The organism is Flavobacterium xizangense, assembly GCF_054075145.1.
In genome coordinates, this window is the sequence record NZ_JBSIPG010000004.1 from 1 (window position 1) to 230,686 (window position 230,686).

200 protein-coding genes, 4 tRNA genes and 1 other RNA gene (1 of these 205 cut by a window edge) are annotated in these 230,686 nt (G+C 34.0%); 75 read left to right on the plus strand and 130 right to left on the minus strand.

Translation table 11 applies throughout. The features are described from left to right. The 8 genes from ACWA1B_RS11670 to ACWA1B_RS11705 all read left to right on the plus strand — a co-directional run. Window positions 1-1,230, plus strand: a 1,230-nt coding sequence (locus ACWA1B_RS11670) for a PIG-L family deacetylase (RefSeq protein WP_456907044.1), incomplete at its 5' end; no start/stop codon positions are given. Between the two features lie 126 nt (window positions 1,231-1,356). Next, window positions 1,357-4,272, plus strand: a complete 2,916-nt coding sequence (locus tag ACWA1B_RS11675) for an FAD-binding and (Fe-S)-binding domain-containing protein (protein WP_456907046.1) — start codon at window positions 1,357-1,359, stop codon at window positions 4,270-4,272. Between the two features lie 200 nt (window positions 4,273-4,472). After that, entirely contained in the window at window positions 4,473-6,308 is a 1,836-nt protein-coding gene (locus ACWA1B_RS11680; RefSeq protein ID WP_456907048.1) for an outer membrane protein assembly factor BamB family protein, read from the plus strand. A 157-nt stretch (window positions 6,309-6,465) separates the two neighbouring features. Beyond that, window positions 6,466-7,947, plus strand: coding sequence for a glycoside hydrolase family 10 protein (locus ACWA1B_RS11685; RefSeq protein ID WP_456907050.1), 1,482 nt, complete (start codon window positions 6,466-6,468; stop codon window positions 7,945-7,947). 13 nt (window positions 7,948-7,960) lie between these two features. After that, window positions 7,961-10,462 carry a beta-N-acetylhexosaminidase gene (locus tag ACWA1B_RS11690; RefSeq protein WP_456907053.1) on the plus strand — a complete coding sequence of 834 codons (2,502 nt, stop codon included), beginning with the start codon at window positions 7,961-7,963 and terminating at the stop codon, window positions 10,460-10,462. A gap of 2 nt (window positions 10,463-10,464) precedes the next feature. After that, window positions 10,465-11,769, plus strand: coding sequence for a serine hydrolase domain-containing protein (locus ACWA1B_RS11695; RefSeq protein ID WP_456907055.1), 1,305 nt, complete (start codon window positions 10,465-10,467; stop codon window positions 11,767-11,769). A gap of 267 nt (window positions 11,770-12,036) precedes the next feature. Continuing rightward, on the plus strand, window positions 12,037-13,899 hold the full coding sequence (locus tag ACWA1B_RS11700; protein ID WP_456907057.1) for a TonB-dependent receptor plug domain-containing protein: 1,863 nt from the start codon (window positions 12,037-12,039) through the stop codon (window positions 13,897-13,899). A gap of 144 nt (window positions 13,900-14,043) precedes the next feature. Next, window positions 14,044-14,670, plus strand: coding sequence for a response regulator (locus ACWA1B_RS11705; protein ID WP_456907059.1), 627 nt, complete (start codon window positions 14,044-14,046; stop codon window positions 14,668-14,670). Here the strand turns inward: ACWA1B_RS11705 and ACWA1B_RS11710 are convergent. Beyond that, the gene (locus ACWA1B_RS11710) at window positions 14,667-17,717 is read right to left on the minus strand and encodes a sensor histidine kinase (protein WP_456907061.1); all 3,051 of its coding nucleotides are present in this window, start codon (window positions 17,715-17,717) and stop codon (window positions 14,667-14,669) included. The two genes, ACWA1B_RS11705 and ACWA1B_RS11710, sit on opposite strands and share 4 nt — an antisense overlap. A 172-nt stretch (window positions 17,718-17,889) precedes the next feature. Between ACWA1B_RS11710 and ACWA1B_RS11715 the strand changes: the two genes are divergently transcribed. Both ACWA1B_RS11715 and ACWA1B_RS11720 read left to right on the plus strand, forming a co-directional pair. Continuing rightward, complete coding sequence (locus ACWA1B_RS11715; RefSeq protein ID WP_456907063.1) at window positions 17,890-18,450, plus strand: NAD(P)-binding domain-containing protein; 561 nt, start codon at window positions 17,890-17,892, stop codon at window positions 18,448-18,450. Between the two features lie 196 nt (window positions 18,451-18,646). Beyond that, the gene (locus tag ACWA1B_RS11720; RefSeq protein ID WP_456907065.1) at window positions 18,647-19,288 is read left to right on the plus strand and encodes an NAD(P)H-binding protein; all 642 of its coding nucleotides are present in this window, start codon (window positions 18,647-18,649) and stop codon (window positions 19,286-19,288) included. Between the two features lie 92 nt (window positions 19,289-19,380). Here ACWA1B_RS11720 and ACWA1B_RS11725 read toward each other — a convergent pair whose 3' ends face one another. The 3 genes from ACWA1B_RS11725 to ACWA1B_RS11735 are packed head-to-tail and all read right to left on the minus strand — an operon-like array spanning window position 19,381 to window position 20,758. After that, on the minus strand, window positions 19,381-19,938 hold the full coding sequence (locus ACWA1B_RS11725; protein WP_456907067.1) for a carboxymuconolactone decarboxylase family protein: 558 nt from the start codon (window positions 19,936-19,938) through the stop codon (window positions 19,381-19,383). Between the two features lie 18 nt (window positions 19,939-19,956). Continuing rightward, the gene (locus ACWA1B_RS11730) at window positions 19,957-20,526 is read right to left on the minus strand and encodes a cupin domain-containing protein (protein WP_456907069.1); all 570 of its coding nucleotides are present in this window, start codon (window positions 20,524-20,526) and stop codon (window positions 19,957-19,959) included. After that, window positions 20,501-20,758, minus strand: a complete 258-nt coding sequence (locus tag ACWA1B_RS11735; protein ID WP_456907070.1) for a 2TM domain-containing protein — start codon at window positions 20,756-20,758, stop codon at window positions 20,501-20,503. Before ACWA1B_RS11735 ends, ACWA1B_RS11730 begins: the two co-directional genes overlap by 26 nt. A 219-nt stretch (window positions 20,759-20,977) precedes the next feature. Here ACWA1B_RS11735 and ACWA1B_RS11740 point away from each other — a divergent pair, with 219 nt between their 5' ends. After that, window positions 20,978-21,553: a Crp/Fnr family transcriptional regulator gene (locus tag ACWA1B_RS11740; RefSeq protein WP_456907072.1), complete on the plus strand. Its 576-nt coding sequence runs from the start codon at window positions 20,978-20,980 to the stop codon at window positions 21,551-21,553. Between the two features lie 61 nt (window positions 21,554-21,614). On the opposite strand, the gene ACWA1B_RS11745 is transcribed toward ACWA1B_RS11740, so the two are convergent. The 6 genes from ACWA1B_RS11745 to gndA form a co-directional block, all read right to left on the minus strand. After that, window positions 21,615-22,400, minus strand: coding sequence for a DJ-1/PfpI/YhbO family deglycase/protease (locus ACWA1B_RS11745; RefSeq protein WP_456907074.1), 786 nt, complete (start codon window positions 22,398-22,400; stop codon window positions 21,615-21,617). Window positions 22,401-22,454: 54 nt separating this feature from the next. After that, window positions 22,455-23,225 carry an antibiotic biosynthesis monooxygenase gene (locus ACWA1B_RS11750; RefSeq protein ID WP_456907076.1) on the minus strand — a complete coding sequence of 257 codons (771 nt, stop codon included), beginning with the start codon at window positions 23,223-23,225 and terminating at the stop codon, window positions 22,455-22,457. A 292-nt stretch (window positions 23,226-23,517) separates the two neighbouring features. Next, the gene (locus ACWA1B_RS11755) at window positions 23,518-24,093 is read right to left on the minus strand and encodes a Crp/Fnr family transcriptional regulator (RefSeq protein WP_456907078.1); all 576 of its coding nucleotides are present in this window, start codon (window positions 24,091-24,093) and stop codon (window positions 23,518-23,520) included. A 128-nt stretch (window positions 24,094-24,221) separates the two neighbouring features. Continuing rightward, a complete protein-coding gene (pgl, locus tag ACWA1B_RS11760) occupies window positions 24,222-24,938 on the minus strand; it encodes a 6-phosphogluconolactonase (protein ID WP_456907080.1) in 717 nt (238 codons plus the stop codon). Continuing rightward, window positions 24,922-26,451 carry a glucose-6-phosphate dehydrogenase gene (gene zwf / locus ACWA1B_RS11765; protein WP_456907082.1) on the minus strand — a complete coding sequence of 510 codons (1,530 nt, stop codon included), beginning with the start codon at window positions 26,449-26,451 and terminating at the stop codon, window positions 24,922-24,924. The genes pgl and zwf overlap by 17 nt, the downstream gene beginning before the upstream one ends. Before the next feature lie 28 nt (window positions 26,452-26,479). Then, a complete protein-coding gene (gene gndA / locus ACWA1B_RS11770; RefSeq protein ID WP_456907084.1) occupies window positions 26,480-27,889 on the minus strand; it encodes an NADP-dependent phosphogluconate dehydrogenase in 1,410 nt (469 codons plus the stop codon). 795 nt (window positions 27,890-28,684) lie between these two features. Between gndA and ACWA1B_RS11775 the strand changes: the two genes are divergently transcribed. Then, window positions 28,685-31,873, plus strand: a complete 3,189-nt coding sequence (locus tag ACWA1B_RS11775; RefSeq protein WP_456907086.1) for a SusC/RagA family TonB-linked outer membrane protein — start codon at window positions 28,685-28,687, stop codon at window positions 31,871-31,873. A 12-nt stretch (window positions 31,874-31,885) separates the two neighbouring features. Next, window positions 31,886-33,310: a SusD/RagB family nutrient-binding outer membrane lipoprotein gene (locus ACWA1B_RS11780; RefSeq protein ID WP_456907088.1), complete on the plus strand. Its 1,425-nt coding sequence runs from the start codon at window positions 31,886-31,888 to the stop codon at window positions 33,308-33,310. Window positions 33,311-33,587: 277 nt separating this feature from the next. On the opposite strand, the gene ACWA1B_RS11785 is transcribed toward ACWA1B_RS11780, so the two are convergent. The 7 genes from ACWA1B_RS11785 to ACWA1B_RS11815 form a co-directional block, all read right to left on the minus strand. Beyond that, window positions 33,588-34,376 (minus strand): hypothetical protein, encoded by a 789-nt coding sequence (locus ACWA1B_RS11785; protein ID WP_456907090.1) that lies wholly within the window; start codon window positions 34,374-34,376, stop codon window positions 33,588-33,590. 165 nt (window positions 34,377-34,541) lie between these two features. Then, complete coding sequence (locus ACWA1B_RS11790) at window positions 34,542-35,432, minus strand: hypothetical protein (RefSeq protein ID WP_456907092.1); 891 nt, start codon at window positions 35,430-35,432, stop codon at window positions 34,542-34,544. Between the two features lie 167 nt (window positions 35,433-35,599). After that, a complete protein-coding gene (locus tag ACWA1B_RS11795) occupies window positions 35,600-36,109 on the minus strand; it encodes an Imm63 family immunity protein (protein ID WP_456907094.1) in 510 nt (169 codons plus the stop codon). A 183-nt stretch (window positions 36,110-36,292) separates the two neighbouring features. Next, window positions 36,293-36,829: a hypothetical protein gene (locus ACWA1B_RS11800; protein WP_456907096.1), complete on the minus strand. Its 537-nt coding sequence runs from the start codon at window positions 36,827-36,829 to the stop codon at window positions 36,293-36,295. 466 nt (window positions 36,830-37,295) lie between these two features. After that, a complete protein-coding gene (locus ACWA1B_RS11805; protein ID WP_456907098.1) occupies window positions 37,296-38,933 on the minus strand; it encodes a hypothetical protein in 1,638 nt (545 codons plus the stop codon). Between the two features lie 224 nt (window positions 38,934-39,157). Continuing rightward, window positions 39,158-39,555, minus strand: a transfer-messenger RNA (tmRNA) gene (gene ssrA, locus ACWA1B_RS11810). Between the two features lie 67 nt (window positions 39,556-39,622). Then, window positions 39,623-40,825: a serine hydrolase domain-containing protein gene (locus ACWA1B_RS11815; RefSeq protein ID WP_456907584.1), complete on the minus strand. Its 1,203-nt coding sequence runs from the start codon at window positions 40,823-40,825 to the stop codon at window positions 39,623-39,625. 240 nt (window positions 40,826-41,065) lie between these two features. Here ACWA1B_RS11815 and ACWA1B_RS11820 point away from each other — a divergent pair, with 240 nt between their 5' ends. Continuing rightward, window positions 41,066-42,268 (plus strand): NAD(P)-dependent oxidoreductase, encoded by a 1,203-nt coding sequence (locus ACWA1B_RS11820; RefSeq protein WP_456907100.1) that lies wholly within the window; start codon window positions 41,066-41,068, stop codon window positions 42,266-42,268. Between the two features lie 157 nt (window positions 42,269-42,425). Here the strand turns inward: ACWA1B_RS11820 and fumC are convergent, their stop codons facing one another. The 3 genes from fumC to arsC form a co-directional block, all read right to left on the minus strand. Beyond that, window positions 42,426-43,811, minus strand: a complete 1,386-nt coding sequence (fumC, locus tag ACWA1B_RS11825) for a class II fumarate hydratase (RefSeq protein ID WP_456907102.1) — start codon at window positions 43,809-43,811, stop codon at window positions 42,426-42,428. A gap of 659 nt (window positions 43,812-44,470) precedes the next feature. Beyond that, window positions 44,471-46,930, minus strand: coding sequence for a TonB-dependent receptor (locus tag ACWA1B_RS11830; protein WP_456907104.1), 2,460 nt, complete (start codon window positions 46,928-46,930; stop codon window positions 44,471-44,473). A 92-nt stretch (window positions 46,931-47,022) separates the two neighbouring features. Continuing rightward, window positions 47,023-47,367 carry an arsenate reductase (glutaredoxin) gene (gene arsC, locus ACWA1B_RS11835; protein ID WP_456907106.1) on the minus strand — a complete coding sequence of 115 codons (345 nt, stop codon included), beginning with the start codon at window positions 47,365-47,367 and terminating at the stop codon, window positions 47,023-47,025. A gap of 112 nt (window positions 47,368-47,479) precedes the next feature. On the opposite strand from arsC, the gene ACWA1B_RS11840 reads away from it, so the two are divergent. Next, window positions 47,480-48,406, plus strand: a complete 927-nt coding sequence (locus tag ACWA1B_RS11840) for a CPBP family intramembrane glutamic endopeptidase (protein ID WP_456907108.1) — start codon at window positions 47,480-47,482, stop codon at window positions 48,404-48,406. A 10-nt stretch (window positions 48,407-48,416) separates the two neighbouring features. Further along, window positions 48,417-49,460, plus strand: a complete 1,044-nt coding sequence (locus ACWA1B_RS11845; RefSeq protein WP_456907110.1) for an AMP-binding protein — start codon at window positions 48,417-48,419, stop codon at window positions 49,458-49,460. Between the two features lie 74 nt (window positions 49,461-49,534). On the opposite strand, the gene ACWA1B_RS11850 is transcribed toward ACWA1B_RS11845, so the two are convergent. The 3 genes from ACWA1B_RS11850 to ACWA1B_RS11860 form a co-directional block, all read right to left on the minus strand. Beyond that, window positions 49,535-50,749 (minus strand): RsmB/NOP family class I SAM-dependent RNA methyltransferase, encoded by a 1,215-nt coding sequence (locus tag ACWA1B_RS11850; protein ID WP_456907112.1) that lies wholly within the window; start codon window positions 50,747-50,749, stop codon window positions 49,535-49,537. A gap of 144 nt (window positions 50,750-50,893) precedes the next feature. After that, complete coding sequence (locus ACWA1B_RS11855; RefSeq protein WP_456907114.1) at window positions 50,894-52,870, minus strand: KUP/HAK/KT family potassium transporter; 1,977 nt, start codon at window positions 52,868-52,870, stop codon at window positions 50,894-50,896. A 134-nt stretch (window positions 52,871-53,004) separates the two neighbouring features. Further along, a complete protein-coding gene (locus tag ACWA1B_RS11860; RefSeq protein WP_456907115.1) occupies window positions 53,005-54,306 on the minus strand; it encodes a hypothetical protein in 1,302 nt (433 codons plus the stop codon). Between the two features lie 235 nt (window positions 54,307-54,541). Here ACWA1B_RS11860 and ACWA1B_RS11865 point away from each other — a divergent pair, with 235 nt between their 5' ends. Then, complete coding sequence (locus tag ACWA1B_RS11865; protein WP_456907117.1) at window positions 54,542-55,603, plus strand: WD40/YVTN/BNR-like repeat-containing protein; 1,062 nt, start codon at window positions 54,542-54,544, stop codon at window positions 55,601-55,603. 86 nt (window positions 55,604-55,689) lie between these two features. Here the strand turns inward: ACWA1B_RS11865 and ACWA1B_RS11870 are convergent, their stop codons facing one another. Genes ACWA1B_RS11870 through ACWA1B_RS11885 form a run of 4 tightly spaced genes read right to left on the minus strand, consistent with a single transcriptional unit; the run spans window position 55,690 to window position 58,440 of the window. Then, window positions 55,690-56,148, minus strand: coding sequence for a sensor of ECF-type sigma factor (locus ACWA1B_RS11870; protein ID WP_035647275.1), 459 nt, complete (start codon window positions 56,146-56,148; stop codon window positions 55,690-55,692). A gap of 17 nt (window positions 56,149-56,165) precedes the next feature. Continuing rightward, window positions 56,166-56,579, minus strand: a complete 414-nt coding sequence (locus ACWA1B_RS11875; RefSeq protein WP_142450995.1) for a hypothetical protein — start codon at window positions 56,577-56,579, stop codon at window positions 56,166-56,168. Window positions 56,580-56,612: 33 nt separating this feature from the next. Further along, complete coding sequence (locus ACWA1B_RS11880; RefSeq protein ID WP_456907120.1) at window positions 56,613-57,155, minus strand: RNA polymerase sigma factor; 543 nt, start codon at window positions 57,153-57,155, stop codon at window positions 56,613-56,615. Between the two features lie 58 nt (window positions 57,156-57,213). Further along, complete coding sequence (locus tag ACWA1B_RS11885) at window positions 57,214-58,440, minus strand: SRPBCC family protein (RefSeq protein WP_456907122.1); 1,227 nt, start codon at window positions 58,438-58,440, stop codon at window positions 57,214-57,216. Window positions 58,441-58,899: 459 nt separating this feature from the next. On the opposite strand from ACWA1B_RS11885, the gene ACWA1B_RS11890 reads away from it, so the two are divergent. After that, window positions 58,900-59,280 carry a pyrophosphohydrolase domain-containing protein gene (locus ACWA1B_RS11890; protein ID WP_456907124.1) on the plus strand — a complete coding sequence of 127 codons (381 nt, stop codon included), beginning with the start codon at window positions 58,900-58,902 and terminating at the stop codon, window positions 59,278-59,280. 205 nt (window positions 59,281-59,485) lie between these two features. Here the strand turns inward: ACWA1B_RS11890 and ACWA1B_RS11895 are convergent, their stop codons facing one another. Next, on the minus strand, window positions 59,486-60,556 hold the full coding sequence (locus ACWA1B_RS11895; RefSeq protein ID WP_456907126.1) for a branched-chain amino acid aminotransferase: 1,071 nt from the start codon (window positions 60,554-60,556) through the stop codon (window positions 59,486-59,488). 310 nt (window positions 60,557-60,866) lie between these two features. Here ACWA1B_RS11895 and mnmC2 point away from each other — a divergent pair, with 310 nt between their 5' ends. Beyond that, the gene (gene mnmC2, locus ACWA1B_RS11900; protein ID WP_456907127.1) at window positions 60,867-61,532 is read left to right on the plus strand and encodes a tRNA (5-methylaminomethyl-2-thiouridine)(34)-methyltransferase MnmC2; all 666 of its coding nucleotides are present in this window, start codon (window positions 60,867-60,869) and stop codon (window positions 61,530-61,532) included. Window positions 61,533-61,698: 166 nt separating this feature from the next. Further along, window positions 61,699-61,896: a hypothetical protein gene (locus ACWA1B_RS11905; protein WP_026730370.1), complete on the plus strand. Its 198-nt coding sequence runs from the start codon at window positions 61,699-61,701 to the stop codon at window positions 61,894-61,896. Between the two features lie 31 nt (window positions 61,897-61,927). Here the strand turns inward: ACWA1B_RS11905 and ACWA1B_RS11910 are convergent, their stop codons facing one another. After that, the gene (locus tag ACWA1B_RS11910; RefSeq protein ID WP_035647253.1) at window positions 61,928-62,872 is read right to left on the minus strand and encodes a LysR substrate-binding domain-containing protein; all 945 of its coding nucleotides are present in this window, start codon (window positions 62,870-62,872) and stop codon (window positions 61,928-61,930) included. 107 nt (window positions 62,873-62,979) lie between these two features. Between ACWA1B_RS11910 and ACWA1B_RS11915 the strand changes: the two genes are divergently transcribed. From ACWA1B_RS11915 to can, 4 genes are all read left to right on the plus strand, one after another. After that, window positions 62,980-63,459 (plus strand): Dps family protein, encoded by a 480-nt coding sequence (locus ACWA1B_RS11915; protein WP_035647250.1) that lies wholly within the window; start codon window positions 62,980-62,982, stop codon window positions 63,457-63,459. A gap of 122 nt (window positions 63,460-63,581) precedes the next feature. After that, entirely contained in the window at window positions 63,582-63,866 is a 285-nt protein-coding gene (locus ACWA1B_RS11920; RefSeq protein ID WP_456907128.1) for a hypothetical protein, read from the plus strand. An 80-nt stretch (window positions 63,867-63,946) separates the two neighbouring features. Further along, entirely contained in the window at window positions 63,947-65,596 is a 1,650-nt protein-coding gene (locus tag ACWA1B_RS11925; RefSeq protein WP_456907130.1) for a SulP family inorganic anion transporter, read from the plus strand. Between the two features lie 118 nt (window positions 65,597-65,714). Continuing rightward, the gene (gene can, locus ACWA1B_RS11930; RefSeq protein ID WP_456907132.1) at window positions 65,715-66,350 is read left to right on the plus strand and encodes a carbonate dehydratase; all 636 of its coding nucleotides are present in this window, start codon (window positions 65,715-65,717) and stop codon (window positions 66,348-66,350) included. A gap of 42 nt (window positions 66,351-66,392) precedes the next feature. Here can and ACWA1B_RS11935 read toward each other — a convergent pair whose 3' ends face one another. Beyond that, complete coding sequence (locus ACWA1B_RS11935; RefSeq protein WP_456907134.1) at window positions 66,393-67,595, minus strand: LETM1-related biofilm-associated protein; 1,203 nt, start codon at window positions 67,593-67,595, stop codon at window positions 66,393-66,395. 112 nt (window positions 67,596-67,707) lie between these two features. Further along, window positions 67,708-68,235 (minus strand): superoxide dismutase family protein, encoded by a 528-nt coding sequence (locus tag ACWA1B_RS11940; protein ID WP_133524462.1) that lies wholly within the window; start codon window positions 68,233-68,235, stop codon window positions 67,708-67,710. 213 nt (window positions 68,236-68,448) lie between these two features. On the opposite strand from ACWA1B_RS11940, the gene ACWA1B_RS11945 reads away from it, so the two are divergent. From ACWA1B_RS11945 to ACWA1B_RS11960, 4 genes are all read left to right on the plus strand, one after another. Then, window positions 68,449-68,874 carry an META domain-containing protein gene (locus ACWA1B_RS11945; protein WP_456907137.1) on the plus strand — a complete coding sequence of 142 codons (426 nt, stop codon included), beginning with the start codon at window positions 68,449-68,451 and terminating at the stop codon, window positions 68,872-68,874. Between the two features lie 32 nt (window positions 68,875-68,906). Beyond that, a complete protein-coding gene (locus ACWA1B_RS11950; protein WP_456907139.1) occupies window positions 68,907-69,428 on the plus strand; it encodes a DUF4251 domain-containing protein in 522 nt (173 codons plus the stop codon). A gap of 27 nt (window positions 69,429-69,455) precedes the next feature. Further along, entirely contained in the window at window positions 69,456-70,346 is an 891-nt protein-coding gene (locus ACWA1B_RS11955; protein WP_456907141.1) for a transporter, read from the plus strand. Between the two features lie 82 nt (window positions 70,347-70,428). Next, window positions 70,429-70,914, plus strand: a complete 486-nt coding sequence (locus ACWA1B_RS11960; protein WP_456907143.1) for a hypothetical protein — start codon at window positions 70,429-70,431, stop codon at window positions 70,912-70,914. 66 nt (window positions 70,915-70,980) lie between these two features. Here ACWA1B_RS11960 and ACWA1B_RS11965 read toward each other — a convergent pair whose 3' ends face one another. The 10 genes from ACWA1B_RS11965 to ACWA1B_RS12010 form a co-directional block, all read right to left on the minus strand. Continuing rightward, window positions 70,981-72,072, minus strand: a complete 1,092-nt coding sequence (locus tag ACWA1B_RS11965; RefSeq protein WP_456907145.1) for a glycoside hydrolase family 18 protein — start codon at window positions 72,070-72,072, stop codon at window positions 70,981-70,983. A 225-nt stretch (window positions 72,073-72,297) separates the two neighbouring features. After that, window positions 72,298-74,103, minus strand: coding sequence for an acyl-CoA dehydrogenase family protein (locus ACWA1B_RS11970; protein WP_456907147.1), 1,806 nt, complete (start codon window positions 74,101-74,103; stop codon window positions 72,298-72,300). Window positions 74,104-74,149: 46 nt separating this feature from the next. Continuing rightward, the gene (locus tag ACWA1B_RS11975) at window positions 74,150-74,500 is read right to left on the minus strand and encodes a four helix bundle protein (RefSeq protein WP_456907149.1); all 351 of its coding nucleotides are present in this window, start codon (window positions 74,498-74,500) and stop codon (window positions 74,150-74,152) included. A gap of 123 nt (window positions 74,501-74,623) precedes the next feature. Next, window positions 74,624-75,805 (minus strand): thiolase family protein, encoded by a 1,182-nt coding sequence (locus ACWA1B_RS11980; protein ID WP_456907151.1) that lies wholly within the window; start codon window positions 75,803-75,805, stop codon window positions 74,624-74,626. 58 nt (window positions 75,806-75,863) lie between these two features. After that, the gene (locus ACWA1B_RS11985) at window positions 75,864-76,217 is read right to left on the minus strand and encodes a four helix bundle protein (protein WP_456907153.1); all 354 of its coding nucleotides are present in this window, start codon (window positions 76,215-76,217) and stop codon (window positions 75,864-75,866) included. 48 nt (window positions 76,218-76,265) lie between these two features. Continuing rightward, entirely contained in the window at window positions 76,266-78,656 is a 2,391-nt protein-coding gene (locus ACWA1B_RS11990) for a 3-hydroxyacyl-CoA dehydrogenase/enoyl-CoA hydratase family protein (RefSeq protein ID WP_456907155.1), read from the minus strand. Between the two features lie 47 nt (window positions 78,657-78,703). Then, window positions 78,704-79,162, minus strand: a complete 459-nt coding sequence (locus ACWA1B_RS11995) for a MarR family winged helix-turn-helix transcriptional regulator (RefSeq protein ID WP_456907157.1) — start codon at window positions 79,160-79,162, stop codon at window positions 78,704-78,706. A 221-nt stretch (window positions 79,163-79,383) separates the two neighbouring features. After that, on the minus strand, window positions 79,384-80,421 hold the full coding sequence (locus tag ACWA1B_RS12000) for a helix-turn-helix transcriptional regulator (RefSeq protein WP_456907159.1): 1,038 nt from the start codon (window positions 80,419-80,421) through the stop codon (window positions 79,384-79,386). Between the two features lie 103 nt (window positions 80,422-80,524). After that, on the minus strand, window positions 80,525-80,866 hold the full coding sequence (locus ACWA1B_RS12005; RefSeq protein WP_456907161.1) for an HD domain-containing protein: 342 nt from the start codon (window positions 80,864-80,866) through the stop codon (window positions 80,525-80,527). Then, entirely contained in the window at window positions 80,836-81,138 is a 303-nt protein-coding gene (locus ACWA1B_RS12010) for a hypothetical protein (RefSeq protein ID WP_456907163.1), read from the minus strand. The genes ACWA1B_RS12005 and ACWA1B_RS12010 overlap by 31 nt, the downstream gene beginning before the upstream one ends. A 94-nt stretch (window positions 81,139-81,232) precedes the next feature. On the opposite strand from ACWA1B_RS12010, the gene ACWA1B_RS12015 reads away from it, so the two are divergent. The 6 genes from ACWA1B_RS12015 to ACWA1B_RS12040 all read left to right on the plus strand — a co-directional run bounded on the left by ACWA1B_RS12015 (window position 81,233) and on the right by ACWA1B_RS12040 (window position 89,344). After that, a complete protein-coding gene (locus tag ACWA1B_RS12015) occupies window positions 81,233-82,654 on the plus strand; it encodes an RtcB family protein (RefSeq protein ID WP_456907165.1) in 1,422 nt (473 codons plus the stop codon). Window positions 82,655-82,867: 213 nt separating this feature from the next. Next, on the plus strand, window positions 82,868-83,665 hold the full coding sequence (locus ACWA1B_RS12020) for a TatD family hydrolase (RefSeq protein WP_456907167.1): 798 nt from the start codon (window positions 82,868-82,870) through the stop codon (window positions 83,663-83,665). Between the two features lie 256 nt (window positions 83,666-83,921). Continuing rightward, complete coding sequence (locus tag ACWA1B_RS12025; protein WP_456907169.1) at window positions 83,922-85,016, plus strand: hypothetical protein; 1,095 nt, start codon at window positions 83,922-83,924, stop codon at window positions 85,014-85,016. 2 nt (window positions 85,017-85,018) lie between these two features. Next, a complete protein-coding gene (locus tag ACWA1B_RS12030) occupies window positions 85,019-86,803 on the plus strand; it encodes a hypothetical protein (protein WP_456907171.1) in 1,785 nt (594 codons plus the stop codon). A 1,364-nt stretch (window positions 86,804-88,167) separates the two neighbouring features. Continuing rightward, the gene (locus tag ACWA1B_RS12035) at window positions 88,168-88,653 is read left to right on the plus strand and encodes a hypothetical protein (RefSeq protein ID WP_456907173.1); all 486 of its coding nucleotides are present in this window, start codon (window positions 88,168-88,170) and stop codon (window positions 88,651-88,653) included. A gap of 145 nt (window positions 88,654-88,798) precedes the next feature. Continuing rightward, on the plus strand, window positions 88,799-89,344 hold the full coding sequence (locus tag ACWA1B_RS12040; protein WP_456907175.1) for a 3'-5' exonuclease: 546 nt from the start codon (window positions 88,799-88,801) through the stop codon (window positions 89,342-89,344). Between the two features lie 54 nt (window positions 89,345-89,398). Here the strand turns inward: ACWA1B_RS12040 and ACWA1B_RS12045 are convergent, their stop codons facing one another. The 7 genes from ACWA1B_RS12045 to ACWA1B_RS12075 form a co-directional block, all read right to left on the minus strand. After that, window positions 89,399-91,177, minus strand: a complete 1,779-nt coding sequence (locus ACWA1B_RS12045; RefSeq protein ID WP_456907177.1) for an AMP-dependent synthetase/ligase — start codon at window positions 91,175-91,177, stop codon at window positions 89,399-89,401. 183 nt (window positions 91,178-91,360) lie between these two features. Continuing rightward, on the minus strand, window positions 91,361-91,792 hold the full coding sequence (locus ACWA1B_RS12050) for a hypothetical protein (RefSeq protein WP_456907179.1): 432 nt from the start codon (window positions 91,790-91,792) through the stop codon (window positions 91,361-91,363). A 142-nt stretch (window positions 91,793-91,934) separates the two neighbouring features. Further along, entirely contained in the window at window positions 91,935-94,331 is a 2,397-nt protein-coding gene (locus ACWA1B_RS12055) for a TonB-dependent receptor domain-containing protein (protein WP_456907181.1), read from the minus strand. Window positions 94,332-94,729: 398 nt separating this feature from the next. Beyond that, entirely contained in the window at window positions 94,730-98,383 is a 3,654-nt protein-coding gene (purL, locus tag ACWA1B_RS12060; protein WP_456907183.1) for a phosphoribosylformylglycinamidine synthase, read from the minus strand. Between the two features lie 251 nt (window positions 98,384-98,634). After that, window positions 98,635-100,488, minus strand: a complete 1,854-nt coding sequence (locus ACWA1B_RS12065) for an endonuclease (RefSeq protein ID WP_456907185.1) — start codon at window positions 100,486-100,488, stop codon at window positions 98,635-98,637. 193 nt (window positions 100,489-100,681) lie between these two features. Then, a complete protein-coding gene (locus ACWA1B_RS12070; protein WP_456907187.1) occupies window positions 100,682-101,266 on the minus strand; it encodes an XAC2610-related protein in 585 nt (194 codons plus the stop codon). Window positions 101,267-101,278: 12 nt separating this feature from the next. Continuing rightward, window positions 101,279-102,790: a hypothetical protein gene (locus ACWA1B_RS12075; RefSeq protein ID WP_456907189.1), complete on the minus strand. Its 1,512-nt coding sequence runs from the start codon at window positions 102,788-102,790 to the stop codon at window positions 101,279-101,281. Window positions 102,791-102,914: 124 nt separating this feature from the next. Between ACWA1B_RS12075 and ACWA1B_RS12080 the strand changes: the two genes are divergently transcribed. From ACWA1B_RS12080 to ACWA1B_RS12095, 4 genes are all read left to right on the plus strand, one after another. Beyond that, window positions 102,915-103,346 (plus strand): PaaI family thioesterase, encoded by a 432-nt coding sequence (locus tag ACWA1B_RS12080; RefSeq protein ID WP_035647170.1) that lies wholly within the window; start codon window positions 102,915-102,917, stop codon window positions 103,344-103,346. Between the two features lie 3 nt (window positions 103,347-103,349). After that, entirely contained in the window at window positions 103,350-104,429 is a 1,080-nt protein-coding gene (locus ACWA1B_RS12085; RefSeq protein ID WP_456907191.1) for a chorismate-binding protein, read from the plus strand. 89 nt (window positions 104,430-104,518) lie between these two features. Continuing rightward, window positions 104,519-105,235, plus strand: a complete 717-nt coding sequence (bshB1, locus tag ACWA1B_RS12090; protein WP_456907193.1) for a bacillithiol biosynthesis deacetylase BshB1 — start codon at window positions 104,519-104,521, stop codon at window positions 105,233-105,235. A gap of 77 nt (window positions 105,236-105,312) precedes the next feature. Beyond that, window positions 105,313-105,386, plus strand: a tRNA-His gene (locus ACWA1B_RS12095). A 195-nt stretch (window positions 105,387-105,581) separates the two neighbouring features. On the opposite strand, the gene ypfJ is transcribed toward ACWA1B_RS12095, so the two are convergent. The 7 genes from ypfJ to ACWA1B_RS12130 form a co-directional block, all read right to left on the minus strand. Next, the gene (gene ypfJ / locus ACWA1B_RS12100) at window positions 105,582-106,430 is read right to left on the minus strand and encodes a KPN_02809 family neutral zinc metallopeptidase (protein WP_142450957.1); all 849 of its coding nucleotides are present in this window, start codon (window positions 106,428-106,430) and stop codon (window positions 105,582-105,584) included. Between the two features lie 93 nt (window positions 106,431-106,523). Further along, complete coding sequence (locus ACWA1B_RS12105; RefSeq protein ID WP_456907196.1) at window positions 106,524-110,207, minus strand: response regulator; 3,684 nt, start codon at window positions 110,205-110,207, stop codon at window positions 106,524-106,526. A gap of 90 nt (window positions 110,208-110,297) precedes the next feature. Continuing rightward, the gene (locus ACWA1B_RS12110; RefSeq protein WP_456907198.1) at window positions 110,298-111,089 is read right to left on the minus strand and encodes a hypothetical protein; all 792 of its coding nucleotides are present in this window, start codon (window positions 111,087-111,089) and stop codon (window positions 110,298-110,300) included. Window positions 111,090-111,209: 120 nt separating this feature from the next. After that, window positions 111,210-112,538, minus strand: a complete 1,329-nt coding sequence (locus ACWA1B_RS12115) for an aldehyde dehydrogenase (protein WP_456907200.1) — start codon at window positions 112,536-112,538, stop codon at window positions 111,210-111,212. A 78-nt stretch (window positions 112,539-112,616) separates the two neighbouring features. Further along, the gene (locus tag ACWA1B_RS12120; RefSeq protein ID WP_456907202.1) at window positions 112,617-113,306 is read right to left on the minus strand and encodes an RluA family pseudouridine synthase; all 690 of its coding nucleotides are present in this window, start codon (window positions 113,304-113,306) and stop codon (window positions 112,617-112,619) included. Between the two features lie 193 nt (window positions 113,307-113,499). Then, window positions 113,500-114,318: a 3-methyl-2-oxobutanoate hydroxymethyltransferase gene (gene panB, locus ACWA1B_RS12125; RefSeq protein WP_456907204.1), complete on the minus strand. Its 819-nt coding sequence runs from the start codon at window positions 114,316-114,318 to the stop codon at window positions 113,500-113,502. Between the two features lie 91 nt (window positions 114,319-114,409). Then, the gene (locus tag ACWA1B_RS12130) at window positions 114,410-115,837 is read right to left on the minus strand and encodes an L-serine ammonia-lyase (RefSeq protein WP_456907206.1); all 1,428 of its coding nucleotides are present in this window, start codon (window positions 115,835-115,837) and stop codon (window positions 114,410-114,412) included. Between the two features lie 302 nt (window positions 115,838-116,139). Here ACWA1B_RS12130 and ACWA1B_RS12135 point away from each other — a divergent pair, with 302 nt between their 5' ends. Both ACWA1B_RS12135 and ACWA1B_RS12140 read left to right on the plus strand, forming a co-directional pair. Further along, window positions 116,140-118,287 carry a cation:proton antiporter gene (locus ACWA1B_RS12135; protein ID WP_456907208.1) on the plus strand — a complete coding sequence of 716 codons (2,148 nt, stop codon included), beginning with the start codon at window positions 116,140-116,142 and terminating at the stop codon, window positions 118,285-118,287. A gap of 15 nt (window positions 118,288-118,302) precedes the next feature. Then, window positions 118,303-118,665, plus strand: coding sequence for a VOC family protein (locus tag ACWA1B_RS12140; RefSeq protein WP_456907210.1), 363 nt, complete (start codon window positions 118,303-118,305; stop codon window positions 118,663-118,665). 2 nt (window positions 118,666-118,667) lie between these two features. Here ACWA1B_RS12140 and ACWA1B_RS12145 read toward each other — a convergent pair whose 3' ends face one another. From ACWA1B_RS12145 to ACWA1B_RS12165, 5 genes are all read right to left on the minus strand, one after another. Continuing rightward, window positions 118,668-119,351: a 2'-5' RNA ligase family protein gene (locus ACWA1B_RS12145; RefSeq protein WP_456907212.1), complete on the minus strand. Its 684-nt coding sequence runs from the start codon at window positions 119,349-119,351 to the stop codon at window positions 118,668-118,670. An 8-nt stretch (window positions 119,352-119,359) separates the two neighbouring features. Further along, a complete protein-coding gene (locus tag ACWA1B_RS12150) occupies window positions 119,360-119,728 on the minus strand; it encodes an iron chaperone (RefSeq protein WP_456907214.1) in 369 nt (122 codons plus the stop codon). 85 nt (window positions 119,729-119,813) lie between these two features. Continuing rightward, entirely contained in the window at window positions 119,814-120,281 is a 468-nt protein-coding gene (locus tag ACWA1B_RS12155) for an SRPBCC family protein (RefSeq protein ID WP_035647147.1), read from the minus strand. Between the two features lie 168 nt (window positions 120,282-120,449). After that, on the minus strand, window positions 120,450-121,400 hold the full coding sequence (locus ACWA1B_RS12160) for a polysaccharide deacetylase family protein (protein WP_456907216.1): 951 nt from the start codon (window positions 121,398-121,400) through the stop codon (window positions 120,450-120,452). Between the two features lie 5 nt (window positions 121,401-121,405). Then, window positions 121,406-121,798, minus strand: coding sequence for a DoxX family protein (locus tag ACWA1B_RS12165; RefSeq protein ID WP_456907218.1), 393 nt, complete (start codon window positions 121,796-121,798; stop codon window positions 121,406-121,408). Window positions 121,799-121,883: 85 nt separating this feature from the next. On the opposite strand from ACWA1B_RS12165, the gene ACWA1B_RS12170 reads away from it, so the two are divergent. Beyond that, the gene (locus ACWA1B_RS12170; RefSeq protein ID WP_456907220.1) at window positions 121,884-122,720 is read left to right on the plus strand and encodes a helix-turn-helix domain-containing protein; all 837 of its coding nucleotides are present in this window, start codon (window positions 121,884-121,886) and stop codon (window positions 122,718-122,720) included. An 11-nt stretch (window positions 122,721-122,731) separates the two neighbouring features. Here the strand turns inward: ACWA1B_RS12170 and ACWA1B_RS12175 are convergent, their stop codons facing one another. The 12 genes from ACWA1B_RS12175 to ACWA1B_RS12230 form a co-directional block, all read right to left on the minus strand. Then, on the minus strand, window positions 122,732-123,313 hold the full coding sequence (locus ACWA1B_RS12175) for an LOG family protein (protein ID WP_456907222.1): 582 nt from the start codon (window positions 123,311-123,313) through the stop codon (window positions 122,732-122,734). 3 nt (window positions 123,314-123,316) lie between these two features. Then, window positions 123,317-123,844 (minus strand): GNAT family N-acetyltransferase, encoded by a 528-nt coding sequence (locus ACWA1B_RS12180; protein ID WP_456907224.1) that lies wholly within the window; start codon window positions 123,842-123,844, stop codon window positions 123,317-123,319. Between the two features lie 29 nt (window positions 123,845-123,873). After that, a complete protein-coding gene (locus ACWA1B_RS12185; RefSeq protein WP_456907226.1) occupies window positions 123,874-124,998 on the minus strand; it encodes a lactonase family protein in 1,125 nt (374 codons plus the stop codon). A gap of 137 nt (window positions 124,999-125,135) precedes the next feature. Beyond that, complete coding sequence (locus tag ACWA1B_RS12190; protein ID WP_456907228.1) at window positions 125,136-125,666, minus strand: GNAT family N-acetyltransferase; 531 nt, start codon at window positions 125,664-125,666, stop codon at window positions 125,136-125,138. Window positions 125,667-125,827: 161 nt separating this feature from the next. Then, a complete protein-coding gene (locus ACWA1B_RS12195) occupies window positions 125,828-126,925 on the minus strand; it encodes an MBL fold metallo-hydrolase (RefSeq protein ID WP_456907230.1) in 1,098 nt (365 codons plus the stop codon). Window positions 126,926-127,238: 313 nt separating this feature from the next. Next, window positions 127,239-127,661 carry a DUF1801 domain-containing protein gene (locus ACWA1B_RS12200; protein WP_456907232.1) on the minus strand — a complete coding sequence of 141 codons (423 nt, stop codon included), beginning with the start codon at window positions 127,659-127,661 and terminating at the stop codon, window positions 127,239-127,241. Between the two features lie 7 nt (window positions 127,662-127,668). Further along, entirely contained in the window at window positions 127,669-128,715 is a 1,047-nt protein-coding gene (locus ACWA1B_RS12205; RefSeq protein WP_456907234.1) for a serine hydrolase domain-containing protein, read from the minus strand. A gap of 111 nt (window positions 128,716-128,826) precedes the next feature. Then, window positions 128,827-129,195, minus strand: a complete 369-nt coding sequence (locus ACWA1B_RS12210; protein ID WP_426484416.1) for a nuclear transport factor 2 family protein — start codon at window positions 129,193-129,195, stop codon at window positions 128,827-128,829. A gap of 83 nt (window positions 129,196-129,278) precedes the next feature. Further along, a complete protein-coding gene (locus ACWA1B_RS12215; RefSeq protein ID WP_456907236.1) occupies window positions 129,279-129,494 on the minus strand; it encodes an ArsR family transcriptional regulator in 216 nt (71 codons plus the stop codon). A 1-nt stretch (window position 129,495) separates the two neighbouring features. Then, window positions 129,496-129,921, minus strand: coding sequence for a hypothetical protein (locus tag ACWA1B_RS12220; protein ID WP_456907238.1), 426 nt, complete (start codon window positions 129,919-129,921; stop codon window positions 129,496-129,498). Window positions 129,922-129,955: 34 nt separating this feature from the next. Continuing rightward, entirely contained in the window at window positions 129,956-130,441 is a 486-nt protein-coding gene (locus ACWA1B_RS12225; RefSeq protein ID WP_456907240.1) for an SRPBCC family protein, read from the minus strand. Window positions 130,442-130,706: 265 nt separating this feature from the next. Next, window positions 130,707-131,306, minus strand: coding sequence for an NAD(P)H-dependent oxidoreductase (locus ACWA1B_RS12230; RefSeq protein WP_456907242.1), 600 nt, complete (start codon window positions 131,304-131,306; stop codon window positions 130,707-130,709). A 107-nt stretch (window positions 131,307-131,413) separates the two neighbouring features. Here ACWA1B_RS12230 and ACWA1B_RS12235 point away from each other — a divergent pair, with 107 nt between their 5' ends. Then, on the plus strand, window positions 131,414-133,921 hold the full coding sequence (locus ACWA1B_RS12235; RefSeq protein ID WP_456907244.1) for a M14 family zinc carboxypeptidase: 2,508 nt from the start codon (window positions 131,414-131,416) through the stop codon (window positions 133,919-133,921). Window positions 133,922-133,969: 48 nt separating this feature from the next. On the opposite strand, the gene ACWA1B_RS12240 is transcribed toward ACWA1B_RS12235, so the two are convergent. The 11 genes from ACWA1B_RS12240 to truA all read right to left on the minus strand — a co-directional run bounded on the left by ACWA1B_RS12240 (window position 133,970) and on the right by truA (window position 143,805). Further along, complete coding sequence (locus tag ACWA1B_RS12240; RefSeq protein ID WP_456907246.1) at window positions 133,970-134,386, minus strand: hypothetical protein; 417 nt, start codon at window positions 134,384-134,386, stop codon at window positions 133,970-133,972. 82 nt (window positions 134,387-134,468) lie between these two features. Next, entirely contained in the window at window positions 134,469-134,858 is a 390-nt protein-coding gene (locus tag ACWA1B_RS12245) for a DUF1801 domain-containing protein (protein ID WP_456907248.1), read from the minus strand. Window positions 134,859-134,878: 20 nt separating this feature from the next. Next, entirely contained in the window at window positions 134,879-135,661 is a 783-nt protein-coding gene (locus tag ACWA1B_RS12250; protein WP_456907250.1) for a hypothetical protein, read from the minus strand. Window positions 135,662-135,862: 201 nt separating this feature from the next. After that, on the minus strand, window positions 135,863-136,294 hold the full coding sequence (locus tag ACWA1B_RS12255) for a GNAT family N-acetyltransferase (RefSeq protein ID WP_456907252.1): 432 nt from the start codon (window positions 136,292-136,294) through the stop codon (window positions 135,863-135,865). A gap of 13 nt (window positions 136,295-136,307) precedes the next feature. After that, window positions 136,308-136,988 (minus strand): DUF4919 domain-containing protein, encoded by a 681-nt coding sequence (locus ACWA1B_RS12260; protein ID WP_456907254.1) that lies wholly within the window; start codon window positions 136,986-136,988, stop codon window positions 136,308-136,310. 42 nt (window positions 136,989-137,030) lie between these two features. Beyond that, on the minus strand, window positions 137,031-137,417 hold the full coding sequence (locus ACWA1B_RS12265; protein WP_456907256.1) for a YdeI/OmpD-associated family protein: 387 nt from the start codon (window positions 137,415-137,417) through the stop codon (window positions 137,031-137,033). Between the two features lie 137 nt (window positions 137,418-137,554). Beyond that, the gene (locus ACWA1B_RS12270; RefSeq protein WP_456907258.1) at window positions 137,555-138,460 is read right to left on the minus strand and encodes an arginase family protein; all 906 of its coding nucleotides are present in this window, start codon (window positions 138,458-138,460) and stop codon (window positions 137,555-137,557) included. 107 nt (window positions 138,461-138,567) lie between these two features. After that, complete coding sequence (gene lpdA / locus ACWA1B_RS12275; RefSeq protein WP_035647105.1) at window positions 138,568-139,956, minus strand: dihydrolipoyl dehydrogenase; 1,389 nt, start codon at window positions 139,954-139,956, stop codon at window positions 138,568-138,570. A gap of 338 nt (window positions 139,957-140,294) precedes the next feature. Continuing rightward, entirely contained in the window at window positions 140,295-140,879 is a 585-nt protein-coding gene (locus ACWA1B_RS12280; RefSeq protein ID WP_456907261.1) for an NUMOD4 domain-containing protein, read from the minus strand. Between the two features lie 282 nt (window positions 140,880-141,161). Next, window positions 141,162-142,916, minus strand: a complete 1,755-nt coding sequence (locus tag ACWA1B_RS12285; protein ID WP_142450916.1) for an ABC transporter ATP-binding protein — start codon at window positions 142,914-142,916, stop codon at window positions 141,162-141,164. 148 nt (window positions 142,917-143,064) lie between these two features. Further along, complete coding sequence (gene truA / locus ACWA1B_RS12290; RefSeq protein ID WP_456907263.1) at window positions 143,065-143,805, minus strand: tRNA pseudouridine(38-40) synthase TruA; 741 nt, start codon at window positions 143,803-143,805, stop codon at window positions 143,065-143,067. A gap of 476 nt (window positions 143,806-144,281) precedes the next feature. Here truA and ACWA1B_RS12295 point away from each other — a divergent pair, with 476 nt between their 5' ends. After that, a complete protein-coding gene (locus tag ACWA1B_RS12295; protein WP_035647098.1) occupies window positions 144,282-146,198 on the plus strand; it encodes an SPFH domain-containing protein in 1,917 nt (638 codons plus the stop codon). A gap of 221 nt (window positions 146,199-146,419) precedes the next feature. Continuing rightward, complete coding sequence (locus tag ACWA1B_RS12300) at window positions 146,420-146,914, plus strand: metallophosphoesterase family protein (protein ID WP_456907266.1); 495 nt, start codon at window positions 146,420-146,422, stop codon at window positions 146,912-146,914. Between the two features lie 6 nt (window positions 146,915-146,920). Here ACWA1B_RS12300 and ACWA1B_RS12305 read toward each other — a convergent pair whose 3' ends face one another. From ACWA1B_RS12305 to ACWA1B_RS12315, 3 genes are all read right to left on the minus strand, one after another. After that, window positions 146,921-147,544 (minus strand): sensor histidine kinase, encoded by a 624-nt coding sequence (locus ACWA1B_RS12305; RefSeq protein WP_456907268.1) that lies wholly within the window; start codon window positions 147,542-147,544, stop codon window positions 146,921-146,923. Between the two features lie 327 nt (window positions 147,545-147,871). After that, the gene (locus ACWA1B_RS12310; RefSeq protein ID WP_456907270.1) at window positions 147,872-148,534 is read right to left on the minus strand and encodes a response regulator; all 663 of its coding nucleotides are present in this window, start codon (window positions 148,532-148,534) and stop codon (window positions 147,872-147,874) included. 146 nt (window positions 148,535-148,680) lie between these two features. After that, window positions 148,681-149,097, minus strand: coding sequence for a DUF4293 domain-containing protein (locus ACWA1B_RS12315; protein WP_456907272.1), 417 nt, complete (start codon window positions 149,095-149,097; stop codon window positions 148,681-148,683). 181 nt (window positions 149,098-149,278) lie between these two features. Here ACWA1B_RS12315 and rho point away from each other — a divergent pair, with 181 nt between their 5' ends. Beyond that, a complete protein-coding gene (gene rho, locus ACWA1B_RS12320) occupies window positions 149,279-151,114 on the plus strand; it encodes a transcription termination factor Rho (RefSeq protein ID WP_456907274.1) in 1,836 nt (611 codons plus the stop codon). 148 nt (window positions 151,115-151,262) lie between these two features. Here rho and ACWA1B_RS12325 read toward each other — a convergent pair whose 3' ends face one another. The 7 genes from ACWA1B_RS12325 to ACWA1B_RS12355 form a co-directional block, all read right to left on the minus strand. After that, the gene (locus ACWA1B_RS12325) at window positions 151,263-152,279 is read right to left on the minus strand and encodes a M28 family peptidase (RefSeq protein ID WP_456907276.1); all 1,017 of its coding nucleotides are present in this window, start codon (window positions 152,277-152,279) and stop codon (window positions 151,263-151,265) included. A 6-nt stretch (window positions 152,280-152,285) separates the two neighbouring features. Further along, window positions 152,286-153,266, minus strand: coding sequence for a DUF3667 domain-containing protein (locus tag ACWA1B_RS12330; RefSeq protein ID WP_456907278.1), 981 nt, complete (start codon window positions 153,264-153,266; stop codon window positions 152,286-152,288). Window positions 153,267-153,310: 44 nt separating this feature from the next. After that, window positions 153,311-154,084 (minus strand): dienelactone hydrolase family protein, encoded by a 774-nt coding sequence (locus ACWA1B_RS12335; RefSeq protein WP_456907280.1) that lies wholly within the window; start codon window positions 154,082-154,084, stop codon window positions 153,311-153,313. Window positions 154,085-154,184: 100 nt separating this feature from the next. Beyond that, a complete protein-coding gene (locus ACWA1B_RS12340) occupies window positions 154,185-156,338 on the minus strand; it encodes a penicillin acylase family protein (RefSeq protein ID WP_456907282.1) in 2,154 nt (717 codons plus the stop codon). A gap of 47 nt (window positions 156,339-156,385) precedes the next feature. Next, window positions 156,386-157,249, minus strand: a complete 864-nt coding sequence (locus ACWA1B_RS12345) for a cyanophycinase (protein ID WP_456907284.1) — start codon at window positions 157,247-157,249, stop codon at window positions 156,386-156,388. Between the two features lie 11 nt (window positions 157,250-157,260). Next, complete coding sequence (locus ACWA1B_RS12350; protein WP_456907286.1) at window positions 157,261-158,757, minus strand: M20/M25/M40 family metallo-hydrolase; 1,497 nt, start codon at window positions 158,755-158,757, stop codon at window positions 157,261-157,263. 18 nt (window positions 158,758-158,775) lie between these two features. Beyond that, a complete protein-coding gene (locus ACWA1B_RS12355) occupies window positions 158,776-159,228 on the minus strand; it encodes an Lrp/AsnC family transcriptional regulator (RefSeq protein ID WP_456907288.1) in 453 nt (150 codons plus the stop codon). Window positions 159,229-159,632: 404 nt separating this feature from the next. On the opposite strand from ACWA1B_RS12355, the gene rocD reads away from it, so the two are divergent. Beyond that, window positions 159,633-160,883: an ornithine--oxo-acid transaminase gene (gene rocD / locus ACWA1B_RS12360; RefSeq protein ID WP_456907290.1), complete on the plus strand. Its 1,251-nt coding sequence runs from the start codon at window positions 159,633-159,635 to the stop codon at window positions 160,881-160,883. Window positions 160,884-161,009: 126 nt separating this feature from the next. Here rocD and ACWA1B_RS12365 read toward each other — a convergent pair whose 3' ends face one another. The 14 genes from ACWA1B_RS12365 to ACWA1B_RS12430 all read right to left on the minus strand — a co-directional run bounded on the left by ACWA1B_RS12365 (window position 161,010) and on the right by ACWA1B_RS12430 (window position 184,625). After that, complete coding sequence (locus ACWA1B_RS12365; protein ID WP_456907292.1) at window positions 161,010-162,404, minus strand: RagB/SusD family nutrient uptake outer membrane protein; 1,395 nt, start codon at window positions 162,402-162,404, stop codon at window positions 161,010-161,012. A 10-nt stretch (window positions 162,405-162,414) separates the two neighbouring features. Further along, window positions 162,415-165,399 (minus strand): SusC/RagA family TonB-linked outer membrane protein, encoded by a 2,985-nt coding sequence (locus ACWA1B_RS12370; RefSeq protein WP_456907294.1) that lies wholly within the window; start codon window positions 165,397-165,399, stop codon window positions 162,415-162,417. A 374-nt stretch (window positions 165,400-165,773) separates the two neighbouring features. Beyond that, window positions 165,774-167,705 (minus strand): family 2A encapsulin nanocompartment cargo protein cysteine desulfurase, encoded by a 1,932-nt coding sequence (locus ACWA1B_RS12375; protein ID WP_456907296.1) that lies wholly within the window; start codon window positions 167,703-167,705, stop codon window positions 165,774-165,776. After that, on the minus strand, window positions 167,689-168,609 hold the full coding sequence (locus ACWA1B_RS12380; protein ID WP_155101801.1) for a family 2A encapsulin nanocompartment shell protein: 921 nt from the start codon (window positions 168,607-168,609) through the stop codon (window positions 167,689-167,691). Before ACWA1B_RS12380 ends, ACWA1B_RS12375 begins: the two co-directional genes overlap by 17 nt. Before the next feature lie 61 nt (window positions 168,610-168,670). Further along, window positions 168,671-169,582 carry a cysteine synthase A gene (gene cysK, locus ACWA1B_RS12385; RefSeq protein ID WP_456907299.1) on the minus strand — a complete coding sequence of 304 codons (912 nt, stop codon included), beginning with the start codon at window positions 169,580-169,582 and terminating at the stop codon, window positions 168,671-168,673. A gap of 14 nt (window positions 169,583-169,596) precedes the next feature. Continuing rightward, a complete protein-coding gene (gene epsC / locus ACWA1B_RS12390) occupies window positions 169,597-170,418 on the minus strand; it encodes a serine O-acetyltransferase EpsC (protein WP_456907301.1) in 822 nt (273 codons plus the stop codon). Between the two features lie 30 nt (window positions 170,419-170,448). Then, window positions 170,449-172,104, minus strand: a complete 1,656-nt coding sequence (locus ACWA1B_RS12395) for an arylsulfatase (RefSeq protein ID WP_456907303.1) — start codon at window positions 172,102-172,104, stop codon at window positions 170,449-170,451. 677 nt (window positions 172,105-172,781) lie between these two features. Continuing rightward, entirely contained in the window at window positions 172,782-174,044 is a 1,263-nt protein-coding gene (locus ACWA1B_RS12400) for a YeiH family protein (protein WP_456907305.1), read from the minus strand. A gap of 63 nt (window positions 174,045-174,107) precedes the next feature. Continuing rightward, complete coding sequence (locus ACWA1B_RS12405; protein WP_456907307.1) at window positions 174,108-175,724, minus strand: sulfatase-like hydrolase/transferase; 1,617 nt, start codon at window positions 175,722-175,724, stop codon at window positions 174,108-174,110. Window positions 175,725-175,935: 211 nt separating this feature from the next. Next, on the minus strand, window positions 175,936-176,652 hold the full coding sequence (locus ACWA1B_RS12410) for a thioredoxin domain-containing protein (RefSeq protein ID WP_456907309.1): 717 nt from the start codon (window positions 176,650-176,652) through the stop codon (window positions 175,936-175,938). A gap of 4 nt (window positions 176,653-176,656) precedes the next feature. Continuing rightward, window positions 176,657-177,721, minus strand: a complete 1,065-nt coding sequence (locus ACWA1B_RS12415; RefSeq protein ID WP_456907311.1) for a sterol desaturase family protein — start codon at window positions 177,719-177,721, stop codon at window positions 176,657-176,659. A gap of 319 nt (window positions 177,722-178,040) precedes the next feature. Then, window positions 178,041-179,975: an arylsulfatase gene (locus ACWA1B_RS12420; protein WP_456907313.1), complete on the minus strand. Its 1,935-nt coding sequence runs from the start codon at window positions 179,973-179,975 to the stop codon at window positions 178,041-178,043. A gap of 29 nt (window positions 179,976-180,004) precedes the next feature. Beyond that, entirely contained in the window at window positions 180,005-181,477 is a 1,473-nt protein-coding gene (locus tag ACWA1B_RS12425; protein ID WP_456907315.1) for a RagB/SusD family nutrient uptake outer membrane protein, read from the minus strand. A 16-nt stretch (window positions 181,478-181,493) separates the two neighbouring features. Then, on the minus strand, window positions 181,494-184,625 hold the full coding sequence (locus tag ACWA1B_RS12430) for a SusC/RagA family TonB-linked outer membrane protein (RefSeq protein WP_456907317.1): 3,132 nt from the start codon (window positions 184,623-184,625) through the stop codon (window positions 181,494-181,496). 910 nt (window positions 184,626-185,535) lie between these two features. Between ACWA1B_RS12430 and ACWA1B_RS12435 the strand changes: the two genes are divergently transcribed. The 9 genes from ACWA1B_RS12435 (at window position 185,536) to moaA (ending at window position 193,148) form a co-directional block, all read left to right on the plus strand. After that, on the plus strand, window positions 185,536-186,708 hold the full coding sequence (locus ACWA1B_RS12435) for a molybdopterin molybdotransferase MoeA (protein WP_456907319.1): 1,173 nt from the start codon (window positions 185,536-185,538) through the stop codon (window positions 186,706-186,708). Window positions 186,709-186,848: 140 nt separating this feature from the next. Continuing rightward, window positions 186,849-187,595: a sulfite exporter TauE/SafE family protein gene (locus ACWA1B_RS12440; protein WP_456907321.1), complete on the plus strand. Its 747-nt coding sequence runs from the start codon at window positions 186,849-186,851 to the stop codon at window positions 187,593-187,595. A 278-nt stretch (window positions 187,596-187,873) separates the two neighbouring features. Continuing rightward, window positions 187,874-188,446, plus strand: coding sequence for a molybdenum cofactor guanylyltransferase (locus tag ACWA1B_RS12445; protein WP_456907323.1), 573 nt, complete (start codon window positions 187,874-187,876; stop codon window positions 188,444-188,446). Between the two features lie 6 nt (window positions 188,447-188,452). Continuing rightward, window positions 188,453-189,241, plus strand: a complete 789-nt coding sequence (gene cobA, locus ACWA1B_RS12450) for a uroporphyrinogen-III C-methyltransferase (protein ID WP_456907325.1) — start codon at window positions 188,453-188,455, stop codon at window positions 189,239-189,241. Window positions 189,242-189,243: 2 nt separating this feature from the next. After that, window positions 189,244-189,483: a MoaD/ThiS family protein gene (locus ACWA1B_RS12455; RefSeq protein ID WP_456907327.1), complete on the plus strand. Its 240-nt coding sequence runs from the start codon at window positions 189,244-189,246 to the stop codon at window positions 189,481-189,483. A gap of 9 nt (window positions 189,484-189,492) precedes the next feature. Beyond that, on the plus strand, window positions 189,493-190,560 hold the full coding sequence (moeB, locus tag ACWA1B_RS12460; protein ID WP_456907329.1) for a molybdopterin-synthase adenylyltransferase MoeB: 1,068 nt from the start codon (window positions 189,493-189,495) through the stop codon (window positions 190,558-190,560). A gap of 238 nt (window positions 190,561-190,798) precedes the next feature. Then, window positions 190,799-191,230: a molybdenum cofactor biosynthesis protein MoaE gene (locus ACWA1B_RS12465; protein ID WP_111285387.1), complete on the plus strand. Its 432-nt coding sequence runs from the start codon at window positions 190,799-190,801 to the stop codon at window positions 191,228-191,230. Between the two features lie 9 nt (window positions 191,231-191,239). Beyond that, a complete protein-coding gene (gene moaCB, locus ACWA1B_RS12470) occupies window positions 191,240-192,154 on the plus strand; it encodes a bifunctional molybdenum cofactor biosynthesis protein MoaC/MoaB (RefSeq protein WP_456907332.1) in 915 nt (304 codons plus the stop codon). After that, window positions 192,141-193,148 (plus strand): GTP 3',8-cyclase MoaA, encoded by a 1,008-nt coding sequence (gene moaA / locus ACWA1B_RS12475; RefSeq protein WP_456907334.1) that lies wholly within the window; start codon window positions 192,141-192,143, stop codon window positions 193,146-193,148. Before moaCB ends, moaA begins: the two co-directional genes overlap by 14 nt. Window positions 193,149-193,310: 162 nt before the next feature. Here moaA and ACWA1B_RS12480 read toward each other — a convergent pair whose 3' ends face one another. Next, complete coding sequence (locus tag ACWA1B_RS12480; RefSeq protein WP_456907336.1) at window positions 193,311-193,532, minus strand: hypothetical protein; 222 nt, start codon at window positions 193,530-193,532, stop codon at window positions 193,311-193,313. 4 nt (window positions 193,533-193,536) lie between these two features. Between ACWA1B_RS12480 and ACWA1B_RS12485 the strand changes: the two genes are divergently transcribed. Then, window positions 193,537-193,974 (plus strand): hypothetical protein, encoded by a 438-nt coding sequence (locus ACWA1B_RS12485; protein WP_456907337.1) that lies wholly within the window; start codon window positions 193,537-193,539, stop codon window positions 193,972-193,974. Window positions 193,975-194,331: 357 nt separating this feature from the next. Here the strand turns inward: ACWA1B_RS12485 and ACWA1B_RS12490 are convergent, their stop codons facing one another. Both ACWA1B_RS12490 and ACWA1B_RS12495 read right to left on the minus strand, forming a co-directional pair. Next, window positions 194,332-195,762 carry a rubredoxin gene (locus tag ACWA1B_RS12490; RefSeq protein ID WP_456907339.1) on the minus strand — a complete coding sequence of 477 codons (1,431 nt, stop codon included), beginning with the start codon at window positions 195,760-195,762 and terminating at the stop codon, window positions 194,332-194,334. Between the two features lie 153 nt (window positions 195,763-195,915). Beyond that, window positions 195,916-199,431 carry a molybdopterin-dependent oxidoreductase gene (locus tag ACWA1B_RS12495; protein ID WP_456907341.1) on the minus strand — a complete coding sequence of 1,172 codons (3,516 nt, stop codon included), beginning with the start codon at window positions 199,429-199,431 and terminating at the stop codon, window positions 195,916-195,918. A 154-nt stretch (window positions 199,432-199,585) separates the two neighbouring features. Here ACWA1B_RS12495 and ACWA1B_RS12500 point away from each other — a divergent pair, with 154 nt between their 5' ends. After that, complete coding sequence (locus tag ACWA1B_RS12500; protein WP_456907343.1) at window positions 199,586-200,290, plus strand: Crp/Fnr family transcriptional regulator; 705 nt, start codon at window positions 199,586-199,588, stop codon at window positions 200,288-200,290. A 100-nt stretch (window positions 200,291-200,390) separates the two neighbouring features. On the opposite strand, the gene ACWA1B_RS12505 is transcribed toward ACWA1B_RS12500, so the two are convergent. From ACWA1B_RS12505 to nirB, 10 genes are all read right to left on the minus strand, one after another. Next, window positions 200,391-201,011 carry a class I SAM-dependent methyltransferase gene (locus ACWA1B_RS12505; protein ID WP_456907345.1) on the minus strand — a complete coding sequence of 207 codons (621 nt, stop codon included), beginning with the start codon at window positions 201,009-201,011 and terminating at the stop codon, window positions 200,391-200,393. Window positions 201,012-201,016: 5 nt separating this feature from the next. Beyond that, a complete protein-coding gene (locus tag ACWA1B_RS12510) occupies window positions 201,017-201,730 on the minus strand; it encodes an endonuclease/exonuclease/phosphatase family protein (RefSeq protein ID WP_456907347.1) in 714 nt (237 codons plus the stop codon). 607 nt (window positions 201,731-202,337) lie between these two features. Beyond that, window positions 202,338-202,703 carry a hypothetical protein gene (locus tag ACWA1B_RS12515; RefSeq protein WP_035647028.1) on the minus strand — a complete coding sequence of 122 codons (366 nt, stop codon included), beginning with the start codon at window positions 202,701-202,703 and terminating at the stop codon, window positions 202,338-202,340. A gap of 138 nt (window positions 202,704-202,841) precedes the next feature. Beyond that, window positions 202,842-204,110, minus strand: a complete 1,269-nt coding sequence (locus ACWA1B_RS12520; RefSeq protein WP_456907349.1) for an alginate export family protein — start codon at window positions 204,108-204,110, stop codon at window positions 202,842-202,844. A 78-nt stretch (window positions 204,111-204,188) separates the two neighbouring features. After that, window positions 204,189-205,667 carry an MFS transporter gene (locus ACWA1B_RS12525; RefSeq protein WP_456907351.1) on the minus strand — a complete coding sequence of 493 codons (1,479 nt, stop codon included), beginning with the start codon at window positions 205,665-205,667 and terminating at the stop codon, window positions 204,189-204,191. Window positions 205,668-205,765: 98 nt separating this feature from the next. Next, entirely contained in the window at window positions 205,766-206,425 is a 660-nt protein-coding gene (locus ACWA1B_RS12530) for a response regulator (protein ID WP_456907353.1), read from the minus strand. 159 nt (window positions 206,426-206,584) lie between these two features. Then, a complete protein-coding gene (locus tag ACWA1B_RS12535; RefSeq protein WP_456907354.1) occupies window positions 206,585-208,396 on the minus strand; it encodes an ATP-binding protein in 1,812 nt (603 codons plus the stop codon). A 7-nt stretch (window positions 208,397-208,403) separates the two neighbouring features. Continuing rightward, window positions 208,404-208,988, minus strand: coding sequence for a DUF4202 domain-containing protein (locus ACWA1B_RS12540; protein WP_456907356.1), 585 nt, complete (start codon window positions 208,986-208,988; stop codon window positions 208,404-208,406). Between the two features lie 139 nt (window positions 208,989-209,127). Further along, a complete protein-coding gene (gene nirD / locus ACWA1B_RS12545; protein WP_456907358.1) occupies window positions 209,128-209,505 on the minus strand; it encodes a nitrite reductase small subunit NirD in 378 nt (125 codons plus the stop codon). Between the two features lie 232 nt (window positions 209,506-209,737). Next, entirely contained in the window at window positions 209,738-212,251 is a 2,514-nt protein-coding gene (nirB, locus tag ACWA1B_RS12550; RefSeq protein ID WP_456907360.1) for a nitrite reductase large subunit NirB, read from the minus strand. Between the two features lie 270 nt (window positions 212,252-212,521). Here nirB and ACWA1B_RS12555 point away from each other — a divergent pair, with 270 nt between their 5' ends. Further along, complete coding sequence (locus ACWA1B_RS12555) at window positions 212,522-213,295, plus strand: META domain-containing protein (protein WP_456907362.1); 774 nt, start codon at window positions 212,522-212,524, stop codon at window positions 213,293-213,295. A 68-nt stretch (window positions 213,296-213,363) separates the two neighbouring features. On the opposite strand, the gene ACWA1B_RS12560 is transcribed toward ACWA1B_RS12555, so the two are convergent. Together ACWA1B_RS12560 and ACWA1B_RS12565 are read right to left on the minus strand one after the other, a co-directional pair. Next, window positions 213,364-214,647: a DUF2130 domain-containing protein gene (locus ACWA1B_RS12560; protein ID WP_456907364.1), complete on the minus strand. Its 1,284-nt coding sequence runs from the start codon at window positions 214,645-214,647 to the stop codon at window positions 213,364-213,366. Window positions 214,648-214,970: 323 nt separating this feature from the next. After that, window positions 214,971-215,852: a LysR family transcriptional regulator gene (locus ACWA1B_RS12565; protein ID WP_456907366.1), complete on the minus strand. Its 882-nt coding sequence runs from the start codon at window positions 215,850-215,852 to the stop codon at window positions 214,971-214,973. A 203-nt stretch (window positions 215,853-216,055) separates the two neighbouring features. Between ACWA1B_RS12565 and ACWA1B_RS12570 the strand changes: the two genes are divergently transcribed. Further along, entirely contained in the window at window positions 216,056-216,763 is a 708-nt protein-coding gene (locus ACWA1B_RS12570; RefSeq protein ID WP_456907368.1) for a class I SAM-dependent methyltransferase, read from the plus strand. A 147-nt stretch (window positions 216,764-216,910) separates the two neighbouring features. Here ACWA1B_RS12570 and ACWA1B_RS12575 read toward each other — a convergent pair whose 3' ends face one another. From ACWA1B_RS12575 to ACWA1B_RS12590, 4 genes are all read right to left on the minus strand, one after another. Next, window positions 216,911-217,384, minus strand: coding sequence for a DUF3291 domain-containing protein (locus tag ACWA1B_RS12575; RefSeq protein ID WP_456907370.1), 474 nt, complete (start codon window positions 217,382-217,384; stop codon window positions 216,911-216,913). A 101-nt stretch (window positions 217,385-217,485) separates the two neighbouring features. Continuing rightward, window positions 217,486-217,764, minus strand: a complete 279-nt coding sequence (locus ACWA1B_RS12580) for a putative quinol monooxygenase (RefSeq protein WP_456907372.1) — start codon at window positions 217,762-217,764, stop codon at window positions 217,486-217,488. A gap of 2 nt (window positions 217,765-217,766) precedes the next feature. Continuing rightward, window positions 217,767-218,372: an NAD(P)H-dependent oxidoreductase gene (locus tag ACWA1B_RS12585; RefSeq protein ID WP_456907374.1), complete on the minus strand. Its 606-nt coding sequence runs from the start codon at window positions 218,370-218,372 to the stop codon at window positions 217,767-217,769. A gap of 292 nt (window positions 218,373-218,664) precedes the next feature. Then, window positions 218,665-219,651 carry an aldo/keto reductase gene (locus ACWA1B_RS12590; RefSeq protein ID WP_456907376.1) on the minus strand — a complete coding sequence of 329 codons (987 nt, stop codon included), beginning with the start codon at window positions 219,649-219,651 and terminating at the stop codon, window positions 218,665-218,667. Between the two features lie 119 nt (window positions 219,652-219,770). On the opposite strand from ACWA1B_RS12590, the gene ACWA1B_RS12595 reads away from it, so the two are divergent. Then, entirely contained in the window at window positions 219,771-220,616 is an 846-nt protein-coding gene (locus ACWA1B_RS12595; RefSeq protein WP_456907378.1) for an AraC family transcriptional regulator, read from the plus strand. Between the two features lie 82 nt (window positions 220,617-220,698). Here ACWA1B_RS12595 and ACWA1B_RS12600 read toward each other — a convergent pair whose 3' ends face one another. Continuing rightward, window positions 220,699-221,460, minus strand: coding sequence for a C40 family peptidase (locus ACWA1B_RS12600; RefSeq protein WP_035647004.1), 762 nt, complete (start codon window positions 221,458-221,460; stop codon window positions 220,699-220,701). A gap of 68 nt (window positions 221,461-221,528) precedes the next feature. Further along, window positions 221,529-222,707, minus strand: a complete 1,179-nt coding sequence (locus ACWA1B_RS12605) for an acetyl-CoA C-acyltransferase (protein WP_456907380.1) — start codon at window positions 222,705-222,707, stop codon at window positions 221,529-221,531. Between the two features lie 237 nt (window positions 222,708-222,944). On the opposite strand from ACWA1B_RS12605, the gene ACWA1B_RS12610 reads away from it, so the two are divergent. From ACWA1B_RS12610 to ACWA1B_RS12625, 4 genes are all read left to right on the plus strand, one after another. Further along, a tRNA-Ser gene (locus ACWA1B_RS12610) sits at window positions 222,945-223,028 on the plus strand. Window positions 223,029-223,043: 15 nt separating this feature from the next. Next, window positions 223,044-223,118, plus strand: a tRNA-Pro gene (locus tag ACWA1B_RS12615). A gap of 30 nt (window positions 223,119-223,148) precedes the next feature. Then, window positions 223,149-223,222, plus strand: a tRNA-Arg gene (locus ACWA1B_RS12620). Between the two features lie 111 nt (window positions 223,223-223,333). Beyond that, window positions 223,334-224,563, plus strand: a complete 1,230-nt coding sequence (locus ACWA1B_RS12625; protein ID WP_456907382.1) for a tyrosine-type recombinase/integrase — start codon at window positions 223,334-223,336, stop codon at window positions 224,561-224,563. Here ACWA1B_RS12625 and ACWA1B_RS12630 read toward each other — a convergent pair. Together ACWA1B_RS12630 and ACWA1B_RS12635 are read right to left on the minus strand one after the other, a co-directional pair. Continuing rightward, window positions 224,547-224,924, minus strand: a complete 378-nt coding sequence (locus ACWA1B_RS12630; RefSeq protein ID WP_456907384.1) for a hypothetical protein — start codon at window positions 224,922-224,924, stop codon at window positions 224,547-224,549. The genes ACWA1B_RS12625 and ACWA1B_RS12630 overlap by 17 nt on opposite strands. 30 nt (window positions 224,925-224,954) lie before the next feature. Further along, on the minus strand, window positions 224,955-225,356 hold the full coding sequence (locus ACWA1B_RS12635) for a hypothetical protein (RefSeq protein ID WP_456907386.1): 402 nt from the start codon (window positions 225,354-225,356) through the stop codon (window positions 224,955-224,957). A gap of 133 nt (window positions 225,357-225,489) precedes the next feature. Between ACWA1B_RS12635 and ACWA1B_RS12640 the strand changes: the two genes are divergently transcribed. The 11 genes in view from ACWA1B_RS12640 to dnaB are tightly spaced (at most 20 nt apart) and all read left to right on the plus strand, a layout consistent with a single transcriptional unit that may run on beyond the window. After that, complete coding sequence (locus tag ACWA1B_RS12640; protein ID WP_456907388.1) at window positions 225,490-225,753, plus strand: hypothetical protein; 264 nt, start codon at window positions 225,490-225,492, stop codon at window positions 225,751-225,753. Further along, window positions 225,753-226,064: a hypothetical protein gene (locus ACWA1B_RS12645; RefSeq protein WP_456907390.1), complete on the plus strand. Its 312-nt coding sequence runs from the start codon at window positions 225,753-225,755 to the stop codon at window positions 226,062-226,064. Before ACWA1B_RS12640 ends, ACWA1B_RS12645 begins: the two co-directional genes overlap by 1 nt. Continuing rightward, entirely contained in the window at window positions 226,054-226,224 is a 171-nt protein-coding gene (locus tag ACWA1B_RS12650; protein WP_456907392.1) for a hypothetical protein, read from the plus strand. Before ACWA1B_RS12645 ends, ACWA1B_RS12650 begins: the two co-directional genes overlap by 11 nt. Next, complete coding sequence (locus ACWA1B_RS12655) at window positions 226,215-226,382, plus strand: hypothetical protein (RefSeq protein ID WP_456907394.1); 168 nt, start codon at window positions 226,215-226,217, stop codon at window positions 226,380-226,382. The genes ACWA1B_RS12650 and ACWA1B_RS12655 overlap by 10 nt, the downstream gene beginning before the upstream one ends. After that, a complete protein-coding gene (locus ACWA1B_RS12660) occupies window positions 226,370-226,549 on the plus strand; it encodes a hypothetical protein (RefSeq protein WP_456907396.1) in 180 nt (59 codons plus the stop codon). Before ACWA1B_RS12655 ends, ACWA1B_RS12660 begins: the two co-directional genes overlap by 13 nt. Window positions 226,550-226,569: 20 nt before the next feature. Further along, window positions 226,570-226,989: a hypothetical protein gene (locus tag ACWA1B_RS12665; protein WP_456907398.1), complete on the plus strand. Its 420-nt coding sequence runs from the start codon at window positions 226,570-226,572 to the stop codon at window positions 226,987-226,989. A gap of 2 nt (window positions 226,990-226,991) precedes the next feature. Continuing rightward, window positions 226,992-227,762, plus strand: a complete 771-nt coding sequence (locus ACWA1B_RS12670) for a hypothetical protein (protein ID WP_456907400.1) — start codon at window positions 226,992-226,994, stop codon at window positions 227,760-227,762. 11 nt (window positions 227,763-227,773) lie between these two features. Next, window positions 227,774-228,076, plus strand: coding sequence for a hypothetical protein (locus tag ACWA1B_RS12675; RefSeq protein ID WP_456907402.1), 303 nt, complete (start codon window positions 227,774-227,776; stop codon window positions 228,074-228,076). Then, window positions 228,048-229,559: a DNA cytosine methyltransferase gene (locus ACWA1B_RS12680; protein ID WP_456907404.1), complete on the plus strand. Its 1,512-nt coding sequence runs from the start codon at window positions 228,048-228,050 to the stop codon at window positions 229,557-229,559. Before ACWA1B_RS12675 ends, ACWA1B_RS12680 begins: the two co-directional genes overlap by 29 nt. Before the next feature lie 11 nt (window positions 229,560-229,570). Beyond that, window positions 229,571-230,269 (plus strand): helix-turn-helix domain-containing protein, encoded by a 699-nt coding sequence (locus ACWA1B_RS12685; protein ID WP_456907406.1) that lies wholly within the window; start codon window positions 229,571-229,573, stop codon window positions 230,267-230,269. 1 nt (window position 230,270) lies between these two features. Then, on the plus strand, window positions 230,271-230,686 hold the 5' portion of the coding sequence (dnaB, locus tag ACWA1B_RS12690; protein ID WP_456907408.1) for a replicative DNA helicase. 1,141 nt of this gene lie beyond the right edge of the window; only the first 416 of its 1,557 coding nucleotides appear in the window; its start codon is at window positions 230,271-230,273; its stop codon lies beyond the right edge, outside the window.

Sequence of the window (230,686 nt, forward strand, 5' to 3'; positions counted from 1 at the left end):
ATAAAGAGAACAATTCAGGGCGATATCAGTTCTGAAGTTCCTGCCACATTTTTGCAGAATCATCCAAATGCAACTTTCGTATTGGATCAGTCAGCAGCTTCTGAGCTGACACGTTTCAAAACGCCTTGGTTGGTTGGAGAATGCATCTGGACTCAGGAATTAAAAAGCAAAGCAATTGTTTGGTTGTGCCAAAAAACGAAACAATCGATCTTAAAACTTACAGACCGTGATTACAACAACAACGGAATGTCTGATCTTCTGGCGCAGGAAGGTTCTGCTTATGATTTGAACATCAACATGTTCAACGTCCTGCAGCACACCATTACAGGATGGCCTGGCGGAAAGCCGAATACAGATGATTCGCATCGTCCGGAAAGAGCCAATCCAGCCAAGAAAAGAGTGATTCTTTTCAGTCCACATCCAGATGATGATGTGATTTCGATGGGAGGAACTTTCTCCAAATTGATCAAACAAGGACATGATGTGCATGTTGTATATCAGACTTCTGGAAATATAGCGGTTACTGATGACGAAGCATTGAAGTTTGCTGAAGTTTGTAATGACTTTGCAGGAGAAAATCTTCCAAAAGACATCAACTTCAAATCGGTTATCGAGTTTTTGAACAACAAATCAGAAAATCAGATCGATTCTTTGGAAGTTCGAAAACTAAAAGGATTGATCAGAAGAAGGGAATCTTACGCAGCAACAAGATACATCGGACTAAAAGATGAAAACACGCATTTTTTGGATCTTCCGTTTTATGAAACAGGACAGGTCAAGAAGAATCCGCTGGGACCGGAAGATATTGCTATTGTAAAAGAAATCATCGCCAGAATAAAACCGCATCAGGTTTTTGCAGCAGGAGATCTTGCAGATCCGCACGGAACACATGAAGTGTGTCTGAACGCGATTTTTGCAGCCATGAAAGAGCTGAAACCAGAAAAGTATATGGATGACTGCTGGCTTTGGCTGTACAGAGGCGCTTGGCACGAATGGGATATCCACGAAATTGACATGGCAGTGCCGCTTTCTCCATCAGAAGTATTGTTGAAACGTCATGCGATCTTGTATCACCAATCTCAAAAAGACCGAGTTATGTTCCAAGGAAATGATTCAAGAGAATTCTGGGTTAGGGCCGAAGACCGAAACAAAAACACAGCAATCCTGTATGATGAACTAGGTTTGGCAGAATATGAAGCTATCGAAGCTTTCAAACGTTTTGATTATTAATTAGTATGCTTGTATGAAAGAACCTGATGGCATTTTAATCTCGAGACTTCGGGACCGTCAGGTTTTAAATTATACAATCAATATCGACTTTTTCAAATTAACACCCAAAAGCAATACAACCTTATAATGCCTGATTTAATTCAATTACAACAATTATCTGATTCCTTAGAAGGAACACTTTTTTATGATGAACTTCATAAAAAACTGTATGCCACAGATGCTTCTGCTTATAGAATTATGCCAGAAGCTGTTGCTATTCCTAAAACCGAAGATGATATTGTAAAAATCATTCGATTTGCTTCAGAAAATAATATTTCAATAACACCAAGGACAGCAGGAACTTCTTTGGCGGGACAGACAGTTGGTAACGGAATTATTGTAGACGTTTCTAAACATTTTACCAAGATTGTTTCTTTTGATGCCCAAAAGAAAACCATTACGGTACAACCCGGAGTAATTCGCGATGAATTGAATTTGTTTTTAAAACCGCACGGATTGTTTTTTGCGCCAACAACTTCAACTACAAATAGATGTATGATTGGCGGAATGGTTGGAAATAATTCTTCAGGAACAACTTCAATTCGCTATGGCGTTACCAGAGATAAAATTGTAGAGATAAAAGCAGTTTTAAGTGACGGAAGTATTGCAGTTTTTAAAGATTTAACTTCTGAAGAATTTATAGAGAAAACAAAAGGAGATTCTTTAGAAAGTAAAATTTATAAAACAATTTACGAAGAGCTTTCGAACAAAGAAAATCAGGAAGAAATCCTAAAAGAATTTCCAAAACCCGAAATTCACAGAAGAAATACAGGTTATGCAATTGATGTTTTACTGAAATCAAAACTTTTTTCGGGCACAGAAGATACAATCAATTTAGGGAAATTACTTTGCGGAAGCGAAGGAACTCTAGCATTTACCACCGAAATTACTTTGAAAGTAGATGATTTGCCACCAACTAATAATATTATGGTTGTGGCGCACTTTCATACTATTCAGGAAAGTTTAGAAGCAGTCGTTACAGCAATGAAACATCATTTGTACACTTGCGAAATGATGGACGATACAATTTTAGATTGTACCAAAACTAATAGAGAACAAGCTAAAAACCGATTTTTTATTGTTGGCGAACCTAAAGCTGTTATTATGCTTGAAGTGGGATCATATATTAGCATGGAAGATGCCGAATTACAAGCCGATGCTTTGATTAAAGAGCTGACGGATAATAATTTTGGATATGCATTGCCTAAAATTTACGGAGCCGATATTGATAAAGTTAATGAAGTTCGAAAAGCAGGTCTGGGACTTTTAGGAAGTATTGTAGGCGATGACAAAGCTGCTGATTCTATTGAAGATACAGCGGTTGAATTAAGCGATCTTCCTAATTATATCGCTGATTTTGCGGCAATGATGGAAAGACACGGACAAAGCGCGATTTACTACGCCCATGCCGGAGCAGGAGAGCTGCATTTGCGTCCGAAGATAAATTTAAAAACAAAAGAAGGCTTACATCAGTTTAGAAATCTATCTACTGAAGTAGCGCATCTGGTAAAAAAATATAGAGGTTCATTGAGCGGTGAACATGGTGACGGAATTTTAAGAGGAGAGTTTCTGTCATTTATGATTGGAGATAAAAATTACGAACTGCTAAAACGAGTTAAAAAAGCATTTGATCCTAATACCATTTTGAATGTTGGGAAAATTGTAAATGCTTCTAAAATGGATGAAAACCTTCGTTTTGAAGCAGGGAGAATTGAACCTGAAATAAAAACGATCCAGGATTTCTCTGATAGTTTAGGGGTTTTGCGTGCTGCTGAAAAATGCAATGGTTCTGGTGATTGCCGTAAATTGCCTTCGGCGGGCGGAACTTTATGTCCGAGTTATCGTGCCACCCGAAACGAAAAAGATACTACGCGTGCTCGCGCGAATGCCTTAAGAGAATATCTGACACATTCGGAAAAAGAAAATAAATTCGATCACGAAGAATTATATAAGGTTTTTGAATTGTGTGTAAGCTGTAAAGCCTGCGCAAGCGAATGTCCGAGCAATGTGGATGTAGCGACTTTAAAAGCTGAATTTTTATATCAATATCAAAAAGCAAACGGATTTTCTATTCGCAACAAAATATTTGCTTTCAATTCAAAATTGAATAAGTTGGGAAGCATTGTGCCATCAATGACCAATTTTTTGGCCAATCTGTCTCTGGTTAAAAAAAGTATGGGAATTGCTCCTAAAAGACAAGTACCGCTTTTGGCACCAAAAACCTTTAAAAAATGGTATGAAAAAAATAAGAAATCGGCGGAAACCAATTCTTTTAAAAACGGAAAAGTATATCTTTTTTGTGATGAATTTACCAATTATTATGATGTTTCAATCGGAATTGATGCCTACGAATTATTGACCGCTTTAGGTTACGAAGTTATTATTACAGATCATGAAGAAAGCGGAAGAGCTTTCATATCAAAAGGTTTCCTGGAAGAAGCACAGGAAATAGCTAATAAAAATGTGAATATTTTCAAAGATTTAATTTCCGAAGAAATTCCATTAATAGGCATCGAACCATCGGCTATATTAACCTTTAGAGACGAATATTTACGATTAGCTGGTGATAAAGAAAGTGCTGAGAAATTAGCTAAAAATACGTTTACGGTTGAGGAATTTTTCAAAAGAGAAATTACAGCCGGAAAAATTCATTCCGGACAATTTTCGGGTATAGAAAAAACGATAAAAATTCATGGACATTGTCATCAAAAGTCGTTAAGCACCGTTGAAGCTTCTTTTGTGATGTTGAATGTTCCAAAAAACAATACGGTTACAATTTACAATTCGGGCTGTTGCGGAATGGCGGGTTCATTTGGTTATGAAAAAGAGCATTACGAAATCAGCATGCAGATGGGTGAGGACACTTTGTTTCCAAAAATTCGTGCAACAGAGCCAACAACAGCAATTGCCGCTGCGGGAACAAGTTGTCGCCATCAAATTTTTGACGGAACAAACAGAAAAGCAATGCATCCGGTTACAATATTAAGAGATTGTTTAAAATAAGTTTTTCATCTTAAAATGAAAACATACTATATAAAGAGATTGTGTGTTGCGATTTTGTAGATTCAAATAAGCGGTACATAAATTTTGGTTGGTTACCAATCCTAACAGGTTGTCACAAACCTGTTAGGTATTTTTTAGCCAATAATGATAGCAACAGATTAAGGAATTAAAAGAAGGTTCAATAAATAAAAACAACAACAATGAAAAATCTAGTTTTAAGAATATTATTGCTTTTTATAGTCGCTTCCGGTTTCTCTCAAAATGCAGAAAAATCAGAAAACATAAAGTTTGTCCAGCTTACTGACCTGCATGTTTCAGTTGGAAATGATAATGACTTTTTACTGCAGAATATCGTAAAAGAAATTAATAATTCTGACAATGAATTTGTAGTTGTAACAGGCGATTTAACTAATCGTGGTGCTGATGATGAATTAAAACAAGTACATTCGATACTTGCTAAATTGAAAAAACCTTATTATGTAGTTTCAGGAAATCACGAAACGAACTGGAGTGAAAGTGCCGGTTTAACTTATAAAAAAATATTTGGCGAAGATCGATTTGTATTTTCAAAAGGAGATTATGTTTTCATCGGATTTCCGTGCGGACCTTATATGAAAATGGGCGATGGTTTTGTCAAACACGAAGATGTGCTTTGGCTTGACAAAACTTTAAAAGACAATCTTAAAAATACGAATAAAAAAGTGCTGAATTTTGCCCATTACCCTTTAGATAACAGTGTGAGCAATTATAAAGAAGTACTTTCTGTTTTAGAAAAATATCCAACGGTTGCCACTTTTTGCGGTCACGGTCACACTTTAAGAAAATATGATTTCTCAGGTTTGAGCGGTTTAATGGGAACTTCGATAACTTCGCTTGATGGAAAAACAAAAAGTTATAATGAATTAATTATCAGTAAAGACAGCATCAGCATTTATCAAAAAGAAATCGACAAACCGGGAGTTTTTAGATTTTCAGTTCCGTCAAAACCTTCTAAAATTACAATCCCAAAAGATAGTTTGACAATACAATCTCCTTTCTTAAAAGATATTGCCTCTATTTACAGCCTTCCTGCATTTGATAAAAAGAATGTTTATTTTACTAATTCAATTGGAGAAATTAAATCGGTTAATCTGAAAAATAAAAGTACGAACTGGAAAACTGAAACAGGGAATTCGATTTATTTTTCACCAATAATTGTAAAAAACAATTTAGTTATTGGTACTATTGAAGGAAATCTGCAAGGTTTTGACACACAATCGGGAAAACAAAAATGGACTATTCCTGTAGGCGGCGTTTTGGTAGGTTCACCAATTGCAGAAAACAATAGAGTTTATACAGCAAGTTCGACAGCGTTTATTTGTGCAGATGCTGTGACTGGCAAAGTGATCTGGCAAAATAATTTACCAACATCTTATTCACAGGGAACTCCATTAATACAAGGCGATAAAATAATTTTTGGAGTTTGGGATTCGTATGTATATTGTTTGGACAAAAACACAGGAAATTTGATTTGGAAATGGAACAATGGCAATGATAAACAAATTCTTTATTCTGCTGGAAATGTTAATATGGTTGCATCAAAAAGCCGACTTTATTTTGTTACTCCACAGCGTTTCTTAACCATTTTAGATATTGAAACGGGTAAAACGCTTTTAAGAACTCAGAAATGGAAAATTAGAGAATCAATGGGTAAAAGTCAGGATGGAAAATGGTTTTATGGCAAAACAATGGATGGAGAACTTATAAGAGTACCACTTAATGATGCTATTGAATTGACAGAAGAAAGTTTTGTGAACCAAAGTAAAGTCTTGGATTTAAAATGGGGATACGAACATAACCCTGCGGGAATATTAGAAAAGAACAATAAAATATACATAGGAAGCCGAAAAGGAGAAGTGATGATTGTAAATGCTGCTAAATTTGAAATTATAAAACAAATTAATTTGGGAAGTTCAAGTGTGAATGGCTTTACGGTTGATGATAAAGGGCAAGTTTGGGCATCACTGATCGAAGGCGGAATTTATTTGTTGGAATAAACATTGGTTATCCTAACAGGTTTTCAAAACCTGTTAGGTATTTATAGAGGAATCAAATTGAAATCTAATTATAACTTTGTAGAAATTAATTAGAAACCTAACAGGTTTTGAAAACCTGTTAGGATGATTATCAAAAACGAACCAAAAATATAACCTTATGAAAAGCCTAAAAATCATAATCTTAATATTGCTGTTTCAAACGAAACTTTTCAGTCAGCAATCTCCAAAAAGAGAAATGCGTGCAGCTTGGATTTCTACTGTAGAAAATATCGACTGGCCGTCTAAACCAGGTTTGTCAGATAAAGAAATGAAGAACGAAATGATTGCTATTTTGGATAATCTACGTTCTTATAATCTTAACACTGTCATTTTTCAAATCCGACCAACAGCCGATGCATATTACAAATCGACAAAAGAACCAGCATCACATTGGATAACAGGAATTCAAGGTGTTGCGCCAGGTTTTGATCCGTTACAGATGATGATTGATGAAGCAGGAAAACGCGGAATGAACGTTCATGTTTGGCTTAATCCGTATCGTGTGCAAAAAGATACTGTTAGAGATGTACTTTCAAAAAATCATTTATATTTCAAAAGACCTGACCTTTTCCTGACGTACGGAAAAACCAGATATTTTAATCCGGGTTTAAAAGAAACCAGAGATTTTGTTGCTTCTGTTGTAGGCGAAATTGTTCGTAAATACGATATTCAAGCCGTTCACATGGATGATTATTTTTATCCATATAAAATTGCAGGACAGGAATTTCCTGATGATAAAGCATTTGCGAAAGAACCTCGTCAGTTTAAAGACAAAGACGATTGGAGAAGAGACAATGTCGATTTAATCATCAAACAAATCAGAGATACTATTATTGCCAATAAACCAGAAGTTGAATTCGGAATTTCGCCTTTTGGAGTATGGAGAAATATTGCCAAGGATTCTGAAGGTTCTAAAACTGTTGCCGGAGCTACTAATTATGATGATTTGTATGCGAATATCTTAAAATGGCAAAAAGAAAACTGGATCGACTACGTAACACCTCAAATATATTGGCACATTGGTTTTGACCGCGCCAATTTTGAAGTTCTCGCAAAATGGTGGGCAGAGCACAAATATGGAGCAAATGTATATGTTGGTCATGGCGATTATAAAATTTCGAATACTGCTAAAGAACCAGAATGGAGAAGCCCTGATCAAATCGTGAAGCAGATTGAAATGATTCGTAAGATGCCTCAAATTGAAGGCTCGATGCATTTTACAGCTTCTAATTTTCTAAAAAAAGGAGATACGCTTAGAAAACCTCTTCTTCAAAAAGAATATAAATACTTAGCGCTAACTCCAGAAGCAAACAGAATTACAAGATTAAAACCAGAACCACCGACAAATGCAGTGATTGCTAAAAAAGGTGACAAAGCAGTTTTAACATGGAAGGCGGCTTTAAATGACAAAAAATATGTGATTTACAGATTTCCAAAAGGAAAAATAACTGATTTTTCAAATCCTTCGACTATTTATTATGTGACAACAGCTCTAAAACTAGAAATTCCAAATCCAGATTTGGAAAACTACGTTTATGCGCTCACCTCTTTAAGTCAAACCCAGACAGAAAGCAGTCCGATTGAATTTTCAAGAAAATAAAATATAAAAAGAAATGAAAAAAAATATTCTTCTACTAGCCATATTTCTAAGTTCGCTTAGTTTTGTACAAGCCCAAAAATTAGACATAATTCCAAAACCTGTATCCGTTCAGCAAAGTTCTGGACAATTTGTTTTTCCTTCACCATTAAAAATAATGGTAGACAAGAAACTAAAAAACAGTGCAGATTATATTACAGCAGGTTTTTCAAAAAATACAGGAGTTAATCCAATTGTTTCGATTGGTAAAAAACACGGAAAAAATAATATTTCATTTCTAGTCGATAGGAAATTGGATCTTCCAAATGAAGGTTATCAGTTAGAAATAAACCAAAAAGGAATTTTTGTAAAAGGAAAAACGGATAAAGGTGTTTTAAATGGATTTCAGACTTTACTGCAAATTTGTTCTGCAAAAGAAGTTAAAAAAGGAACTCTTCCTTTTGTAAAAATAGAAGATTATCCCCGTTTTGACTGGCGCGGCATGATGCTTGATTGTTCAAGACAATTTTTTGATAAGCAAACGGTTAAGAATTATATCGACTGGCTTGCGGCACACAAAATGAATGTTTTTCATTGGCATTTGACTGACGATAACGGCTGGAGAATCGAAATCAAATCGATGCCTGATTTAACCCTAAAAGGCGCTTGGAGAGGCCCAGGTGAAGTTTTGCTGCCATCTTACGGTTCAGGAGATAAACGTTACGGAGGTTTTTACACACAAGAAGATATTAAAGAAGTTGTGGCTTATGCAACAGATCGTGGTATTTCGGTTATGCCAGAAATCGAAATTCCGGGACATTCACGTGCTGTAACGGCTTCGTATCCAGAAATTGGATGCGATATAAGTCAGGAACTAAAAAGTGTTCAGGGCGAAGTGAAAAATGTTTGGTGCGTAGGACGCGAAGAAAATTATGATCTTTTAGATTCAATTATTAGAGAAGTTTCAGGATTATTTCCTTTTGAATATATTCATGTTGCGGGAGACGAAGTCAATCGTGCCAATTGGGAACATTGCCCAAAATGTCAAGCTTTGATGGCAAAAGAAGGATTTACGGATAGTTTTCAGTTGCAGAATTATTTCTTTAGAAGAGTTCAAAAAATTGTAGATAAATACCATAAAAAAACAGACGGCTGGAATGAAATATTGAAAGGTGGCGAAATTGATCCAAATACACTTATTTCTGCTTGGCAGGGAATTAGTTACGGAATTGAATCGGCAAAAAAAGGATATAAAACCATCATGATGCCGGGACAGTTTCTGTATTTTGATATGGCGCAATCTGAAACAGAACGTGGTCATCGTTGGGCTGCAATCACTGATACAAAAAGAGCCTATTCATTCGAACCAATTCCTGATGCTGATTTAACGCCTGAAGAACAAAAAAATATAATTGGAGTTCAAGGTGCTTTATGGAGCGAATATTTAGATCGCCCCACGAGAATTATGGAATACCAAAGTTATCCGAGAATTAGTGCGTTGTCTGAAATTGGATGGTCTAAAAAAGAAGATAAAAACTGGGATGATTTTTATGGAAGATTAACCAACAGCCATTTAAAAAGATTGGCAGATATGGGAATCGCTTTCAGAGATTTTCCTCCAACGGCAATTTATAAAAACGGTATAATTACGGTAACGCCGCCTTATGAAGGAGCAGTCGTGCGATTTGACAAAGACGGAAATGAGCCAACTAGACAATCGCCATTATATACAGGACCGATTCAGACCAAAGATTACGAACATTATCTGTTTAGAGTTTTCTTTAATGAAACTTCGGCAAGTCCTGCAGTGAAAGCTGAAAAACTGCCTGTCGCCAATTGGAATACATCAAAAACAGAAGTCTTGACTATTTCTGAAAATATTTCAGAACATGTTGATAAAAAGGGTATCTGGTATCTGACTTTTAATCCAACGGATGACGGAGCAAACGGAACAATCAAAAATGTTTCGCTTTTTGAAAACGATAAATTAGTTCAGACTTACGCAGACGAAAAAGCATTAAAATCAAAACCTCGTTTGAGATTTCTAATTGAAAATTATAATGAAAAAAACACCTATAGATTAGATTTTACGGTTGAAACTAAAGAAGAGAAAAAGTCGGCTGCAAATGTAAAATTCAATTGTTCGCCATATCAGGAACCAGAAGTTAAAGTTACTTCGTCGATGCCAGAAAATCCGAAGTTTCCAATTTCGAATTTGCAGGATTATAACGAAGAAACCTATTTACGTACTGATGTTGCATGTAAAGACGGCGACTGGATTTTGTATACTTTTACTAATCCTGTAACTTCTTCTAAAATAGATGTTTTAACTGGAATTCCGCATCACCCGAGATTTATTATTAATAATGGTTATGTAGAATATTCGTATAACGGAACAGATTTTATAAAAGGCGATAATTTCGATTACGGAAATGCATCGATTTATCCACAACAGCCTGTAAAAGCGGTTAGAATACAGATTACAGGAACTAATAATGAGCCTTTAATGGCAGCACAGGACTTAAAAATTAATCCATAGCTATGAAAAATATTGGTATCAAAATTATAATGTTTTTTTTGATTTTTTTAGGAATAAATGGCTATTCTCAGGAAAACTCAAAACAATCATTTGGTTTAGAACGAAATGAAGTTTACATCGATTCGATGATGACAAATGCGCTTGAAAAAGGTTTTTTTCCGGGAGCGCAAATTATCGTAGGTACAGGTGATTTTAATCTGATAACCAAAAACTACGGTTATCACGATTATACTAAAAAACAAGTAGTAAAAACAGACGATGTTTTCGATCTGGCTTCGATGTCTAAGGTTTTAGGAGCAACGCTTGTAGCAATGCGTTTGGTTGGAGATGAAAAAATTAAACTTACAGATCAAGTAGGTCAAATTGTTCCGATGTACAAAAACACAGCAATTTCGGATTTAACGCTTTTTGAGCTGTTAACACATACTTCAGGATTAACACCAAGTATTACTTTTTATCAGGCATTGCTTTCTACGCCAGATAATTCGCCATTTTTGAGCAATCAAAAATCAGAGCAATATCCTGAGCAGTTTGATAATATGTTTGTGAACAAAAACATTGTTTACGATTCAAAATATCTTGTTTTTGAGCCAAAGGAAAATTGGGTTCAGATTTATAAAAACATGTGGCTGAATCCAGAATTTTATCCATCGGTTTATGAAAGAATGGCGAAGGCAAATACAAATCCGAGAGGGAAATACCTGTACAGCGATTTAAATCTGCTTTTGGTGAAACAAATGATTGAAACTAAAACAGGAAAAAAACTCGATCAGTTCACAAATGAAATTTATAAAGAATTGGGAATTTCAAAAATTGGATATAATCCTTTAAAATGGACTTCGATCGAAAATGTAATGCCAACTGAAGTAGATAATTTTTTCAGAAAAGATACCGTTAAAGGTTATGTGCACGATGAGGCAGCGGCAATTTTTGGCGGTGTTTCTGGAAATGCAGGTTTGTTTGCCAACGCAGAATCGATTGCTGTTATCTGTAAAATGCTCATGAACAATGGTAATTATAAAGGAAAACAAATTTTAAAAGCCAAAGTAGTAAAAGAGTTTACAGATTCTCCGCTTGCAAAAGTGGGAGTTTATAGAGGTTTAGGTTTTGATAAAAGAAAACCGGACGAATTTTTTACAAAAGACGATTTTGGACATACGGGTTTTACAGGAACTTTTTTCTTTATGAATAGAAATACAAACCGATTTTTAATTATTCTAACCAATCGCGTAAATCCAACAAGGACAAACAGATTAATGTACAAAGACGATTTTAGTGCTAAAATCTGGAGACAAATTAATAAATAATATTAGCCACTCCCGATGGCTATCGGGATAAAAGGATTAAAAAAGATTTCTTGTTTCACGCAGATTTTGCAGATTTAAGCAGATCAAAACAGATTATAAAATTTAAATAAATCTGCTAGAATCTGCAAAATCTGCCTGAAAATATTAATCACAAGCATAAAATCTTTTTATCCCTATAGCTATTGGGAGTGGCAAAAAAATAATCATGAGAAATATAGTTTGGTTGGAACAATAAGGTGTTACTTTTGCAAAAAAAAGTAAGCCAAAATGAAAAAACTCTATATTGCTGTTTTAACAGTAATTTGTAGCAATTTTTACGCACAAACAAAGAAAGATTCCATTAATGAAATGGATGAAGTTCTCATAAATGAAAACCGTTTTAGTACACCTATTTCTAAGCAAAACAGAAATGTGTACATCATTTCAAGTGAAACCATTAAAAAACTTCCGGGGCGAACACTTCAGGAGGTATTGCAATATGCCAACGGAGTCGATATAAGACAAAGAGGTCCGTTTGGAACACAGGCTGATATCAGCGTTGATGGTGGAAGTTTTGAGCAAACCGTAGTTCTTTTAAATGGAGCAAAAGTAATCGATTCTCAGACTGCGCATAATATGCTGAATCTACCTCTTCCGGTGGAAGTTATTGAAAGAATTGAAGTCGTTCGCGGGCCAGCTGCAAGAACCTACGGAATTAATAGTTTAACCGGAGCGATCAATATTATTACCAAAAAGCCAAAAGATTCTGGATTTTTAGTAAGCACTTATGCCGGTTCTAATTTCGAAAAAGATACCCAGGATACCGGAGATACATTTTATGGAACCGGAATTCAGGCAGGCGCTGTTTTAGGGAAAGAAAAACAACAGCATTTAATTTTCGCTTCGCACGATAAAAGCAATGGATATCGTTATAATACGGCATTTGAGAACAATAAAATTTTCTATCAGGGAAATGTTGAGATTAATGATAAGAACGAAATTTTAGGTTCTGTGGGTTACATCAACAACGGATTTGGCGCAAACGGGTTTTACGCTGCACCCGGCGATAAAAATTCGACAGAAATAGTACAAACGACTTTTGCTAATATTCAGTCAAAACATTCGATTACAGATAGCTGGAAAATTATGCCAAGAGTTACTTACAGATACAATTACGACGATTATCGTTATTTAGGAAACTCAAATTTGGCCGTTGGAAGAAGCCAGCATTATACCAATTCAATTGCCGCAGAATTGAATTCTACTGTAAAATTATCTAAAGGTGAAATTGGTTTTGGAGCTGAGTTCAGAAATGAAGATATTCATTCGTCAAACATAGGAGATCATGATCGCGAAAATGTCGGATTGTATGCTGAATACAGAACCAGTTTCTTCGAAAAATTAGACATTAATTTAGGAACTTATCTGAATTATAATTCAGATTATAAATGGCAGATTTATCCAGGAATAGACGCAAGTTATGCCATTACAAATGAATTTAAAATTATTGGGAATGTTGGAACAAGTCAAAGGATTCCATCGTTTACAGATTTATATTTGAAACAAACTGGAAATATCGGAAATCCGGATTTAGATTCAGAAAATGCTTTTCAGAGCGAAATTGGCTTCAAATACAATAAAAAAGCGTTGGGTTTGAATGCGAATTATTTCTACAGAAAAATCGATAATTACATCGATTGGATGCGTAATTCCACTACAATTCCTTGGCAAAGTCAGAATACGGGAGATCTAAATACAAACGGAATAAATTTGCGTGGTACTTACAGATTTGATTTCTCTAAAGATTCCAGATTGAATATTCTTTTAGCCTACACGTATTTGGATTCAGAATTTAAAAGTTCACGTACAGAAATCTATTCAAAGTATCTTATATCTTCTTTAAAACATCAGATTACGAATACCATAGATTATCAATACAAAGATTTTTCTATTTTATTTGCAACACGTTTTAACGAAAGAATTACAGGCCCTTCTTATTGGATAAATGATTTTAGAGTAAGTCAGTCGATTCATAAATTTACGATTTTTTTAGACGCCCAAAACATCTTTAATGCTACTTATTATGAAGTTGGTGCGGTGCCGTTGCCTTCAAGATGGTTTACTTTAGGAGTGAAACTTGTGACTTTTTAAAGTTGATTTTTTAAAAATAGAAAAAAGGAATAGTGAATTTACTATTCCTTTTTTTGTGCTTTTATTCTGCTAAAAAGTTTTTCGTTAAAAATTTAATTGTTTAAAAAATTGTGTGTTAATTTGACACTAATTCTTTTTCTTTTTATGAAGCAAATTTTAATAGTTGATGATCATTTGGTGGTACGAAATGGAGTTTCGATGGTTTTGGAAAAACAAATCGAAAATGTAGAAATTTCGCATGCTGAAAATTTCTTTGAAGCGCTTGCAATTTTAAGAGAAAAACCAATTTGTTTAGTGATTTTGGACATCAATATTCCGGGTGGAAAAAATACCGGGATGATTAGTGATATTAAAGCAATCCAGTCGGGTGTGAAAATTTTGGTTTTTTCAGCTCATGAAGAAGATCAATATGCTTTACAATATATTTCTGCTGGCGCAAATGGATATCTGAACAAACTCTGCAGCGAAGAAAAAATGATATTTGCAATAAATTCGATTTTTGAAACATCTACATATGTATCTTCCGAACTTGTAAATAAATTATTGAAAACAAGAATAAGCAAAAAAACTAAAAATCCACTGGAAAGTCTTTCTAAAAGAGAACTCCAAATTGCCGAAATGCTAATAAATGGCAACGGAAATCTTGAGATTTCAAATATGCTTAATATACATATGTCAACCGTAAGTACTTATAAAGCCAGACTTTTTGAAAAACTTAAAATTACAAATTTGGTCGAACTGATCAATCTTTTCAAAACTTTTGAATATTAGTTGTATTCAACAATTATTTCAATTGCCGTTCCTTGATTAAGTGTACTTGTGATGTTGATATTTCCTTCAATAATTAAAAGAAGCTCAATAATCATATGCAGGCCAAGATGATAATTTTTGACAATTGGGTTTTTGTAAAAATCCATATAATAATCAATTAGTTCTTTGCTCATTCCTCTTCCGTTATCAATAATTGTGAGCATTAGTTTATTTTCTTTAGTTCCCGAAAATAATTCTACATGGCCATTTTGTGTATTCTTTAAAGCATTATCCACCAAATTATGAACAATTATTGACAATGCTTTTTTATTTGTTCTGATACGAAGCTTTTTATCTACGCTATTTATGATTTCTATATTTTCAGCTTCGGCAATTTTTTCAAAAATGTCAATTTTTTCTTCAATCAGTTCATATAACGAATAAGACTCCTCTTCAAGTTTTTTTCCTTCAATAAAAATGGAGGAATATTTGATTAAATTTTCAACATATTCATAAAGTTGTGTAGTCGACATTTTGATTGTTCCTACATGTTTTTTTAGTTTTGCATCATCTTGAATTGTTTCATTTTCAAATAAATGACTAATAGAATTTGTCAGGAATTTTAAAGGACTTTTAATATCATGGCTGATGCTTTTTACTAAGGTTTCTTGTTGTTTGATTTCTTGTTTTAAATTGTTTTTTGTTTTCTGCAGTTTTTTTACTGTCGTAGCTAGTTTCTTTGTTTTTTCATCTATAACCTGCTGTAATTTTATGTTTTTTCGTTTAATATAATACAATCGTACATACCAAATGAAAATTACAAATGCAATAAATAAAAGATAAGTCAAGAACGTAAACCAAGGTGTTTGATAAAATTTGGCAGGAACTTTAAGCAGTATTTTTTTGTAGACATATTGCGAATCAAATCCTGACAGACTTCTTATCATTAATTTATATTCCCCCGGAGGTAAAGTAGTAAACGATATTGATCTCTCATTTTTGATTCGTTCCCAGCGGCTATTTGGGGTTTTGTCCAATTTTGCTTCAATATGTAAATTTTCTGGATTTCCATAGTAAGGATAAGCAATTAAGATGCTGACCCTTTGAAAATTGTTAGGAAGTATAATCTTTTCTTGTAGCGGAATTACTTTTTGGTCCACAATTACACGGTCTATAAAAAGTTCTTTACCAGGAAGCAACGGCACAACTTTATACGGATTAAAAAAAACGAAACTATTTATCGAGGGCAAAGCAATAGTATTATTTTTAAGAAAATTACTATTTGGCTCGCATCCTCCATTGAATTCATTGGTTAAAAAACCATCCGATTTGTTGTATTGATGATAGTAGATAGCATTGGTTTTATTGTTACTATATTTAAGCAACGTTTTTCTTGAAACCTGAAAAAGTCCTTTATTGGTAGGAATCCAAAAAAAACCTTTTTTGTCTTCTACAATGCAATGCGATGCATTTAAATAATTGTCCTCATCAGTAGGAAAAGAATGAACCTTGTTGTCAGCATATAAAAAAAAGCCTTTTTCATAAGTGGTAAACCAGATTTTTTTCTCACTATCGATAAAAATACTTCTGATATTTATATTTTCTGAGTTTTTTACAAATGCAAGTTTTCGGTGGTTTTTATTAAATTTAAAGACTCCTTTTTCTGTTCCTAACAGTAGCGTTTCACTGTCATATTGGGTAATGTAATTGATATTGTTTTTAAAAATGGCAACAAGTGAAATTTTTCCGTTTTTGATTGAATACAACTTCGCCTTTTTAAATTCAGTATTACCTAAACTAACCCAGATCGTATTTTGATCATCTTTGAAAATGGCCTTCGGATTTTGACCAAATTGATAAGTGAGATATTTTTTATAATCAGCACTTTTTAAATAGCACAAAACGTTCCAGAGTCTTGAAATCCATATGTTTTTAGCATCATCTAGTTCAATGTTCACCTTTTCATCTAAAAAAACGGTTTTTGGAAAAGGAATACTGTCCTTGAATTTTTTGTTGCTGAATATCCGTCCGCTGGACGTTATAATTGTGCTGTCGCTAAAGGCATGAGCTGCATAATAAACTTCAGTTTTGTAGTTCTCTTTTTTTACTGAAGTAAAGGCTGGAAAGCTTACAATACACAAGCCGTTTGTATTACTTCCTAAATATAATTTTTGATTGAGACGATCATAATAAATGGAGACAATATTGCTGTTTTCAAATTCTTTAAATTGTATAATAAACTCTGTAGAAAGTTTATTATTCTGATCTTTTAAAAGATAAATTTTATTTTTGAAAGAAAGAAAAACCTGCCCCGTTGTAATGTTCCAGTAAATCTTATGGGGTGTTTTAAAAATTCCTGAATCCAATTTTCCTGAACTCTTTCCGTTTTTAGAAAAACAGTCATATGTTCCATCATTTTTAAGGTAAAACAAGTCATTTCCGATTGCAAAAAAGTTAAAGACATTACTATTTAAATACGGAATCTTATAAATACTTCTCATTTTTGCATCGCAAAGTTCAACTTCTTCGGAATCCATGAAAAATATCTTCTCGTTTGGAAGTTTGAAGCAAAATTGCTGAGAAGGATCAATCGATAGATACGAAGGAAGTCCATCGTGAAAGTAAGAGTGTTGGCCTTTTCTGGTAATATTGGAAAGTGGCGGTTTCTTTTTGAAGATCTTTATTTTTCGGTTGTTAATTAAGGCCAGTTCTTTTTTGCCTTGATTATAACAAAGCAAGCTGTCTTTTTCAATACTCCCAAAAATATCAGTAAAACGACTTCCTTCTAAGTTTGTATTTGATGAATTGAAAGCGGCAAAACTATTTCCATCGTATCTGACCAAGCCATTTTCGGTCGTCATCCAAATAAAATTATACTTATCCGGAACTATTGCTTTTATACTGCTTTGCGGTAATTCATTATTATCTGCAGTATACCATCTGAAGGAGTAGTTTTCCTGACAAAAACCTTTCACTGCAGTTAGAAGCAGTAAAAACCAACAATAACGAAAAGCAGGGGATAACGTCATTTGTGCGATCAGATTTGTATACACAAACATAGCAAACATAATTCAGAATTTTTAGTTTGTAGTTTTAAATCTACAAAATGTAGGTTTATTGGTACGATGTTGTTAATCAATCGATTACATTATAAGTTTATATTTGTTATGCTAACCTTGTTTACTTTAACGATTTAATAGTTTTTATCAAAAATCAAAGTAGATTAAAAAATAAAAAAATATGAAAATTGGATTTATAGGAGTTTGCAGCACAACAATGGAATTAGCAGCAAGAGCGGCTAAATCTGGACATCAGGTTTTAATAAGCCACACGAAAAACAATTGCCACGCAAGGGATTTGGTAGAGATGATGGAAGGCAAAGTAAAATTAGTGAGCAAAAATGAAGCAGCAAAAGCAAAAATGCTGGTATTATTTATTCCTCGTGAAGATATTCAGGTATTTTTATCCGATTTGCCTGATATGACCGAGAAAATATTAGTGCATGCAAACAATCCAATTTATAGTTTAGAATGTTTGTGTCCAAGTCTAAATTTGAAATCTTCGGGTGAAATAATTGCGTCGTTGCTGCCTGAAGCGCATATAGTCAAAATACATAATATTGTGGATTCTGAAATTGCTCCGCCAACAGTTAAAAAACAAATTAAAAACGAATTGTTTTATACAGGAGCTAATTCCCAAGCAAAAAATAAGGTCAAAAACTTTTTAAAAACTTTAAATTTTTCAGGAATTGATTTTGAAGAAATGTATCTCGAGACTAAGTTTGCTTATTCGCCAAATTAAGTAGATAATTTAATAAAAAAGGGGGAATTTTTTTATTATCCTGGTCAAGAATTACTATGTCAAATTACTTTATTAAAATTTAGGTTTTAAAGCTGCTTTTTAAGCAGTTTTTTTTTGCTTATTTTTAAACTGTATTTCTTTTCACTTAAATTAAGACTTAAACAACAGAATTCTAATTTCTTAAACTTATTATACGATGAAAGCATTAGTAATTGGAGCAACGGGCGCAACAGGAAAAGAATTAGTTGAACAGCTTCTGGATAATAATGATTACACTTCGGTTTCTATTTTTGTACGTAGGTCAATAGGAAAATCTCATCCTAAACTCACCGAACATGTTGTGAATTTTTCAGAAGTAAATCAGTTTACAGATTTGATCAAAGGCGATGTGTTTTTTTCCTGTCTTGGCACTACGTTAAAAGTAGCAGGTTCAAAAGAAAATCAATGGAAAATTGATTATGACATTCCAGCTGCATTTGCGACGATGGCGAGAAAAAATGACGTAAAATCTTTTGTATTAGTTTCTTCTTATGGCGCTTCGGCCAAAAGCAATGTTTTTTATTCTAAAATGAAAGGGAAATTAGAGGATTTTATAGCCGATTTAAATTTTGAGCAATATTTGGTTTTTCGACCTGGACCACTAATAAGAGAAAATACAGATCGCTGGGGAGAAAAAATTTCAGTCAAATTATTTAAAGTGCTAAATGCAATCGGTCTGTTTAAAAATTTAAAACCGATTTCAACAGCATTCTTAGCAGAGAAATTAATAATAGCGCCCAAAAAACTTCCGATGGGAAATACGATTCTTGAACTTAATGCAATTTTAAATTTGAATTAAAAAATCCCTGATAATAAATTTTAAAAAGCCTTGAAGAGCTATTTCTTTAAGGCTTTTTAATGGAATTAAAAGACGATTTTTTATCTGTTTATTTAAGGTGTCGGAACATCAAAGCCATTTAAGACTGTTGCGAGTAACGTGTAAGCGCCTATTAGAAATATAAGTTCTGCAACAGCTTCTTTTCCTAATACTTCTACAGCTAAATTGTATGAAGAATCAGCGACAATTTTTCCTTTTACTAAAACTGAAGCAATTTCATATGCGATTCTTTCTTCCTGATTTAATTCAGAAGGACAGATTCCTGATGCTAAGGATGCAACTGCTTCAGCAGAAAAACCAAAATGTTTTGCCATAATTTCGTGTGCATAAAGTTCAAAACGTGCTCCAAATGCTGCACCAACTGTAAGAATGGCAACTTCTCGGACTTTTTTAGAAAGCGTTGCATGATTGTCTAATGAGCGCACAAAACTTAGAGCCGGAATTCCGAACTGCGGGAAAGCGAGCATTGGCGGAAACGGACCGGTTAAAGCCCCGTCATTATTTGTCATTACAACGAGACCTTGACTATGTGTAATGAGTTTAAAAACTTCATCGTGAACATAACGAACTTCATCGTTCATGTTTTCTGGTTTTATCGGATCAACTCGCATAATAATTGATTTTAAGATTTAGCGAAGATTTTCTTCAAATTGTCCGTCAATCAGTATAAATACTACTCGGCATGTTTTTCCTGATTTATTGCTCCACGCATGATTAGTACCTCTTTGTATAATAATATCGCCCGCTTTTGCAATGGTTTCACCACGATCTACAATTAGTGTAAGCTCGCCTTCCAATACAATTCCGTAATCAATAGTTTCGGTTTTGTGCATTAACGGATGAGGTGCATTTTCGTCTGCTTTTGAAGCGTGTTCACCTTTCATGGTTTTAAAATGTTCAAAAGCTTGTTCTTTGGTCAGATTTCTGATTTCATCGCTTTCTGGCGGAAAATCAATAACCCGAATCCTTGTTCCTTGTTTTGGAGGCCCTAAAATAAGTGCAGTTTCTTCGGAATCTGCTGAAATGCTATCAATTAAAGCCGGAGTTTGTTTCGTATTCCAAATCTCATAAAACTTGGCTCCATTTGGTCCGCCTACCATATAAGTGCGTGAAGGGGTTTCTTCAGAAATAATTACTGCTTTTCCGTCACGATCATGACCGGTTACAATTCGCTTAAATGCTGTATGATTTGTTTCCATGAGAATAAGATTTAGTGTTGTTTTTATTGAATACAAATACGCCTAAATAGTGAAAAACAATTCCCACTGCCCATGCTGGTGTAGACCAAAGCGGCCAAGGGTATGTTGTGTCTGTCAAATACCAAATGATAAATACAATTGGTGTAAATAATAAAAATACAAGAAGGTGGATTCTAAATCCTAATTTTGGATTCTTATTTGCTTTTGCTTCATTGTTGAATTTAGTTTTCATGATTCAGTTTTTTTAATTATCAGTAATAGAATATTTTTTAATTAATTGTTTGTAAATAAATGATTTTCAACTTATTTACATGACAAAGATAGAGCCGTAATTTTGTTCATACCATTGACTTTGGTTAAGAACGTTTCTTTACTATTTAATGAACATAATTTTGTGTTTAGAAGAATTAAATTTAATTTTAAGCAACTTATTTGTCTTAAAATCAATAGTATGGATGCCCTTAAGAACGTTATTACATCAGTTGTTCCAATGTCTGATGAAGAGTATAATTTGATGTTGCCAATTATTAGCAGATTAGAAGTAAAGAAGGATACCGATCTTTTGCAGCAGGGAGAAATCTGCCGTCATATCTATTTTATTGAAAGTGGCTTTTTTAGGATGTTTTATGTGGATTACAGAGGAAACGAAATCAATAGCAGATTTGCAAAGCCAAATGATTTTCTGGTTGATTTCGCTAGTTTTATTACCCAAGCAACGGCCCATTATAGTTGTAGAGCGATGGAAGATTCGAACGTAATTGCTTTAGAGTATGAGAAAGTCGAAAAGCTATATGACAGTTGCCCGAACTGGTCAAAATTTGGAAGACTAATTGCTGAATCTGCCTATCTTATTATTATTGAAAGGCAGGAGATGCTTCATTTTCAAACTCCCGAAGAGCGATATAAAACAATCTTAAAAAAACAACCTTATCTTTTTCAAATGGTATCACAGAATCAGCTTTCGTCTTACATTGGTATAAAGCCAGAATCTTTAAGCAGGCTTCGTAAAAGAATGATTGGTAAGTGAGATTGTTATGTTGAAATTCAAAGACGGAAGATAAATTTCACCTTCCGTCGATTTTTGAGGATTATTTTCTTACTAACCAGCTTTCTACAGCTTTAGAAAAATCAGCTACATCAATTGGGTGTCTGCTTGTAATAATGTTGGAATCAACCACAACAGGTTGGTCAGAAACAATTCCGCCTGCGTTTTTAAGGTCAATTTGAATGTTCCAATATCCAGTAAGTTTTCTTCCTTTAAGAATATCAGCCGAAGCCAAAACAACTGGTGCATGACATATAGCCGCAATCAGTTTTCCTGATTTATTAAAATCCTGAATGAATTTGATTACGTCTTTATCATAACGAAGATTATCTGGATTCCAAGCGCCACCCGGAATGAATACCGCATCATAATCGCTTACCTTAATTTGATCTGCAGTTCTGTCAAATTTGATCCAGCCAACAGGTTGTAAATATTGAATCGCCATAATATGAGTTTTTGCCATTTCAGGAGTACTCAATCCGTATCTTGCTGGAGCAGGATTGAATTTTGGAGCGATGATGTCAACCTGAGCACCCAGTTCTCTGAAATACCAAACGGGTCCAGTAAGTTCAATTTCCTCAAAACCATCTGCTGCCAATACAGCGATTTTTTTGCCTTTTAATACTGTTTTGTCTTTCACAGGAGTAAAAAAGAATGCTCTCAAAGCCTCATTTCCCGGAGCATTCAATAATTGAGAAACGGGCATCACAGATACGTGTGAAGGAGTTGCCAATTGATTCATTACATTTAATTCATGATTTACCTGAGCTTCTGCACTTAATGCTGTGCCCACTAAACCTGCTGCGATAACTTGTTTTAAATTTTTCATGATTTCTAATTTTTAAAATGTTGATAATTGTTTTTTATGAATTTATTTTTCTAATTATTCTCTTGTTAGCGGTGCAAATTCGATTAGATTATGTAGTCCGTTTTGAAAAGGTTGGGTTTTTATGCTGGTTTCCAAATATTCGATTACGGGTTTGATAGGAGGAAAGTTGAGGTGATATTGAAAAGCATCATTACTTCTGAATTTTTCGTAGGTAACAAATTGTGTATTATCTCCTTCAATCTCAGAAAGCTGATACGTTACAACGCCCGGCTCACTTCTAAATTGAGGCATCGCGATATGGTAGGTATCTTTAAAGTTTTGTTGTGTACCATTTTTGGCATCAACAAACAACATTATAACCAGTTGGTTGTCTTCCTTTTTTGCTGTTTTGCGCCATTGCTCTTTTGTCAGCGGTTCAAGATCTTTTATATAATACGTATTAACAGGTTTTAGAAGTGATTTTTGGGTCAATGTTGCTAATGATTTTGCCTCTTTTCTTTTGCTGAATTTTTCTAATCCATTTTTGTTATTCCATCTTTCGATTAGCCATAATATATTTGGTTTCTTTTCTTCGAAGAAAGCTTCAGCCATAATATTTTCTTTTGAAGAAATTGCACTAGTAACATAATCTGAAAGTACTTTTCGAAGCTGAGCCTTTTCAGCTTCTTTCACTTCATATTGAGTCATTTTTGAAATTGTTTCGTTCAAAATTTTTGTCTTTACTGTTGTTGAATTTTGAGCTTTAGCTGTAACTGTCATAAGCACGAGCACATTTATCGAAGCGATAATTTTTTTGTTAATGGATTTAAAAGCAGTTGTTTTCATGATTCTTATTTTTTAATTATTGAATGTTTTCAGTTAATAATTTTTTATGCGAATTAATTAGCTTTTCATCTGGGACAAAGTTCCGTCAAGTTTAAAACCTGACGGTTGACCGAACTCACTTTAAACGTGTGATTCAAATCACACGTTTAAAAAAGTTTGAATTAATAACTATTGATTACGGGGCAAAAGTAGATTTACAGCGACTTTAAAATCATTGACTTTGGTTAAGAATGATTTTTGCTGTTGAAGTGGGGTATAAAAAAAGCGTGATAAAAATCACGCTTGCGTTTTGTTAATCTCGGCTAGTAGTAGAGTATAGGCGACTTAAAGTTTCTCGGCTAACTCCTAAATATTCGGCGATATATTTTTTTGGAATTTTTTGCATTATGTTTGGATACAAACTGGCAAATTCTTCATAACGTTTTTTCGGATTATTAGAAAGAAGCGAAATAATTCTTCTTTGTTGTGCCGAATAACCGCTGGTCAATTTCATTCTAAAAAAGTGTTCCATTTTATGAAATTCCGATGCTAATTGTTCCCGACCAGAAAGTGTCAGGCATAAAACTTCGGCATCATCCATGCAGACAATATTAATGTTGGATTCTTTTTGGTTGAAGAAAGCATTATAATCAGAGAGCCACCAATTTTCGAGTGCAAATTGCAAAATGTGTTCTTTTCCATCTTTATCAATATGGAAAGCACGAAAAATGCCTTTCACAATCCAATATTCAGAAGTCACTTTATCACCGTCCTGAAGCAGATATTGGTGTTTTTTTACTTTTTTTTCCTTGAAGAATGTTTTGATATAGTCAAATTCTTCATCGGTTATTGAAGTAATTTCCTCTATATGTTTTTTCAGTTCATCCATCGAAGTAAATTTAATTAAACTTTTCGTTAGGATAAATAGTTTAGCAAATGAAAATCAATAAAATAAAAAAATCGCAATCATCTAAAAATTGATGATTGCGATTTCATAAGTTATTTTTGAGTAAAAAATTAATTCGTCCCTGCAGCAGCTTTATCTACCAAAAACAATAATTCACCAGAAACGGGTTTAATTAATTGCATTGGATATAAAGTTGGGTTGTAAGCTCCAGTTGTAACTTCTTTTAGAGCGTGCGTTTTTTTCTCGCCAAAAGCCACCACGATAATTTTTTCTGCTTTATTAATCAATGGTGCAGTAAGTGTAATACGGTGCATTTTTTGAGGTGCTAAATAATAAGCGTCAACCCATTTGGTTTGTTCTTCTAAAACGGCTTCGCCTGGGAAAAGAGACGCAGTGTGTCCGTCATCTCCCATTCCTAATAAAATCAGGTCAAATTTCCCTTCTTCACCTAAAATCTTTCTAAGGATTTGTTCGTAGATAGCAGCATATTCTTCAGGAGTAACGCCGTCTTTGTACATTTCAAAAATGTTTTCTTGCGGAATAGCAACCTGGCTTAATAATGTTGCATACGACATTTTAGCATTGCTCAAATCATCGTTCAACGGAACCCAACGTTCATCTCCCCAAAAAATGTAAACTTTGTTCCAGTCTATTTTGTTTTTGTAAGCATCAGAAGCTAATAATTTGTAAATCCCTGCTGGAGAAGAACCTCCTGTAAGTACAGCTGTAAATGTACCTTTTGCGGCAATCGCTTTTTGAGCAGATTCGACAAAAAGGTCTGCAGCAGTACTATTGATTTCTTCTGTGTTATTATAAATCTGTATCATTTAAAACTTCTTCTTTTGTTTGTGTATTCGGAATCCATTTGTGTCCTTGGCGTGCTAACAATTCGTCAGCTTCTTCAGGTCCCCAGCTTCCTGCTTTGTAATTAGGGAAATTTGTTGGAGCTACTGTTTTCCAAACTTGCTGAATCGTGTCAATTGCATCCCAAGCTTCTTCCACTTGATCCCAACGCATAAATAGAGTAGGATCTCCCGCCAAAGCATCTGCAATCAATGTTTCATAAGCTTCCGGCGACATTGTTGAACAGGCAAAATAATCAAAAACCATTTCGGCAGGTCTTAATGCTAGCGAAAGTCCTGGTTTTTTGGTCATAAATTGCAGTTTAATGTCCATTGCAGGCTGAATATTGATGATCAATCGGTTTGGTGTCATACCTTCTTTTCCATAAGAGAATGAAGAATGTGGCACTGGTTTAAACTGAATAATGATGGAAGATTGTTTTTCTTCCATTCTTTTTCCTGAACGCAAATAGAACGGAATTCCCTGCCATCTCCAGTTGTCCAGATAAATTTTCATGGCAACGTAAGTTTCTGTATTAGAATCTGGTGCAATGCCTTTGTCCTGACGGTAACCCGGAACTGGAACTCCTTTTATTTCACCAGTATCGTACTGACCTCTCACGATGTAATGATCTACTTCTTCTGGTTTGATACGACGAATTGATTTCAAAACATCTGCTTTTCGGTTACGAATGTCATCTGCATTTAATGATGCAGGCGCTTCCATAGCCGTCATACATAAAATCTGAAGCAAGTGGTTCTGAATCATATCTTTTAATGCTCCAACACCTTCATAGAATCCGCCTCGTTCTTCAACGCCGACTTCCTCTGCTACGGTAATTTGGACGAAATCAATAAAATTTCGGCTCCATAAAGGTTCAAACATTGAATTCCCGAAACGGAAAGCCAAGATGTTCTGAACCGTTTCTTTTCCTAAATAGTGATCGATTCTGTAAATCTGCTCTTCTTTGAAGGTCTGTGAAAGCATTTCGTTAAGTGCAATTGCAGAAGTTTTATCGTAACCAAAAGGTTTTTCGATAATAATACGATCTTGTTTTGGATTCGCCGCAAGCCCGATCTTTTTGATATTGCTCGAAATAGTTGAAATGAAAGAAGGCGTAATTGAAAGATAAAAAAGACGATTGGCGCGTTCTCCAAAAGCCTGATCAAAGCCTTCAATTTTCTCGTTCAATCCGATATAGGATTCTTCTTTGTCAATATCTAAACTATGATAGGTTATATGAGAAAGAAATTTTTCTGTTTCTGGGTCATCAATTCCTTTTCTTCTTGAAAAAAGAGCCAGATTTTCTGCTACATAACTGCGAAAATCTTCGTTTGTTTTTTCTGCTCTTCCCAGAGCAATAATCTGAAACTTTTCAGACATACGCCCGTCAAGGTACAGATTTTGAAATGCGGGAAAGAGTTTTCTCTTTGCCAAATCTCCGGTTCCTCCAAAAATGACAATGATTGTTGGATTCTTTAGTTTATTTTTAGTCATTGTGTGTAGTTGTGTTGCTTTAAGTTGCTTATTCAGCCCATTGTGTGTGGAAAACTCCTTCTTTGTCTATACGCTCGTAAGTGTGTGCTCCAAAATAATCACGTTGTGCCTGAATTAAATTTGTTGGAAGATTTGCCGAACGGTAAGCATCAAAATAAGATAACGAGTTCATTAATCCTGAAACTGGTAATCCTTTTTGAACTGCAAATTGAATTACAGCTCTCATTCCTGCTTGGTTTTCTGTTAATTTTGAAGAGATTCCGCCATCTAAAAGTAAGTTTGGCAAATCTGCTTTTGTAACATAAGCTTTTCTGAAATCTTCTAAAATTGTCGCACGAATAATACATCCGCCACGCCAGATTTTAGCAACTGTTTCTAGATTTAATCCGTAGTTGTATTCTTTAGAAGCGGTGTGAAGTTGTGCTAAACCTTGAGCGTAAGTCACAACAATAGAAAAAGACATAGCCGATTTTAAAGCTGCAATGGCTTCGCTTTGAGGAACATTTGTTTCTCCAGCATTCCAAACTAATTTTTTAGCCGCTTCAATTCTTTCCGGTTTGGTTTTAGACATATCGCGCATGTTAACTGCCGCGTCGATTGTCGGAACTGGAACTTGTAAATCCATTGCATTTTGCGAAGTCCATTTTCCTGTACCTTTAGATCTTGCCCAATCAGAGATTTTATTGATTAATTGTGTTCCGTCTTCATCTTTTTGTTTTAGGATGTTTCCGGTAATTTCAATTAGATATGATCTTAAATCATCGGTTTGATTCCACTCTGCAAAAGTTTTCTGAATGGTTTCGTCATCCAAATTATAACCTCTTTTCATAAGGTCATAAACTTCAGAAATCAACTGCATGATTCCGTATTCGATTCCGTTGTGAACCATTTTTACATAGTTTCCGGCAGAACCATTTCCTAAATATTCTACACAAGGTTCACCATCAACTTTTGCTGCAATTGCTTCAAAAATAGGGCGAAGTCTTTCATAAGCTTTCTGATCACCGCCCGGCATCATAGCAGGACCAAAACGTGCACCTTTTTCACCGCCAGAAATTCCCATTCCGAAGAAATGAATTCCTTTTTCAGATAATTCTAAAAATCTTCTGTCAGTATCGGTGAAATAAGTATTTCCTCCGTCAATAATAATGTCACCTTTATCTAAATGAGGAAGTAAGCTTGCGATTGCGCTGTCAACTGGTTTTCCTGCAGGAACCAATAACATAATCGCTCTAGGTTGCTGAATAAGCGCTACAAAATGCTTGACATCTGTAGTGGCTTCAATAGTATGGTTTTCATCGGCTTCTTGCTGAAGAGAATTGACTTTTTCTGTGTCTAAATCTAAACCTGCAGCCGCAAAATTATGACTGGCAATATTTAAAAGTAAGTTTCGGCCCATTACACCTAATCCTACAATTCCAAAATCAAATTTGTTCATAGTTTTCAATTAACTAAATTATTAGAAGAATGTTTACTGCAAAAAAGTAAGAGAAAAAACGGTATTGTTTTTTTATTCAGTGTTTTGCAGAAAAACAAAGTTTATTTTAAATCGCATATTTCAAATATACAGACCGCTAAGTTAGAGAAAAATGATGAAAAAGAAGGGGTAAAATAGTTCACTTTTGGTCTTTATTGTGATACTTTTTTGTGTTCGAAACACATTTATTTTTAACGAAAACGATACAGTGAATACGGCCTTTGTAGGTTGTTTTCAGAAATTTCTCATATCACGCCAAAATTTATTTTTATTTTAACTGTTTAGTTTTTAATGATTTAAAATTACTAAATTTTTTTAGTTAACATTTTTTTTGCAAAAAAATCGCAGAAAGTTTTTGAGTTAATATTTTTAATTTACCTTTGTTCTATCAAATTAGTAGAATTTAAAATAAAGATTAAAAATTGTCAAATGATTTCTGAGCGAGTAAGAACTTTTTGATAGTTAATGTTTTAGGAGATGTCTCTGCTAAAATTCTTCAATCCTTGATTTATTAAATTTTATAACAACGACCCTCAATTGCAGGGGAAATAATATTGTATAGACCAATAAAATAATAATAACCCAAAATAAAAATAAAGAAAAATGAAAAAACGAATGTGTTGCAGATAAAAAGAAAAAACCATTTCTGTTGCAGCAGAAATGGTGAAGCTTAAAGAAATTGTCATCTCTAGAAGGAAAGCGAAAATGGACTAAATCTGTTTTCGGCTCACCTTTTTATTAAACTAAAACAAAGTAATGAAAAAAAAATTAAATAGATATATACTGACGTGTATTTTCTTGATTTCCATAGGGGTTAACGCGCAAGAAACGAAACCGTTAATCCAGTCAAAACTTGAAGGAACAGTTGTAGATGCTGTTACAAAAGAGCCTGTAATTGGGGCTTCAATCAACATTAAAGGGACAACGCATGGAGTTGTAACCGATTTTGATGGTAAATTTTATTTCCAAACCGGACAAAAATTTCCTTATACTTTAATTGTAAGTTATTTAGGTTATAAAAAAGCAGAAGTTGTAGTTACTAAAAATGCGGTTGTCATTGATCTTACTCAGGAACAGAATGCACTATCAGAAGTAGTCGTTACGGCTCTTGGAATTACAAAAGAAAAGAAATCATTAGGATATACAACTCAGGCGCTTAAAGGTAAAGACCTTGCTAGTACAAAAGAAACTAACTTCTTAAACAGTCTTACTGGTAAATTAGCAGGTGTTCGTATTACCAATTCGCAAGGAGATATGGGATCTTCACGTATTATTATTCGTGGTGAAACTTCTATCGCGGGAAATAATCAGCCATTATTTGTTGTTGATGGAGTTCCAGTTGATAATTCACAATTGAATGCTGGTGGAGCAACTCGTGATTTCAGAAATGCAATTGCCGATTTGAATCCTCAGGATATTGAAACATTAACAGTATTAAAAGGACCAAACGCAGCAGCGCTTTACGGATCGCGTGCGGCGCATGGTGTAGTTTTGATCACTACAAAATCTGGAAAAGGTCAAAACGGACTTGGTATTACTTTTAATTCTGGTATTACGGTTTCTCAGGTTACTACTTTGCCAGATTTTCAAAATTCATACGGACAAGGATCAAATGGAAAATTTAGTTATGTAGATGGAAAAGGAGGAGGAGTTAACGATGGTGTTGATGAAAGCTGGGGGCCACGTTTAGACGGACGTTTGATTCCTCAATTTTATTCAAATGGTCAAGCAGTTCCGTTTGTAGCGCATCCAAATAATGTGAAAGACTTTTTTAATACAGGTCTTACTTATGATAATAGTATTTCGGTGGCAAAATCAGATGATAAATCAGATTTCCGCGTAGGAGTAAATAATCAGAAGCAATTAGGGACAGTGCCTAACAGTGAAATAAACAAAACAAATTTCACAATTAATACGAATTACCAAATATCAAAAAGTATTAAAGTAGGTGTAACAGGTAATTATATTGTAACAGATGCTCCACAACTTCCAGGTGGTCCATCAGGCGGACGTGCTGCGGGTGTAATGTTGCAATTTCTTTGGTTTGGTCGTCAGGTCGATATTAATGAGCTTGAGAAGGATTGGACTAGAAACTGGAACAACAGCTATTACAGCAATCCATATTGGAATGCTTATTATAATACTACTAGCCAACAGCGTAACCGTTTAATTGGTGATATTCATTTGGAAGCGAAACTTTTCGACGGACTTGATTTTAAATTCCGCACAGGAGTTGATTATTATAACGACCGAAGAAAATACACTATTAAATATGGTACAAACGGAACGCCATTCGGATCTTATGCTGAAGATGCTTATACTGTAAACGAACAAAATACTGAAGGGCTTTTTCATTATAACAAAAACCTTAGTGAAGATTTTACTTTAGATGCTCTTGCAGGTTTTAATATTCGTAACCACAGCGATGCAAATAATTACCAAAAAGCGCCACGTTTGGCTGTACCAGACTTATATACATTGACAAATTCACGTGATCCGTTGACTTCTTCAAATACATTATCACGATTGAGAGTTTATAGTGCGTATGCTTCGGCGCAATTGGGTTTCAGAAATTATGCGTTTTTGAATCTTACAGCTCGTAATGACTGGTCATCTACATTACCAAGCAGTAATCGTTCGTATTTCTATCCTTCGATTAACGGAAGTTTAGTTTTAACTGATGCGCTGAATATTAAAAGCAATACGCTTGATTTCTTAAAACTGCGCGGTGGTTGGTCTGAAGTTGGTAACGATGCAGATCCATATCAATTATCGACAGTTTATAATTTCCAAACAGCATTTGATGGAAATCCAATTCAGACCTCTTCACAAAAGAAACTGAATCAGGATTTGAAACCAGAAACAACTCGTTCTACAGAAGTTGGTATCGAATCTTCTTTCTGGAAAAACAGATTGCATTTTGATGTTGCTTATTATAATACAAACAGTTTCGATCAAATTTTGGAGATTAAAACAACAGCTTCAAGTGGTTATAATTCGCAATTAATCAATGCAGGGAAAATTAACAACCAAGGTTTCGAAGTTCAGTTGGATGGAAATCCTATTCAGCTTGAAAATTTCAAATGGAATGTTGGTGTAAATTACTCTAAGAATACAAGTAAAGTTGAGATTTTGGATTATGATAAAAAGATTCAAAACTACACTATTGGTACTTCTGGAGGTGTAGATGTATTAGCTTCAGTAGGACAAGCTTATGGAGCACTTTATGGAACAGCTTATGAGCGCGATGCAAACGGAAACATTGTAGTAGGTGCCAATGGATTACCAAAAGCAGATCCGACAAAGAAAGTTTTAGGACATTATACACCAGATTACTTAGCGGGTGTTACAAACACATTTACTTATAAAAATCTTGAGCTTTCGGTTCTTGTTGATGCAAGTGTAGGAGGTGAGCTTTTTTCAGGAACAAACAGAACCGGTAATTATACAGGAGTTTTAGCGCAGACGCTTCCGGGCCGAGGTGCTGAGAATGGCGGATTAAGCTATTATTATCCAGGAAACAACACTTCTAATCCAAAAACATTGGTAACTGGAGGAGTTGCTCCAGGTGGTGTAACGGTGTATGATGACGGAATGATTTTCGGTGGTGTATTTGCTGACGGAACTCCAAACAATAAAGTGATTAGTGCACAGGAATATTACAAAGCATCATACAATATCAGCGAAGCTTACATTTACAGTTCAACTTACGTAAAACTAAGAGAGGTTAGGCTTACTTATAATGTAGATAAAAAATTAGCTAAAAAACTAGGACTTCAGGGTGCAAGTATTACTGCTGCTGGTCGTAACCTATTATTTATTTACAAAGATGTGCCAAATATAGATCCTGAAACTGCTTTCAATACTGGAAATGCACAAGGTTTGGAGAGTTTAGCTTTGCCAACTACGAGAAATTTCAGTCTGAATGTTAATCTTAAATTTTAAAAACTCGGAATCATGCTTAAAAAACTATTATATACAACCTTAATTGCATTGACACTGAGTTCTTGCAACGATACTTTGGATGATATAAATGCAAATCCAAATGCAACTGAAACACCTTTAGCGCCTTATTTGTTGACAGGAACACTGAAACAAGGAGCAGATTTATACTGGGGTGATGGAAATAACTTTAACTCGTCTTTGTTGTTTGTTCAACATTGGGCTAAAATCCAGTATACAGAACCAGATCGATATGATGTTTCCAATACTTCGTTCACTTCTTTGTGGAATACAGGTTATGCAACATTGATTACAGATTTGAACACTATTATTAAATTTCCTGACGCGCAGGCAAATTCAAATTACAAAGGAATTGCATTAACGCTACGTTCTTGGACATTTTTATTATTGACTGACGCTTATGGAAGTATTCCGTATAAAGAAGCCGGTTTGAAAGTAACGCCAGCATACAATACACAAAAAGAAGTTTACACGGGATTGCTTGACGATTTAAAACAAGCACAATCTTTATTGAATTCGGCAAATGGTGCTGTAACTGGAGATTTGGTTTATAAAGGCGATATTGCAAAATGGAAAAAACTGGTGAATTCGCTTCGTTTAAGAATCGCATTGAGAATTTCTGACAGAGAACCAGCTTTGGCAAAACAAGCTGCAATTGATGCAACAAGCGATGCCGGCGGATTAATTAGCAGTAATGCAGATACTTTCAAGTTTACTTACATCAGTTCACCGCAACAAAATCCGGCTTCGGCTTGGTTTGAAACTCGTGATGATTTCCGTATTTCGAAAACATTGGTTGACAAGTTGTATGAATTATCAGATCCGCGTTTGCCAGTTTATGCGCAATTGCCATCAGATGCAAGTGTTGGAAAATATGTTGGTGGAGCTAACGGATTATCAAACAGCGATGCCAATAGCCAGGGTTTTGCCAAAACATCAAAACCGGGAACTTACTTTTTGACTTCGACATCGCCGGCAGTAATTGCATCTTATTCAGAAACGTTGTTCAATCTTGCAGAGGCTGTAGCTCGTGGTTATATTTCTGGGGATGCTGAACAGTTTTATAAAAATGCAATTACGGCATCATTCAATCAATTTGGAATTACCGATGCAACTGCGATTTCGAATTATCTGAATCAGGCAACGGTAAAATACGATGCTACAAATTATGCCAAATCAATTGGTACACAAAAATGGATTGCTTTTTACGGACAAGGGTTAGACGCTTTTACAGAATGGAGAAGATTAGATTATCCGGTTTTGAAAGCAGGTCCAGCAACAGTTTTAGATGGAAAAATTCCTTCACGTTTCTTTTATCCGGGAACAGAGCAATCTTTAAACGGAGACAGTTATAAAGCTGCAGTTGCAGGTCAAGGAAAAGATTTACTGACAACGAAACTTTGGTTTGATGTGAAATAAATTTTATACGCCGATAACTAAATATTTTGGAAAATAAAAAGCCTGATGAAAATGTTGAATTTTTATCAGGCTTTTTTTGGTTTATGTTTTACGAGAAAGATGCTCACGTCAGTAGGGGGGATTTGGGACTAAATTAAGCCTCTTCTTCGGATTTGCCACCCGAGCGATTGCGAATAGGCGAAGCAAATTATCCCAAATACAAAACAAACTTTCCTCCCGTTACTTCGGGAAAGCCAATTGCCCAAATCCGTTGTAGTAGCTGTTATGCGTAGTTCTTTTATAAGTCCTTGGTATAAAAATGTTTATAAAAGCTATTTTCTTTTACAGATAATAATGCTTTTCTAAAGTCAATTTTGCCTGTTTCATCTTTCCACATTTCTCGATTATTAATAATTGTTGGCATGCTAGAAGTTGAAAGAGAAACATTTTCTCCAATCTTTGTTCCATTTTCAGATATTCTAAGAAATTTTGCTTTCAGTAAACTCTCTGAATTTTTGCTTTCAATTTCAATTAATAACAAATCGATTATTGAAAGAACGTATTCACCGTATTCAATTGCTTCTTCAGATTTAGGAATATATCCTTGATGAATTACTCTATTTCTAAAGTTAATCCACTTATCAGCAAGAATGTATTTCGTTTCTCCGAATTCAAGTAGTTGTAAAATGTAAAATGCACCAATTTGACGTTCAGATTGTTTTATCATTGTTTTCCAAGTTTTCAGAAAACTTTCGACAGGAACTGATTTACTAATACAAATTACTTTTATGCAAAACTCTACAAATCTTTCATATGAACTTGCAAATGTTGAAACAGCTTCTTTTGCGTAGCCATCTAGTAGTGCGAGTGCTCCTAAATCGAATAGGAGTACATATTTTTCTTCGGATAATTGGCTGAAAGATTTATGTCCTCTTGGACAAAAATATTCATATAAGTTTTCGTCGTTTATTTCAGTTAGATAGTCCTCTTTTCCATACATTTCATTTTTTAAATTATCATATGCCTCTTTTGTATTCCCATCTTCTTTTAGGCATTGAGAACATAATGTGGAAAATCGAATTTTCATTGTTAACTATTGTTTTTAGAATTACGCATAACGTTCTCGCGCTACAAGCAGTTTGGGGTTAAATTAAGCCCATTCTTCGGATTTGACAAATCTTCCAAATACAAACTAATTTTTCCATTAAGCCAAATCCCCAAATTGCTTGTAGCGTGTGTTAGTGGCTGGCTTTTATTTCAAGATGAATATTTCACTTTTAAAAAAATCAAAAAGAAAAACTTTATCAAATTTAATATCTAATTCCACAAGCATATTTTCATCAATAAATGAATAATCTGAATAACCGCTACTTCCTTCGATAACCATTAATAAATACTGTTTTTGTGTCGAAGAATTTGAACGATATTTTTCAATTAACGCTTCCTTGTTTCGAATGTTTGAAATTATTAAATCGCTTGGTGAACCCGCGGAATAACCTATTGATAAACTTAGATATAATTCATCATGTAGATTAAAACGCCATAATTTCACTAAATCATCATTAAGATTTGTATGGTTTTGAATATAGCATTCATATAATTTATTCGCGATTAATATTGCTTTCCGCGATAGTTCTTCTTTTGTGTATTTTCCAGGATGAGCGAGTTTATATAATTTAGATTTATCAGGAAATTCGGGATGTCGAAATTCAATTTCTTGTTGAAGACGTTTCTTTTCCTTCTTTGTAATATTTGTAATATCAAATTCAAAACTTAACGAAAAGAAAAGATGAGCGTTTGGATAATTCTCTTTAAAAGTCTTATGAATTTGATTTATTAACCATTCGTTTTTTTGAGCTTTTTGACGAGCAACTTCATCTATAACTTCAACTATTTCCAATCCAATTTTTTGATTTTGCCATTTAACGACAAAGTCAGGCTCTTCACGAACTTCAAGTATATTAACATCATCGCCCTTAGCAACAATAAACTTGCCTAAATTAATAAGTTCGCGTTTCTTTTTTCGCCATTCGTTATTCGACATTTCTCCCTTTTCGAAGAAATTTTCAATAACTTTCATGACTTCTACTTTATTGGATTTTAAATCTTGCTTTACTTTTTTCAAAATCGATAGTTCTTTCATTGCAGGATTTTCTGAAGGTTGCCACTAACGTCCCGCCGGCTTTAAGAAGTTAGGGGTTTTTGTTCCCGAACCATTCCGTTAGGACTGAAGTCAAATATATAAAATTACCTTTAAATTTTGCCTAAACCCCCAATTTCTTAAAACCGCTGTTAGCGGTAGTTTTTCTTTCAGTTTCTAGGATATTTTTCATAAGCCAATTTATTGATCTCGGCTTCTGTAATACCTTGTTGCCTTAGTTGTCGGCAATATGTTGCACGAAGTCCAGCTAAATCGTCAAACGGATGATTTTTTAATATAGTTTGGTGTTCGGCTTTTTCTTTTTGTTTCCAAGAGTCGCTTAACACACCTAGTAACTCTTCTTGTTTGTCAAAAATAATTCTTCTACAATCTTTATCATCAATTCTATTCTTCAGTTCATAATCGCTAGCCATAGAAAAAGTTACACTTGAAAATATTCTATAAAGTAGGTCGTCAATTTGGTCGGTTATTAGTCTTTCATATTCTTGACCACGCTCTGAAATTATGTAATACATAAGTCCTAAGTTGTCAACTTCAATGTAAGGATTTGCGTCCCAAATTTGTTGTCCGTAATCAGGTAGTAAATTTGTCGGTGCATTAATTTTCAATGCCAGCTCGTTTACTTTTTTCTTTATGTCTTCCAGTGAATATTTCATCATATAAGTTGTCTCTATTTACCGGTTTTGTTTGACCAAAATTACCGCTAACGTTCTGGCACTACAGCGGGTTTGGGACTAAATTAAGCCCATTCTTCGGATTTGCCAAATATTCCAAATACAAAACCAATTTCCCATTAAGCCAAATGCTCAAATCCGTTGTAGTGGCTGTTATGTGACGTTTATTTATCCTTTATGATTTTTTATCGCGTCAAATATTTCTTGAAAAAGCAGGTTAATTTCGTCTGTGTCAACAATCAAAAAAGTTGAAGCAACCGTGGAAAAGTCCATTACTACTTCAAGCGGATTATCATACATTTTTCCTTTTCGTGCTATTTTTAATACGCTAAGCATCTCATTCATTGTGTTTAAAGAAAGTTCTGCTTTTAGATTGTGGGCGAATTTATTTCTAATTCGATTTAACTCAATAATCCCCGGCTTAACAAATGCTACACGAGTATCGCGCACTGAGATCAGATTTGCTTTCTGGGAAAACGAAAGTCTTGCAGAATCAAAATCAAGATTTTTGAAGTTTGCTTGAAGATAATTTGTAAGATAATGTTCGACAACCAAATGGCATTTAAGTATGTGACCGATTGTATCATGTTCTGAATAGATTAAAGATTTAAAGTACTCATTATGACGATTAAATTCTTCCTCTATTTTATCAAAATGTTTACTAAACTCTTTAACTACTTCTCCAACTTTGTCAATGATTCTCATATGGTTGTTTTTAAATGTCACATAACTAGTATATATGTATGACAAAATCATACAAAGCCAACCTATTTCGGGTAGATATGTATAAAAATATCAATTTAATTTAACCCAAATATATCGATAATTCTTTAAAACTGTTTAAGGGAACTTTTATTTACTGAGCGCTTTTCGTGTTAATTTTAGATTATTCTCTTAATGAAGATTAAACGTAATCTATAAATAAAGTAATTTATCTAAACGTAAATTACTCATTTCAAAAATTGTATTTTTAAAAGTTATCTACAATAATAAAATGGTAACAAAAAAAACCTTGTTAATCAATCGATTAAAAGGCTTTTTTGTGGAGTAGCTGGGAATCGAATCCGGCCGGGTCCAAACAAGCAACTAAAGAGCTTTTTACTTGCTTATTTACTGATTGAATTTTCGATGTTAAGTTAGGCAAGAAACAGTCACTGAATACTTATTGTTGTTAAAGTCTGATTTGTAATTCATTGCTCAAAGCGTGAATGCTTGTTCCTAGATTTTGTACGGATTTATCAAAACCAAATTGTGCTCCTTTATTGAAGACATCGATTATACTATCCAGATTTTTTTCATTTGCGTTTTCGTCAGAAATACTTCTATCATCTCTTAATGCGATAAATCCAGCTCCGATTGCAGTATGCAATATAAAATCTAAGTTTACCCAAGGTTGATAATATTTGTCGTCTTTTTTTCTAATTTCTTCCTGATTATCAGGTTTCCAAATGTTTAATTTATAAGCCAGATTTGGATTTATGGGTTCAAGAGCTTCAATTAAAAAATCTCTGGCAAATGCCGGACTATATTTTTCAGATAGAATTTCTTCTGCCAAAGCCCCAATACTGTTTAAATCTGCAATTGAAATATTTTCTCTTTTTTCAAGTGGGTAATTCAAACTTGCTTCTATAAGTTGTGAATCTTTTAAAAGGTAGTACCATATATATCTTCTCAAACATAAAAATGCTTTGTTTTTGGTAATCCAAAGCGCAATATTCATATAATATTGTCTGATAACCTTAAAATCAGCTGTGGTTAAACCAGATTGTAAGCCCGGTCTGTCATCTCCGTTGAAATAAGATTCGGACCCATTTAGATTAACATTTACAAAATGATGCCATGTTGAATCGACTACAATACGTCCCACTTTTGCCAAACGGCCATCCCATACAGCAATAGAAGAAAAAGAATGAGGGACAGTTAGCGATTTCCCGCCACCTCCGGTAGTGCTGCCTCCTAAAACATGAGATGTTGCAATATTTTGAGTAGCCACAGTGACACCATTAACAGTAAATGATGTTTCAGGCTTGCATTCACCTTCATGTGGGTGATCTGGCATAATATCAATCAATCCAGATGGTCTGATACTTTTTTTGATGGATAACAAAGGATGCGGCAGGCCTGTACCAAATATTCTTACGGAAATATTTTGAGGAATGTTGTCTGATTGGTTATCAAAATACAAAGAAGTTGCATCACCTGCTTTTGGTCGGTTTGTATCGTTTCTTCGTGGCTGGGTCATGCCCACTTCATTTGCGCCGAAATCAGCCCAATGTCTCATGTCTTTCACTCTAGGTATATTGCTGCATAAAGCAGAACCTAAAGTACCATGATCACCTGTGGCAAATAATCCGCCACCATTATTCATATAAGCTTCAACTGCGGCTAATTCATCAGTTGGTAAACCTGATCCTGAATCGATACCAAATAACCACACTTGGTCAAAATTATTAAGCGCTACACTTGAAGCAAAATTAAAATTTGGAATAGTCGCTACAACCAATGGATTAGGATTCGAGAAAGGGGTAGATCTTTTTTGGCCAAGTGTTATTTGGTAATTATACCAGGTGGTTCTTTGCAGTTCATTAAAAGTGGTTAAAAATTCAGATAGTCCAAATGCTCCTGTACCAAAATCCAAACCATCTGTTACAACTAAAACTTTTAGATTGCAGCGTTTCCAAAGCCATCGTCCTGGAAAAAAAGGTTTCAGGATTTCCGGGCGAATTATATCTATTTTACTGATTAATCTCAAGCGCTCATCTCGGTCAAGGAGATGCATGTTTTTGAATTGTTCTTCTAAAGTTTCCATTTTATTAGTAATAAAATTACGTCTACTCTTTCTTGGATTTTCGACTTACTCCGAATTAAATTCTGGCCATGAATTGTGCAGCTAAATTAAAAGTATAGAACAATGGGAACAAGGGTATATTTCCCCTATTTGTAGGAGGTTTTTTACTGAATTTATTTGTTACGGGGATGGAGTTGAAACTTTTTAAATGAAAAAAGGGAAGATATATTAAATACCTTCCCTTTTTGTGGAGTCGCCGGGAATCGAACCCGGGTCCAAACAAGCAACTAAAGAGCTTTCTACACGTTTATTTCCTGATTGAATTTTCGATGTTAAGCTAGGCCAGAAACAGCCACCGAACACTTATCTTCTTAATTTTCGAAACCCACCCGAAGCTCATGGATATCTAGGTTTATTTTTACGGTTCCCCTGAACGGAACGCCACAAACCAAGGCTTTCCAGGAGAATCCAGCTTCTCTACCTTGTAGAGACGTGGCGCAATCTTACTATGATTCGGATTATGCAGCTAAAGCGTAATTATTTTCGCCGTGTAAAAGTTCGAGATCTTATATTTACGAGCAAGGTCTCAATGCTCGACGTGCTTACTGTTCAATTCGACTTGCTGTCAAAACCAGTCGACCCCAAAAAATAAGTCTGCAAATTTATACTATTTGAAATTACTTTCTGCTAAAATTTTCAGAAAAATTGTATTATTCTTCGTCCTTGAAATTAAAAGGATAATCTCCAAAAATTGGAGCCAGTTTACGAACCGCATAAGTGTTTCTGGTCATTTTATTTGACAACGCAATTATGGTCACATGTTCTTTCATTAAAGTAATGTAAGATGAGGTATTTCCGTGCCACCAACCGTTGTGGAAATAAAAATTCTGTCCCGTTTCCCAATTAATCATTCTGATTCCAAGACCGTAGTTTTTAGTTCCTTTACGCTCGTTACTGTAACCTGTATAAACTTGTTTTAATAAAGCCGGTTTTAAAAAGTCAGGTGATTGTCTTGCTCTGTCAAATTTCAAAAGATCGCGAACAGTTGAAAAAACATTTTTGTCTCCGTAAACATTGTCTAAATAATCGAAACCAATTTCGGCTCCGTTGCCTTTATACGAAGGTACAATTGTTTTCCTGTCCTTATCATCGTCAAAAACATAAGTATGCGTCATGCCCAGTGGTTTGAAAATCATTTCAGCCATGGCTTCTTTATATTTTAAACCGGTGATTTTTTCGATAATCAGCGCGAGCATTGCATAATTGGTATTGCAATATCCGAAACGTGTTCCGGTTTTTGCCTCCAAGCCAATATCTTTTGTTGCTAAAATATCCAGAATAGCTGCATTCGTTAATTGATTATGTCTGTCCCAAACCGATTTGTCATGATCTGTAAAATAAGCATAATTACGCATTCCGGTGCGATGGCTCAAAAGCATTCGAACTGTACATTCTTCGTAAGGAAAGGTTTTTAGAATCGTATTGACTTTTTGATCCAAATCAAGTTTTCCTGCATTTACTAATTTTAAAACAGCAGTTGCCGTCAAAACTTTACTTACTGAGGCAATTTGTACAGGAGTTTCGGCAGTGATTTTTGTTCCCTCATTTTTGTTAGCGTAACCATTGTATCTTTCAAAAATAATTTGTCCGTTTCTTGCCACTAAAAAACTTCCATTCATACTATTGTTTGGCCAGTTTTTATTATAAAAGTGATTAATTCTGCCTTTTACGGAATTTATATAAGCTTGGGATATTCTTTTTTCAGGGCCTAATGGCTTCATCTTTGGCATTGTATCTTCTACTACTGAAGCTGGATCAACGCTAGTCTTTTTATCATTGCCACATGAACTTAAAACTAAAATTAGAAAAAGTATTTGTGGTATCTTTGTCATTTTAAGGAAACTCATTTTCATCATTCTTTAAAAACAAATATATAGAATTCAATATTTATGTTTTTGAAATTTTAGCGACTTCAAAAGGCTGTATTAACATAATTTTAACTAAAATTTTAGTTAGTCGATTGTTATTCAGCGTTCAACGGTTTTTAAATATTCTAAATTGTAATTTTTGAACAAAACTTTAACGAAATTTGTTATATTTGAAACAAATACGATGTAAAAAGTTATATTATTAAATGCTTTAAACTTATTTAAATGAAATTTGGAATTATAAAAGAAAGAAAAAACCCACCAGATCGACGTGTAGTATTTGCTCCAGATGCATTAGCAAAATTGAAACAGCAATATCATGACGTTGTAATAGAAGTTGAGAGTTCTGATATTAGGATTTTTTCAGATCTTCAATATAAAAGTATGGGAATAACCGTAACTGATGATGTTTCTGACTGTGATGTATTATTTGGAGTAAAAGAAGTTCCGGTTGAAAATTTAATTCCAAACAAATCTTATTTCTTTTTTTCACATACCATAAAAAAGCAGCCTCATAACCGAAAATTACTTCAGGCTATTTTAGAAAAAAAAATAGACTTATATGACCATGAAACGATAGTTAATGAGTTGGATCATCGTTTAATTGGTTTTGGAAAATACGCCGGAATGGTAGGTGTTTACAACGGAATCAGAGCTTTCGGAATTAAATTCGAATTGTTCAAACTTCCAAAAGCGGAAACACTTTCAGGAAAAGAGGATTTGATAAAGCATTTAAAACGCATAACAATGCCAGCTTTAAAATTTGTTGTGACCGGAACCGGAAAGGTTGGGAGCGGAGCCAAAGAAATTTTGGATGCTATAAAAGTAAAAGAAATTACAGTTGACAATTATCTGACTAAAAAATATGCGCAGGCAGTTTATGTTCAATTGGATGTTTTAGAATATAATAAAAGAAAAGACGGTCAGGTTTTGGATTTTAAAGATTTTGTAACTCATCCTGAAGAATATACTTCTGATTTTGAAAAATTTACGAAAGTTTCGGATATCTATTTTGCTGGACATTTCCACGCCAGTGCAGCACCAATGATTTTGACAAGAGAAATGTTGAATGCTAGCGATTGCAAACTTAAAGTTGTGGCAGATATTTCATGTGACGTTGCGGGGCCAATTGCCTGTACCGTTCGTTCGTCAACCATTGCTGAACCTTTATATGGTTATTTTCCTTTAGAAGATAAAGAAGTTGATTTTTTTCATCCGGCTGCGGTTGCAGTAATGGCGGTTGATAATCTGCCATGCGAAATTCCGAAAGACGCCAGCGAAGGTTTTGGAGAGCAATTCATGGAACATGTAATTCCGGCTTTCTTCAACGGAGATAAAGACGGAATCCTAAAACGTGCTAAAATCACTGAAAATGGAAAACTGACGGAAAGATTTAGTTATTTGCAGGACTACGTTGACGGGAAATAAGTTATGAATTATGAGTTATGAGTTAGGAATTATGAGTTTTACTCTATGATAAATATAAAAAAAGGTAAAAACATTATGTTTTTACCTTTTTGCTTTAAAATATTTATGATTTAGAAAGTTAACTCATAATTCATAACTCATAATTCATAACTTGAAATTACACCATATCCTCCGGTTTTACCCAAGCATCAAAATCTTCAGGAGAAACGTAGCCTAAACGAACAGCTTCTTCTTTTAAAGTAGTTCCGTTTTTGTGAGCGGTTTGGGCGATTTCAGCTGCTTTGTAATAACCGATTTTTGTATTTAAAGCCGTAACCAACATTAATGAATTGTCTACCAATTCTTTAATACGTTTATAATTTGGTTCGATTCCCTGAGCGCAATGTTCGTCAAATGAAACGCAGGCATCTCCTAATAATCTCGCCGATTGTAAAAAGTTTGCTGCCATAACGGGTTTGAAAACATTTAATTCATATTGTCCCTGCATACCGCCAACAGCAATTGCCATATCATTTCCAATTACCTGCGCACAAACCATCGTTAAAGCTTCACATTGCGTCGGATTTACTTTTCCCGGCATGATAGAAGATCCTGGTTCGTTTTCAGGAATATGAATTTCTCCAATTCCAGATCTTGGTCCTGAAGCCAGCATTCTAACATCATTTGCAATTTTGTTTAATGAAACGGCCAATTGTTTAAGGGCTCCGTGAGTTTCTACGATGGCGTCATGTGCTGCTAAAGCTTCAAATTTATTTTCGGCTGTTATAAATGGATGATTGGTGAATTTTGCAATATATTCGGCGACTTTTACGTCGTAACCTTTTGGAGTATTTAATCCGGTTCCCACTGCAGTTCCGCCTAGAGCAATTTCTGATAAATGTGCTAAAGTATTTTTTAAAGCTTTTAATCCGAAGGCCAATTGAGCTGCGTAACCAGAAATTTCTTGTCCGAGTGTCAAAGGCGTTGCATCCATCAAGTGTGTACGGCCAATTTTAACAACATCTTTAAATTCGGTTGCTTTTTTGACTAATGTTGCGTGTAGTTTTTCAACGCCCGGAATTGTGGTTTCAACGACCATTTTATAAGCCGCAATGTGCATTCCGGTTGGGAAAGTATCATTTGATGATTGTGATTTGTTTACATCGTCATTTGCTTTTATGAATTGTTCGCCTTCGCCAATTTCAAAACCTTTTAAAACCTGAGCGCGATTGGCAATCACTTCGTTGACGTTCATGTTGCTTTGCGTTCCTGAACCGGTTTGCCAAATTACTAACGGAAACTGATCGTTTAATTCTCCAGCCAATATTTCGTCGCAAACTGTTGCAATGGCGTCTCTTTTTTCAATTGGTAAAACTCCTAGATCATAATTGGCGTAAGCGGCTGCTTTTTTTAGATAGGCAAAACCTTCAATGATTTCTTTTGGCATTGAACCGGAGTTTCCTATTTTAAAATTGTTTCGGGAACGTTCTGTTTGCGCACCCCAATATTTATCGGCTGGGACCTGAACTTCGCCCATGGTGTCTTTTTCTATTCTGTATTTCATTACGTTGTTTGTAAAATGTTATTTGTAAAATGTTATTTGTAAAATGTGAAATGTTGTCTATAAAAATGAACTTCTCTTGAAAACGGGTTTCCTAGCCCTGATGGGAGCGGCATCCTTTTGTGCTGGGGTTCAGCACAAAAGATATAGCGGACAGCAGGAATCAGCTCCTGAAAATTATTATGAATTTTGATGAAGTCTTTATTTAAAAGGTTTCGCATTCAAAAAAAAGCTTATTTAAAATGAGTATAAATATACGTATAAATGTTATTTCACGAAAATTGATTTAGATTTTATTGCAGTGGAAGAATATATAACCTACATTTGTCGTAACATTCAAAAATTCCGGAAAACATGTTTGAATTTTCACAGTACTTAGGCTTTTTACTTTTCTTAACCATACTAACTATAGGGTTTTGGTTAATGTTTTTCTTGGTTGGTTTCGTATCTTATTGGGTTACGGGAGCGAGCTGGGAAATGTTCAAAGAAAAGAGAGCTAAAAAAAGACAAGAAGAACAATCAATTTAATTATAAATTGATTTCATAAAAAAGGACCACAATTGTGAGTCCTTTTTTTTATTTAAATTCGGATGAAAAAAAAATCCAAATTCCAGTTTTTAAACTTGGAATTTGGATTTTTAAATATTGGGCTTTATATATTATTATCCTGGGAAGTCTCCTCCGCCATCACCTTCTTTAGGTGCAGCATTTTTATCTCTTTCACCTTTAGGTTTGTTGAAACGGTAAGTAAACGATAAATTGAATTGACGTTTACGGAATTGCATTTCGCTATAAGCTGTTTGACTTTCAAGTGTTGTAGAATTTTGCAGATACGTATATGATCTCATAATTCTAGAATTGAAAATATCGCTGATGTTGAATGCAATCGTTGCTTTGTCTTTCATTACGTCTTTGCTCAAGGCTGTGTTCATACCAAACATGTCTAAGTTTTTCCCTTGAGCTGTTTTTTGTGAACCATTGTAGTTTGCGCTTAACTGCCAGTCAATTTTGTATGGCAAAGTTAACTTTGAGTTGATTCTCGCAAACCAAGTGTTAGCTTGATTGTCAAGATTTTGTACTACAGTATTTCCGTTGAAATCAACATAAGTGTTTTCTCCAGTTGTTTTTACGTTGTAGAAATTAAAATTACTGTTGATTCTCCAGATTTTAAATGGTGTATAATTCAATGTAAATTCAAATCCAAATTTTTGCTCTTTTCCAAGATTGATTGGTCGGTTTAAAATAACCGGAATACCATTTACTAAATTACCATTTGGAGTACGTACAAAACTGAAGACATCTTTTGTATCTTCAAAATAAGCCGATGTATTAAAAGTTAATTTGCTCCAACGTTTAATATATCCAATATCGTATTTGTCAGTCAATGAAGGATCTAAATCTGGATTTCCTTGAAAAATATTGATGTTACTCGAATAGTTTACAGCCGGGTTCATAAAACGCCCTCTTGGTCTAGTTAAACGCTTGCTGTAGCTAGCAGAAAAACTACTCTGATCTGAGATTTCATAACTAATAAAAGCACTTGGAAACAAGTTGTTGTATTTTTTAGTATTGAAATCGCTTGTCTCCAATAAATTCACATGAATATTTGTATCCTCCCAACGAAGTCCAAATAAGTAAGAGAATTTATTTACTTTGAAACCATATTGTGTATAAAGTGCATTGATGTTTTCTTTGTATTCTAATGTATTGGAAAGATTTGGGTCTTTTAATCCATTTTCATCAGTTACAAAATATTCATTGTTCAAATCACCAAAACTTCCTTTGTATCCTGCTTCAAACTGACTTCCTTTTCCTAATGGCAATACATAATCAGCTTGGAATAAAACCTGCTTTTGAACCTGATTATTTAATGTGGTATTGAAATTTGGAGAAGCAGTAATAGTACTGTTGCTATCGTCATCGTTTTTAGAAATCGATAAGTCAGCTGTCAGTTTATGCCCTTTGTCGTTGAAGTTTTTAATCAAATTAGAAGTGTATTCTACGTTTTGACTTCCAGTTTCACCATCATTTAAACGGAAAGAAGTTCCTGTAAAAGCATGCGATGCATCAAAATTGTTGTAATTGATTAAATCACGTGTATCACCTGAATTTTTTTGATAGTTAATGGCATTTGTCCAATAGGTATTTGGCGCCACAGTCCATTCGATTCCCGCTCTTCCGTTAAAACCATCTGAAGTTCTTTTAGTATCACGATCTTCATCTAAAAAACCTTTAGGAGTTCCGTCAGCATTCAAATATTCAGTGTTGGTTAAACCAGCTCCTTCGTTTGTTCTGTGATTGTATCCTAACGTAGTGAAGTAATTTAATTTTTCAGTTTTATAATTCAAATTACCGCTTAAGCCGTAAGTTTCAGGAATTCCCGTTGAAGCGATAAAAGTTCCGTTGAATCCTTGATTTTTACCTTTTTTAAGAATAATATTGATTAATCCAGAGCCACCTTCAGCATCGTAACGAGCAGATGGATTGGTAATAACTTCTACTTTGTCAATTGCATCAGCTGGAAGTTGACGTAAAGCTTCAGCAATATTAATAGCGTTTGAAGGTCGGCCGTCAATCAAAATTCTAATATTGTCGCTACCTCTTAAGCTTACATTTCCTTCAGTATCAACAGAAACAGATGGGACATTGTCAAGAACATCACTTACAGTTCCTCCTTTTACCATCATATCCTGACCAACGCTGTATACTTTTTTGTCCAGTTTTATTTCTACAGTCGATTTTTCAGCACGAACGACAACTTCGTTCAATTGTGCTGCATCTTCTGATAAATTCACAACGCCCAAACTCATATCGCCAGAAATAGTTTTTCCTTTGATTTCAGTTGATTTAAACGAAATGAATTCTACTTTAATATCATAAGTTCCAGGTGCTACCGCTACTTCAAATTCTCCTTTTGGATTTGTTATTCCGCCGGCAATAACTTTTGTGTCGTTTGGTGCCATAAACGAAATAGTAGCGTATTCAAGTGGTTGTTTGCTAACCTTTTCGAAAACTTTTCCAGTAACTTTTACCTTGTTTTTACCAGGAGGCGCCTGTTGTGCATAGTTGTAAAAACTTGTAAAAAAAAGAACAAGCAGTACAGCAAATTTGATTTTCTTCATTTTATTTTTGGTTTCATTTCCTTTTTAGACCGAAAATTTAGCGTTTGGTTTAAAGGGCAAATCACAAAAAAATGTTAATTCGACTTTTGAAATTAATCCAGAAAATCGGCTACCAGATCAAGATCTCTTCCAATAATAGCTTTTCCATCTTTAACAACAATTGGTCTTTCAATTAAAATGGGATTTTCAACCATTGCCTGAATAATTTCATCATTAGTAAGGTTTTTTCCTTTGTAATTTTCTATCCAGATATTTTCTTTAATTCGAACTAACTGAATTGGTTCCAAGTTTAATTTTGCTAGTAAATCTTTTAATTCTGAGAAACTTGGAGTATCAGTTAAATAAGGAATAATTTTATATTCTTGTTTCGATTGATCAATAAAAGCCAGACAGCTTCTTGATTTTCCGCAACGTGGATTATGATAAATTTGTATCATTTTGTTATATTTAGAAATTGTAAGATAGTTAACGCAAAAATTAGGTATTTTCGCAGGATCAAAAATACTATTTACTTATTAAATCGAATTCTCATTTTAAAATTATATATAAATGTTTTTAGAACAAGGAATTAAACCTCACAATAAATTTTTTCTGTATCTGATTGGTTCAATAATTATTATAGTAGCATCGTTTATTGGCCAGATTCCGCTTTCTGTAGCGGTTCTTTATTCGAGTTTTAAAAATAAAACAGAAATTCCAACTGGTAATGACGCAGTTTTAAAAGTATTTGAACCTAATCTAACTTTGTTTTTGGTTATGATTTCTTTTGTTTTTGCGTTTGCGGGTATTTATTTAGTTGTAAAATATCTTCATCGTCAAACACTTTTATCGGTAACGACATCAAGAAAGAAAGTCGATTGGAACCGAATTTTATTTTCATTTGTACTTTGGGCGATTTTCTCCCTTTTGAGTTTTGGTATTCTTTATTTAAATGATCCTGATAATTTTATATGGAATTTTAAATTAGTTCCTTTTTTGATTTTAGTTGTCGTAGGAACTTTGCTTATTCCGATACAAACCAGTAGCGAAGAATATATTTTTAGAGGATATTTAATGCAGGGTTTTGCAAATTTGGCTAAAAACAGATGGTTTCCTTTAATGATGACTTCTCTTATTTTTGGTTCGATGCATGTTTTTAATCCCGAAGTAGCAAAAATGGGTTATATAATTATGGTTTACTATATAGGAACCGGCTTGTTTTTAGGAATCATTACACTTATGGATGAGGGAATAGAATTGGCACTTGGTTTTCATGCAGCGAATAATTTGACTGGTGCTTTATTGGTAACATCAGATTGGACTGTTTTTCAAACACATTCTATTTTCAAAGATATGTCTGAGCCTTCAGCGGGCCTTGACGTAATATTGCCGGTTGTAATTGTGTATCCTATTTTGCTTTTTATTTTCAGCAAAAAATATAAATGGACAAATTGGAAAGAAAAATTGACTGGTGAGATAACTCTTAAAAATCTTTAATTTAATAATCATGACACAGTTAACACACAAAAATGTACATAATTATTTCAAAATCAACGGATATCATTTAAATGCGAAAGATTTATGCCGAGTTGGGTACAGTTTCATAAAAGAAGGTGATGTTTATGAGCATGCAATAGGTGAGTTTCTTCTAGATTGGTTTGATAATAAGGATTATATCGAAATGACGACTTCGGGCACCACTGGGCTTCCAAAATTAGTCAGATTAGAAAAGCAGGCAATGATCCAATCGGCTTTGGCAACTGGAGATTTTTTTGGTTTGGAGCCAGGTAATCGAGCTTTGCTGTGTTTGCCAACTCAATTTATTGCCGGAAAAATGATGTTGGTGAGAAGTTTGATTTTAGGGCTTGATATTGATGTTAAAGCACCGAGTACTGAACCCTTAGCTTTTAATTCAGAGAAATATGATTTTGTCGCAATGGTTCCTTTACAGGTTCAGAATTCAATTGAAAAGCTTAAAAATGTAAAGAAGTTAATTATTGGCGGAGCCAAAATAGATTCGGCGCTTGAAGCAGAATTGCTAAAATTGAATGGCGAAATATACGAAACGTATGGAATGACGGAGACCATAACGCATATTGCCGCCAAAAAAGTTGGTGAAAGTGCTTTTTCAATCTTGCCAAATGTAAAAATCGAAAAAGACGATCGCGGTTGTCTCGTAATTTATGTTTCATCTATTTCTGATGAGCCAATTATTACGAATGATTTAGTCGAATTGATAAATGATAAACAGTTTGTTTTTTTAGGAAGAATCGACAATGTGATCAATAGTGGAGGAGTGAAGCTTATTCCTGAACAAATAGAAGCGAAATTGATAGGTAAAATTCCAAATCGATTTTTTGTTACCGGAGTTCCGGATTCGATTTTGGGCGAAAAATTAATTTTGGTTATAGAAGGCGAAAAACAAGATTTTGCCTCTGATTTTTTTGATATTTTAGGAAAATTTGAAAAGCCAAAAGAAATTGTTTTTGTTCCAAAATTTAAAGAAAATGAAAACGGAAAGTTATTGCGAAAGCCGACTTTAGAACCATAAAAAGCTAAAATAAAAAATCCCAAATTTCAATAACTGCGATTGAAATTTGGGATTTTAAATATTCGAATTAAAATTTATGCTTTACGCTCTAAAAGTGCCATATAGAATCCATCGAAACCAGATTCAGAAGCTAGCATTTTGCGATCTTCAATAAATTTAAATTGTTTTCCTATTTCTGTTTTTAGAAACTTTTCTACTTGCTCCTGATTTTCAGAAGGCAAAACAGAACAAGTTGCGTAAACTAATTTTCCGCCTGGTTTTACGATTTTAGAATAGCTTTCTAAAACCTCACTCTGAACTTTACGAATGTTGTCAATAAATTCAGGCTGTAATTTCCATTTCGAATCTGGATTTCTTTTTAAAACTCCTAATCCGCTACATGGTGCGTCAATTAAAACACGATCTGCTTTTTCGTGTAATTTTTTGATAACTTTTGTACTGTCAATAATGCGGTATTCAATATTAAAAGCGCCATTTCTTTTAGCTCTTAATTTTAATTGCTTCAATTTGCTTTCGTACAAATCCATTGCAATCAATTGACCTTTATTGTTCATTAAAGAAGCCATGTGCAACGTTTTTCCGCCCGCTCCGGCACACGTGTCAACAACGCGCATTCCAGGCTGAACATCAAGGAAACCTGCCACTAATTGTGAGTTCGCATCCTGAACTTCAAACAAACCTTGTTTAAAAGCGTCTGTAAGGAAAACGTTTGCTCTTTCTTTTAAAACCAAAGCGTCAGGCTGATCTTTCAAATATTCTGTTTCAATATTCAAATCCATCAACGTGTTTCGTAAGTTTTCTTTAGTTCCTTTAAGTGTATTTGTTCTTAAAATAACTTTTGCTGGCTGGTTTTGAGCTGCAATTTCCTTAGACCAAACTTTTTCGCCTAATTCTTTCACACCTAATTCATCCATCCAGTCTGGAATAGATTCTTTTAAAGCTCTCACTTTTGAAAGTTCATCAAAACGGCCTTTTATTTTTCTTTCAGGAGTTCCTTCTAATTGTCTCCAATCAGGGATTGGGTATCCTCTTAAAACAGCCCAAACCGCAAACATTCTCCATAAATTATCTCTGTCGTAAGGTTCTTTTACTTCGGCAATTTCTGCGTAAAGACGCTTCCAACGAACAATTTCGTATATTGTTTCAGCAACAAACTTCCTGTCAGAACTTCCCCAACGTTTGTCTTTTTTTAATGCTCTTGCTACCACTTTATCTGCATATTCTCCTTCATTGAAAATTGCATTTAAAGAATCGATGGTAGTATAAACTAAATTTCTGTGTAATCTCATTTCTATAATTTGAGTTGCAAAGGTACTATTAATTGATTGAAAGTTAAATTTTTAATGCTGATTGTTCATTTGACTTTCATTTGAAAAGAAAAAAACACTCTGATAAAGTTTTAAAAGAGTGTTTTTTAGAATATTTTATAAAGGTTAATTTTTTATAATTCGAGTCAATCCGATGTTTTCCGGAGCGTGAAGCACCATTGGGAATTTCTCTATTTTAACTGAACTACTATCTAAACCAAATGCTCTTTCTTCAGACAAACTCAGTTTTTTAATAAAGAAATAAGAGTTCATGATGATATTCTCATGCCATCTTAAATCATTATCGTTTGATAGGAATTTCTCAGATAATACAAATTTAAAGTCGCCAATAATATTATTTTTATTCAATGATTCATAACGGCTGGTAATATCAACTTCACCACGTTTTACCATATCACGGATTACTTCTCTGAACATTAAATTGATTTTTGTAGGTTCTCTAAATCCTAAGTTAAAATCTATTCTGTAAATGTCATCTCTGGCAATCTCAGTAACTTTATATTCGGTTTTATAAGGCTCGGTAAGAATATTTACGTGTACAAACCAGTAAATATCAGCTCTTTTGGGGCGCTTTTGTAAGATGGAGTAAATTACTTTTTCTTCCAATTCATCAACACGATTGGCATTCGTCATATATACCAAATGCGTTGCGTATTTAGGTATTGATAAATCCCTGCTCAATTCTACTAATACCTTTTTATAGTCGTCAATTTTGATGATTTTAGTGTAGCTTTTGTTGATTTTCTTAGCAAGATACCAAATCGTCATAATTGAAATCAATAAAATTGCAATGATCAAAGTAACATAACCGCCTTCAGCAAATTTTGTAATATTAGCAAAAAGGAAACTGAATTCGATCAATAAATAAATCGTGATCAGCGGTACCATAAAATACAGCTTTACACGCTTCATGATCAAATAATAATTCAATAGAATAGTTGTCATGATCATACATAAAATAATGGCAAGACCATAAGCATGCTCCATATTTCCTGATTTTTCGAAGTGAAGTACGATACCAACACATCCAAAAAACAATAACCAGTTAATTGACGGAATGTATAATTGTCCTTTAACTTCTGTTGGATATTTGATTTTTACTTTTGGCCAGAAATTCAGACGCATTGCTTCATTAATTAAAGTAAACGAACCACTAATTAATGCTTGTGATGCAATTACAGCTGCTAAAGTTGCGACTACAATTCCGAATGGAAGAAACCAATGTGGCATGATTAAGTAAAAAGGGTTTCCATTTTCTCCGCCTAATTGCTGTAAAGTACTTCCTTCATGATGTGTTAAATAAGCCGCCTGACCAAAGTAGTTTAATACTAAAGTTGCTTTTACAAAAATCCAGCTGATACGAATGTTTTTTCTTCCGCAGTGTCCCATATCAGAGTACAAAGCTTCAGCTCCTGTAGTACAAAGGAATACAAAACCAAGAACAAAAAATCCGTCAGGATGAATAGATAATAAATGGTAAGCATAATATGGATTTACCGCTTTGATAACTTCAGGATAATGAAAAATCTGAATTGCTCCTAAAGTTCCAAGCATTGCAAACCATATCAGCATCATTGGTGCGAAAAATTTTCCAACCAATTTTGTTCCAAATTGCTGTATAGTAAATAGAATAAATAAAATGGCAATTACAATAGAAATGATGGTTTCCGTTTCCATTGTAGGATAGAATGCTCGGATTCCTTCAACTGCAGATGAAATCGAAATTGGTGGTGTGATAATTCCATCGGCCAAAAGTGCACTTCCTCCAATAATGGCGGGTACAATGAGCCATTGAATTTTTGTTTTTTTAACTAAAGCATAAAGAGCAAAAATTCCACCTTCACCATGATTGTCAGCACTTAAAGTAATAAGTACATATTTTATTGTAGTTTGAAGAGTAAGAGTCCAAAAAACACAGGAAATCCCCCCTAAAACAATGTCCGAATTTATCGCGTATTCACCAAGAATGGCTTTCATTACATACAATGGAGAAGTCCCAATATCTCCATAAATAATTCCTAATGTGATCAATAGACCCCCTATAGACAACTTACTATGTAAGTTTTTATGCGCTGCGCTCATGTGTGTTTTTATAAAAGACGGTTGCAAATTTACTCTTTTAAAATAAATTAGCATCAATTATAAATAAAAAGATAAAAAAAAGCACAATCCGTAAATTGTGCTGATTTTTTTATTTTAGAAATATGATTTTGATATTAACCTCTTCTACCGCCACCTCTAGATCCGTTTTCTCTTTGTGGTTCACTGCTTCTAGATTCCTGTCTCGCTTGGGGAGCTTCCGAACGTGGTGCACTTTGTGGTCTTGAGCTATAAGATCTATTCTCTGAGTTTCCTCTGTTTTCAGAGTAACTTCTCGATGGTTGCGCTTGAGGTGCAGGAGCAGTCCTTTCAACGCTTGGTCTGTTCATTGAGTTTCCTCTGTTTTCAGAATAACCTCTTGAAGGATTATTGTTTTGAGATGCTGATCTGTCTGAATAATTTCTGTTTTCTGAATTTCCTCTAGGCACAGAAACAGCTGGATTATTTCTGCTGTAATCTGGTCTTGAAGGTGCAGCAATAGTCGTATTGTTTTCTCTGTTATTTACAGTTGGACGGCTTGTATTGTTATAATTTCTGTCTGAATTTCTGTCTGAAGTATAGTTTCTGTCTGAATTATAGTTTCTGTCTGAAACTCTGTTCTCTCCATATTGAGGTCTTCCAGCATTTGATCTGATTGGATTATTATTGTTTTGAGAAGTATTATAGTTTCTGCTTGTTACTCTTCTTTGGTCTAAATCATATCTGTTGCTTACATTAGCGTGTCTGTCTGCAAAGCTATAATTAGGTCTCATTCTTTCGTAGCCATAAGCGCGTCTTGATTCGTAAAGAACTGGAGCTCTATAACTTCTTCTATAGTTAACATAATTGTAGCTGTTGTGAACATTGATACATACATTTACATTGTTTCTATATCTGTAAACTGGGTAAGGTCTCCACGCTGTGTAATAAGTTGGGTAATATCCCCAATACCAAGTTGAATAATATGGTCTGTAGTTTGTAACCCAGAATGAGGTATAAATTACAGGAGCAACATTATAAACAGGTTCGTAAATATAGTTTGCACCGTATAAATAAGTGTTTCCTACAACCTGAACTGTTACTTTGTTATAGTTGTCTCTTTCTACATCAATTGTTGCAATGTCTTGGTAAACATCGCGGTCTAAAACTGCTTGAATAATTACAACGTGAGTTCTGTTTTCTACAGATTCGATTACACGTAAATAATCTACCTGATCATCTCCATTTAAATCAAGATTAGATATTTGATATTTTGGGTCATTCAATCTTCTTTCAAAATCCTGAAGATTTGATGATTCTCCAAACATTGAGGCAACAGCTCTTAAGTCTAAATTATCGCTGATGTCTGAATTTTTTGCATAAACAGTAGCTTGGTTTTGCGCTGAACAAGAACTAAGTCCGATGGTTAAAAATGCTAGTATAAGTAGGTTCGCTTTCATGGCAAATAATATTAAAAAATTAATTATTGTAGATTATCCAATTACTGTGCCAAAAAAAAATATTTGTATGTCTGCTACTATCAAAGCTTAGGGTTAAAAAGTTGTGTTTTGTTGGATTGTTTTTATTTTTGCTTTGACAAAAAATAGTGTTCGAAAATTTTATTATCAAAAAAAACAAAAGCTATTTTATATGTTATAAATAATTGTATTTTAGCAAATACTAAATCTAACCTACATGAGAAAAATTATATTATTTTTTAGTTTATTTGTTTTGTTGGTGTCTTTTAAAGCATTGAAAAATAGTGATAAAGCACCAGTAACAGGTGGTTTTGTTTCAATGCAGACGGAAATTTTGTTTCAGGATAAAATTAGCATCAGAGCTATTTCGATAGATAATAATAAAGTTTGGTACGGAGCCGATAATTCTCGTTTTGGCTGTTTTGATTTAGATAAAAGAGAAAAATTTGAAGATCATATTTATCGCGATACGCTTAATTTAGAGTTTAGAAGCATTGCTCAAAATACAAAAAGTGTGTTTTTATTAAGTGTTGGAAATCCTGCTTTATTGTATCAGGTTGACAAAAAAACTAGAAAAGTAAAATTAGTTTATAAAGAAGTTAATTCCAAAGTATTTTACGACAGTATGCAGTTTTGGAATGACAAGGAAGGAATAGCAATTGGTGACCCTACAGAAGATACTTTTTCAATTATTGTTACTCGCGACGGAGGTGAAACCTGGACAAAACTATTATCTGATAAATTGCCTACAAATACTCAAGGTGAAGCAGCTTTTGCAGCAAGCAATACCAATATTGTAATTAAGGGAAATGATACCTGGCTGGTTTCTGGTGGAAAAAAATCTCGTGTTTTTTATTCACCTGATAAAGCAAAAACATGGAAAGTTGTCGATACTCCAATAACTCAGGGTAAAGCAATGACAGGAATTTTTACTGCCGATTTTTATGATGCAAAGCACGGATTTGCTGCTGGCGGTGATTATGAATTTCCAGAGAAAAACGCTGACAATAAAATTTGTACCAAAGACGGGGGAAAAACGTGGGAAGTAGTAGGGCAGAATCAAGGTTTTGGATACGCTTCATGTATACAATATGTGCCAGGAAGTAATGCAAGAGAATTAGTTTGTGTGGGTTCTTCGGGAATTCAGTATTCTCAGGATGGAGGTGCGACATGGAAACAATTATCAGATGATTCTAAACTTTTTACTATCAGATTCATTAATAAAAATACAGCGATCGCTGCAGGTTACAATAAATTAATCCGAATTACTTTCATATAGTCAGATAAGATTTCTAAAAATAACAAACCCCCTAAATAATAAAGTAAGTATTATTATATAGGGGGTTTGTCGCTGTTGTACTTTTCTTAATCTTTTGCGGCTTTATCGCGATATTGTTTTAATAATTTTCGGTTAAAGTCATCTTCAGATTTTTTAAGCTTTAGTATTTTTTTGGCTGAAAGTATTTTCTTTAAGTTCGAATTGTATTTTTCGCGTAAAAGATATAATTCCTTATCAGTGCTTTCCATTTGCGCAAGCAGGACTGCAGCTTCTTTTTCTGAAATTGAATTAATATTATCATCATCCAGACGCTCTAGATACGCTTTCATTTTTTGATGTCTTAATTCAAATTGTCTATCATCATAGGCATTGTAAATAGGCCAGAATTTTTCAGCTTCTGTGGGAGTCAGTTCTAATTCGGTTGTTAAAAAAGAAACTTTATAAGCTTTAATCTTTTCACGCTTTTCATCTGTTTTGCCGCTTTGGGCATAAAATGAAAAACTTACCAGGAATAAAATTATCGGCAATATGTTTTTGATTTTCATCTTTTAAGTTTTGTTTTTTATTCAGAAATTAAGTGTTCGATGTTTGGATTTGATGCTAAAATGTCTTCAAGAGTTTCGTCTTCAATGGCAACATTTTTATTTAGTTTTTGAATATCTTTTGTGTCCAGATTCTGAATCAGATCATACTGATTTAAATTAGACTGATAAGATAAATAGGTTTCTAAAGTGGCTTCGTCAAGTTCTTTAGAAGTGGCATTGTAATTATTGACTATAGGAATCATCAGTGCAAAAACAACTACTGCGGCTGCAGCAATTGAAATTACATTCTTGCGTTTGTAAAACGGTATTACTTTTACTTCTTTTTCGTTAATCTGCTGTAAAACTTTTGCCGACAAATCATCAAAATAGTGTTCTGGAGTTTTAAATCCAGACTTGATTTTCGGTTCGTTTTCTAATTTAAATGCTTTCATAATGTCTATAAGATAGTTTTTTTTACAAAAGGTTTAATTTGATGTAACATATAATTCAATTTTTTTTACCGCATGATGGTAAGATGCTTTTAAAGCACCTACTGAAGTTCCTAAAATTTCAGCAATTTCTTCATACTTTAGTTCTTCAAAATATTTCATTTTAAAGACTAATTGTTGTTTCTCGGGCAAAGTGATTATGGCTTTTTGGAGTTTTATTTGAATTTCATCTCCATCAAAATATACATCAGATTTTAAATTCTCTATAGTTTTTGTCTGTAAAGCCTCTGATGTCAATCCGCTTAATTTTGCTTTTTGATTTAAAAATGTCAAAGCTTCGTTTGTTGCAATGCGGTACATCCAGGAAAAAAGCTTGCTTTCGCCTTTAAAGTTTTTTAAATACTGAAAAACCTTTACAAAAGTATTTTGCAAAACATCATCTGCGTCATCATGATTCAATACAATGTTCCGAATATGAGAATACAGTGGTTTTTGATAATCAGACAAGAGTTTTTGAAACGCAGCGTTTTGCGTTTTAGGATTTAATAATTCTTGTATAAATTCCTTCTCGTCTGTCAAATTTTTTCATTTATCGTATTAGAATGAATTTTAAGCTAAAGGTTTAAAAGTCTTTATTTTAGAATTCGTCTTCTTCAGGTTTTACTGGTGGAGTAGTGACAGGTTTTGGTGCCGCTGGTTTTGGTTTTACAGGTTTTTTTACAACAGGTGTAGTCGCTGCCGGATTAGTTGTAGCAGCAGGATCTTGAGTAGTTGTATTATTTTCCGATGGATCAGGCTGAGAACCGTAAACATCAGTAGTTGGCGCTGTAGTCACAGGAACAACTTTTGGTTTTGTTGGAAAATAAATTTCAGTAAGTAATTTAGACGAACTTTTTGTGTCTAATTTGCTTACAGTTAATATTTCAAGATGCGACCAGCTTAGGTCTGGTATTATTTTTTGATTGTTTATGTAAGCTGTCGTTTTTGCAATTGCTTCACTCGTATGCGAATAATCACCTGTTAAAGTTGTTTTTACAGCTTCAAAAGCATTTAATTTTCCTGATAAGATATCGCTTCCTGAACTAATTGAAATTTCTTTGTTTATTGGTAGACAGATTGAAATTTTAGCCAATCCTGTTGTTGTATCGTAAGTATGATAAATAATAAAAGGCTTTCCTGTTGTTTGTAGCGCATTGGTCTCGCTAAAATGAATCAGTTTCGGAATAACGATTCTAGCGTTTTTATTTATTTTAGAAATTTCACTTGTAAAAGTCTGTTTAATATATGGTGTTTCGGTTTTTTGTACTACACCATCTACTTTTATGTTGTAGGTTTTGGTTTCATAATCCAGATTTTTGTCAATGTTGGCAAGGCTTTTTTCGTAAATTGTTCCGATAACCTTGTCCGAACCTCCGTTTAGGGCTGTGTAGATTTTGAACAAAAAGCTCATTGTTCCTTTTGCTTTCCAGGTAACTTTTGTTTTTCCCGCTAAAGTATCTTTGAAAGTCCAGTTTACATCGGCCTCTGTACCATCATATTTCATTTTTTGCTGAATGCTTTCTCCATCTTTTGTTTTAAGAGTTATTGCATTTCCAGAACCCTCAGTTCCTGTCCAGAAAAATGATGCGCCGTTTCCAGCTGTTTTATTTGGGAAAGTAAAGTTTAGTGACGGATCTTCAAGAGCCCAAGATTCAAAATCTTCATAATTTCTAAAATCATTTATGTAATTGTACACAGTAGCTTTTGGTGAATTGATTACTTTGCTTCTTTCTACATCAAAAATTCCTTTTTGAGTAGCAACAAAAACGGTAAGAGCAACTAAGCTTAATAATGCTAAAAGAAATAAATATTTTAGAATCTTCATTTGGGTAGATTGTTTGGTGTCGTAAAGTTATAAATTTTTATTACTAGTAGTACTAAAAATAGTGCCACGATAAAAATACACTTTATAAATTATTTTGATCAAAAAAATATTCAAATTAAACGATTTTGAAAGCGTTTAATTATAATTTTTGAAATTTATTTTATGAAAGTAAAAATCGGGATCCGGTATCTATCTTTTGAAAAAGATTTTGATCACAAATAAAAGAGCAATGAAGAGTAAAAATACAAGCAAAACTTTGTAATTTCCTTTGTAGAATATTTTATGAAGAGCGAGATCTTTTCGATAAGCAAAAATCATAACGATTACAAAAGCAATAAAAAAACAGACTCCGAATATTAATTGTCCCTGACTAAACATAGTTAAAATTATTTTTGGCAAATTTAGAGAATTGTATACGAATTGTTGCTAATTTGCCAATTCATTTAATCAATTAAAATCATGAAGAAACAACTGGATGCCGTAACGGAATTTCATACGGCTTTTAAAATAGGTCATAGTCAGACCCCAATTGCTGATTTGGGAGCAACTAAAAAAATGCTTCGTTATAATTTGATGAAAGAAGAAAACGAGGAATATCTTGAAGCTGTTCAAAATAATGATTTGGTCGAAATTGCTGACGCTCTTGGAGATATGATGTATATTTTATGTGGAACCATTATTGAACATGGTTTACAAGATAAGATCGAAGCGGTTTTTGATGAAATTCAGCGTAGTAATATGAGTAAACTGGGAGAAGACGGACAACCAATTTACCGTGAAGACGGAAAAGTGATGAAAGGGCCAAACTACTTTAAACCAGATTTCTCTAAGTTATTATAAATCCTTTTCTAATTTTTAACACGTAGGAACATAGTTTTCATGCCCTTAAAAGGCGTTTCAATTGCATTAGCATATAGCTTTAATATTCTTTATATGAGGTACATTCTATCTATGTTTCTATGTGCTTAAATTTAAGCGAATGCTATAAAAATTAAAAACCCGATAAATTTTAAATCTATCGGGTTTTTCTTTTATTGATTTTGGTTTATTGAACTTTAACTGTCCATCCGTAAGTGTCTTCAGAAAGTTTGTTTTGAAGACTTGTTAGTTTTTCTTTCAAGAATGAAGCGTATGAATTTTCTACTGGAGTCATTTCATAATATTCACCTTTATAAGAGAAACCTTTGATTACGCTGATAACCGCTGCAGTTCCAGCTCCAAAAATTTCTTTTAAAGATCCGTTTTTAGCAGCTTCAACCAATTCTGAAACAATTACCGGACGAACTTCAACATTCAATCCTTCTTTTTCTGCCATTGCAATCAAACTTTTTCGGGTAATACCATCTAAAATTCTTTCACTTGTTGGCGCTGTTAATAAAGTATCGTTGATTCTGAAGAAAACGTTCATTGTTCCAGCTTCTTCCAATTTTGTGTGCGTTGCATCGTCAGTCCAGATAACTTGCTGGAAACCGTCTTTGTTTGCTAAGTTAGTTGGGTAAAATTGTGCAGCATAGTTTCCTGCAGCTTTTGCAGCTCCAATTCCGCCATTTGCAGCTCTACTATAATGTTCTGCAATAATTACTTTTACTTCACCTCCATAGTATGATTTTGCAGGAGAAAGTAAAATCATAAATTTATATTCGTCAGATGGATTTGCGATAACTCCAGGTCCAGTAGCAATCATAAAAGGACGAATGTACATACTTGCACCATTTCCTCTTTGAATCCATTCCTGGTCGATTTTTAACAATTCGTTTAAACCATCCATAAAAATATCTTCCGGAACTTCTGGCATTGCCATACGAACAGCAGAACTGTTGAAACGTTTGTAGTTTTCATCAGGTCTAAACAACCAAACGTCATTGTTCTCATCTTTGTAAGCTTTCATTCCTTCGAAAATTGCTTGTCCATAATGAAAGACTTTAGAAGAAGGATCCATTAAAATTGGCGCATAAGGCTTAATGACCGGAGTCTGCCATTGTCCATTTTTGTAATCACATTCAAATAAATGGTCTGTAAATACAGCACCAAAGCTTAAGTTTTCAAAGTCTACAGAACTTATCTTAGAAGAAGTAGCTTTTCTGATTTCAATTTTGCTTGTTTGAGTTGTACTCATAATTATGTAAAGTTTTATCGAATTGAATTCTTAACAGATGAAAATATAACGTAGTGATCTGATGAAGAATAGGTTTTTGTTGAATGCAAAATTACGGAAAAATATGTAAGTTGCTTAGTAAAACTGCATTAATTCCTGCATTTGACTGAGATTTATTTATCTTATAATAAACCTAAAATTTTGGCTAAGTTTTATAAATTATTTATGAAAAAAGTGCAGTTTTTTAAGGCTTTACGCATTTGTTTTGATTAATTTTGATTAATAAAACGGGCTGTAAATTAGTTAATGTCCATTATAAAATTCGAAAATTGTGAAAAGAGAAATAATTAAAACGTTAGATGGCTCAACGACAATTCATTTGGAAGAATGGAATGAAAGTTATCACTCAAAACACGGTGCTATACAGGAAGCGAAGCATGTTTTTATAAAAAATGGACTTTCATTGTTTGAAGATAAACCGGTAACAATTTTAGAAATTGGTTTTGGAACTGGTCTTAATGCTTTTATTACTTTTTTGGAATCAGAAGATAAACAGCAAACTATTGATTATGTTGGGGTAGAAGCTTATCCGGTAAATGCGGAAGAAGTTCTGGCCATGAATTATGTGGCTGAATTACAAGCATTGGAATTTGATAACATTTTTGAGAAAATGCATAAAAGTGAATGGAATCAGAAAACCGAACTTAGCGACAAATTCTTGTTAACCAAAAGGAAACAATTTTTTGATGAAATCAATGATTTTGAAATTTTTGATTTGATTTACTTTGATGCTTTCGGATATCGTGTGCAACCGGAACTTTGGAGTACCGAAATTTTTCAGAAAATGTACAATAGTTTGAAACCGAATGGCGTTTTAGTAACATATGCCGCCCGGGGAGTTGTTAAAAGAAGTATGATTTCTGTTGGATTTAGAGTCGAAAAATTAGCTGGTCCTCCTGGAAAACGAGAGATGTTTCGCGCCTTTAAAGACGCTTAGAGCGAGTTGTTTAGAATCATTCTATATTGAAGTATATGTTTTAAGAAAACGTATTCGTTGCTAAAGTTTTTAAAAAAAATAGTTAAAAAGAGTTGTTATAAAGGTTATTTGTTTAAATTTGGTGCGAGTTTAAAAAATTAGATAACCCCAAAAATCTTATTTTATTATGTCAAAAATGATGTTTGATTACACGAAATCAATACTTGAAAGAGTAAGTTTCGATCCGGTACTTTTCTGCAAAGAGTTAGAAAAAGCTATCAAAACACTGTTACCTTATGAAATGGAACAATTACAAGAATGGTTGTTAAGTTTTGTAATCGAAAAACCAGAATTAAAACAAAGTCTACTACTGATAAAAGTATAAAAGAAAAGGAGCCAAATTGGCTCCTTTTTTATTACGCTTTCTTTTGTAGCGGACTTATGATTTGAACATTCTGAAAAACAATTGCTCCTTTTACAACGCCTGCAATTGTAGATCTGATTGCGTCAATGATTTGCATTTTTAATTCGCTCTTTGGGTAAATCAAACTTACCTCGCGGGCAGGTTTTGGTTCCTTAAAGTTACGGAGTTTCAGTTTATCGGATTCTTTTAAGTCTAAGGTGTGCAAGTACGGAAGTAATGTTGTGCCCAAACCTTCGTCGGCCAATTTAATTAGGGTTTCAAAACTACCACTTTGAATCTGGAAATTATTTTGATCGGCATCAGAAACGCTTTTGCAAAGATTTAAAATTCCATCTCTGAAGCAATGCCCGTCTTGTAAAAGCAAAATTTCATTTAGATTTAAGTCAGCAACTTCAATTTCTTGTTTTTCAAAAATTGCGTGATGCTCTGGGATATAGGCAACAAATGGCTCAAAATACAAAACGATTTCTTTAATTTTTTCGTCTTCAAGCGGAGTTGCCGCAATTGCCGCATCCAAATGTCCGTTTTTTAATTTTAGAATAATTTCTTCCGTATTTAACTCCTCAATTAAGAGTTTAACTTTTGGATATTTTTTTATAAAATTATTCAAAAACATTGGCAAAAGCGTTGGCATGATCGTCGGAATGATTCCTAAACGAAATTCACCACCAATAAAACCTTTCTGCTGTTCAACAATATCTTTGATTCGGTCAGCTTCGTTTACAATATTTTTGGCCTGGTTTACAATCTTTTGTCCAATATCAGTAAGCTGTATAGGTTTCTTGCTTCTGTCAAAAATTAAGATATTGAGTTCTTCTTCAATTTTCTGAATCTGCATGCTTAAAGTGGGCTGTGTTACAAAACACTTTTCAGCAGCCAGAGTGAAATTTTTATGTTCTGCAACAGCTAATACATATTGCAATTGAGTTATAGTCATATTGATAGTAATTTTTGATGCAAAAATAAGAAAATATAATTTTTATTTATATAATTTTCATGAAACTTACTTTAAATTTGTAGTAAATTAGTGTAAAAAATTAGATTATGAAAACAAATATTTTAGGATTACCAGTTAAAGAATCAGAATTGTTAGTAAAAGAACTGAATATTTTGCTATCCAATTTTCAAGTATATTATCAAAATCTAAGAGGAATTCACTGGAATATTCGCGGAAAGCGTTTTTTTGATCTTCATGTAAAATTTGAAGAGTTATATACAGATTCTCAGCTTAAAATAGATATGATAGCCGAAAGAGTTTTGACTATCGGAGGAACTCCTTTGCATACGTTTGAAGATTATATCAAAAACAATAAATTGACAGTTGGAAAAAATATTTCAAATGATGAAAAAGCAGTTCAATTGATTGTTCATTCATTGTCTGATTTATTAAAAATAGAAAGAGAAATCTTAAATAAGTCTGGCGAGATTAATGATGAAGGAACAAATTCTATGATGAGTGACTTCATTGCCGAGCAAGAAAAAACAATCTGGATGATGAATGCATGGCTTGAAGAAACGATTTAAGTACTTGTATTTTAATTTATTAAAAGCAGAACGTCATAAAAAACGCGTTCTGCTTTTTTGTTAATGTTAAATTTCTATAAAAAAAACTTTGATTTTATTTCTTTAACGCTATTTTTGCCTCAATGAAATTAGTTGCTCGCATATTATTATTCATATTTATTGCTTTCTTGGCAACACCAACAGTGGTGACGCTAATGAAGAAAAGCAATGATACGTCTATGTTTTTCAGTTTTTCTGAAGAGGAGCACTCGCACAAAGAACTTAAGGCTGCTGTTTATCCGGCAATACTTCAACATGAAGTTGTAATGCTAGTTTATATTGAAAAAAAGACAATAGCGTCTGAAAATATTGTAAAATTAGAGAATATCTCTCCGAGCATATTTGCTCCACCACCCAACTTGGCATAATACTTCCGATTATTTTGAACTGAACTGCATTTGTATAATTGCGGTCAAACTTTAATGAATAATTTTTTTAGTATTGTGTTATGACAAAAAAAATCAATCTTTTTGCTAACCTAAAATCTGATTTTGCCTCAGGTTTGGTGGTTTTTTTGGTGGCTCTTCCATTGTGTCTAGGTATAGCAATGGCTTCTGGAGCGCCTTTATTTTCTGGAATTATAGCGGGTGTTATTGGTGGAATAGTAGTAGGTTACTTAAGCCAGTCACACATTAGCGTTTCAGGTCCGGCTGCTGGATTAACGGCAATTATTTTAACCGCTATTACTGATTTTGGTGCTTTTGATGTGTTTTTACTGTCTGTTTTTATCGCAGGAATAATTCAATTAGCATTAGGGTTTTTAAAAGCCGGAAGTATATCAAACTATTTTCCTACTAATGTAATTGAAGGAATGTTAGCGGGTATTGGTATCATTATCATTTTGAAACAATTACCACACGCATTTGGTTATGATGCTGATTTTGAGGGTGATCAGGCTTTTATTCAAAATGATGGAAGCAACTCGTTTTCATTTTTGTTTGATGTCATTAATCATATTCAATTAGGAGCGGTAGTAATATCAGCAGTTTCGTTGGTAATACTTCTTGCCTGGGATAAAGTGCCATTTTTAAAGAGCTTAAAATTAGTTCCGGGTGCATTGGTTGCAGTTGTTGCTGGAGTAGTGCTTAATGAAGTTTTTGTTTCTTCAGGAAGTTCATTGGCAATTGCAAAAGAGCATTTAGTTTCTTTGCCTGTTCCAAAATCTTTTGATGATTTTAAATCTATTTTGATACTTCCAAAATTCAGCGCAGTTACAAATCCTCAGGTTTGGGTCGTTGCTGTCACAATTGCAATTGTAGCTTCTATCGAAACATTATTATGTATCGAAGCTTCTGACAGAATGGATGTTCAAAAACGTTATACCGATACCAATGTTGAGCTTAGAGCACAAGGTATTGGAAATATGATTAGTTCGCTTTTAGGCGGTTTGCCAATGACATCTGTAGTGGTTAGATCATCTGCAAATAATAATGCAGGTGCAAAATCTAAAATGTCGACAATCATACATGGTGTGCTTTTATTAATAAGTGTTTTGTCGATTCCGGCAATTTTAAATAAGATTCCATTAGCAACTTTGGCTACAGTTTTAATTTTAGTAGGTTATAAATTAGCTAAACCAGCAACTTTCATGCATTTCTGGGAAAAGGGCAAATATCAATTTGTGCCTTTTATAGCAACTTTAGTCTTTGTTGTTGCTACAGATTTGCTGAAAGGGGTTGCGTTGGGAATTATAATCAGTATTATTTTTGTACTGAGAGGTAACTTAAAAAGAGCTTATATTTTCAAAAAAGAAGAATATGAAGATGGCGACATTATTCATATTGACTTAGCTCAGGAAGTTTCATTTTTGAATAAAGCTGCGATTAAGCAAACTTTAAGCGAGATTCCGGAAAACTCTAAGGTAATAATTAATGCTCATGATACGGAATATATAGCGCACGACGTTTTAGATTTGATTCGTGAGTTTAAGGAAACCAGAGCTATCGACGAAAATATCAAAGTAAAACTGAAAGGTTTTAAAGAAGCATACGAATTGGAGAATACACCAGAGAACAATAATCATGTTACAATTGAGCATTATTATGATGTTGCCAAAAGAGCTTTGGTGAAAAAAGAAACTTCAAAAGAACAATTTTAACAAATAATCAATTAAAGTATTTTTAATGTTGTGGGAACCGTAAGAAATTAGGTAACTTTACCTAAGTTCTTTTTTTTGGTGACTTAAACAATAAAAATACCATTCAAAAAATAAAAAAATGAAAGAGTTTTATAAGCAGTTATTAGAAAACAATAAAAAATGGGTTGAGACTTCTTTAGCAAAAGATCCTAACTATTTTGCTGATCTTGCAAAAGGACAACAGCCGCCATTATTATGGATTGGATGTTCTGACAGCCGTGTTCCTGCAAACGAAATTGTTGGCGCAAAACCAGGAGAAGTTTTTGTACACAGAAACATTGCCAACATGGTTGTTCACTCTGATATGAATATGCTGAGTGTTTTGGATTATGCAGTAAATGTTTTAAAAATAAAACATATTATTGTTTGTGGACATTATGGTTGTGGTGGTGTAAAAGCTGCAATGGGGAATCAGTCAGTTGGAATTATTGATAACTGGATTCGTCATATTAAAGATGAATACCGTTTGCATGATAAATACTTGAACTCAATCGAGGATGAAACAGAGCGTTTTAATGCTTTTGTTGAAATCAATGCTAAAGAGCAAGTTTATAATTTAGCTAAAACTTCAATCGTTCAGGGAGCTTGGAAAAATGGTCAGGATTTGATGCTTCACGGTTGGGTTTATGGATTAAATTCTGGTTTTGTAACTGATTTGAATGTTACAATCAGTTCAAATGACGAGCTTGATGCAGTTTATCAGCTGGATTTATAATAGAAAATAAAAAATCGCCTCCAAAAGGGCGATTTTTTTTTTTTATTCGTTTTCGTCAAGATTTTCATTAAAAGCTGACGGAAGCATTGTTGGGATGAATTTTATCAAAATAGGCAATAATAAACTTCCTCCCGGAAGCAAAAAGATTGTCAATGACGGAATCGTTTTACAGATATCTAAAAGCTGTTTTTTTACTTTTTTCTTTTCTTTGGCGTCCAAATCGCGGGTTGTTGAATAGGCCAACAATACCATTAACTCTTTACTCTGAACGATTTCTTTTACTAGTCGGTTTTTGTTTCTTATAATCAGTTTTACAACGGTGTGCGTCATTTGATCATAAAAATGTTTTACCGGATTTGAGTAATTGAAATAAGGAATTTTCTTTTTATGAGTAGTAATAAACGCATTTGTTGTTGCAATACTATTGGTCACAAAATCATCTGAAACATTCATCATCGAACCTAATGAATACAAGAAATAAGCCTCTTCATTTTCAACAACGCCATCGCTCCACAATGCCATTCCGGCCATATCTATTAAATAGTAATGTTCTAATGTATTGCTGAAATAATCCAGAGACAATGTTTCTAATGTTTCTACAGTAACTTTTGAAAATTTAGAATAACGAATTGACGCTTCGAAAAGTTTTATCAATAAATCATCGTGTTGTGATTTGACCGTTTTTGTTTTTAACGCAAGTCCCACAATTCCTAAAACGGTTTCTTCAATACGTTTTAAATATTTGTCAGGAATAGCCCCATGTTCCAAATATTGTCTGAAGGCCAAAACATCAATAAATAATAAGGCATTTGTAACTAAATGCGAAAAGTTTTTACTGATAATACTGTCATTTGTCTGAACCCTTTGATCGATTATGTTTTCTAATGAAAGCGAAGGAGTATCTTTTGGCAGTAAGATTTTAAACAAGTTGAAACCTTCCGGATTCATCTGGTTGTAGAATTTTAAAGCCTCTGAAATAAAGTTACTTGGTTCAGAGTTTCTTTTTTCCAAACAAAAAACATGATACAAGGTATTTAATAACGCAACTTTAGAAATTTCAGTCTTAAACCAGCCTTTTATAGGGATTGGAATTTGCGTATCAATAGAAATGATATGCCCATAGATAAAGCCAGTTTCTCTAACTTTATAGTAAAAAGAATCTGTAGTTTCAAAAGGAATCGCTTCTGAAAACTTTTGTTCACTAAAAAACTTATCTATCCAGCCTGGTGCCGATGCGTTGATCATTGACTTTAATTTGAGGCTACAAAGCTAACTGTTTTTTCTCGTTTTGGAATTTATTTTAAATGAAATAACCACTAGATTTTGTGAAAAAATAGTGGTTATTATGATTTTTTTATTATTTAATGATTCCTGCACAGGCAACTCTACCACCTGCATTTCCAGTAGGTTGTGTTGTAAAGTCATCTGTTCCCTGATGCACGATTAAACCTTTTCCTAAAACATCTTTATTTGCATCACCACAGCCAACGCACCATTCGTCAGTGGTTAATGTAATAGTTCCGTTTCCTTTTGCATCGGCAGTAAAGTTTCCTATATCACCTTTATGATATTCGCCAACTCCCCATTTTCCATGTTTTTTGAAAGTTGGATTCCAGTGGCCACCTGCAGAACTTCCGTCTGCTGCAGAACAATCTGATTTTTCATGAATGTGAATGGCATGAACTCCAGGTTGTAATCCGGCAACTTTTGCAACAAAGGTTACTTTACCATTTTTTTCCGTGAAAGTTGCAGTTCCGCTAACAGTACTGTTGCTTTTTGGCTCCAAATTTACAGTCAAAGTTTTGGCATCATTTGATTTTGTATTAGTCTTACAGCCAATAATTAGGGCTGTAATTATAGCGAAAGAAACAAGTGCTTTTTTCATGTGTGAGGCATTTAAATTAATGATTAAGTAAATTTAACATAAAAAAGCCGATATAATTAACTCAAAAAGTTAAATAAATCTAAAACTATTAAACGTAATTTAATGGCACTTTGAGCTCAGAACAAAAAAATATTGTTTAAATTCGTATAGCTTTTTAACGAAAAATTTCCCAAGTCTCGTTTTCTAATTCATTAATCTTAAACGCTTAATATTATGATGAAGAATTTTTTTGCACTTGTTTTCATAAGTGCCGTGCTAATTTCCTGTAAATGTCAAAAGACAGATTCAGTTTCAAAAATCGATGGAAATTGGGAGTTAAATTATATTACCGGCCCAAGAATAGCTTTTGATGGTTTATACCCTAATAAAAAACCAACAATTAATTTTGACACAAAAGAAAATCAGGTTTCAGGAAACAATAGTTGTAATTCATTTACGGGAAAACTTAGAGTTACAGGAAACAAAATTGATTTTACCCAGCCAATGGCAGTTACGAAAATGATGTGTATGGATGGGCAAGGCGAACAGGTTTTTATGAGCACGCTTCAGAAAATAACTTCTTATGACGTTACCGATGACGGAAAAACTTTAAATTTTATTTCAGGCGATATTGCGATGATGCGATTTACCAAAAAATAAAGTATTCTATTTTAACTCTTAAATTTTATTTTATGTCAGTTAAATTATCCATTTTATTACTGTTCGTCAGCTTCTTGAGTTTTCCGGCATTTGCGCAGGAAAAAACTAAAAAAGAGCTTAAAGCCGAACAAGAGTTGAAAAAACAAAAAGAGATCGAAGCTTTAATCGATTCTAAAAATTTTGTTTTTGAAGCGCAAAAAGCAATGCCACAAGGCGGAAGGCTTTTGAATCTTGATTACAATACTTATTTTCTAAATTTTAATGAAACTAATACGACTTGTGACCTTCCCTTTTTTGGACGAGCTTATAATGTAGCGTATGGAGGCGATGGCGGAATCAAATTTGAAGGTGTTCCTGAAAATATTAGAATTGAAAAAGCAAAGAAAAAATATACTTTAAGAGCGACAGTAAAAGGCAAAAATGATGTTTATGATCTTTTGTTGAATGTTTTTTTTAATGGAGATGCTTCTCTGTCAGTAACCAGCAATAACAGAGCGCCAATTTCTTATGATGGTGAAGTAGAAGCACCTAAGACAAAAGAAGTTAAAAATTAATATGTTTAATTGCCAATTCTTTTATTTATGCCAAAAAAATACTTCTGTGTGACTTTACTTTTGTTTTCGATTTTATGTTATGGACAGGACTTAGAGCCAAGAGCTTATGCCAATGTTCCCAAAAAACTAAATGTAGCAGCGTTCGGATATGTATTTATGGACGGAAATGTGGTAACTGAGCCGTCTCTGCCTATTTCTGATTTTAAAATTCAGAGTCATAATATTGCGGCGAGTTATATCAGGACTTTTGGTTTGGCAAATAAACTGGCACGAATACAGGTTTCCCTCCCCTTTACTTTTATGGATGGTTCTGCATTAGTAGCGGGTGATTTAGTGACAGGTTCAAGAACTGGTTTTGCCGACACAAAAGTGCGCTTTGGTGTTAACTTGCTAGGTTCTCCTGCTCTTGATAAAAGTGAGTTTAGGGCTTTTCAGCAAAAAACAATTTTAGGGGTGAGTCTGGTAACTTCAATTCCGACAGGAAGATATTATGACGATAAGAGAGTTAATATCGGTACAAACCGATGGGGAATAAAACCTGAAATTGGTATTTCAAAACGGTTCGCTCATGTATATGCAGAGGCTTATGGAGGCGTTTGGTTTTATACCGACAATAATGATTTTTTAGGAAAAAAAATGGAGCAAAAACCAACTTATAGTTTACAGGCGCATGCTAGTTATTATTTTAAAAATCAGATGTGGGTTGGTTTTAATACGACTTGGTTCTTTGGCGGAAAAACAATAATCGATGGAGTTCCTGAAGCCAGCCAAATTGATAACTGGAGAGTAGGAGGTACATTTTCGACACCTATAGCAAAAGGACAATCTATTAGGTTTCAATATCATGTTGGGGCTTTTACCAATAATGGTTTGGATTATTATGCTTTATCAGCCGTCTATCAGTATTCTTTTTTCTAAAATAGAAATTAAATGTAAAATATTTAAAATCAGTATATTTAATAGTGCATAATTATTTAAGAACAAATTAAAAATCAAAACTATGAAAAAGTTACGTCTTATTTTTATTATGGCAATTGCCACGTTTTCAGTTAATGCGCAATCTTCTTTCAAAGAAGATGTGGAAGTTTTACAGAGTGTGTACGGAAAATCGAAAAGTGATTTGGTGAAACAATACATGAATTTATCTGATGAACAGTCAGTTGCTTTTGCGAAAGTTTACGACAATTACGAAACACAACGCAAAGCTTTAGGACAGAATAAATTTCAGCTTATCAATGATTATGCAGCTAATTATGCAACTTTAACTGATGCCAAAGCAGATGAATTGGCAAAAGGGACATTGAAAAATCATATTGCATACGAAAAACTATATGAGAAAACCTATGGTCAGGCTAAGAAAGCAATTGGTGCTATAAATGCAGCGAAATTTATTCAGCTTGAGGTTTATCTCCAAACGATTATAAGAAGTGAGATTTTAGAAGCAATTCCGTTTATTGGAGAATTAGACAAGACAAAAGTAAAATAAAGACGAACTTTATCATAAAAAAAACGGCAGTTATCTTTTTGAGAAAACTGCCGTTTTTTAATTTAATTATTTGTTTTTAACTTCATAAATGGCATTTACCATTCCGTCACGGGTTTTGTCCAGAGGAAGTTCCCAAAACATGATTCCGCCTAATTTTTTAGCTTTTACATATTCCGTTTTAGCTTTTATTGAAGCTAAATCATCTCCGGTTGCAAAAACTTTTTCTTTTTCATTATACCAATATGGAGCCTTTGCCTTATCATCCCAAAAATATTTCCAACCATTTGCTTCAGTATAAAAAGCTGAGGAATTTTTAAATTGAACTCCTTCAGTATGCTCTCCAGACTGATACAAACCATTATTTACGTTTTCTACATTTTTCCAAGTTCTGGTATAAAATGCGCCTCCAATAATTAATTTTTCAGCAGGAATTCCTTGATTTAATAAATAAGTCACTGCTCTGTCTGTTGATTCTTCTTTTGGATTTGTGCTGTATAATGGTGTATGATGTCCCGTAACTTTAGAATAGCCGTTTACTAAATCATAACTCATAATATTGATACGATTCACTAAAGGCGTTACCGCTTTCCAATCGATCGATTCATCTAAATATTTTTGAAAACCGCCTGCAGCAAAACTCAATTCGTATTTTTTCCCTAAAGTAGAACGAAGAATTTTAAGCAATTCGGTAAAATTTGGTTTGTCAACCGCTTGATACAAATGCCCCGGAAGTCCTTCAATTGCTGGATATTCCCAGTCTAAATCTAATCCGTCAACTTTAAAATAATCACTTACTTCTTTAACTGATTTTGCAAATTTTAATCTTCCTTCTGAAGTTGAAAAAGCAGCAGAACAAGGCTCACAACCTCCCCAGCCGCCAAGTGAAAGAATAATTTTTAGTTGCGGATTTTTTGCTTTTAGCGAAACCAAATGTTTAATCGTTATAGAATCTTTTGGAGAATCTACATTTAGTTTTCCACCTTTTAAATGACAAAAACTAAAGATAATTTGGTTCAGTTTATTGACTTCGTATTCGTCAATTAATTTGGAATCGCCTGTATAATAAGCAATAATGTCCAATTTTTTATTTTTCTGGGCAAAAGTCGCTGTGGAAAAAATGCAGAGAAATAAAAATGCAAATAGGTTAATTTGTTTCATTTTTTATTTTTTGAAGTTTTAGAATGTTAAATATAAAGTAATACATTCAATATTTAATCATTTTATATAACTGAGAAAGTTGATTTTAACGAATATTTTGCAAATCGTTGCAAAAATATTGCGTTATAGAAACTTTGACAAAGTTGACTGACTAAAAAAATAAGCCCGCGCAGTTTCGGACTTGCGCGGGCTTAAACAAATTAAAAGCTAAAAACTATTGTGATATTAGAAGCAGTAAGTATCTTCTGCTACTAATTTTGCTGCGATTTTTTCTCTCAATGCCACTACGTTTGGCAAGTTGGTGTATTTTGTAAAACGTTTTAATCCCATTAACATCATACGTTGTTCGTCACCTTCAGAGAAAGAAGCAATTCCTTCTTTTCCTCTTAAGTTTACGATATCTACAGCTTTGTATAAGTATAATTTTGCCATAGCGATTTGCTCCTGAACTTTATCTTCGCCTTGAGCTTTTGCTAATTTTTCAGTTCTCAAAATTGTACTTTCAGCCATGTAGATCTCGATTAAGATATCAGAAGCTGCCATTAATAATTGTTGGTGAGCATCTAACTCTGGACCGTATTTTTGAACCGCGCTCCCAGCAACCATTAAGAAAACTTTCTTAAGGTTTGCGATAATTCCTTTTTCTTCAGAGAATAATTCAGAGAAATCTGGAGTATCAAAAGATGGAATTCCCATTAATTCTTCCTGAACTTTCATTGCTGGTCCAAGTAAATCAACGTGACCTTTCATTGCTTTTTTGATCAACATACCCACAGAAAGCATTCTGTTGATTTCGTTTGTTCCTTCGTAGATACGAGCGATACGAGCATCTCTCCAAGCACTCTCCATTGGAGTATCTTCAGAGAATCCCATTCCACCAAAAATCTGAATTCCTTCGTCAGAACAAGATTGAACGTCTTCAGAAACTGCAACTTTCAAGATAGAACATTCGATAGCATATTCTTCAACACCTTTCAATTCAGCTTCTTGATGAGAAGTTCCTTCTGCTTCACGAGCAGCGATTCTGTCTTCGATGTCTTTTGCTGCACGGTAAGAAGCACTTTCTCCAGCGTAAGCATTAGTTGCCATTTCAGCTAATTTCGCGCGAATCGCCCCAAAAGATGAAATAGGAGTATTGAACTGAATTCTTTCGTTAGCATATTTTACAGCGCCAGAAGTAACTCTTCTTTGAGCATCTAAACAAGCTGCTGCCAATTTAATACGACCAACATTTAAAGCATTCATTGCAATTTTGAAACCGTTTCCTCTTTCAGACAACATGTTTTCAACCGGAACTTTTGTTTCGTTGAAGAAAACCTGACGAGTAGAAGAAGCACGAATTCCTAATTTATGCTCTTCTTCATTCATAGAAATTCCATTTGAAGGATCGTTTTCTACGATGAAACCTGTAATATTTTTATCATCTCCAATACGAGCAAAAACGATGAAAACGCTGCAGAAACCTGCATTCGAAATCCACATTTTTTGTCCTGTAATCAAATAATGAGTTCCATCTTCAGATAAAACCGCTTTTGTTTTTCCTGAGTTAGCATCAGATCCTGCGCCTGGCTCAGTTAAGCAATAAGCTCCAAACCATTCTCCAGAAGCTAATTTCGGAACGTATTTTTTCTTTTGTTCTTCAGAGCCATAAAGGGTGATTGGCATAGTTCCAATTCCTGTATGTGCACCAAAAGCAGTTGAGAACGATCCAGTTGCTCCAGAAATGTAGTCACAAACCAACATTGTAGAAACAAATCCCATTCCTAATCCGCCGTATTCTTCCGGAACTGCAACTCCTAGAAGTCCCAATTCACCAGCTTTACGCATAGAAGCTTCTGTATACGCGTAATCTTTTTTCTCAAAACGATCTTTATGCGCCCATAATTCTTTGTCAACGAACTCTTTTACGGAGTCACGCATCATTAACTGCTCTTCAGAGAAATCTTCTGGTGTGAAGATATCCTCGCATTTTGTTTCTTTAACTAAAAACTGACCACCACGAGTCACGTTTTTTTCGATTGTATCTGCCATTTTGTTTTTGTTTAGATAAAAGATGAAAGAGTCAAGAAGAAAGATTTTAAACTAACTTGCTTATGAAACCTGATGTCATCCTTTGAAATTCAATTATTTTGTTTTCTATTTCTTCTGTTTTTGTCTTAGATAGATAATCATTTTGAAAAGCTATTAGTAATTGCGTTTGTAATTCAAATGACGAACCTAAACTAATATTCAAATAATTCTGAAAGTGTTTATTTCCTCTATTAGAGCCCTCAGCAATATTAGAAGGCATTGAAACAGAACATCTATTCATTTGACTTGTTAAACTATACGTTTCTGATTTTGGAAAAGAGGCTGTTAATTTATAGATATCATTAGTGATTTCCATTGCTAAAATCCAAATTTTCAAATTCTTAAAATTGTGTCTCATGTTTTTGAGGCAAGATAAGAAGAAAAATTAAAAGTAGGTTTTTTACTACTTTTAAAAATCTTGTTTTCAGAACATCTTCATTCCAAAATTAAGTCTTGCTTCTTGCTTCTTTCCTCTTAAAAACTATAACATCTCGTAGATACCAGCGCTTCCTTGCCCAGTTCCCACACACATCGAAACGATTCCGTATTTGTTACCTCTGCGTTTCATCTCGTCAAATAACTGAACAGAAAGTTTAGCTCCTGTACATCCGAGAGGGTGACCTAATGAGATCGCTCCACCGTTTACGTTTACGATTTCTGGATTGATGTTTAGTTCACGAGTAACTGCTAAAGCTTGTGAAGCAAAAGCCTCGTTTAACTCAATTAACTCGATATCGTTTAATGTTAATCCCGCTTGTTTCAATGCTTTCGGAATTGCTTTGACAGGACCGATACCCATAATTCTTGGCTCAACACCAGAAGAAGCAAAGTTTACTAATCTTGCGATTGGCTCAAGGTTTAATTCTTTAACCATGTCCTCACTCATGATTAATACGAATGCAGCACCGTCGCTCATTTGAGAAGAGTTACCCGCAGTAACGCTTCCGTCAGCAGCAAAAACAGGTCTTAAACCTGCTAAAGCTTCTTTAGAAGTTCCTGCTCTTGGACCTTCGTCTTTGTTAACAACGTATGATTTTGTTTCTTTTTTACCATTTTCATTAATGAAAGTCTGCTCAACAGTAATCGGAACGATTTGTTTGTCAAATTTTCCTTCTGCTTGTGCTTTTAATGCTTTCATGTGAGAGTTGTAAGCAAACTCATCCTGATCTTCTCTTGAGATTTTGTATTGGTTAGCCACCGCTTCAGCAGTTAAACCCATTCCCCAATAGTAATCTTCGTGACCTGCAGCGGCAACTTTATAATCCGGAGTTGGTTTGTAACCTCCCATCGGAATAAAACTCATACTTTCTGCACCACCTGCAATAATACAATCTGCCATTCCTGATTGGATTTTCGCAGTCGCCATTCCAATAGTTTCTAATCCAGAAGCACAATAACGGTTTACTGTAACACCAGGAACATCTTCTACTTTTAATCCCATTAAAGAGATCAAACGTCCAACGTTAAGACCTTGTTCTGCTTCCGGCATGGCATTTCCTACCATAACGTCATCAATACGTTTTTTATCGAAATCAGGCAGTTCATCCATCATAAACTGAATGGTTTCTGCTGCTAATTCATCAGGTCTTTTAAATCTAAAAACACCTTTTGGAGCTTTTCCAACTGCTGTTCTATATGCTTTTACTATATATGCTGTTTTCATTTATAAAATGTATTAAGATTGGTGTATTAAGTATTAAGACTGCCAATCGATATAGTTATTATTTTTTTAGTGATCTTTGAAGCGCAAAATTCATGTTGCTGACTTCTACTAATTCATTTATTATAGTTGATATTTTTTCTTCAGCTATTAATTTCAAACGTTTTGAAATCATTAATTGAGTGATTAATTCATAAGTTGAACCATTTGCAATTCCTAAAAAATGAGCAAACTCATTATTAGAATTTCTGCCAGAACCTTCAGCTATATTTGAAGGGATAGATACTGCACATCTTTTTATTTGACTTATTAAGTTAAATTTTTTATCTGAGGGTAATTCTGCACAAACTTTGTAGACGTTTTCTACAAGATCCATAGCCTTTTGCCAGATTTTCAACTTTTTAAATTGATGCATAATTCTTTTAATCTTAATACTTAATACTCAAATCTTAATACTCAAATACTAATTTCTCAAAGGTTTTCCTTTAGTTAACATATATTGAATTCTCTCTAAAGTCTTACGTTCAGTACAAAGAGATAAGAAAGCTTCACGTTCGATATCTAATAAATATTGTTCAGATACTAAAGTAGCTTCAGATAAATCACCTCCGGCCATTACATAAGCCAGTTTGTTAGCAATTTTCTTGTCGTGCTCAGAAATGTATTTTCCAGCTTCCATTTGATCCGTTCCAACTAAGAACATTCCCAAAGCTTGTTTTCCTAGAACTTTAATATCATTTCTTCTGATTGGTTGTGTATAACCAGCTTCAGCCATTAACAACGCATGTTTTTTAGCTTCAGCGATTTGACGATCTTTGTTTACTACGATAATATCTTTTCCGTGTTGAAGAAGTCCGGTATCAAAAGCTTCGTAACCAGAAGTCGAAACTTTAGCCATTGCAATTGTCAAGAAATACTCTTGAAGAACGTTTAATTCCACATCGTTTTTACGGAATAAATCAGAAGCTCTTAAAGTCATTTCTTTAGAACCACCACCACCAGGAATCACACCAACACCGAATTCAACTAATCCCATGTAAGTTTCTGCAGCAGCAACTACTTTATCAGCGTGCAAACTCATTTCGCAACCACCACCAAAAGTCATTCCGTGAGGCGCAACCACAACTGGAATAGAAGAGTAACGAACACGCATCATTGTGTCCTGGAACAATTTAATAGCCATGTTCAATTCGTCGTATTCCTGTTCAACCGCCATCATGAAAATCATTCCGATATTAGCTCCAACAGAGAAATTCGCTGCCTGGTTACCAATAACTAAACCTTGATATTCTTTTTCAGATAAGTCGATTGCTTTATTGATAGCCTGAAGTACATCGCCACCAATTGTATTCATTTTAGATTGGAATTCTAAGTTTAAGATTCCGTCTCCTAAATCCTGAATGATTGCACCACTGTTGCTCCAAACTTTTTTGCTTTCGCGAATGTTGTTCAGAATAATAAATGAATCTTGTCCAGGAACTTTTACTTGTGATTTTGTTGGAATGTTATAGAAATAAGTTGCTCCTTCTTTTACAGTGTAGAAACTTTCGCTTCCAGAAGCCAGCATTTCAGTAACCCATGCAGCAGGTTCTAAACCTTCTGCTTTCATGATTTCAATTCCTTTTGCAACACCAATTGCGTCCCAGATTTCGAATGGACCATTTTCCCATCCAAAACCAGCTTTCATGGCATCGTCAATTTTGTATAATTCGTCTGAGATTTCAGGAACTCTGTTTGACACATAAGCAAACATTCCGGCGAAACTCTTACGGTAGAATTCTCCCGCTTTGTCTGTTCCTTTTACTAAAACTTTAAAACGATTGATAGGTTTGTCAATAGTTTTAGTTAGTTCTAAAGTTGCAAAATTTGCTTTTTTTGCAGCGCGGTATTCTAATGTATTTAAGTCTAAAGAAAGAATATCTTTATCTACTTTTTTATAAAAACCTTGTCCTGTTTTGCTTCCTAACCAATTATTTTCCATCATTTTGTTGATGAAATCAGGAAGTTTGAACAATTCGTGTTGTTCGTCGTTTGGGCAGTTTTCGTAAATACCATTAGCAACGTGTACCAAAGTATCCAATCCAACAACGTCAACCGTACGGAAAGTAGCCGATTTTGGACGACCAATTACTGGGCCAGTCAATTTATCAACTTCTTCAATCGTTAATCCCATTTCTTTAACTAAATGGAATAAACTCTGAATTCCGTAAATACCAATTCTGTTTCCAATAAACGCCGGAGTATCTTTAGCAACAACCGAAGTTTTTCCTAAGAATTTAGATCCGTATTCGTTTAAGAAATCCAATACTTCAGTTGAAGTTTTTGGACCAGGAATAATTTCAAATAATTTTAAGTAACGCGCAGGGTTAAAAAAGTGAGTTCCGCAGAAGTGTTGTTGAAAATCTTCGCTTCTTCCTTCACTCATAAAGTGAATTGGAATACCAGAAGTATTAGAAGTAACCAAAGTTCCCGGTTTACGGAATTTCTCGATTTGTTCAAAGACTAATTTTTTGATATCCAAACGCTCTACAACAACCTCGATAATCCAATCAACATTGGCAATTTTTGCCATATCATCAGTCGTATTTCCAGTTGTAATTCTATTTGCGAATTTTTGACTGTAAATAGGAGATGGTTTTGATTTCAATGAATTCGCCAAGTGCTCGTTTACCACTCGGTTGCGAACAGCTTTACTTTCAAGAGTTAATCCTTTTTTAGCTTCAGCCTCGGTCAATTCGCGTGGTACGATGTCAAGAAGTAAAACTTCAACACCAATATTAGCAAAATGGCAAGCTATTCCTGAACCCATAATTCCGGATCCAATTACAGCAACTTTTTTAATTGTGCGTTTCATATTAGTTATTATTTGTTTTTTTCAGAATCAGGACAATCAAAAATTGATTATTTTTCTTCTGTATTTTCTGTTTGATTAAATATGTTTTTATCGTGAATCAGCTCGTTGATGATTTCAGAAACTTCGATAAAATGTTTCAGCTTTTCTTCCGAAACATGTTTCTTAACGGTTTCATTAAACTTCAGAACTGTATTTTTAGATAAATCTCTTTTTTCTTTTCCAAATTCGGTCAGGTAGATTAATACGCCTCGGCCGTCACTTGGGTTTTTCTTGCGAACAATTAAACCTTTTTCTTCCATAGATTTGAGCGTTCTGGTTAAGCTTGTGGCTTCCATTCCCATTCTAGGGCCTAAAGCGGTCGATGGTGTTCCTTCTTCCTTGTCCATGCTTAAAAGTGCAAATCCTGTGGCCATTGTGGCATCGTACTTTGCAGCTTCTTCATTATACATTCTTGAAACAGCTTGCCATGTCGCTCTCAAAATATAATCTATCGTTTTATCTTTCATAGGTAACTATATCGATTTCAAATATAATTAAAAAATACTATGCATGCATATTATTTTTAAATAAATTTTTGGTTAATTAAAAAATGCCTTTGGTTTCTAGGGTTTTATGGTTAAATTTTAACTGAAATATACTATTCTTTTTTGAAATTTTAACAAAATTCATGCGGTAAAAAAACTTTTTTGATTTTAAAACGCGTTTTAATTCGCTATTATTTAAAAAATTATGCGTTTAAATCTGTTTTCTGCTCTGTTTCGTATTTGCACAATGCATTCTGCAGAATCTTTTTCATTCTGTTTCGCAAGTTTTCAGGTCGGAGAATTTCAATAGAATCTCCAAAACCTAATAAAAGGCGTTCCATTTCATAATTGGGAGAAATAAATAAATGAACAATGATGCTTTTATCTTCATTTTCCATAATCAGTCGTTGCGACGGATGCAAAGGTTTTGTGAGCACATAAGGTGCATTACTGGCATCAATCAAAAGTTCAATGCGTCTGGGTTTTAAACCTGCATTAACGGTCACACCAATGATGTCTTTATAATAGGACTCGGCATCAAAATCTTCATCCAGATATTGAACATTAAAATCATAATCAATACCTATAATACGATCAAGTGCTAAATTGGTAATGGGTTGTGAACTTTTGGTTTTACCAATCAAAAACCAGCGATTATTAAATTCCTTTAATATAAAAGGATGAAAATGGAATTTGGTTTCTTCTCGCGATTTAAAAGATTTATAGGTAATAATAAGAACCACTTTTTTGATAATCGCCTGATAAATTTCATCTAAATAATGTAAGCCTTTTAAATTTTCGTTTTTATCCAAATAGATTACTGGCTTTGTGTGTGATTTTTCGGCGTAGATTTTATCTTCCAATCGCTGTAGAATATCGGATACATCATTAAAAAGAGAAAAGTCTTTAAACTGTTTCAACATCGAAACCGTTTCGGTCAAAACATTCATATCGGTTTCCGTCAGCGGAATATCAGTTATTGAAAAATCTTCATCTTCATATTTATAATACTTCTTATCGTAAACAACGATTGGCGCATTATAACCCAGTTTTTCACTACGCATCAACTGAATATCCATTTGAATGGTTCGTTTGCTGATTGGATTTTGACGACCTTCATATTCAAATAAAGCTTCAGAACAGCATTCGATTAAATCTTCGAGCGTCCATTGCCGGTATTTATTCTGCAGACATTTATCGATCGTTTTGTACCGGATTAAGGCGTTTTTGTTTTGTGACATTGTTGTGTTGTTTTTGGGCGTATCCCTCCGGGCCGGGCTTTCGGCTATATCTTTTATTCCGCTATCGCTTCATAAAAGGATACCGCCTCAATCCCTCACGCATTTACGTTAATAATGAAATCTCGTTTTCAATATTATTTCTCGCTTTCTCCTCATATAAATTCCGAAATTCCTCGGTCTGAAAAATAAACTCATTTTCCACAAAATGTTTTAAAGCTTTTGCGCGTCCGGGTTTATATAAAAAATCAGGATAAATGCGATATTCTTTTCGAATTTGTTTGATATAGATTTTATAATCTTCCCAATCTTTAGCAAGGATTTTCAAATCAAAATCGATTAACCAATTAATATCTTCTATTACATTTTGCTGATGTTGCTGTGTGGCACAAATAGCATCAAAAACTAATTGTCTATTTAGATTGCTATTTTCAGATAAAACGGCCAAAGCATATTCAGCACTTTTGAGTTCGTTATCTTTTTTAGAAGCCGCATAAACAAATCGTGATAAAAAATAGAAAATAATATTTCATCCGGGTTTTGAAGTTTATCGCGATAGGTTTCAAAACTGGCAATCATTTCTTTTAAATGCGTGAGATTATGGTAATGCCTTGATTTTTTGGAATATGCCTTTTCTAAATCCAACCAGTTTTGCTGAATTTCATTTGCTGAAAAGTCAATATTCAAAAGTAAATCAGAATAAATTTTATGTAAATTCATCTTGTTTTTTACTCAAATTTAAAATTCTTTTTTAACTGCGCAAAATAATTGCGTAGTAAAATAAAATCTTTGTACTATCAAAAAAATAGAAATCATGAGTACACAAATAAACGGTACAGATATATTAGCATTAGGATTTCCAGAAGGAAAAACAATCGGAATCGCATTAAAAATAAACAGCAAAAGAAACGGATTCACAAGAGACGAAATGATTACCAATTTCAAAAACGTCTTAGAAACTCCGGAGCATTATATAGACGATAAAATCTTCAGCAAACTGGCTGTAGCTTTGATCGAAAAATCAAATGAAAAACCAGAAGATTTCATCGCTTTAAATGAAACTCCGAATGCGTATTCCGCTTACGGATTGGATCATATCGAAGACGGAGCCAGAAAACAGATGGAAGTTGCCATGAAACTTCCCGTTACGGTTGCCGGAGCTTTAATGCCAGACGCTCACCAAGGTTACGGATTACCGATTGGCGGAGTTTTAGCCACAAAAAATGCCATTATTCCGTATGGTGTTGGAGTTGATATTGGGTGTAGAATGGCGTTGTCGGTTTACGATATTCCAGAAGATTTTTACTTTGAAAACGAAGCTAAATTCAAAAAAGAGTTAATTGCCAACTCTATTTTTGGAGCAGGTCACGGATTTCACGGTCAGTACAAATCAGATCATGCGGTTTTGGAGAACGAAACTTTCAATATGAATCCGTTTGTGAAGAATTTGAAAGATAAAGCCTGGTCGCAATTAGGATCTTCAGGTGGTGGAAATCACTTTGTGGAATTCGGAATCATGGAATTTGCACAAGACGATGCCGTCTTGAATATCCCAAAAGGAAAGTACGTCGCTTTATTAACGCATTCCGGTTCACGCGGAATGGGAGCAACTATTGCGGGACATTATACTAAAATAGCCAAAGACGAATGTAAGCTTCCAGAAGTAGCCAAAAACTTGGCGTATTTGGATATGAATTCGCAATTAGGTCAGGAATACTGGCTGGCGATGAATTTGGCGGGAGATTACGCTTCGGCTTGTCACGAGATTATTCATAACAAAATGGAACGTGCTTTGGGTGCGACGATTTTAGCCAAAGTCGAAAACCACCATAATTTCGCCTGGAAAGAAATCTGGAACGGCGAAGAAGTGATCGTGCATAGAAAAGGAGCAACTCCAGCCGGAAAAGGCGTTATGGGAATCATTCCGGGAAGTATGACCGCACCGGGATTTTTGGTGAGAGGAAAAGGCGAGGAGAAGGCCATTAATTCGGCTTCGCATGGAGCAGGAAGACAAATGAGCAGAACCCAATCCATAAAAAACATCACACCAACCGAGATGAAATCGATCCTGAAAGATCATGGCGTTACGCTTATCGGAGCAGGTCTAGACGAAGCTCCAATGGCGTATAAAGATATCAATCAGGTTATGGAAGCACAACAGGATTTGGTTGATGTCGTAGCGAAGTTTAGTCCAAAATTGGTTAGAATGGCAGATGACGGAAGCCGAGAGGACTAAGAAGAAACAAGAGCCAAGAAGCAAGATTTTTGAGATTTCTACTCTTGCTTCTTTGAATTTTGGAAAAGAAAGAAACAAGAGCCAAGAAGAAAGATATGACCGTCTTGCCTCTTGCTTCTTTCTTCTACAAAATCTTAAAAGAAAAAATAATCGGTTCAGAGAGGAAAAAACCTTAGCATCTTAGCCTCTCAGAACCTTAGCAACTTTAAAAAAATGAATTATATAGACATAGGAATTAATTTAACGAACAAACAATTCCAAAACGACATAGACGATGTCGTACAAGACGCGCTCGACGCCGATGTATCGCAAATGATACTCACGGGCACAAGCGTACGAAATAGCGAAGAATCTGCGAAGATTGCGAGGCAGTATCCGGGCGTGTTGTACGCTACGGCGGGCATACATCCGCATGATGCGAAAAGTTTTGATGCGCAGAGTATTTCGAAACTCAGGAAATTATTAGAACTGAAACACGTAATTTCGGTTGGTGAATGCGGACTCGATTTTGATCGTGACTTTTCGCCACGAAACAAACAGGAAGAATGTTATAAAGCCCAATTAGAATTGGCGATTGAAGTTCAGAAACCTTTGTTTTTGCACGAAAGGGCAGCTTTTAATTCGTTTATGAATATTACCAAAGACTATTTACCGCAATTGCCAAAAGCCGTTGTACATTGTTTTACGGGAACATTGCAAGAAGCCAAAACCTATCTCGATAACGGATTTTATTTGGGTTTTACGGGAGCGATTTCAGATGCCAAGCGTTTCAGTCCTTTAAAAGAAGTAATTCAGTACGTACCGCTCGACCGAATGATGATTGAAACCGATGCGCCGTTTATGCTTCCTAAAAATGTCTCAAACGGCCTTTTGAAGAAATACCACGAACGCCGTTGCGAACCTGCTTTTCTGCCGTATGTTGCCGGAACAATTGCACAGTTTAAAGGAATTACTTTAGCTAAAGTAGCGGAAGAAACGACTAGGAATTCTAAAAGCTTTTTTGGAATTTAAGTCTTAATTTATAAAGATTATTTGTTGGCTTTTAAATCAGGTGTTTGTACTTGGTTTGAAGGCTTTTTGTTTATATATATTTGAAAACCAACTATAATTTATTGTGATTATGGAAAACCGTAAAAGATATAAAATAATCTTATGAATCTTTGATTATATTTTTATAGGAAATAACATAACTAAATCAGAAGAATTAGATAAATTGTAAAAAAAAAAATCAGGATGAAGTTTAAAGAATATTATAATTAGGAAATACATGAATGATTCAATTATATCTGAAGTACGAAAAAAATTAAAAAAAGAGAATAAAGATCTTTATTTTGCCCATAATGGTTATCAATTTACATTGTCCAATATTACTCAAATAATTTTAAAGTCTTCTTTTTGGAATATTTTTTTGATAATGATTGCTATTATTTTAGTAATAATCATTTATTCCAATAAAAAATTTGATTTATTTTTTGATTTTCTGGTTATTGATTTTAAAGAACTTTTAAAAGTATTAACTTCAACCGTTATAACTTTAGTTTCAATGAATTTATTTGTCACGAATTTATTGCTAACACATCTGAAGGAGGAAAGGGATGACTTAGAAAAATTTATAAATAAAAAAATACCTTTTAGATTTATTACTTACTTCGGCTTTTCGATAATTCTTCTACTTCTATTTTTAAATCTATTTTATGGACATTTAGAATGCTCAAAGAATAATATTTTAATTTTTTTAGCTTATAGCTTTTTTATATTTATTGGAGCATTAATTTATTTGTATGATAAAGTATTTAAATTTATTACAAAAAGCCAAAGGAAAATTCTCATTTTTAATGAATTGAAAAGAGAGTTTAATTTAAATTTATACAGAAGTAAATTTAAAAAAGTATTTTCTGAAAATTATAATGAATTTTTCGCGAATTTGAATTTTAAAGTGGTTTCTAAAAATTTACCTCTTTTTAATGATGATTTAGCCGGTAATATTAATATACTGGTAAAATCAAATCACGAGAAATATTTTAAAGATTTAAAATATAAAAGTTTGAAATTGCTTATAGAAAAAATAGAACCTATAAACCAATTTTATTCGACTCATGATCTAGATGATAAAATACTAAATCAAGATGAAATTTTATTATTATCATTTCAAACTTCAAATGAAAAAGTGAATGAAAATCTTCTCAGATCTAAATTTGTTTACAGTAAAGAAAATTTTTTTGATGAAAATGAAACAAATGATATTTTGGAAACTGTCTTAGAAAAATTTGATAAAAATATAAAAAGTGGAAAATTAGAAGATTTAACCTCAGATCTTAAAAATTTTGAAAATATTTTGAATGACTTTTATAAAAAATATTAATTATGATGTTTGCACATTATTTAGCGGAATCTAAAAATTCTAGTATCCCTTATGTAAATAAAATTTTGCATAATCTTAAGGGAAATTTACGTGAATCTAGCTATAAAAATAACGAAAGGGCTTTTCAGGAAATATTGCTTTTTTTTAGAGGCCAAGCATTTGATTCACTGAGAGATTCTAGTGTGGTTTACACTCAAATTATATCAATTCCCGGTGAAATTTATACAGATTTATCCAAAGAGTATAAAAGGATATTGATAGAAGTATTTACGATAAGATTCATAGAGAATATTTCTATAATTAATTTTTCTAATAAATACGATATTAAATATTTAGAAATAACTTATTGGGGTTTTCTAAAATTAATAAAGAAGGTAATTGATGAAAACGATTATGATAGTTTTAATCTAATATTTGAGAAAGCAAATGAGTCTATTTCTTTTGAAATTAGTAAAAGAGAAGAGGCTAAATATTATCATTATGCTTTTTGTTTCAGCGTACTTTCATGGATTTTTTATTTGCATCAACAAGGTATTATTAAAGCTGAAAATTATAATTTATCATATATAGAAGAAATTTTCGAGCATAATTTATATCATAATAAAGAAAGATTTATAAATAACTTTTATAGATTTGAGAATGAAGCGACAAATGGATTATTTGAGATTGATAATTGGGAAATTAAAAAAGGGCCGATTGGGAAAGCTTATTTTGTTTTAATGAGTCACACATGGCTTAATTTTGGCTTTTTGATTATACTTTTAAAATATAATATTCTTAATTATGGTGTTAAGATTGATGATATACTTCTAAATGATAAATTTAAATTTATAGTTGATGATGTTACACATAATTTAGCTTTAGTAAAAGATAATCCAGAGAAATGGAATTCTAGAATTTTAAATAATTTTGAAGAAGAGTTTAACTTTAAACAAGAAAAAATAATTGAATTTTATACTGAATTAAATAAAAGGCAGGAAATATTAAGATATGGTAAGATTTCAAATGTTCCTCTTTCTGAATTAAAAATAGCAGAGTTTAAGAAAAGAGTAGGTGATTTATGGGTAAAAAATTCTTTTATTCCCGCAATTTTAAAATTTTATGGCAGGGTAACCCATTTGCCTAACAAAAAAGAAAAAGATGGTTTTGGATTTTTTCAAAACATGTTAAAAATGAGATTTGCATTTGTTGAAGGTGAGCATCATCAAACTGTTTATGGATTGACAGATTTTGGAGCAAAAGTTGCAAATTTAGTTAATGAATACTTCTTCATTGAATTGTTGAAGTTAAAAGAACCTAAAGAAATAGCAAATTTGAAGAACGAAGTTGATGTCTTTTTATCTAAAATAGGTGATGACCATTCAAAAGTTGTCATTTTTTCAAATTGGCGAGCAAATAAAACGTTAAGCAATGATGGAAATTTAATTCAGTCTAACGATGAGAGACATGTTCCATTTTCAAATTCAAATTATAAAAATATACCCATAATAAATTCTACATATTCAAATTTTGTATTCTTAATAGATCTTAAAGATATTGAGTACACGATTTATGAAGATGAAAAGTGGTATAATAACGAGCTTTTGGTAGAAGTTACAGAACCAAAATTTGGTAATATTGAGAATCAAACAGAAAAGGAGGAAGATTGGAAAGAAAGAGATGGGGTTACTTACTCGAAAGATGAAATTAATACATTAGAAAAAAATGATATTTATATAAAAATTCTTTTCAAGTTTGATTTAAATGTTTTGAAAAAGAAATCTTTTGAGATATATAAAATTATCTAGAGACTTTAATGATTTAAAACTTAGAACCAAAAGTAATTTTTTTCTTTCTTTTTAAAATAAAACATATCTTGGTTCTCGACAAAACATTTTATCGGCAATCGAGAACTTTTGAAACTTTATAAGTAATATAAGTGAAAATTTCATTCATCTTGCAGAAGCTAGGAGTAGTTCTCATTCTATTAGAATATTTTGTCGTAACCAAAGTTAAGCACTTTGTTATAAAAATTAAATTTTAACCAATATTTGTTAAAATATCGCAAAATATACTACATTTGTATCTGTAATTAAAAACATAAAAAAACACATTGATACTTTCAGCAAACCAAAATTTTGAAACTTTAGCCGGAGATTCTCCAGCTGTAAGCTCAGGATGCGTATGTATTTTTGTGAAATTGAAATGTAAGATTTAGAATCAAATTCATCATAAAATAGAAAAGCGTCCTCATTATAGGACGCTTTTTTTGTTTTAAGGCACTTCGACTTCGCTCAGTGTGACAGAAAAGAGGACAAAAATGATAGAAAAACAAACCAGAACTAAAAAAAACTAAAAAAATAATTGACCAAAATGTTTAATGATTAATAAAAATAGGAAGATATAGTCTTGGAAAGTAATCTGATGAGTAACAGTCATTTGATATAAAATTGAGATCTGCACCAGTTTGCGGACAGGAATTTCTTTGTCTAAATTTTTGATATAACTAATTGATAGTCAGAAAATTAATCTTAAAAAAGATTTGGAAATATGATTTTTTCTATCCTATCTTTGCCAAACAAAATTGAAACATAGCGTTTCATAAAACAACAACAACAATTATAAAAAATAAATAAAATGAGTTTTAAATTATACATACACAACCCAGGATTAGCAGCCTCGATTTCAAGTCGTGAAAGCTTTTACATGTCGGTGCATCAATATAGGCAATAGGATATTTATATCGTATTTGTTATGAAGCACCTTTAATTGGGTGCTTTTTTTATGCCTTAAAGGCAAAGAACAAAGGAACAAAGAAACAAAGTGACAAAGGTTCGGAGTACTAAAAGAAAAAACTTAGTATCTCAGCATCTTAGTCCCTTAGAAACTAAAAAAAAAATAAGGATGAATCAAAAAATAGGACTTAGGTCAGACTATAGTGGTCAAACAGATAAAGTGGAATTTAGTGAGTCGCCATTTGCCTCGAGTAGAGCGATGGATTTAGAACTTATTAACCTATGGAAGGAAAAGGTGAATTTTAGGAAAATCATATATATCATTTAGAGATATTTCTCTGGTAAAGCAATGGTGCTTTTGAACTTGTGTGATAGTGGATTTCTTAGAAAAGCCTTCGATTTCCTGAGATTCCCAAGAATTACAAAATCAAAACACCATGCAAAACAATACATTACAACAATATAAAAACGCAATTAGAAAAAAATACGAAATCGAAAAAGAAGGGAAATACTTTGATTATTTGTACCAACCTTCTCGTGGAAAACTTCGTGATTTGTGCTGGTTGATTTTCGAAAATAACCCAACAAAAGAGGATTTGAATGTTTTCAGTAACCTTTTGGGTTTAGATTTCGATCACACCAAAAAGAATAAGTTTAAAGAGAAGAAAGATAAGTTCAGACCTATCGAAACGTTCTTCAAAGGCGAAACAGATCCGTCAAACATTGATGCTATCAATATGGCTGCGATTTTGGTTGATTTTGAATTGCGTCCTTTCAAAAAGTTTTACGAAAATTCTAAAACGGAGAAAGCAAAACCAATCGAAAGAATGGAGAAAGTGAAAGCAGTTTTCGAAAAGAAGAGCGCTGAAAAAAAGTCTAAGAAAAGAAACTTCTTCCGAGATTTTAAAAGTTTCTTTTTCTAGGGCTTTTGCCACAATCCCGATAACTATCTGGACTAGGAGACAAAGTTTTTTAGCCACAGATTTCACAGATTAGAAGGATTATTAAAAAAAATCTGCTGAATCTGCGAGAGAAAAAAATTAAACACAATTATTAAAAATTAAAAAAATGAAAACAACAGATAAAATTATTATTATCGATTTAGAAGCCACATGTTGGCAAGGCGCAGTCCCGAACGGACAGCAAAATGAAATTATTGAAATCGGATTGGCGGTCTTAGATACTGCGACAGGCGAAATTTCCAAGAATAAAGGAATTTTGATAAAACCGCAACGTTCAAGCGTTAGTCCGTTTTGTACAGAATTGACAACAATAACTCAGGATTTACTCGATCAAAATGGCGTAAGTTTTGAAGAAGCCATTGATTTGTTAATCGACCAATACAATCCCGATTTGTACACTTGGGCAAGTTACGGTCAATACGATTTGAATATGCTTAAAAAGCAGTGTAAATCGTTTGGTATTTCATATCCAATGGGAGACGAGCACATTAATGTAAAAGAACATTTTGCTGAAAAATTTGGCTTGGTAAAACCAACCGGAATGAATGGCGCCTTGGCACTGCTTAATATTCCGTTGGAAGGAACGCATCACCGCGGCATTGATGATGCTAAAAACATCGCTAAGATTTTGCATTGGTGTCTGCAAAATTAAAAAAGGCTGTCTCAATAAAGACAGCCTTTTCCTTTGGTTAATTATTTTGGAATTTTAATTATGACCATAGATTTTAGCGTAAAGATCTTTGTAAATTTCTTTAATGATTTTACGTTTTAATTTTAGAGTAGGAGTAAGTTGTCCGCCGTCGATAGACCAAACATCAGGAGTTAACTCAAAACGTTTGATTTTTTCCCAGTTTCCAAATTTCTCATTGATGCTTTCCACTTCGTCGTCGATGCGTTTGATCACATCTGGATTTTCACTGATTTCCTTATCTGTTTTTCCTAAAGTAATTTTGTGGATTTTTGCCCATTCTTTTACGAATTCAAAATTCGGCTGAATAAAAGCACCTGGCATTTTTTCGCCATCACCAATCACCATAATCTGCTCAATAAAACGAGATTGTTTCATGGCATTTTCAATGATTTGTGGTGCAATATATTTACCTCCCGAAGTTTTGAACATTTCTTTCTTACGATCGGTGATTTTCAAGAAGCCTTCACTGTCGATTTCTCCAATATCTCCTGTGTGGAAATAACCATCTTGTAAAGCTTCAGCCGTTTTTTCAGGATCTTTAAAGTAACCTAACATTACGTTTGGTCCTTTGCAAAGAATTTCTCCGTCTTCAGCAATTTTAACTTCTACATTGCGAATCACTTTTCCAACAGTTCCAATTTTAAAACCTCTGTTTCTTTGATCGTTTACGGCAATTACCGGAGAAGTTTCAGATAAACCGTAACCTTCCATAACTGGAATTTCTGCAGCAGCAAAAACTCTCGTCAAACGTGGCTGTAAAGCGGCACTTCCAGAAACCATTAAATCTAAATTTCCACCTAAACCTTCTTTCCATTTGCTGAAAATCAATTTGCGGGCAATTTTTAACTGAAATTCATACCAAGCGCCATTTGCTCCGTATGGTTCATATTTTAAGCCTAAATCAATTGCCCAGAAAAATAATTTTTTCTTGATGCCGGTTAATTCAGTTCCTTTTGCGTAGATTTTATCGTAAACTTTTTCTAAAAGTCTTGGTACCGCTGTAATTACAGTCGGACGAACTTCTTTTAAGTTATCACTGATTTTGTCAATTGATTCTCCAAAATAAACCGAAACTCCATAATATTGATAAATGTACAAGATCATTCTTTCAAAAATATGACAGATAGGCAAGAAGCTCAATGCAGTGCTTTTTCCCGGATCAAACGGAATTCTAGGCGCACTGTCCAAAACATTTGAAACGATGTTTTTGTGCGAAAGCATAACACCTTTTGGTCTTCCTGTTGTTCCGGAAGTATAAATAATGGTCGCTAAATCATCTGTTTGAATGCTGTCTTTTCTGGCTTCAACTTCACTTTGATTGCTTTCGTCTTCGCCTGACAACAATAAATCGCTCCAATGTTTACAACCTGGTATTTCATTGAAAGAATAGACCTCTTTTAATGTCGGTACATTTGCTTTGATAAGATTTACTTTATGAAGCACTTCTTCATCAGACACAAAGCAGTACATACTGCCACTGTGATTCAATATATATTCGTAATCTTCTTCAGATATTGTTGGATAAATTGGAACCGTCTGCGCACCTGTTTGCAGAACACCAATATCCATGATATTCCATTCGGTACGGTTATTTGATGTAATCAGGGCAATTTTGTCATCTTTTTGAATGCCCATTCGTAATAATGCTCTCGAAATTGCATTTGCTTTTGCAATATATTCCTGGCTAGATGTTTTTTCCCAGACTCCGTTTTTTTTTGTTGCTAAAGCAACCGGAAGGTTATAAGTTTCTTGTTGATAATAGGGAAAATCAAAAAGGCGTGTGATTGAAACCATGTTTAATATATTGAATTTTATCGCAAATTAAATAAAAAATAGGTATAATTTTTAATTTTGTGGAATTTTATGGGAAAATTTATAGGGACTCTTAAAAATCAACGAAAACGTTTTCTTTTTTGTAGTAAATTTTCGAAAAAACTAGAAATTATCAAATTAAAAAAATATTATTTTTTTTAGAAATTATTGCACATTAAAATCTTCATATTCTTTGACTCTTTCTCCCATCAGAAACATTTTTTTCTTCGCAAAATGAATAGAGAATTGAGAATAAACCCATTCCTCACTGTCATTTGGTCTGTACCAAAAAGTATACGATTTACTATTGAATCCTTCCTTGAAAACAGGAATTCCCTCTTCTGTACATTCAATTCCCCAGTTAATTTTCTTTTTGCTCATATCAACAGATTGAATAAATCCTGTTCCATCTGGGTTTAATTGGCTAATTGGTTCTTTTTGGCCAATTGGAGCATAAGTCCCGGAAACCGGAAAACCAATCGTGGTTGTAATATAGCGTTCTTTAGAATTATGAGTGATTGTGTTTACTTCAACTTGCGAATAAGATTTCGCAACAATAAAAAATAGAGCAATAAGCAATACGTGTACAGATTTCATTCTATAGTAGGTTTAAGTGTTTTTGGTATTTAGGGAAAATTTATGTCAGATTTTCAAGGCGAATATACTTTAAATTTCCATAGAAAAAATAAATCTCAATTACAAGAATGAAAAAATTATCAGATTTTTATTTTAAGAATTATTATTCTGTCGAAAACTGATTTTCTAGTAGTTTTTCTTTAAAATCAGATTTAAAGGTATACGCAAACGTAAGCATCAAAGCGCGAGTGTCAGATTTATTAGTTCGATGATTGCTGAACAATGCGGTATTGTTTTTATAACCGCTTTCGAGCGTATTAAACATATCGGTGGCAACCAAACCTAAACGCGCATTCCCTTTTCCGAGTTTTTGCTGAAATCCCATATCAACATTATAAATCGGAATTCTTTTTCCCTGTGCAGTTGCTAAAGCCGAATTGTAATTTCCAATAATCTGTAGTTTTCCGCCTTTCCACGGAACAAAATTATTAATGATTTTTCCATACCAGCTAAAAGCATTATTTACGACATCTTCGCCTAAATTCGATGCATTTATATTTTGCTGAAAAGCAGTCAAGCTGATGTTCGCATCATAAAAACCAATAGGTTTCAGACTGAAAATAGTTTCTAAACCATAAGTAACAGTGCTTCCAATATTTCTTGGCTGGAGAAAAATTACGCCGTTATCTAGCAATTCAGCATATTGTCTGATCGCGTCAGTTGTATTTCGGTAAAATGCATTGGCTGATAATGAATAGTTTTTCCAGTCTTTATTATAACTCATTTCGGCAATATGAATAATTTCCGGTTTCAAATAAGGATTTCCTCCATGCGGATTAAGTGCATCCGTAATATCAATAAACGGATTCAAATCGTCTAAATCAGGTCGATTAATACGTTTGCTGTAACCCAGTTTTACAAATTCATCTTGCTTTAAATTTAATTGCAGCGAAGCCGATGGAAAGAGTTTTAAATAATTATTGCTAAAGCGATCACTGTTATTTTGAGTTGCTCCGGTATTAGAAACATTTTCTGCACGCAAACCTAAATTGTATTTCCATTTTGGATTTTCGCTTTCGCCAATGAACGAATTTAGCATTCCATAAACAGCGTTTATTTGTTCGTTAAATTCGAAAATATTACTCGCTAAAGGATTCGCAACATAATCGCCATTAACTAAATCGGCACTTTCAAAATCAGAATTAAAAAAGCGAAATGTTCCTTTATAACCCGTTTCTACAATTGTTTTTTCTGAAACAGGAAAAGCATAATTTATAATTGCATTTGAGATATTTTGGTTTTCATAATTGTGTGTGCGCTGTAATTTAGCTTCACCAATCTGTTGTTGGTATTCATCATAATTATAAGTGTCAATATCCGTATTTTCTCTGTGTTTTCCGAATGATGAAGTAATTGATGTATTTAAACTTTTTCGTTCGTCAGAAAATTTTCGGTCATAATTAAAAGACAATTCCCCAACTTTTGAGCGTTCCAATTCTAAAGAATGTCTTCTGTTATTGGAGAAGAATGCATTGGTACTTGTGTTTACCTGCGTATATAACGTTTCGTCGTTATCCTGAGTTTCAATGTTTCCTAAAGCTTCAAACGAAAATATATTTTTGTCGTTTGGAGTAAAATCAACATTGAATTTTAGATTTTGCAAACCTTCAGTACGGGCGTCATCTCTGTGTTGATGAATGTAATGTTCATCATCAATAAAATAGTTTGTTCGGTCAGCATTGATTTTCTTGGTTCTTCCGGCAAAGCGATTGTCGTATCCTAAACCAATATTCCATTTTTCTGATTTATTATTTAAAAGAACCGAACTATTTACTCTGCCTTTTGCGCCAAAACCGCCTCCTAAAACAACAGCGCCATTAAGACCGCTTTGATTGTTTTTCTTCAATTTAATATTGATGATTCCGCTTTCCGCATTTGCATCATATTTCGCGGTTGGATTACTTATTATTTCGATACTTTCAATACTGCTGGCTGCGATTTGATCCATATTGGTAATGGCCGAATTTTTTCCGTTAATCAAAATCATAGGGGATTTTCCTCTAAGCGTAATTCCGCCTTCGGCATCAACGGCAACTGTTGGAATACTTTTTAGCATATCAGTCGCAGTTCCGCCAGATTGTGAAATATTCGAAACAGCATTAAAAATGAAGCCTTCGTTAGTTTTCTGAATTTGTTTTTTCTGCGATTTTACAACAACGTCATTCAGTAAATTAGTGTCGTTTTGCAGTTTGATAGTTCCAATGGAAATCGGACTTTCAGCAACTTTTATCTTTTGAGAAATCGTTTTAAAACCTATTAATTTAAATTGAAGCTGATAATCTCCAGAGGAAACATTTTCTAAAGCAAAATTTCCCATAACATCAGTTACGGCATAATTGGCTATTTTGGTAGAATCGCTGGCTTTTTTTAGAACGACATCAACAAATTCTATAGGAAGTTTTCCGTCAGTGATGTTTCCTTTTATGGCAGTCGTTTTTTGTGCAAAGGAAAATTGGCTTATAATGACTAAGAGAAATGGAAGGTATATTTTGCGTATCATATTTTTCATGAGACAAAGATATTTACCAGAATGTTTACGCTTGCTTAAGCTGTCTTAAGATACTATTAAATTAATCTTAGAATAGTTTTAAATAGTTTTGTTTTATCTTCCAAAAAAAATAATTAAGGCAAAGTTTGTCATTCCGAGGAACGAGGAATCTCCACAAGTAGCTCCGTCCAGAAAAGTTGCCAATCTTTGTAGAGTTTCTTGCAAGATTCCTCGTTCCTCGGAATGACAAGATTGAGGAAAAGTAATTTTTTGCCACTCCCGATAGCTATCGGGATAAAAGGATTGTAATGATTTTTTAATTGATGGAAAAAAAATCTGTGTTAATCTGTGTAATCTTTGGCAAAAAAAAACGCCCGATAAATTCGGGCGCTTTTAGTAAAATATATTTTTTAGTTTTTCTCAATCCATTTTCTGGCATTGACAAAAGCTTCGTGCCAAGGCGAAACCTCGTCATTTCTGTCTTTCGGATAATGCGCCCAGTTCCATTGGAAAGTAGAACGCTCAATGTGAGGCATCATAACCAAATGTCTTCCGGTTTTATCACACATCATTGCTGTGTTGTAATCAGAACCGTTAGGGTTTGCAGGATAACCTTCGTAAGCATATTTAGAAACAATGTTGTATTGGTCTTCTGCATAAGGCAATTTGAATTTACCTTCTCCGTGAGAAACCCAAACTCCTAAAGTACTTCCAGCCAATGTCGATAACATAACCGAATTGTTTTCCTGAACTTTTACAGAAGTAAAGATACTTTCGTGTTTCTGGCTTTCGTTATGAAGCATTTTTCCGTGAACTTCATGCTCTGGATTAATAACTTCTAATTCCATAAACAATTGACATCCGTTACAGATTCCAACAGATAAAGTATCTTCTCTTTTAAAGAATTTATCCAAAGCTGTTTTTGCTTTTTCGTTGTATAAAAATGCTCCGGCCCAACCTTTAGCAGAACCTAAAACATCTGAGTTAGAGAATCCTCCAACTGCACCAATAAACTGAATATCTTCAAGCGTTTCACGACCAGAAATTAAATCCGTCATGTGAACGTCTTTTACGTCAAATCCTGCCAAGTACATTGCATTTGCCATTTCGCGCTCAGAATTACTTCCTTTTTCACGAATAATAGCTGCTTTTGGTCTTGGTTTAGAATTATCGATTTCTGGTTTTTTTCCTGTGAAATGTGCAGGGAAAGTATAATTTAAAACTTGATTTTTATAGTTTTCGAAACGTGCCTGAGCTCTTCCGTTTTTAGATTGTTTTTGATCTAATAAATAAGAAGTCTCAAACCAAACATCTCTGTAAGTTGGAATATCTAAATTCCAGTTTCCAACTTCCAAAGTTGCTGTAGATGTTACAGAACCAATTTTGAAAAATTCGATATTGTTTGCATTCAATTTAGCTTCAACAGCTGCATCAGATTTAGCTTGGAAAACGATTCCGATGTTTTCTGCGAAAAGGATTTTCAACAAATCTTTTTCCGCGAAAGCGCTGAAATCAATTTTAGCTCCCAAATTCACATCAGCGAAACACAATTCTAATAAAGTTGTGATTAAACCACCGCTTCCGATATCGTGACCCGCTAAAATCTGGCTTTCGCCGATTAAATCTTGGATTGTATTAAATGCATTTTTGAAGAAAGCCGAATCTTTAATTGTAGAAGTTTCGTTTCCGATTGTGTTTCTAATTTGTGCAAAAGATGAACCTCCAAGTTTGAAATCATCTTGAGACAAATTGATATAATAGATTGAATCTCCGTTTTTCTGTAAAACAGGTTCAACTACTTTTCTAATGTCAGTACAGTTTCCTCCAGCCGAAATAATAACCGTTCCCGGCGCAATTACTTCATCGTTTGGATATTTTTGTTTCATCGAAAGTGAATCTTTTCCTGTCGGAATATTGATTCCCAATTCGATTGCAAATTCTGAACAACCTTCAACTGCAGCGTATAAACGGGCGTCTTCACCTTCGTTTTTACAAGCCCACATCCAGTTTGCAGATAATGAAATTCCTTTTAAACCATCTTTAATTGGCGCCCAAACAATGTTTGACAACGATTCTGCGATAGCATTTCTACTTCCTGCAACCGGATCAATCAAAGCAGCGATAGGAGCGTGGCCAATAGAAGTTGCAATTCCTTCTTTTCCTAAATAATCCAGAGCCATAACCCCAACATTATTCAAAGGCAATTGTAACGGACCTGCATTTTGTTGTTTTGCTACTTTTCCTCCAACGCAACGGTCAACTTTGTTAGTCAACCAGTCTTTTGAAGCAACAGCCTCTAAACGTAAGACGTCTTTTAAATAACTTTCGAAATCATTTGGTGAATAAGCAACATCAGCATATTTTCTATCAATAGTTTTATCTGTCATAACCGTTTTTGGAGAACTTCCGAAGAAATCTTCTAAAGCATAATCCATCGGTTTTGAACCATTTGATTTTGATTCAAATGTAAAACGGTGATCTCCCGTTACATCACCAACCTGATACATTGGCGAACGCTCTCTGTCGGCGATTCTTTGTAATGTATCGATATCTTTTTGACCAATAACCAATCCCATTCTTTCCTGAGATTCATTACCAATAATTTCTTTTGCAGAAAGTGTTGGATCTCCAACTGGTAATTTGTCTAAATCGATCAAACCTCCGGTTTCTTCCACTAATTCTGAAAGACAGTTTAAGTGTCCTCCAGCTCCGTGATCGTGAATCGAAACAATTGGATTGTTGTCGCTTTCTACCAAACCACGAATGGCGTTAGCAGCACGTTTTTGCATTTCAGGATTTGAACGCTGAATCGCATTTAACTCGATTCCTGAACCGAAAGCTCCAGTATCTGCAGAAGAAACTGCAGCACCACCCATTCCGATTCTATAATTTTCACCTCCAAGAATAACGATTTTATCGCCTTCTTGTGGTTTCTTTTTAATTGATTGATCTAGTTTTCCGTATCCAATTCCACCCGCTTGCATGATTACTTTATCATAACCAATTTTGCGGTCGTTTTCTGAATGTTCGAAAGTCAAAACCGAACCTGTAATAAGGGGTTGGCCAAATTTATTTCCGAAATCAGAAGCTCCATTTGAAGCTTTGATCAAAATATCCATTGGAGTTTGGTACAACCATTTTCTTTCTTCAAGAGCATTTTCCCATTTTCTGTCTTCTTTCAAACGAGAGTACGAAGTCATGTAAACTGCAGTTCCGGCTAATGGCAACGAACCTTGACCTCCGGCTAAACGGTCACGAATTTCTCCTCCTGATCCTGTTGCAGCTCCATTGAAAGGCTCAACTGTTGTTGGGAAATTGTGTGTTTCGGCTTTTAATGAGATAACCGAATCAAATTCTTTTATTTCGTAAAAATCAGGTTTGTCTGCCGATTTTGGTGCAAATTGCTGCACTTTTGGTCCTTTTACAAAAGCAACGTTGTCTTTGTAAGCAGAAACAATATCGTTAGGATTTTCCTGAGATGTTTTTTTGATTAATTTAAAAAGAGAAGTTTCTTTTTCTTCACCATCAATTACAAATGTTCCATTGAAAATTTTGTGACGGCAGTGTTCTGAATTCGCTTGCGAGAAAGCAAAAATCTCAGAATCCGTAAGTTTTCTTCCTAGTTTTGTTGAAAGATTATTTAAGTATTCTACTTCTTCTTCGCTTAAAGCTAAACCTTCAACTTTATTGTAAGTCGCAATATCATCAATTTCCAGAATTGGTTCCGGCTGAATGTTGATAGTAAAAATCTCCTGATCTAATTCATTGAATTTTTGGAAAAGCATCGGATCAAAATCAGTAAAATCTTCCGTAGCCGGATGAAATTCTTCAATTCTGATAATGCCCGGAACACCCATGTTTTGAGTGATTTCTACAGCATTTGTACTCCAAGGTGTGATCATAGTGGCACGGGGACCAACAAAAAAACCCGTCAGTGCGGATTTTTCGATCTTATTCGAGTCGGCAAAAAGCCAGTTTAATTTTGAAATGTCTTGAGCTGAAATTTCGTTTTGCGTCTGTACGGCAAAAACAGTTTTGCTTTGGTTTTCAAAGAAATGGATCATTGTGATGTGTAGTTTGTTGTATTGAGCTGCAAATTTAGTTTAAATAAATAGTAAGCGCAAATTTGATAACAAACTCTTTAGAAAAAAATGATCTTGATCTGAAAAGCGATTGAATTTTAAGGATTTTGTATTTAATCTCGTAATCCCGATAGCTATTGGGAGCACAGCAAAGTTTTTTTGTTTCACGCAGATTGAGCAGATTTTTTTTGGTTTATGAATAAATCGGAGCTAATCTGCGTGAAAAAAAATATCTAGTTGATTACTATCTTTTTAATTGTGGTTTTTGAATCTTTCACGATTTTAACAACATAAATTCCGCTTGAAAGATGACTTACAGCTATTACGGGGTCTGTTGTGTTTTGTTTTTCGAAAACTTTTTGTCCGGTAAAAGAAAGAATTTCTATCGAATAAGGAGAATCTGAATTGCCTAAAACAATATTGAAAATTCCGTTTGAAGGATTTGGGAAAACCACAATTTCATCTGAAAGTGCTACAATTTCTTCTTTTTCTTCTTCAATTGGTTTAGCCATTTTGCTTGCTAAATTGTTGCAGGTATCTTGTGTAAATGAATCCCATTGCGAACTTAAATTAAAAGTTGTGCTTGGAGAAGTTACAGTCGATTTTCTTCTTAAAGTAACATCGATTGCAAAGTTTGCGGTTCCGCCGTTAAAAGTTCCGATGATGTCTATTAAAACTCCATTTTTAAATAAACCTACAGCATCATTTCCGTTAAAAGTTAATTCGGTTGCCGTTGTTGAAATATTGGCTGAACTTGGAGAAAAACAGGTTGAAGAAATCGCGCTGTTTACAATAACAAATTTGCTTCCTGTAGTTAATGTTCCGCTTAAAGCTAAACCTGTGCTCCATGCGCCAGCACCATTAGTTTGCTTTTTGATTGTGTATGCAGATAGATTAATAGCGCTTCCTGTATTGTTGGCAATTTCCAAAGCTTTATTATTTCCTGAACCTTCAATATATTCAGAGAAAAGCAAATCGGTTGCCGATCCTGTTCCGCTGCTGTTGGTTGTAACTGAAATGGTATTACTTGATGCAGAAACATTTCCTGCCGCATCTTTTGCTTTCACATAAATGGAATAAGCTGTAGAAGCAGTTAAACCAGTAATAGTTGCTGTTGTGCTGGAAACAGTTGTTTTTAAAACACTATTTGCGTAAACATCATAACCCGTTACGGCTACATTATCTGTAGAGGCAGTCCATGAAAGTGAAATTGAAGTCGCTGTTTTTGAAGTTGAAGCCAAACTTGTTGGAGTGGTGGGCGCCTGAGTATCTCCAGAAGGAGTTCCGCCCCAAATTTGATTTACATATTCCGGATGATCGATATAGGGATTACGATTATTTTGACGCGCATAAATCGCATTATTTCGTGCAATTTCTCTTGCGCTTACAGGATCTTGCGTGTGCCAGGCTAAAAGAACATTTAAGAAAGCCGTTGTAAAAACTTTATTGCTCGAACCATCGAACATGGCATAAGAATATCCGGCAACCGTATTTTCATATCGTGTTGCGAAGTAAAAATACATTCTGGCAATATCACCTTTAAAGTCGTTGATGGGTTCGAAAACAGTTCCTGAATATCCAGATACAGAACTTGATCCTAATTTACCTCCATTTTGAGAAGTATAGGTTGCAGAACTTACTGTTCCGTGAGGGTAGTTCGAGCGCATTCCGTTTACTTTTCCGTCGGTTGGTGTTATGAAATGTGCATCGGCAACCATTGGAGATTGTTCGTTAAAAACAGATTGCGGGATAATATGTTCTCTGTTGTAGCAATCGCCTTCAACAGAGTAATTTCCGCATCGTTGTGTGCTTCCTGTGCTATAATTGTAAGGATCTGTTCCGGATGGATTTTCGGAATACATGTCTAAGACGGTTCCGTCATTTTCATAAAAATTATCGACATCTGAAGTTTGATAGGTTGTGTACAAACCTGCATAACCATTGTCTGTATGGCCTTTAATAATGTTGTACAATTGTGTTTTTAAAGTATAACCAGTTCCGCTTGCGGTATTATAATAACCAGAAGGTATTTGGGTAAAACCAATTGTAGTAATAAACAATAACAGTAAAAAGTAGTTTTTTTTCATAAAAGTAGTTTAAGATTTGGTTTGAAATACTAAAAATTTACTAATTTAAAATATTGATTTTAAATGTTTTAAATTTTAATATGTAACAAAACTACTACTTTTTAAGATGCAAAATGTTACGGTAAGTTTAAATTTAGATAGATTTTCTTACGAGTGATTTTTTAACTACCGCGAAGGCACTAAGGCTTGAAGTTTATTTTATTGAAGTTATTTTTTTAATGGCTTTTCTATATTCTTTTTCAGATTTAGAACTACCGTCATTAGTTATGACGATATTAAAATCAATTACTTTATTGTTTTTTATTTTATAAAAGGAAGCCCAATTGGTCCCGGAAACTACGTGACTTTCAATAATATTATATTTAGTATTTAATATTGGGTTTTTGATTTCTTCAAAACCAACTACTTTTTTGAAATTATTTGTTTTGGAATTATAGAGATATAAGCTATAAGTCCAATTGCTTCGAACATCTGAATAATTTTGAACTAAAAGATCTTTTATTTTATCGTTATTAAAATCTCTAAATTCAATTTCCTGATTACTACTATGAAGATTTTCTTTTAATAATATTGTTTTTTTGCCGTTTAATTGCTGAGTGATTGTCAGAGTCGCATTTTTTTCGTCATCTTCGATATCTTCTCTGTCGTTGAAAGTTGCAAGTTTTATCGCAATTCCTTTATTTTTATAAATAGAATCACACTTAATTATAGTTGTATTTTGAGAAAATGCATTGCTAAAGAATAAATGACAAATGACAAGCGAAAAAAATAATTTCATAAATCTTTAAATTTATTTCGGAAAATCTTGACTCTGATAAGCGCCTAAATCCGGAGGTAAAGTTCTTGTAATTCCTAAAATATCTTTCGGAATCATAAACGCCTGATTCCCTTTCGCGAAAGCGGATGAAGTTTTATCAATGTTGAATTTGTTCTGACTAACATTATAAAACTTTGGATTTTCATTCAAAATGATGTTGTTATAATGTTGTGTATCTGTTTTAAATTGATAATCAGGATTTGTAGACGAACTACTGAATTTTAGAAGACAGTTATTTAATTGATAAACAAATGCGGTATTGGTATTTTTACTTAAATTAAACTCGTTTGTGCCTGAGCCATAAATAATACAGTTATTGAAAGTTGCTTGTGTAAGCGGATTTGTTTCCGGCGTTGCGCCTGCCAAACTATTACTCAAGTTAACTGCAAAATGAGAACTGTTTTGCCAATTGTTGTTGAATGTACAATGCACAAAACTGTAATTACCGCCATAAAGACAAGATAAACTTGTAATTCCGGCGTAATTTATAACTAAATTTTCGGCATTTATTCGGGCATTTTTAGTTAGAATTCCATAATCCACAAAATTATAAAATTGACTATTTTTAATGGCAATAACGTTCGTTGTATTTCTTATTTCTAAACCAGTTACGGCATTTTTTAAGGTAAGATGATTGATGGAATGATTGGCGCTTCCGTTTTCAAGAATAACCGAATTCCATTGTCCTGGAATATCAGAATAAAGGGATTCTAAACGATCGCCTTCAAAAACAACTTCGTTTTCTAGTTTTTCGGTTGTAGAAACAGTTCCGTTAATTTGAAGGGAAGCATTTTTTGTAACATACAATCCGGAATTAGCGTGGAAATGAACCCTTGCACCGGCTTCAAAAGTTACGGTTTTATTTTCTGGAACACCCGCGTATCCATAAATAACATATGGTTTTTGTTTGGTAAAAAGAAGTTCGTTTCCGTTTACGGCATCATTTTCATTTAGATAAAATCCATCAACTTCTTTTCCGTCGATTTTGATTTTCTCTTTTGTGCCGTCAGGATTTTGATTCGGATAAAGAAAAACGGCATCCTGAATTAAGGTAACTAGTGCCACTTTTTGAAGATTGTCTCCGCTGTCAAATTGAATTTCATCGGTATATAAAAAATCAGTCGGATTAGCATCGGTAACGTCTGCAGTAGTTTCTATAAAAATGTAAAGACTGTCTTTTGCTAAAAGCGTAACATCTTTAAAAATCTTTCCATTTGTTCCGCTCATTCCGTCAACGGTCATTCTGTATTTTGAATTCAATCCGTTTTTCAACTGAATAATTGGAATTGAAATATCATTTTTACTTCGGTTATACACTTTCAATTGATAAGTGCTTGAGCCAATGTTTTTGAAAACAGTATCTAAATAAACAGTGTCTTTTGAGAACTTTAAATCTCCAGTGCTGGCAACAGTATCAAAATCAGTTCGGCAGGAACTGAAAGCTAAAATTAAACCAATGATGAAAAGTGTAAAGTATTGGCGCATTTGAATTCTTTTTGTAAAAATAGCAAAAAACCTACAGGTTTGAAGTTGAATTTTAAATTTTAGAATCGGTTTTTAGATTTATGTCTTATCTTTCTTTAATTTTACGATTTTAAAGTCCATTTTAATGAATTATACAAAAGAGCAGATTTTGGCGCGCTGTAATGAGTTTTCTAAAAACACATTAATGGAAACGCTGAAAATTGAATATATCGACGCCGGAGAAGATTTTTTAACAGCAAAAATGCCAGTAAATCCAAGCGTTCATCAGCCAATGGGATTATTGCACGGTGGCGCTTCAGTGGCTTTGGCGGAAAGTGTCGGAAGTGCAGCTTCTTTCTTTTTTATTAATCCGAAAGAGCAGGAGGTGAGAGGTATTGAAATTTCGGCAAATCATTTAAAAAGTATTCGTGAAGGCTATGTTTTTGGTACTGCAAGAATTATTCACAAAGGAAGAACTGTTCATTTGTGGGAAATCAAAATTACAGATGAAGCTGGAAATTTAGTTTCGCTCTGCAAATTGACGAATATGGTTTTGGATAGAAAGAAAAGTGAGTAAATTATGAATCCATTTTTCTCAAAAATTAAAAATCATAAAGAACAGAATTTACCTTTTGTACTTTATTCAAAACCCAACACAACAAACCTAGTTGGGATTTTACAACAAAATAATACATTATTTACCGTTTCAGATTACAGCGAAAAAGGATTTGTTTTTGCTTCTTTTGATGAAAAACAATTGATTCTGATTCCTGAAAATGAATCGGAAATTATTATTGCAGAAAAAGAAGCAACTTCATTTGGACCAATAGAAATTGATGATTTGAATTTTGATTCTGAGGCTAAATTTCAGTATGAATATTTGGTAGCGCAAGGAATTCAGGCGATTAAAAATGAAGAATTCAAAAAAGTAGTTTTATCAAGAAGTGAAGAAGTGACTTTGTCTGAATTTGATTTTATCGAAACTTTTCAGCATTTGGTTCAATTGTATCCTGCGACTTTTTGTTATTGTTTTTTTCATCCAAAAATCGGACTTTGGATGGGAGCGACACCTGAAAAACTGTTAAAAGCAAACGGAAATGTTTTTGAAACTATGGCTTTGGCAGGGACACAAAAAGATAATCTGGAAACAGAAATCGTCTGGCAGCAAAAAGAAAAAGACGAGCAACAATTTGTAACTGATTTTATCGTAAAAAGATTGAGAGAATTTACGGCTTCGGTTGTGGTTTCTGAACCGTACAGTCTAAAAGCGGGTTCAATCTGGCATATTAAAACAGATATTTCTGGAGTTTTAAAGGAAAATTCAACTTTAGAAGAGGTTATTGATACATTACATCCAACGCCTGCTGTCTGCGGACTTCCTAAAAAGAAATCCAAAGCATTTATTTTAGAAAAAGAAAATTACGATAGAACTTTCTACACCGGTTTCTTGGGTGAATTGAACAGTACTTTTGAGGGAATTAATGCAAGTTCTGATTTATTTGTAAATTTACGATGCATGCAGATTCAGGAAAATAAAGCTATTTTGTACATGGGCTGCGGTATTACAAAAGAAAGTATTCCTGAAAAAGAATGGGAAGAAAGCGTCAACAAATCGATGACGATGAAAAGAGTATTGAGAGTTATGAGTTATGAGTTATGAGTTGCAGTCGCAGTTTGCAGTTACTGAGACTGAATACTGAGACTGCGACTAAGCTCGAAACCTGAAACAAAACAAACAAAAACAAAAAAATGAAATTAGATATATTAGCCTTCGGTGCACATCCGGACGATGTGGAATTAGGTTGTGCCGGAACAATTTTAAAAGAAGTTTCCCTTGGGAAAAAAGTTGGTATTGTTGATTTAACGCGCGGTGAATTAGGAACGCGTGGTACGGCAGAAATTAGAGATCAGGAAGCAAAAGATGCTGCAGCTATTTTAGGCGTTCTTGTTCGTGAAAATTTAGCCATGCGCGACGGATTTTTCGTTAATGACGAAAAACATCAATTAGAAGTGATAAAAATGATCCGTAAATATAAACCTGAAATTGTATTATGTAATGCAATTGACGATCGTCATATCGATCACGGAAAAGGAAGTAAATTAGTTTCTGATTCTTGTTTCTTATCAGGTTTGATGAAAATTGAAACTTCGATTAATGGAGTGCTACAAGAAGCCTGGAGACCTAAAGTTGTATATCATTATATTCAATGGAAAAACATTACTCCGGATTTTGTAGTTGATATTACAGGATTCGAAAAAAAGAAAGTTGAAGCGATTTCTGCATATAAAACGCAATTTTATGACCCAAATTCAAAAGAGCCGGCAACGCCAATTACGAGTAAAAACTTCTTTGAAAGTTTAAATTACCGTGCGCAGGACTTAGGAAGATTGGTTGGGAAAGATTTTGCTGAAGGTTTTACCGTTGAAAGGTGTTTGGCAGTCAATAGCTTAGAAAGTTTGATTTAATTTTTATGAAAATTTTTCATTTTTTTCTTTGTAGAACTGAACCTTTGTTCTATATTTGCACTCGCTAAGCAAAAATGGTGGTTGTAGCTCAGCTGGTTAGAGTAGCGGTTTGTGGTGCCGCGGGTCGCCGGTTCGAACCCGGTCAGCCACCCAGATTTAAAGCCTTGAAGAAATTCAAGGCTTTTTTTGTGCTTGTATTTTTTTGAACCATATAAGGTATGTAATTAATTTAAGTTTGGCTTTGCAAACAATTATTACCTTGAAATCCTTCTAAAATGATTTGAATAAAAAAAGCATGACGTTTAGAGTCATGCTTTTCTAGTGGTTATTATATTTGGTTTCTGTATTATTCAATTTCTTCAAAGGTTGTACCTTGTTTGATGTCTCCGGTTTTAAAACCTTTTTTAAACCAGTACATTCTTTGTTCTGAAGATCCATGTGTAAAGGAATCAGGAACAACATGTCCTTGCATTTTGCTTTGAATAGCGTCATCGCCAACTGCATTCGCAGCACTCAACGCTTCATCAATATCGCCAGTATCTAAGTTTTGCTGATTGTAATGTGCCCAGACTCCAGCATAAAAATCGGCCTGAAGTTCTAAAGCAACGGAAAGTTTATTTGCTTCGGCTTCACTTTTTCCTTCCTGTGCCTGACGCATTTTTGCCGAAGTGCCTAGTAAAGTCTGTATGTGGTGACCAATTTCGTGCGCTATAACATATGCGATTGCAAAATCTCCTCCTTTAGCTCCAAATTTACTTTGAAGCTCCTCAAAGAAACCTAAATCCATATAGACTTTTTGATCTCCAGGACAATAAAAAGGTCCAGATGCTGAAGATGCACCACCACAGGCTGTTTGTACGGATCCTCTAAAAAGGACTAATTTTGGCTTTTTATAGGTCATTCCGTTTTCTTCGAATATTTTACTCCAGATATCCTCTGTATCAGCCAGCGTGACTCTGACAAAATTCCCCATTTCTTCATCTTCCTTGCTTAACGGTGCCGCTGCTTCGGTTTGTTGTTGTCCGCCTTGCATTTGTTCTAAAACTGGTGCTATTTGTTTGCCAGTTTCTCCTCCAAAGACATTCAACAGCAAAACAATGATTCCAATAACACCTCCACCAATAGCGACTTTTCCGCCTGAGATGCCTCTTCGGTCTTCAACATTATCACTTTGTCTTCTGCCTTGCCATTTCATAGTGTACTAGATTTAAACTTATTATGTTTTTATTAATACGAATTTATATATTTTTCAGCAATATTGTGACAATCTGAATCAATTAGTTTTGAATTATTTTAACCATTTTCGCAATGCTTCTTCTACAGTACCCCTAATAATAGGTTTTGAAATATAATCGTTCATTCCGGCCGCGATGCATTTGTTCTTTTCTTCTTTTTCTGCTCCGGCCGTTACCGCGATAATAGGAATGTTTTTACCAATTTCTGTAACCCTTATCGCTTTTGTAGCTTCGTAGCCGTTCATGATGGGCATTTGTATGTCCATAAAAACGAGATCAGGGTTTATATTTTCGATTTGTTTTACGGCTTCATAGCCATTTTCACATTCAAAAATAATCGAATTCATGTTGATATTTTTGACAATGGTTTTTAAAAGAAGCATATTTACTTTATTGTCTTCTACAATCAGAATATTTATTTTTTCCATATTCGAATTGTAGCTTAATGCATATTCTGGCTCAACTCCGTTTGAAAGCGCTTTTAGTTTTTCACTTACTGTGTTTTGGCTAGTTTTAAGACTCAGATCAAAATAAAAAGTACTTCCAACGTCAATTTTGCTTTTAAGCTGAAGACGACTTTCCATTAAAGCCAATAACTGATTTGAGATAGTCAAACCTAAACCGGTTCCTCCAAATTTTCGGGTTGTTGAACTATCTTCTTGCGAAAAAGCTTTGAAAATTTTCTTCTGATTTTTTTCTAATATTCCGATTCCGGTATCAATAACTGAAAAACGAATAACATGAAAGTCGTCGCATTTTTTATCTAGTACAGAAACATTCAATTTTATGGAGCCTTCATTGGTAAATTTGATGGCATTTGATAAAAGATTGATCAAGATTTGCTTTAAACGTACAATATCTGTCCAGATGTATTTTGGAACATTTGGATCTACATTCAATTCAAGCAAAAGATTTTTTTGATTTGATTCATATATAATCAAGTCAAATATTTGTCCGAGTATTTTTTGAAGATCGTATAAGTCAATATAAAGTTCGAGTTTTCCTGCTTCAATTTTTGAAAAATCAAGAATGTCATTAATAATTTCAAGCAACGAATGTGCCGACTGATTAATGGTTGTCATGTATTTTTCCTGAATTTCTTCAAGATTTGTTTTCATTAATAAGTGCGTAAATCCGATGATTCCATTCAATGGAGTCCTGATTTCATGTGACATATTGGCTAAGAAATCAGATTTTGATTTATTTGCCGCTTCCGCAAGTTCTTTTGCTTTAATAGCATCTTCACTTTCTTTAATTTTCGCCTGATTTCTATGTCGGTCTAAAGCTGAAGATATATTGTTGGCCAATGTCTGATAGATGTAAATTTCATCATCTGTCCATTTTCTTTCTTTTGTGCAATCATCAAAACCAATAAAACCCGAGAAAACATTATTTGAAAATAAAGGAAGAATCAAAATGGATTTAATGTCATTTGCAATAAGCAAATTTTTGAAAAATGTATCTTCAAGGTTTTTTGTCAGGGTGCTTAAAACTCTTTTGTTTTGTGAGTGAAAAATAATTTCCTTTAAATCTTCATCAGTAAATTTTTGAAGTTCTGTTATTTGGTGAACAACTCCTTCTCTTGACCATTTGTATTGCTGACTAATTGTATTGGTTTCAAAATCTTTTTCATAATAAAAAATATGATCCGCTTTTGAAGCTTTTCCAATAATATCATACGTTTCCTCAAACATTTTTTGAGGTCCTTTGCTTGATAGAAACTTTTCTGTACAAAGTGCCATTGCTGAAAGCAAATCTGTTTTTAGTTCCAGTTTTTTCTCGGCTTTAAGTCTCATTTGTGAAGAAATAGCGAGCGAAATAACATCGGCTATTGTTCTGGCGTAGTTTATATCTTCATTGTCCCATTCTCTTTTTTCTCCTGTACTTTCAAAACAGGCAACTCCGGCCAATTGTCCATTTAAGAAAATTGGAACATCAAGCATTGATTTGATTTTGTTTTTCGTAAAATAAACTTTTTGAAACTCGGATGTCTCTAATTTATCGAAAACATCTGGCGCATTTATTATGGCTTTGTTTTTTAATGTTTCAAAATAAATTGGATACGATTCTTTATCGAGAACATTTTTATCGCTCAAGGATTGATTATCACGGCTAAATAAATTCTTGCAGGTGATGACGTCATTTGAAAATTTCCAGAAACTTACCCGATTTGCTTTTGATACAATTGCTCCTTCTTTGATGATGTAATCAATTACGGTTTGCATATTGTCGTAATCGCTAAAATTTGTTGTCGAAAGCTTTTTAGTTGAGTTGTTATAAGACTCTATTTTTTCTAAACGTCTCTTTTTCTCGTTTTCAATATTTTTTAATTCGGTTATATCTCTTGCAATTCCTGCAAAACCTGTTGTGATTCCCAAGTCGTTTTTGCGAACGATTACTTTTTGGGAAATCCATAATTCCTCACCGTTTTTCTTTAAAATCGGAATTTCGATTGTTGGATAATTCAGTTCATTTTTTTCCAGATTTTCATAAAATTCGACAGCATTTCTGATGTAATCTTCATGAATAAAATTTGAATAATGTTGCAAAAGCACTTCGTTTTCAGTGTATCCTAAAATGGAATATCCAAACTCATTTATAAAGGTGAAATGGCCGTCAATGCTAATTTCAAAAATTATATCGGTGGCGGTCTGTATAAGATTTTTATATTGATCCTGAACTATAATTTGTTCTGTAACATCCTGGCCAATACTAATGATTAAATCTTCTGAAAACTTTTTATCTTTCCATTGAATGTATTTATATTCTCCGTTTTTGCTTTTTAATTTTCGGATATACAGTTTGTTGTCAATATAATTTTTGTAATAATTATCTCTGCTGAATTCGGAATCTTCGGTAAGTTTCCAGAATTCAAGCGCCATAACTTCATCTGGATGATAACCTAAAATCGAAGTAATTGTCTCGCTACAAAATAATAATTCACCATTTTCATTTGTTGCAATGGTAAGTGAATTTCCTTTGTGTACAATTTCATTCGTAAACCTGTAATTGTCTTTGTTGTTTTGCAAAACGGCATATTTTACCTGATTTATGATAAAAATGACGATGGTAAAATCGATCAAAAGAACTGAAGATTTTATGGGAATTAATTGAAAAGCAACAGTAGTAAGTAAAAAGATAAAGGTAATTGCAACAAAAAACCAATATACTTTTATGGGTTTTAGAACGCTGTAAGAAAAGAAAAAAGATATAAGAAAAGTAATTATTGGCAAAACATCACCTTCTAGACAAATAATATTGCGCGCTATATATGAAATGTAAAAAAAGAAAGACACAATGAATATTTGCTGGATTCGATCGCGAAGGTATTTTATTTTGTCTGTAAGAAAATAGATTACTAAAACGCTAGAACCTATAATAAGGTTTGTAACCAGAAGACTTGCGGGTCTTATTTTAAAAATTTCATTAATAATCTCGATTACAATAACGGCAATACCAAAAAACAGAATATAAAGCTGGTATTCTTTATTGATTGTTTCACTTTCTTTCTTTTTTTGAATAAAATAACCAATTCTTTTTTTAATTCTGAAAAACTGATATACCAAAATACCCAAAAAACCAAAAAGAGAAAGTCCTAAAATAATAAGTTTAGGATTGTTGTAGAAAATGACATCCGAGCTAAAAACAAACCAATTTGTTATAGTTGATTTCAAGGAATTACCAGTGCAGGCAATTCCTGAAAACAATGAACTATAAAAACTGTAGTTTTCTACCATATGATTTGGGAATGTACGGTTTAATCAATAGCATTTTATGAATTTCTAAAAGAGTTGGCCAGACTCTGTTTTAATTAGAAAGACGTTTTATTATAAATCCGATTGACCAATTGAGTCAATTGAATCTTCTTCTTGTTCCATGGTAAAAATCCCATAATAAGTAGCGTAAATTAGAGATGTATTAAAAACAACTGTAAAAAACAATCCTACTCCACAGGCAACTACCCCAACTATAGAGCCAATCATTCCTAGAATAAATAAACCGAAAATTAACAACGGATTTTTTGAAACTAGTGTAATACTTCCTTTAATAGCATCAATAGCTTTTAGGTTTCCAAATACAATTAATGGAACTGTAAAATACATGAAATAGTTAATGAAAATAGAAATTCCCGCGCCTAAAAATATGTAGCCCGTACTTTCAAGACTATTTGCAATGATGTTATTGACAACGCTTATAATTAAAGTCGCAACAAATAACTGTATAAAATAGGGAGCTTTATAATAATGAAACATTCCTGAAACTTTAAATTCGCTGTCTTTGTCTGCAGCATCAGCCATTTTAAAAAATCCTGCACCAAAAGGCGCAAATAAAGCTGTTATAAGTGATACTCCAACTGTTGAGATTACAGCGCTTTCTAAAGTCGGTTTTGAAGGTTTCATGCTTTCCTCTATTATTTTTGGTGCATGTTCAAGGCCATAAATAGCACCTATTGTCACCATTGCACCAATTCCGAAGATAACGAAAACCAAAAATATGATCAGAGCAGAGTAAAGTGCAATTTTTTTATAATTTTCGAAAGCATGGTCAAAAACGTTAGAAAAATCCAATGAATAGCCATTATTTTTTATGTTTTCGATTTGGGCAAGAGTAGATTTCATTTTTATTATGGAATTGTTTGTACTTTTAGAATTTACGTTCATTATTGAAACGTAAATATAGTATTTTTAATCAATTACATATTATAATCTACAAAATTAACGACGACATTTTTTATTTGCTTAAAGCCAGTCTAATAGTCGTTTAAGGGAAGTTAATTTATCTTTATAAGGAGCATATCTCATTGGTAGATCGAGCCAATTAGCTTTTTTTACGATCGCTTTATGATGTGAGAAAATATCAAAGCTGAGTTGCCCATGATAAGCACCTATACCGCTGTGCCCAACTCCTCCAAAAGGAAGTCTTTTGTTCGAAAAATGAACAACGGTGTCGTTGATGCATCCGCCTCCAAATGAGTATGTTGTAATTAGTTTTTTAGCAAAACTATTGTTTTCGCTAAAAACATAAAATGCTAAAGGTTTTTCATATTTACTGACTACATTTTCAATATCAACTTCGTTTTCATAAGCAAGAATAGGTAAGATAGGTCCAAAGATTTCTTCTCTCATTACAGGGCTATCTAATGTAGGTTCTTCAATTAAAGTAGGCGAAATATATAATTTTTCAGCATCTGTTTCTCCTCCAAAAATTACTTTTTCGCGTTCAATCATACTGTCGAGGCGTAACCAGTTTTTTGTATTAATGATGCGTGCGAAATCTGGAGACTTGTCTATTTTTTTTCCATATGCTTTTAATATTTCGTCGATTAAAAAAGTGATGAAATTAACTTTCATGTTTTTCTGAATCAAAATATAATCAGGTGCAATGCAAGTTTGCCCAGCATTCATGAATTTCCCCCAGACAATTCGTTTTGCTGCCAGTTTTAAATTAGCAGTTTCGTCAATAATACACGGATTTTTGCCTCCTAATTCTAAAGTAACCGGTGTTAGATTCTCGGCTGCTGCTTTAGCAACAATTTTTCCGACCGAAACACTTCCTGTGAAAAATATATAATCCCAGCGTTTTGCCAGTAATTTATTTGAAATTTCGATACCTCCTTCAATAACTTCTACATGTTTGACATGAAATGTTTTAGAAATGATTTTATTAATAATAGCTGAGGTATGTGGTGTGAGTTCCGATGGTTTTAAAACGACTCTGTTTCCGGCAGCAACAGCAGCAATTAAAGGACAAAGTGCTAGTTGAAAAGGATAATTCCAAGGTGCAATTACTAAAACTTTTCCGTAAGGTTCTTTGTAAATATAATCCGTGGAAGGAAAATTGAGAAGTGACGGAAAAATATTTTTAGGTTTAGCCCAGGAATTAATGTTTTTGATCGTATCTTTTAATTCCGAAATAACATAATTTGTTTCCGTTAAAACAGCTTCAAATTCGGGCTTTTTAAAATCATCGTACAAAGCTTTTACAATTAAATCTTCGCTTTTTTGAATGTTATACAACAATTTTTTCAGCGTTTCTTTTCTGTATCCGATGTCGTTTTTGTAGTCCATTTTATGATTAGCTTGTTTTCTTTGACTATGCAAGTTAATCGATAATAATTAAAAAATTAACAATTATATCATAAAAAATCAAACGGCATTCCAAATTATCTCGTCTGGAACAGGCGCTATAATTGTAATGTTTTCTTTAGAAACTGGATGAACAAAAACCAGCTTTCTCGCGTGAAGATGAATACCGCCGTCAGGATTGCTGCGGTCAGCGCCGTATTTTAAATCTCCTTTGATTGGAGAACCCATTGCCGACAGTTGCGCTCTAATTTGATGATGACGACCTGTATGAAGATTAATTTCTAAAGCTGTATAATTTTGAAGTTCTTTGATGATTTTGTAGTCCAGACTTGCGAGTTTGCTGTCGGGAACTTCTTTTAAATGCGCTTTTGAAGTATTGTTTTTTTCGTTTCTTTTTAAATAGTGAACTAATTTGGCGCTAGCTTCCAATGGTTTGTTTTTTACAACCGCCCAATATGTTTTTTTAGTTTCACGATTGCTAAAAAGTTCGTTCATTCGAGATAAAGCTTTACTTGTTCTCGCAAAAACTACAATTCCGGTTGTAGGTCGATCCAAACGATGAATTACACCCAAAAAAACATCACCTGGTTTATTATATTTGGCTTTAATATATTCCTTCACAACATCAGATAAAGGTTTGTCTCCCGTTTTATCTCCCTGCACAATATCGCCCACACGCTTATTGACCACAATAATGTGATTGTCTTCATGCAAGATTTGGAGATTGTTTTTATCTGAAATAATTTTCATTTTAAGTTGAAATTTAGATTGAGAAAGTTTGGCTAAAGCCTGCGAATATGCTTAAAAATGAACCTCCAGCTAAAGCTGGAGGCAATTGAATTTGAATTTTATATTTTATAAAGTTCTTTGAACCTTTGTTGCTTTGAGCCTTTGTGCCTAAAACCTTAGTATCTTAGAGTCTTAGCAACTTAGAACCTTAAAACTAATATTGTTCTTTCTCATTAGGAAAATCTTTCGACTTAACATCAGTAGCATATTGACCAATTGCTTTTGTCATTAATTCGTATAAATTTAAGTAACGACGCAAGAAACGCGGACTGAATTCATTGTTCATTCCTAGCATATCATGAATTACCAAAACCTGTCCGTCAACGCCACCTCCGGCACCAATTCCGATCACAGGAATTGAAATACTATCAGCTACTTTTTTAGCAAGATCAGCAGGTATTTTTTCTAAAACGATCGCAAAACAACCAATTTTTTCAAGAAGTTTAGCGTCTTCCATTAACTTTTCAGCTTCTTGATCTTCTTTTGCTCTTACGCTGTAAGTTCCAAATTTATAGATAGATTGAGGTGTTAATCCCAAATGTCCCATAACTGGAATTCCTGCGTTTAATATTTTTTTGATTGATTCCTTGATTTCTTTTCCGCCTTCTAATTTTACTGCATGTCCACCGCTTTCTTTCATGATTCTGATAGAAGAGCGCAAAGCTTCTTTTGGATCTGACTGATAGCTTCCAAAAGGTAAATCAACTACAACTAAAGCTCTTTCGACAGCGCGAACTACAGATGAAGCATGATAAATCATCTGATCTAAAGTAATTGGCAAAGTTGTTTCGTGACCCGCCATTACATTTGAAGCAGAATCTCCCACTAAAATCACATCAACACCAGCGGTATCAACAATTTTGGCCATTGTATAATCGTACGCAGTAAGCATAGAGATTTTTTCTCCATTGCTTTTCATTTCAATTAATGATTTGGTAGTGATTCTTTTATAATCTTTTTTAGCAACTGACATTTATGAGTAAGTTTTAGTTTTTTTAATGATTTTAAAAGCAATTTATACTTTTAAAAAGTGATTTTTAGTTTGCAAAATTAAGTAATATATTCTAACAATCAGCCATATTTACGGCAATTGCCAATCCGCCTTCTGAGGTTTCTTTATACTTCGAATTCATGTCTTTAGCAGTTTCCCACATAGTATTGATGACTTTGTCCAAAGGAACTTTTGCATTTTTCGAATCGGTTTCAAGAGCTAATTCAGCAGCGTTGATGGCTTTTATGGCGCCCATTGTATTTCTTTCAATACACGGAATCTGAACCAAACCGCCAATTGGATCGCAGGTTAAACCTAAATGATGCTCCATTGCAATTTCAGCCGCCATCAAAACCTGAGCAGGAGTTCCGCCCATTAATTCACAAAGTGCCGCTGCCGCCATTGATGATGAGACACCAATTTCAGCCTGACAACCTCCCATTGCAGCAGAAATAGTAGAACCTTTTTTGAAGATACTTCCAATTTCTCCGGCAACCATCAAAAATTGTTTGATTTCTTTTTCGCCAGCGTTATGGTTTTCGATTACCATATAATACATTAAAACAGCAGGAATTACACCGGCACTTCCGTTTGTTGGCGCTGTAACAACGCGTCCTAAAGAAGCGTTTACTTCGTTAACAGCAAGTGCAAAACAGCTTACCCATTTTAAAATTTGACGGAATTTAACTTCGGTTTTTCTGATTTCTTCCAGCCATGATTGCGGATCAGTATAATTTGACAAACCAATTAAATTTTGATGCATATCAAAAGCTCTTCTTCGAACGTGAAGTCCGCCGGGAAGAATTCCGCCAGTATGACAACCAATGTACATACACTCTAGCATCGTATTCCAAATGCGCATTAGTTCAGAATGAATTTCATCTTCAGAGCGCATTGATTTTTCATTTTCGTAAACAATTTCAGAAATTGATTTATTTTCAGAAACAGTATAATTCAAAAGCTCGACAGCATTTTGAATTGGAAAAGGAAAGGCACATTTTATAACCTCTTTTATTTTGGCATTTTCTCGCTCTTCTTTTACGACAAAACCACCGCCAATTGAGTAAAAAGTCGATTCATATTCCGAATCATCATTTTTATAAGCAGTAAATTTCAAAGCATTAGCATGGAAAGGAAGAAAGTCTTTATTGAAAACAATATCCTGAAGAAAGTAAAATGGAATCGTATATTGATTTGCCAAAACGATTTCGTTTTTATCTTCAATCGTTTTAATAATTCCGGCAATATTATCAACCGGAATATATTCTGGATCTTGACCGCTCAAGCCCAACATTACGGCCAAATCTGTGGCGTGCCCTTTTCCTGTTAACGAAAGTGAGCCATATAAATCGACTTTTACGCGTTTGATTTGATCTAAAATAGATTCGTTTTTTAGCTCTTCTAAAAAACGTTCTGCAGCCCTCCAAGGCCCCAAAGTATGTGAGGATGAAGGTCCAACACCAATTTTAAGCATATCAAAAACAGAGATACATTCTTCCATTGTTTCAATTTTGTTATTACAAAGATAATTGAATAATGCAATGATGATTCGCTTTTGATTGTTAATGTTGCATTTTTGTTAAAAAAGGTATTAAATATTAATAATTTGGCAACAAAATAAATTTAATTGCTTAATATGCAGTTTACGTAGAAAGTTAGCGTTTTTTCGGTATTTTTGTAAAGAGCCTAACACTAAAACAGCTTAAATTGTTTGGTATAATTTAAAAATTACTTCAAAGAATTTTTTTGAATTCTGAAAATGTCTTTTTGCGATTACAATACCACAAAGCATAAAATTACAATATGATAGAATTTTTCAGGCATTTCATACACGAATTCGAATTACCGCTCACTAATCCAGTATTGATTTTTTCTTTAATACTTTTCATAATTCTGCTTTCTCCGATTTTATTAAAAAAAATCAATATTCCGGGAATTATCGGACTTATTATTTCGGGAGTTATTATTGGGCCTCATGGTCTTCATCTTTTGGAGAAGAACTCGGCTGTAAATTTATTTTCAACCATCGGACTTTTATATATTATGTTTATTGCTGGGCTTGAACTCGATATGAACGAATTCAAAGCCAATAGGAATAAAAGCTTATTATTTGGATTTTTCACCTTTATTATTCCGCTTTCCATTGGTTTTCCCGTATGTTATTATTTGCTTCAATATGAGTTCAATGCCAGTTTTTTAACTGCGAGCATGTTTGCCACACATACTTTAGTGGCATATCCAATTGTGAGCAAATTAGGAATTGCTAAAAATCAGGCGGTTGCCATTACCGTTGGAGGAACCATTCTGACAGATACAGCTGTTTTGATTATTTTGGCTGTTATTATGGGAAGTAGCCAAGGGAACTTGAATCAGGCTTTTTGGATAAAACTGACCGTTTCATTAGCGATTTTCTCGGCGATTATGTTTTTAGTGATTCCGAGAATAGCCAAATGGTTTTTTAAGAAATTGGAAAGTGAAAAACATGCACATTATATTTTTGTACTTTCAGTGGTTTTCTTTGCGGCTTTCTTGGCCGAAGTAGCAGGAGTGGAGCCTATTATTGGAGCTTTCGTTGCCGGTTTGGCATTAAATCCTTTGATTCCGCATTCTTCTGCTTTGATGAACCGAATTGAATTTATTGGAAATTCATTATTTATTCCGTTTTTCCTGATTTCTGTTGGCATGCTGGTTGACGTAAGTGTAATTTTAAGCGGACCAACTGCATTAATTGTAGCAGCAACATTGAGCGTTGTAGCTATTTTTGGAAAATGGGCAGCAGCTTTTTTCACCCAGATTGTTTTTAGATATACCAAAACCGAAAGACAATTAATTTTCGGATTGAGCAGTGCGCACGCGGCAGCAACTTTGGCCGTAATTTTAGTTGGTTTTAAAGCTAAAATTCTAGACGAAAATATCTTAAACGGAACTATTATTCTGATTTTGATTACTTGTATTGTGGCTTCGTTTGCAACAGAAAAAGCAGCTAAAAAAATCGCCATTTGCGAAGAAGAGATTTCGCATGAAGATGCCAGCCATGATCAAATTTTAGATGAGCATATTTTAATTCCATTAGCAAAAACTTCTGCAACAGCAAGTTTATTGGATTTTGCGCTTTTGATTAAAGATAAAAAATCACCAAATCCGGTTACTTTATTAACTATTGTTCCGAATAATGATCAGGCAGAAAAAAATATTTTGAAGTACCGAAAAGCAGTAGATAAATTCGTTATTCAAGGTTCAGCTTCTGAAGTGAAAATAAATACAATTGCCAGAATTGACCATAATCCGGCGAGTGGAATTGCCAGAACTTCTAAAGAAATCATGTCGGATATCGTGATTATTGGCTGGCCTAAAAAGACGGGATTTTTAGATAAGATTTTTGGAGAAAATGTAGATTCAATTATCAACAACGTAGATAAAAGTTTATTCATCTGCCGATTTCCAACTAACTTTATAGAACAAAAAAGACTCGTTTTTGTTTGTCCTCCATTTTCTGAAAGAGGAATTGGTTTTCATCTTTTATTGCAAAAAATCGCTAGATTATCTCAGGAATTAAGTATCCCGATCGTAATTTACGCCGATTACAAAACGCATCAAGCCATTCAAGGAATTGCAAATAACTTAAGATTAAATGCAAAATTTGGATTTAAAAGCGTCATTGAATGGGATAATTTCGAATCGATTTCAGATGAAATGAGACCAACTGATTTAATTGTTTTTAATTTATCCCGAAAAGGCTCCGTTTCCTATCAGTCCATTTTTGAAAGACTTCCACAGAAATTTGAGAAGTTCTTTGGAGACAATAATATCATTTTGGTTTATCCGCAGGATGACCGAAAAGAAAGTGCTATGGATGCCTATGAAGATTTCACTGCAACGCCTTTAACAAAAGGTCTTGAAGCGATTGAACAGATTGGTAGAGGTTTGGGGAATATTTTGAAAAAAGGATAAAAAAAATATCAATAAATGAATCACAATATCAAATCAATTCGCCCATTTATCGGAGCTAAAGACTTCAAAATATCAAGAAGTTTTTATCGCGATTTAGGATTTGAAGAAATTGTTTTAGAATCCAATTTTTCTGTTTTTAAAAGTGGAGAAACTGCCTTTTATCTTCAGGATTATTATACCAAAGAATGGATTGAAAATACCATGATTTTTCTAGAAGTTGACGACGCAGAAAGATATTATAATGAACTTTTGGCGCTTAATTTAACCGAAAAATATGGTGTAAAGTTAACTCCAACACGTCATTTAGATTGGGGAAGTGAATGTTTTCTTCACGATCCGTCTGGAGTTTTATGGCATTTTGGAACGTTTAAAAAATAATATCATCTCAAACCAAAATTCCCCAAAACTCGTGTAGTACTTTTACGTTGATACCAATCATTGTAAACCAGTTCCAGATTTTTTACATCAAATACCCCAAAATCATAATCACGAAATTTATCGGCGATTTCGATTAATTTCTTAGGATCATGAAGCGGCTCCTGAAAGCGCATAACGGTTGAATGTGCTGTGGAAATAGTATATCGGCTGTCGATGCTTTGTTGTAAATCTGAGTTTTTGAAATTCTCTCTAAGTTTATTTCTGAAATTATCCAAAGTTTCATCTGTTGGAAATCCCTGAATCATAAGTGCGGAAGGTGAGGCTGTAATACCTTTAAAATGAATTTTAATTTTATCGGCATCAACCATACTTTTGCATATTAATTGAATATAGTCATTTGGCGCAATCTGGTTTAGTTGAAATTCCTCTGAACAGGAAATAATTGACATAACCGTAATATGAATATCAGAATCAGGATAATAATATTGCTCCGGTTCGGCTTTTTTTAATTCGTTTATAAAAAGCTGAATATTTGCTTTTATTTCGTCGCTCGCGCGTATTAAAAGCGTTATTCCAAATCTTGAATCAGCTTCTTTTTTTAGGTCTGAATCAATCGCATATTTTCCTGCTGAAATAGCTTCAGAAGAGGTTTTATAAAGTTGGTTGTAGTGTTCGGTTAAATTCATTTAAAATTTTATTTCTTTTTTGCCTTTTCAAGATTTTCTTTCACTCTAAATTTTACAATTTTTGTGATTAAATCATAGGGCATTTTATCTTTTAAGGGAAACTGAACTGAACCTTTTCCCGATTTGTATTTTGAAAGCTCGTCTGCAAATTCTTTATGTCCGCTTGGTAAAGCATAGAGTCCGATATGATTTTTAAAGGCAGCAAAATATACTACGATTCCATTTTGTTCAAAAGCCGGCATTGAATAACTGATTTTTTCCTTAGCATCAGGCGCAGCTTTCTGAATCGTCATTCTTACTTTTTCCAAAATTTCCTGTACATCATTTGGAAATCCTCCGATGTATTCGTCAATGTTTTCGGGCTTTTTAACTTCCATAACTTATTGTTTTTTAGTTTCAAGTTTCAGGTTTCAAGTTACTGCTGAAAACTTGAAACTTGAAACTTGAAACTTGAAACTAAAATTAAGCCAATCCTTTCGGGAATCGGTCTAAAACTAAATTCAGTTGTAATTTATGTTCCAAATACGCTTTTGCACCGGCTAAAACTAAAGTAAAACCTTCAGTTGAATTACGAACCTGATCGATTATTTTATCTGAATCTCCTTTTAAACCTGAATTTGTAATGCTTACAAAAGTTTCATTTTCGTTTAAAGGAGTGAAAATCCATTCCACTAAAGTCGTTTCGTCGGGATTTCCCCATTCGATAACAATCTTTTTATTTTGCTGCAAAACGTGCGTTGTAACCGAAAGCGAAAAACCATACATTTCCCAAGTCCATTCCGTTTTCTCGCCTTCTTCTAATTTTCCCGAACCCTTTGTAAACCAAAATTTGTTTGTAATCTCCGGATCAATAAAAGCCTGAAAAACTTCTGAAACAGGTTTTCTAATCAGCATTTCGGCTTTTGCAAATTTGTTGTTTTCTGTTTTCATGGTTTATGTCTAAAATGTGTGTTGCAAAATAGAGGTAAATACTTCAAAAAAAATTGGAAAATCAAAACATTTTTTTTTGAAGCTCTAATTTAAGAAAGAAATTCCAATTCCCAGAAATAAAAAATCCACACAAGTTTTAACTTGTATGGATTTCAAATCCTAAATTGATTATTCTCTTATTGTAGTCTTGTCGTGAAGTGCAATTTCGGCGATTTCATCTTTGCGTTTAAAACTCACACCCTGATGTTGTTGCATGTATTTTATCAAATCACTTGCGGCTTTTACCATTTGGGGAGTTCCTCCAATGCGGTCGTGAAAACTAATTGACATTTGGCGTCGTTGTGTTTCGCTTTCGACGTATAACTGGTCAAATTCCATTTTAACTTGTTGGAAAAATTGATCTGATGAAAAGTTTTTCCCTTCAATCAGCACTATGTCGTTGCATCTGATTGTGTACGGAACTACTGCAAAATCTTTATTTTTTACCTGAATGATAAAAGGCTCATCATGGCTAAGATCATCGATATGATATTTGAAACCAAGTTCTTGTAAAATATTGAGTGTGTTTTGTCCTCGGCGCAGCCAGTTGGCATTATAACCAACAGGGGTAAAACCAGTGACATTTTTTATAGCATCAATACCATCTTTTATGAACATTTTTTCTTCTTCATACGGCATTGTGTATTGCGTGCTCCAGCTCATTCCGTGGGCGGCGGCTTCGTGGCCTCTTTGTACAATTTCTTTCGCCAGTTCCGGATTTTTTAAAACAGCCGTTCCAACCATGTGCGAAGTTACTTTTACACCAAGTTTATCCCAATTGTCCAGCATACGCGGAATTCCTTCTTTATATCCGTATTCATACCAAGTAGAAGCCGGGAGATCAATAAATCCTTTTTGCATATTTTGAGGAAAAGGACTTTCGGCATTTAGCGGTTGTCCTCCGGCTTCAAACTGCATAGAGATTGAAACCACTAATCTTGAACCGTCTGCCCATTTCGCTTTTTTAGAAGAAAAAGCAGGAGCGTTTTTTGAAACTTCAGAAAATGTTTCAATAGGATTCATCAGGCCAACCATTCCTATTATTCCGGTTTGTTTAATAAAATTTCTTCTTGAACTCATAATGCTTATTTTTTAATTAATGTATCAATGGCCCAACTGTTATCATTTATAAAATGTAACAGTAAGGCAAAAAAAGCAATGTGAATTAGTTGTGACGGAATGGCTTCCCAGTTTTCAATCATCGAGGTGCCAAATAATAAAATTAGCATAATAACAGCTCCAGCAATTAAAGATGGTTTTGTAAATAAACCCAGTAATAATAAAACGCCAATTGAAAATTCTGCTATGGGTAAGATGTAACTAAAAGGAGTTACAAGAATTTTTGGCAGCATAGAATTTTCAAAACTATTGGTCATCCAGTTACTAAAAGCTTCCAGTTTTGGTAGTCGTACTAATCCATGTCCAAACATGCTGATTGCTATTGCAATGCGCAATAATAAAAAAGAAATTGTTTCCATATTGTTGTAATTTTATACAACAAAGTTGAGAAGATCTGCTTTTTTAAATTTGTACAATCATTGGAATATTTTGTACTTTTGAAAGATGGAAATTAGAAATTTATACCATCCATTTGAACTTCAGTTTTTAGAAGTTTTAGAATATGAAGCGAAAGAGCGCAAAAACACTTTTTTTGAAATGGTTTTTGTACTGGAAGGAAAAGGAATTCAGATCATAAATGATCATCGACTACCTTACAGTAGTGATAAGTTGTTTTTGATTTTTCCTGAAGATACTCACAGTTTTGAAGTTAGTGAGAAAACGAAATTTTTCTTTATTAGATTTCATAACAGTTATCTTAAAACTCAAAGCAATGAATGGATTCAAAAACTTGAATTTATTTTTCACAATCATAATCATTTGCCAGGATGTATATTAAAGACAGTGACAGACAAGCCATTAATTAGAGTAATGATCGAAGCCCTTATTAGAGAAGAAAAAAGTCGTGATCCGCAGCAACAAGAAGTAATAAAACAGATTCTAAATACTATAATAACCATTGCCGCAAGAAATATTTCGCTTGTGGCGAGTATAAATTTTGAGCAGACCAGCACGATGCCAAATTTAGATTTACTGCATTATGTTCATCAGAATATCTATCGGCCAGATCAATTGAAATCGTCGAAAATGGCAACAGCTTTTAATGTTTCACCAACGTATATAAGCGAGTATTTTAAAACTAAAACAGGACAGAATATACAAGAATATAGTATTGCATATAAAATTAAGCTGATTGAAACCCGATTAAAATTTACCAATATGCGTATTAATGAAATCGTGTACGAATTTGGTTTTAGTGATGCAAGCCACCTGAATCGATTATTTAAGAAATATACAGGACTTAACCCGAGTGCGTATAAAAAGCAGTTTAAAAACGTATAAGCTGAAACACATTAAACGTCTTCTTTATTTATCCATTTTCCAACTTTTGGCGGAATATAGTTTTGCATTTTATGCAATAAATCCTCTATATTGTCGCTCACTAAAAGCATTTGCTGATTAACATCTTTAAGAAGGCCTTTTTCGACCATATTTTTTGTTAACTCAATTAATGAATCGTAGAATCCGTTTATGTTTAGAATTGCGATTGGTTTTTTATGAAGTCCTAGCTGTGCCCAAGTCAGCATTTCAAAAAGCTCTTCCAGTGTTCCAAAACCGCCGGGAAGCGCAATTACACCATCGCACAAATCATTCATTTTGGTTTTTCGTTCGTGCATGCTTTCCACTACAATTAGTTCGGTTAAGCCTAAATGTGCGATTTCTTTTGATCGTAAAAAATTTGGAAGAACACCAATTACGGTTCCGTTTTCGCTGAGTGCACCATCTGCGACAGCGCCCATTAAGCCTACATTTGCACCACCATAAACCAATCCGATATTTTCCTTTGCTAAAGTTTTTCCGAGCAATTCTGCCTGTTCTCTAAATATTTCATCGGTTCCAAAACTGGATCCGCAGAAAACGGTTATATTTTTCATTTTTTATTTTTTTATTCTGTAAACAAAATTATGACGTGAGGGTTCGTTATAATAAGCAACATTGATTTCGTCTATTTTTTTGGCACCTAATTTTTCTATTGCTTTTTGCGAACGGTAATTTTCTGCCCCAATATGGAACTGAACGTTATCAACAAACTGAAACGCATAATCGAGCATAATTTTTTTTACTTGTGCATTAAAACCAGTTCCCCAGAAGTTTCTGCCGTAAAAAGTATAGCCTATAAAAACACTTTTATTTTCCGGTTCATAATCGTAAAATCGTGTACTGCCGGCAATTTCATTTGTTGTTTTGTCCAAAATAACAAAAGCGCCCTTGCTTTCCATCGCACCTTCAAAAAAGTTTCGGAAGACGTCTCGTTCATAGCGATTTTTATTAGGATGTTGTTCCCAAACTAAAGGATCTGAAGCGACTTTATAAAGCGCTTCAAAATGATTTTCTTGCAAAGGAATCAATTTTAAGACTTCGTTTTCCAGAAAATCTGGCTGTAAATTAAAGTTGTTTGTAGTCATTTTTTGTGGCAGATTAAATGATTCTATTTTTAAATTTTTCGGATTTGAACGCACGAAACGCTTTCCATTTTAATCTCTTTTCCGACCTTTTTTAGAAGACCAGTTTTTTGATTTCTTTTAAAAACAACCACATTTCCAGTGTTTACATTAGATGCCACTAAAAATTTTCCACTTTCATCAATAGCAAAAACGCGAGGATGTTTCCCTAAAGTGGATTGATAACCAATATTTTTTAGAAATCCATTTTCATCAATTGTAAAAATGGCAATATTGTTTTCTTTTCCTCTGTTGGTCGCATACAGAAATTTTCCGTCTGGAGAAATATGAATGTCTGAACTTTCAAATCCTTCTTTTATTTTATCCGGATGCGTAGCGATGCGCTGGATTTTGTTTAAAACACCATTCTCATAATGATAAACGCTTATTTGACCTGCCATTTCTTCAATGCAATAACCAAATTTCTGATTCGGATGAAAGGTAAAATGTCTTGGTCCGGCTTCTAAATCTGTTTTTGTGAAAGGATTTTTGGTTTCAGTCAATGGTTTTTTCTGATTTTCATCAAAGGCATAACAACGGATTTTATCGGCACCTAAATCGGGTAGAAACAAATAATCAAACTGAGGTGAAAATATAGCTGAATGAACATGTGAACGTGTCTGTCTTTCTTTATGCGTGCTTCCGCCCATATATTGAAAATTTTGTGCAATCGAGTCGATTTTTCCGTTTTCTAAAATAGGAAAAACAGAAACACTTCCTTCAGTATAATTCGCATTGGCAATCCATTTTCCGCTTTTATGAACCGTAACATAAACCGGATTTTCGCCGCCACTTCTTTGGCTGTTCAGGAAAGTCAGACTTTTATTTTCAGGATTAAATTCAAAACTGCTGATGCTTCCTGCATTTGGCGTTTTTGTATCCGTGCAGGCGTAAACATATTTTCCATTTGGTGAAACAGTTAAATAGGAAGGATTTATAATGTTTTTTGCGGATGCTACTTTTGATAATTTTCCGTTTATGGTATCCAGTTTATAAATCTGTATCGCTTCAGCTGATTTATCACGATTATAAGAACCCAGAAATACATAGGTATTTTGTGCAAATAGGTTAAAAGTTACCAGAAAAATAATGGCAAGAAGGTTAAATTTTAGTTTCAAGGTTTTTGTTTTGTTTCAAGTTTTATGTTTCAAGTTTTTTTGTTTTGTCAGGCTGAGCGAAGTCGAAGCCCAAGTCCCAATTGGAGCGCCCTTCGACTTCGCTCAGGGTGACATAAGAAATGTTTAAATTCTTATTTTTATGAAATAAATTGGTATCTAAATCCAAACACAGGAAGTTCTCCTTGCATAAAATCCAAAATTTCATCTCTTTTAAATCCGATATTTTCATACATTCCCCAAGCCGTTTTCATTGCTAAAGTTGAATGAATAATGATTTGTTTTCGTTTATTTTCAGTCGCCTTTTTAATGCATTCTAAAGTTAAAAGTTTTCCAATTCCTTTTCCTCTCGCTTGAGAATTAACTCCAAGAAGACGAAATCCAGCCGAATCTTTTTCCTGAGGAGCAATTCCTCCAGAACCATAATATTGCATATCATTAAAATAGACAACTGCTCCCACAATCACATTATTTTCATCAAGAGCAACTAAGAGTTCCGTTTCAGGATATTCAGTAAAAGTGCCAATATTAGCCAGCATTTTGTAATAATTTGGCTGTTCATCCTCTTTCGGAAAACCTTCCAAAGCCGAATAAACTCGGATTAAAAGTTTGCCGATTTCCTCAAATTCTGAAGGATTTGCGTTTCGGATGGTATAATTTATTTTCGTCATTTTTTGTTTCAAGTTTCAAGTTTCAGGTTTTGCTCGCATTTGTCAGGCTGAGCGAAGTCGAAGCCCAAGTCACAATTGGAGCGCCCTTCGACTTCGCTCAGGGTGACATCGGTTTTTTGTTTCAGGTTTATAATTCATAATTCATAACTCACAATTCGTAATTATCTAACCCCTTTCCACCATTGCTGAAATTCCTGATTTTCATTTTTTAATTCTACTAATTCGCCAATTTTAGGTGTAATCAACGGAATAGGATTTTCAGATAATTTATTCAACTCGGTTATTTTAATCAAAGGCTCATCCCACGGATGAAGTGCCAATGCAAATTTAGACGAATGAACAGGAAAGACTCTTTTAGCTTTTAAATCTTTAATTGCTTTTATAACATCTTCCGGCAAATTATGAATGTACTTCCAAGCTGGGTTATATTGGCCATTATCAATAAGTACAATATCAAAAGGGCCAAATTTTTCGCCAATTGTAGCATAATGCGAATCGTAACCACTATCACCTCCTAGATACATTTTAAAATCTTTGGTTTCTAAAACAAAAGATGTCCAGAGTGTGTTACATCGTTTAATGCTTCTACCAGAAAAATGTCTTGAAGGAGTTGTATAAAGCGTTAAATTTTGATCCAATTCTATCTTTTCATGCCAATCTTTTTCGATAATAATTTCAGCAGGAAATTTCCAAAACTCGAAATGCGAACCAACACCAAGCGCTGTAATTATCTTTTTGATTTTTGGTTTCAATGCCATAATTGTGGCATAGTCCAAATGATCATAATGATCGTGCGTCATTAATAAATAATCAATTTCCGGAATATCATCGGCGGTATAAACTTCGGTTCCTTTAAAAGCTTTTGTAGTTCCGTAAATAGGAGAGGCGTTGCCGCTGAAAACAGGATCAATTAAAAAACGTTTTCCTTCAAGCTGAATGTAATAAGACGAATGCCCAAACCAAACAAGAATATCTTGGTCTAACGGAATTTCGTGTAAATTAGTTTTTACTGACGGAATTGCATCAGTCGGAATTTTGCGATCTACTTTTTTGAAGAAAAATTCTTTTAAAACATCAAAATAGCCGTAACCTTCTGCAAGTTCAGGTGTGAAACTTTGGTTTTCGAATTTTCCGTTTTTGTATTGAGGCGATTTTTGTATTAAAGCAAGTCTTTCGCCAGCGGGTCTTTTTCCGAATCTTGGATGAAAGGCAAAATAGATTGCAACGGCTATTAAAAGAAGAAATAAAGTAAGGATCATAATTTTTTTAGTTAGAAGGGAATTATTTATTTAAATGATAAGTTTAAGAGAAAATTTCACAAAAAAAACTTATAAAGGAATACTATGCTCGCAACAACAGAAAGAAATAAACCTAAGTAAAATCGAATGTTTGGAAGATTATTATAAGTTGACATTTCTGTAATGTATTTATAGACTCTTTTACGTTTATAAAAACATAAAATAAAGACTGTAATTATAATTATAGCAAATAAACACTCTAATATGAAATCATCGTTTTGCTGTTGTGAACTATTTTCTAATAGCATTTTAATAATTTTGAATGCATAATAATTTAATTGGAAGGATATTGTTTCTGCAATTCTTTTACTGAAATTGAAACCATTTTTTTAAGAATTTCAACATCAATATCAGCCAGTTTTTTGACATAAATGCAGCCTTTTGCGGCTTTATGTTTTCCGAGTTTTGCAAGCAGTTCTTCTCTGTCTTCAGCAGGTAAATAAAAATAAAGTGAAATCGCTGCTTTTCTTGGTGAAAATGCCGCTAAAGGCGCGTCACCTTCATGTCCGCTCGCGTATTTGTAATGGTAACTTCCAAAGCCAATTATACTCGGACCCCACATTTTCGGCTCAAAACCCGAGACTTTCTGCATGATATTTACCAGTTCAAAAGCATCTTTTATTTTAGTCTCGTCATCAGAATTATTTATAAAATCAATGACACTGCTCTCGGTTTCGTTTGTTTTATTTTTCGCCATTTGAGAATTATTTTTTAATGAATAAATCGCTTTTCAAAAGAATATTTTTGATTTTAAATTCAGATATGTAAAACAATTCAGAATCCTCGTTCATCTGATTTTCTAAAACAATCAAACTGATATCGCTTTCTGGGAAATATAAATTTACAGAAGAAAATCCGTCCCCCAAACCTGTGTGGCCAATATATTTGACTGCTTCTTTTTCAGTAATTCTGATTCCGTAACCATAACCTTCATTTTCTTTCCCGAAGAAATTATGTTGTGAAGTTATGGTGTAGCGAAGCATTGATTGATAAGTCTCTGGTTTCAGAATTTTCCCTTTATGCAAATTATTGTTCCAAATTGCGAGATCGGATACTGTTGAAACAACGCCGTCAGCACCTAAGTTTTGCGGTGTAATTTGAGTTTTTTGTACTTTTTCAAAAGTGTCTTTTGAATTAAAATAGCCAGTAACTAAATTTTGAATTTTATCTTTCGAATAACAATATGTATTTGTCATTTTCAGTTTTTTGAATAACGTTTCGGCTACTTCTGAATAACTTTCTTTCGTAGAGTTTTCAATAATTTTCGTTAGAAGTGTATAACTGAGATCACCATATTTAAACTGAGTTCCTGATTTAAAAGCTAAACGTTTCTGTAAATCGACAATTCCGTGTGTATGATTTAAAAGATGATGAACTGTAACAGAATCGGCCCAGGTTTGAGTCAATTCTGGCAAATATTTTTTTATTGGTGCATTTAATTCCACTTTTCCTTTTTCAACTTCTAATAAAATCAAAACAGCAGTTATTAGTTTGCTATTTGACATGATTTCGAATTGACTGTCCAATTTTAAAGGTTTTTTAGTTTCAAAATTAGAAACGCCTTTTGCTTTAGAATATAATGTTTTTCCGTTTTTTGAAATCAGAATTACACCATTAAAGATGGGAGAAGTATTTTGGATAAGACTATCGATTTGAGCTGCATACTTTTCTTTTTTCTGAGCAAAAGAATTGCAGTTCGAAAAAAGAAAAATTAATGAAAACAGAGACAGCGTTTTGGATAAAAAAGTCATTTTTTGAATTATGAGTTATGAATTATAAAATATTGAGACTAATGTTTATAATTGCTAATTTTTAAATTTGGTTTTTAATTTATAATTAATAATTCACCATTTACAATTAATTCAAAACATTCCGTTTTCGTTAATTGTTTCTTTTGGAACGGGCTGGCCTAAATCCCAAAGCTCTACAATTTTATCTGCTTTAAATTTTAGAATATGAACAACCGCAAAGCCTATATCTGTTGAGTTTTGTTTTAAATGAGAATGCACAGCGACCAAATTGTCATCTTCTAAAATATGATGGATTTTAAAAATCTTATTCGGATTTGTTCGCGCTGATTCTTCCATTGCGAGCATCAAAGTTTCCGCATCGCCTTTAAAATAAGCGTTATGATGTTTGAATTTTTTGCTGACATGAAGTCGAAATGCCTCATGCGAATGTCCGTTTGCAGCAAGTTTCAGGAAGTCTCTGGCAATTTCTTTCTTAGTCATGATGTTCAAATATAAAAGAGAACTAAGTTAAGAAATTTGAAGCTACACTTGGGGTAAATAAAGTCCGGATTTTATTTATTTTTTTATAAATCTTCCAGTTTGATTTGAGAAACATCAACACCTAATTTTTCTAATTCTTTTTGGCCAATTTCTGTTATGTAGAAATGTTTGTCTGTTGGAGTTTTTTTGGTAATCCATCCTTTTTTCGCAAAAGTTTCAACTAGTAATTGGCCGAGTTTTCCACCAATATGTGAGTAACACATTTTTGCTGGTTTTACTTTCACAGATTTGTTGTTCATTTCAGTGGACTTTAGTATTTCTTCTGCAGGTTAATTTCAAAGCCAAATAGGCCATCGGAATGTAAGCAAAAACTAAATCTACAACTGTAAACCACATTGGCGACGGCAATGAACACACACTTACAATACCGCCAAACAAAAAGAAAGCGCCTATAAGCAAAGCCAGTTTCTTTTTATGGTTAAAAGCAATCAAAGCCGTTGTAATTGCTCCGGCAAAAGTTCCTATTGCATGTGCTAAAAACGGAAAAAGAAAATGTTTGGCTTCAAATAGATGCATTGTTGCTTTTAAGCCTTCTATTGTGGTGTTGTCTGCACCTTTTGGAGGAGGAATAATTGAACCGCTTATTAAAATTATACTCATATTGACGATACTTCCAACAATAATTCCGGCGATGACGGCCAGCGTATTTCTTAAAATAGGATTCATAAAATTAGAGTTTTAAAATCACTAATTTATAAAATTATTTTGAAGATAACCTTTTTTCGTTTTCAGTTTGTGGTTTTCCAGATGCATTTGGTTCTCCTTTTCCGGTTTCAATTAGTTTTTTAAGGCTGTTTTGAATGTAATTTGTCCAGGCACCTCTGCAGATTTCAAAGCATTCGTATTCAGATGTTAAGCCACAATGTGTAAAACGAAGTTCGGTTTTTCCTTCTTTTTCTGAAATCTCAAAAGTTGGTTTTGTTCCCGTCCATTCTGTTTTGTCTTCGGTGAATTTAAAATAGTTTTCTTCAACCAGCCAAACAATTTTTTTATTCGGAACAACTTCAATTAATTTTATTTTGCAGCGGTGAACATCTTCATAATGATAATCGAATTCATCGTCTTGTTTTGCAGTATTTCCTTCTATTTCTTCTGACCACCATCCTCGGACATTTGTAAGAGCATTAAAAACTTCTTGAGGAGATTGGTCTACAGTTATTGTTGTTGTAAAATCTGAAGTACTCATTTTTAGATAATTTAAAGGTTTGTATTACAAATTTACTTTCTTATAACCAATATGTTAGGGTGTTTAAAAGACAAAAGAAAGGGGAATTTCAGACAAGTTGATCTGAATGACAAACTTATAGGTTTGTTGTTTGACATGCATTTATCTAAACTGGACTAAAGTCCAGCTCTACCAAATAATTCGTTCCTTTGGAACTTTAGAAGAGCCTTAGGCTCGGTACATATTGTAGGGCCGGACTTTAGTCCGGTTTGTTTGTAAGATTATTTTATTTAATTAAGATTGTTTTAATTTTTTTAGCAAGTTCCTCAATCTGCAAAAAATGACCTTCCATCACTTTTTCCAGTTTTAAAGTTCCACCCAAAATCAGCATTTCTTTATTTTCAAAACGTTTTCCGAGTCGGTCTTCAAGCATGATTTTTTCCATGCTTTGTGCCATTCCAATTTCATTTAAAAAATCATTTGGATGGCCGGCCGTACAAATTACAAGCCCAAACGGAATTGTTTTCATTTTAGGAAAAGAATCGGTTTGTCCATAAGCATAACCAACAGAATAAACACGGTCAAACCAGCCTTTCAGTTTTGCAGGACAGTCGCTCCACCATACCGGATAAAGAAAAATGATACAATCAGCATTTTCGATTTTTTTCTGTTCTTCCAAAACATCTTGAGGAATCGGTAAGTCAAGTTTTGCAAAACCTTCTCTCTCATATTCTTCTTCAGACATATCGCTTTTAAAATCGGAAGCATACAAATCTGATATCTCGAGATTCCAGTTCTTGTTTGCAATAACAGTTTTTAATCTTTCTAAAACCTGAAAAGTATATGATTTTTTGCTTGGATGTGCGAAAATAATTAGAATATTCATTTGAGTTAATTCATTTAAAAAATTAATAAATCAATTAAAATTGGAACAGCTTTTTAATTATATAAAGTTAATTCTTATTTTTAACCAACTGCAAACCATTTCTAATTATGACAAAAAACCTTTACGCAGCATTTTTTTTTGTAACTGCTTCAATTTCTGCTTTAGCTCAGCTAAAGTCGCCTTCAGAATTTATTCCTAATTACGGAAAACAAATTAGCTATTACCATCAGGTCGAAGATTATTTTAAATATCTGACTGAAAATTCACCTTTAATCAAAAAACAGCAGTACGGTTTGACAAACGAACAGCGCGATTTGAATTTATATTTTATTTCTGATGTCGAAAATCTGAAAAATCTGGAGCAAATCCGTTTAAATAATTTGGCTTCTATTGGACTTTCTGATTCAAAATCGGCTAGTGTACAAGATAAAATTATTGTGTGGCTGAGTTTCAACGTTCATGGAAATGAATTTGCCGGAACCGAAAGCGCTTTGACTGTTGCATACGAACTTTTGAATCCCTCAAATGAAGAAACAAAAAAATGGCTTAAAAACACGATTGTAATTCTAGATCCATGTATTAATCCTGATGGTTATTCGCGTTACGGAAATTGGCTGAGAGAAATTTCAGGTAAAAAAAATCATCCCGGCTTATACGACAGAGAACATATGGAAGAATGGCCAGGCGGCAGATACAACCACTATTTGTTTGACCTGAACCGTGACTGGGCATGGCAAACTCAAGCAGAATCACAGCAACGTATAAAAGTGTACAATCAATGGATGCCTCAGGTTCATACGGATGTACATGAAATGAGTTATAATTCACCTTACTTTTTTCCTCCTGCTGCCGAACCTTTGCACGAGTTTATTGAACAATATCAAAAGGATTTTCATAATGTTTTAGGAAAAAATATTTCGCAAAAATTTGACAAACAAAACTGGATGTACAACACCAGAGAACGTTTTGATTTGTTTTATCCAAGTTATGGCGATACATACCCAACCTACAATGGTGCAGTGGGATTGACATTAGAGCAAGGTGGAATAGGTGCAGGACGTGAAGTTACTATGGAAAACGGCGCAAATGTCACCATCAAAGATCGTTTGACCCATCACGCCACAGCGGTTTTGACGGTGGTTGAAAGTGCAGCTTCACAAAAAGAGGTGCTCTTAAAAGGTTTCAGAGATTTTCATGCTAACGCGCGTAAGAAAGCAAAAGGGGTTTACAATACCTATGTTTTAAAAAGCAATGCAAAACTGGAACAACTGACCGAAATGCTGAAAAAGAATGATATTGAGTTTAGTTATGCTGATGCATCTGCAAATGCATCAGGTTTTCATTATCAAAACAAGAAAACAGAAAGCTTCAAGATTGAACCAAATGATTTAATCATAAAAGCTGATCAGCCGAGATCTGTTTTAACGCAGGTTTTATTTGAGCCCAATCAAAAATTGAATGACAGTTTATCGTATGATATTACGGCTTGGGCACTGCCTCTGGCTTATGGAGTTGAAGGTTATGCGGTAAAAAATATGCTTTCTATAAAAACAAAAACTCAAATTAAAATTGCTCCAAAAAATATTCCAGCTAGTGTTTATGCATTTTATGTGCCATGGAACAGCAGAACTTCGGCACAAATTCTTTCAATATTGCATCAGGGCGGAATCAAAGTTCGTTCGGCGATGAAAAAAGCAGTTTTCGGAACCATTACAATTGAGCCTGGCGGGTTAATAATTAGCCGTGCCGATAATCCAAAAATTGCCGATTTTGAGAAAACTGTCAGCGAAATCATTAAAATCAAATCGGATTACAGTTTTATCACAACAGGATTTTCGACCAATTCAAAAGATATTGGCGGGGAAAATTTTGTTCTTTTAAAAGCGCCAAAAATATTGATGCTTTCAGGAAAAGGAATTGTCTCTACAGAGTTTGGTGCTAATTGGCATTATTTGGATGAGGTAATAAAATATCCGGTAAGTATTGTTGAAACCTCAAATTTCAACCGAGTTAAATTATACAATTACAATACATTGATTCTTTCTGACGGTTCTTATGATTTTTCAGATGATCAGAAAAAACACATTGACGAATGGATAAAAAATGGAGGAAAAGTAATCGCGATGAGCAGTGCCATTTCGCTTTTTCAAGATCGCGAAGGTTATGCTTTAAGCATGTTCGCAAGTAAAGAAGACAAAGAGAAATCAGAAAAAGAAGAAAAAGAAATTGAGCTTAAAAAACGCTTTCTAGACTTTGAAGGTTCAGAAAGAAGAGAAATTTCAGGTACAATTCCGGGTGCGATTATCGAAAATAAATTAGATAAAACATATCCAATGGCGTTTGGTTTAGGAAATACTTATTATAGTTTAAAAACAAACGAAAGATCGTTCTCACTTTTAAAAAACGCCATTAACGTGGCATACATTCCAAAAAACTTTTTGAGTTATGGTTTCGTTGGAAATGATATCAAGAAAAAACTTCCTGAAACTGTGACTTTTGCAGTCGATAAAAGAGGCGACGGAAGCGTGATTTATATGATGGATAATCCGCTTTTTAGAGGTTTTTGGGAAAATGGAATCCTTTTATTCAGCAATTCACTGTTTTTAGTTAATTAATAAAAAATGCTCTTCTAGAAATTATTTAGAAGAGCATTTTTTTATTTTTTATTGTCGAACAAAATATAAATCAGAACCATCAACATACGATTTTCCCAAAATCATTTCCCCTTTATCGGAAATTCCATAAGTCCATTTTGAATTATCAATAAGAACTAATTGGGTTTTTGGTTCTCCGGAAGAAGGACCTCCCGATAAATAGTCGATTTTATATTCGTATTCGTGCTCTTCTTTTTCCCCATCGATACTAATTGTTAAATTAGATCTTCCATCAAAGGTGTAGACAATATTTTTGTCTGAGTAATCAGTGAAAGTTTCCTTATTTGGATAATCAGCGGCGCCATAAACAAAATTTCGGGTTTTTACTAATTTCCAACTTCCAATCAACGGATTAGTATTGTCGTCATCATCTGAACAGCTTGTAAAAGCCAAAAGAATAAAAATAATCGGAATAATTTTTTTCATCGGTTTAAATTATATCGGTTTGATATAAAGATGATGTTTTGTTAAATGGTTGCGTTATAATTTATTAAATAGTTAAAATGATTTATTTCAGCCTAATCAAGACCCCTTTTCGTTTGACAATATTTTTATAATCCCACTGAATGTTTCTTGCCTTTTCAAGCCATCTTTTCAAATCGTCAATATTGATTTGTTCAGCATTTGTATAACGCTTTTCAGCGGCTTTAAAACTTCCTTCATTCCGAAGTTCGGATTCCTCAAAGGTTTGACCGCTCCAAAAAAGAAGTCTTACAGAATCTTTTAATTTGCTATAGCCTACAACAGGATTTCCGTCTAAAAACCAAACCGGATGTCTGTGCCAGATTTTCCTTTCGGCTTCATGCAGAAATGAATTTATCTCAGAACTTAACAAATCACATATTTTTTTGTCTTCGGAAGTTTGAGCATCGTTATAATCTTTAATTTCTTGATTCATGATACTATGTTTTTGCTGTTTTATTTAGAATTTCTCCATTCGTCAATAGTAAGCAGTTTGTTGTTTTTCTCGTCATAATATTTCAGAGTAAAATCTTTTGGATAAACTAAAAAACTAAACTCACATTTAAAATCTTCGGGTTGAAATCCCGTGCTTTTGCCAACCTTTATCAAATAATAATCTTTGTCATTTGTTTGTGGAGATTCGGCGATCAAAACACTTTTGTTTTTAGCTTCAGGTAAAGCAAAAATTATATCAAAAATTTTGTGTCGATTGTCATCATCTGAATCTGCAATTTCAAAACTTGGGTTTTCGGTTGGAAAATAAATTTCATCCAATAACTTTGGATTGTCTTTGTTCAATTCTTCATAACGCGCCACAGCCCAAGGATAATAAGCGTAATGTTTGATTTCCTTATTTGATTTTATTTCGCTGTAAATTTTTAGTGCTTCATCTTTATTTCCAACAGTTTCATAATAAGTAGCAAGCGCATAGTCATAAATATAAAATCCTTGCCCAATTTTATCTACATACGATTTTGCTTTGTCGAATTGTTTTAGCTTAGCATAATTGGCAGCAAAAAGAGCGGCATTATTTGATGAAACATAATCCTCTTTTTCGACCTCTTTTATAGATTGGCTGTAATTTCCTAATTTATAGTATAATTCGGCTTTTAAATAATTTAGGCTCGAAGCGACATTTTTTTTAATTCGAGATTTATATGAATCTTTTTCCGCATCATTAACTCGCAGCAAACTATCAGCTTTCAAAATTGTTTGTTGCGGATTTTTTTCTCCTTTCATTATACAGAAGCCTTAATTGCTTGTCAAATTTGTCATATTCAGCAGAAATCTTATCCATTTCTGCATGTATTTCTGCATGGCTTTGTGCCTCATCGATGATTACAGGTTTGTTTTTGCATGAAAAGAAACAGAATAAAATAAAGAATAGATAATTTACAGTTTTGTTCATTTTAATGAAGTAATTAGATGTTGTTTTTTAAGTCAGAGAATATCTTTTTTTAAGGAAAACAAAATATAAGTGCCATGTTCAGAATTTCCTTTTCCCTTTTCAACAAATCCTTTTCTTTTATAAAAATCGATGGCTTTGGTGTTTTTTTCTAAACATTTCAATGTAATAGGAAATGTAGCTTTTTTTGTCGCAGCTTTCAGCAATTCAGTTCCAATGTTTTGTCCCTGATATTTTTTGCTGATATATAAGTGGTGAATGAAATTATTGGGCAGCCAAATCGATATAAACCCAACCGGAAAATCATCAATAAGTGCCGTTAGAATAAACTCGCCCTGAGTTAGTTTCTCGAAATCATCTAATTGAAATTCTGATTGGTCAAGCCACAAAAAAGTACTTTTTCTTTCCTCTAAAAATAATTTTTTCAAAGGCTCATAATCCTTTTCTCTGATGGTTGTTATAGTCATTCAATTTATAAGCTTATTTTAATCCCTTGGCTTCGTTTTCAAGCATTTTTTCGATGTTGAAATATACGCCATCAACATTATACTTTCCTTTTTCAAAGCTAAGATAATCACAATTGCCAACCAATGATTGTCCTTTTGATTCGAGTTCAAAAAGATTCAGCATGACGTATTCATGCTCCACTAACAAGACATGAAATCCTGTTTCGCATTTTTTGCCATCGCCAGAAGACAAAATGGCGTTCATAATGTTGTGAAATTTGTATGAAGTTATTTTTGCCGCTTGATCATCTCCTTTCAAATGATAAATGTAAGCCAGATAATTGAGCTGCTTTAAATCAAAAGGAAAATCAGTTAGTGTATGATTCGCAAGTTTGATGATTTCATTATAATCAGTGGTTTCCAGTTTTTCTTTGTTATAATATTCGCGAAGTTTTATTTCGTCAGGAGATCTCCAGAAAGCGTTGTATTTAGGCTGAAAAATATATCCAAAATACAAATATCGAAAATCATCCTGCGTCATGAGTGTATCATTTTTGGCTAAACGATCCATCAGCTTCGGATAATAAAATGCCGATTTTTTATCCTGAATTTCTTTTTCAATTTGTTTGTAATCCGGGGCTTTGAAATCAAGTTCCTGAGCAAAAGCATTAATTCCGAAACTGAAAAGCAAGATGAAAAGAAAATGTTTTAGCATGATATAAATAGTTTAGGTTATAACTGTGATTGTGAACGATATTTATTTTTCTGGAGCATCAATAATCCATTTTCCTTGTTCTTTGGCAATATCAATTAATCTTTGGCCCTGTTCTGTCATTAAATTCTGTGCAATAAGTCTTTGAGCTCTTTCAATATTGGGTTTGCTCCATTTGCTGGTTTTCGGATTTCGATGTGAAAAAGTCAAATAATAGCTTTCGGCATCACGTTTTTTGCAAAGACTGTCAATCCATCCAAAACAAAGCGCTTCTTCAGTAGCTTCAATTAAACTGACACTTTTTGTCTGACTTTTTTTGTGATATAAAATTAACCAAACTGATTTTTCATTTGCACCATTTTCTGAAAGCCATTTTCGCCAGTCTGCCCGAGTTTCGGCATATACAGCTAGTTTTCCGTCTTTTGTTTCCATAAAACTTATTTTTAATTGTTTCAGTAAAAGTAAAATGGCATTGTGACAACGGATTGTCACTAGTAAAAATAGTATAAAATATTGAATTTGAGTATTGTGATTTTTTAAAACAGTAATTTGTTTGGTGGTTAGTTTTACTAAAATTTATTTCTGGATTTGTTAAAAGTACTTGTAATATTGGAAACAAAATCCTTTGTGTATTGCCCAGTGGAATCCAGATCTGGGTCCAGAATTGTTATTTCAAGTCCAGTTAATTTTTCACTTTGAAACAAAGAGGAGGTAAGTTCATTAAATTCAGCATATGAAAGTCCGTCTGGTGTTCTGCTGTCAACACACGGCATAATTTCGTCGTTTAGAACGTCAACATCAATATGAAGAAAAAAACCGTCAAGATTTTTGTTTTTTACTTCAGAAAGAAAGGTTTGAGCGCAATTCGAAATGCCTTGTTTTCTAATTTCAATTAAGCTCAGATATGTTGCTTCTGAATTTCGAATTTCATTTTCATATGCATCATCATATTCACGATTCCCCACGCACCAAAGATTTTCTTCTTTGATATACGGAGAAAGATTTAAAATATCGGTCAGTTTTGGATGCCCGTTTCCCGTTACAATTGAAGCCGCCATTCCACCAACGCCACCAGTTTCAGATAGAGAAATATTCATGAAATCGGTATGGCCGTCGAGGTAAAATAAGCCATAATTTCCCTTTTGTTTTAAAGCAATTGCAGTTCCTAGAAGAATACTGCAGTCACCGCCAATTATAAATGGAAATTTATTTTGCGAAAGTAAATTATTGATTAAATAAGCTTGTTCTCTGGCGTATTCTACAAGCGAATTTGCATTGAGAATTTGAGTTTCAGGATCTTTACTATTCGTGTATTTTGGGGCATCAAGCGTCAAGACATCTTTCGGATTAATTTCTTTATGCATATTATGTCGCCATAGCCATTCGGGTAATTTTTTTACTCCGGGTTCTTTTCCGGGCTGAGGTTCTTTTAAACCTAAATTTGATGGAAATTCAACAATACAAATCTCTTTCATAACTTACTATGTTTAGGGTAAAGTTATGAAAATAAAAAAATCCGACTTGCTTTCACAAATCGGATTTTTAAATTGAAAATTATATATAACCGTAAAACGGTCTATTTTTACAAGTGAATTACTTCGCCGTAAGCATCAGCCACAGCTTCCATAACAGCCTCGCTCATTGTTGGGTGAGGGTGGATTGATTTAAGGATTTCGTGCCCTGTAGTTTCAAGTTTACGAGCTACAACTGCCTCAGCAATCATATCTGTAACACCAGCACCAATCATGTGGCATCCTAACCATTCTCCGTATTTAGCATCAAAGATTACTTTTACGAATCCGTCTGGAGTTCCGGCAGCTTTAGCTTTTCCTGAAGCTGAGAATGGGAATTTACCAATTTTTAATTCGTATCCTTTTTCTTTAGCTTGTTTTTCAGTTAAACCAACAGAAGCGATTTCTGGAGTTGCATAAGTACAACCAGGAACGTTTCCGTAATCGATTGGATCTACGTGTAAACCAGCGATTTTTTCAACACAGTTAATTCCTTCAGCAGAAGCTACGTGAGCTAAAGCCTGGCCAGGAGTAACGTCTCCAATTGCGTAGTATCCAGGAATGTTAGTTGCGTTGTAAGCGTTTACTAAGATTTTATCTCTGTCAACAGCGATACCAACTTCTTCTAAACCAATGTTTTCGATGTTAGTTTTGATTCCAACAGCAGAAAGCACGATATCAGCTTCAAGAACTTCTTCACCTTTTGCAGTTTTTACAGTTGCTTTAACTCCGTTTCCTGTAGTGTCTACTTTTTCTACAGAAGAGTTAGTCATTACTTTAATTCCAGCTTTTTTCAAAGAACGCTCAAATTGTTTTGAGATATCTTCGTCCTCTACAGGAACTACGTTTGGCATAAATTCTACTATAGTTACATCAGTTCCCATTGAGTTGTAGAAGTGAGCGAACTCAACTCCAATTGCTCCAGAACCAACAATAATCATAGATTTTGGTTGCGTTGGCAAAGTCATTGCTTGACGGTAACCAATTACTTTTACACCATCCTGAGGCAAGTTTGGCAATTCGCGAGAGCGAGCACCAGTTGCAATGATAATGTGATCTGCGCTATATTCAGTAACTTTATTATCTTTATCAGTAACATCAAGTTTTTTCCCTGGTTTTAGTTTTCCAAAACCTTCAATAACGTCAATTTTGTTTTTTTTCATCAAGAACTGAACTCCTTTGCTCATTCCTTCTGCTACACCACGGCTACGTTGTACAACTGCAGGAAAATCTTTATCGAATTCAGAAACTTTTAATCCATAATCAGAAGCATGTTTTAAATAATCAAAAACCTGAGCTGATTTTAATAATGCTTTAGTTGGGATACAACCCCAGTTTAAACATACACCACCAAGGTTTTCTTTTTCAACTACAGCTGTTTTAAAGCCTAATTGTGAAGCTCTAATCGCTGTTACATAGCCTCCAGGACCACTTCCTAAAACAATAACGTCGTATTTCATTTTTTTGGTTTTTAGTATTTATTACCGAAATAATGAGGTTTAATTCCGAAACTCATTTTCCGATTTATTCTTTTGTTATTTGTGATTGCGAATTTAAGGATTTATTTTAAAAAACACTTTAAATTTTACTTTTACCCGCACTGATTTTGATCTTTTCACAGAGATGTGGCGAATTGTTAATTGTAAATTGTGAATTATTAAGTGAAATTTCAGATTTTGAACTTAAATTTTAAATTAAGGTGGTTTTCAAAATAAACGAAGTCGAAGTCTTTTCGAGTTGAAAAGCTCTTCGACTTCGCTCAAAGTGACATTTATAATTAACAATTTATAATTAATAATTAAATTTTAACATGTCCCCAGTTTTCACCACTGGCAATTCGTCTAATCTGCATTTCGCTCACGCCAAATTGTTTAGCAATCATTTTCAAACGTGTTTTTTGTTCCGGTCGAGCCAAAATTTTCTTAATTAACATCACTTTTGTAGTAGTCAATTTTCTTCCGTCAGACTTTAAATTATGCTCGATCAGATTCTTTTTTGCCTGAATAACACGCGGACTTTTACGGCTGTGTGCCATCATTTCCTGTTTTGTAGCCCAACGCAAATTACTCACATCATCATTGCTTCTGTTGTAATCCAAATGAAGTACATAGGTTTGGTCTTCAGATTGTTTTGGAATAAAATATTGGGCAACTAATTTGTAAAGAAAAAGATATTTGTTGACAATTTTGTCGTCTTTTTTAACTTTGAATCTGAATGTTGGATAACCGTCACTCAATCCGCCTTTAAGGATGCGGCCGTTTTCAATTTCGTCAGTAAAACTTATTAATCGGCCTCTGTTTGAAATGGCATATTTAAGTTGTAATGAAGCATTTATTTCTATTTCTTTGAATTGTTCGTTTGGATAAAATCTATTTTGTGGCATTTTCATTTACATTTGATTTCTATAATCTCAAAGATAAATAATAAACCAAAAATGATATGTTAAAGAACTAGCTGTCAGGGGAAGTTTTATGATTTCTATAACGCTGATTTAACGTTTAGAAATGATTTTTTAGCATTTTAAGCCTAATTATAGTAAGTGAAATTATGAATTCTGCTGTGTTTCTGATTTTTTACGAAAGAGACACCGGTTTTTGACTCGGTCTTAATTGAATATTGTGGGTCAATTTAGTTATACATACTTAATGCTTATAGATATTTAAGTTCAATTGGCTACAGAAAACTGCGAATCGTATAAGTTCTTATAATAACCATCCGTTTTATTTAGTAGCTCTTGATGCGTTCCTTGCTCCACAATAAGACCTTTATCCATTACTACAATTTTATCTGCATTTACGATTGTTGCTAATCGGTGGGCGATAATTATCGAAGTTCTGCCTTTAGTAATAGTTTCAGTAGCGCGTTGAATTAATTCTTCAGAATAAGTATCGATCGATGAGGTTGCTTCATCTAAAATCAAAATACTCGGATTACTTACATACGAACGTAAAAACGCAATCAATTGTCTTTGTCCAGATGATAGCATCACGCCACGCTCTTTTACATCAAAATCATAATTATCAGGAAGACTCATAATGAAGTCGTGTACGCCAATTTTTTTAGCCGCTTCCAGTACTTTTTCGCGTGTAATTTCTGGATTATGTAAAGTTATATTATTGTAAATCGTATCAGCAAACAAGAACACATCTTGCAAAACCACAGCAATTTGTTTTCTTAATGAAGCCAATGTATAATTTTCGATATTATGTCCGTCAATATAAATGCTTCCACTGTTGATTTCGTAAAAGCGATTCAGCAAATTAATAATAGTTGATTTTCCTGCACCTGTCGAACCTACAATTGCGATAGTTTGCCCAGAATTGACAGACAAATCAATACCTTTTATTACTTCTTCTTCGGGAATATAACTAAAACGAACATCCTTAAATTCAATACTTCCTTCAAATACAGGAGCTTCAATAGTTCCGGTGTCCTGAATATGATCTTGCGTATCAATAATATCAAAAACTCGATTCGCCGCAATCATACCTAATTGCATCTCGTTGAATTTATCAGCAATTTGTCGCAACGGGTTAAAAAGCATTCCGATAAACATCGTATAAGAGAATAAATCTCCAAAAGTCGTAAAATGATCTCCATTCAAAATTTTGAATCCGCCAAAAACAACCACTAATCCTAAAGTAATTGATGAGATAATATCAGCAATCGGGAAGAAAATCGAGTTGTATAAAATGGTCTTTATCCATGCAACTCTATGTTTGTCATTTATAACTTTAAAATTTTCAGCTTCAATTTTTTCTCTGTTAAAAAGTTGCACGATTTTCATTCCTGTAACACGTTCCTGAACGAATGAATTCATATTCGCAATCTGAGTTCTAACTTCTTCAAAAGCAACCTGCATTTTGCGCTGAAAAATTCGGGTGATGTAAACCAAAATAGGCATGGCTACAACAACAATCCAAGTCAGTTTCCAGTTCATGTAAAACATAAAAAGCAAAACCACCAGCATTTTCATCAAATCACTGATAATCATAAACAGACCTTGACTGAAAATACGGGCAATCGATTCAATATCCGAAACTGATCGGGTGACCAGTTGTCCAACCGGTACCAAATCAAAATACTTCATTCTAAAACTTAAAATATGTTTGAAAAGTTTGGTACGAATGTCTTTCACGATATCTTGCCCGAGCCAATTCGCCCAATAAACAAAATAGAATTGTGAAAAAACCTCCATTAAAAGTACGCCGCCCATCAAGACAATATATAGGAGTAAACCATATTTATCATGTGTCTTGATATAACCGTCAACCGTTTGTTTTAGTAAATAAGGACGAAGCGCAGCAAAAATCGATAGTGAAATTGCAAAAACAATAACGCCATAATAGCGCCATTTATAAGGTTTTGTATATTTTAAAATTCGTTTGAATAATCCGGTATCGAATGCTTTTGCTTTCATGTATTTTTAAGGAGCTATTCCTGCTTTTCGTTACAAGTTTTTCTCAAAAATATGTTTTTGTATTATTTTTATAAAGCTTCCGTTGGTCGCTCCATAAAAATTACAAAAACAATATTTTTTTCAAAAAAGCTTTTCACTGCAATCAGGGCTATTTTATGATGTAATCGTATTTTATTTCGGTTAAATATAAACCATGCGCAGGAACCGAAAATCCTGCTTTTTCTCTGCTCTTGCTTGCAATAATATTTTCAAAATCAGACAAAGAGATTTTATGCAGTCCTATATTTACTAAAGTTCCCACAATAGAACGAACCATATTTCGTAAAAATCGGTTTGCCGAAATAGTAAAAATCAATTTGTTGTTTTCTTGTTTCCAATAGGCCTCAAAAACCGTGCAATCAAATGTATTTACATCTGTATTTACTTTAGAAAAACATTGAAAGTCGGTATGATTCAATAAAATTTTTGCGCCATCATTCATCAAAGCTACATCTAATTTTTGATTAAAATACCAGCTGAGTTCCTGTAAAAATGGATTTTTAACAGTGTTGATATGATATTCGTATGTTCGTTTCGTGGCATCAAATCGGCAATGCGCTTCATCATGAACCAAAATAATGTTATAAATGGCAATATCTTTCGGTAGATACGAATTCAGTTTATGTACTAAATTCGGAATATCCAAAGGTCTTTCAAAATCAAAATGCCCGTACATTTCTTCGGCGTGAACTCCAGTATCAGTGCGTCCGGCTCCCATAACATTTATAGGCGAATTTAGTAAAACCGAAAGTGCTTTGTTTAAAGTTTCCTGAACAGAAGACGCATTGGGCTGAAATTGCCAACCATGATAATGTGTTCCGTTATAAGCAAATTGAATAAAATATCTCATTTTAAGGTGCAGAGGTTCTGAGGCGCAAAGGTACAAAGGTTTTTTTAAAGTTACTATTCCTATAGCTATCGGGACTAAGCTACTAAGATGCTAAGTTTTTTTATACAGATGCAGTGTAGAGACTTATAGCAATTAGTTTAACTTGAGATTCGAAATTCTTTACTTACTATATTAGTTATAATAGTTTGATACAAATGAAAAAAACGATTAAATCCAGTAGTATGAAAGTGAGAAATAAAAACTTAGCATCTTTGTCGCTCAAAATTTCAGAACCTTTGTTAAAATCGCTCAAAACCCAAAATGCGAATCATAGTTTGTTCAGCTAAAAATCGTGTCAAGAATTGACAATTCCAACGATATAATTAAAGTCAAATTTTAACATTTTTAGGAAGAAATTTCTAAATGTTAATTTTTAAAAAATTTCATTTTAACATATCATATTTCTCCTATGTTTGTACAACTAAATATCAAAAACTATGAATGAAATTACTTCTTATTGGTGGATACTTTTAATTTTATTTGCCTTTCTTTTTTACAAATTTATTTTACGTGTTTTCTTCGGAATGGTAATCGTTCCTGAAGATAAAATTGGTTTAGTGACCAAAAAATTCGTTTTGTTTGGTGCTGATAAATCTTTGCCAGATGGCCGTATTATCGCAACTAAAGGCGAAGCGGGTTATCAGGCGCAAACACTTGCTCCAGGTTTATATTGGGGAATGTGGATCTGGCAATATTCAATCGATATGACCGGATTTACGATTATTCCGGAAGGAAAAATTGGATTGGTTTTAAGTAAAGACGGAAAGGAAATCCCAACCGGACGCATCTTGGCCAGAAGAGTAGACAGTGATAATTTTCAAGATGCTACAGCATTCTTGAATAATGGCGGTCAAAAAGGACGCCAAACTGCTTTTATTACTACAGGATCTTATCGTATTAATACGTTTTTATTTGAAATTGTAGTGGCAGAGCAAATTAAGATTTACGAGAACATGATTGGTATCGTGACGGCTCTTGATGGTGAACCAATTCCACAAGGTCAGATCGCTGGTAAGTTTGTTGAAGCGCATAATAATTTTCAAGATTTTGACAAGTTTTTGGAAAGTGGCGGAAATCGTGGTTTACAGCCTCAGGTAATGTTGGCAGGTTCGTATTATATCAATACATGGGGAATTCAAATTGAACAAAATCCAATGACAGATGTGCCAATTGGTTATGTTGGGGTTGTAATTTCCTATATTGGAGAAGATGGTCAGGATGTTACCGGAGATACTTTCAAACACGGAAATATTGTTTCAAAAGGACAGCGTGGTGTTTGGATGGAACCACTTGGACCTGGAAAATATGCACTAAATAAGTATACAACTAAGTTAGAAGCGGTTCCAACAACCAATCTGGTTTTAAACTGGGCAAATGCTAGAAGTGAATCGCATGATTTAGATAAAAATCTGTCTACGATTACAGTTCGTTCAAAAGACGGTTTCCCTTTTAATCTTGACGTTGCGCAAATCATTCACGTTCCGGCTGCTGAAGCACCAAAAGTAATTGCGCGTTTTGGAAGTATGAATAACTTGGTTTCTCAGGTTTTGGAACCAACGATTGGTAACTATTTCAGAAACTCGGCTCAGGACAGCGATGTAATTTCGTTCTTGACAACAAGAAAAGAGCGTCAGGAATCGGCTAAAAATCACATTAAATTGGTGCTTGACGAATATAACGTAAATGCTGTTGATACTTTAATTGGAGATATCGTTCCGCCAGATTCGTTGATGAAAACTTTGACTGACAGAAAATTAGCAGAAGAAGAGCAGAAAACATATCAAACACAAAGAATGGCGCAGGAACAGCGTCAGGGAATGGAAAAAGAAACTGCTATTGCTGATATGCAGAAAGAAATTGTTCGCGCTTCGCAAAGTGTTGAAATCGCGCAAAGAACTGCTGATGCAACTGTCAAAAAAGCAGAAGGAGACGCAACAAGTTTGAAACTGAATGTAAATGCTGAGGCGGAAGCAACAAAAATGCGTGCAAGCGCAGAAGCGGAAGCGACTAAAGCAAGAGCAGGAGCACAGGCAGAAGCAACAAGATTAAATGCTAGCGCCGAAGCTGAAAAAATCTCAAAAACAGGTTTGGCCGAAGCGGAGAAAATTATGGCGATTGGTAAATCAACTGCCGAAGCTTATCAACTTCAGGTGAGTGCAATGGGAGGTGATAACTTTACCCGTTATAAAGTAACGGAAGAAATTGGTAAAGGAAATATCAAAGTAATTCCAGACGTGTTGATTTCTGGAAATGGTGGTTCTGATGGTTCAATTAGTGGATTATTAGGACTGAAATTAATGGAAATGATGGATACTAAAGATTTAAAAGAAGGAAAAAATCCTAAAAAACAATAATTCTTTTTAATCGAAAAGGTTTTTAAAATAAAACGCATTCAAGCAAAACCGATTTACGAAAGTAAATCGGTTTTTTTAGTTTTCCCCAATCCAGACATTATATGCATTGCGGTTAGTTAGTCTTTACAATTAAAAACCTTAGTGACTTTGTAGCTTTGAATCTTTGCACCTTTGAAAAAAACCTTAGTATCTTAGCGACTTAGAATCTTAGCCTCTTAAAAATGACAAAAATCCTTCTCCTTTCTGATACTCACAGCCATATTGACGATACTATTTTAAAATATATAGCACAAGCCGATGAAGTTTGGCATGCTGGAGATATTGGAGACTTGAATGTTACCGATACAATTAAAAAAATAAAACCTTTGAGAGCGGTTTACGGAAATATCGACGATGCTAAAGCACGGTTGGAATTTCCGTTAAATAATCGTTTTATGTGCGAAAATGTTTCAGTTTGGATTACACATATTGGAGGTTATCCGGGAAAATATAATCCAAATATTAGGGAAGAAATGGCTGCAAATCCTCCTAAATTATTTATTTGTGGACATTCTCATATTTTGAAAGTAATGTTCGACAAAAAGAATAACTTATTGCATATGAACCCAGGTGCGGCAGGAAAAAGCGGTTTTCATCAAATGCGAACTATGCTTCGATTTGTAATTGATGATGATAAAATCAAAGATTTGGAAATTATTGAAATCGGGAAAAAATAATGATCTTTAATGCGGAATCGGGATTTTTATTTTTATAGAAGTACCCTGATTGACTTTTGAAACAATATCAAAACTTCCTTTGAATTTTTTGATTCTGGCTCTAATTCTGTTTAAGCCAAAACCTTCATATTCATTCGTTTTTCTGGCATTAAACCCTAGTCCGTTATCTTGTACTTTAATGATGAAATTGTTTTCTGTTTCGTTTAGGATTAATTGCGCTTTTGTTGCTTTACTGTGTCTTATAATGTTGTTAAATAATTCAGATATAATAAAATAGATTTTCATTTCAAATTTTTCGGTATATCGTTTATTGGATGAAATTGAACTGATAAAATCAAAACTCATTGTATGATTTGAGTTTTTTTCGCATAAATCTTCCAATGCGTAAATTAATCCAAAACGAACCAAAAGACTAGGAACAAGATCATGTGACATATCTCGTAGAAGATCTTGTGCTTCGGCTAAAATGGCTTTTGCTTTTCGGATTTCTTCTGATTGTATATTGTTTTGAGTGGTAAAAGTATTGAGATGAAGCCCAACAGATGATAGCAACGAATTGATATTATCGTGTAAAAAGGAAGCTATTTTTTTGCGTTCTAATTCTTGTGTATCAATGCCGGAATTAATCACATTTAGAAGAATTTTTTGCTTGATATTTTTTCGTTTTATTTTTTGTTTTAATTTATTGTTTTGATAAAAGAAATAAAATAAAAAAAAGAGGATAATAACAAGAACAATTCCTAAACTCACTACTTTTTTATTTCGAAGTTTTTCAAGCTTATGTAATTCGGCAATGCTTATCTTTTTTGATATTGATGTATTTTGAACATTTTCTTTTAAATTTTCATTTTGCTTACTAAAAACAAGATTTTCATTAAAGAAAAAAATAAAAAAGAGTAAAATTGAAATTTTAAAAATACGCATAATTAAAGCAGTTTTAAACCAATTTTTTTTAGATCAAGGATTGATCAGATTGTGTTTTAAAGCATATTTTACTAAGCCAATTGTGTTTTTTGTCTGAAGTTTTTTCATGATATTTTTTCGATGCGTTTCTACAGTATTAAGACTAATAAAGAGCTGCTCACTTATTTCTTTTCCACTGTATTCTAGTGCTATTAAAGTGACAATTTCAATTTCGCGCGGACTTAAAATAGGATTTTCAATATAGACGCTGTTGTTTAATTGTGGATTATTTTGTGTAAAACTGTTGAATATTTTTTCTCTTATCAAATCTGAAAAATATTCTTGCCCTTCATAAACAGTTTTGATTGCTTCAATAATATTTTCACCTGCACATTTTTTTGTGAGATACCCTTTTGCGCCTAATTTCATGACTTCTTTAATGATTTTTAAATCATCATAACTAGAAAGAATAATGACTTTCAAGGGATTTTTCTGAGCATAAAATTCCTGTAAGACTTTAATTCCATCTTTTTCAGGCATGCTGATATCCAGAACTAAGATATCGGCATTATTTTGTATAACATCATTATATACTGTAGTTCCATCTAGTGAGTTGCCAACAACTTCAAAGTTTTCAACTGTTTGTAATAGATTGGTTAGGCCATCAATAAGTACTTGATGATCATCTGCAAGATGAATCCTTATTTTTGATGTCATGATAAAATTTGATTATGAAAAGGCAAATTTACCATGGAAATGATCTTTAGAAGTACTCTTTAAGTCTGATTTGTAATAATATAAGGTACAAAAAAAACCCGAATAAATTCGGGTTTTTCTTCGCACAAAAAATTAAGTTTATAGGTTTATCTCAAACGATCTACAGATTTTACAAGATCTTCATCCTTTTTGATGGCCTTATTAGCTAAAACTAATAATACGATAGCAACAATTGGAAGAAACATCCCAATACCTTTCTCAGAAACAGCCGTAGTCGTTTCTCCAGATAAATTTAGTGATCGGTATACAAATAATCCTAATAAAATTAAATTTAATATTATGTTCAGTCTGTTCATCACAAACTGATTTTGTCTTTTTTTGTATGATATAATGCTAATGATAGTCAGCATTGTGCTTAATCCTAATAATACAGTATAAACCTGATCCTGCATGAAGAAAAAGGGTTTACCGCCATTTACTGACCAAAGTGGTATAAAAAATAATAAAACCCCTGTAATTACAAAGGTAAGAATTAAATATACGGTTTGAATTCTTTGTAACATAACTTGAAATTGTTTTACAAAAATATATTTTCTTTTTTATAAATACTATTGTATGATTAAAATTTATTCGTATTATTGCATCATAATACCGTAAGCACTTCATACTGCGGGCAATTGAAATCATTTATCTACCTACTTTTTACAGTATTTCCTTTAAAATAATTAAATTCATAGAACATTCATGTTTGATATTTCTGCATTAAAAGAAATGAAGCTTTCTGAGCTTCAAGAAATAGCTAAGTTGGCTAAAACTATAAAGTTTAATGGTGTTAAAAAAGAGACTCTGATTACTCAGATTTTAGCGCACCAAGAAGCGACTATTACGCCGCCGGCTCCTGCTGTGGCTGATAAGGAAATAGCAGATGAGAAACCAAAAAGAGCAAGAATAGCTCCTGTAAAAAAAACAGCAGCACCAAAAAACACACCAGTTTTAGAATTTGATACAGTCGAAGAAGCTGCTCCTGAAAAAAAGGAAGCTGCACCAACGGCTAAGCCAAAAATTCAAGCGGCGCCTAAGAATCAGACTGAACCAAAAGTTCAGGAAAGTACTGAAAGCCCTGTGGAAGTGAAGAAAGAGCCAAAAATTGTTAAGTTCAACAAATCGGCTTACGAAAAAAAGGTAGCCCAGCAAAAAGAAAAAGAGGCAATAAAAGATACTGATAAAGAAGTGATTGCTGAAGAAAGTACAGAGAGTGTTGCTCCAATCGCAGAGAAAACAGAAAATGCCCCTCAGGTAAAAAAGATAAATCCGAATCAAAATAAAAATCAAAACCCTAATCAAAACCAAAATCCGAATCAGAATCCAAACCAAAATGGAAACGGTAATGGAAATGGGAATAACGGAAATCAAAACCCAAATCATAAAAATAAAAAGAATAATTTCAGAGATTCAGATTTTGAATTTGACGGAATTATCGAAAGTGAAGGTGTTCTTGAAATGATGCCTGACGGTTACGGATTCTTACGTTCATCTGATTATAATTATTTAGCTTCTCCAGATGATATTTATTTATCAACTTCACAAATCAGATTATTTGGTCTTAAAACTGGAGATACTGTAAAAGGAGTGGTTCGTCCTCCAAAAGAAGGTGAGAAGTTTTTTCCTTTAGTTCGTGTACTTAAAATCAATGGGCACGACCCACAAGTAGTTCGTGATAGAGTATCTTTTGAACACTTGACACCTGTTTTTCCTTCTGAAAAATTCAAATTAGCCGAAAAAGGCAGTTCTATATCAACTCGTATTATCGACTTGTTTTCTCCAATAGGAAAAGGACAGCGTGGAATGATCGTTGCACAGCCTAAAACGGGTAAAACAATGCTTTTAAAGGATATTGCAAATGCAATTGCTGCCAATCATCCTGAAGTTTATTTAATCGTTCTTTTGATTGATGAACGTCCTGAAGAGGTTACCGATATGCAAAGAAGTGTTCGTGGTGAAGTTATCGCTTCAACTTTCGACAGAGAACCACAAGAACACGTGAAAATCGCTAATATTGTTCTTGAAAAAGCAAAACGTTTAGTAGAATGCGGACATGATGTTGTAATCTTATTAGATTCGATTACACGTTTGGCAAGAGCTTACAATACAGTTCAGCCAGCTTCTGGAAAAGTATTAAGTGGAGGTGTTGATGCGAATGCATTGCAAAAACCAAAACGTTTCTTTGGAGCAGCTAGAAATGTTGAAAATGGAGGTTCATTAAGTATTATTGCAACAGCATTGACTGAAACAGGTTCTAAAATGGATGAGGTTATCTTTGAAGAATTTAAAGGAACTGGAAACATGGAACTTCAGTTGGATCGAAAAATTGCAAACAAACGTATTTTCCCTGCAATCGATCTTACTTCGTCAAGTACACGTCGTGATGATTTATTATTAGACGAAAAAACGTTACAAAGAATGTGGATTATGCGTAAATATCTATCAGATATGAACCCAGTAGAATCTATGGATTTTGTAAACGACCGTTTCAAGAAAACAAGAAATAATGAAGAGTTTCTGATTTCGATGAATGACTAAGGAAAGGTTCTAAGGTGCTGAGGGACTAAGGTTCTAAGGTTTTTATACTTTGAGATTAATTTAAAATATAAAAAAGGGGATGAGTTTAAAAACTCATCCCCTTTTTTTTGTTTATCTTAGAATCTTAGTCCCTCAGCACCTTAGAACCTTATTTTTTATCAACTACAGGTCTGTTTTCTCTGTTTGCTAAATCCCACGCAAGTACAAAAGCAAGCTGTGCTCTTTTTGCTAAGGCGTCGTATTCTATTTTTTCAGGGGTATCATCTTTTCCGTGGTAGTCTTCGTGAACTCCATTGAAGAAAAAGATTGACGGAATACCATGTTTTGCAAAGTTATAGTGATCAGAACGCTCGTAAAAATGATTTGGATCTTTAGGGTCGTTAAATTTGAAATCCAAGTTCATTTTGATGTATTTGTCATTTTGAGCTACAACTGCATTGTGTAATTCACTAGATAATCTGTCTGCTCCAATTACATATACGTAATTATTTGTATTTGCGTGCTCAACATCACGACGTCCAATCATGTCAATGTTGATATCAGTAATTGTATTGGCAATTGGGAATAATGGATTTTCAGAATAAAAACGAGAACCGTGTAAACCGTGTTCTTCGCCAGTTACGTGAAGAAACAAAATAGAACGTTTTGGTCCGTGTCCTTCTTTTTTAGCTTTAGCAAATGCTTTAGCAATTTCCATTACAGCTACAGTTCCAGAACCATCGTCATCGGCTCCGTTGTAAACTTCACCATCTTTAATTCCCACGTGATCGTAATGCGCCGAAATTACCAAAACTTCATTTGGTTTTTCAGAACCTTCGATATAAGCCCAGATATTTTCTGAATCCGGTAAATTTTCATTACGTCTTGCATTTAAAAATGATGCTGGAATATGCTGATAATAATCTGTAGCTCCTTTAGGGAATGAGATTTTATTTTTTTTGTATTGTTCGATCATGTAAAGTCCGGCTTTTTTCTGTCCTTTTGAACCAGTTTCACGGCCTTCCATTTCATCAGAAGCAACAACATAAAGCATTTTTTTCAAGTCCTTTGCTGTGATCGAATTCATGTATTTCGTTGGGTCTGAATTGTCTTTTGAAGCAACAGACTGCGCATTTTTACATGAAAACGCCGAAGCAATTAATAAAAGAAGTACAATTTTTTTCATTTTGGGTTAGTGTAAATTAATGAATATGTATAAAACATAGAATATTAGTAAAAATAGAATAAAAAGAGAATTTATAACAAATAGTAATGCACTTTTAACAAATGATACAAAACGGCTTTCTCCATAAAAACGATGATGTGCCGGATAAAAATAGTAGCACATCCATATGATACCTACAAAATTTGTAATACCTGCTATTGCTTCTGCAATACCAGTTCCTCCAAATAATGCGGTTATTTTATTGACAATAAATAAGATCAGAAAGATTAAGAGCAAAAATGAAAAATAATGCAGTGTAAAAATTCCGTGGTCAAAATAATACCATTTCTTCTTACTGTGAAAAATCCATAGGAAAAAGGCAAAGAATGGCATTATAATGAAGAGGATTTTAGGGATGTTATGAATAAAAGATTCTATGAATTTCTCTATAATCTCTTTTTTTGTATTGTTTTCAGTAACATGAATGGCTTTTTCGTAGACCCAATATTCAAAATCAGAAAGTTTATCATTTTCTTTTCCATATTTCTGAACCGAATCGATTTCCTTCATCGTTTTTAATTCAAAATGGCTTTTGTCATTAAAAGTTGTAACTACTTTTTTCTCTTTTTTATCCTTTTTTGATGTTTGCGAAAGGAATTGATTTTCGCTCTTATTTATCTCTTCACTTACTTTATTAGGAAACATGGCAATCAGTAAAAAGGTAATAAAACTTATGAAAATATAAAGACGAACCGGAGCCAGATAAGACAATCTTTTTCCAGAAAGATATTCTTTTGTTAAAGTTGCCGGCTTTAAAAGCAAGTTTCTGATTGTTTTCCAAAATGCATTTTCATAATGCGTTAAGTCTTCAAAAAAATGAACAAATAAATGATGGAAAGTTTTGCGGGTATCACTGTTTTCTTGCCCGCAGTTTGGACAAAACTTTTGCTCGACTACATGCCTGCAGTTCAGGCAGGTTTTGTCTTCTCTGATTTTATTGTGTGACATTGGTTTATTTAGTTGATTTGGTGTTTTGGGTTAGTTTTTGGGTTTTACTTCTTAAGCACTTCGTTTAGAAAAAGCAATAAATGATCAAAAGATCGTTTTGCAGCTACAGGATTATAAGCAGCGCCCTTAGAATTGTCGCTTCCAGCTTCCGGATTTGTGAAAGAATGAACTGAATCTGCATAATAAATCATTTGCCAGTCGGCTTTTGAGTCGCGCATTTCTTGCTGAAAAGCGGCAACTTCATCTTTTGAAACAAAAGGATCATCAGCACCATGGCAAATCAAAACTTTAGCTGTAATTGGTTCTGTTTTTCTAGATGCGTCTTTGCCTAAACCGCCATGAAATGAAGCCACTCCTTTTACATTCAAATGTCCACGTGCCGCTTCAAGAACTCCAGTTCCTCCAAAGCAATACCCAATTACCACAATATTATCAGCATTTGCGCCAGATTTTATTAATTCCTGTAGTGCGGCGTTTATTCTTTTTTGATAAGCTTCGTAATTGGTTTTGTAGTAACCAGCTTGTTTTCCTGCTTCAGAAGTATTTTTTGGATAATTTCCTTCGCCATAAATATCAGCGATAAAAACAGTGTAGCCTTGTTTAGATAAGTTTTCTGCGATTCCTTTAGAAGCATTGTCAATTCCGAGCCATGCCGGCAGAAGCAAAATACCAGGATTTTGACCGCTTTTTTTAGCGGATTTTATAGATAAACCATTTAATACCTGATTTCCATCGGCATATTTTACGGGTTTTAATTGTGCGCTTATAGTGTTAGATAACAGAATGGTAGCAAAAATAAGAAGGGCTGAATTTTTCATGATTTTACAATTTTAAACAAATATCAGAAATATTCTCTTATAAAAAAACCTCAGAAGAAAGTTCTTCTGAGGTTTATAAAAAGTGATTTCTTCTGAGAGATTATTCGCCGGGATGATAGGTCTTTTCTGCATTTTTAGTGACGTCTTCTTTGTAGAAAAGAACATCTTTAAATTGGCCTTTTCGATACATTTCAGCTTGATCAGTAAAATGTTTTGAGTTTTCGTCGCCACTATTTCCGCCGGCCAATAGTGATTTTGCTTTTATTTTTGGCCCAAATTCAACTGCACAAATAAAACTGTTACCATTATATCCGTAACGTTTTTTAGAATTGTTTTGATAACTACTTTTGAAAGAAGGCAAACTTCCCCAAGAACCTGGCCCGTAGCCAATTGGCAAACTCGGTTTTGAATCGTCATATTTTAAATCAATTGCACCGCTTGAACGCTGAAAACGGTTGATTTCGCCCCAAGCCACCTGCCATGTTCCAAATTTTAATTCTAAATCTTTCAATACTTCCTGCAATTGTGGAATCATTTGTGCTGCCGTCGCTTTTTTTGCAAAATCCTTAGTGTTTTCAACCTGATCCAATTCTCCTTCATCAATGTAAGCTTTCAAAATAATTGGGTCTAATTTATAAGCCCATTCAATGGCAAGAGTAGTGGCAACTGAATTTTCTTTAGCATAATAATCCCAATATTTCAGTATTGAAATTGGCTCTTTTAATGCAGTATATTCTGGGGATTGTACGTTTATATTTTTTTCGAAAATATTCACTAAACGAGGAATCAATATTTCGAAAATAGATAATTTAGAATCATAACCGTCAGCAATTACTTTGTCTAAAGTATAACCATTTTCTTTGCTAAAAATTCGAACAGCATTTATACCTCTGAAGTTTTCTCCGTCCGGTGCCATATATTGAACATAATTTTCTTTTTTAGGGCTATTTTCCCCAGCCACTGAAAAGGGAGTAGAGTTGCAGTTTTGCAGCCAGCCATTTACAGGATTGTATAAATGAACGGTTTCGTTTACTTCATGCAAACCTTTCCATTGTGTTGCTGAAGTTGAACCGTCAATTACTTTTGACCAATTTAAATTTTTGTCACGAATCGGGATAAAATTGCCGTGCCAATACGCTATATTTCCTTTATTATCAGCATAAACAGTATTGTTTGATGTGTTGGCTTTCAAATCCATTGCTTTTTTATAATCGTCAAAACTTGTCGATTTTGTTCGTACCCAGCTTTGAATCAAACTCATCATCGAACGGTTGTTTGATTTTAAGCTGATCCATTTTCCGTCGCGTTTGGCCATGATTGGACCGTTGTTGGTAAAATAGGTTTTGAATTTTTTCGGAATCAACTTTCCATTTTCAGTATAATTGATCGTGATTTCTTTTGTCGTTACAGGCAAAAGTTTATTGTCAAATTCGTAAAATAATTTGCCTTTTTTATCGATAATTTTTTCGGCATACATATCTGCAACATCAACGTTTGATGATGTATGCATCCAACCGCAGTTTTCGTTGAAACCTTGATAAATAAAGAATTGTCCCCAAGTTACCGCGCCGTAAACGTTTAAACCTTCTTCGCTCGTAATTTGAACCTCGGGTCTGAAATAAAAAGTTGTATGTGGATTTATGTATAGAATTGCATTTCCTTCAGCGGTTTTGGATGGACCAAATGCAAATCCGTTTGAGCCGGTTTGGACATATTTTTCTCTTTCTACGTACGCCACTTTATCATTATTTCCAGAATAAAATGCTTTAAGTTCGGCTGTTGAAAGGTCTGCGGTACTAATTGCACCAATACTTCCATCAGTCCAAAGCAACGGATACCAAGGCTCAAAACGCGTCAAAAGTGCCGGTTTTACTTCTGGATGCTTGTATAAATAAAAGTTGATGGCATCGGCATAACTATTCAAAAGTTTTTTTAGCCATTCTGGAGCTTTTTTATAATCGGTCTTAGCTTCTTCTGTATCAATCAAAAGTTTGATTTCTAGATCATTGTACAAAACCGATTGTCCTTTTATTTCAGAAAGGCGTCCTAGTTTTTCAATATAATTCATTTCAATTCTTTTGAAATCGTCTTCACATTGCGCGTATAATAGTCCAAAAACGGCATCGGCATCTGTTTTTCCATAAACATGCGGAATTCCCCAATTGTCTCTAATGATAGTAACTTGTTTGGCAAGATTTTCCAATCGGGCAACTTCTTTTGTGTTGATTTTTTGTGCCGAAATTTGAAAACTCACACAAATGAAAAACAAGGATTTTATAATTTTAGAATAGAAATGCATGATTACTTGAGATTAAATTTTTGACCGGGAGTGTAAATGCTCATTTGTAAATTCTCGATCGATATAAGATTGTTTTTGTTTGATTTTTTAATGCCTTTTGGTTTGCGAACCACAATAACTTCGCTTTCTCCAGCAACTTCAACTTGATTATTTTGAACAATAATTGCGGTTGCTTCGTCGATACCAATTCCTGTTAGTTCTGGAAATTCAACCAATGCAGAAAGTAATCTATTATAACGGTTTCTTTTTAAGAAATGCTGATCAATAACGGCACTTTTCAATAATCCCAAACCTTCAGAAGTTTCTAAATTATCATATCGAATATTATCAAAAGTACCTGAATATTCTTTTTCTAATTTTTGATTTCCAGTAATCATTTTTTCAGACATTACGGCAGCTCCGGCACTCGTTCCCGAAATCGTGCTTCCGTTTTCGTATGCTTTTTGAATTGCTGTTTTTATAGGTGTATTATGAGCAACAGCCATAAAACGACTTTGGTCACCGCCGCTTATGAAAATCAGTTTTGCTTTTTGAACGGAGTCTGTAAGTTTTTTGTTTTGTGCCGTTTCTTTGTTGAAATTCAGCATCACAATTGGGTTTCGCGTCAATTTCACCATTTGAGTTTTAAAGAAAACAAATGAACTATCCGGTTCTTCACTTGACATTGGCAAAACTACAATATAATCTTTTTCCGCTAATTCAGCGACAGTCAAAACTTGTTTCATTAAAGCATCTGAACGATCGCCTCCGCCAATTATGAATAATTTTCCTTTTGGATTTTGCGCCTGCAATAAAAAGCTTGTCAATACTAATAATGCCGAAATTGATTTTTGGAAAGAAAATTTAAAAAGAAACTTGTTTTTCATGGTTTTGTCATTTAATTATTCGGATTTTCTAAAAATTTTAAAAGAGAAGAATTGACAATAAAAAGCACATCTTTTATTTTGTCAAAATCTACTTTAGAAAGTTTGTCATTTGGCGTATGGTAATCATCGTGAAAACCGCTGAAAAAAGTCATAATCGGAATTCCTTTTGCGGTAAACGATGCGTAATCGCTTCCAGAATGTCCGTTTGTTTCCCACAGATCTAAACTAAACGGATTTTGAAGCTTAGAGTTGATTTCGTTTGACATTTTTCGTAGGTTTTCATCTTCCTTTTGAGTTCCAATACTTAAAATACGGTGTGATTTATCTTCGGGCGCGCTTCTGGAAATCATATCCATATTAATTGCCAAAAGTATTTTCTGTTTTTTGAAATCAAAATTCTCAACAAAATATTCACTTCCCAAAAGCCCCATTTCTTCAGCAGTCCATGAAGCAAAAAGAATATTGCAAGGAGGTTTTATTTTAGATTCCGACCATTTTTTTGCTAAAGCCAGCATTCCTGATGTTCCCGATGCATTATCATCGGCACCGTTATAAATCGAATCTTTTATTATGCCCAAATGATCGTAATGTGCACCAACAATAATGGTTTTAGTAGAATCTTTTCCTTGAATCATTCCTAAAACATTTCGGACGGGGAGAGTTTCAGTCTGTAATTCAATGGAGAAATTAATTTCTGTGTTTTTTAATAGGGAAGAAGCAGTTTGAAGTTTCTGAGCTTTTTTTTCAAATGTTTCGAATGAAATTTTAGTTTCAGACAAAAGTTTTTCGGCTGCTAATTTACTTAGCTTAAAAATTGGTATCGAAACATTTGATGTGGTTTCCAAAGAATGAAAAACATCATTTTCTTTTGATTTTTTGGGTTTGAAATTTTCTTTAGAATCAATAATAATTAAAGCAATTGCCCCTCTGTTGACGGCAGTCTGTAATTTTGTTTCTTCTACATTATTTTCTTCGGGAAATAATTTTTTGAATTTCTGATAAACTGTAGATGTTGTGTCTTGATGACTTGGAAATCCTTTTATTACGACAACAATTTTATTTTTTACATCTTGATTTTTATAATCGTCATAACTTCCGTCAGGAACACTTAATCCATACCCTGCAAAAACAACTTGTGCATTTCTTCTTAAAGATGTTGAAATTGGTGCAATCTGAAAATCCTTTTCGGGGAAAAATACAACGGTTTCTTTTCCTTTTTTGAATTCAAAATTCGTTTTTGTAACAGTATGATCTAAAACTTTAAAATCCTGAAAATAGTCTTCAGATTTGTAAGGCTTAAGCTGAAACAAACTCATCAATGAGGCAACATATTCTGAAGCCATAAAACCGCCTTTTTGAGTCGCACCGCGGCCTTCCATCCAGTCCGAAGCCAAAAAAGAAAGCGTTCCTGTAAAATCACTTTTAGAAGGATTTGGAACTGAAATCTGTGAAAACAGCAAAGAATTGCAATAGAACAAAGCAAGTAAAAGCAATATTCGGAAACGCATTTTTTAGTTGTAAGAGGTTTATAATGAGATGTTTCTTTTGAAGGCACAGCCTAATTCAATAATCGAATCAGTTTTTGCAATACCGGGAATACTGTCGATTTTTTCATAAAGAATTTTACGCATATGCTCATGATTTTTTGCAATAATTTTGATGTAAAGCGTAAAAGAACCCGTAACATAATAACACTCTGTGATTTCGGGAATTTTTTTCATTTCTTCGATAATTCGATCAGAATCAGAATCTTTATTTAATGTGATTCCCGTGAAAGAAGCCCAATCGTAACCAATATTTTTTTCTTGTATAATAGGTTTAATTCCGCCAATAACACCTTGCTCAATCATTCTATTGATCCGCTGATGTACCATGGTGTTGGAGATTTTTAAATTAGTTGCAATGGCTGAAAAAGCCATTCTTCCGTCTTTTTCTAATTCTTTCAGTATATTAATATCGAATTCGTCTAGTATATCCATTCTTTTAAATTCTTCTTTTTATTTTATATAGTGCCTACGGACATGATTATTTTATATATAATTTTTTCTACCAATATTTAACTCTTAATGGAGTATTAAATTTTTTATGCCTAATCATTTAAATATCTCGGAGAGATTAAATATTGGTAGCTAAAAAAAAAATAGCACAACCCATTTTGTCTCGTAGAGACTGCATAAATTTTTATTTTTTTTTGATTTATAAAAGTAACTATTTTTTTTAATAATTAGGAATAAAATCATAATAGTACTGATGTTAAATTTTATTTTAAATTTAGTTTTAGAATTAATTTGACTTAATTGACTGACTTTTAAGTTTAATTTTTTCTTTTTATCCTTGTATTTAATATTTTTTGATATTTTTGTATTCGAAAAAATAACATATTATGATACATACTGAAAAATCACTTTCATCAAAATCTGAAGTTTTGATTGAAAAAGAGAATAAATACGGAGCTCATAATTATCATCCGCTTCCTGTGGTATTAGAAAAAGGAGAAGGTGTATATGTGTGGGATGTTGATGGAAAGAAATATTTTGATTTTTTATCGGCTTATTCTGCTGTAAATCAAGGGCATTGTCATCCTAGAATTGTTCAGGCAATGGTAGATCAGGCGCAAAAATTGACGCTTACGTCTCGTGCCTTTTACAATGACAAATTGGGAAATTATGAAGAATATATAACCAATTATTTTGGTTTTGATAAAGTTTTGCCAATGAATACTGGTGCTGAAGCCGTAGAGACAGCACTTAAAATATGTAGAAAATGGGCTTATGAGGTAAAAGGAATTCCTGAAAATCAGGCGCAGGTAATAGTATGCGAAAACAATTTTCATGGAAGAACAACTACGATTATTTCATTTTCTAATGATGAATCGGCTCGTAAAAACTTCGGACCATTCACAGATGGATTTATAAAAATTGAATATGATAATCTTGAAGCTCTTGAAAAAGCATTAGAATCATCAAAAAATATTGCAGGATTTTTAGTTGAACCAATTCAGGGTGAAGCAGGAGTTTACGTTCCGTCAGAAGGATATTTAGCGAAAGCAAAAGCGTTATGCGAAAAACATAATGTCTTATTTATTGCCGACGAAGTTCAGACAGGAATTGCGCGTACAGGAAAATTATTGGCAGTTCACCACGAAAATGTGCAACCTGATATTTTGATTTTAGGAAAAGCAATTTCGGGAGGTGTTTATCCTGTTTCGGCTGTTTTAGCAAATAACGAAATCATGAATGTGATTAAACCAGGTCAGCATGGATCTACTTTTGGTGGAAATCCTGTTGCGGCGGCGGTTGCGATTGCAGCATTGGAGGTGATAAAAGATGAAAAACTAGCTGAAAATGCAGAACGTCTTGGTAGTATTTTGAGAAAAGGATTAAATGAAATCGCCGAGAGAAATCATTTGATTACACTGGTTCGCGGAAAAGGACTTTTGAATGCAATTGTAATCAATAGTACTGAAGATTCTGACTTGGCTTGGGAAATTTGTCTTAAATTCAGAGACAACGGTTTATTAGCAAAACCTACTCACGGAAACAAAATCAGATTGGCTCCGCCATTAGTGATGACCGAAACTCAAATTCAGGAATGTCTTGAAATTATTGAGAAATCTTTGAATGAGTTCAGATAAACTTTAGGGACAAAGGGTCAGAGTTACAAAGGCTCAAAGGTTTTTATTATATAATTTAAAGGTCCAAAGTTTTATAGTTATTTATAAAACTTTGGACCTTTGTTATTTTGTCACTTTGAACCTAACTTAGCTTCCGTAGCCTGGATTTTGAGTGATTTTTTTGTTGGTATCCATTTCTTTTAATGGAATAGGGAAGACCAATCTGTTTGAATCATAAGGAAGAACTTCGGAACCGTCACCATCTGTACTGATATCAATTGATTGTTTTGTTCTACGGATATCGTGAATTAAAAAACCTTCCATTCCTAATTCTAATTGACGTTCTAATAAAATATCATCAACAGTTACAGTAGTCAATTCATCGGCGTTTGCTCTTGAACGAATAATATTAATATCGTCCAAGGGTGTGTTTCCTACCGAAGTTCCGGTACGTAAATTACTTTCGGCTCTAATTAAATACATTTCGGCTAAACGAATTATTGGAAGATCACCAAATTGATCTGTAAATTTAGATGTTAAAAGCCTTCCGTTGTCTTCATTTACATAATTAAATACAGCTCTGTCATCAGGATCGCTGAATTTGTTTAAATAAGCATTTCGAATAGAAAAATCACCACCGCGTCCTCCATTTCCTTCAGAAGCATAAAAAGTTACTGCGTCATTTACGCCGGTTTGTTTTGTAATTTGAATAGCAAAAACATCTTCCGTTTTATCTGTATCATGATTAAAGGCATCTGCATATTTTAGAGATAATTCGTGTCCGCTGTTTTCGATTACATCATTTGCGGCATCTCTCGCTGCAGCATAGTTTTGCTGCTGCAAATAAACTCTGGCTAATAAAGCTTTGGCAGAATATTTATCAGCATAAAAACTATTTTCGGCTGGAAGATTGGTGTAAGCCAAATTTAATCCGTCAATGATCACTTTGTAAACTTCATCTACAGTGCTTCTCTCTTTTGAAAGATCTACACTGAAATCGTAAATTGCATTAGGTCTGATTACAACTCCTAATTGAGTATTAGCTTGTCCGGCAACATAAGGTTTTGCAAAAAAGCGCACCAAATCAAAGTAAGCTAATGATCTTAAAAAGTTAGCTTCGCCAATCATAACCGCTCGTCTGTCCGGATCTTTTACTTTGTCAATATTTTCAATAACAGTATTAGCGGCATTGATCATTGAGTAAAGTCTGGAATAAGTACCTTCAATAATTACGTTGTCAGCAAGCATTGTCTTCAGGTACATTTGTCGAAGTTCACCAAAACTTCCACGCCATCTTAAATCGGTTGTGCTTAGCGAACCTGTCACACCAAGTAAATCTGCGTAAAGTAAGACACGGCCGCCATAAGCATTTCCGTTTGCTGCAAGTGAATATGTACCAGTAAGGACATTTGTGACACCGCTTTCAGTACTTAAAGTCACTGATGCATCTTCAGACTGTTTTGGATCTAAATTTAGCTGATCTTCACAACTCGTAAAAAAGACTGCGAAAATTATAAGTAAGATTAATTTATTTGCTTTCATTTTGTTCTTTTTAAAAATTAATATTTACTCCTATTGCCATAGTTCTTGCAGGTGGTGCTGAGTAAAAATCTTCTCCAACTCCTGAGTCATCTCTCCTTGCTTCAGGATCCGTTCCTTCATAATTTGTAAAAGTGAGCAAGTTTACAGCTGTAAAATAAATCCTTAAGCTGCTCATTCCTGCTTTATTTACGGTTTCTTTAGGTAAAGAATAACCTAATGTAACGTTACGTAAACGAATAAAATCGGCTTTGTCTAAATAACGTGTAGATTCCTGTGTTCCATTTGAACCTCCAAAACGTGCTTGAGGCACATTTGTAATATCGCCTGGATTTTGCCAACGATTTAACTGATCTGCGGTTTGGTTGTCAAAATAATCTGCTGCTGTCGACATATATATTCCTGCCGAGTTATAAATACTCGCGCCCCATTCGCCTTGAAATGTAAAGTTAAAATCAAAATTTTTATAATTCATTGTATTAGTCAATCCAGACATTAAAGTTGGGAAAGGATTTCCGGCCACAATTCTTTTAGCTTCACTATAGTCGTTAGTGGTACTTTTGTCAAGACTTCCATCGGCATTTACTGTGTTTTTTACAAAAAGAGCATCACCATTTGCAGGGTCAACACCAGCGTATTCAACTAAATAAAATGATGAAATATTTTCTCCCACACGGTTGATGTTATAATTTGTGACAACATCAGTATTATTATTAGGCAATGATTTTACTTTTGATTCGTTTGTTGTAAGGTTGAAACTTGTAGTCCATTTGAATTTTTCTGTTTCTACATTTTTTGTATTCAAAGTAAATTCAAATCCACTGCTTTTTATTTCTCCAATGTTTGTATTGATTGATGTCGCGCCAGAGCTTGGAGCCAGAGGTTTTTCAAAAAGAAGGCCGTCAGTACGTTTGTCATAATAATCGACTTCTAAATTGATTTTATTAAGGAATCCAACTTCAACACCAACATCAGTTTGAGATGATTTTTCCCAAGTAAGATTATCATTTCCGGCTTGGCTGAAAGTTAATCCTGATTTTAAGTTATAGGAACTAGGTCTGTATAATTGACGTGACGCAAAGTTTCCAACTTCAGCATTTCCTACCTTACCCCAGCTTGCTTTTAATTTTAAATAGCTTAAAACAGTATTGTCTTTTAAGAATTCTTCTTGCGAGATAACCCATCCGGCTGAAAACGCTGGAAAAACTGCAAAACGTTCATTTTTTCCAAATCGAGATGATCCATCACGACGGATACTTGCTTTGAAAAGGTATTTGTTTTTGAAACTATAGTTGAATCGGCCGAATTGAGAAACAAAGACATAATCAGTTTCAGAGCCATGTCCTTCATTTACTTCCGCACCGCCATCAACCGTATGAAAATCATCATTTGGGAAATAAATACTGTTTACATCTTGATATCTTCTGTTGTATTTATTGAATTCCATACCAGCAACAGCATTAATAGTATGATTTTCAGCAAAAGTTAGATCGTATGTAAAGTAATTACTGAAAATATAGCTTTCAGTATTCACAGAGGTTGCAAAAACAGCTCCGTCAGTGGCCATAAAAGGAGCATTTTTACCTTGCCAATAATCTTCGGTCTGAGTCAATAAATCATAAGCAAAATCAGAATTGAATTTCAACCCTTTTACCAGTTTTAATTCACCGAATATTTTTCCTGTAACTCTTCTCATAATAGTTTTCCAGGAAGTATTGTCTTTTGCTAATAAATAATTGACATACTCTGTGTTTGGATTAGGAGTTCCATCTTCCAATCTCGCTTGTGAAATCGGAGCCTGAGCTACAGATTGCATAGGTGTAGAGAAGGAGTTGTCATCCTGAACCCTGTCAATAACGGATCGTGAAAAACCGATATTCATTCCAGCTGTAAATCGATCTGTAATTTTATGAGATACGTTTGATCGCGCTGTAATTCTTTCTAAGCTATTGCTGTCAACAATACCAATTGTATTGTTATAAGCTCCAGAAAAGAAATATTTTGTTTTGTCATCACCCCCAGAAACAGAAAAATCGGCATCGGTTGTATAACCAGTTTTTAAAGCAATATCTTGCCAATTTGTGTCAATTTCGCCGTTTCTCCAATCTGTTCCCTGAGATAAATATTCCAATTCATCTTCTACAGATTCTAAATCATCAACATTTCGCCCAGCTTCCTGTAGCAATTCTACATATTGTTTTGCATTCAGAAATTTTTTAGTGTGAGTGGCTTCACTGATACCCTGAGAGAAGTTTAAAGAGAAATTTCCTTTACCTTCTTTACCTTTTTTGGTTGTAATGATTACAACTCCATTGGCTCCACGAGCTCCATAAATAGCCGAAGAAGAAGCATCTTTTAATACATCAATTGATTCTATTTCGTTAGGGGCTAAGGTTAACAGCGGATTTGTAGGTGCTCCGTTACTAGATTCGTCATCTGTGATAAGCGGAATACCATCTAAAACATACAAAGGCTGTGTACTGGCGCTTATACTCGCAGCTCCACGAACTCTAATATTCATTCCTCCTTCGACTTTACCATTTGTCTGTGTAATTTGTACTCCGGCTAATTTACCAACTAAGGCATTTTGTACGTTAGCAACAGGTACTTGCTGAATATCTTTTGCAGTTACACGAGCAATATTATCGGTTAAATTCTTTTTTGATTGTGTACCGTAACCGACAACAAGAACGGCTTCAAGCTCATTTTGAGTTTCAACCATTTTAATTGTCATTGAATTAGAAGCTTTTACTTCAACGGTCGCAAAACTAATATAACTAGCTACTAAAATATCGCCAGTATTGGCCTTAATTTTGAAATTTCCATCAAAATCAGTTTGTGTACTGACACTTGTTCCTTTGAGGACAATATTTACCCCTGGAATAGGAACACCTTTATTATCAGTAACTGTACCAGAAATTGCCCCTCCTTGAGCCACAGCTATTTGTACGTTTAAAACGAGCAATAGCCACAAAAAATGTTTAAAATTAATTTTCATTTTTTATTGTGTTTAAATTAGTTCTTTCAAATATCTTAAATTTATGTTAAGTTTAAGCCTCTTTTTAACATTAAAAATAACATATAACTTCATTTTTGTAATATTTGTAACAATGAACGTCCAAATACTTTTATTTTGTAAAAATTTAAGTGGTAATATGATTAATATTTAATGAATCGGTTTTGTTTAAAGTTTTATATGTTAAGAATTAACATAAAAACAAAGAAAGTGCTAGTTGTTCTAGGTGTTTGTAAAAGAATTTGATTAATTTGTTAATAAAAAAGCGACTGTTCAGGAAAACAATCGCTTTTGGGTATAATTACTTAAAATATCAAAAAAAGTAATTATTTTTTTGAGCATTTAATCTCTGTTTTTTAAAATTTAGCTTTTTTAAGTTCCCACAAAGTTTTGATAAAGGTATCAACGTCTTGTGTAGTGTTATAAAATGCCAATGAAGGACGAACTGTGGTTTCAACTCCCATTCTTCTCAAAATGGGTTGCGCACAATGATGCCCGGTTCGAACTGCAACACCTTCTTTGTTTAATGCCTGACCAACTTGATCATTTGTATATCCTTGTAAATTAAAAGATAATACACTTGCTTTGTCTTTTGCAGTTCCAATTAAACGTACGCCCGGGATTTCTTTAAGAAGCCTTGTTGCATATTCTAATAAATAATGCTCATACTGGCCAATTTGTTCAATTCCGAGTTTCGTTACATAATCGATTGCGGCGCCAAGACCAATTGCATCAGCGATATTTCCGGTTCCGGCTTCGAAACGATTGGGTGCTTTGTGGTATTTTATTTCCTCAAAAGTTACATCCTGAATCATATTTCCACCAGATTGATACGGTTGCATTTCGTTCAATAAATCTTCTTTGCCGTATAAGGCTCCAATGCCTGTTGGACCAAATAATTTATGTCCAGAAAAAACCAGCCAATCCGGATTTAAATCCTGAACATCCACCTTCATGTGCGAAACAGATTGTGCTCCGTCAATTAAGACTTTTGCACCTGCTGCATGCGCCATTTCGGTTATTTTTTTGGCAGGAGTTACGGTTCCTAACGCATTTGAAACTTGTGTAAAAGCAACTAAACGAGTTTTTGAATTCAGCAGTTTTGCATATTCATCAAGTAAAATCTGACCATCATCATCAACAGGAATTACCCGAAGTTTTAACCCTTTTTTATCGGCTAATCTTTTCCAAGGAACTATATTAGCATGATGCTCCAAATTGCTTACAATAATTTCATCTCCAGAATTTAAATTTTGATCGCCCCAAGTTGAAGCTACCAAATTTATTGCTTCAGTTGCGCCGCGTACAAATACAATTTCGTTTACAGAAGACGCATTTAAAAACGTTTTTACTTTTTCACGAGCAGCTTCATAAGCGTCAGATGCTCGTGCTGCCAATTCATGTGCCGCACGGTGAATGTTCGAATTTTCATGCTCGTAGAAATACGCAATGCGATCAATAACTGATTTTGGTTTCTGAGTCGTTGCGGCATTATCAAACCACACTAAAGGTTTTCCATTTACAGTTTCACTCAGAATTGGAAAATCTTTTTTGATCAATTCGGCATTAAAAGCTGAAGCTGTACTGCCGCTTAATGGATTTGTTCCAAAAGAACTTCCAACAATCGCATTTGTATTTTTAGGATCAAAAGCAAACGCATTCTGATCTAAAAAATAATACGAGTTTTGTAGATCATTTCCGCTTGACGGAAAATCATTTCGCTTTCTGAAAAAAGTATCAACAGTTTCTAAGGCTGCTTTTAACTCATTTTCAAAAGATGAATTTTCACTTTGAAAAGGCAAATATTGATCATTTAAATACAGCGATGAAAAAAGTGATTCTTCATTAAGCTGTGGCGCTCCACTGTTTTTTAAATTAATATCATAAAAACCTGTTTGCGGATTATTGATGTTTAATGCATTGTCTTCTGGAACTCCCGATGAAGGAATACCATATTTAGGATCATAACCAGCACCAGCGTTTGGGTATAAAGCTGCAGCACTTGAGCTTTGAGAAGCACTTGTTGGAGAGCCTCCAAAACCGCTGAACGAAGGTGGAGCCAAATTAACATTTAACGGACTTTGCGCAGGAAACGGCGTTAAAATATTGGCACCGCCCGCATGCAAAAGTGTTTCTGCAATCTTTGTCGCACGAGGATGCTCAGCTTTGTCTGGACTTAATGAAATTTCTTTCGGAAATTCATTGGGCAGCGCGCTGAACAGTTCGTTTGCAAGAAACTGCAAATCGTCAATGTTTGGCAATCCGTCTGGGTTAGTATTTGTACTCATGATACTTTCCTATTTCGACATCTTCTAAAACAGCGATGGCATCATCAACCAAAATAGCTAAAGAACAATAAAGCGAAACTAAATATGAAGCAATCGCTTTTTCATTTATTCCCATAAAACGAACTGATAATCCAGGAGACTGCTCACCTTGTAATCCCGGCTGAATCAATCCAATTACCCCTTGACGGCTTTCACCAGTACGCAATAAAATGATTTTTGATTTCCCTTTTTCGATTGGCAGTTTATCCGATGGAATAAGCGGAATTCCTCTCCAAGTTAAAAACTGAGATCCAAATAAAGAGATTGTCGGCGGCGGGACGCCTCTACGAGTACATTCGCGTCCAAAAGCAGCAATTGCCAACGGATGCAGTAAAAAGAAACCAGGTTCTTTCCAAACTTTAGTCAGTAATTCGTCTAAATCATCTGGAGTTGGAGCGCCAGTACGTGTTTTTATAATTTGCGAAGGCGCCACATTGCTTAATAATCCATAATCTTTATTATTGATTAATTCGCTTTCCTGACGTTCTTTAATGGTTTCTATTGCCAAACGAAGCTGTTCTGAAATCTGGTTATACGGTTTGCTGTATAAGTCAGAAACACGCGTATGAACTTCTACGATTGTTTGAACGGCAGCAAGATTATATTCTCTTGGATTTTCAACATAATCAACAAAAGTGTTTGGTAAAACTCTTTCGTCGCGTGCAGAACAATCGACTTCAATGTGGTTTGCATTTTTAACTTTGTTCAAACGAAACACACCCGATTCTACCGGCGTCCAATGCAAAAGATGTGTCAGCCAGCGCGGAGAAGTTGTGCCAATTTGGGGTACGGTACGTGTTGCAATTGCGAGCTGTCTTGCTGCAACATCGCCTAATGCGGTCTGTTGTTGTTTTGATTCTGCCATTTTTCTGGTATTTTAATAGGTTTGTAAATTATTTTTTGCTTGCTTAAAGTTATTCATAATTTTAATCAAATAACTCATCTACAGATAAATATCTTTCTCCCGTATCATAATTAAAAGTTAGAATTACGGCATCTTCAGGAATATCTTTTAGTTTTCTTGAAAGTGCGGCAAGTGCTGCTCCGGTCGATATTCCGGCAAATATTCCTTCTTCTTTTGCTATTTTTTTGGTGAAATTGTACGATTCGTTTTTATCAACGGTTAAAATCTGATCGACATATTCCCGATTAAAAACTTCTGGAATAAAACCTGCTCCAATTCCCTGAAACGGATGCGGAGAAGGCAATCCGCCACTCAAAACTGGTGATAAGGCCGGTTCAACTGCATAAGTTTGAAGATTCGGGAAATGCTGTTTCAAAATTTTTGAAACTCCGGTAATATGACCTCCAGTTCCAACTCCGGTAATCAGATAATCGATTCCATCCGGAAAATCGGTTACAATTTCTAGAGCTGTTGTTTTTTCGTGAATTTCAACATTTGCTTTGTTGGTAAATTGCGATGGAAGAAAAGAGTTTTTAATCGTCGAAGCCAGTTCTTTTGCTCGCTCAACTGCTCCTGAAGTTCCTTTTTCTCTTGGAGTCAAAACATATTCGGCACCATAGGCATTCAAAATTCTCCTGCGTTCAATACTCATCGATTCTGGCATTACCACAATAACTTTATAACCTTTTACTGCGGCAACTAGTGAAAGTCCAATTCCAGTATTTCCTGAAGTTGGCTCAATAATTACAGTATCTTGATTTATAAGTCCTTTTCGTTCGGCATCTTCAATCATTGCAAGAGCGATTCGGTCTTTAATACTTGAACCGGGATTTGATTTTTCCAGTTTAATCCACACTTCATGTGATTTAAAAAGTTTGTTTAATCGAATGTGAGGAGTGTTTCCTATGGTTTCTAAAATGTTTTGATATTTCATTGGTTTTGATATTTTTAAATAGAATAAAAAATGGGTGCAGGGAAAGGATTATTATCTCTGATTTTAATTTCGTTTTTATGATATACAACAGAATTGGATGGAATTGTGTACGTAAGCCAGACATTTCCTCCAATTATGGAATCTTTTCCAACTGTAGTTTGACCGCCAAGAATAGTGCTGTTGGCATATATAATGACATTATCTTCAATAGTTGGATGTCTTTTTATAAAGGCTTCATCTTTTTTTACGCTCAAAGCGCCAAGCGTAACGCCTTGATAAATTTGCACATTATCGCCAATAATTGTTGTTTCACCAATCACGATTCCTGTTCCGTGATCGATGGCAAAATCTTTTCCAATTTGTGCACCGGGATGAATTTCGATACTCGTTTTTATATGAGCATATTCTGAAATTGTGCGGGCTAATAATTTTAAATCCTGCTCCCAAAGCTGATGAGAAAATCGATAAACGGCAATAGCGAAAAAACCAGGATACGAGTATAGCACTTCTTCCAGAGATTTGGCCGCAGGATCTTTTGTAAATATGGTTACAGCGTCGTTTAATGCTTTTTTGTGCAAATTTGGAATCGCTTCAAAAAAGATTTTAGTCTGCTGTTTTTGGTCACTTTTTGGTGAAAAATCCAAAACCAATTCATCAAACTGTTTTTCCAGCTGATTGAATTTGTATTTGATTGTTGCCTCAGACTCTAATGATTTTGAGGTATTCGAAAATAAAATGACAAACAAATCATCTATAAACTGATGAATTAATTTTTTCTCAGGCAGAATAACTAAGTCATGATGCTGTTTTGCTATTTCTTGATAAAATGAACTCATAACGATTATTTTATAGTTAGAAAAAGATTTTTATTTCTTTAGAGATGCGCCGCCCGGCATTACCTCAGGTTTTAGTTTGAATTTGCTGTATTCCACAACGCCAGTGCGATCTGCCCATTCAAAATAAGAAGCCGAAAGTTTATTTACAATTCCCGGATTTTGCTGTGCTACATTGGTAGTTTCGCCACGATCTGTTTCTAGATTATAAAGTTCCCATTCATAAGAAGGATAAATCGAAACCAATTTCCATTTCCCTTCACGAACCGCTCTATTTCCTGCTCTTTCCCAGAATAGCGGTTCGCCTCTGTTTACTTCTGAAACATTGTCAAATAAAACAGGAAGCAGACTTTTGCCAGGAAGCGGATTCGTATTGACGTTATTATAATTTTTTGGATATTCGATTCCGGCCAATTCATAGAAAGTAGGAGCGAGGTCAATAATATGTCCGGTTCCTTTGTCAATTCGTCCTGCTTTTATTTTTGATGGAAACCAAGCAATAAACGGCGAACTGAAACCGCCTTCGTGCATATTATTTTTATATTGCTGAAGTGGTGTATTTGATAAATAAGCCCAGTTTTGCTCCTGATAATCAAATGATCCTGAAGTTCCAACGGGTCCGTCATTTCGAACTAAACCTCTTCCTAACGGATTGTAAGTATTAAATCCGCCTTGAGCCCCGTTGTCTGAAATGAAAATAATCAATGTGTTTTTATCTTTTTTAAGCGCTTTTAATTTGTCTAAAACTTTCCCCACATTCTGATCCATATTGTCGACCATTGCGGCATAAACTTCCATTTTCGCTTTCCAAAATTGTTTTTCGTCGTAAGTCAGTTTGCTCCATTCTGGCACTTCTGGATCTCTTGGCGAAATGGTTTGATTGGCTGGTAAAATACCGCTTGCTTTCAGTTTTTCGATTCTTTTTTCTCTTAAAACATCCCAGCCTTCGTCAAATTTCCCTCTGTATTTGGCAATGTCAACAGGTTTTGCCTGCAACGGCCAATGCGGAGCTGTAAAAGCTAAGTACAAAAAGAAAGGTTTGTTTTCTTTATTTTGTTCGTCTAAGAAAGTGACAGCATTGTTTCCAATTTCATCTGTAAAATAATACGAATCATCTTTGGGATGCAGTTCTTCATTATTACGGATTAATTTTACCGGATAAGGCGTTTTTCCAAAAGGCAAAGGTTTGGTATCAAAATAATTGGATGCACCTTTTAAAATGCCATAAAACTTATCAAAACCTCTTTGGTTGGGCCATTGTGCATGATCTTCGGAACCAACATGCCATTTTCCTGATAAAAGTGTGCTATAACCTCCAGAACGGAAAACTTCTCCCAAAGTCAAAGATTCTTTATTCAAATAGCCTTGATAAGCAGGCAATCCTAAATTCACATCAAAAAAACCAACACCGGCTTTGTGCTGATATTGACCGGTTAGGAGGGAAGCTCGCGTTGGCGCACAAATTGAATTATTGTAAAATTCGCGCAAGCGCAAACCTTCATTTGCCAGTTTATCGAGATTTGGAGTTTTAATTTCCGAACCATAATTTCCTAAATCAGAGTATCCCATATCATCTACCATAATCAGAATGATATTTGGTTTTGCAGTATTCTGAGCTTTTATTGTAGTAAAACTGACAGCTCCGGTAAATAACGCAGAAAATAATATTAAAGTAATTTTATTGTTCATTTTAAAATGCTTTTTGTTTGTTGCTTTTTTGTTTTGTATGTGATAAATGTTCTTTAATTGGTTTATTTCTGTTGCCGCAGAAATGACTTTTTATAAAGGTATAACATTAAGGCACAGCTTCGTTTGAAACGAACTGCATAATATGTTATAGGTAAAATTTGAGTAAAATAGAGGCTTGTTCTGATTTTAAATGAAACAAAATCATCGCAAACAAAAGTGAGAATTAACAACAGCTACACATATAACAAAAAGTGTTATGTGTGTTTTTTTTAGAAAGAATGTGAAACGTTTTGTGTGCTATTGTTTTCAAAATGTAAGTTTTAAATATTAAACTCTACTAATTCTATAGACAAAGTTATATTTAATATTGTAAAAACCAAATTAATCTTGATTTTTTTTTGAAAAAAGAAGTGATGGAGAAGGGGTTAAGGAATTTTTTAAAGTGTAATTTATTGATTTTTAGGTAATTGTGGTGATGTTTGAGAATGTATTAAAGATGTAGTTTGTCATTTCGAGGAACGAGAAATCGCACAAGTTTATCCACAAAGATTGTTGAGTTTCTTTGTAGAATTCCTAGTGCGATTTCTCGTTCCTCGAAATGACAAACAGGATGGTAATTGACACCTATAAAAAAATTAGCAAACTTTGCGTAAAACCTTGCGTTCTTTGCGGTTAAGCTACTTCCCAAAAAGCAAATATGCAATAATCAAAGTCACAATAACATTGAATATTTGCGCAATTAAAAAAGCGTATAAAGGTTTACGACTATTATTAGCAAGTAAATCTTTAAAATTAGTTTCGAGGCCAATACTTGTAAAAGCTAAGGCAAACCAAATTCCTTGCAAATTTTTCAAACTGTCTTTTACCGAATCTCGAACTTCTGAAGTAATAAAAAAAGAAAATAGGAGAGAAGCCAGAATAAAACCAATTACGAATTTTGGAAAACGTTCCCAAATAACTTTCAAAGTAGGTTTTGATTCCACAACTTCAGCCGATTTATTGTGCGTGTAAGTCCAATAAACCGAAATTGCAAAAGCGGCTAATCCTAATAATACATTCTGAGAAAATTTTACAATGGTGCTAATTTTTAAAGCTGTTTCGCCAACCAAAGTTCCAGAAGCCACAACAGCTCCAGAAGTATCAATACTTCCGCCAAGCCACGCGCCAGTAACTTCTTCAGGAAAATTAAAATATTTAGCAATTATGGGCATGAAAATCATCATTGGAATTGCCGTTACCAAAACAATCGAAATAACATAAGACAACTTTTTAGAATCGCCTTTAATAGCGCCCGAAGTTGCTATCGCTGCAGAAACACCGCAGATGGAAACGGCACTTGAAATCATCATGGTTAATTCATCATCGACTTTTAATTTTCGGCAAAGCCAAAAGGCAAAATACCATACAGATAGAACAACAACCAAAGCCTGAATTAAGCCTAATGAACCTGCCTTTAAAATATCAGAGAATATTACACTCGTTCCCAACAATACCAATCCGATTTTGACGAAAACTTCTGTAGAAAGTGCCGAGCGAAACCATTCTGGAAGTTTGATAAAATTTCCAATTGCTAAACCAATTATTAAACTGAAAATTACAGCTTCTAAATTGATGGATTTTATAGCTGAATTTCCCGCTAGAAGTAGCGCAATCAAAGTTAAAATATACAATATCGGAAAAGTCAGAAGGAAATATTTAACTGATTTTCCAATTAAAAAAGTGCCGAGCGTTCCAATAAAAATTAGATACAAAAATTGAATCAGGAGTATTTTTAAGTTTGCGAAATCAAATACTTTCGTTTTTAAATCGTTGCTGTCTGACCAGCTGAAAACCGGAACTTCAGGAAGAAAAATAAAAAGAGAAATTCCGATAATTAGAAATCCTAGAATTACTACAGTCCAATCTTCGTGAATGTTGAATTGTTTAGTTTGAGATGACATTAATTGAGTTTTAGATTAAACCCGATAGGTTTTAAAAACCTGTCGGGTTTGTATATTGTTTAATTACAAATCCACAAAGTATTTTTGTTTTCCAAAATCGAATTCGTAGTAAGTCAAATTAGGCCAAAGCGGTTTAATCAATCCTTTTTCCCAATTTTGTAAAGCGGTTTGCAGTTCTTTTACTTTTTCAGGATTTTTTGCAGCCAAATCTGTGGTTTCAGATTTGTCTTTTGCTAAATCATAAAGCCAGGTTTCGTGCGTTTTTCCGCTTACAATTAATTTCCAGTTACCGCTTCGAATCGCTTTTGCATCGCCGGAACGCCAGTACAAATCTTTATGCGCTTCCTTATTGTTATTGACAACATCAATAAGATTAACGCCGTCATAAACACGATCTTTTGGTAATCCGGAACCGGTAACAGAAGCAATTGTACTGAAAATATCCAAAGTACTAACAGGTGTTTTATAAATGGTATGCGGTTTGATTTTTCCCTTCCACGAAAGTGCAAACGGAACATTAATACCGCCTTCAAAATGAGAAAATTTACCACCTTTTAAAGGTGCATTTGTGGTTGCAAAAGTATAATCGGCACCACCGTTGTCGCTGGCAAAAATGATTAATGTGTTTTCTTCTAAACCTTCTTTTTTGACTTTTGCTCTGATTCTTCCAATTGCATCGTCTAAAGCGCTTATCATTGCATAATAAACGCGCTTGTTTTCGTCTTTTACATTCGGAAAACGATCGTAATATTTTTTACGCACCTGAAATGGCGTATGTGGCGCATTAAACGGAACGTAAAGTAAAAATGGTTTATTTTTATTCTTATCGATAAAAGCTTCTGCTTCATCAGCAAAGGTTTCAGTTAAATAAGCCTTGTCATGAATAATGGTAGTATCTCTGCGAATTTGCCCAATTCCGATACGGCCATTTCCCCAAATCATTTTATCGGTGAAATCTTTATGATGATGATTGATAATATCGGGATTATCATCTTCTGGCGTGTAAAGCGAAAATGCCTGATAAAATCCGTAATGATAATCGAAACCTCGGTCTAAAGGGAAAAATCCTTTGTTGTGACCCAAATGCCATTTTCCGATTATTGCCGTATTGTAACCTTCTTTCTTGGCTAAATCGGCAAAAGTAATTTCAGATTGTGGCAAACCTTGTGTGGCTATAGACGCTTCGTTTGGATATTCAATTTTATTGTTTAATCTCCAATTATTCGTATTGATTAAATATTTGAAAGCATAATATTCTAAATTGTTTTTTGGATAACGATCGCCCGGCTGATATTCGTGTCCAAAACGTTCTTGATAACGTCCTGTAAGCAATCCCGCGCGTGATGGCGAACAAATAGAAGCCGATACATAGCCATCTGTAAAAGTAACTCCCGACGCTGCCAAAGAATCAATCTGAGGTGTTGGAACTTCTTTTGCTCCGTAAAGAGAAATATCATATTTGCCAAGATCATCAGCAAGGAGAATAATAATATTCGGCTTTTTTACTGAAGTTGAGGTATCTTTTTGTGCCAAAAATGCAGCTTTTCCTTTAGTTAGTTTTTCGTTTGGTTTTATTAAAGTTCCGTCTGTGTTTATTGGCCAGAATAAAAATGCTGCTATAAGAAGCAGAACAATTAAAATGGGTATAACAATCTTTTTTATTTTTTTATAGTTTGGCATATTTTGGTTTTTGGTTAGTTTTTTTGAATGGAACAAAAGTGTCTACAAGAGCTTTGTGTTTTATGCGCATTTTTGTCATTTCGACGAAGGAGAAATCTTCGCAAGAAGCTCTACAAAGATTGGATATTCGTTGCGGAGTTACTCGTGAAGATTTCTCCTTCGTCGAAATGACAATATTGTGGTTATCCAAGTTTAAATAAAGGTCAAAAAGTTATTTCGATGCCAAAGCAACATCAACCTCATTTTTCAAATTTTCAAAACCTTCTTTTTTAAGAATGATTTTTCCATTTTGATATAGAATTAAAGTTGGGAAAACTTTTATTTTTTTCAAATCAGCAATGACTTGTGTGTTGTCCTCCAAATCAATTTCAACTATTTTGAGATTGCTTCCGTACTGTGTTTTTATAGTTTCTAAAACAGGTTTAACTTTTTTGCAGGCGCCGCAATAAACTGAACCAATATCGACCAAAACCGTTTTATTATCAGATATAATTTTGTTGTATTCTGCTAAAGTTAATTTGCTTTTTGAATTGGTGAAATAAGTTTTTCCACCTCCAATCCAATTGGCAATTCCGCCTTCAAGACTATATACTTCTTTGAAACCTTTTTTTAGTAAATCATCGGCAAGCCAAACACTTCGTCCAGCGCCAATAGAATAGGTAAACACGGGTTTTGATTTGTCTAAAACTGCTATGCGTTCAGCGTAATCTTTTGATTCCAAATTAAAATTTACCGCACCAATAATATGATTCAATGCAAATTCTTCAGCTCCTCTTGCATCAATTATCTGTGGATTTTTTTCAGCTTGAATTTTGCTGTAAAAAGCATCTAATGAAATTGTGTTCGAGCTTTTAGTTTGTGAAAAAACAGTAATTGCAATAAAAAATGCAATTACTGTTAAACTATTTTTGAAAGTTCTATTTTTCATAATTTTAAGATTGAACCTGTTCTAATATTGGTGCAGGAGTTTCTTCAACAACAACAGTTTTAGACTTTAAAGGAAATGACAATACACCATCAGCAAGAGAACTTCCTTCTTTTTTAGATTTGAATATTGGCCATAAAAACTGTGCATACCATTCTTCTTGTTTGTATGATTTTGTTCCGTAAGATTCTGGGAATTTACGTGTGATTAATCCTGTTCCGAAAATTACATCCCAAATAAAAAACATGTTTCCGAAGTTGCCTTTGAAGTGTCCAACACCGTCTCCACTAGTATCTGCGTGGTGTGCGTGGTGTGTTGCTGGAGTCGAAATCAATCTTTCTAAAACCCATGCAATTGGATGCAAAACTCTGTATTTGTAAAATGGTTTGTCCCACGCAATACTTGAATGCGCGCCCAATGTGATGAAACTTTTAATTACTAAAACAAATAAAGCCGGTAAACCTAATCCTAAATACGTTAGTGTTGCAGTCAAATAAATTTGAGAAAAGAAAACCGTGTAAATAAAGTTTTGTCTGGAAGCCATCGCCATTCCCATATAAGGAGCGGAGTGATGTGTTCTGTGAAAACGCCATAAAAATGGTACTTGATGATGCAATCTATGGTACCAATATTGCGTCAAATCATCTGCAATGGCGATTAGGAAAAAACCTCCCCAAAACGGAACCCACGAAAGTGCATTAGCTAAATTTGGAATTAGATATGGCAGAGCTGTCAAACTAAAAAAAGCAATTACTGGAGGTAAAAGCAATTTTGGAGCAAGAAAACAAACGATATCTATTTTGCGTTCTTCACCTGTCCAATCGTCATCATACAAACCTGCAGCAAACTCAATTGCGCCTAAAACAAGCATAAAAACGGTTAAGCCCCAAGTTCTGATATGTTCAAAAGCGGGTTTTGAAAATTCTAAAAAAGCAGGAAGTGAAATATGTGATTCACTTACTAAATTATTACTTAATTTGAAGTAAAGGAAAATTGCCACTACAGGCAAAGAATATATAAAAAGGCTTATTAGTAAGTCTCTTGTCAGTTTTTCTCTTTGTACTATTGCCATGATTTCTTATTTTAAAAATTGATTAATTAATGCTAAACCTCCCGCCAGAATAACCAGCGGCACTAAAAAAACAATCGCGCCTACGATGATTTTTTTTCCTATAATTTCATAGTCTACTCGTTTCATTATTTCTTACTTTTTTATTGTGTGTTGGTAATCAAAAAGTTATATTTTGTAAATTTAGTTTAAAAACTTTTAATTCTATGGAATTAGTAGTGTTTTAATTGTTTCTTTTTTATTATTTATTGTGAATTTTTAACTTGTCAATTATGAAGAAAACCAGCAAGTTTTTTTAAACCTTGCTGGTTTAATAATTACATTAATTAGTACTTCCAGAAGCGGTCGTAGAAGTTCCTGGTTTTGTTGCCTGCTTAATCAAGTCTTGAAGCGTTTTTCCTTTATCAGCTCCGCTATTGTGTATTCTTCTGTTGTACACATCCTGCCAGTCGATTAATGGGTAAACATTATTTTCTTTTGCCTGCTCATCAAATAATTTTTTAAGTTCGGCTAATTTTTCAGGATATTTTGCTGCCAAATTATTGCGTTCGTTGAAATCTTCGTTTAGATTGTATAATTCCCAAACATCAGCATCAAAATTACTTTCGGCAGGTTTTTCGCTTTTGCCTAAAGATTTTTTCACAGCAAATGAATCTGGTAAATGTGCTGCTCCGGCTTTCCATCCATCTTTATAAATGGCTCTGTTTCCAAAAATGTAATAGTATTGCACTTTGTGTAAAGACTCCGCTTTAGCGTTATCCAAAGAAGCATAAAAGGACGAGCCCTGAATAATATCTTGTTTTATATTTTTGATATATTCCGGAGCTTTAACGCCCACAATATCCAAAGTTGTTGGAAGCAAATCGGTTACGTGGCTGTACTGATTTCTGATGCCGCCTTTGTCCTTAATTCCGTTTGGATAAAAAACAATCAGCGGATTATGAGTTCCTCCTTCAGATTGCGCATCTTGTTTCCAGTTTTTGAATGGAACATTTGTTGCTTGTGCCCATCCTAAAGGGTAGTTGGTATTAAGACCTTTTGAAGTTCCAATTTCGTCAATATTGGCTAGGTTTTTCTTTAGATTTTCATCATCAGAAGTTCCCTGAGAAAACAAACTTTGGTTGATTGTTCCTTCAGTAGTTCCTTCTTTACTTGCTCCGTTATCTCCAATAGCAACGAAAATTACAGTGTTGTCAAGCTGACCGCTTTCTTTTAAATAATTTACAACTCTTCCCACTTCATAATCCGTGTAAGTCAGGAATCCTGCATAAACTTCCATAAATCTAGCGTAAACTTTTTTCTGATCTGGAGATAATTTTTTCCAATCTGTGATTAAAGGATTGCGTTCTGGCAATACTGCATTTGCCGGAATGACGCCTAATTTTTTTTGGTTTGCAATTACTTCTTCGCGGTAAGCATCCCAGCCTTTATCAAATTTTCCTCTGTAAGGATCGCTCCATTTTGTAGCAACCTGATGAGGTGCATGTGCCGCACCCGGTGCATAATACAAGAAAAACGGTTTTCCTGGAGCTGCTTTTTGTTGTTTCTGAATATAGCTGATGGCTTTGTCTGTAATCAATTCATTTAAGTGACGTCCGTCTGGCGTAACATGAACTTGATCTTCAACTAAATCGGGATTGTATTGATCGGTTTGAGAACCTAAGAATCCGTAAAAATGATCGAAACCTTTTCCAGTTGGCCATCTGTCGAAAGGTCCTGCATCTGTAGCATCTTCATCAGGAGTTACGCCGTATTTTCCAACAGCAAAAGTGTTATAGCCGTTTTCCCGTAAAATTTCAGCGATAGTTCCTTTATCAGAAGGAATTCTTCCGTCCCAACCTGGGAAACCTGCAGATAAAATCGTGTGTGAGAACCCGCTAACATGTACTCTTCCAGAATTTCTTCCTGTTAGTAATGCAGCACGAGTTGGTGCACAAATTGCCGTTGTATGAAAGTTAGTATAACGTAAACCGTTATTAGCCAATTGATCAAAAGTTGGTGTACTAATTAAACCTCCAAAAGCACTTGAAGCTCCAAATCCTACGTCATCTAATAAAATCCAAATAACGTTTGGTGCGCCTTTAGGCGCTTTTACCGGTTCTGGCCAATATTCTTTAGAATCGGCTAAAGTTTTTCCAATTGTTCCTTTAAACTCTTGGTTTTCTTGTGCTATTCCTAATTGTGCAATCAGGAAAGCGGTAAGCAAAAGTCCTCTTTTAGGACTTTTGAAAGCAGTATTAAAATTTAATTTTTTCATTTTTTATAGTTTATTAGTTAAAGTTTTAATTAATATCCAGGATTCTGTGGAAGACCTACAGGATCAATGTTTCTTTCACTCTGCGGAATCGGATAAAGATTATTTCTTTCAGAAACAGAGTTTTTAGCCGTTACTTTTTTAACTTCAGTAACTAGAGTTCCCCAACGAACTAGGTCATACCATCTTTGTCCTTCCTGAACAAATTCTTTTTTACGCTCTTCCTGAATCGCAGCTCTAAAAGTTGTTTGTGTTAGTCCGCTTAAATCAACTGCTGGATCTGGTGTTGTAATTGGTTTGGCAAAAGCTCTTCTTCTTACTTGATTGATTAATTCATAAGCTTCTGCAGTTGGTCCGCCTTGTTCATTTATGGCTTCCGCCAAAGACAATAATATGTCGGCATAGCGAATTACCGGAAAGTTGATTGCCACGTTTGATGGCGTTGCCAAATTGGTCAAGTCCAAATATTTTTTGAAAATTGGCTTCGGAAAAGTATATACGTTTGCTGTTCCTGGAATGGGCAATGTTTTAGCATAACTTACATCTCTTCTTGTATCTCCAGGGGCATAAATGTCATAAAACAAGGCTACATCTGAAATGATATCTGCAGGTTCAGTTGCAGTAAATCCTGTAAATGAAGTCGCTTGAAAAGTACTTCCGCTTGAACCATTTCCAGCCTGATTTGGCTCAAACTGAACAGAGAAAATATGTTCTTTTCCGTTCTTTTTTGTTTTAGTGAAAATGTCCTGAAAATTTTCGAACAATGCATATCCATACCCACCATTAATAACTTCTTTAGCTTTCGAAATTGCATTTGGCCAATCTTTTCTTGTTAGATATACTTTTGCTAAAATTGCTTTTGCCGCACCAGATGTTGCACGACCAGCATCAGTTGCTGGGTAAGTTGACGGAAGACCTTCAGCATCTTTTAAATCTGAAATGATCTGTGCATAAACTTCTTCAACTGTTGCTCTTTTTGATTTTAAGCTTTCTAACTGAATAGAAGTTGGTTCGTGCAAAACAATTGGAACACCTCCCCAAAGACGAACTGCCTGAAAGTAAAGTAATCCACGGATAAATTTTGCTTCCAAAATCAATCTGTTTTTTACAGCTTCTGTTCCGGCAACTTTCGGAATATTATCAATTGAAACATTGGCTCTGTTGATTCCAGCATAAATTTGTCTCCACGCCACCTGAACACGGTCTGAAGTTGCATCGTGCGTTAAACTGCTCAATGCACGTACTTGTGGATTTGTCGCTGAAACCCCAGCTGCAGCATAATCAGAAGCCATATCGGTTAAGAAATAAAGGTTTCTTCCAAATAAACTTTGCTCTCCCGGATCAAGGCTTAAAGAAGCATATACCGCAGTTACGCTCGCTATAGCATCGTCCTGGGTTTTAAAATAATTATCTTCGGTTACAAAAGAGGTTGGCGTTACCTCTAACTCTGTGCACGATACAAATAAACCGGCACTTAATAGGAATGTTATAATAATCTTTTTCATTTTATATTTTTTTTACTTAGAAAGTTACGTTCAAGCCCGAGATGAATGTTTTAGAGTTTGGATAAGAACCAAAATCGATTCCCGGATATAAGTTGTTTTGTTCATATGAACTTACCTCTGGATCATAACCAGTGTATTTTGTCCATGTAATTAAGTTTTCTGCAGAAACATAGAATTTCACGCTTTTTAATCCTAGTTTATGAGAAGTGCTTTTTGGTAATGTATATCCAAGAGTAATCAATTTTAATCTCAAGAAAGAAGCATCTTCAACATAACGCTCTGACACTATTCCTAACGGTGAACTTGTAGCTCTCGGAATTTCATTGCTTGGATTTGTTGGTGTCCAACGATCATCTAACGTTACATTAGCATTTGTTCCAAGTGTCGAAATCTCTAATTGCTGATTCAAAGCATTAAATATTTTTCCGCCATAAGCACCTTGGAAAGAGAAATTCAAATCAAAATCATGATATGAAATGGTGTTGCCGAAACTTCCAACAAATTTTGGTTGAGAAGTACCTAAATTCCCTTTGTCAAGAGCTGTAATTACACCATCTCCGTTGGTGTCAACATATCTTCTGTCACCTACTTTTGTATTTGCCAAACTGTTGATTTTTGGTTGTGTATTTACTTCTTCCTGAGTTTGGAAAATACCGTTTGTTCTGTATCCCCAGAAAGTTCCTAAAGGCAATCCAACTTTTACGGTTACAGGTTGTTGCTGTAATAACGATCCGTTTGGAACAACAGGAAAGAATTGATTTACACCGTTTCCTATCGCAGTTACTTTATTTTTGTTAGTAGAAAAAACGATGTTAGAATTCCATGAGAAATTTTCTGTTTTAATGTTTTCAGTAGTCAAACCAATTTCAAGACCTTTGTTTTCAACACCTCCAATATTTTGAAGTACAGTTGCATATCCTGATGTCAATGGCACCGGAACGTTGATTAACAAATCTTTTGTTTTTTTGTAATAAACATCAAAAACAAAATTGATTTTTCTGTCCAATAATGATAAATCTAAACCAATGTTATATTGATTTGTTTTTTCCCATCTCAAATCTGGATTTGCTAATCGGGTAGGAGCAAGTCCTGTTGCTAATGTACCTCCAAAAGCATAATTTACAGAACCCATTGAAGCAAGTGAAAGGTAGTTTCCAATTTCCTGATTTCCTGTTGTTCCTGCTGTAAGTCTAAGTTTGGCTTCGGTTAGACCTTTAATGTTGTTGGCAAATTCCTCGTCTGTAATATTCCAGGAAAATCCAGCTGACGGAAAATAGCCCCAAAGTGATTCTGATCCAAATCTTGAAGATCCATCAGCACGGCCTGAAAGCGTAAAGTTGTATTTTCCTTTATAAGAATAATTTACTCTCGCCAACCATGATTTTAAAACACTTTCGAAAGCTTCGCTGTAAGGTTTTACCGGAACACCATCTTGCAACGCATTATAAGTATTAGCATCGTTTACAAATGTCTGAGCTCCTGCATTTACAACTTCGCCTTTAGTATATTGAAGTGTATAACCTCCTAAGGCTGAGAATTTATGGTCGTCACCAAAATTAGTATTGTAATTTATTGTGTTTTCATTTAAAACTGAACTTACGCGACGGGTACCAACAGAAGCCAAACCTTTAACTCCGGCTCCGGTTGTAGTAGTTGCTGGTGCATAATAATTTTGTTTGGTATCAATTACATCACCGCTAACTGCTACTTTCGCAGTAAGCTGTTTTGTTACTTTGTATTCACCAAATAGGCTCGTTAAAATTCTGTTGATTTTGGTTTCATTGGTTGTATTTTCCAAATCATTAATAGGGTTTGGAATAATGCCATTCGTTGCTGTTGCATATGGATTGTTGGTTAAATTATAACTTCCGTCGGCATTTTTGATAGGAACAACAGGTGGCTGATAAAGTGCAACTACTAATGGATTTGGTTGTCTTCCGGCAGAAGAACCTCCATTTGTTCCCACTCCGTTTGAATCCGAATTTGTATAATTTGCATTTACGCCAAATTTGAAATTCTGAGAATAATTTCTTTCGTAATTAGCACGAAGTGAAATACGTTTAAAATCTGTCGCAATTACAATTCCGTCCTGATCAAAATAACCTGCAGAAACCGTATATCTCGAACGATCATCTCCACCTGAAAAAGTTAATTGATGATTTTGTATTGGAGCCGCAGTTCTAAAAACAGCATCTTGCCAATCATAACTTCCTGAAGTTTTAAAAGCTTCAATTTGAGCAGGAGTAAAAGAGGGTGCCTGACCAATACTTGCCTGAACGTCGTTGCGTAAACTAGCCCATTGGCTGGCATCCATTACATGCAGTTTTTTTGAAACATTTTGGAATCCAAAATAACCTTGGTACGAAATATTATCTTGTCCTTTTGTCCCTTTTTTGGTTGTAATGATAACAACTCCATTTGCTCCTCTAGATCCATAAATGGCAGTTGCTGAAGCATCTTTCAAAACTTCAATAGATTCGATATCAGCTGGATTAATTGTCGAAAGCACGTTCACTGAGGCTCCTGCATATGCTACACCAGCTGTACCATTATTGTTATCATTATAAATTAAAACGCCATCTAATACATAAAGTGGTTCGTTACCTGCTGTAATAGAGTTTCCTCCACGAATACGCACACTCGAAGAAGCGCCTGGACGTCCTGAACTTTGTGTAACTACAACACCAGGGACTGCACCACGAAGCAAGTTATCTGCAGATGAAGTTACTTGAGATAAATTTGCTTTTGGAACCGAAGCAACTGAACCTGTAATGTCTTTTCTTTTTTGAGATCCATATCCAACAACTACCAGTTCGTCTAATTCCTGACGCTCTTCTTTTAAATGAATAGTTACAGGATTTTTATCCACTACGATTTCGAGTTTTTTGTAACCTATATAACTTACGATTAATGTATAAGGTAATTTTTGACCCGTTTGAAAATAAAACTTTCCTTCGGCATCTGTTACAACACCGTGTGTCGTTCCTTTAATAGTTACCGATGCTCCAATAATTGGCTGATTTGTAATGTCATCCACAACAGTACCGTCAAGTTTTGACTGGATAAGCGGGGTCGTATTTTGGGCATTAAGTCCTGCCGTCAGAAGCAAGAGAAATAATATTGAGTATATCTTTAAATATTTTTTCATTTCTTTGTAATGGTTTAAGTAATTAACAAGGCGCCCTGAGCGTTGAATTTTCAACCCTCTAATTGTTTCCTTGATTTAGTGATAAATGTTCTTTAAGCCTCGCCATTTCTGTTGCCGCAGAAATGGCTTTTTTTATTTACAGCAACACGTTTGCATATTTTTCATTTTAGTTTTTTTAGTTGTTAATTAATTTCTTTTTAAAATAGGGGTATATTCAAAAAATCATCACAATGCAAAATATGCATCTGTCAGATATTTGTATTTTCAATAAAGGTTATTTGTGAGTGAATTTGAATTTCGTTTTTGACTTACAGAAAAGTATCAAATGACGAATGTATTGCATTGTGAATTAGCAACAGAAGCACATATAACAACAATTGTTATATGTATATTTTTTTTGAAGATTTAAATACGATATGCTTTCGGTTGTTTTCAAAATATAGTTTTTTTGGTTTTCAATAAAAATCTAAACTCTACTAATCCTATAGACAAAGTTAATTTTAATATAATAAAAACCAAAAAAATATTAAGTTTTTTTTAAAATGAGTAGATTGTGAGATGTTTTTGATTTGCCTTTTATATTTTAATGTATTGTTAATCAGTATTTTGATGTGTTATTTTTGTTTAAGTGAAATGTTAAACATTTTTTTAATACATCTTTAAATTGTAGTATTTTATACTTATTTTTTTGTTTTTTAAACGTGTGATTTTTAGCATCATAAAACAAAAAACAGTTTTTCTGATCTTCTTTTAGAGTATTTTAATAAAAACTACTTCAATTTTTAAAGTTGATTTTGAATAAATTAGAGTAATTTTATAGACATTAAAATAAATTTTAATTTTTTATTCATCGTACGAATAAATACTTATATTTGTATTAAGTATTTGTACTTAGTTTTTAGATCCAAAAATGATAAAAGTCAGTAAAGCCATTGAAATTATTGAAGCAAATAGTACTAAAATGCCAACCAAACATATTTCGGTAAGTAAAGCTTTAGGATATGTTTTAGCAGAAAAAGTGATTTCGCCAATTAATATGCCTCCATTTCGCCAATCAGCGATGGATGGATATGCTTTTACACACAGTATTCGACATCAATATGACGTTGTTGGGGTTTCGCAAGCTGGAGATCATTCGAACATAAAATTAAAAGCAACCGAAGCGATTAGAATATTTACTGGCGCTTTTGTTCCAGATAGTGCAGATACAGTTGTAATGCAGGAACATGTAATGGCAAACAGCGATTCAATTTTGATTGCTGAAATGCCTCAAAAATTTTCGAATGTGCGTCCAAAAGGAGAGCAGATTGCTAAAGATGAGGTTGTTTTTGAAGCCAATACTTTGATTACACCTGCTGCAATTGGTTTTTTAGCATGCTTGGGAATCACAGAAGTTGAGGTTTATAAGAAACCGAAAGTCGCCATTTTAGTGACAGGAAATGAATTAGTGCAGCCAGGAAAGAAATTAAAAAAAGGGAAGATTTACGAAAGCAATTCGATTATGCTTGAAGCGGGACTTCAAACAATCGGAATTGAAAAAACGAAAGTTTACAGAGTAAAAGACAATCTGAAAGCAACAAAAAAAGCGCTAAAAAGCATTTTAAACAAATACGATATTGTTCTTATATCAGGAGGGATTTCAGTTGGGGATTATGATTTTGTTAAAGAAGCATTATTACAAAACGACGTAAAAGAACTTTTCTATAAAATCAATCAGAAACCGGGAAAGCCAATGTTCTTTGGATCTAAAAATGAAACTTTAGTTTTTGCCCTTCCGGGAAATCCGGCTTCGTCACTGACTAATTTTTACATTTACGTCGCACCGGCAGTAAAAAACAGAATAGGATTTTTGGAAATTCATAAACAGAAAGTAGTTCGAAAATTAAATTCGGAAATTAAGAACAATACTGGAAAAACATTGTTTTTAAAGGCAAAACACGATGAAACAAGCGTAACGGTTTTAGATGGCCAAAGCTCGGCAATGCTTAATACATTTGCAGTAGCGAACAGTTTACTGATCGTTCCGGAAGATATTGAACATTATAAAAAAGGTCAGCTAGTAACATTATTGCCAATTGACTAATTTTAGATTTTAAGAAAATAGAATAAAGAACCAATAAAAAGATTTTAGTTATTAAAGATGAAAAGCAGTGTATAAATGAAAACATATAGCTAGGCCAACTTGAAACTTTAAACCTGAAACCTGAAACAAACAAATACCAAATGAGCATTTTAAGTTCCGAAAATATCTTATTATTCAGTTTTGCCTTAATTATAATTGCATTTTTATACTCAAGTGTTGGGCATGGTGGAGCATCGGGATATTTGGCATTGATGAGCATTTTTGCTTTTCCGATTTCGGTGATGAAACCCTCGGCATTGCTGTTGAATTTATTTGTTTCGAGCATTTCGTTCTTATTTTATTATCGAAATAATTATTTCAAGCCAAAGCTCTTTTATCCGTTTGCGATTGCCTCAATTCCGGCGGCATTTATTGGTGGATTTATAACTTTAGACAATGCGATTTATAAAATTGTTTTAGGAATCGTATTAGTTTTCGCAGCATTAAGATTGTTCGGAATCTTTAATTTTAAAGAGAAAGAAGAAGTAAAAATCAATCTTCCGTTTGCATTACTAATTGGTTTTGCAATTGGTTTATTATCGGGAATGCTTGGAATTGGCGGAGGAATAATTTTGAGTCCAATTTTATTGTTTTTAGGATGGGCTTCGGTAAAAGAATCGGCTGCGGTTTCGAGTTTATTCATTTTTGTGAATTCATTTGCGGGAATGCTTGGGTTCTTTTTAGCAGGAAAAGCTATTCCGATGGAAAGTTTTTATTTGGTACCAATTGCAGTTGTGGGAGGAATGTTGGGTGGATTTTACGGAAGCGGAAAATTCTCGAATAGAACTTTAAAAATGGTTTTAGGAACTGTGATTTTGATGGCAAGTATTAAATTGATTTTTCCTTAAAATTACGATGATATATATTGCGTCCCTGAGGTTGAAAACTCAGGCAATGTTTGAAAATCGAACCAAAGGGAATGTTGTATAGACATAGCCAGTGGTGTCAACCACTGGAGACAAAGATTGGCAAAATATGAAACAATAATTGTCACTCTGAGCGAAGCCGAAGGGTGCTCCAATTGGAACGTGGGCTACTCCCGAAGCCTCGGCACGCTCAGTCTGACAAAGTGAATAATACTAGAAACCTGAAACAGAGAAAAACCTGAAACCTGAAACAAAAAACTATGGAAACACTAACAGTATTTATTCTTTGCGGAGGAAAAAGCTCCAGAATGCAGTCTGAAAAAGGATTAGTACTGTTTCAGGGAAAACCATTTATTGAACATATTGTTAAGGCGATTTTGCCTATTACAAATAATATAAAACTAATTACAGCATCAAAAGAATACGATTATTTGCAATATGAGAAAATACCAGATTTAATTGTAGATAAGGGCCCGTTGGGCGGAATTTATACGGCATTGTCACATTCTGAAACCGAATTTAATTTAATTTTAAGCTGCGATATTCCATTGATTTCAACCGAATTGTTACAGGAATTAATTTCAAAACATAATACTGAAGCCGAAATTACGGTTTTTGCTTCAGAAAGCAGATTACATCCGTTGATCGGAATTTATTCAAAAAAAATATTGCCTGTTATCAAAGGCGCAATTGATAACGACGATTTGAAAATGATGAATTTGTTTGCTAATATTCCGCATCAAGTCATCAATATTGAAGAAAGTGAAAACTTTCCTTTGACTAATATTAATTCGGCTGACGAATTAAATGATCTAAATATCAATTTAAGCTAAAAGATTATGCAAAATTTTAAAACCCCAAAATTGACGATTGTAGGCGCAGGTCCGGGTGACGTTGAATTGATTACATTAAAAGCAATTAAAGCTTTAGAAAGCGCCGATGTAGTTTTGTATGATGCTTTAGTAAATGAAGAATTACTAGAATATGCATCAAATGCAGAAATTGTTTTTGTTGGAAAACGTTTAGGCTGTCATGCTTATACGCAAGATCAGATCAACGATTTGATAGTCTCAATGGCGAATGTTCATGGACATGTGGTTCGTTTAAAAGGCGGTGATTCTTTCGTTTTTGGGAGAGGAAGCGAAGAAATTGATTATGCCGTAAAATTTGGTTTAGAAACAGCTGTTGTTCCGGGAATTTCTTCTGCTTTGGGCGTTCCTGCTTCGGCGGGAATTAGTCTGACACAGCGTAAAATCGCGGAAAGTTTTTGGGTAATTACAGGAACAACATCTAATCACGAATTGTCTAAAGATGTTCATTTGGCTTCAAAATCAGCTGCGACTGTAGTGATTTTAATGGGAATGCATAAATTAGACGAAATCATTTCAATTTATGAGGAAAACAGAAATGACGATCTTCCAATTGCAATTATTCAAAACGGAACTAAAAATTCTGAGCAAAAAGTAATCGGAACTATAAGTACAATTACTAAATTGGTATCCGAAAAAAATATTTCATCGCCAGCCATTATTGTAATTGGCGAAGTAGTGAAAAATACATCAAAACTGACTGAATATTTTCAGGAATATTTTGATGATGAATTCATTTTTCAAAATTTAAATTTATAAAAATGATCGAGGTTAAATATTTTGGAGCTGTTGCTGAAAAAACAAAATGCGAATTCGAAAAATTATCTTTTTCGGAAGAATTGTCATTGCAAAAATTATTGCAGGATTTAAACGGAAAATATGATTTCGAATCACTGACTTTCAGCGTTGCAGTAAATCAAAAAATAGTTTCAAAAGCTTCGGATTACACTTTGCAAATAAGTGACATTGTAGCTTTGTTGCCTCCGTTTGCAGGAGGATAATTAAAAATCATGAAAGAATCAGCAAGATATAACCGACAGACAATTCTTCCCGAAATAGGACAGGAAGGCCAGTATAAATTATCAAAATCGAAAGTTTTGGTGATTGGTGCGGGTGGCTTGGGTGCCGCAATCTTGCCTTATTTGGCTGGTGTGGGAATTGGCGAAATCGGAATTGTAGATCATGATGTTATAGAGATTTCAAATCTTCAAAGACAGGTGATTTATAAAACTGATGCTATCGGAAAATCGAAAGCTACGGAAGCAAAATTGATGATTTCAGAATTAAATCCGGAAATAAAAGTCAATGCTTTTTCTGAAAAATTATCGGGAAAAAATGCCCTTTCGTTATTTGAAAAATATGATATTATTATTGATGCAACAGATAATATTGCAATTAAATATGTAATAAACGATGCTTGTTTGGTAACCAATAAACCAATGGTTTACGGATCTATTTTTAGATTTCAAGGACAAGTTTCGGTGTTCAATTATCAAAATGGTCCAACTTACAGATGTTTATATCCAGATGAAAATTCGAATGCTTTAAATTGTGAAGATGCCGGAGTAATTGGAATTTCAGTTGGAATTATTGGAATGCTTCAGACCAATGAAGTCATAAAAATGATTCTCGGAATGGGAGAAGTTTTAAGCGGAAAAATATTGGTTTACAATATTTTGAACAACGAACAGCAAAAATATGATTTCGATAAAAGTGATGCTCAAAACATAAGTAGGGAATCATTCGAAGAAAAATATAATAAATCAGAAGTGGAAGAAATAAGTTTTGAATCGATTTTAGAAGAAATAGACGATGATGACGTTTTATTTTTGGATGTTAGAAATGAAGATGAATTGCCAAAAATCAGTTTAAAAAATCAAGTTCAGATTCCGTTAATTCATTTAGAAAAGGAAATTGAAAAACTGGATAAAAATCAGAAAATATATGTTTTTTGTCAATCTGGAATCAGAAGTAAAATCGCTGTTGAATTGCTTCAAAATCATCAATTTAAAAATATAAAAAGTATTGCTGGGGGTGTTTTAGGAATGAAACAATTATTAGAAGAAATAAAAATATAGATAGAGATTTTAAGGTATAGTTTGTCATTTCGACGGAGGAGAAATCTTCGTAAGTAACTCCGTCCAGTAATTCGCCAATCTTTGCCGAGCTACTCGCGAAGATTTCTCCTCCGTCGAAATGACAATATTGAGGTTAATTTTCTTTACTACAGATTATAATTAGTGAAAATTCGTGTAATTCGTGGCAAAAGAAAAAATCCTTTTAATCTGTATAGTCTGTAGCAAAAAAACATAAAAAATGAGTAAAAATGTATTTGTAGAAGGACCAATTTCTCCCGAATTTATTGCTGAGTCGATTGCTAAACATCAATCGAAACATACAATTGGGGCGCACAATATTTTTTTAGGTCAAGTTCGTGCCGATGTCATTCATGATAATACAGTCGTAGCAATTGATTATTCTGCTTACACTGATATGGCAAATGAAGCATTATACGCCATTCGCGAAAAAGCTTTTGCCAAGTTTGATTTAACCTGTATGCACATTTACCACAGTTTAGGTGTAGTAAAAGCAGGCGAAATTTGTTTGTTTGTTTTTGTTTCGGCTACGCGACGCAAACAAGTTTATGAAGCCACAGAAGCCATTGTAAACTGGATTAAAACCGATGTGCCGATTTTTGGCAAAGAAATGTTTGAAAACGATACTTTCACCTGGAAACAAAATACCTAAGAAATTAAAATGGTAGACATTACGCATAAAATAAGCACTTTAAGAGTCGCAACCGCAACCGCAATTGTAAAAGTTAGTAAACAAGAAACAATTGATGCTGTTGTCAATAATTTAGTGCCAAAAGGGAACGTATTTGAAATGGCAAAAACGGCGGGATTATTTGCGGTAAAAAACACGCATTTATCTATTCCGGATTGTCATCCGCTTCCAATTGAATTTACTTCGGTTGAATATATAATTGAAGGATTGGAGATTCAGATAATTTTCAATGTAAAAACTGTTTACAAAACCGGAGTTGAGGTTGAAGCGATGCACGGCGCATCTATCGTGGCATTGACCATGTACGATATGCTGAAACCGATTGATAAAGAAATCGAAATTTCAACCATCAAATTAATCAATAAAGAAGGCGGAAAATCGTCTTTCAAAAATAAATTTCCGAATGCGATAAAAGCGGCCGTTTTTGTTTGTTCCGATTCAATTTTTGCCGGTGATAAAGAAGATCGTTCCGGTAAAACAATTGTTGAAAAATTGGATTCATACGGAGTTGAAACTTCTCATTACGAAATCATTCCAGACGAATTGGATATTATTCAGGAAAAAACAAAAGCTTTCGCTAAAGATAATCAGCTGATAATTTTTACAGGAGGAACAGGATTATCGCCAAGAGATGTTACACCAGAAGCTTTAGAACCATTATTAGAAAGCAGAATTCCAGGAATTGAAGAAGCCATTCGCAGTTATGGGCAACAGAGAATGCCTTATGCGATGCTTTCTAGAAGTGTTGCAGGAACTTTAGGAAAAAGTCTGGTTTTGGCTTTACCGGGTTCAACAAACGGAGTAAGAGAATCTATGGATGCTGTTTTTCCGCATGTAATGCACGTTTTTCATATTTTAAAAGGAAAAAATCATGACAGCGTCTAACACTATTTTGACGGATGGTTTTGGGCGCAAGCACAATTATCTGCGCATTTCGTTGCTGGAAAAATGCAATCTACGTTGTACGTATTGTATGCCGGCGGATGGAATTGCATTATCTCCAAAAGCCAGTTTAATGACGGCTGAGGAGATTTTTGCCATTGCCCAGACTTTCGTAAAAAATGGTGTTGACAAAATAAGATTAACAGGCGGAGAACCTTTACTTAGAAAAGATTTTCCTGAAATTGTTTCTAAATTATCAAATCTTAATATTTTACTTTCGATAACAACTAACGGAATTTTAATTGATCGTCATATCGACGTTTTAAAGCAATTTAATGTCAAAAAAATCAATTTGAGTTTAGATACTTTGGTTTCGTCTAAATTTTATTCTGTAACGCTTAGAAATCAGTTTGAGAAAGTAGTTGATAATCTTCATTTGCTTTTGAATAATGATTTTCAGGTAAAAGTAAATGTAGTTTTGATGAAAGGTTTTAATGATAATGAAATTGTAGATTTTGTAAAATTGACGCAGTTCTTGCCAATTTCGGTTCGGTTTATTGAATTTATGCCGTTTGCCGGAAATGAGTGGGACAGAAGTAAAATGGTTTCGCAGAAGGAAATTTTATCTTTAGTTGAAACACAATTTTCATTAGATCAAATTGAAAAGCTAGAAGACGAAAAAAACTTTACATCGAGAAACTATAAAATTAAAGGTTTTCACGGTGATTTCGGAATTATAAGTTCGATTACGAATCCGTTTTGTGATAGCTGCAACCGGATTCGCTTAACGGCCGATGGAAAAATAAAAAACTGTCTTTTCTCAAATTCTGAAACTGATTTATTGACTGCTTTTAGAAATGGGGAATCAATCACTGAATTGATTTCAGCATCTATTCAAAATAAAAAGAAAGTTCGCGCCGGAATGGTTACAATTGATGAAATGGATGACCCTGCCAAACATTTTGATAATCGTAGTATGATTGCGATTGGGGGGTGAAAATTAATTATTAATTGTGAATTGCGAATTGTTAATTGTCACGTTGAGCGAAGCCGAAGTCTTAACTAATAGTTTGTCATTCCGAGGAATGAGGAATGACAAAACAGCTGGGATAAATGACAAAAAGGTTCAACTTTTTAAAGTCAAACCTTCTTCAAATTATTATTTTTTCTTTTTAGCTTTTGCCTTTTTTTGAGCTTTAGCTTTCTTTTTAGCGATTTTTTTAGCTTTCGCTTTGTCTTTTGCTTTTTTAGCTTTTTCTTTTTTCTTAGCGGCTGCTTTTAGTTTTGCTTTCTTCGCTTTTTCTTTCTTTTTATCTTTTTTTGCTTTTTCTTTTAGCTTTGCTGCTTTCTTTTTCGCTTTTTCCTTTTCTTTATCTTTCACTTTTTTGGCTTTTTTAGCAGCTTTGTCTTTTTCAGTTTTAACTGCAGGGTTAGTATTTTCTTCTTTTGATTCAGTAACTGCTGCTTTTTCCTCTGATTTTGCAGCTGGAGTTAATACTTTTTTTGCTGGAGTTCTTCTTACCGCAGGTTTTGGAGAAGTTGCTGCAGCGGTTTTTATAACGGCTTTTGCAGGTGTTTTTGCAGTCGAAGTTGTTGCAGTTTTTGTTACAGTTGCTGCCGGAGCTTTAGCTATAGTTGGTTTTGCAGCTGTTGTTTTTGGAGCTGCAGGTTTTGCAGGAGCGATTCTGGCTGGTGCAGTCTTGCGTACTGGTGCTTTTGCTGCTGGCGTGCTTGCAGTATTTTCTGTAGCTGGTTTTGTGGTTTCTACTGCAGGAGAATCGATTTTCTCAGGAGTCGTTTCTTCGGTTTTGTTTTCCATATAAATGTACTTTTAGATGAGTATGTTAATAACAATGTAACTAAATTGTTAAGTTTCAGTTAAGTAAAGATAATTATAAAACAAGCTTCTCAATGTTAAGCTTTTCTATAATTTTTGTATTTAAATAATTGAATATTAAATAATTAGTTTTTTGTTCGAAATTTTAAAGTGAAATCTCTTAACAATTCTACATGAAAAAACAGAAGAAAATGCCTTATAAATAAAGTCTTTTTGGCAATTACTTCTTATGGAAACGAGTGCCCTAGCCCCGATGGAAGCGACATCCTTTTATGCCGGGGTTCGGCATAAAAGATATAGCGGACAGCGGGATTAGCTCCTAATAAATATTCTGAAATTTTAATTAGTTTTTAACTAGTTCCAAAATTTTGAAATTGCTTTTTGGCGCTTCGCAAAGTGAACAGCAATAGGTTTCGGATAGATTTTCAAATAAAATGCCTTTTGGAATTCCTTGCGTTTCATCTCCGTATTCTGGATTATAGAGGGTTAAACATTCCTGACATTGGTAAATGTCTAATTGTGGTTTTTCTTTTTTCTGATGATTCTCAGGCGTTTCTGATGTTGAATTTCCAAGTTCGTCGAAATATTTTCGGCTTAGTTCAATTAAAATTGTTGGCAATTCGAGTTTGTCAATATCTTGTGAATGCACAATGTATTCGCGTGTATTTGGATCGAAATTGCGGGCGAACAAAACATTGTAAGTATCTCTGATTTTAATGGATTCTAAAGCTTGCGGAAGTTCATTTTTTTCGATCACAATCGAAGTGAAATAATGCCCGTCGCGGTTGTATTCAGAAATTCCGAAATTTAATCCGTATGTACTTATGTCAAATTGATCTAAAGTTCGAACTAAGAATGTTTTCAGGTTTAAAGCCCATTCCATAGCCACAGGTAAATGCCAATTCAGTTCTAATAAAGAGTGACGAACATTTATACCGCGTTTTCCTAAGAATTTTTCCCATTCCAGTTTTCTGTCTTTTGGAATTCCTTTGACAATAAATGATTTCCAAGGCGTGATGCAAATTTTTCCGATTTTGCATTCAAAACACAAATCGCACATTTCTTTCAGAAAATCTAAATCGTATAAATTATTTCGCCAATACAATCCCAACCAATATTGATCGATTCCCATTCGGTTCATTCCTTCGTAATACGGAAATGGGTAAAACGGAATATTTAATGGTTTATCGATTGTTCTGTTATTGGTGTCCAAAGCTTCACTTACTAATGTGAAAAGCATTTCAATATCAATAGAATCTTCTTCGGAGATTTTTTCGATTTCGTAATAAATTTTCGCTAAATCCCAGCTGTAAATCAGAACGGGATACACTTCCATTTTTTCCCATTTTGGAAGACGAATGTATAAGTACCAATAATCTTCATGTTCTGAAGCGATAAAGTTTAAATGCCCGGTAAACAAAGGAACCAATTGCTGTTTTGGATCGGTTAAGTTGACTTTGAGTTTTGGCTGTTCTTTAAATTCTTCCAAAACATATAAAAAACGGTTTCCGGTAAGCCAGTTTGTATTTCTGAAAATATCAGTTGAAACGTAGGAAGAAACGATATTGTTGCCACTTTTTTGATCAGGATAAACAAAATGATGTTTTCCTAAAGTGGTTTTGTCCAAAAATTTAAAACCCTGTGGAAAAATAATATCTTGTCTGGAACCAAACGAAATGGAATCCAGACCTTCTTCCAAAGCAATATTAACTACTTCTCGCAATTCTCCTGGCGAAATAACGCCTCCTTTTACTATTAATCTTGTTAGTTCCATTTTTTTTCAGTTTTCAGTCTCGGTTTTCAGTCTCAGTCTCAGTCTCAGTCTCAGTCGCAGTTTTCAGTCTCAGTCTCAGTCTCAGTCGCAGTCTCAGTCACAGTCGCAGTTTTCAGTTTGTTATTCACTGAAAACTGTGACTGTGACTGAAAACTATTTACATTTCGCTAGAATCTCTTTAATCTCTGTTTTACAGCTTCCGCAGCCTAAACCTGCGCCTGTGTTTTTGCATAGATCGGTAAAATCGTTGATACCACTTTTAATTGTTTCCTCGATATTTCCGGCTCCGATTTGACTGCACGAACAAACCAATTTACCTAAAACAGGTTTTGCGGTTGAGCTGCCTCGGAGTAATAAATTTCGTTTATCTGATAATTCGATTTTGGTTTCGATCATGGTTTTGAATTCGGCGAATTCGTTTTTATCGCCCATCAAAATCGCGCCAACCAAAAGATCGTCTTTTACGATGCATTTTTTATAATAGCGTTTTTTCAAATCGGAGAAAACAATTTCTTCGTACGAATCATCGTTTTCCGGAATTTCAATATCGCCAATACTGCAAAGGTTAATGTCTTCTAATTTTAAGATATTCATCAAGATTGAGCCTTTGTAGTAACTGCTGATGTCGCCGGCTAAAAAGTTTGCCAGAATATCGGCTTGTTCTTCTGCTGCAGAAGTGATTCCGAATAATTTGTTGTTGAATTCGGCTATTTCTCCAATCGCAAAAATATCCGGATTTGAAGTTTGTAAATACTGATTTACTCGTACACCACGACCGCATGAAAGTCCGCTTTCACGAGCAATTTCAATATTTGGGATTGTTCCAATTGTATAGACAATCGCATTTGCCGTTATGATTTTTCCGCTCTTTAAAGCGATTTCAATTTCGTTTGGATTATCGGTTTCGAAAACCGTGCTGACTTCATTATCAAAATAAATCTGAATATCACGAAGCTGTACTTCTTCGGCTAATAATTTACTTGAAATTCGATCTAACTGACGCTCCATCAAACGCGAAGCTCTTTGAACGATCGTTGTTTTTACTTTTTTATGTTTTAAGGCTGCCGCCAATTCTAATCCTAATAATCCACCGCCGATAATGACAACATGTTGTTCTTCCGGCGGAAGATTGGTGCTGTCCAGATGTTTTTTCAAACGATCAGCATCTTCTTTTTTTCTGACTGTAAATCGGCCCGGAAGATGAAGTTGCGCATTTTCCGGAACAAAAGGACGACTTCCTGTTGCTATAATCAAGGAATCAAAAGTGTGAATTTCGCCCTGACTGTCCAGAATTGTTTTTTTGTTTGGATCTAGTTTTTCAATTGCAACTCCGGCTTTCATCGTAATTTTTAATTTACTGAAAGCCTCGCCATCTTTGACTTTTAAAAGTTGTTCCCAGCTAAATTCTCCCGTCATATATTCGGGAAGCAAAACGCGATTGTAAAACGGATTTACTTCATTCGAAAAAACAATAATTTCATCAGTAGTATTGAATTCACGATAGTTTTGAATGAATCGGAAAGAAGCTGCTCCAGCACCAACAATGGCAATTTTCTGAAATGGTTTTACATATTTCGTAATCGAAACGGTGGTGTATTTAAAATCAGGTTCTTTCGAAATTGGATCGACAACGTTGTTTGTTAAATTGTTGGTTCTGTTTAAATCATTTTCAAGTTGTTTTCCCCAATGCATCGGTAGGAAAACCACTTTTTCTTTAATCGAATCGGTAACTTTTGCTTTTACACGAACTTCGCCGTTTTTACTAGAAACTACGACTAAATCGCCATTTTTAATATCATTTTTAAAAGCATCAATCGGATTGATTTCGAGAACAGGACTCGGAATATGCGTCAATAATCTTGACACTTTTCCGGTTTTGGTCATTGTATGCCATTGGTCGCGTATTCTTCCTGTTGTTAAAATAAAAGGAAATTCGGCATTTGGCTGAACCGATGTGTTTTCAATGGAAACAGGCAAATTAAAAATCGCTTTTTCTGAAGGCGTATAGAATTTTTTGTCCGTAAATAATCTTGGAGTTCCTGGATGATTATAATCAGGAACCGGCCATTGAAAAGTGCCTTCGTTTTTTAAACGATTATAATTTAAGAATGAAATATCAATATTGGTATTTTTGGTAAGCGCGCAATGTTCTTTGTAAATTTCCTCGGCACTGTTGAAGTTGAATCCGTTGAAATTCATTTTTTTAGCAAAACGAATTAAGATTTCAATGTCTGGAAGCGCTTCGCCCGGCGGGTTGATTCCTTTTGGTAAATAAGAAATACGACGCTCCGAATTGGTCATCGTTCCTTCTTTTTCCAACCAGCCCGCTGCAGGTAATAATAAATCGGCAAATTTGGCTGTATCGGCATTATGCGAAATATCCTGAACGACAACGAATTTGGCATTTTGAAGCGCTTTTTCAGCTCTTCTAGAATCGGGTAAACTTACTAACGGATTGGTACAGATTATCCAAATGGCTTTCATTTTTCCGGATTCTAAAGCTTCAAACATTTCTGTCGCCGTTAACCCCGGTTTATCTGAAATCTCTTCAACACCCCAAAAGTCAGCAACTTCTTTTCTATGCGTTGGGTTTGCGATGTCTTTATGTGCGGCTAAAAGTGTCGCCATTCCGCCGACTTCGCGTCCGCCCATTGCGTTAGGTTGACCCGTTAATGAAAACGGTCCAGAACCCGGTTTTCCAACTTGTCCGGTTAATAAAGATAAATTCAGCAAAGCCGTATTTTTATCAACGCCAACAGCACTTTGGTTCAATCCCATTGCCCAAAGCGAAATAAATCCTTTTGCTTTTCCGATAATATCGGCAGCAAGTTTAATATCGTTTACAGAAATTCCGCAAAGTTTAGAAGCTTTTTCAAGAGAAGTGCCTAAAACTAAGTCTTTATATTGTTTGAAATTCTCAGCGTGATTTTTTACAAAATCATGATCTACATAACCTTTCTCAATAATTCGTCTTGCAATCGCGTGATATAAAATAATATCTGAACCCGGAATAATCTGCAAATGTAAATCGGCAAAAGCGGCAGTGTCTGTTCGCCTTGGATCAATACAAATTACTTTTATTTTCGGATTTTTCTCTTTGTGTTTTTCTAATCGTCTGAATAGAATAGGATGGCACCAAGCCGGATTTGCGCCGGTAATTAAAAAAGTATCAGCCAATTCAATATCATCATAAGCAATTGGTACAGAATCTTCGCCAAATGTCTTTTTATAACCCACGACCGCCGAACTCATACAAAGTCTGGAATTGGTATCGATGTTATTGGTTTTCAAAAAGCCTTTTACCAATTTATTGACTAAGTAATATTCCTCAGTTAAACATTGTCCCGAAATATAAAAACCAACGCTGTCTGGTCCATGTTTTTTTATAATAGAAGAAAAAACAGCTGCGGCGCGATCAAGAGCGGTATCCCAGCTGACGCGTTCTAACGGATAATTTTTGCTTCCGCGCATTTCCGGATATAGAATTCGATCTGAAGTATCATTAACTACGTAGTGCAAGTTCATTCCCTTAGAACATAACATTCCCTTATTTACAGGATGATCTTTGTCACCTTCGACCATTACACCATTTTTAGCATCGTTGGTCACGATTATTCCGCAGCCAACGCCACAGTAGGAACAGGTAGTTTTGATCTTAGTACTTTGCATTACAGTTCGGTTTTAAATAAATCACTTACTTAACTTGAAACAAAAATAAGTATTTTTTAAGTATAAATACGTATTTTTTAATTTTATTTTTATTATTTTTGAGGAAAAGAAACTAGGAGCAACAAATACGTTTAATGCCCAAAAAATGGAACTCATGAAAGAAGAACAATCTATTTGTTATAATTGTGCCAATGAAAATTGTTTCATTAAAAAACATTTGCATTTAGAGAAAATGAAGCAATATGTATCGAAGAAACATAGTTTTGTCTGCAAAAAATCGCAGCAGTTTATTACAGAAGGCGCACCGTTGCAAGGACTTTATTTTGTTTGTTCGGGAAAAGTAAAAACGGTTAAAACCGGAATTAACGGACGTGAACAAATTGTGCGTTTGACTACAAATGGCGATACTATTGGTTTCCGCGGATTCGGAACGAGCAAACGTTATTTGATTGGTGCTTATGCCTTAGAAGATACGGTTTTGTGTAATTTCAGCAACGAAACCATGATGGAAATTTTACAGCATGTTCCTGAATTTACTTATGCTTTAATGTTGTTTTATGCAGAAGAATTAAACAAAAGCGAAAACAATATCCGAAAAATTGCGCACATGAATGTCCGCGAACGTGTAATTGATTTACTGCTTTATATCTATCGTAAATTCGGACAGGTAAATGGTTTTATTGATATTGAGCTTTCGCGAAAGGAAATTGCAGATTTTGCCGGAACGACGGAAGAACAGGCGATTCGTATTTTGTCTAGCCTTAAAAAAGAAGCTCTGATTAAAACGGAAGGAAAACGTGTTGGGATTTTAGAGATTTCAGAATTGCGATCTGAAATTATGGAACATAAGTATTTTTAATCTAAGGTTCTAAGTTGCTAAGATTCTAAGATACTAAGGTTTCTTATTGTAGAGACGCACTGCAGTGCGTCTTTACCTCATGCGTCTCTACGTCGTGTTTTTATTTTTTTCTTCCCATAAATCGGATTACTGAACCCGTTCCGTTATGGAATAAACCTTCGTTGAGTTCGATTTCTTTTTCTTCTAATTCGATGATTTCATAATTTGGGAAATCAGCTTTGATTTCTTCGATTGAAAATAAAGATTCTATGTCTTTTGGGCCGCCAACTTTTTCATTTTTTGTTACGTATTCTAAGTGCTTTTTGCTGAAAGCTTCAAAAATAATAATGCCTCCTTTTTTCAAAAGTTGGTCGAGTTGTCTATGAATTTCAGATTTTATAGTTGCCGGAAAATGGGCATAAATTAAAGCAATCGCATCAAATTGTTCGGTATGAAAATCTAAAGTTTCTAATTCTCCAACTTGATAATCAATCGAAACATCATTGTTTTTTGCTAAGCGAAGCGCTTTGTTTCTTCCTTCTTCACTAATGTCAAAAGCTGAAACTTCCCAGCCTAATTGGGCAGCGAAAACAGCATTTCGTCCTTCACCTTCGGCAGGAAAAAGAATAGTGCCGCGATTTAATTTTTCGATTTGTTCTTGTAAATAATTGTTTGGTGATGTGCCGTATGCGAAATCTTCGGTTTTGTAACGGTCGTCCCATCTTTGAGTCCAGTTGTTCATTTGGTTTATATATTGAATTTAATTATTAAAGGTTTGTGATCGCTATACATTGTCCAATCTTTATAATTTCCGACTTCGACACTTTCCAAAACTTCTATAAAATCATTTGAAGCAAAACAATAATCCATATGATAGGGTTTGTTTTCGTGTCTATAAAGATATAAAGTTGGATGCTCTTCTTTGCCTTGAATTTGATTGAAGTAATTGTGATAAGTGCTGAAAATGTTCTTTTCGGCTAATTTATTTACAACCGTGGTATGATTTCCTTCGCGACGCGGTTTGTCCCAAATTGTATTGCTGTTGAAATCACCAATTAAAATGGTTTGGGTTTCTTTGATTAAATCTTCGTAGTAATTAATCGCTTTCCAAATCTGCGTTACGTAAGCGCCATCTTTATCACTAGGATTATTTGCCCAGATGGCAAACAAAATAAAATCAATTTTTCCACCAGTAACGGCAATTGGCAAAATATTTTTGAAATCCGGATTATGACAATCAAGAAGTTGAAAACGATAATCGCTATAAGAAAAAACGCCAAGCCCTTTATGCGGATTTGTGCCGTACCAAAGAATGTCTTTTGGGGTTTTTATTTCATCTGGGAATTTTAGCTTTTCAGGATTTTCACATTCTGAAATTACAGCAATATCAGGATGGTAAGCGAGAATGAATGCTGCTTTTTTTCTGAATGCCATGTTGCAATTCCAGGCGATTAGTTTCATTTTTCTAAAATTGGTTTTTGTCGTTTCAAAATATTTAAAACAGCAAAGTTCAAGCTTAATGAAAAAACAATGCTAAAGATGGCTATTAATCTATAATTGACATTGCTGTAATGATAATGGTATATGTTTTTGGTGTCAATTATAGATGTATATTTTATAATTTGTGATTCTAAAAATGAAAATGTAAGATAAAATAAAAGTAATAGAGCTATATAAATAAGAATTGAAACAAAGATGATATTTTTTGATTTTTGAATCTTGGAAATTGAGTAAAATCCAATAGGAATCAGAGTTAATATGAAGCCTAAATCAGGAATGAAAAATCTAATTTCTTTTCCTCCGTAAAATTTTAAATCATAATTGGCCATTTTAAATATAAGTGTCCGAGCCAGAGTTCGATATTCTATATCATAAAATAATCCAATCAGAAAAAATAAAATTATGAAAATAATCAAAATTATGATGTCTCTATTTTTCATATAACAAGTTGCGTCCAGAGGATTTTTAACCAAATATACCTAAATCTATTTACAAAATAATTAGAAATGAAACTGCCCTTTTCCAAATAAGAAAAAGGGCAGTTTATAATATTTATATTTTTAAAATCTTAACCAACAAGTGTCGTTACACCACTATTTACATCAATTTCAGCAAAATTATGTTTTCCCATAACGATAAGTAGTTTATCTGAATTATAACCTACATATCTAATTTCAGGCTGTCCCTTTTTGGGTTTTCCGCACACTGAAATTACATTGGTTTGCCATTTCAATTTACTTCTTTTGTAGGCCGATATTGTTTGTAAGTCATTTTCGACATAATAAACAATACTGTTTTTTTTGATTCCTCTTTTTTGCGTTTTGGCAAAATTTATTTCGGAATTATTAGAAATTAAGGCATCATTGTACTTTTGAGCGATGCCTGTTTGCGTGACAATAAATGTCAGCATTGACAGTTTTAGGAAAGGTTTCATTTTGATAGAATTTGGGGTTCGTAATCACTTCAAATATAAATAATTAAATCATATAACAAAATTTCTGGAAGACAAAAAAAAATCCCTTTTTCCGAAATAGGAAAAGGGGATTTTTTAGGAGTTAATTTTGAAGAAAATCTATTTTTTCCAGCTAAAAATTCTCGGATCTACAGAAATCATCAACCAAGCCCAATTGTTGGTATGATTTGCATCTCCGTTTTTGATGAATTCTAATGTACTAGATCCAAACATTTGAGAATAACCTCCTGTAACGGTAATATTTTTTTTGAAATTATAGCCAAAAGTCGCATCAACCTCAGTTCCTAAATACGAATCTAATTTTTCATTTACTGGCGTAACCACATCAGCGGCAGATAAAAATACATGTGGAATCAAAGCAAATTGCCATTTATTGACATTATAATTTAATTTGATAAAAGCATCTTGTAAACCAACATTATTTAAGTGATTTCCAACATAAAAATAATCCATATAACCATTAAAACCGTGGTTGGTTCCAAAAATAGGATTGAACGATTTAATTACAGTGCTTCCGTCGTTTGAATCTTTTCCGGATAAAAATTCGTAACCTAAACCAGCTTTGAAAGCATCTGTAATATTGTACCCAAAATTAGCTGCAGCATTCCAGGCGCTTACTTGCAAATCGGTACTTTTTCCAGTTTGTCCGTAAAACCAAAAGTTAGTATCTATTTTACCTTTTTTATAAGTCAGGTAAGGTCCAAAAGTTTGTTTATAATCTACTAATAATTTATTCGCAGGATTAGGGTTAGGCGTATATTCATAACCTGTGTTCAGCAATAAAAAGCTTAAACCAAAAGCTTCGTTAAATTGGTTGTGATACCACGCATATTGTAACGTTTTGTAACTAGCAACGGTATAAGGTGTTTGAAATGTATTTTCGGCAGTTGAATTGTAAGCACCTCCAAAATCTAACTTTTGAGTTTCGTTATGAAAGGAAACGGTCAACGCATCGTGACTTTGTGCTTGTTGTCCCCAATCTTGTTCACCTAAAATACGTTGATTATCATACGAAAGTACTTGACGTCCCATTCTAGCACTCCATTTATCAGTGAAATTATATTGCACCCAGGCTTCAAAAACAGCAACGCCATTTTTATCTGCTACAGCTGATGGAGTGACATCACCCCAGGTTCTTGTATTTTGTAGCGTCAATTTTACAATTAAATCTTCTTGTTTATAATTGAAATTTAATCGGGAACGCTGTGAAATTTGAGATGTACCTTCCTGTCCGTAAGGTAATAAGGTTTTGTAACCGTTTCTGTATTCAAAGCGAGGCCTGATTTGCAGATTCACATCCAATTCCTGTGACTGCATTTCAAAGCTGATTCCCACAAGCAATAAAATGGCCAATTTTAGTTTATTCATGATTCATGGTTTTAATTGTGAGGCAAATTTATAAGATTATTTCCTTTAAAATTGTGGTTAAAATCATATTGTTGTGATTTATTGTGCGTCTAATGCTAAAACTAATTCAGGTTGTTTTTTAGGTGCCATTTTAAGAATGGTGTAATGCATCCAAACAAGACAAACAGTTGAGAATATCAGAATAAAAATCCATGAGCTAGACCAGATTCCGGTTGCAGTTAATAAATATCCGAAGATAATCGGGCCAAAGAATCCGCCTAAACCACCAATCATTCCGACCATTCCGCCCACAACGCCAACTTCTGTTGGGAAATATTCCGGAATATGTTTGTAAACAGCCGCTTTTCCAATTCCCCAAGAAATCCCAATCAGAATTACTAAAACTAAGAACACCCACATATTAGCATCAAACTTAATAACAGTTACACCTTTTGCGATTAGTTCTTTTTTGGCAACACTTTGATTGTGAGCTACAACTACATCCTGCCAGCTTGAAGTAGTTGGGAAAATAGCATTTTCAGTTGTATTGGCTGTTTTTTGTGCAATAGGATATTCTTTGTCTCCAACTTTTACCGTTTTATTGCTGATTTCTTTTACAACACCTTTTTTAGCGGCTAATATTCCTGGACCCGAAGTCATGATTTCCATTTTTGGAATAGATAATAATCCACTTAAAATTACTGAAGAACTCAAAACCCAGTACATCACTTTTCGGGCACCAAATTTATCAGACAAATAACCTCCAAAAGCTCTAATAACGCCAGAAGGAAGACTAAACATGGTAGCAAACAAACCTCCCATAACTAAACTTGTTTGATACACGTTCATGAAATTTGGCAAAAGCCATTGTGAATAAGCTACAAAACATCCGAAAACTAAAAAGTAATACGCTCCAAAACGCCAAACTCTTTCTGATTTTAAAGGTGTCAACATTTGTGAAATAGTTTTACCGTTGCTTTCTATTTTTTTGTTTTGGGCGAAAATTAAAAAGGCAACACCAATTACGACTAACGAAACAGCGTAAATAACAGGAAGTATTTTCCAGCCATTTTGCGGATCATCAATTGAAAAATGATTTAATAAAGAAGGCGCTAAAAAAGTAGTAATAGCGGCTCCTGCATTTCCCATTCCGAAGATTCCGAGTGCACGTCCTTGCCATTCTTTTGGGTACCAGATTGAAGTGTAGCCGATTCCTACTGCAAAACTGGTTCCGACCATTCCGAAGAAGAAACTAAGTACAGCAAACATGAAAAAACTGTCGGCATAAGGAAGGAGAAACAATGGAATTGAACTTAACAATAATAAAAGTGAAAAAACATATTTCCCACCAAATTTATCAGTTAAGATCCCGATTGGAAGACGCATAATTGATCCGGTTAAAATTGGAATACCAAGAAGCCATCCAACTTGAATAACGTCCCAGTGGAAAATTCCGTTATCGACCAAAAAAGTTACCAGAACTCCATTTAATGTCCAGCAGGCGAAACACACTGTAAAAGCCAATGTGTTTAAAAATAAAATTTTGTGTGATTGCGATAGTGAGTTTGTATTTTTCATAGTACTTATATTTTTGTGTAAAAATAAGTACTATAACTTAGTTTAAACCTGCTAAAACGCAGTTTTTGAAAAATAATTACGTATTTATACGTATTTTTTTAGATTAAAGAATATTCAGCCGCTTTATTAGAAAGTTCCATTAAGTTTTTTACTTTCAATTTTTTCATTAGGTTAAAACGGTGAACTTCAGCCGTACGTTTGCTGATATCTAAAGCTTCGGCGATTTCTTTATTTCCTTTTCCTGATAATAAAAGGGTAAGGATTTCTTTTTCTCTTTTGGTAATCATCATTTCTTCACCTAAGGTTTGTTTAGGTTCTAATGATGCAGAAGAATTGGTCAATTGACTTATTAAGATAGAAGAAATATCACCACTGAAATATTTTCCACCTCCTGAAACCGTATGAAGTGCTTTTAAAAATTCTTCTTTGCTGGAGCCTTTTAGCAGATAACCGTCGGCACCGGCTTTTATGGATTTTAAAACATATTCTTCTGATTCGTGCATCGAAAGCATGATGATTTTTACGTTGTTATTCTCGCTTCTAAGTTTTTCTACTACCTCAATACCGGTTAAGTTGGGCATACGAATATCTACTATAAGTAAATCTGGTTTTGTTTCTGTAACTACTTCCAGAGCATCTGCACCATCAATTGCTTCGCCCACAACCTCAATGTTTGCTTCGTTTTCCAGTAAAGATTTGATTCCGTCTCTAACAAAAACATGGTCATCTGCCAGCACTACACGAATGATATTACTCATAGTTTACTTAATTTTGATTCTCGATTTTTACGTATATTCATCTATAAAGAAGACGCTAATATACGTAATTTTTAAATTAGATAATTAGAAAATGTGGCAATTAGATAATTTTTTGAGGTGCTTTAAGTAATTATCTAATTATCAAATTGGCACATTATCTCATTTGAGAATCGGAATATTAAAAGTAATTCTGGTTCCTTCGCCTGGAATGGAGTTCATGAAAACGCGACCGTTAATGTATTGGATTCTTTCTTTCATAAATAAAAGTCCCATTCCGGATTCGCTGTTGCGTTTTTTGTCGACTGAATTGACGTCAAAACCTTTTCCATTATCGTCGACAATAATACTTAGTAAAGTTTCGCTATGAGAAAGCTGAACAATAATATGGGTTGATTCGGCGTATTTTATGGCGTTGTTGATGGCTTCTTGAGTTAATCGATAAATATTGATTTCGATTAAGGAATCAAGACGCTGATCAAAATCGGTTTTGTTGTAGAAAAGGATTTCCTTTCCAGTAAGCTTTGAAAGTTCCTGCGTGAGTTTTGCCAATGAAGAAACGATGCCGTGATCGCTTAATTCTGGTGGCATCAAGTTGAAAGTTGCTGTGCGGACACCTTTTATAATATCAAGGGAAAGTTTCTTTAAATACTCAATTTTTTGTTCCGATTTTTCTCTGTCATCAAGATTGATGCTTTCTAAACTGAATTTTAAGCCCGTAAGCATTTGGCCAATTCCGTCGTGAATTTCTTTGGCGATTCGGTTTTGTTCGTTTTCCTGATTTTCAACAATTTTACTTGAAATAATCTTTTGCTGATTGATTTTTTCGGTTGTGTTTTCAAGATTTAAACGTTCGACCTCGCGTTGTGCTTTTTTGCGTTCGGTGATGTTGAAACAAACAATTAAAAGTTCCAGTTCGTCTTTTTTGATCATTACAGGAACCATCGACAAATCGAGCCAGATTTCTTTTTCGTCTTTATTTACAATTTTGATTTCGCCCTGCCAGCCACTGCGTTGTTTTTCGAAAATCAGACGATCAAAATTGACTTGTTCTTTTTCGTCTTCAGTAAGTACTTCAGAGAATTTTTTGTTAGATGAAAACTTAGTATAATTGAGAAGTTTGGCAAATTTTTCTCCAATATGAATAATCGAACCATCGGGTGAAATTCGGCAATAAAGCAACGTATTTTCCATCGCATAATTGAGCGATTTTAATTCTTTTACGGAGTTTTCTTTTATTTCAGAAATGATTTCGGTGTCGTATGCCAACTTTAAAGCTTTCTTTTCAGACGCTAAAAGTTTGGCAATTAACTTTTCGATTTTCTTGTTTGTTGGTTTGAAAATGAAGAAGAATTCCAGAAGAAGAACCAAAAGTGTAAAACCAAAAATCCAATATTCAATTTTGCGTTGTTCGGTTACTTTTTCGTGTGCTTCAAGATCGTATTGCGTTACAATCTGATTCATTTTCGAAAGGAAAAACCCTTCGTTTTCCAAAATAATCTGAACTAGTTTTTGATTTTCAGAAGTCGATTTTTTCTGTTGAAGATTCAACAAAAAAGAATCTGTAGTTTGTGCAATTTTATTGAAAATCGGATTGATTTCCAGATATAATTTATTTAGTGTTTCGCTTTTTTCTTTTGGAAAAGCTAAGCTGTCACTGCCATTTTCCAGTGCATTTTGATTCTCTTTCCAAAGCTCTAAAACTTCTTTTAAATGCGAAGTTTTTTTGGCTGTAGCCGAATCAGAAACGTAATGTAAAATCAGAACTTCTTTGACAATTTTCTGGCTCAACATTCTTTGTTTACCAGAGAAATTAATGATTTTGGAATCGCTTAACTGCTGATTCAGATTGTATTGTACTAAAAACTGACTGACAATTATAGTTAGGGCAATAGTAAGAAGCGCAAAAAAATACAGACGGCGTAAATTTTTGAAAGTGATTTTTTCTGCAGCTTCCTGATTGCTTTTCTTCATATCTTATTTACAATCCCAAAGAAGCTTTTATTAGGTTTAAATTTTCTTCAGAATAATTGATTTTTAAAGCTTCCTGATGTCCTTTGTCAGACATTTTATCCCAGGTTTTTTTGATGATGTTTTTTAGTTTTTCTTCGTCGTGCTTGTGAACGAATGGTTCTAAATAGTATTCTAAAAACACTAGGCAAATAACATCTTCTAGTAATTGGGTTTCAGCATCTTTTTTAAGTAATTTCTTTTCAATTAAAAAAGAAACGCGATCGATAAAAGTTTGATCATAACCTGCTTTTTCAAGAATTTCGGCTGTGGTTTTAGCGTGGAATTTTTTCAGTTCTTCTCTCCATTTCAAATAACCAACGCGATCCATTGGGTATGATTCACGAGCGACTTTCCATCGGCAAATATGTTGTGCTTTTGAAGCGATCTGAATTTCTTCTGATGCATTCGGTTCAAATTGCATCAGTTTTTCGTACATCCTGTTTGAATACAATAATTCTTTTGGATATTCGGTGTTTTGGTCTAATTCGATGTTTGGATCCTGAGCGTTTTCAGCATCAATCCATTCGCTTGCTTTTTGAAAAGGTGTAGTCATTTTTTGGTTTGATAATAGAATTTCAAAGATACGGAATTAAGTAGAAAAGTCGAAAGTCGTAAATAAGATAAAAGAAGCAAGAAGCAAGATGATTAAAGTTTTTTAAATCTTGCTTCTTGTTTCTTGACTCTTTAAAAGTCTAATCTATAAAACCAACAAATACTTCATTTTCAACAATCTTAACAGGATACGTTGCAATGTTATAATCGTCTCCGTTTAAGTTAGAACCGTCAACTAAAGAAAAAGTCTTCTTATGCATAGGACAAGCGATTTTCGGGATATCATCAGCAGATCCCGTCATTCCTCTTGAAAGTACCATTTCCATTTTGTGCGGACAGGCATTTTGGCAAGCGTACCATTCGTTGCGGCGTGTGAAATTGAAAATCGCAATTTGTTTGTTTTTGTATTTGATGCATCCGCCTCGGTTGGTTGGGAAATCTTCAACTTTACCCGCTTTGAACCAAATTGTAGCATCGCTTGCGTGAACCGTTTCGTATTGATTTAAGATTTCTTCCATTTTGATTAAGTTTTGATTTCCTGTTTCTTATCCCTCTTTTTACAATCAAGAGAGTTTTGATGGCGCAGTAAAAAAGAGGGTAAGAAGGACAGCAAACGTTTAATGATTTTTTTTCTTTTTTTTTTGGAGCTTTATGATTGAAATTGCTCGCAAAGTCGCGAAGACGCAAAGTTTTTTTTAAGTTTTAGAATTTGATTTTACGACTTTGCGACTTTGCGAGATTAAAACATTTTTACGACCAAGCTTTAGGCATTTTTTGATCTCTTAATGGCACAAAAGCAATGTTGTCATCTTTCTCGTCTGAGTTCACAAAATGATTGAAACGTTTCAATAATCTTGGTTTTTCGAGAACTTGTTTCCATTCGCATTCGAAAGTGTTTACTAAAGTCTGCATTTCGGCTTCTAATGTTTCGCAGATTCCTAGGCTGTCTTCGATAATTACTTCTTTTAAATATTCTAAACCTCCGTCTAATTTTTCTAACCAAGTTGAAGTTCGAATCAGCGGACCAGCGGTGCGGATATAATACATTAAGAAACGATCCATGTATTTTATCACGGTTTCTTTATCTATTTTTTCGGCTAGTAAAACAGCGTGTTTTGGATTGGCACCGCCATTTCCTGCGATGTATAAATTCCATCCACCTTCAACGGCAATTAATCCGAAATCTTTTCCGCGGGCTTCGGCGCATTCGCGAATGCAAGCCGAAACACCACCTTTTAGTTTATGCGGAGAACGGATTCCTTTGTATCTGTTTTCCAATTCTATTGCAAATCCAGCGCTGTCGTCCATTCCGTAACGGCACCAAGCATTTCCTACACAGCTTTTTACAGCACGAAGCGATTTTCCGTAAGCGTGGCCGCTTTCAAAACCATTATCGATTAATATTTTCCAGATTTTCGGCAAATCACTTAGATGAGCTCCGAATAAATCGACTCTTTGAGCTCCCGTAATTTTTGTATATAAATCAAATTGTTTGGCAACTTCTCCAATTACGATTAATTTTTCGGCTGTAATTTCTCCTCCTGCAACTCTTGGCACTACAGAATAAGTTCCGTTTCGTTGAATATTAGCTAAAAATCTATCGTTTGTATCTTGTGTAGTTACGTGTTTGTTTGCGGTGTCATTATAAATACTAGAGAAAATAGAAGCAACAACTGGCTTGCAAACTTCGCATCCATCACCTTTTCCGTGATGATCCAGAACATCATAAAAATTCTCGTATTTATTGATTTTTACCAAATCAAATAATTCCTGACGCGTGTAGCTGAAATGCTCACAGATTACTTCTTTTACTTCTTTTCCTAAAGATTTTTGAGTGGCTTTTACCAAATCTGAAACCATTGGTTTACAGCCTCCACATCCAGAAGTTGCTTTTGTTGCTTTCACAACATCTGAAAGTGAAGAACAGCTTTCGTCTAAAATTTTACAACAAATAGCGCCTTTAGTTACATTTTCGCAAGAACAGATTACAGCTGTATCTGGCAAATCCATTACGCTTCCTAAAGAAGAACCTTCAGAACCATCGCGAGAACCTAAAATTAAATCTTCCGGATTTTTAGGCAATGCCATTTCGTTGATGTAAATCTGGAAAAGCGAATTATAATCGCTGGAATCGCCAACTAAAATTCCGCCTAATAATTTTTTAGAATCTTTGGTAACGTTGATTCTTTTATAAACACCGCTTAATTTATTCTCATAAATAATAGCAGTAACGTCATTGTTCTCGATAAAAGGATCACCAAAACTCGCAACTTCAACACCAATTAATTTCAATTGTGTTGACATATCGATGGTTTCTCTCATGGTTTTATCACCATTTAAGATTTGCTCAGCGGCTACATCGGCCATTTCGTAACCTGGCGCAACAAGTCCGTAAATGTTATGGTTGTAAAGAGCCGCTTCGCCAATCGCAAAAATAGAAGGGTCTGATGTTCGCATTTGATTGTTTACCACAATTCCGCCTCGTACACCAACTTCAAGTCCTGAAACTCTTGCCAGTTCGTCGCGAGGTTTAATTCCGGCAGATATAACCAACATGTCTACTTTTAACAATTCGTCGTTTGCAAACATCATTCCTGTTATACTTTCCTTTCCGTCAATATATTGCGTTGCTTTGCTAAGGTGGATACCAATATTTAATTCTTCAATTTTTGACTGAAGCATATCGCTAGCGCCTTGATCCAATTGTCTCGGCATCAAACGAGGAGCAAATTCCACCACATGCGGATTCAATCCTAAATCTCTAACGGCTTTTGCAGCTTCAAGTCCTAATAAACCGCCACCTAAAACCGCCGCTTCGCTTGCGCCTTTTTGTTTTATTTTTTTGGCGTAAGCCATAATGGCGTCTAGATCTTCGATGGTTCTGTACACAAAAACACCTTCTTTTTCGACACCTTCAATTGGTGGAACAAAAGCCGAAGAACCTGTTGCTAAAACTAAGTAGTCGTACGTATGTGTTTTGCCTAAATGCGTATGTATTGTTTTTACATCACGATTAATATCTGTAATTAGTTCAGATGTATTTAGAATAATATTGTTTTCAGCGTACCATTGGGTTGTTGAAAGTGATAGATCGTCTGCCGTTTTTCCTCCAAAGTATTCACTCAAGTGAACGCGATCATAAGCACGTCTCGGTTCTTCTCCAAATACTGTGATTTGATACTTTTCTTGTCCAGATTTTGCAACAAACTTTTCACAAAATTTATAACCAACCATGCCGTTTCCAACTACTATTACTCTAATCATGATTTCTTTAATTAAGTATTACTATGCAAATATAAGTATTTGTACTTATAAAAATACGTAATAAATTTATTTTTTTTAAGTAGATAGGGTTTTTTTAGCTACGTATCTTGTCGTAATCTTTTACGTAGTGCGGGTTTTGAATGATTTTTTGAGTGATTTAGTTTTTTAAAATTTGAAAGGATTCTAAATAAGCGTTTCAAAAAAATATCGTAAATTCATAAGAATTTTATAGGTGTTTTGAAAAAAAGAACATTTTTAAACTAAGATCTCATGAAAAAAATACTTTCAATATTGCTATTATCAGTTTTAATGATAGGCTGTAAAACCGCAATAAACAAAGAATCTGTAGGAACAACTTCAGGCAGTTCTACAGAAGAGGATTTAAAATATTACTTTAAAGGGACAGGAAACGAACCGTTTTGGGGAATCAAAATAGGGAATGAGGAAATCGTTTTTACGTCATTAATACCTGGGAAAGAAAAATTAGTTTTTCCTGCTGTTGAAGTTACAAAAGCTATGGATGCTAATATAAAGATGTATAAAGTAAGTAATGAAACTGCTTCGGCGACAATTACGATTCAACAATTGGATTGTCAGGATTCAATGTCTGGTGCGATTTCGCCTTATAGTGTAAAGGTTGAAATCAAAAATAATTCGGAATTAGAAACGAAAAAGTTGGGCGGATGCGGAAAATACTTAACTGATTATCGACTTCATGATATTTGGGTTTTGGAAGAATTAAATGGCTATAAAGTTTTTGCAACTGATTTTCAAAAAGAAATGCCTCGAATTGAAATTAATTCAACCGAAAATAGATTTTCTGGCTATGGCGGCTGTAATGCCATTAGTGGTTCTATTTTTTATGAAAAGGATTTATTGCGATTTACAAAGGTAATTTCGACTCTTATGGCTTGCCCACAAGGAAATAAAGAAGGTGAATTTACGAAAGCACTGCAAAGCACAACAACTTATTCTATTGGAAATAATCAATTGACTTTGTCTAATCTTTCTGGGAAACTTTTGGTTTTTAAGAAAGTGGATTAGTTTTTATAAGAGCTTCGACTTCGCTCAGCCTGACATTTCGTTTGTCTTCCTGAGCGAAGTCGAAGGATTTATTCAAGTTCCTTAGTTTCTTCCTCTTCGTCATTACCTTCAATAAAATCCAATTCGAGAGCTTTCACACTTTGAACGGCATTTCCGGCAATACCACGAATTGAACCATACATTCCTAAAGTATTGTGAACCACTTTTTCAATTTGTTTTTCACGTTGTTTCCAGATTCTTTGCATTGCTCTTTTTTCAGAATCCAGATCGCTTTGCATTTGTGTAAAACCTTCTACGATTCCTTCTACTTGCAAACGGAATTCATTACTTGTAAGGAAATCATATAACATCGACATTTTATCGCCTTTGTTTTCCTGTGCCTGAACTGCCTGACTAACCTGAATCAATGATTGGCGTAGAACAGCACTTAAGCCTTTAAATTCTTCATATGTACAAATCCATATTCCATCTCGCATTCCCATTCGCTCCATTCCGTTTGGCATTACTTCGGTTACCAGAACTCCAATATTTGCTCTTTTAGTTCTGATATCGTTTTTGAATTTTTCAATCCATGAAGGCTGAAATGCTTTTGTTCTCTTACTTTCGTAATAAATAGAACCACAGTTTTGATGTTCTCTTGTGTTGACAACTTGAAGACAGTCGGCGCCGTTTGCACCTTTTTTTATTTCATCAATACTATCAAGTGGAAAGTTGTTGGCCAGCCATTCTTCAATCGCTAATTCCATTACTTCACCTTGCAATTGCATTGAGCCTTGTTCCTGCTTGCGTTTCATTTCTTCAGTCAGTTTTTTTTGTTCTTCCAGCTGTTTCTGAAGTTCTTTGAATTTCAACTCGTTTTTATCGTCTTCCTGTTTTCTGATTTTTTCACGTTCCAAAGCCAATTGTACATTCAATTGCTTTTCTGCTTCGGCCTGAATCGCATCTTTCATTTCCAGTTTTTCGCGTTGCAATTTTGCGATTTCACCTTCCATTTTATTTAATTCCCTGATTTTTTCAGATTTTTCAGAGAGTTCTTTTTCCATCAATAATAAACGATCTTTGTTTTCTTCTTCTAATTTGGCTTTTAGTTTCTCGGATATTTCTTTTTCGGCTGTTTTTTTCTCGCGTTCTAAACGTTCAGCGAAAAGCTCATTTTCCTGCTTTTTCTTCGCTTCAAATTCCATTTTAGCTTTTTCCAATTGTTCGTTTTTAAGCTCTAATTCACGGTTTTGAATATTCGCTTTTTGTTGAAATTCTTTACGGATACTATCTTCCAACTGATGTTTTAAAACATCATTTACATCGATAGGAGTTCCACAGTTTGGACACTGAATTGAAGATTGTTCAGCCATTTTTATTGATTTTATTGAGTGGGATTATAATTTGCTAAGGTATTTAAAACTTCTGTTTTTCTTATGTGGATTTCTGTACTAAATTGTAACGAATTTTTGTTATAGCCACAATGTATTCTGATTATGTCTCTCGCAAAGTCACAGAGGCGTAAAGTTTTTTTGCCACAAAAAAAGGATTTTCTCTCATTTTTGTCATTTCGACGAAGGAGAAATCTTCGTAAGTAGCTCCGTTCCTATAAGTCAATCTTTGTGGAGCTTATCGTCGAGATTTCTCCTTCGTCGAAATGACAAACTACATGGGTAAATGTGTAGTAGAGAAAAACTTAGCGACTTTGTTGCAACAAAAACTCCACGGCAGATCTAGTAATCTCAGAATCATCTTCTTTTGAAATAACAATCGAAACATTTGTAAAAAGATTCACTTTTTTCAATTCGATAAAACCAAGCTCATAATCCTGATTATTCTTTGAAATATTCGAAGGAACGATCGAAATACCTAATCCGTTTTTGACTAATTGTACTATTGAATTAATGTTATTTGCTTCGTGAATAATCTTCGGCGTAAAGCCATAAAAAGCACAAAGTTCTAATAAAACTTCATGATAATGCGGTGCGTAATCTTTATTGAAGAAAACAAATGTTTCGTCTTTCAATTTTAAAATCTCATTTTCTGATTTTATTTGGACAGATTTTCTATTATAAACCAATGAAAATCCATCTTTAAACCATAAATGCGATTTTATTTTAGGAGAATGAATCGGCGATCTGATTATTCCCATTTCGATTTTTCCTTGTTCTAAAGCATCGATTTGTTTCGTAGTTGAAATCTCGAAAAGTTTAAAATTTACGTATGGAAATTGTGCTTTCAGATGTTTTATTAATTCTGAAATGACAGAAGAATAAATCGAACTGATATAAGCGATTCTGAATTCTCCCGAAACGTTTTCTGCAATCTTTTTTGTCTTTACTGAAATGCGTTCCAAATTCTGAAAGACATTTTTAACTTCTTTTTCAAAATATTTTCCAGCTTCGGTCAATTCTACTTTTTTATTGTTTCTGATAAAAAGCTTTGCCTGAAGTTCTTCTTCTAATTCAGCTATTTGTCGGCTCAACGGAGGCTGGGAAATAAAGAGTTTTTCTGAAGCTTTGGTAAAGTTCAGTTCTTCGGCTACAGCCAGAAAATATTTTAAGTGACGTAATTCCATGATACTTTTAAAGTATTGTTAATTGATAAAAATAGTATTTTTAAAGTATTTATGAAAAAGATAGTTTTGAAAAACAAAAAATAAGTCTCTCGCAGATAAAGCAGATTATTAATTTAGATAAAAATCATCTAACCATAATATTTCCAATCAATAATAGCAAAAAGATTCGCGAAATCTGCGAGAGATTAAAAAAAACAAAGACTATGAAAAAATCTACTATTGAAGAAATCAAAGAACGATTTGACAATGATGTCGAACGATTTTCAAATTTAGAAACGGGACAAATCGCCACAATCGACGCTACAATTTCTTTGGAATTAATAACTGAAGCTTCTAAAAGAATTGTTCCGAATGCCAAAAACATTTTGGATGTGGGCTGTGGTGCAGGAAATTATACATTAATGATGTTGTCTAAAGTTCCAGATTTAAATTGCACTTTGGTCGATTTGAGCTTGCCAATGTTAAATCGTGCTTTTGAAAGAGTTTCAGCAGAAACAAACGGAAAAGTTGAAATTAAACAAGGCGATATTCGAGAAGTGGAATTAAAAGAAAATAGTTTTGATATTATTTTGGCAGGTGCAGTTTTGCATCATTTGAGAGATGATAATGATTGGGAAACAACTTTTACTAAATTGTTTAAATTATTAAAACCCGGAGGTTGTTTGATGATTTCTGATTTGATTACTCAAGACACAGAAATATTGAATGAATACACCTGGCAGCGATATGGCGAATATTTGGAAGGAATAGGAGGGACAGCGTATCGCCAGAAAGTTTTAGATTATATTGAAAAAGAAGATTCGCCAAGATCTATGAATTATCAATTGGATTTGATGAAAAAAGTAGGTTTTAAAAGCGTTGAAATTTTACACAAGAATATGTGTTTCGGAGCTTTTGGCGGAATTAAATAGAGGTTTTCTATTTAATAATGATTTGAATAGCCGTTGGTTTTAACCAACGGTATTGATTGTCAATAAAAAAGGCTTTAGCCAAATCTGCAGTGATTTTGGCTAAAGGCTTAAGTGTGTATATTTTTACCCGTTGGTTAAAACCAACGCCTATTCATTCTCTTGCTTTGAAAATTTTGGCATCGGATATTTATTTCGAAGATCAAAAACAACTTCTGATGCTCCATTTTGTTGTAAATAATCTAATTTTTCAACAGCTTCTTCCATAGTTGGGATATGTCCTTTTGGAATCCACCACATGGCTGTATGCGCTTTTCCGAATTTCTGAAACCATTCTTTACGGCGCTTTAGAAAATCGCTGTGAAAAGTTTTATACATATAATACTCCAAAGTTTCAATGCTTTTCCAAACCGATACATTGATGATAACTTGCTCATCATTATATGGATTCAGGCTTGTTGCATTATAACTGTCGTCTTTTAATCTCCAGACAAATCCTTCGCTGTTTTCGGCTAAAGTATTTACTAAATCTAAATTGTCTACAAATTCTTTCATGATGGGATCGTTGATATCGACTCCTTTCATTTTCGCAATATTAATTTCGGCAAGGTGATAATTGCTCATTTTTCTATATTTCTGAATATGAAGCAATTTAGTTTTTTTCTGAATAATTATTGTGAAAGAATAAGTTTTATTTGAGGCATTTAAATTATCCTGCTAGGGAGCTATAAAATCTGGGCAGTTTTGTAAACCTGAATAGGAGCAGAAACAAAATTTTCACTTTTGCTGATGAAATCCTGTAAATGCGATTGATTGTTGTGAAGATCTAAGCCAGTTTGATCTTTCCACTCTTCCCAGATTATAAAAACGTTTTCAGAATGGTGAAGATCATAACGCACACAGGCTGTTTCTTTTCTAGTTTCGACAACCAAGTCGTTCAATAAACTTTGAAGTTGTTGGATGTTCTCTTTTTTACTTTTAATGATGGCGGTAATAGATATCATAATTATAAAGTTTTAAAGGTTTCTTCTAAGTGTTTGGTATACTGTTCTTTAAAGATAATAATATTTTCTGGTGTTGCGCCTTTTTCAACATCATGAAAATGAAATCCGTTTATTTTTTCCATTCCAGTGAATTTGTTCATTTTGTGGAAACCAAACATTGCGCCATCGTCAACTGAAGTTTCTTCGAAAAACTCGCCTGGAAGAGTAAAAGCGGTTGCAGGTGCGTTCCAACTTGTTGTAAGCATATATTTTCGCCCATGTAAAAGTCCGCCAGTTCCATAGTTGATATCTGGATTTACACGGCTTCTTCCATCGCTTTTGTAGATTCCGTTGTTGTGTCCTTGCGTAAAAACATCATCAATGTATTTTTTGAAGAGATTCGGGATTTGAAACCACCAAACTGGTGTATGATAGATGATTAAATCTGCCCAAACGAATTTTTCAACTTCTTGCTGAAGATCAATTTTGTTTTCGATATGCGTTGTTTTGATTTCGTAATTTGTGTTTTTTGAAAGGAATTCAACTGTCCAGTCCTGAACCGTTTGATTGAATTTTCCGCCTGAATGAGCGAATTTTTGTCCGCCGTTAATTATAAATATTTTTTTCATTTTAATTATTGTTTCTTTTAAAAACGGATGTGTGAGGGATAGAGGCGGTATCCTTTTGCGAAATGAAATGGAGCAAAAGATATAGCCGAAAGCCCGACCCGGAGGGACACACCCAAATTGTTCTTATTTAATTTTTTGAGTTTTTTTTTGAAACACATAGAGACATGGTTCTTAATAGTTTGTCATTCCGAGGAACGAGGAATGACAAGATTGTGCTGACTATGTTTGGTCATGCAGGTGAAACGCTTTTATGCGTAATGAAAACTATGTCTCTATGTGTTTAAAAAGAGAATTATTTCAATTTTGAAATTGCCTGATTGATAAATTCCAATTCTGAAGCTGATAAATCGAAATCCATTGTTTTAGCGTTTGAAACAGCTTGTTCTGCGTTTCTTGCGCCTGCCAAAACTATTGAAATTCCTTTTTGTAATGTTGTCCAGCGCAGCACTAATTGCGAAATCGAAATGTGTTTGGCGTTTGCCAAAGAACTTAATTCTTCGATTAAAGTTTTTACTTTTTGAAGATCGAATTGTCCGAAATAACCATTTCTGTGATCGTTTTCTTTTAATTTGCTGTCTGTGAAGTATTTTCCGGTCAATAAACCTCTTTCCATTGGGCTGTAAGCAATGATTCCGATGTTTTCTGCAACTGTAAACGGAATTAAATCGGCTTCAATTTTACGATTTAACATACTGTAAGCAACTTGATTTGAAGCAATTTGAACTGTTTTTTGCGCTTCCTGAATTTGAGGGACGTTGTAATTGCTCACTCCGAAAGCTCTGATTTTTCCTTGCTGGATTAAAGTTTCAACAGCTTCCATAGTTTCAGAAATTGGAGTAGTGGAGTCTGGCCAGTGAATTTGCAATAGATCAATGTAATCTGTCTGTAGACGTTTTAAGCTTTCTTCAACTTCTTTAATTACGTTTGCTTTTGATGAATATTTATAAATCGGGAGTTTTTTCCCGTTATCTTCGGCATCAAAAAAGAAATCACCTTTTCCGTTGTTGCTGCCATCCCAAACTAAACCAAATTTAGTAAGTAACTGAATTTTTGAACGATCCTGACCTTTAATTGCTTCGCCAATCATTTCTTCACTTAAACCAAAACCATAAAAAGGAGCAGTATCAATTGTAGTAACGCCGTGGTCGATCGATGCGTGAACTGAAGCGATTGAATCTGCTTTTTCATTTCCGCCCCACATAGTTCCTCCAATGGCAAAAGCACCGTAAGTTATGGCTGATAATTGAAGATCTGAATTGCCTAATTTTCTATATTCCATAATGTTGTATTTTTAAATCTTAAATTTCACTTGGCAAAATTATACCATTTTTAAGACTGTAAACTTGTATATATTTGTCTTTTTTATGTAAATTTGCAACTTCAAATAATTTACGACTCATGAAAAAAGAAAATTTATACGAACCGTTTACCGTTTCCTTTGAAACTTTAGATGAATATCCAGATGTTGGAGATCGCCATAATTTCTTTGAATTGGTTTATATCCTAAACGGAACAGGAAGGCAGTGTATCAATAAAAATATTTTTGAATATGATGCCGGACATATGTTTTTATTAACTCCGGAGGATTGTCACAATTTTACGATTGAGACCAAAACGAAGTTTTTCTTTTTAAGGTTTAATGATATTTATTTGAAGAATTCCAGTTTACAGAATGAAAATATTCAGCGATTGGAATATATTTTGCAGAATGCGAATCATCAGCCAGGTTGTATTTTGAAAAATGACGCCGATAAATGTTTGGTGAAGGTGATGGTGGAAGCGATTTGCCGTGAGCATCAGGATAAAGATGTTTACAATCAGGAATTGATTCAACAATTGGTAAATACACTTATTATTATTGTTGCCCGAAATATTGCTAAATATTTACCAGAGCAGGTAAATGTGGGAACTGAAGCTAAAGCAATGGATATTTTGCAATATATCCAGACGAATATTTATTATCCGGAAAAGATTAAAGCAGAATCTATCAGTGATTATTTCGGAATTTCAAATACGTATTTAGGACGCTATTTTAAAAAACATGCTGATGAAACGATGCAGCAATATATCAGCAATTATAAAACAAAATTGATTGAACATCGTTTGCAGTTTAGTGATAAACGTATCAACGAAATTGCTTATGAATTTGGTTTTACGGATGAAAGCCATTTTAATAAGTTCTTCAAGAAACAAAAAGGGAATAGCCCTTCTGAGTTTAGAAAGACGATTCGTGTTAGTGCGTAAATAATGAGGCGATTTTTTGCCACAGATTATTGGATTAGAAATTATTTTAATCTGTGTTAATCTGTAAATCAGTGGCCAAAAACTATATAATCTTCTTAATCACACGAAGTTTGTGCGTGTGTTTGTTTATTTCAGGATTATAAATTCCAGTGTGGTCTAAACGGTCAATACGAACTTTTCCACTTGCGTGGATAATGTAATTATTTTCCATTATGATGCCTACATGGGTAATGTTTCCTTCGTCATTGTCAAAAAAGGCTAAATCTCCCGCTTCACTTTCTTCAATAAAACTTAATGGGTCACCTTCAAGTGCTTGTTGCGAAGCATCTCTGTGAATTTTATATCCATTTAATTTGTAGACCATTTGTGTAAAGCCTGAACAGTCGATGCCAAAAGGTGTTTTTCCTCCCCATAAATAAGGTGCATTCAGGTACATAAAGGCAGTGTTTATAATAGCGCTTTTTGGTTTGATACCGCTGGTTTTGGTTCCTTCAAAATCGAAATTTGAAGTATTGATTTCGCTATTATTTAAAAATGATAAAGAAGCTCCAAGCGGAATTGGAAGCAATAAATTATCTGGTGCCGTGATATAATCAATTAAGTCAGCATTTAAAATTATTGCTTCTTTACTCAACTGATTAAAATTGGCTTCAGAAATTACCTGATATTGTTTAGAATCGACCCAGCCAATATAGTCGTCAAATTGAATTTTAATTTTAGCCCATTGATTTTGGCGTTCTAAAATTTCGATATGTTCGCCAAACAAAAGTTGTGTAACGATTTCACTTCTGTCACTTGGTTCAGATCGAACGGGTACTATAGCTAAATTGCAAATTCCGAACATTTAAGGTGATTTATAAGTTTAAAATTAGGAGCTAAAAAGCTATAGCTCCTAATTTTGTATGATATTATTTAAGCTCTTTCGATAACAATTGCAGATGCACCGCCACCGCCATTGCAAATTGCAGCAGCTCCGATTTTTGCATTGTTTTGTTCTAAAACATTGATTAAAGTTACGATAATTCTAGCGCCTGAAGCTCCAAGAGGATGTCCTAATGAAACAGCTCCACCATTTACGTTTACTTTATCATTGTCAAGATTTAAGATTTTTGAATTGGCTAAACCAACTACAGAGAAAGCTTCGTTAAATTCAAAATAATCAACATCTGAAATTGAAATTCCTGCTTTGTCTAACGCTTTTGGTAATGCTTTAGCAGGACTTGTTGTAAACCATTTTGGTTCTTGTGCAGCATCAGCATAGCCTTTTATGTAAGCTAAAGGTTTTAAGCCTAATGCGTTTGCTTTTTCTTCAGACATTAAAACCAAGGCAGCGGCTCCGTCATTAATTGTTGAAGCATTCGCAGCGGTAACAGTTCCGTCTTTTGTAAAAACTGGAGCTAAAGATGGAATTTTATCTAATTTAACATTAGTATATTCTTCGTCTTTAGAAAATATGATGGGTTCACCACGTCTTTGTGGAACTTCAACAGGAACAACTTCATTGTCGAATTTTCCAGCATCCCAGGCTTTTGCACTTCTTTCGTAAGACTGAATTGCGAAAGTATCTTGTTCTTCACGGCTAATGTTGTATTCAGTTGCACATAAATCAGCGCAAACTCCCATTGCGTTGTTATCGTAAGCATCTGTCAAACCATCTTTTTGCATTCCGTCAAGCATAGTAGCTGGTCCGAATTTATTTCCGGCACGCATTTGTACGTAATGAGGAATCAAGCTCATGCTTTCCATTCCTCCAGCTACTACAATTTCAGCATCTCCGCAGGCAATTGATTGTGCAGCGAACATTACAGCTTTCATTCCAGAAGCACAAACTTTGTTTACTGTTGTTGCGGCAACTTCTTCAGACAAACCGGCAAAAAGTGCTGCCTGGCGTGCCGGAGCTTGTCCAACACCTGCCTGGATTACATTACCCATAAAAACTTCATCAACTAATTTTGGGTCTAGGTTAATTTTTTGAAGGGCTCCCTTTATAGCGGCAGCGCCTAATTTTGGTGCGGGTACGGTAGATAACCCTCCCATGAAACTTCCGATAGGTGTTCTAACGGCAGAAACGATAACAACTCTTTTGTTCATTTTCTGTTAATATTAGTTATCTAGCAAATTTACTCTTTATTTGAATAAATTCAAATTTTGTATCAAATAGGGTGATTTTAAATTTACGATGAAATTTTTGTTAATTCTATTTGTTTGATTGTGAAGTGTTTTAGAAAAAAGATAAAAAAAACTTTAAAAAAAGCGCAAAAATAGTTGTGAGATATGGAATGTTGTCTTACATTTGCAACCGCAAAACAGAACACGTTTCTTGAGCTTGGAGAGGTGCCAGAGCGGTAATGGAGCAGATTGCTAATCTGTCGACGGGTAACCGTCGCCAGGGTTCGAGTCCCTGTCTCTCCGCTTAAATTTTGCCTTCGGGGTGTAGCGTAGCCCGGTTATCGCGCCTGCTTTGGGAGCAGGAGGCCGCAGGTTCGAATCCTGCCACCCCGACAAAACTTTTCCATAAGTTTAAAAAGAAATGGACGCATAGCTCAGCTGGATAGAGCACCTGCCTTCTAAGCAGGCGGTCGAAGGTTCGAATCCTTCTGCGTTCACACTTAAACCTCTTGAATTTCAAGGGGTTTTTTGTTTTTAATACTTTTTTATTTTTATATTTACCACCACAAAACGCCACTTTTTATAACTAAATCACGGATTTTTCACGGATGAAAATTGAAATAAAGCTGCTAACTGCTAAAAAAGAAACTGCTGAAGGTTATCCTTTAGTTGTTGAAATTTCACACCAAAATAAGCGTAAACAAAAGACTTTGTGTTTTTGTAAAGAAAAACATTTTTTACGTGATGGTAAAACGGTTTCTTCAAAGCATCCTGATTACGATGTGATTGCGCCTATTTTGATGGATTTGAAAATTAAGGCAAAGAAAATGATAATTCTCGGTTACACTGATGTTGAGAAATCGTTTAGTGAATTGTTTGCAATTGATTTTTCGGAAATTTCTTTTTTAGATTATGCCGAGACGTTAATAGGGGAAATGAAAGATTTAGCGGCGCGTTTTGGAAAATCTAATGATCTTAAATCAAAAAATAAGTTGCTTGGAACGGTGAAGGTTTATGAAAATGCAATTTCTCAATTTAAGCCTTTCGCTGGTTCTGTGACACTAAAAAACATCAATTATGAGGTTTTAATGCGTTTTAGGAGTTATCAAATGGGGCTTGGAAATTCAAAAAGTACAGTTCATTTGTATTTAAGGACTTTGCGTGCAATTTATAATAAAGGAATTTTGATTCATAAATTACCGGATGAAAAACCGTTTACTGGTGTGTTTGCGCAATTGAAAACTAATTCTTTTAGCAGTAAAAAGAAATACCTGGATGAAGGTACTATCAAACGCCTTGAAATGTTGAATTTAAAATCAGAGAAACAAAAATATGTTGATCTTTTTTTGCTTCAATTCTATTTTGGTGGTTGTGATTTGATTGATCTATATTATTTGAATAAGAAGCAGATTAGAAGAGGTCGTGTAATTTTTGAACGAACAAAAACGAATACCGGAACTAGGATTGACTTAAAAGTGCATCCTAAAGCGCAGGCATTACTTAATAAATTTATCAGTCAAGATGAAAATGTATTTCCTTTTAAAAAAGATAGGGATGCATATGAAACATTTAGGAGAACTTACCAACGTGCTTTAATATACGTTCAGGAAAAGTGTAAAATTGATGTTTTGCCTGATGGCGGTAACATCGGTGTTAAAGTCGCACGTCATACTTTCGCAACTTTGGGAAAAAATAAAATGATTGATCCTGATATATTACGCGAATTAATGGGTCATGAGCGTGACGATGTTGATAATTACTATAAAGACAGATATCCTGAAAAGGTTAGGGATGATGCATTGTATAAAATAATCGATCCAACTAGCTGTGTGGAATAATTTCTTTAATTTCACCTATTTCTAAAGCTGATTCAATATCTACATACACTGGCAATCCGTATCCTTTGAATAAGGCATAGGTCTTGAAACCTCTCGTTTTGTTGCCTACTGTCTTAAGTTTGTTAATTACTGCCTTGGAATTTGCTAAAACTGTGCCAGCTGGAGTGTTTGCTTGTGAAATAAATAAAAAATCACGTCCGTTTGCTGGCATTCCTATCGATAGTGTGTCGCCTATAGCAATTATATTGCCGTTTTTAGATTCGTACTCTTTGAAATTGCTTTCTGAGGTAATTTTGTTATATACTGCTTTTTGTGAAAAAACCGCGCAACTGAAAAATAATAAACATAGTGTTAGTTTCATTGTGAATATTTTTCATTAAAAATAGGAAAATTATTCTAAATCAAAAAAGTTTTCAAATTCAATATTATTTTTTCGTAAAAGATTCTGAAGTCTTATAACTTCAAAAATTAGTTTTTCTGACCTGTGTTTGCATTCGACCAATTCTCTAAGGTCGCTTTCATTCTTCTTTAACGGTTCTGTTGCTGGTTCTTCCACGGTGTAAATCTGTGTATTATTTGTATTGTAATTTTTACCTGTTTGTTTGGTTTCTAGGTAAAGTATAATTGCATTTAATGAGTTTTCCTGTGGATTTTTAGAAGTTCCGTTAATAATTCTAAGCACTCCTGCCTCTGTTAATGTAGTGTTTTTGGCAATATCATAGGCGGTTACTTCCATTTCTTTAACTTTTTCCAATACAAATTTAAGTTTTTCTTTCTTGGTTAATCCGTACATAATCAGGTAGTTAGAATTTAATTATTGTTAAATATTGTTATATTTTTAATTAGTATAGTATTTGTATAGTATAAATAGCTATATTTGTATAGTAATAATTCACAGAATTTATTAATGCAAATATACAAAAGCTATGCCAAATGAAGTAGATGTAAAATTAAAACAGCGTGAATCTAAAACTCTAAAACGTTTTGAATCTGCGGCAAAACAATCTGTTTTATTGAAAAGTTTTTTTGAAAAAGGTTTCAAATCTTATGATGCTTTTTTTGCAATTGTTAAGAATTACTATCCTGAGATTTCAGATAACCGGTTGTGGGATTTTTGGCATATCAGAATTTTAGATGATGAGATTTATGAAAAATTAACGATTGTTTTTGATAAACTAAAATCTGAATAATGGGTGCGGAAAAATACATAAAAGCAAATGAATTTATAGACCACTTAAAATCTCAGGGATTGGTAATTGTATCTATAAGTGATTATGAAGCGGCGAAGGAACTTAAACGGCGAAAATTGATGAAACGAAAAGCGTTGTCTTTGGCTGAAATCGCTGATAATAATTTGCTTCCCGTGACTACAAAAAAAGGTGTAAATGACTGGATTTTGTCGGGTAAAATAAAGCCTGATGAAACTTTTAGGGAGGAATCAGGGAAACAAAGAGTAATGGTTTTAACTAGTGCAATTAAAAGGTTAGGTTATGAAAATTAACAACGGTGAATTATTTCTAATCAGCGAAGCTGAGCAAAAAGTAATCAATGAAATCGAGGTAAAAGATACTTTGATTTGTGGAAGTGTCACACGTGTTTGTGATCCTGAAGATATGTTTGATGTTGTTGAACAATGTAAAATTTGTGGAATATGGATTTAATTGAAACTTTGGACTGCATCCTGTATGCATGTGTTTTTATTTGTGTAATCATGCTTATTGCGTTGATAATTACATACAAAGATTACCGTGAAACTAAAAAGTTTCGAAATGAAAATAAAAACAACTATAAAAAAAGAGGTGAAAAATGGAATGGTTAATAAATATTGGTTGTCTGATTCTTGGTGCGCTTGGAGTTCTTGTTTTTCTAGTCATTGTATGGTTTGTTATTGGAATGGGTAAAGCAATGATAGGTATATTTTTCACGAGAAAAAGTGTTGATAGGAATTTCATTAGTCACGAAGACATTGTTAAAAAGAGTAATTAATAACAACTAAATATAAGCAAATGGAAAAACAAATTTTACAAGGTGTAACGCCTGAAGAAAGAATCCAGCAATTGCGTGATTCTGCTGATAGAGTTGAAGAGTTTTCGTATCCTCGAGAATTGGGTATTGGTGAAATTCAGGATTTACAATCGTCGTTATCTCAGGATATGATAACTGTTGATCGGGAAGATCAAAAGCTGAAAGTAGCAAAGGAGGTTTATAAATCGGCTACTAAGCCAATTAAGCAGGATATTGCTTCAAAACTGCAAAAGATTCGTTCACAAGTGGAGGAAGTTAAAGAAAACGTCTATCTCTTGAAAGATGTTGAGGAAAATAAAATGGGTTACTATTCTAAAGAAGGTAATCTAGTTTTTGAGCGTGCTCTTCGTCCTGACGAACAGCAATTTAGTATTAACGAACATTTAAGAAAAGCACAGTAATTATGAAAGAAAAAGAAAATTTAGAGCCAGCGCCAAATTTTACGAAAGGTGGGATTGTCGGTAAATCTATTTTGGAAACCCTATCAGAAAATTTTAGGGCTCGAGAAATAACAATTTTGGAAGGAAAGGCTGAACCAGTATTTCACAAAAAAAGTATTAATGTAAGTGGTGGGTCAATAAATTCAGCTTTTGAGTATTTGTCAAAAAAAGTTGTGAATCCTGAAATTATTGAGCATTCGAAAATTGAATTCTGTTATGATAAATTGTATATCAATTTGCTTTATGATGCGAGACAAAGAGACCCTGATTTGATTCAAGGTAGTTTGAAACTGCATCCTGATTTATTGAAGTTTAATATAAACTCAGGTAAAGCGTATGGAACTTATGAGCTTTCTGATTTTATTAAAATGAACCGTCATTATTTTGAGAATAAAGAGTATGCAATGAAACTCGTTTCTCAACTGCGTGATTTTGAAGGTAAAGTAAGTCGTGATTTGGAGCAAAAGGCTGATGATCGTGGGAATAAACGCGCTCTGATTAATCAAGTTGTAGAATCGAATATTCCGGCAAGTTTTATTTTGGAACTCCCTGTTTTTGTTGGTCAGAGCAAAATTAGATTGGAAGTTGAAGTAAGTATTAACGCGTCTTTTGAATGTACCCTTATTTCTCCTGATCTTAAAGAGTTGATTGATATTAAATCTAAAGAAATATTAGGTGAGCAACTGAAACTTATTAAGGAGTTGCATCCTGAATTAAAGGTTTTCGAATTGTAACATTATTGTTTATGAAAACAATCACTTTTGATAACGAAAAAGCAAAAGCTGTAGAAAAGGCAGTGTCAGAGGTGTTTGATTGCCGAGTGTCTGAAATTGTGAGTTTGAAAGATACTCTCGTTAAGAAAGTGGTTGTTTTTATTTTGTTTAAAACTGAGAATTATTGTGCTCGAGTTTTGGGTGTGAATTATCAGATTTCGTATTTGTATGTTCCAACGGTTGTTGCTGAAATGGAAAATATGAAAAAAGTTGTTCCTGGATTCGAATTGAAAATTAATAATGTATATGAACGAATTAAAAATTTATTGGATTGATCTTTTTTGCGGTGCTGGTGGCACTTCATCGGGAATACATTTGGCAAATCCTAATACTTCGGTCTTAGCTTGTGTTAATCATGATAAAAATGCTATAAAATCTCATTTCGAAAATCATCCTAATGCGCATCATTTTACTGAAGATATTCGTGATTTTAAAGTGGTTGTAAAGCTAAAAAAGTTAGTTGATGAAATTCGTCTAAGTGATCCTTATGCAATTATCTCTATATGGGCATCATTGGAGTGTACTAATTTTTCAAAGGCTAAAGGAGGGCAATCTCGTGACGCTGATAGTCGAACGCTGGCGGAGCACATGTTTATGTATTTGCTTGATATAAATCCTGACTATTTTTGGGTTGAAAATGTAAGGGAATTTATGTCGTGGGGTCCATTGGATGAAAAAGGAAAACCAGTATCGAAAACTGAAGGGAAAGATTATTTGAAATGGGTTGATGATATACGATCTTTTGGTTATAGGTTTGATTGGAGAATTTTAAATTCAGCTAATTATGGTGCTTATCAATCAAGAGAAAGGTTGTTTTTACAATTCGCGAAACATGATTTTCCGATTTCCTGGCCTGAACAAACTCATACAAAAGATAAATTAGATAGTCCTTTGTTTCCAATGGAAAAATGGAAACCAGTACGTGAGGTGTTAGACTTGCATGATGAAGGTGTAAGTATTTTTCAAAGAAAAAAGAATCTTTCTGAAAATACATTAAAACGTATTTATGCAGGACTTGAAAAATTCGTTGCAAAAGGCGATGATAAATTTTTGAAGAAATATTTTGCAGGAAGACCAAAAGGTAAAGTTAATTCAATAGATAATCCAGCGGGAACTGTCACAACTGTAGGTGGTCAGGCTTTGGTATCGATAACAAATACAGCTTCACATTTGTCAACATATTATGGGAATTTCGGTTTACATTCTATTGATAATCCATCGCCGACAATAACTACTAAAGATCGAGTTACAAAAATTGATGTGAATTTTATTGATCAACAGTACGGTACTGGTTGCGCAACATCTATAGAAAAACCAATAGGAACTCTTACAACAATTCCAAAATTTAATCTGATCAATGCGCAGCAATATATTTTCAATCCGGCGTGGGGTGGAAATAATGGAAGTATTGATAATCCGTGTTGTACAATCGTTGCGAGGCAAGATAAAGCTTCATTGTATTTGGTTTCTACTGAATTAGGGCGAATTGCTATTCCAATTTATGAAAATGATTCTGAAACTATGATTTCCATTAAGGAATTTATGGTTGTTTATGGGATTATTGATATAAAAATGAGAATGTTAAATATACCTGAACTTAAACAAATTCAAGGATTTCCGAAAGATTATAAACTAATTGGAAATCAAACAGAGCAAAAAAAATTCATTGGTAATGCTGTTGAAGTTAATCAGGCTAAAGCATTAGTCTCAAATCACTATAAATCATTGCAGGATCATTTTATTAAGGTTGCTGTATAAAAAACAAATAAATGGATCAGCCAAATTTTTATGCTGTCATTCCGGCTAATGTCCGTTATGATCAGAATTTAAAACCTAACGCAAAATTGCTGTACGGTGAAATAACTGCTTTGTGCAATACTTCGGGTTTTTGCTGGGCTGGAAACGAATATTTTGCTAAGCTGTATAAAGTAGATCAAAAGACGGTTTCTCGTTGGATTTCTGACCTCGAAAAAGGGGGATATATTTCTGTTGAAGTTATTAAAAAGGATGGTAATAAAAGGAAGCTTTTTCTTTCAGGTTCTTTGGCTCAAGTAGTGACAAAAAAATCACGAGGTAGTGACAAAAAAATCACTAGCCTATTGACAAAAAAATCACAACCTAGTGACGAAAAAATCACTCCTTATATAAGGAATAATAATACATCTAATAATACAATTAAAAATACAGAGAATAAAGAACAAACTGCTCTCGCTTTTTTTGAAGAGAATTATCCTTCAAGATTTGAAATTATGATGATGCATTTTAGAAAGCAAATTCATGACTACGAAAAATTTGTTCAAATTTTTGAAGCAAAAGTTTTAAAAGAAAAGTTAGAGTTTGATGGTGATGTGATTGAAGGACGTTTTAGAGAGTTTGCTGTAAACTGGATTTCTAATCAAGATAGATTTGACGGAAAAGTGATTGAGTTAAAAGCTGAAGTAAAACAGGAAAAAATAGGAGGTTTCTAAAATGGAAAACTTTAAAAATGTAAAAGAAATCAAAGTGGAAAAAACTAAGATAATCGATTTGGAAAAAGGGAAGTTACCGCCACAATGTGTTGATATTGAATGTGCTGTTTTAGGTGCTATGTTAATTGATCCAAAAGGTGTAGATGAGGCTTTATCGATTATTTCTAAACCTGATGTATTTTATAAAGATGCTCATAAATATATTTTCGAAGCAATATTGAGCTTGTATAATGCTGGTAATCCAATTGATTTGTTAACTGTTGGTTCTGAGCTTAGGAAATTAGGTAAATCAACTGAAGCTGGAGGAGATTTTTATTTGATAGAGTTGACACAAAAAATTGCATCTGCTGCGCATATTGATTATCACTGTAGACTGATTATTCAAAAGTTTATGGCAAGGCAAACAATCGCTTTTTC

What these genes read in the sequence shown, in the direction of transcription:
- fumC (WP_456907102.1), bottom strand. Translation starts at nt 43,811, where the DNA reads ATGAAATACAGAATAGAAAAAGACACCATGGGCGAAGTTCAGGTCCCA.
- ACWA1B_RS12675 (WP_456907402.1), top strand. Translation starts at nt 227,774, where the DNA reads ATGAAAACAATCACTTTTGATAACGAAAAAGCAAAAGCTGTAGAAAAG.
- ACWA1B_RS11680 (WP_456907048.1), top strand. Translation starts at nt 4,473, where the DNA reads ATGAAAAATCTAGTTTTAAGAATATTATTGCTTTTTATAGTCGCTTCC.
- ACWA1B_RS11920 (WP_456907128.1), top strand. Translation starts at nt 63,582, where the DNA reads ATGAAATTAGTTGCTCGCATATTATTATTCATATTTATTGCTTTCTTG.
- ACWA1B_RS11840 (WP_456907108.1), top strand. Translation starts at nt 47,480, where the DNA reads ATGTTTTTAGAACAAGGAATTAAACCTCACAATAAATTTTTTCTGTAT.
- ACWA1B_RS12565 (WP_456907366.1), bottom strand. Translation starts at nt 215,852, where the DNA reads ATGGAATTACGTCACTTAAAATATTTTCTGGCTGTAGCCGAAGAACTG.
- ACWA1B_RS12345 (WP_456907284.1), bottom strand. Translation starts at nt 157,249, where the DNA reads ATGAAAAACAAGTTTCTTTTTAAATTTTCTTTCCAAAAATCAATTTCG.
- ACWA1B_RS12535 (WP_456907354.1), bottom strand. Translation starts at nt 208,396, where the DNA reads ATGAAGAAAAGCAATCAGGAAGCTGCAGAAAAAATCACTTTCAAAAAT.
- ACWA1B_RS12370 (WP_456907294.1), bottom strand. Translation starts at nt 165,399, where the DNA reads ATGAAAATTAATTTTAAACATTTTTTGTGGCTATTGCTCGTTTTAAAC.
- ACWA1B_RS12420 (WP_456907313.1), bottom strand. Translation starts at nt 179,975, where the DNA reads ATGAAAAAATTAAATTTTAATACTGCTTTCAAAAGTCCTAAAAGAGGA.
- ACWA1B_RS11830 (WP_456907104.1), bottom strand. Translation starts at nt 46,930, where the DNA reads ATGAAGAAAATCAAATTTGCTGTACTGCTTGTTCTTTTTTTTACAAGT.
- ACWA1B_RS12135 (WP_456907208.1), top strand. Translation starts at nt 116,140, where the DNA reads ATGATAGAATTTTTCAGGCATTTCATACACGAATTCGAATTACCGCTC.
- ACWA1B_RS12500 (WP_456907343.1), top strand. Translation starts at nt 199,586, where the DNA reads ATGAAAGAAGAACAATCTATTTGTTATAATTGTGCCAATGAAAATTGT.
- ACWA1B_RS12255 (WP_456907252.1), bottom strand. Translation starts at nt 136,294, where the DNA reads ATGACTATAACAACCATCAGAGAAAAGGATTATGAGCCTTTGAAAAAA.
- ACWA1B_RS11780 (WP_456907088.1), top strand. Translation starts at nt 31,886, where the DNA reads ATGCTTAAAAAACTATTATATACAACCTTAATTGCATTGACACTGAGT.
- ypfJ (WP_142450957.1), bottom strand. Translation starts at nt 106,430, where the DNA reads ATGAAATGGCAAGGCAGAAGACAAAGTGATAATGTTGAAGACCGAAGA.
- ACWA1B_RS12025 (WP_456907169.1), top strand. Translation starts at nt 83,922, where the DNA reads ATGAATGATTCAATTATATCTGAAGTACGAAAAAAATTAAAAAAAGAG.
- ACWA1B_RS12635 (WP_456907386.1), bottom strand. Translation starts at nt 225,356, where the DNA reads ATGTACGGATTAACCAAGAAAGAAAAACTTAAATTTGTATTGGAAAAA.
- ACWA1B_RS11985 (WP_456907153.1), bottom strand. Translation starts at nt 76,217, where the DNA reads ATGCATCAATTTAAAAAGTTGAAAATCTGGCAAAAGGCTATGGATCTT.
- ACWA1B_RS12510 (WP_456907347.1), bottom strand. Translation starts at nt 201,730, where the DNA reads ATGAAACTAATCGCCTGGAATTGCAACATGGCATTCAGAAAAAAAGCA.
- ACWA1B_RS12540 (WP_456907356.1), bottom strand. Translation starts at nt 208,988, where the DNA reads ATGACTACACCTTTTCAAAAAGCAAGCGAATGGATTGATGCTGAAAAC.
- ACWA1B_RS12395 (WP_456907303.1), bottom strand. Translation starts at nt 172,104, where the DNA reads ATGAACAATAAAATTACTTTAATATTATTTTCTGCGTTATTTACCGGA.
- rho (WP_456907274.1), top strand. Translation starts at nt 149,279, where the DNA reads ATGTTTGATATTTCTGCATTAAAAGAAATGAAGCTTTCTGAGCTTCAA.
- ACWA1B_RS12045 (WP_456907177.1), bottom strand. Translation starts at nt 91,177, where the DNA reads ATGGTTTCAATCACACGCCTTTTTGATTTTCCCTATTATCAACAAGAA.
- ACWA1B_RS12080 (WP_035647170.1), top strand. Translation starts at nt 102,915, where the DNA reads ATGAATTATACAAAAGAGCAGATTTTGGCGCGCTGTAATGAGTTTTCT.
- arsC (WP_456907106.1), bottom strand. Translation starts at nt 47,367, where the DNA reads ATGATACAAATTTATCATAATCCACGTTGCGGAAAATCAAGAAGCTGT.
- ACWA1B_RS12315 (WP_456907272.1), bottom strand. Translation starts at nt 149,097, where the DNA reads ATGTTACAAAGAATTCAAACCGTATATTTAATTCTTACCTTTGTAATT.
- ACWA1B_RS12685 (WP_456907406.1), top strand. Translation starts at nt 229,571, where the DNA reads ATGGATCAGCCAAATTTTTATGCTGTCATTCCGGCTAATGTCCGTTAT.
- ACWA1B_RS12220 (WP_456907238.1), bottom strand. Translation starts at nt 129,921, where the DNA reads ATGAATCCTATTTTAAGAAATACGCTGGCCGTCATCGCCGGAATTATT.
- ACWA1B_RS11960 (WP_456907143.1), top strand. Translation starts at nt 70,429, where the DNA reads ATGAAAAAGTTACGTCTTATTTTTATTATGGCAATTGCCACGTTTTCA.
- ACWA1B_RS11735 (WP_456907070.1), bottom strand. Translation starts at nt 20,758, where the DNA reads ATGAAAACTAAATTCAACAATGAAGCAAAAGCAAATAAGAATCCAAAA.
- ACWA1B_RS12230 (WP_456907242.1), bottom strand. Translation starts at nt 131,306, where the DNA reads ATGAATATTCTAATTATTTTCGCACATCCAAGCAAAAAATCATATACT.
- ACWA1B_RS11695 (WP_456907055.1), top strand. Translation starts at nt 10,465, where the DNA reads ATGAAAAATATTGGTATCAAAATTATAATGTTTTTTTTGATTTTTTTA.
- ACWA1B_RS12285 (WP_142450916.1), bottom strand. Translation starts at nt 142,916, where the DNA reads ATGAAAGCAAAAGCATTCGATACCGGATTATTCAAACGAATTTTAAAA.
- ACWA1B_RS12160 (WP_456907216.1), bottom strand. Translation starts at nt 121,400, where the DNA reads ATGAGTTCAAGAAGAAATTTTATTAAACAAACCGGAATAATAGGAATG.
- ACWA1B_RS12590 (WP_456907376.1), bottom strand. Translation starts at nt 219,651, where the DNA reads ATGGAATATAGAAAATTAGGCAATTCAGATCTTCAATTATCAGCCATA.
- ACWA1B_RS12445 (WP_456907323.1), top strand. Translation starts at nt 187,874, where the DNA reads ATGGAAACACTAACAGTATTTATTCTTTGCGGAGGAAAAAGCTCCAGA.
- ACWA1B_RS12295 (WP_035647098.1), top strand. Translation starts at nt 144,282, where the DNA reads ATGAATGAAATTACTTCTTATTGGTGGATACTTTTAATTTTATTTGCC.
- ACWA1B_RS12195 (WP_456907230.1), bottom strand. Translation starts at nt 126,925, where the DNA reads ATGATCCTTACTTTATTTCTTCTTTTAATAGCCGTTGCAATCTATTTT.
- ACWA1B_RS11995 (WP_456907157.1), bottom strand. Translation starts at nt 79,162, where the DNA reads ATGAAAGATAAAACGATAGATTATATTTTGAGAGCGACATGGCAAGCT.
- ACWA1B_RS12680 (WP_456907404.1), top strand. Translation starts at nt 228,048, where the DNA reads ATGAACGAATTAAAAATTTATTGGATTGATCTTTTTTGCGGTGCTGGT.
- ACWA1B_RS11800 (WP_456907096.1), bottom strand. Translation starts at nt 36,829, where the DNA reads ATGAGAATCATTGACAAAGTTGGAGAAGTAGTTAAAGAGTTTAGTAAA.
- ACWA1B_RS12170 (WP_456907220.1), top strand. Translation starts at nt 121,884, where the DNA reads ATGGAAATTAGAAATTTATACCATCCATTTGAACTTCAGTTTTTAGAA.
- ACWA1B_RS12410 (WP_456907309.1), bottom strand. Translation starts at nt 176,652, where the DNA reads ATGAAAAATAGAACTTTCAAAAATAGTTTAACAGTAATTGCATTTTTT.
- ACWA1B_RS12260 (WP_456907254.1), bottom strand. Translation starts at nt 136,988, where the DNA reads ATGCTAAAACATTTTCTTTTCATCTTGCTTTTCAGTTTCGGAATTAAT.
- ACWA1B_RS12110 (WP_456907198.1), bottom strand. Translation starts at nt 111,089, where the DNA reads ATGAAATCTACTCTTGCCCAAATCGAAAACATAAAAAATAATGGCTAT.
- ACWA1B_RS12250 (WP_456907250.1), bottom strand. Translation starts at nt 135,661, where the DNA reads ATGAAAGGAGAAAAAAATCCGCAACAAACAATTTTGAAAGCTGATAGT.
- ACWA1B_RS12515 (WP_035647028.1), bottom strand. Translation starts at nt 202,703, where the DNA reads ATGAAACCTTTCCTAAAACTGTCAATGCTGACATTTATTGTCACGCAA.
- ACWA1B_RS11875 (WP_142450995.1), bottom strand. Translation starts at nt 56,579, where the DNA reads ATGAAAGCATTTAAATTAGAAAACGAACCGAAAATCAAGTCTGGATTT.
- ACWA1B_RS12050 (WP_456907179.1), bottom strand. Translation starts at nt 91,792, where the DNA reads ATGAAATCTGTACACGTATTGCTTATTGCTCTATTTTTTATTGTTGCG.
- ACWA1B_RS12650 (WP_456907392.1), top strand. Translation starts at nt 226,054, where the DNA reads ATGAAAATTAACAACGGTGAATTATTTCTAATCAGCGAAGCTGAGCAA.
- ACWA1B_RS12130 (WP_456907206.1), bottom strand. Translation starts at nt 115,837, where the DNA reads ATGGAAGAATGTATCTCTGTTTTTGATATGCTTAAAATTGGTGTTGGA.
- pgl (WP_456907080.1), bottom strand. Translation starts at nt 24,938, where the DNA reads ATGATACAGATTTATAATAACACAGAAGAAATCAATAGTACTGCTGCA.
- ACWA1B_RS11850 (WP_456907112.1), bottom strand. Translation starts at nt 50,749, where the DNA reads ATGAGATTACACAGAAATTTAGTTTATACTACCATCGATTCTTTAAAT.
- ACWA1B_RS12570 (WP_456907368.1), top strand. Translation starts at nt 216,056, where the DNA reads ATGAAAAAATCTACTATTGAAGAAATCAAAGAACGATTTGACAATGAT.
- ACWA1B_RS12065 (WP_456907185.1), bottom strand. Translation starts at nt 100,488, where the DNA reads ATGAAAAAAAACTACTTTTTACTGTTATTGTTTATTACTACAATTGGT.
- ACWA1B_RS11905 (WP_026730370.1), top strand. Translation starts at nt 61,699, where the DNA reads ATGTCAAAAATGATGTTTGATTACACGAAATCAATACTTGAAAGAGTA.
- ACWA1B_RS12375 (WP_456907296.1), bottom strand. Translation starts at nt 167,705, where the DNA reads ATGAGTACAAATACTAACCCAGACGGATTGCCAAACATTGACGATTTG.
- can (WP_456907132.1), top strand. Translation starts at nt 65,715, where the DNA reads ATGAAAGAGTTTTATAAGCAGTTATTAGAAAACAATAAAAAATGGGTT.
- panB (WP_456907204.1), bottom strand. Translation starts at nt 114,318, where the DNA reads ATGTCAGTTGCTAAAAAAGATTATAAAAGAATCACTACCAAATCATTA.
- ACWA1B_RS12265 (WP_456907256.1), bottom strand. Translation starts at nt 137,417, where the DNA reads ATGGAAACAAAAGACGGAAAACTAGCTGTATATGCCGAAACTCGGGCA.
- moaA (WP_456907334.1), top strand. Translation starts at nt 192,141, where the DNA reads ATGACAGCGTCTAACACTATTTTGACGGATGGTTTTGGGCGCAAGCAC.
- ACWA1B_RS12225 (WP_456907240.1), bottom strand. Translation starts at nt 130,441, where the DNA reads ATGAGTACTTCAGATTTTACAACAACAATAACTGTAGACCAATCTCCT.
- ACWA1B_RS12245 (WP_456907248.1), bottom strand. Translation starts at nt 134,858, where the DNA reads ATGAATCAAGAAATTAAAGATTATAACGATGCTCAAACTTCCGAAGAC.
- purL (WP_456907183.1), bottom strand. Translation starts at nt 98,383, where the DNA reads ATGATCCATTTCTTTGAAAACCAAAGCAAAACTGTTTTTGCCGTACAG.
- ACWA1B_RS11710 (WP_456907061.1), bottom strand. Translation starts at nt 17,717, where the DNA reads ATGTTTGCTATGTTTGTGTATACAAATCTGATCGCACAAATGACGTTA.
- ACWA1B_RS12530 (WP_456907353.1), bottom strand. Translation starts at nt 206,425, where the DNA reads ATGAGTAATATCATTCGTGTAGTGCTGGCAGATGACCATGTTTTTGTT.
- ACWA1B_RS11720 (WP_456907065.1), top strand. Translation starts at nt 18,647, where the DNA reads ATGAAAGCATTAGTAATTGGAGCAACGGGCGCAACAGGAAAAGAATTA.
- ACWA1B_RS11935 (WP_456907134.1), bottom strand. Translation starts at nt 67,595, where the DNA reads ATGATCAACGCATCGGCACCAGGCTGGATAGATAAGTTTTTTAGTGAA.
- ACWA1B_RS11730 (WP_456907069.1), bottom strand. Translation starts at nt 20,526, where the DNA reads ATGGAAACAAATCATACAGCATTTAAGCGAATTGTAACCGGTCATGAT.
- ACWA1B_RS12310 (WP_456907270.1), bottom strand. Translation starts at nt 148,534, where the DNA reads ATGACATCAAAAATAAGGATTCATCTTGCAGATGATCATCAAGTACTT.
- ACWA1B_RS12350 (WP_456907286.1), bottom strand. Translation starts at nt 158,757, where the DNA reads ATGCGTTTCCGAATATTGCTTTTACTTGCTTTGTTCTATTGCAATTCT.
- ACWA1B_RS11940 (WP_133524462.1), bottom strand. Translation starts at nt 68,235, where the DNA reads ATGAAAAAAGCACTTGTTTCTTTCGCTATAATTACAGCCCTAATTATT.
- ACWA1B_RS11955 (WP_456907141.1), top strand. Translation starts at nt 69,456, where the DNA reads ATGCCAAAAAAATACTTCTGTGTGACTTTACTTTTGTTTTCGATTTTA.
- ACWA1B_RS11990 (WP_456907155.1), bottom strand. Translation starts at nt 78,656, where the DNA reads ATGAAACGCACAATTAAAAAAGTTGCTGTAATTGGATCCGGAATTATG.
- ACWA1B_RS12035 (WP_456907173.1), top strand. Translation starts at nt 88,168, where the DNA reads ATGCAAAACAATACATTACAACAATATAAAAACGCAATTAGAAAAAAA.
- ACWA1B_RS12020 (WP_456907167.1), top strand. Translation starts at nt 82,868, where the DNA reads ATGAATTATATAGACATAGGAATTAATTTAACGAACAAACAATTCCAA.
- rocD (WP_456907290.1), top strand. Translation starts at nt 159,633, where the DNA reads ATGATACATACTGAAAAATCACTTTCATCAAAATCTGAAGTTTTGATT.
- ACWA1B_RS12415 (WP_456907311.1), bottom strand. Translation starts at nt 177,721, where the DNA reads ATGGCAATAGTACAAAGAGAAAAACTGACAAGAGACTTACTAATAAGC.
- ACWA1B_RS12405 (WP_456907307.1), bottom strand. Translation starts at nt 175,724, where the DNA reads ATGCCAAACTATAAAAAAATAAAAAAGATTGTTATACCCATTTTAATT.
- ACWA1B_RS11785 (WP_456907090.1), bottom strand. Translation starts at nt 34,376, where the DNA reads ATGAAAATTCGATTTTCCACATTATGTTCTCAATGCCTAAAAGAAGAT.
- ACWA1B_RS11975 (WP_456907149.1), bottom strand. Translation starts at nt 74,500, where the DNA reads ATGAGACACAATTTTAAGAATTTGAAAATTTGGATTTTAGCAATGGAA.
- ACWA1B_RS12115 (WP_456907200.1), bottom strand. Translation starts at nt 112,538, where the DNA reads ATGGACTACAAAAACGACATCGGATACAGAAAAGAAACGCTGAAAAAA.
- ACWA1B_RS11675 (WP_456907046.1), top strand. Translation starts at nt 1,357, where the DNA reads ATGCCTGATTTAATTCAATTACAACAATTATCTGATTCCTTAGAAGGA.
- ACWA1B_RS12355 (WP_456907288.1), bottom strand. Translation starts at nt 159,228, where the DNA reads ATGGATATACTAGACGAATTCGATATTAATATACTGAAAGAATTAGAA.
- ACWA1B_RS12495 (WP_456907341.1), bottom strand. Translation starts at nt 199,431, where the DNA reads ATGCAAAGTACTAAGATCAAAACTACCTGTTCCTACTGTGGCGTTGGC.
- ACWA1B_RS11965 (WP_456907145.1), bottom strand. Translation starts at nt 72,072, where the DNA reads ATGAAACAAATTAACCTATTTGCATTTTTATTTCTCTGCATTTTTTCC.
- ACWA1B_RS11745 (WP_456907074.1), bottom strand. Translation starts at nt 22,400, where the DNA reads ATGAAAAATTTAAAACAAGTTATCGCAGCAGGTTTAGTGGGCACAGCA.
- ACWA1B_RS12210 (WP_426484416.1), bottom strand. Translation starts at nt 129,195, where the DNA reads ATGACTAAGAAAGAAATTGCCAGAGACTTCCTGAAACTTGCTGCAAAC.
- ACWA1B_RS12030 (WP_456907171.1), top strand. Translation starts at nt 85,019, where the DNA reads ATGATGTTTGCACATTATTTAGCGGAATCTAAAAATTCTAGTATCCCT.
- ACWA1B_RS12575 (WP_456907370.1), bottom strand. Translation starts at nt 217,384, where the DNA reads ATGAGCAATTATCACCTTGCCGAAATTAATATTGCGAAAATGAAAGGA.
- ACWA1B_RS12300 (WP_456907266.1), top strand. Translation starts at nt 146,420, where the DNA reads ATGACAAAAATCCTTCTCCTTTCTGATACTCACAGCCATATTGACGAT.
- ACWA1B_RS12120 (WP_456907202.1), bottom strand. Translation starts at nt 113,306, where the DNA reads ATGAAAATTATTTCAGATAAAAACAATCTCCAAATCTTGCATGAAGAC.
- ACWA1B_RS12040 (WP_456907175.1), top strand. Translation starts at nt 88,799, where the DNA reads ATGAAAACAACAGATAAAATTATTATTATCGATTTAGAAGCCACATGT.
- ACWA1B_RS12660 (WP_456907396.1), top strand. Translation starts at nt 226,370, where the DNA reads ATGGAATGGTTAATAAATATTGGTTGTCTGATTCTTGGTGCGCTTGGA.
- ACWA1B_RS12555 (WP_456907362.1), top strand. Translation starts at nt 212,522, where the DNA reads ATGAAAAAAATACTTTCAATATTGCTATTATCAGTTTTAATGATAGGC.
- ACWA1B_RS12525 (WP_456907351.1), bottom strand. Translation starts at nt 205,667, where the DNA reads ATGAAAAATACAAACTCACTATCGCAATCACACAAAATTTTATTTTTA.
- ACWA1B_RS11805 (WP_456907098.1), bottom strand. Translation starts at nt 38,933, where the DNA reads ATGGAAACTTTAGAAGAACAATTCAAAAACATGCATCTCCTTGACCGA.
- ACWA1B_RS12425 (WP_456907315.1), bottom strand. Translation starts at nt 181,477, where the DNA reads ATGAAAAAGATTATTATAACATTCCTATTAAGTGCCGGTTTATTTGTA.
- ACWA1B_RS12505 (WP_456907345.1), bottom strand. Translation starts at nt 201,011, where the DNA reads ATGAACAACTGGACTCAAAGATGGGACGACCGTTACAAAACCGAAGAT.
- ACWA1B_RS12175 (WP_456907222.1), bottom strand. Translation starts at nt 123,313, where the DNA reads ATGAAAAATATAACCGTTTTCTGCGGATCCAGTTTTGGAACCGATGAA.
- lpdA (WP_035647105.1), bottom strand. Translation starts at nt 139,956, where the DNA reads ATGAAATACGACGTTATTGTTTTAGGAAGTGGTCCTGGAGGCTATGTA.
- ACWA1B_RS12335 (WP_456907280.1), bottom strand. Translation starts at nt 154,084, where the DNA reads ATGAAAAATTCAGCCCTTCTTATTTTTGCTACCATTCTGTTATCTAAC.
- ACWA1B_RS12000 (WP_456907159.1), bottom strand. Translation starts at nt 80,421, where the DNA reads ATGTCACAAAACAAAAACGCCTTAATCCGGTACAAAACGATCGATAAA.
- ACWA1B_RS11815 (WP_456907584.1), bottom strand. Translation starts at nt 40,825, where the DNA reads ATGAAAATGAGTTTCCTTAAAATGACAAAGATACCACAAATACTTTTT.
- ACWA1B_RS12270 (WP_456907258.1), bottom strand. Translation starts at nt 138,460, where the DNA reads ATGAAAGAGATTTGTATTGTTGAATTTCCATCAAATTTAGGTTTAAAA.
- ACWA1B_RS12240 (WP_456907246.1), bottom strand. Translation starts at nt 134,386, where the DNA reads ATGAAAAAAATTATTCCGATTATTTTTATTCTTTTGGCTTTTACAAGC.
- ACWA1B_RS12670 (WP_456907400.1), top strand. Translation starts at nt 226,992, where the DNA reads ATGAAAGAAAAAGAAAATTTAGAGCCAGCGCCAAATTTTACGAAAGGT.
- ACWA1B_RS12055 (WP_456907181.1), bottom strand. Translation starts at nt 94,331, where the DNA reads ATGATACGCAAAATATACCTTCCATTTCTCTTAGTCATTATAAGCCAA.
- ACWA1B_RS11910 (WP_035647253.1), bottom strand. Translation starts at nt 62,872, where the DNA reads ATGACTATAACTCAATTGCAATATGTATTAGCTGTTGCAGAACATAAA.
- ACWA1B_RS11790 (WP_456907092.1), bottom strand. Translation starts at nt 35,432, where the DNA reads ATGAAAGAACTATCGATTTTGAAAAAAGTAAAGCAAGATTTAAAATCC.
- ACWA1B_RS12490 (WP_456907339.1), bottom strand. Translation starts at nt 195,762, where the DNA reads ATGGAACTAACAAGATTAATAGTAAAAGGAGGCGTTATTTCGCCAGGA.
- ACWA1B_RS11860 (WP_456907115.1), bottom strand. Translation starts at nt 54,306, where the DNA reads ATGAAAGCGAACCTACTTATACTAGCATTTTTAACCATCGGACTTAGT.
- ACWA1B_RS11895 (WP_456907126.1), bottom strand. Translation starts at nt 60,556, where the DNA reads ATGAGTACAACTCAAACAAGCAAAATTGAAATCAGAAAAGCTACTTCT.
- nirD (WP_456907358.1), bottom strand. Translation starts at nt 209,505, where the DNA reads ATGGAAGAAATCTTAAATCAATACGAAACGGTTCACGCAAGCGATGCT.
- ACWA1B_RS11845 (WP_456907110.1), top strand. Translation starts at nt 48,417, where the DNA reads ATGACACAGTTAACACACAAAAATGTACATAATTATTTCAAAATCAAC.
- ACWA1B_RS11775 (WP_456907086.1), top strand. Translation starts at nt 28,685, where the DNA reads ATGAAAAAAAAATTAAATAGATATATACTGACGTGTATTTTCTTGATT.
- moeB (WP_456907329.1), top strand. Translation starts at nt 189,493, where the DNA reads ATGAAAGAATCAGCAAGATATAACCGACAGACAATTCTTCCCGAAATA.
- ACWA1B_RS11685 (WP_456907050.1), top strand. Translation starts at nt 6,466, where the DNA reads ATGAAAAGCCTAAAAATCATAATCTTAATATTGCTGTTTCAAACGAAA.
- ACWA1B_RS12105 (WP_456907196.1), bottom strand. Translation starts at nt 110,207, where the DNA reads ATGGTAGAAAACTACAGTTTTTATAGTTCATTGTTTTCAGGAATTGCC.
- ACWA1B_RS12010 (WP_456907163.1), bottom strand. Translation starts at nt 81,138, where the DNA reads ATGAATTTACATAAAATTTATTCTGATTTACTTTTGAATATTGACTTT.
- ACWA1B_RS12155 (WP_035647147.1), bottom strand. Translation starts at nt 120,281, where the DNA reads ATGAAAACAGAAAACAACAAATTTGCAAAAGCCGAAATGCTGATTAGA.
- moaCB (WP_456907332.1), top strand. Translation starts at nt 191,240, where the DNA reads ATGGTAGACATTACGCATAAAATAAGCACTTTAAGAGTCGCAACCGCA.
- ACWA1B_RS12600 (WP_035647004.1), bottom strand. Translation starts at nt 221,460, where the DNA reads ATGTTCGGAATTTGCAATTTAGCTATAGTACCCGTTCGATCTGAACCA.
- cysK (WP_456907299.1), bottom strand. Translation starts at nt 169,582, where the DNA reads ATGAAATATCAAAACATTTTAGAAACCATAGGAAACACTCCTCACATT.
- ACWA1B_RS12400 (WP_456907305.1), bottom strand. Translation starts at nt 174,044, where the DNA reads ATGTCATCTCAAACTAAACAATTCAACATTCACGAAGATTGGACTGTA.
- ACWA1B_RS11945 (WP_456907137.1), top strand. Translation starts at nt 68,449, where the DNA reads ATGATGAAGAATTTTTTTGCACTTGTTTTCATAAGTGCCGTGCTAATT.
- ACWA1B_RS11795 (WP_456907094.1), bottom strand. Translation starts at nt 36,109, where the DNA reads ATGATGAAATATTCACTGGAAGACATAAAGAAAAAAGTAAACGAGCTG.
- ACWA1B_RS12280 (WP_456907261.1), bottom strand. Translation starts at nt 140,879, where the DNA reads ATGCCACAAAATAGATTTTATCCAAACGAACAATTCAAAGAAATAGAA.
- ACWA1B_RS11820 (WP_456907100.1), top strand. Translation starts at nt 41,066, where the DNA reads ATGAAATTTGGAATTATAAAAGAAAGAAAAAACCCACCAGATCGACGT.
- ACWA1B_RS12330 (WP_456907278.1), bottom strand. Translation starts at nt 153,266, where the DNA reads ATGTCACACAATAAAATCAGAGAAGACAAAACCTGCCTGAACTGCAGG.
- ACWA1B_RS11950 (WP_456907139.1), top strand. Translation starts at nt 68,907, where the DNA reads ATGTCAGTTAAATTATCCATTTTATTACTGTTCGTCAGCTTCTTGAGT.
- ACWA1B_RS11865 (WP_456907117.1), top strand. Translation starts at nt 54,542, where the DNA reads ATGAGAAAAATTATATTATTTTTTAGTTTATTTGTTTTGTTGGTGTCT.
- ACWA1B_RS12085 (WP_456907191.1), top strand. Translation starts at nt 103,350, where the DNA reads ATGAATCCATTTTTCTCAAAAATTAAAAATCATAAAGAACAGAATTTA.
- ACWA1B_RS12150 (WP_456907214.1), bottom strand. Translation starts at nt 119,728, where the DNA reads ATGGAAGTTAAAAAGCCCGAAAACATTGACGAATACATCGGAGGATTT.
- ACWA1B_RS11705 (WP_456907059.1), top strand. Translation starts at nt 14,044, where the DNA reads ATGAAGCAAATTTTAATAGTTGATGATCATTTGGTGGTACGAAATGGA.
- ACWA1B_RS11740 (WP_456907072.1), top strand. Translation starts at nt 20,978, where the DNA reads ATGGATGCCCTTAAGAACGTTATTACATCAGTTGTTCCAATGTCTGAT.
- ACWA1B_RS11925 (WP_456907130.1), top strand. Translation starts at nt 63,947, where the DNA reads ATGACAAAAAAAATCAATCTTTTTGCTAACCTAAAATCTGATTTTGCC.
- ACWA1B_RS12365 (WP_456907292.1), bottom strand. Translation starts at nt 162,404, where the DNA reads ATGAAAGCAAATAAATTAATCTTACTTATAATTTTCGCAGTCTTTTTT.
- ACWA1B_RS11715 (WP_456907063.1), top strand. Translation starts at nt 17,890, where the DNA reads ATGAAAATTGGATTTATAGGAGTTTGCAGCACAACAATGGAATTAGCA.
- ACWA1B_RS12580 (WP_456907372.1), bottom strand. Translation starts at nt 217,764, where the DNA reads ATGATATCTATTACCGCCATCATTAAAAGTAAAAAAGAGAACATCCAA.
- ACWA1B_RS12630 (WP_456907384.1), bottom strand. Translation starts at nt 224,924, where the DNA reads ATGAAACTAACACTATGTTTATTATTTTTCAGTTGCGCGGTTTTTTCA.
- ACWA1B_RS12560 (WP_456907364.1), bottom strand. Translation starts at nt 214,647, where the DNA reads ATGGCTGAACAATCTTCAATTCAGTGTCCAAACTGTGGAACTCCTATC.
- epsC (WP_456907301.1), bottom strand. Translation starts at nt 170,418, where the DNA reads ATGAGTTCATTTTATCAAGAAATAGCAAAACAGCATCATGACTTAGTT.
- ACWA1B_RS12325 (WP_456907276.1), bottom strand. Translation starts at nt 152,279, where the DNA reads ATGAAAAAAATTGTACTTCTTTTATTAATTGCTTCGGCGTTTTCATGT.
- ACWA1B_RS11970 (WP_456907147.1), bottom strand. Translation starts at nt 74,103, where the DNA reads ATGGCAGATACAATCGAAAAAAACGTGACTCGTGGTGGTCAGTTTTTA.
- ACWA1B_RS11980 (WP_456907151.1), bottom strand. Translation starts at nt 75,805, where the DNA reads ATGAAAACAGCATATATAGTAAAAGCATATAGAACAGCAGTTGGAAAA.
- cobA (WP_456907325.1), top strand. Translation starts at nt 188,453, where the DNA reads ATGCAAAATTTTAAAACCCCAAAATTGACGATTGTAGGCGCAGGTCCG.
- ACWA1B_RS11890 (WP_456907124.1), top strand. Translation starts at nt 58,900, where the DNA reads ATGAAGAAACAACTGGATGCCGTAACGGAATTTCATACGGCTTTTAAA.
- ACWA1B_RS11700 (WP_456907057.1), top strand. Translation starts at nt 12,037, where the DNA reads ATGAAAAAACTCTATATTGCTGTTTTAACAGTAATTTGTAGCAATTTT.
- bshB1 (WP_456907193.1), top strand. Translation starts at nt 104,519, where the DNA reads ATGAAATTAGATATATTAGCCTTCGGTGCACATCCGGACGATGTGGAA.
- ACWA1B_RS12140 (WP_456907210.1), top strand. Translation starts at nt 118,303, where the DNA reads ATGAATCACAATATCAAATCAATTCGCCCATTTATCGGAGCTAAAGAC.
- ACWA1B_RS12205 (WP_456907234.1), bottom strand. Translation starts at nt 128,715, where the DNA reads ATGACTTTTTTATCCAAAACGCTGTCTCTGTTTTCATTAATTTTTCTT.
- ACWA1B_RS11855 (WP_456907114.1), bottom strand. Translation starts at nt 52,870, where the DNA reads ATGAGCGCAGCGCATAAAAACTTACATAGTAAGTTGTCTATAGGGGGT.
- ACWA1B_RS12235 (WP_456907244.1), top strand. Translation starts at nt 131,414, where the DNA reads ATGACAAAAAACCTTTACGCAGCATTTTTTTTTGTAACTGCTTCAATT.
- ACWA1B_RS12190 (WP_456907228.1), bottom strand. Translation starts at nt 125,666, where the DNA reads ATGACGAAAATAAATTATACCATCCGAAACGCAAATCCTTCAGAATTT.
- ACWA1B_RS11690 (WP_456907053.1), top strand. Translation starts at nt 7,961, where the DNA reads ATGAAAAAAAATATTCTTCTACTAGCCATATTTCTAAGTTCGCTTAGT.
- gndA (WP_456907084.1), bottom strand. Translation starts at nt 27,889, where the DNA reads ATGAACAAATTTGATTTTGGAATTGTAGGATTAGGTGTAATGGGCCGA.
- ACWA1B_RS12145 (WP_456907212.1), bottom strand. Translation starts at nt 119,351, where the DNA reads ATGAATTTAACCGAACACTACAACCAACTTTATAAAACCTCTTCTGAA.
- ACWA1B_RS12605 (WP_456907380.1), bottom strand. Translation starts at nt 222,707, where the DNA reads ATGAACAAAAGAGTTGTTATCGTTTCTGCCGTTAGAACACCTATCGGA.
- ACWA1B_RS12215 (WP_456907236.1), bottom strand. Translation starts at nt 129,494, where the DNA reads ATGAACAACAAATCTGTGAAAGTAAAACCAGCAAAAATGTGTTACTCA.
- ACWA1B_RS12645 (WP_456907390.1), top strand. Translation starts at nt 225,753, where the DNA reads ATGGGTGCGGAAAAATACATAAAAGCAAATGAATTTATAGACCACTTA.
- ACWA1B_RS12640 (WP_456907388.1), top strand. Translation starts at nt 225,490, where the DNA reads ATGCCAAATGAAGTAGATGTAAAATTAAAACAGCGTGAATCTAAAACT.
- ACWA1B_RS11915 (WP_035647250.1), top strand. Translation starts at nt 62,980, where the DNA reads ATGAAAACAAATATTTTAGGATTACCAGTTAAAGAATCAGAATTGTTA.
- ACWA1B_RS12655 (WP_456907394.1), top strand. Translation starts at nt 226,215, where the DNA reads ATGGATTTAATTGAAACTTTGGACTGCATCCTGTATGCATGTGTTTTT.
- ACWA1B_RS12200 (WP_456907232.1), bottom strand. Translation starts at nt 127,661, where the DNA reads ATGGCGAAAAATAAAACAAACGAAACCGAGAGCAGTGTCATTGATTTT.
- ACWA1B_RS12520 (WP_456907349.1), bottom strand. Translation starts at nt 204,110, where the DNA reads ATGAATAAACTAAAATTGGCCATTTTATTGCTTGTGGGAATCAGCTTT.
- ACWA1B_RS12180 (WP_456907224.1), bottom strand. Translation starts at nt 123,844, where the DNA reads ATGACTACAAACAACTTTAATTTACAGCCAGATTTTCTGGAAAACGAA.
- zwf (WP_456907082.1), bottom strand. Translation starts at nt 26,451, where the DNA reads ATGACTAAAAATAAACTAAAGAATCCAACAATCATTGTCATTTTTGGA.
- ACWA1B_RS11885 (WP_456907122.1), bottom strand. Translation starts at nt 58,440, where the DNA reads ATGAAGATTCTAAAATATTTATTTCTTTTAGCATTATTAAGCTTAGTT.
- ACWA1B_RS12595 (WP_456907378.1), top strand. Translation starts at nt 219,771, where the DNA reads ATGAAAAAAGAAAATTTATACGAACCGTTTACCGTTTCCTTTGAAACT.
- ACWA1B_RS12075 (WP_456907189.1), bottom strand. Translation starts at nt 102,790, where the DNA reads ATGCGCCAATACTTTACACTTTTCATCATTGGTTTAATTTTAGCTTTC.
- ACWA1B_RS12165 (WP_456907218.1), bottom strand. Translation starts at nt 121,798, where the DNA reads ATGGAAACAATTTCTTTTTTATTATTGCGCATTGCAATAGCAATCAGC.
- ACWA1B_RS12465 (WP_111285387.1), top strand. Translation starts at nt 190,799, where the DNA reads ATGAGTAAAAATGTATTTGTAGAAGGACCAATTTCTCCCGAATTTATT.
- ACWA1B_RS12070 (WP_456907187.1), bottom strand. Translation starts at nt 101,266, where the DNA reads ATGAAATTATTTTTTTCGCTTGTCATTTGTCATTTATTCTTTAGCAAT.
- ACWA1B_RS12585 (WP_456907374.1), bottom strand. Translation starts at nt 218,372, where the DNA reads ATGAAAAAAATATTTATAATTAACGGCGGACAAAAATTCGCTCATTCA.
- ACWA1B_RS11870 (WP_035647275.1), bottom strand. Translation starts at nt 56,148, where the DNA reads ATGAAAATCAAAAACATATTGCCGATAATTTTATTCCTGGTAAGTTTT.
- ACWA1B_RS12625 (WP_456907382.1), top strand. Translation starts at nt 223,334, where the DNA reads ATGAAAATTGAAATAAAGCTGCTAACTGCTAAAAAAGAAACTGCTGAA.
- ACWA1B_RS12665 (WP_456907398.1), top strand. Translation starts at nt 226,570, where the DNA reads ATGGAAAAACAAATTTTACAAGGTGTAACGCCTGAAGAAAGAATCCAG.
- ACWA1B_RS12435 (WP_456907319.1), top strand. Translation starts at nt 185,536, where the DNA reads ATGATAAAAGTCAGTAAAGCCATTGAAATTATTGAAGCAAATAGTACT.
- ACWA1B_RS12455 (WP_456907327.1), top strand. Translation starts at nt 189,244, where the DNA reads ATGATCGAGGTTAAATATTTTGGAGCTGTTGCTGAAAAAACAAAATGC.
- ACWA1B_RS12430 (WP_456907317.1), bottom strand. Translation starts at nt 184,625, where the DNA reads ATGAAAAAATATTTAAAGATATACTCAATATTATTTCTCTTGCTTCTG.
- ACWA1B_RS12440 (WP_456907321.1), top strand. Translation starts at nt 186,849, where the DNA reads ATGAGCATTTTAAGTTCCGAAAATATCTTATTATTCAGTTTTGCCTTA.
- ACWA1B_RS12015 (WP_456907165.1), top strand. Translation starts at nt 81,233, where the DNA reads ATGAGTACACAAATAAACGGTACAGATATATTAGCATTAGGATTTCCA.
- ACWA1B_RS12380 (WP_155101801.1), bottom strand. Translation starts at nt 168,609, where the DNA reads ATGGCAGAATCAAAACAACAACAGACCGCATTAGGCGATGTTGCAGCA.
- nirB (WP_456907360.1), bottom strand. Translation starts at nt 212,251, where the DNA reads ATGATTAGAGTAATAGTAGTTGGAAACGGCATGGTTGGTTATAAATTT.
- ACWA1B_RS11755 (WP_456907078.1), bottom strand. Translation starts at nt 24,093, where the DNA reads ATGGATGAACTGAAAAAACATATAGAGGAAATTACTTCAATAACCGAT.
- ACWA1B_RS11750 (WP_456907076.1), bottom strand. Translation starts at nt 23,225, where the DNA reads ATGAAAACAACTGCTTTTAAATCCATTAACAAAAAAATTATCGCTTCG.
- ACWA1B_RS11725 (WP_456907067.1), bottom strand. Translation starts at nt 19,938, where the DNA reads ATGCGAGTTGATCCGATAAAACCAGAAAACATGAACGATGAAGTTCGT.
- truA (WP_456907263.1), bottom strand. Translation starts at nt 143,805, where the DNA reads ATGAGATATTTTATTCAATTTGCTTATAACGGAACACATTATCATGGT.